Source organism: Xanthomonas sp. NCPPB 1754, assembly GCF_041475725.2.
Taxonomy (GTDB): domain Bacteria; phylum Pseudomonadota; class Gammaproteobacteria; order Xanthomonadales; family Xanthomonadaceae; genus Xanthomonas; species Xanthomonas euvesicatoria.
In genome coordinates this window covers 2929545-3160230 of the sequence record NZ_CM192982.1, presented here as the reverse complement: position 1 = coordinate 3160230, position 230686 = coordinate 2929545, and the positions used below count along the sequence as shown (strand labels likewise).

The window sequence follows — 230686 nt, the reverse complement described above, 5'->3', positions numbered from 1 at the left end:
GACGGTCGGCGTTGCCCTTGCCGATGCGCTTCATCTCTTCGCGGTGGCGCCAGGTCGAGGCGATCAGCATATTGCCGCCGAAACTGCCGCGCCCCATCGGCTGCACGGTGTAATCCAGGTCGCGTCGCGGCGCGCCGACTTCGATCTTCATCGCGGCCAGCTTGGCCTTGGCTTCGGCCACCACCTCGCCGTTGCCCCAACCGGTGCGCTCCAGTGCGGCCAGCTGTGCATCGCGCACCTGGTCTGCGATGGCTTCGGCCTGGCGACGGGTGTCGCTGCTCAGATAACGCGCCACGTACTCGCGGCCGAGCATCGGGCCGGCGGCCACGTTGATCGCGTCCAGCACCTGCTGCCAACGCTGCGGCGGCACCGCATCGCCACGCAGCAGACGGCCACGGAACTGGTATTCGGCATCGTGGAAGCTCTTGGACAGGTACGGCGCCATCGCATCGCCCACGCGCCAGCGCAGGTAGGCCTTCCATTGGTCCGGCTTGATGCTGACGATCATGCTGTCGAGTTGCTTGAACATGGCCGGGTCGGCCATCGACACCAGGTCGTCCTTGACGCCCTGCGCCTCCAGAAAGTCGGCCAGGCGCAGGTTCTTGTACTGCTTGCCCAGTTCCTTGGTGGCGATCGGTGCGTAGTTGTTGAACGGGTTGTTGATGCCCTGCACCGACTGCGCGCTACGCGCCAGCGCGGTTTCGATCTGCAGCACGGAGGCGGCGTCGGCGTCGAGCTTGTCGGCAGCGGTGCCGGTCAGCGCCAGGATCTGCTTGACGTACGCGCGGTAGCGGCCCATCAGCGCCTGGGTGTCGGCGTCGGTGCGGGTGTAGAAGGCCGGGTCGGGCAGGCCCATGCCGCCCTGCATGAAGTAGCCGATATGGCGATCGAGCGCCTTCAGGTCCACGTCCGGGCCGAAATTGAAGCCGACCGGAATACCGACCTGATGCAACGCGGCGATGGAAGCGGGCACATCCTTGGCCTTCTTGATCGCGTCGATGCGCGAGAGCAGGGGGGCGATCGGATTGGAGCCGTCCTTCTCCACAGCCGCTTCGTCCAGGCCGCTGGCCCAGAAATCGCCGAGCAGCTTCTGCACGTTGCCCTGCGGGGACTTCATCGATGCATCGAGCAACTCGCGCTGCTGCTGCAGGGCGCGCTCGGACAATTGACCCAGCGCGGTGACGGCGCCGGCCTGCGGCACGGGGTTGGCCTTGAGCCAGCTGGCGTTGGCGTAGTCGTAGAAATTGGTGCAGGCCGCCGAGACGGCCGGAGCCTTGGGCGCTGCGGCCTTCTTCTTGCGAGCGGCGTCGGCGTCGGGGGCGGACAGCAGCGAGATCAGACTGAAGCCAAGAGCGAGGGCAAGCGGACGAATGGTGGGCATCGAGAAGAAGGGTGGCCAGATTGAAGTCGGCGGAGTTTAGCAAGGCTGCGTGCCGCGCAGGCAGGCGCGCGCGCCGGTTCGTGTTCGGTGCCGGCCGCTTGCATGAATGCGACAGGCCCCCGCGTGCGGGCCTGTACCGGGTGCCACCGTGTTGGAAGCGCTTGCAGCCGTCGCCTGTGCAGGCTTACCAGATCACCACACGGTCTTTTTCTGGCCGCACCATCGCATCGCCGGCCTTGCAGGAAAATGCCTTGGCGAAGGAGGGCATGTTCGAGGGCGGGGCAATGGCGCGCAGGTTGTCGGGCGCATGGGGGTCGCTTGCCAGGTAGACCAGCTGCTGCTGTTCGCGCGTCTGCCCACGCCAGCTGCGTGCATAGTTCAGGAAGAAGCGTTGATCCGGGCTGTAGCCGTCGATCGCGACGGCGCGTTCCGGATGCGCGCGCAGATCTGCCTGCAACGCATCGTAGGCGACGTTGGTACCGCCCAGGTCGGCGATGTTTTCGCCCAGGCTGAGCCTGCCATTGACGTGCACCGTGGGGTGGTCGGGCAGCGGCACGTAGGCATCGAACTGTTTGACCAGTCGCTCGGCACGTTGCTCGAAGGCCTTGCGATCCTGCGGTGTCCACCAGTCGACATTGTTGCCGGCGCCGTCGAACTGGCGGCCCTCATCGTCGAAGCCGTGCGTGGCTTCGTGCCCGATCACTGCGCCGATGCCGCCGTAGTTCAAGGCGTCGTCCGCACTGGCGTCGAAGAACGGCGGCTGCAGAATTCCGGCAGGGAAATTGATGGAATTGGTGCTGGGGTCGTAATACGCATTGACCGTCTGCGGGGTCATCTGCCAGCGCATCCGGTCGGTGGGCTTACCGATCTGGGCGATGTCGTAGTGATAATTGAATTTCGCTGCTGCCTGCAGGTTGCGGTAATACGCGCCAGGCACGATCTCCAGCCCCGACCAGTCGCGCCAGGTGTCGGGATAGCCGATTTTGGGCAGGAATGTTTGCCACTTGGCGATGGCCTTGGCCTTGGTTTCCGGGCTCATCCAGTCGACGTTCTCGATGCGCGCCTTGAGCGCAACACGCACGTTGTCCACCAAGTCGCTGGCACGCTGTTTGGCTTCCGGCGTGAACACCTTGGCGACGTAGAGCTGCCCCAGCCCTTCGCCCATTGCGCCGTTGACCGTGCGTAATACGCGCTTCCAACGCGGCTGCTGTTCGGGTTGCCCGGACAGCGTTTTGCCATAGAACGCGAAGTTGTTGTCGACGAAGGCCTTGCTGAGCTGCTTGGAGGCGTCGTCGATGGTGTGGAAGCGCAGATAGGCCTGCCATTGGGCGATCGGCGCGTTCGCCAGCTGACGATCGAATTCGGCGAAGAACCGCGGCTGCGACAGGGAAAAGCCGGCACCGCTGTCGATGCCTTGCACAGCGAAGAAATTGCTCCATGCAAAGTGCGGCGTGAGTTTGTCGGCCTCGGCCGTGCTGACGAAGTGATACTGGTTCCTGGGGTCACGCGCCTCGGTGCGTGTGAGCGAGGCCGCGGCCAGCCGTGTTTCGAGCGCGAGGACCTCGCTCGCCTGTGCCTTGGCGGCGTCTGCGGTGCTGCCGGTGAGCTCGAAGGATTTGGCGATGTAAGCCAGATATGCCTCGCGAATGGGCGCGTATTCGGGAGAGGTGTAGTACTCCTTGGTCGGCAGGCCCAGTCCACCTTCCTGCGCGAACGCGATCTGCCTGTCGGCATGTTTGAAGTCCGCACGTGCGCCGAAATCGAACACCTGCGCATCGCCTTCGGCAAAACGATGCGTGATGTAGTCGGCAACGTCCTTGCCTGAGGTCAGCGCGGCGATGGCGTCGAGCTGTGGCTTGATCGGCCGGTCGCCGGCCGCTTCGATGGCCGCTTCATCCATGCCCGAGGCATACAGCATGCCGATCTTGTGGGCGACAGGATTGGTTTGGGTGTCCGCCTGCCTTGCGGCGTCTTCGGCAATCTGGCGTTGGGTGGTCAGGCTGTTCTCCACGAGCACGTCGGAGACCCCCCAACTGGTGCGGTCGGCCGGGATGGGATTGGCTTTTTTCCAACGGCCATTGACGAAATCGTCCAGGTTCTGGCACGCGTTGGTAACTGCATCCAGTTCGCCGATGTCGAACGCAGGTTTCGCGGCCGCTGTCGCTGCAGGTGCCGAGGTCGCGGTTTTTTCCGGCCTGCTGCTGGTTTGCGCTTCGCGTTGGCAGCCTGCCAGGGCGACCAGCAGGGCAAGGGCAAGCGTGGAGGTCTTGGTGTGTGACATGGGCGCCAGCGGCTGGGATAAACGCCGAGCATAAGCGGACCCATCACCAGGGGGCGCGTGCGTTGAGTTTTGTTGAGGCTTGCATGCAGGCGCGATTGCAGATCGCACCGCATTGCAACTGGTGTTTGCGGGTCTTGCGTAGCCTGCGCTTGTGGCGAGCGCAGCGACGGCGTCGCAGCAGGATGCGCGTTCTACCCGTTGGTCGGCATCGGTCTGGCAGCGCGTGCGTGCAGGAAAGATCATCCAGTGCAGGAGCATGGCCTGCCTCGGTTATTGGTGCCGGCTGGCGGATTTGGAGAAAGACGCTGCGGCAAATACGGGGTGCACAACGAAAACAGGCGGCCATCTTTCGATGGCCGCCCGTGGTTTTACCGCGCTTGCGCAATTACCAGATCACGACCTGCTTGTCGCCCTGACGCACCATCGCATCGCCCGCCTTGCACGAGAACGCGGCGGCGAAGGCCGGCATGTTCGACGGTGCGCCGATGGCGCGGAAGTTCGCCGGTGCATGCGGGTCGGTCTTCAGGCGTACGGCCAGTTCTTCCGGGGTGAAGTTGCGACGCCACACCGTGGCCCAGTTGAGGAAGAAGCGCTGGTCGCGGGTGATGCCGTCGGTCTTGGGGTCGTCCTTGCCGGCAGTGGCGGCCTTCATGGCGTCGTAGGCGGTGTTCAGGCCACCCAGGTCGGCGATGTTTTCGCCCAGGGTCAGGTCGCCCTTGACCTTGTCGCCGGCCGGCGTGCGGTAGCCGTCGAACTGCGCCACCAGCTTGCCGGTGCGTGCCTTGAACGCGTCCAGGTCCTTCTGCGTCCACCAACCCGGATCGGGGATGAAGTTGCCATCGGCGCCGAAGCGGCTGCCCTGGTCGTCGTAACCGTGGGTCATCTCATGGCCGATCACTGCACCGATGCCGCCGTAGTTCATTTCCTCCGGCGCATTCGGGTCGAAGAACGGCGGCTGCAGGATGGCGGCCGGGAACACAATCTCGTTTTGCAGCGGGTTGTAGTAGGCGTTGACCGTCTGCGGGCTCATGCTCCATTCGGTCTTGTCCACCGGCTTGCCGATCTTGGACAGGTTCCACTTGTAGTTGAATTCCTGCGCGGCCATCACGTTGCCCAGGTAGCTGTCGCGGCCGGTGCTCAGGCCGTTCCACTCACGCCACTTTTCCGGGTAGCCGATCTTGGGCGTGAAGCTTTCCCACTTGGCGATGGCCTTGGTCTTGGTCTCCGGGCTCATCCAGTCCAGCTTTTCGATGCGGGCCTTGAGCGCGGTACGCAGATTGGTCACCAGGGTTTCCATCTTGGCCTTGGAATCGGCCGGGAAGGCAACCTTGACGTACAGCTGGCCCAGCGCTTCGCCGGCCTGGCCGTTGATGGTGGCCAGCACGCGCTTCCAACGCGGCTTGATTTCCTTCTGGCCGCGCATTGTCTTGTTGTAGAACGCGAAGTTCTCATCGACGAACGGCTGGCTCAGGAACGGCGAAGCGCCATCGACGGTGTGGAAGCGCAGGTACGCGCGCCAGATCGTCGGGTCGGTATCGGCGATCATCTTGCTCACTTCCTGATGGAAGGCGGGGATCGCCAGCGAGAACATCTCCGGCGTGGCCACGCCCTGCGACTTGAAGAACTCGGTCCACGACCAGTTCGGGGTCAGCTTGTCGGCCTCGGCGGGGGAGATCGGGTTGTAGGCCAGCGAGGCGTCGCGCGACAGCTCGGTGCTGGTCTTGGACACCTTGGCCAGGCGGGTTTCGAACGCGACCACTTGCTTGGCCTGCGCCGCGGCATCGGCCGCGGCCACGCCCGACAGCTCCAGCACCTTGGCGATGTGCGCCTGGTAGGCCTCCAGCTTGGCCTTGTTGGCGGGGCTGGTGTAGTACTCCGGGTCCGGCAGGCCCAGGCCTCCCTGCATGGCATAGGCGATGTTCTGGCTGGACTTCTTGAAGTCCGCTTCGGCGCCGAAGCCGAAAAGGACGTTGTTGCCCTTGGCCGCGCTGCTGCGCAGGTAGTCCACCAGCTTGGCCTGGTCGCTGATCGCGTCGATGGCGGCCAGTTCCGGCTTCAGCGGCTCGATGCCCTGCGCGTTGATCTTGGCTTCGTCCATGCCGGTCGACCACAGGTCGCCGACGATCTTTTCCACACCGGTGGCCTTGCCGTCGGCTGCGGCCTGTTCCACCAACTGCCGCTGGATCGCATTGGAGCGCTCGTCGAGCATCTCGAACGCGCCCCAGCTGGTGCGGTCGCTCGGCACCGGGTTGGCGGCCAGGAACTTGGCATTGGCGTAGGCGTTCAGATCGGTACAGGCGTTGCTGTTGGGGTCTAGGTCGGCCGCGGTGAACTGGTTCACTGCCGGCAGCTTGCTCTGGTCCAGGGTCAGCGTCTTGGGCGCTGCCGGGGTAGTGGCCGCGGTGTCGCCCGCAGGGGCGGCAGGTGCGGTGTCTTCGGACTTCTTGCAACCGCTCAGGGCGGTGGCCACGGCCAGGGTCAGCGTCAATAAATGAGGTGTACGAATCACAAAGGACTCCGGAAGCATCGATGGGAAGCCCCGTCGCCGGGGCCGTGGCCGGCACTCTACGCCTCGCCAGCCGGATGGCATGGTGTCGAAGGTCATGGGTGCGGGGCGTAGAGGGCCGGGGGAGGCACCAGCTTTTGGGGCGCGGGGGTACCGAACATCCAGTGAGCCGGCCCGCCATGGCCAGTAGGCAACGGCGGTACTGTCGATGTCACACAACCTGCAGCTGTCGGCTGGAGGTGTCGGCGTGGTCACCCCCGAATCACCCAGCGGGGCACTTGCTGGCAACCACTAGCGGCACTGTGCAGCGACCGTTCTTCGCCTACCACCTGCGCGCGCCGCCGCAGTGCTGCATTGTTAGCGGCGGGCAGGCTCATACGCTGCCGTTGACAGATGGTGGGCGCAGATGAGCGGTGCTATATACCAGTGCATGCCCGTCGCCTCTGAACCCCTGGATGCACTGATCATCGGCGCCGGCCACAACGGGCTGGTGTGCGCTGCCTATCTGGCCAAGGCTGGTAAAAGGGTGCTGGTGTTGGAAGCGCGCGACGTGGTTGGCGGTGCGGCGGTGACCGAGGAGTTTCATCCAGGTTTCCGCAATTCGGTGGCGGCGTACACGGTGTCGTTGCTGCAACCCAAGGTCATCGCCGATCTCGCACTGGAGCGCCATGGCCTGCACGTGGTGCCGCGACGTCTCAACAATTTTCTGCCGTTGCCGAACGGTGACTATTTGCTTGCCGGGGCAGGGCGCACGGCACAGGAAGTTGCCAGGTTTTCAGCGCGGGATGCGGCCGCATTGCCCGCCTACGAAGCGCGGTTGGAGCAGTTGGCCGACGTATTGCGTGCGCTGGCCTTGCAGCCACCGCCTGATGTCACCGATGGCGGCTGGCTACAGGCATTGCCGCAGTTATGGCGGGCAGGCAAGCTCGGGCTGCAGTTGCAGGGCCTGCCGCTGACACTGCGCCAGGAGCTGTTGGACCTGTTTACGATTTCAGCGGCCGAATATCTGGATCGCTGGTTCGAAAGCGCGCCGATCAAGGCCTTGTTCGGCTTCGATGGCATTGTCGGCAATTACGCCAGTCCCCACACGCCGGGTACCGCATACGTGTTGTTGCACCACGTGTTCGGGCAGAGCAACGGGGTCAAGGGGGCATGGGGCCACGCCATCGGTGGCATGGGTGCGATCACTCAGGCCATGGCCGCCAGCGCGCGCGAGTACGGCGTGCAGATCCGTACCGGCTGCGTGGTGGAGCGCGTGTTGGTGGAGCAGGGGCGTGCGGTCGGTGTCGTCACGACCGGCGGTGAGACGATCCACGCCCGCGCGATCGTGGCCAACGTCAACCCGAAACTGCTGTATCAGCGCCTGATGCGGCCAGGCGACGTGCCTGCGACAACGCGCGAATGTATTGCCCATTACCGCTGCGGGTCGGGCACCTTCCGCATGAATGTCGCACTCTCGCGCCTGCCGGACTTCACCGCGTTGCCCGGCGACGGCGATCACCTGACCGCCGGCATCATCATGGCACCGAGCCTGGACTACATGGACCGCGCCTGGCATGACGCGCGCGCGTTGGGATGGTCGCGTGAGCCCGTGGTCGAACTGCTCATTACCAGCACCCTGGACGACACCCTTGCGCCGCCTGGTCAGCATGTCGCCAGCCTGTTCTGCCAGCACGTGGCACCGCAACTGCCCGATGGCGGGCAGTGGGACGATTATCGCGACGAGGTGGCCGATCTGATGATCGCAACGGTCGAGCGCTACGCGCCCGGATTCGCGGCATCGGTCCTGGGCCGGCAGATCCTCAGCCCGCTCGATCTGGAACGCATCTTCGGCCTGGTTGGCGGCGACATCTTTCACGGCGCCCTCAGCCTCAACCAACTTTTCAGCGCGCGCCCGCTGCTGGGGCAGGGTGCCTATCGCGGCGCGGTGCCGGGGTTGTATTTGTGCGGGTCGGGCACGCATCCGGGCGGTGGTGTGACCGGTGCACCCGGACATAATGCGGCGCGGGTGATTTTGGGTGGGTGAAAGCTCACCTTAAGACACTCGACGCATAAAAAAAGGCCTCTGAAACCAGAGGCCTGGAGCAAGAACATCCACTGCAACGAAAGCGCCATTTAGACGCTTCCGTTGCCGACGATCAGAAGTCGTAGGATGCCGAGAGACGAACGAAGCGCGGCGTATTGAAAGAGAACGTATCGGTTCCGATCCCGTAGGTGTTGGACACCGTGGAGGGTGCGGTTTCGTAGACACCGTTCACGCGCAGCACGTCTCGCTGGTTGAGCACGTTGAAGACTTGCAGTCCCAACGCCAGCTTGTGGTCGGCGAAGCTAGGACGGTAGGTCACGCCCAGATCCAAGTTGGTTGTCCAAGGCGTGCGGCCTGCATCGCCCGGACGCGACGGCTGACCACCGCAGTAGTGATATGCCGAGCCATAGCTGATCGGATCGCTCTCGTCGGTGCCGAAGTAACCAAGGCAGGATTTTGGCGTTCCGGACATGACACGCAACGTGGCAGACGCCATCCATTCCGGCGTCAGCTGATAGGCGCCGAAGGCCTTGAGCTGATGACGACGGTCGTTGGCCAGGCTGCCGCCGGCGTAGTACATGAGAGCCGCGGCGTCCCAATCCTGGGTCTTGGACACATCGGATTGACCGATATCCGACTTCACCTGCCCCTCGGTGTTGCCGTAGCTATGCGACCAGGTGTAGTCGACGCGGCCATACCACTTCTCATCGAACGGGTGTTCCAGGAACAGGTCGACGGCAACATAGTTACGGCGTGCTTTGTCGGTGAAGCCCCAATCGGACTGGGACATACGCACGCTGGTGTAGCCAGAACCATCGACATTGCGCAGATTGTAGGTGTTGGTCTGGCCGGGGTTGAACATCACACAGCCGGGAATGCTGACAGCATCCGCATCGCCGCCCTGAGCGGTCAGCTTGTCGCCGATCTTTGCGGTGTCGCAGACGTCGTCGATGGCCGACTGCAGTTTGCGATAGGTGAACTTGGCACCGGAGTTCCAACTTGAGCCGAGCGTCTTTTCGAAGCCGATCAAGAATTCGTCCTGGTACTGCGACTTGAGATCCGTCGGAGCAAAGGAGTTCGGATCGGGAGCCTGGCCGTACTCGCCGTTGGAAGACACCGGGCCAGGGCCAAGCGAACGCAGGCCGGTGGGCTCGCCATTTGCGTCGATACCGGTGTAAGCGAAGTATTCGTCGGTGTAGGTAGACGCCGACGCGCCACGAATCGCTACGCTGTTAGGCAGCGCGAGGTAGTAACGCCCCAGATTGGCGAACACCTTCAACGAGGAGTCGCCGAAAATGTCCCAGCTGGCGCCAACACGCGGTGCCCATTGGTCGCCGCTGTCAACATAAGCAACATGGTCGCTATTGAAGTTGGTGAACTTATCGTTGCGGATGCCGAGCGTCACCAGCCAGTTGTCGCTGACTTGCCAACGGTCTTCCAGATAATAGGCCTTCTGCTCCACGGCCATGCTGGTCGTGGTGGTGAAGATGCGGCGCTGCGCGTAGTAGCCATTACCGCCGGAAGGACCGACTCCCAGACCGGGTCGGATGGCTTGCGTAGGATCGGTTTGGCGACCGTAGATCCACTGATAACCGGGACCGGTAGTACGCACGCCTTCGTTGTAGGCATTGAAGTACATGTTGTCCACGCCAGCGGTAAGGTCGTGGTTGCCCAAACGGTATTCCAGTTCTACACGAAGGCTGCGCGTTTTGTTCGTCGGGTCGTCGGCTTTGGCGCGGTTGGTGGTCTGGTTGTTGCCAATCGGTTGCCCGCCAGTGATCGCCGGATCCTGGTTGGTAAAGCTGCCCAGGAACGGCAGGTCGGAGACCAGCTGGTTGAATTGCTTGTTTTCCTGTTTGCTGCGCCCCCACGTGGCACTCAGCGTCAAGTCATCGGTAATGTAGCCGGTGTACTTGAAGATGTCGTAAGTGTCCTTGATCTTGAACGTATCCGGGTATGTCCCGGTCGCTTCGCCGCCGGAAAGGTTGTCGTAATCGAAGGATGTGTAATACCCGGAACGGCGATCGGTGTTCTGAACGCGCGTATATTCCAGGATGTTGTTGTCGTTGATGTTCCAATCGATCTTGCCGTAGAACTTGGGCGAGCTGTAGTCGTAGTTGTTGCGCGCCTGGGTGCTGTCGGTGACCGCATTGGTCGTTACTCCGTCGGTCTTATCGGTTTCGCCGGCGACAAAAATAAACAACTTGTCTTCGATCAGCGGACCACCGGCGTAGGCGCTATACACCGTACGGGTCTGCGTATTGTCCTTGCCGCTGCGATAGAGCGTGCCCGGTTGAGTAGGATCGGTGTACCCGAAATTCGTGGGCAAAGTAGCGTTCGGGAACCAGACATCGCCACGCGAACTTGCAAGCGCCTTCGGCTCCCACACCGCCTGTGCACCGAAGTGCCACTCGTTGGTGCCGCGCTTGCCCACCTGGCTGATCACGCCGCCGGTTGAACGGCCGTAGCGCGAGCTATAGCCACCGGTATAGGTTTCCTGCTGGTCGATAGCGCCGTAAGGCAGGCTGACGCCACCCAGATTGCTCAGTGGATTGCTGACGTTGAAACCATTGATGTAATAAGCATTTTCGGTGACGCCGGAACCGCCGAAAGACACCACCGAGCGCGAGCCATTGTTGAATGCGCCTGCACCAGCCACCGCACCCGGCGCAAGCAACGCAATCGCTTCGGCGCTACGCCCCAGCGGCAAGGTGGCCAGCTGCTCGGAGGTAATGACCGAGCGCGAGCTGGTCGAGCTGACATCGATCTTCGGTGCGTTGGCGGCGGTAACGGTGATCGCACCGAGCGTGGTTGCATCGGCGTTGCTGCCCGATGCGGCCGCGCCGGCGAAGGAGACTTCAGTGCCTGAGCCAACGCGCAACTGCACGTTCTTGCGGGTGTCGACGACCTGGTCGCCGCGCTTCAGGGTGACGGTGTAGGCGCCCACCGGCAGCGAGCCGAGGTTGTAGCGGCCATTGGCATCCACCGTAATGGTGCGGCTGAGCCCGGTGTCGCTCTGCACGACGATCGTGCTGCCGGCTTCAGACGGGGCGCTGCCGTAAATGCTGCCGGTGGTGCTTTGCGCGTAGACCGCGCCGTTGGTTAGGCAAGCACCGAGCACGACGGCGAGAGCGGTGCGTTTGAGGACTTGGCGACGAAACTGATTGCTCATTCCTGACCTTTCAACTGGAGTTCGGATAGGGCGGTCATCGGGGAGTCAGATGGCCTTAACCCGAACGTAATGAATGCCTGCTACCGAGTGCAAGCATCTGACATGATTTGTTAATGAAATAACCCAAATCCGCATCGGAAATGAGGAATTAGGCACAAAGTGGCGTTGTATTGCACACGTAGGCAAACGACCTGGAGCGGCGCTTGTGAGTTAATGGTTACGTTCGATACAGATTGCCTGATGTAATCGGCGTGTTCGAAGGTTGTTGGGTGGTCTGCGCAGCGAGTGATGATCCATCGCGTTGCCAAACCGCAAAAAAAAGCCCCGACAAGCGGGGCTTCTTCTACACGCGTGAGGCCATCAGAATCGCACTGTCGTGCCCAGGTAGAAGAACCGGCCCACGTTGTCATACAGCGCAGAGGTGAAATCCGAGCCGAAGTAGTTGCGCGGCGGATCCTTGTCGAAGGCGTTGTCGATGCCCAGGTATACGTCGATCTTCGAGCCGGGGATTTGATAGCCGAACTGGAAGTTGTGATAGACGTACGAGCCATTCTTGATCGGGCTGGCCGAGCCAGGGTTGCTGTTATAGCTCTCCGGGGTCACCCGCAGATTGCCGTCCACATAGTTCATGTCCCACGATGCGCGCCACTCGTTCCAGTTGTACTTGGTCTGGAACTGCGCACGCCAGCGCGGGTCGGTCACGTAGGTCACGTACTCGTCGTATTCGGCCGGGAAGTCCTGGAATACCCATTCGCGCGACTGGATCAGGCGGGTGCCGACGAACCGCAGCACGGTATTGCCTCCGCCGATCTGGAAGCGGTAGTCCATTTCCAGATCCACGCCTACGCGACGCGAACGGGCAAGATTTTCGTTGAGCGCCTGCCACCCGATGATGCTGTGTTCGGGATAGATGCGCCCCTGCGGATCGGTGAAGCCACCCAATGGTGCGCGTTGCACGAAGCCGCAAAAACTGTTGCCGATACCGCCGGGGTTGTCCACGCAACGGGTGGCGTTGGTTTCGGCGGTCACCGTGCCGATGGCATCGCGCAGGTCGATGCGCCAATAGTCGATCGACATGCCGAATCCTTCGAAGAATTCCGGCTGCCACACCAAACCGTACGAGAGGCTACGCGCGCGCTCCGGCTTGAGCTCCGGATTGCCGCCGCTCACGCCGGGACGCGTGGAGGTAAAGGTGTCGATCCAGCCCACCGGAATCCCCAGCGCGCTGCAGTTGGCCTGACGCAACGCCACATCGCCGGCGGTGCCGGGACGGTTGATATTGGTGGGCAGGTAATTGCAGGGGTCGTTGATGGTGGCGAAGTTTTCGCTCTGCGAGTCGTACAGCTCGCCAATGCTGGGTGCGCGCACGGCCTGTGCCAGCGTGCCACGCAATCGCAGTGACGGGATAATGGTCCAGTCAAGGCCGATATTCCAGGTCTTGGTCGAGCCGATACTGCTGTAGTCCGAATAGCGCCCTGCAACGTCCAGCGCCAAGCGATCCACGCCCGGCAGGCCGGCCAGCAACGGGATGGTGCTTTCGACGAACACTTCCTTGACGCTGTAGTCGCCGCCACTGTTGGGGATGGCGTTGAGGAAGGTCGCCCCCGATGCTGCCAACGGGTCGGTGACTTCCTCGCTCTGTTCCTTGCGGTATTCCACGCCGCCAGCGAAACCGATGTCGCCCGCCGGCAGCGACAGCAGGCTGCTGTTGGCCACCGAGGCGCTGAATACGGTCTGCTGGATCTTGGCTTGCGAGCGCGCGGTGGTGTTGAACCATGCAGCCGCTTCCGGAGTGACCGCACCATTGCCGAACACGCTGAAAGGCACGCAGCCCTCGCGTGCCAGCGCCGAGTACACGCGGCCGGTGTTGGGGTTGACCGCAGTCGGATCCAGCGTGGTGCGGCAGACGATGTTGCCGCTGGCATCGCGTGCGGCGTCGATGCCGGCCTGCCAGCGTTCATTGATGCGGTTGTTGAGGTTGAGGCGGTCCACCGTGGTCTTGCCGTAATTGGCAGACACATCGTAGGTCCAGTTGTCGGTCAGGTTGCCTTCGGCGCCGAGAACCGCGCGGTAGGTCTTGCGTTCGATGTTTTCGCCGCGGCGGCCGGCATCGACGTTGAAGCGGTTCATCAGGATCTGCGTGGCGCCGCGCGAATCCATCAGGGCGCCGAGCTCGGGGCTGACGTACGGGTTCTGGCGGCGCACGCGCAGCGAGCTGTCGAATGCCGGTTGGCCGAAAAATTCCGAATCGGTTTCGCTGTACTTGCCTTCGAAGAACACGCGATGGTTTTCGCTGATCTCGAAGTTGACCATGGTGTTGACGCTTTTACGATCGAAGCCGGGTTGCAGATCGGCCACCGCATTGAGGTCGACAAAATCGCAATCCACGCACGAAGTGTTGCTCACCACGGTGCCGTCGTAACGGTTGCGCCGGAAGCTGCCGTCGTCGTTGAACACATAGCGGTTGCCGTAGCTGGCCGGGTTACGGAAATCGAACGTGCCCAGATTGAAGGTGCCGCCGTAGGAGGTCGAATGATTGCCACCGGGGCCGCTGAGCACGTTTTGCGGATTGCTTTCGCTCGGCGGACGGGTGGGGTCGAAACCGGGGTTGGGCACACTCACCAGATACTCGCGGCCGATGGCGCGGTTGCCGCGACCGAAGCGGTCTTGCTTGCTATATTCGCCGGACACCGCGATGTTGCCGCGGCCGCCGGCGAAATCGGTGCCTGCAGAAAAGCTGGCAAATGAGCGGTTGTAATTGCCTTCGTCGGCCAGGCCGGTTTGCGCGCGCGTTTCGAAACCGGTGAAGGATTTCTTGAGGATGAAGTTGACCACGCCGGCCACCGCGTCGGCGCCATACACCGCCGATGCGCCGCCGGTGATGACTTCCACGCGCTCGACCCATTCCACCGGAATGGTGTTGACGTCCACCGCAGTCGAGCCTGGGCTTGAGCCTACGTGGCGACGCCCGTTGACCAGCACCAGCGTGCGGTCCACGCCCATGCCGCGCAGGTCGAGCAGGCCCAGGCCGGCGGTGCCGATGAAGCGGGTGGAATTGCCCAGCGTGTAGCTCGGTGCCAGTGCCGGCATACGCGCCATCAGGTCGCTGATGGTGGTCGCACCGGTGGCGCGGATTTCTTCGGCGCTGATGGCCGTCACGGGCGAGGGCGTGACAAAGCCGGTACGCGCAATGCGCGATCCGGTGACGGTGACCTTGTCCAGATCGGTCGTATCAGGCGCGACGCCATTTTCGGATTGGGCGGCAGCATTGCCCGCAGAGGCGGCTAGTACGCCGAAAAGTGCAGTGCTGAGGCGATGGCGACGGGTGCGTTGCGAGGTACGGCTCGACATGATTTCGCGGATTCCTTGCTGGGATTCGATTTGCACAGTTGGGTTCGCTGAGCACCAGCTGAACCGCATTTTGACCGTAACAATTCTTTAATCTTGTGTCCATCTCTGCGAAATTTGTCAGTAAGTGTCACGTGCGAGCTGCACGTGCGTCTGTGTCGCGTTGGCAAACCAGGCGGCTGCGTCTGATCGAGCCGGTACACTCACGCCCTCTTCGATGCGGCGCAAGGCGATGCTTGAGTCGCTCGCGGTAGCACACGACAAACCGGGTAGGCGATGAACACGATGGCGAAAAGTGGTTTCTTGGCGACGCGCGCGGTTGCGCAGGCGGTTGGCGCATGACGGGCGAACGCAGAATCGCCGCGCACGCGGTGCAGGGCACGTTGGCGCCGCATTCGCGCATCCGCAATGTGATTGCGGTGGGGTCGGGCAAGGGCGGCGTGGGCAAGTCCACCACTGCGGTGAATCTGGCACTGGCGCTGCATCAGTTGGGCGCGCGCGTCGGCGTGCTGGATGCCGATATCTACGGCCCCAGCGTGCCGGCAATGCTGGGCCTGAGCGGGCGGCCGGACAGCCCGGACAATAAGTCGATCGAGCCGCTGCGTGCATTCGGGATCGAGGCGATGTCGATCGGCCTGTTGGTCGATCAGGACACCCCCATGATCTGGCGCGGGCCGATGGCGACGTCCGCGCTGACCCAGTTGTTCAACGACACCCTGTGGGACGACCTGGACTATCTGCTGATCGACCTGCCGCCGGGCACCGGCGACATCCAGTTGACACTGTCGCAGAAGATTCCGGTAGCCGGTGCGGTCATCGTCACCACGCCGCAGGACATCGCCACGCTGGACGCGCGCAAGGCCTTGAAGATGTTCGAAAAGGTCGAGGTGCCGGTGCTCGGCATCGTCGAGAACATGGCGGTGCATACCTGCAGCAGCTGCGGCTACCGCGAGCATCTGTTCGGCGAAGGCGGCGGTGAGCGCATGGCGGCGCAGTACGGCGTGCCGTTGCTGGGGTCGTTGCCGCTGGAGATCGCAATCCGTGAGCAAGGCGATGCCGGCCAGCCGGTTGTGGTAGCCGCGCCAGAGTCGGTGGCAGCCAAGGCATACCTAGCGGCGGCGACGCGGCTTGCCGAGGAGCTGGGCAAGCGCCCACGCGCCAGCATCCCGATCTCTGCATCCCTGCTGTAGCGCATCGGGCCGGCGGTGCCGGCCGCTGATAGAATTCGCCGTCTTCGCGCGGGCCGCTCGGCCCGCCGCCTTCCGTCTTCAAGGAACACGCATGAGCATCAAGAGCGACCGCTGGATCAAGCGCATGGCCGAACAGCACGCGATGATCGAGCCGTTCGAACCCGGCCAGGTCAAGCACGATGCTGCCGGGCAGCGCATCGTCAGCTTCGGCACTTCCAGCTACGGGTACGACGTACGCTGCTCGCGCGAGTTCAAGGTCTTTACCAACATCAACTCGACGATCGTCGATCCGAAGCACTTCGATCCCGGCAGCTTTGTCGATATCGAATCGGATGTCTGCATCATTCCGCCGAACAGCTTCGCACTGGCGCGTACTGTGGAATATTTCCGCATCCCGCGCGACACGCTGGTGGTATGCCTGGGCAAGAGCACCTACGCACGTTGCGGCATCATCGTCAACGTGACCCCGCTGGAGCCGGAGTGGGAAGGCCACGTGACCCTGGAATTCAGCAATACCACGCCGCTGCCGGCGCGCATCTATGCCAACGAAGGCGTGGCGCAGATGCTGTTTTTCCAGTCCGACGAAGTGTGCGAAACCTCGTACAAGGACCGCGGCGGCAAGTACCAGGGCCAGACCGGCGTGACCCTGCCGCGGACCTGATGAGGTGGCGCGGCCGTGGCCTTCAGCAGGTCGCGGCCGCCTTCTCGCGGTAGCGCAGCAATTGGCGCACACCGGCGGCGATCAGGAACACCGGCCACCAGGTCGCGATCAGGTTGCCCACATCCATATGCGCCAATCCCAGATTGTCCAGCAGAAACAACGCGCCCAGGACGATCAGGAACAGGGCAGGAATCAGACGGTAGTTCATGGCGACATCCTCGGTTGGTGTGAGGCCATGCTGCGCTCGATGCGCCCGTCAATCAGGTGCCGGAAGTCAACAGTTGCGGATGACAGTCGTCATGTTGCATCGCCAGTGAGTGCCTCAAGTGCGGTGATGCCCGACTCCCGAATCCCCGCCCGACCTACTTCCCGCGCCCGAACAGCATGCCAATTCCGCACGCAACCAGTGCGGCCGGCCACCAGGTGGCGATCAAGCGACCGATACTGAGATTGGTCCAGCCCAGGTTATTGGCCAGGAACAGCAGGCCGACGAGGATCAGGATCAGCGCGGCGACGACATTGGATTTCATGCGGGAGACTGGTTGAAAGACAGGTGCCTATCGTAGCCGTTGCGCCCACGCCGCGACATGCTGCTGCAACGCCTCGGCCGCAAAGCGCTGCGCACTGCCGCTGCCCCAGACGGGCCCGGGCCAGGCGGCATCGCCGGGGTGGCGGCCGACCAGATGCACATGCAGCTGCCGCACGATGTTGCTCAGCGCGCCGATATTGAGCTTGCCCACCCCGGGTTCGGCGCGCAGCAACTGCGAGAGCTGGTTGATTTCGGCCAGCAACAAACGCTGCTGGCCGCCATCCAGATCGATCCATTCACTGACATCGGCCACCCGTGGCACCAGCACCAGCCACGGGAAGCGGGTGTCGTCCATCAGCCGCACCTGCGACAGCGGCCCGTCGGCCACGAACACACTATCGGCCGCCAGGCGCGGGTCGAGCTGGAAGTCGCCCGCAGGCCTGTCCGGTGCGGTGTCGCTCATCCCAGGTGCGCCGCGAAGAAGCCCAGGGTGCGCTCCAGTGCGCGCTCGGCACTGTCGGCGTCGTAGTGGGTGGGGTCGATGCTGCGGTTGAAGGCGTGCCCGGCCGGGTAAACGAAGGTTTCCATCTGCGGCAGCTTCTCGCGATGGGCCTGGATCGCCTCGGGCGGAATGCTGGCATCGCGCTCGCCGAAGTGGAACATCACCGGCGCCTTGGGGGTTTCGTCCAGCAGCTGGGTGTTGCGGCCGCCGTAGTAGCTGACCGACGGCAGCCCCAGGCGAATGGCCGACAGCAGCGCGACGGAGCCGCCCCAGCAGTAGCCCACCGTACCGACCTTGCCGGCGCGGGTGAGCAGGGTGGCGGCAGATTTCACCACCTCCACGGCGCGCTCCAGGCCGACCGCGTTGGCCAGCGCCAGGCCCCGCTGCAGGCTCTGCTGGTCGTACGGCAACTGCACGTCCTTTTCTTCCAGGTCGAAAAAGGCCGGTGCCAGCACCTCATAGCCGCGTGCGGCGTAGTCGTCGGCCACTGCGCGGATATGTTCGTTGACGCCGAAGATTTCTTGAATCACCACCAGGCCGCCGCGCGGGCTGGAAGCGGGTGTGGCGTGCCAGGCGGCAACCTGGCCGTCGGGGGTGTCGAGCGTGGTCCAGTGACCCATGGAAACTCCTGCTGCAGTCCGGGGAGGCGCGCATTATCGAACGGATCGGCGGGGGCGAAGGTGAGGGTTCCGCTAAGATGACCCCGCTTGCGCGGCATGCGGTTCAGAGCGTCGCCCCCGCGCCGCTATAATTGACCCGCTCAGGCCCCAGGCCGCTCCGCTTCCCAGGCTCCTGCTTCCATGTCCCAGCTGAACCCTAAAGTCGGCTTCGTCAGCCTTGGCTGCCCGAAGGCGCTCGTCGATTCCGAACGCATCCTCACCCAGCTGCGCGTGGAGGGGTACGACATCGTGCCCAGCTACGACGCTGCCGATGTGGTGGTGGTCAATACCTGCGGCTTCATCGATTCGGCAGTGACCGAATCGCTGGACGCGATCGGCGAAGCGATGAACGCCAACGGCAAGGTCATCGTCACCGGCTGCCTGGGCAAGCGCCCGGAGCAGATTCGTGAGGCGTATCCGCAGGTGCTGGCAGTATCCGGCCCGCAGGACTACCAGAGCGTCATGGAGGCAGTGCACGCCGCGTTGCCGCCGCGTCACGACCCGTTCGTGGATCTGGTGCCGGACTACGGCATCAAGCTGACCCCGCGCCATTACGCTTACTTGAAGATTTCCGAAGGCTGCAATCACCGGTGCAGCTTCTGCATCATTCCCTCGATGCGCGGCGATCTGGTCTCGCGTCCGGTCGATGAGGTGCTGCGCGAAGCCGAGCGGTTGGTGCGCGGTGGCGTCAAGGAATTGCTGGTGGTGTCGCAGGACACCTCGGCCTATGGCGTGGACCTGAAGTACGCCGAGCGTCCGTGGCGCGACCGCATGTACCAGACCCGCATGAAGGCGCTGTGCGAGGGGTTGTCGGAGCTGGGCGTGTGGACGCGCCTGCATTACGTGTACCCGTATCCGCACGTGGACGATGTGATTGGGCTGATGGCCGAAGGCAGGCTGCTGCCGTATCTGGACATCCCGTTCCAGCACGCCAGCCCGCGCATCCTCAAGTTGATGAAGCGCCCGGGCGCGGTGGAAAAAACCCTGGAGCGCGTGCAGCGCTGGAAGGCGATGTGCCCGGAGATCACCGTGCGCTCGACCTTCATCGTCGGTTTCCCCGGCGAAACCGATGCCGAATTCGAATCCTTGCTGGACTTCCTGGATCAGGCGCAGCTGGACCGCGTCGGTGCGTTTGCGTATTCGCCGGTCGATGGCGCCAGCGCCAACGCATTGCCGGATCAGGTGCCCGAAGAAGTGAAACACGAGCGCCTGGCGCGCTTCATGGCCAAGCAGGCGCAGATCTCTGCGTTGCGCCTGGAATCCAAGATCGGCAGCGTGCAGCAGTGCCTGGTGGATGTGATCGAAGACGACATCGCGGTGGCCCGCTCGCGTGCCGATGCGCCGGAAATCGATGGGCTGGTGCATATCCAGAACGGCGGCGAGCTCGGCTTGAAGGTGGGCGATCTGGTCGATGTGGAAATCACCGACAGCGACGAGCACGATCTGTTTGGCGATGCATTGCCGTCTGGCCCCGCGGTGCAGCAGCCAGGGCGGACATTGAACCTGCAGATCGTTTAGCCGCAGCAGGATGCCGGCTGGCCGATGGCGTCGGCGCTCCCGACTGTGCCGAACCGTCGGCGCACATGCCGCGGTGGGCACGCCAAGCCGTAGGAGCGTGCCTGAGCGCGACGAGGCTGGCGACGCGCAGCCGCCCCCGGCACGACGCGCTGCGCACCAACATCGCCTGTGGGCATGACATCGCCGCATGAGGGTGGTCGGGGCGCGAGCGTATCAGCAGGTCACGCGGCAGTCCTGGGGCACTGGGTGTTCGGTTCTCTGTGGCCTCGATTACCGCCGTTGCCGATGCACGCGCCAGAATCGCTTCGCGCGCTGTATATCCCTTACAGCGGCACGTACTGCACCGACACCACCACAAACGTGTGCTTGCCGGCCGGCAAGTGCGCGTCGAATTCGTCGTCCACGCGCTTTTTCAGCAGTGCGCGCGCCAGCGGCGAATCGATGCTGATCCAGCCGCGTCCGGCATCGGTTTCGTCCGGGCCGACGATGCGGTAGCGCAGCAACTCGCCGCTGTCGGCATCTTCCAGTTCCACCTGTGCGCCGAAGAACACCGCGTTCGCGTCGGTGGGTGCGGTGTCCACCACGCGCAGCGCTTCCAGCCGCTTGCTCAGATAGCGTACACGCCGATCGATTTCACCGAGCTGCTTCTTGCGATAGGTGTATTCCGCATTTTCAGAGCGGTCGCCTTCTGCGGCGGCCGCCGCAAGGGCACGGACTACTTCGGGCCGCCGCACGCGCCACAAGTCGTCCAGCTCGGCCTTGAGGCGGGCATGGCCTTCGGGCGTGATCAGCGCAGTGCTTTTCTCGGCAGGCGGGCGCCAGCGGCTCATGGGGCAGGCAATTTCCAACGGCGGGGCCGCGATGCTAGCGCGCATGACGTGCTTGCGCATCTGCCGCCGCACAGCGAAGCTTTCCGCCATTCTTAAGACACGGATGTTGTCATGCTGATCATGCCGCTGCACAAACCCTGGTCGCGACAGAACATCCCCTGGGTGACGCTGCTGCTGGTGCTGATCAATGTGGCGGTCTACCTGGGCTACCAGCGCAAGGACGACAGCCTGGTCGAGAGCGCCGTGCACTACTACGTGCACTCCGGCTTGGGCGCGCTGGAGGCCGATGCGCATGCGCGCTACCTGCAGCAGACCGCCAACGCCAAGCTGCGCGCGGCACGCCAGGCAAAGCTGGACAGCGTGCCTAAACCGCAACGCATCGCGTATCTGGCGCACCTGACGATGCACGATGTCGCCTTCGAACACGCCCTGCGCAGCGGCACGTTGTTCAACGACGACGCGCGTCTGCGCGAGTGGCGCGCATTGCGTGCGCCTTACGACACGCGGCTGTCCAGGATATTTACGCTGCGCCATGTGCAGCGCAGTTCCGAATGGTCGCCAGCGCGCATGCTGACTGCCACGTTCCTGCACGGCAGCTTCGATCATTTGCTGGGCAACATGCTGTTCCTGCTTGCCTTGGGTACCTTGCTGGAAGGCGCCATCGGCAGTGGCTGGTTCCTGGTGCTGTATCTGCTCGGCGGATTCGGCGCCAGCCTGGCCAGCTTGTGGTGGCGCTGGGGCGAGCCCGGTGGCGGTCTGGGTGCCTCCGGTGCCATCGCCGCGCTGATGGGTGCGTTCTGCGTGGTCTGGGGCAGGCGCAGGGTGCGTTTTTTCTATTGGTTTTTCGTCGTCTTCAATTACGTGCGCGGCCCGGCGATCCTGCTGTTGCCGCTGTGGCTGGGCTGGGAGTTGTATAGCCTGGCATCCAGCGACGACGGCGCAGTCGCCTTCGAGGCGCATGCCGGCGGACTGGTGAGCGGTGCGTTGCTGGGCGCCTTGCTAGTGGTGCTGCGGCAAACTCGGCCAGAATTTATGCAGGAGGGCGACGCGGTTGCGGTGGACGATCGCTGGGAGCGTGCGCAGCGCCATCTGGGCCGGATGGAAAACGCCGAGGCCGAACATTTGCTGGCGGAGTTGGCGAGCGAGCAGCCGCACAATCTGGAGGTTGCGCTTGCGCGCTATCGCGCTGCGCGTCATGCAGGGCGCAGCCAGGACAGCCTGCGCCATGCCGAGACGCTGCTGGCCCTGCAGACCCATAGCGCCGAACAGACACGCATCCAGCTGGCAGTTGCCGCCGAACTCAGTAAGGCCAGGATTGCCTGCAGCCCGACGGCGCGCAGGGCGCTGATCGCTGCGTGCATGCGTAACGGCCTGTTGGCCGATGCCGAGCGTCTATTGAAGGAAAGCGAATTGAGTACGCCGTGCGATGAATTGGCCCAACAATGGTTCGTGCTTGCCTTGCGTCACGGTGAGCTGCAGGACGGTGCGCAGCGCACGCGCTTGCTGCGCCAGCTGCTGGATCAGTTTCCCGAGCAGGGACAGGCCAAAAAAGCACGCTTTTTGCTCGAAAACGGTTGAGCGGTTTCTGCCCAACGCGTGCTCTTTGACTCGCGCGGCGCCGGGCGGGCAAGGGCCGGTCGCGTTGGCTGACATGCATGGTTCGGAGCTTGATGGGATCTGTCTGCCTGGAACCTGCAGAACGGATCCTCAGCCGATCACGCCGGCTGAATCGTCACCGCTTTCAGTGCCGCGTCCAGCTTCGCGCGTAGTGCTTCGTCGTCGCAGCGATCCTTTGCGTTCTGCAATACGACGCGCGCCTGATCATCGCGCCCGAAGCGCTCGGCCAGCAGCACGCCGGCGTCCAGCGACCAGGCAGGCAGCATCGGGTCGCGCGGCCACGCAGCAATGGCGGCCAGCAGGCCATCGGTGACCAGTTGGAACTGCCCGGCCATCCTTGCGCGCTCGGCCAGCAGGTTGGCCTGCTCGGGCGTCAGCGGCGTAAACGTGGGGTCGATGTCCAGCGCTTCGCGCTGCAGCGCGAGTGCACGCCGTTCCTGCTTTTCCTGCAACAGGCGATTGATGTATTGGCGAGTGTGTTCGCGCAGCTCGTCGTTGCGATGGTGTTGGCGCAACAGGCGCTGATACAGCTCGTGCACCGCCAGGCTCACCGCGCGCGAGCGCACCGCACCGCGCAGGGCCTGAAAGGCTTCGTCGGAATGCCCGTCGCGCACGTACTGTTCCGCTTCGTCGAGCAGGCGCTGGTCCGGGTCGCTGCGTTCGTGCGCATCCGCGCCACTGGGCACATAGCCCAGCTCCTCGTGGTACTGGTACACCAGATACCCCAGCAGGTGAAAGCTGGCGAACAGCGTCCAGATCGAGGTCACCATGACCGTCGCTTCGCGCACGAGCGGCGGTAGGTATTTGGTAGCGAAGAAGACCGCTGCCGCGCCGCTGCCCTGGATCACGTAGAGCAGGCCGTAGGCGGCCAGATACGGCCAGCCGATCCGTAGCGCCATGTCGATGGAGACGGCGGGGTTGAGCGCGCGGCGCAGGCTGCCGTCGATGGCCAGCGAGATCAGCATGCCAGGCAGCAGCAGCATGGTGCCCAGATAGGCGATGGTCAGGCCGAACGGGCCGGCGATCACGGCTCCTACGCCGATCACGATGCCCAGCGCGACGGCCAGCAGGATCAGACGCAGTACCGCGCTGTCGAAGCTGTTATAGCCCAGGCGTGGCGCATCGGTCTGGCCATCGGCGGTGTGGCGCAGAATGTCGAAGGCATAGGTATAGGTCGCCATGCCCAGCACACCGGCAATCACCAGTTTCAGGATGCCCGGCAGCACCAGCAAGGCGCTGCACAGCGTCAATGCGATCAGCGCATACAGCGCCGAGCCACGCAGCGGGTAGGTGGCGATGGCGGGAATGCGGGTCCAGAACGGTGCAGGCGCAGCCTGCGTGGCCACCTTGCGTGCGCGAAAACGGTCTTCCATGACGCTCCCCAAGCGTGTGATGTGAAGGGATTGTGCGGGGCCGCGTGTCGCTGCGCAATTGGGGGAGGGCAAGCCGACGAACCCGGATCGCCAGCGACCGGCGATATGTTGCGGGCATGGTCTGGATACTGCTGGCCAGGCCGTGCGTCAGTGCCGGCCTTACATCGAAGCATGCAGTGTCAGACAGCACCCTAAGCGCATCGGCAGACCTTCGACGCGGTGCGTGCGTGATTGCCTGAGGTTCAACCTGAGCGACAGGTAAAATGGTGGCCCGCCGCACTCTCGCGGCCCTACGAGCGACCGTGCGCGCCGCAACCGTGGCACTGCCGTCGCTTGCATCACAAGGAGTGTCGCTTGATTCCCTCTGCCACCGGCAACCCGCAGGTCCGCATCCGCAGCATCGATGTGCTCTCGGACAATTGGTATGTGCTGCGCAAGGTCACGTTCGATTTCCAGCGCAAGGACGGCCGCTGGCAGACCTTGTCGCGCGAGGCCTACGATCGTGGCAATGGCGCCACCATTCTGCTGTACAGCCGCGCCAAGCAGACGGTGATGCTCACCCGCCAGTTCCGCCTGCCGACGCTGCTCAATGGCAACCCGGATGGCATGTTGATCGAAGCCTGTGCCGGCCTGCTCGACCAGGACGATGCGCTGACCTGCATCCGCAAGGAAAGCGAAGAGGAAACCGGCTACCGGATCGACAACGTGCGCAAGGTATTCGAGGCCTTCATGAGCCCTGGCTCGGTCACCGAACGCCTGTACTTTTCCGTCGGCGAATACGTCGACGGCGACAAGGTCAGCGGCGGCGGTGGACTCGAAGAAGACGGCGAAGAGATCGAAGTGCTGGAGCTGTCACTGGATGCAGCGCTGGCGATGATCGGCTCAGGGGAGATCGCCGATGCCAAGACCATCATGCTGTTGCAGTACGCCAAGTTGCATGGCGTGTTGGAGTCCGTTCACGCCAACACGCGGTAGCCCTTCACGGCGACGGTGCCATCGAGACGTGGCAGCGGCGATCAAGCAGATCATCGCTTCCCGCCAAAAATGCTACCGAAGATGCCGCGCACGATCTGCTGCCCGATCTTGTTGCCCACCGTGCGCGAGGTCTGCTTGGCCATCGCTTCCAGCATGCCCTGGCGGCGGCGGGTGCCGAAGACCGCGTCCTTGACCGCCTGACCGAAGCCGCTGTCGTGCGCGTCGTCATCTTCGCGAGTGCGGGCAGGTGGGGCTGCGTTGTGTTCGGCGGCCTGTTCGACGCGGCGCGCCAGCAGTTCGGCAGCCGATTCGCGGTTGATCGTGGTGTCGTAGCGGGTGCCGACCGGGCTTGCCGCGCGCACCTGCGCGCGTTCGGTTTCGCTGATGGCGCCCATGCGGCAGCGCGGCGGTGCGATCAACGTCTGCTGTACCGGCGCCGGCACGCCCTTGCCCTGCAGCGGCGACACCAGCGCCTCGCCGGTGCCCAGGCTGGAGATGGCGGTGGCGACATCGAGCTTGGGATTGCCGACGAAGGTCTGCGCGGCGGTCCTGACCGCCTTCTGGTCGCGCGGCGTGTAGGCGCGCAACGCGTGCTGCACGCGGTTGCCGAGCTGGCCAAGGATATTGTCGGGAATGTCGTCGGGAAACTGCGAGCAGAAATACACGCCCACGCCCTTGGAACGAATCAGGCGCACCACCTGTTCGATGCGCTGCACCAGCGCCGCCGGCGCATCGTCGAACAGCAGGTGCGCCTCGTCGAAGACGAACACCAGTTTGGGTTGTTCCAGGTCGCCCACTTCGGGCAAGCGTTCGAACAGTTCCGACAGCAGCCACAGCAGAAAGGTGGAATACAGCTTCGGCTTGAGCACCAATTGGTTGGCAGCCAGGATGCCGATCACGCCACGGCCATCCGGCGCGACGCGCATCAGTTCGGCCAGCTCCAGCGCAGGCTCACCGAAGAACTGTTCGCCGCCGTCCTGGGACAAACGCAGCAAGGCGCGCTGGATGGCGGCAACCGATTGGCTGGACACCAGTCCGTAACTGGTGGAGAGCTCCTTGCGCTCTTCGACCACCAGCGCGAGCAGCGCGCGCAGGTCGTCCAGGTCCAGCAGCAGCAAGCCGCGGTCGTCGGCCAGCTTGAACACGATGTCGAGTACGCCGGACTGGGTGTCGTTGAGTTCCAGAATCCGGGCGAGCAGGGTGGGGCCCATCTCGCTGACCGTCGTACGTACCGGGTGCCCCATCTGGCCATACAGGTCCCAGAACACCACCGGGTTGGCGGCCGGGGCGTAGTCGGTCATGCCCAAATCGTTGGCGCGCTGCAGCACGCCGGGCGCGCCATCGCCAGCCACGGCCAGGCCGGCGACATCGCCTTTCACGTCCGCCAGGAACACCGGAACGCCCAGCCGCGAGAAGCCTTCGGCCAGCGTCATCAAGCTCACGGTCTTGCCGGTCCCGGTGGCGCCGGCCACCAGCCCGTGGCGGTTGCCGAAGCGTCCTTCCAGCACTACAGGGATGTCGTCGGTGACGCCTTTGCCGAGCAGGAACGAGGCCATTGCGCTGATCCGGTAGGAAAGGGCCGATTCTAGCGGGCAATCCCAGCGGGCAATGCCAACCGGCAACGCGGCAGATCCTGGCAGGCAGGCTGGGTCGAACGGGCGACGCACGCACGCCGCGCGGCAGCCGCAGACGCACTCGATCGTTCGCGTCGGTGCGCCGGTTTGCAGGTACTGCACGCATCGACCGCGCCCACCAAGCTAACGGCCCACTGACCCCGGTGGCCCCGCTGCCTTGCCCCGATGTTGCCCCGGCGGCTACCCTGCCTGCCTTTCCGCTGTACTGCCTACGATGCCGCTCGCTCATTTTGGTTTGCGCCCATGGCCTGTCCTGGCTGTGGTGGCGCTGATGTCTGTCGTCCCCGCCGCCCACGCCATCTCCAAACGCGACACGGAGAAGGCCGCCGCGCTCGATGCGCGCATGGCCGCCGCCGAAAAGCGCTATCGCGATGCGCTGGTGCTGGTGAACAACTCCGACCCCAAGGGCACTGCCGAAGGCGATGCTGCGCTGGAGGACATGGAAGACATCATCGACGCCTGCATCAAGCAGCGTGGTTGCCTGGTGTCCAATCAGTTGGCCACCTACAAGCGCCTGCTCAAGGCGCGCGCCGATGCCGAGGCGCCGGCCGCCGAAGATCCGGAAGACGACGACACGCTGCTGCAAGCCGACCCGGACCATCTGGGCCCGGCGTCGAACGGCGTGCCCGAGGCCGCGCGTGCCGCCACGCTGCTCAACGACCAGCGCCACGAGTTCGACAAGATGGTGCAGTACAACCCGGCCGTGCAGGCCGGTATCCGGCGCTGGCTCACCGATATGCGCCCGGCGCTGCTGACCAGCTACGAGAACTACAGCAACCTGCGCGGCGTGATGTGGCCGGAATGGCAGAAGCGCGGCCTTCCAGAAGCGCTGCTGTTCGGCATCATGGCCAAGGAATCCAACGGCAAGGTGCATGCCAGCTCGCGCGCTGGTGCCGCCGGGTTGATGCAGTTCATGCCCGCCACCGGACGTCGCTTCGGGCTGGGCCCGGACGGCACCGGCTTCGACACCCGCTTCGATGCACGCAGCGCCGCCGAAGCCAGCGCCGCCTACCTCAACGAACGCATGGCCGGACTCAACCGCAGCATCGAACTGGCACTGGCCGCCTACAACGGTGGCGAAGGCCGTGCCGCGCGCGTGTTCGCGCAGAGCGGCGGGCGCGGCTTCTGGGACCAGGACGTCTACAACCAGTTCCCGGCCGAAACCAAGGACTACGTGCCAATGGTGATCGCGGCGGCGTGGATCTTCCTGCACCCGCGTCAATACGGGGTGGACTTTCCCAAGCTCGATGCGCAGCCGGCCACGCTCAAGCTGGCCAAGTCGACCACCATCTACGAACTCACCATCTGCCTAGGCAGCATGGGCACACGCGACGGCTACATGCGTGCGTTGCGCAATCTCAACCCACGTTACGAATCCGATGGCTGGATTCCGGCCGGCACGGTCATCAATGCCACCAACCGCATCGTCAACCTCTACACCCGTTACTGCGTCAATGGCCCGCGTGCGGATCTGGCGCGCACCCTGATCACCGCCGATCTCAACAGCGCGATCGTGCGCAGCAGCAGCGCGCCCGAGTACGTGCCCAGCGTGGCGGTGGGCGATGTCAGCCAGATGGCCGGCGTCCCGACCACCGTCGCCACCGGTCAGCCGGCAGTGGCCAAGCCCAAGGCCAAGCAAGTGCGCAGCTACACCATCGCCAAGGGCGACACGCTCGGTCGCGTCGCGCAGAAGTACCAATGCGAGATCAAGGAGCTGGCCAAGGCCAACGGCTTGAAAGCGCCGTCGTATGCGCTCAAGCCGGGGCAGAGCATCAGGTTGGCGGGGTGCGATCGCTGAACCGGGCGCTGGTGGAGCGTTGCTGATGTCCGCACCCTTCAAACGGCGGTGCGCATCGGCCTGAACCCGCTGGCGTGGGGCAGGCCAGGCTGTGCCAAAGCCGTTCCGGTAGCCCCGGCACGCGCAGCGTGTCGTCAGTCGAAGGTTGGAAAACGGTGCGCGGGGGTGCGAGGCCTTGTGGGGAAGGCCTCGTCGCGGCCAGGTTCGCTGCTACGTTGGCAGCGAGCGCACGACAAGCCTGGTGGTTGCCGTGGGAGCGGACCCGGTCGCAACCAAACCATCCAAACAGCCCGTTTTATGCCGGATGTTCTTCATCCGAGGCTGAGCAGGATGGCGTGCGCGTAGGGGCGGCGTATCACCGGAAACGCCTGGTCGCGGCCAGGTCCGCTCCTACGAGGGCAGCGTTGCACTTCACTGACGACGCGCGAGTGCCTGGCCAAGACGAACCGATGTTTCGGCCGCAAGTCTGCCATCGAGCGTGGCCACACCCGGCGGCAGCAACACGATGACGGTCGAGCCGTAATTGAACCTGGCCATCTCCGCGAACTTCTCCAGCACGATGCCCTTGCCGCGGTAGTCCTTGCGCGTGATGCGGTCGCCATAGCGCGGAATCTCCACGCCGCTCCAGACCGTCTCCACGCCGGACACCAGCAGCGCACCTACCATCACCGAGGCCATCGGGCCGAAATCGGTGTCGAAGTGGCAGACCAGCCTCTCGTTGCGCGCGAACAGGCGCGGCACGTTGCGTACGGCGTCCGGGCCCACGCTGAACAGCCGCCCTGGCACGTGCACGGTCTCGCGCAGGGTGCCGGTCCACGGCATATGCACGCGGTGGTAGTCCTTGGGCGACAGATACACGGTGGCGAACAGGCCGTCGTTGAACGGCGCCGCCGCGGCCTCGTCGCCAAGCAATTCTGCAGCAGTGAACGACTGCCCCTTGGCCTGGAAAATGCGGCCGTTCTCGATCGGGCCGAGCTGGCTGATGCGGCCGTCGGCGGGCATCAGCAACGCAGCCGGGTCGGCATCCGGCACGCGTGCGCCGGGCTTCAAGGCGCGGGTAAAGAACGCATTGAAGGTGGGATAGGCGCGCGGATCCGGCTCCTGTGCCTCGCTCAGGTCCACGCCGAACTTGCGTGTGACCGTGTCGATCAACCACTGCTTGGTGGCGGGTCTATCCGAGTAGGCCAGCGCGCGCGCCAGCGAGGACAGCAACCGGTGCGGCAGCACGTAGGTCAGGGAAGTGACAAGACTCACGGAGCGGTTACCTTGGTCAGCTGTTGGAGGTCGGCGGCAATCGCCTTCGGATCGAGCGGGGGGCGGATCAGCCCGGCCAGGCGGCCTTGCGGATCGAGCACGGCAATGCCGGCGGAGTGGTCCATGCTGTAGTCGTTGGGATTTTGCGCATAGCCTTTGCCCGGGACCTTCTGGAACACGAAGCCCAGCGCGGTGGCGAAGCGCTCCAACGCCGGCACGTCCGCCGTGGCGGCCAGGGTGTCCTTGTGGAAGGCATGTGCGTACTCGCCCAGGCGCGCGGGCGGATCGCGCTGCGGGTCCACCGACACGAACAGCACGCGCGGGCGCAGGCCATCGGGAATGCTTTCCCATTGCTGTTGCGCCACTGCCAGATCGGTCAAGGTGGTGGGGCAGACATCGGGGCAGAACGTGAAGCCCAGAAACACCAGCGTCCAATGCCCCTTGAGTTCGCCGGGCACCAGCTGGGTGCCGTCGGACTGGCGCAGGCTGAATTGCGGCAGCGGGCGCGGCTGCGGATAAAAGGTGATGGTCTTGGTGGGCGGCCATGGCGAACTGGGCGCGCCGCCAAGGAACTTCTGGCCCAGCAACATCCCCAGGCCAGCGGCCAGGGCCACCAGCAGCACGATGCCGGTATTGCGATTGAACATGGCGGTTTCCAGTGCAACGGACGCTCATGATACCGATCCGACCTCTATAATCGGGGGCCGATTCCTCTTTAGTTGTTGCCATGACTGCCGCCGCGGCCGACGAACTGCACACCATCATCGACCTGATCCGCTACGGCACCAGCCGTTTCAACGCAGCCGGTCTGACCTTCGGCCACAGCTACGACAATGCGTTGGACGAAGCCACCCAGCTGGTCCTGCACAGCCTGCATCTGCCGCACGATCTGGGCCCGGCCTACGGCCAGGCGCGCTTGCTGCGCTCGGAAAAAGACCAGGTGCTTGGTCTGTTCGAGCGCCGCATCACCGAGCGCGTGCCGGCCGCTTACCTCACCGGCGAGGCCTGGTTTGCAGGCCTGAGTTTCAAGAGCGATGCGCGCGCCCTGGTGCCGCGTTCGCCGATCGCCGAATTGATCGAAGCCGGCTTCGAGCCCTGGCTGGGCGGGCGCGAAGTGACCCGCGCGCTGGACCTGTGCACCGGTTCGGGCTGCATCGCCATCGCGATGGGCCACTACAACCCGCAGTGGGATGTGGACGGCGTGGACATCAGCGACGATGCGCTGGCGCTGGCCGCAGAAAACAAGGCGCGCCTGCATGCCGACAATGTCACCTTGCTCAAGTCGGACCTGTTCAACGGTCTGGGCGGTCGCCAGTACGACCTGATCGTCACCAACCCGCCGTACGTCACCAACGAGGAAACCGACGCGCTGCCGCAGGAGTATTCCTACGAGCCCGAACTCGGCCTGCGCGCCGGCGACGATGGCCTGGACCTGGTGTTGAAGATCCTGCGCGATGCGCCGCAGCACCTGAGCGAAGACGGCTTGCTGATCTGCGAAGTGGGCGAGTCCGAGCAGCACCTGGTCAAGCTGCTGCCGGAAGTGGATCTGGCCTGGGTCGAGTTCAAGGTCGGGCAGATGGGCATCTTCGCCGTGGAATGCCGCGAATTGATCGCCCACGGTGCCCGCATCGCCGAGCTGGCCGCGCAGCGATGAGCCTGCGCGCATGAGTGCCAATTCGTTCGGCAAGCTGTTCACTGTCACCACCTTCGGCGAGTCGCACGGGCCGGCGATCGGTTGCGTCGTCGACGGCTGCCCTCCCGGCCTGGAGCTCGCGCCGGAAGAGTTCACCCACGATCTGCAGCGCCGCGCCAGCGGCAAGAGCCGGCACACCTCGGCGCGCCGCGAGGCCGACGAGATCGAGATCCTGTCCGGCGTGTACGAAGGCCGTACCACCGGCACGCCGATCGGCTTGCTGATCCGCAATACCGATCAGCGCAGCAAGGACTACAGCAACATCGCCCAGCAGTTCCGTCCCGGCCATGCCGATTACACCTACTGGCAGAAGTACGGCATTCGCGATCCTCGCGGCGGCGGGCGTTCGTCGGCGCGCGAAACCACCATGCGCGTGGCCGCCGGCGTGATCGCCAAGAAGTGGCTCAAGCAGCGCTATGGCGTGCTGGTGCGCGGTTTCCTGTCGCAGCTGGGCCAGATCCGTCCCGCTGGTTTCGATTGGGATGCGGTGGAAGACAACCCGTTCTTCTGGCCGCATGCGGCGCAGGTGCCGGAGCTGGAAACCTACATGGACGCGCTGCGCAAATCCGGCGACTCGGTCGGTGCGCGCGTGGACGTGGTGGCCGGCGGCGTTCCGGCAGGCTGGGGCGAGCCGATCTACGGCAAGCTCGATGCCGAACTTGCGGCGGCGTTGATGAGCATCAATGCGGTCAAGGGCGTGGAGATCGGCGACGGCTTCGCCAGCGCGGCGCAGAAGGGTACCGAACACCGCGACCTGATCACCCCGGAAGGCTTTCTCAGCAACCATGCCGGCGGCATCCTGGGCGGAATCTCCACCGGCCAGGCGGTCACCGCCTCGATGGTGCTCAAGCCCACCTCCAGCCTGCGCCTGCCCGGCGCGACGGTGGATGCCGATGGCAGCGTGGTCGATGTCATCACCACCGGCCGGCACGACCCGTGCGTGGGCATCCGCGCCACCCCGATCGCCGAGGCGATGATGGCACTGGTGCTGATGGACCAGGCGTTGCGACATCGTGCGCAGTGCGGCGATGTGGGCGAGGTGTCGCCACGCATTCCCGGTCAGGTCGATGTCTGACGGACGTCGTCCCAGGGTGTGGGTGAGCCAGCCGCTGTTCGACGATGTCGTCGCGCAGCTGGGCGAGCATTTCGAGCTGACCACCACGCAGCGCGTCAGCGCATATTCGCCGGCCGAGCTGGCCGCGCAACTGGCACCGTTGGACGGCGCCCTGATCACCCTCAACGAGCGCATCGGCGCGGCCGAAATCGCCGCCGCGCCGCAGCTGCGCGCCATCGCCAATGTCGGCGTGGGCTACAACAATCTCGACATCGAGGCCTTGAGCGCGGCCGGCATCCTGGCCAGCAACACGCCGGACGTGCTTACCGAAACCACGGCCGATCTCGGCTTTGCGTTGCTGATGGCCACCGCGCGCCGCATCACCGAATCCGAGCGCTGGCTGCGCGACGGGCAGTGGGGGCAATGGTCGTTCAAGACCATGCTCGGCGCCGATATCCACGGCAGCACGCTCGGCATCCTGGGCATGGGACGCATTGGCCAAGGCATCGCCCGGCGCGGTGCGCACGGTTTCGGCATGCGCGTGCTGTACCACAACCGCAGCCCGTTGCCGGCTGCTACCGAACAGGCGCTGGGCGCACGGTACGTGGATTTCGAGACGTTGCTGGCGCAGTCCGATCACCTGGTGCTGGTATTGCCGTACACCAGGGACTCTCACCACATCATCGATGCCGCGGCGTTGGGCAAGATGCGCGCCACCGCCACGCTGGTGAACATCGCCCGCGGTGGCATCGTCGATGAGCTGGCATTGGCCGATGCGCTGGCCAACGGCCGCCTGGCCGGTGCCGGCCTGGATGTCTACGAAGGCGAGCCGCATGTGCGTCCGGAGCTGCTGGCGCTGAACAACGTGGTGCTCACCCCGCACATCGGCAGCGCCAGCCTGGCCACGCGCCGCGCGATGGTGCAACTGGCGGTGGACAACCTGATCGCTGCGCTGGGCAAGGGCCCGCATGCCGGCAACCCGCCGAGCGCGCTCAACGCCGATGCAGTTGCCGCTACCAAACGTGGCGGCACCGGCGTGGATGCGAAAGAAACCGGCGTCACCGGCAGCATTTCGACCAAACGATAGGGAACCTCCGCGGCCAGCGTTGGAGGTTCCCCGAACCCAGCGCGCAGTGCTTCCTCATTTCCCCTTTCGATAAAGACAAACTCATGAGCAACGAAAACCGTCGTTTCAACGTCGCCGTCGTGGGCGCCACCGGCGCTGTCGGCGAGACCATGCTGAGCATACTGGCCGAGCGCAACTTCCCGGTCGCCACCCTGTACGCGCTGGCGTCGTCGCGCTCGGCGGGCGGGCAGGTGGAGTTCAATGGCGGCAAGGTCGATGTGCTGGACCTGGCCGAGTTCGACCCCGCCGGCGTGGACATCGCGCTGTTCTCTGCGGGCGGCAGCGTGTCCAAGGAATACGGCCCCAAGTTCGCCGCGGCCGGTGCGGTGGTGATCGATAACTCCTCGGCCTTCCGCTACGACGACGACGTGCCGCTGGTGGTGTCCGAGGTCAACCCGGAAGCGCTCAAGCAGCGCCCGCGCGGCATCATCGCCAATCCCAATTGCTCGACCATGCAGATGCTGGTGGCACTGGGCCCGATCCACCGCAAGTACGGCATCGAGCGTATCAACGTGGCGACCTACCAGTCGGTCTCCGGCGGCGGGCGTTCGGCGATGGAGGAACTGGGCAAGCAGACCAGCGAGTTGTTGAGCTTTCAGGACATCGACCCGCAGCGGTTCCCGGTGCAGATCGCCTTCAACCTGATCCCGCACATCGACGACTTCCAGGACAACGGCTACACCAAGGAAGAGATGAAGCTGGTCTGGGAGACCCGCAAGATCCTCGGCGACGACAGCATCCAGGTGAACCCCACCGCGGTGCGCGTGCCGGTGTTCTACGGCCATTCCGAAGCGGTGGCGATCGAGACCCGCGACAAGATCACCGTGGAGCAGGCGCGCGCGCTGCTGGCAGCGTCGCCTGGCGTGGAAGTGGTGGACGAACGCAAGCCCGGCGGCTACCCGACGCCGGTTACGCATGCTTCCGGCAAGGATGCGGTGTTCGTGGGCCGCATCCGTGAGGACTTTTCGCATCCGCGCGGCCTGAACTTGTGGATCGTCTCCGACAATATCCGCAAGGGCGCTGCGCTCAACGCCGTGCAGCTGGCCGAACTGGTCGCACAGGAAGGCTAAGCAGCACGACAAAGACGACCGCGCAGCCGCCATGCGGGCGCGCGGCCGGCGCCTGGTGCAGCAGGCCTCACCCGGCCACTGCGATGCTGAGCGCGCCGTTCGCGCCTGCATGGGGACGGCTCGCGACGTGCGGTTGGCGCTCTCAACCGCCGTGCACGTGCTGGAGCATGCCGGCGCGCGGTGATGCTTCCCAGAGAGGCGCACCGCGCGCAAGCGCTCCGGCAGGGTGCGCACCGACACATGGAACGTCGGCTCGATTCTCAACCGAATTCCACCTCAACCGAATTCCACCTGCAGGCGCGCTGCCCATCGCGCGTCTGCGGGCATGCGCACGTGCGCGTATCGCCTCATGTGGCATTGGAGGACCTTGCAGCTTGCAGTGCGCAGACCTGTCGCCAGCCGCTCGCACACACTCCGTGCCTGCTCAGGCGACACGCCATTGGCGCCATGTCATGGCATCCCGCAGCGCGTGACTTTGCACCACGCAATCTGCCGACAGGCCGTTGCGCGCTTGAGACCTCGCGCAGTGAGAGCGCCCATCAGCACTTGCCGGTTTGCATTGGCCACGCATGCATGCCGCACTGCGGCAGTGTCGCTGGCACAGCGCTCTGCATCACGGCGCCGACTTTTTCGCTCATCCAGCGGCTATATTGATGCCCATGAAACATAGGGGCGGGGGCGCGATGCGTCCGATACAAGGGATAGGTGCGTTGCTGCTGATGGCCTGCAGCGGCGCTGCAATGGCGTTGGGGCTGGGCGATATCCGGGTGCTGTCCAAGCCCGGGCAACCGCTGGTGGCCGAGATTCCGGTCATCTCCAACGAGCCGGGCGAACTCGACAACGCACGCGTGGCACTGGCATCGGCCACCACGTTTGCGCGCGTCGGCCTGGAGCGCCCGCAAGGGCTGGTCAGCAATCTGCAGTTCCAGTTCGCGCAGGACGCACGCGGGCGTGCGGTGATCCGCGTGACCAGCAGCCAGGCGGTGGACCAGCCGGCGATCAACTTCCTGATCGAGGTGGAGTGGGGCCAGGGCCGGCTGGTGCGCGAATATTCCGCCTTGGTCGATGCGCCCAACACCGCGGCCGCCATCGCCGAGCCGGCCATCGAAGCGCCGCGTGCCGGTTCCAGCAATGCGATCGCACGCGAGCCGGCGCCGGTCGCCGCGCCCGCCGCGCAGGACAACGCCAGGGCCGAACCGGCTGCGCGTGCAACTGGCAGTGCGTCTGCTGCGTCTGCGACGCAGGCCGGCGACGCGTTGCCGGCCGTGCGCGCGGGCCAGACCTTGTCGGAGATCGCCGCGGCGGTAGCGCGTTCCAGCGGGCACTCGCTGGACCAGACCATGCTGGCGTTGCTGCGCACCAATCCGGACGCCTTCATCAACGGCAACATCAATCGCCTGAAGCAGGGCGCGGTGCTGCGCACGCCGCAGGAAGACGCGCTTGCCCAGGTCGGTGCGGCCGAAGCGGCGGTCATGGTGCGCGAGCAGGCCGCCCAGTGGCGGCAGGCGCGATCGGCGGTGCCGCAACCGGCCGAGGCCGGCGCCGCCGCTGCCGCAACGCCGCCGCCCGCCCCACCTGCCGCAGCGGCTGGCAACGGCGCGCGGCTCGAAATCGCTCCTGCAGTGGCGAGTCAGACCAACAAGGCCGGCGTCACGTCCGGCACCAGTGCCGAAGGCGAGGGCGAGATGGCGGCCAATCAACAGTTGCAACAGGCCAAGGAAGACATCGCCACCCGCGATGCGGAATTGCAGGACCTGCGGACCCGCGTGGCGGATCTGGAAAAGCTCAAGCAGCAACAGCAAGCGCTGATCGCCATGAAGGACAGCGACCTGGCGGCTGCACAGAAGCGCCTGTCGGAAACCCCGGCGGCCGCACAACAGGGTGGCGGTTTTCCGCTGTGGTTGATCGGCGGGCTGGTGTTGATCGTCGCGGCTGTGGTGGCGTGGCTGGCCGCGCGCCGTCGCAAACCCTCGCCGCTGCCGCCGTTGCCGCGTCGGCAGTTCGACTTCGTCCTGCCTGGCGCGCCGGTGCAGGCCGCCGAGCCGCAAGAGGCGACGCAAGCCACTGAGCCCAGCGAGCGCGATGTGGTGCACGAGACCGAATTCGAGCAGGCCGATCTGCGCGACGAAGAGCGCGCCCATGACGCGCAGCAACCATTGTCGGACGTGCTGCGTCGCGAGCCGCTGCCGTCCGAGCCGGCTGCTGCGCCCATGGCGGTCAACAGCGACGATTGGCGTGCGCTGCGGGCCGCACCGCCGGTGGTGGCAACGCCGCCGCAGGACAGCGCCCCCGTCGACGCGGCGCAGGCTCCGCCGCACCCAGCGTTCGAGGCCGTGGAAGCGAGTCACGCAGATGTCGCACCCACGATCGGTGATGTCCCGTCTACGGCTTCCCCGGTAGCGGCGGCCACGCAAGACAGCCTGGATTTCGAGCGTCCGCCTGCGGCGCCGAGCGCTGCGCCCAGCCCCTCGGCCAGCCGTGACGTCGCCTCGGCCGGGCGCGATCGCCTGGAACTGGCGGTGGCTTACATGGACCTGGGCGACAAGGACACCGCGCGCGGCCTGCTGCTGGAAGTTGCCGCCACCGGCGACGACGCCACGCGCGCCGAAGCCGCCGAGCTGCTGGAACGCCTGGCATGAGCCCGGCGATCGATCGCCTTACTGCGCAGGAAAGTGACGCACGCGAGCGCCGGATCGACTATGTGGAGTTCGCCTCCATCGATCCGGATGCCAGCCGTGCGTTCTTCGAAGCGGTGTTCGGTTGGCAATTCCAGGCCTACGGTCCGGATTACCTGGCCTTCAACGATGGACGCCTGGACGGCGGCTTCTACCGTGCAGCCGCGCCGGCGCCGGACGAGGGTGGGCCGCTTGTGGTGTTGTATGCCGATGCGTTGGCCCCGGTGATCGAGCGCGTGCGTGACGCAGGCGGGGTGATCGTCAAACCGGTCTTCGGCTTTCCCGGCGGCAGTCGGTTTCATTTCCGCGAGCCCGGCGGCACCACGTTGGCCGTGTGGTCCGAGCGCAGCGTCGCGTCCGACGACTGACTGCGCGCTGGTCGCACGCGCGTCCCGCGGCTCGGCACCAGCCAATGCGGCTCGTACACTTCACCTTTTTTGCAGCGACGGGGCTGTGCTGGCAATCGCCTGCGATGGCGGCGGCATGACCGGCGCGCCGATTTCATCGATTCACTCATAGGGCAGGTACCGATGCGTTACGCGCTGGGCGTGGAATACGACGGCAGCGAGTTCCAGGGCTGGCAGCAGTTGGGCGAGCATGGCGGGCCGAGCGTGCAGGCCAGCCTGCAGGCGGCCTTGTCGTCGGTCGCCGATGCGCCGGTGCAGGTGGTCTGCGCCGGGCGCACCGACGCGGGCGTGCATGGCGAATGCCAGGTGGTGCATTTCGATAGCGACGCACGCCGCGAGCCGCGTGGCTGGATGCTGGGCACCACTGCGCGCCTGCCGTCGTCGATCGCCGTGCGCTGGTGCGTGCCGGCAGCCGATGACTTCCACGCTCGCTTTTCCGCACGCGCGCGTCGTTACCGCTATCGCCTGCTCAATCGGCAGATTCGCCCAGCCCTGTATCGGCATACCCTGAGCTGGGAGCGTCGCCCGCTCGATGCCGATGCCATGCATGCGGCGGCGCAGGCCTTATTGGGCGAGAACGATTTCAGCGCGTTCCGCAGCGTGCAATGTCAGGCCTTGCACGCGCGCCGTCACCTGCAGGCCATCCACGTGCAGCGTATCGGCGAGGTGGTGGAGGTGCAGGTCCAGGCCAATGCATTCCTTCATCACATGGTGCGGAATATTGTGGGTTCGCTGATTTTGGTCGGTACCGGCGAGCAGCCGGCCGACTGGATCGCGACGTTGCTCGCCGGACGCGACCGCACTGTGGCCGGCCCGACAGCGCCGCCACAAGGTCTGGTATTTATCGGACCTTTGTATCCTGCAGAGTGGCATCTGCCTGCTGAGGTGACCCAATGAATCGATCGCTGTACCGCACCCGTATCAAGTTTTGTGGCATGACCCGCGCCGGCGATATCCGGCTGGCCGGCGAGCTGGGTGTGGACGCGGTAGGTTTCATCTTTGCGCATGGCAGCCCCCGGCGCGTGGCGCCGGCCGAGGCGCGCGCGATGCGCCAGGCCACTGCGCCGATGGTCGATGTGGTGGCGTTGTTCCGCAACAATTCCAAGGAAGAAGTGCGCGAAGTGGTGCGCACCGTGCGCCCGACCTTGTTGCAGTTCCATGGCGAGGAAGACGACGCGTTCTGCCGTAGCTTCAACCTGCCGTATCTCAAGGCGGTGCCGATGGGCAGCAGCGGCGTGAATGGCGAGGACGCCAACGCGCGCACGCTGCAGTTGTCGTATCCCAATACCGCTGGCTTTCTGTTCGACAGCCATGCGCCCGGCGCGGGCGGCGGCACCGGCAAGACCTTCGACTGGTCGCGCTTGCCCACCGGCTTGCACCGTCCGTTTCTGCTGGCCGGTGGCATCAACGCCGACAACGTGTTCGACGCCATCGTGGCCACGTTGCCTTGGGGCGTGGACGTTTCCAGTGGCGTGGAGTTGGCGCCCGGCATCAAGGACGGCCACAAGATGCGCAAGTTCGTCGAGGAAGTGCGGCGGGCGGATTGTCACGACATGTCGTGAGGGTGATTGGGGTTCGGGATTCGTGGCAGCGGCTATGCCGAGGCATCTCAAGCGCTGCTTCTTGCCTGCAACACCGCTGCGTCAGGATCCACTGGACAGTCGCCTGATCCTTGCGCCTTTTCGCTTGCACGTGTTCGCGATGCGCCAGCAGCTGGCGAAGTGCTCATGTGGTGATCGCGCGCGATGGCTGCTCAGTTCTCCGCTGCCTGCAGGGTTGAAGAGGTGTGCTGGTCTGTCGCCAGCGCTTTGCCTAGCCAGCCGGCCAGCCGTTCGATGCGTGGATCGGGGTTGCGCTTGGCCGCGCACAAGACCCAGCGCCCTCGCGTGGCGGTGAAGCCCCATGGCGCCAGCAGGCGCCCGGCTGCCAGGTCCGCGGCGACCAACGGCTGCGGCGCAATCGCGATCCCAAGACCAGCGGCAGCGGCTTCCAACAGATACACCAGGTGTTCGAATTCGGTACCGAAGCGCAGCCCCTCAGGTGCCAGCCCGTGCGCCTGGGCCCATTCCGGCCAGGCTTGCGGGCGCGAGCGGGTGTGCAGCAGCGCGTGATCGCCGAGCGCGGCCGGGTTGCTCCCCTCGATCTGCAGGGTCGATGCGAGCTGAGGGCTCAGCACCGGCCCAATCCACTCCACGCCGAGGGTGTGCACCTGCCACTCGCTGGGCCAGGGCGGGGTGTCCAGCAGCAGGGCGGCATCCAAGCCGTCCAGCTCCGGACCAGGTGGCTGTTCGCTGGCCGACAGATGCAGGCGCACGTCAGGCAGCTCTTGCTGCAGCAGTCCCAGGCGCGGAATCACCCAGCGCGCCAGCAAGCTGCCCGAACACCCCAGCACCAGCGGCGCTTCGGCGGCCGGGCGTTGTAATGCCGCCCAGGCCTGACCAATCACGCCAAAGCCTTCGCCGGTGGCATCGCGAAGCCGAACGCCCGCTGCGGTCAGCACCAGGCCGCGGCCCTGGCGCGCAAACAGCGCCGCGCCCAACGCCTGTTCCAGCGAACGCACGTGCCGGCTGATGGCGCCATGGGTCACGTGCAATTCCTGCGCAGCACGGCTGATGCTCTGCAGGCGCGCGGCAGCTTCGAACGCACGCAGCGCCGCCAATGGAGGAAGCAAGGCGCTCATATGTGATTCCAGCTCACAGGTTGCGGCAATCTTATCGATTTATCGCGCGCCGCGGCTGCGCTAGAGTGATGCCTCTCGTATGACGCATCGCTGCAGAGGATTCCCATGTCGGCCCAGCCCATCAGTGACTTTTACGCCTATCCGGATGCTGCCGGTCACTTCGGCAAGTTCGGTGGCCGTTTCGTCGCCGAAACCTTGATCGGCCCACTGCAGGAATTGTCCGCCGCTTACGATCAGGCGCGGCAGGACCCGAGTTTCATTGCCGAATACGACAAGGACCTCAAGCATTACGTCGGCCGGCCCAGCCCGATCTACCACGCCGAGCGGCTCAGCCGTGAAGTGGGTGGGGCGCAGATCCTGCTCAAGCGCGAAGACCTGAACCACACCGGCGCGCACAAGATCAACAACACCATCGGCCAGGCGCTGTTGGCCAGCCGCATGGGCAAGACCCGCATCATCGCCGAGACCGGCGCCGGCCAGCACGGCGTCGCCAGTGCCACCGTGGCGGCACGCCTGGGCCTGGAATGCGTGGTCTACATGGGCGCCACCGACATCGAGCGGCAAAAGATCAACGTCTACCGCATGAAGCTGCTCGGCGCCACGGTGATCCCGGTGACTTCCGGCTCGGCCACGCTCAAGGACGCGCTCAACGAAGCCATGCGCGACTGGGTGACCAACGTGCGCGACACCTTCTACATCATCGGCACCGTGGCTGGCCCGGACCCATACCCGCGCATGGTGCGCGACTTCAATGCGATTGTCGGTCGCGAGGCGCGCGAACAGATGCTGCAGGACTATGGCCGGCTGCCGGATGCGATCAGTGCCTGCGTGGGTGGCGGCAGCAATGCGATCGGTTTGTTCCATGCCTTCCTCAATGATCCGGGCGTCAAGATCTATGGCGCCGAAGCGGCCGGCGATGGCATCGCCACCGGCCGCCACGCCGCCTCCATCGCCGCAGGTCGCCCGGGCGTGCTGCACGGCAACCGCACCTACGTGATCTGCGACGATGACGGCCAGATCACCGAGACCCATTCGATTTCCGCCGGCCTGGATTACCCGGGTGTGGGCCCGGAGCATTCGTTCCTGTCCGACAGCGGTCGCGCGGTGTACCAGGGCATTACCGACGACGAGGCGATGGCCGCCTTCCATCTGCTGGCGCATACCGAAGGCATTCTTGCCGCGCTCGAGTCCAGCCATGCGGTGGCGCAGTCGATCAAGCTTGCGCGCGAGCTGCCCAGGGATGCGCTGGTGTTGTGCAATCTGTCCGGGCGTGGCGATAAGGATGTGCATACCATCGCAGCGCGCGAGGGGATCGCTCTTTAAAAGTGGTGGCGGCTGACGCTATCCGGATGCAGGGACGCGGCGATGCTCGAAGGAATGCTTCAGTTGGTGGCCGAGGTGCTGCTGCAGGCCTTGGCCGAGCTGCTGATCGAAGTTGGCCTGCACTCTGTCGCCGAGTCGTTCGAGCGCAGGCCCTCGCCCTGGCTGGCGGCAGTGGGCTACGCAATCCTGGGCGCGTTACTTGGCGGTGTCAGTCTCTGCCTGCTGCCGCAGCACCTCACTGCGACCTTGGGCGCGCGACTGGCAGCGCTGCTGATCGCGCCGCTGGTCGCCGGTGGGCTGATGGCCGCGCTTGGTGCGTGGCGTGCGCGTCGCGGCGACACGGTGCTGCGCATCGATCGATTTTCCCACGGCTACCTGTTTGCGCTGTGCTTTGCGCTGATGCGGTATTTCTTTGCCACCTGAGGTTAGATGGCAGCTGGCCTTCCTCCCTTGTTCGAGTGATTTCATGCGTCGTATCGATTCCTGCTTCGCCGAGCTGCGTGCCAATGGGCGCAAGGCACTGATCCCCTTCATCACCGCCGGCGACCCATCGTTGGAAGCCACCGTGCCGGTGATGCACGCACTGGTGCGCGCCGGTGCCGATGTGATCGAGCTGGGGGTGCCGTTCTCCGACCCCATGGCCGACGGTCCCACCATCCAGCGCAGCTCCGAGCGCGCGCTGGGCCGCGGTGCCGGCCTGGCGTATGTGCTCGAAGCGGTGCACGAGTTCCGCCGCGAAGATGCCACCACCCCGGTGGTGTTGATGGGCTACCTCAACCCGATCGAGATCAATGGCACGCGACGCTTCGCCGAAGCCGCGGTCGCCGCGGGCGTGGATGGTGTGCTGCTGGTCGACCTGCCGCCGGAAGAAGCCGGCGAAACGCGCGCCATCTTCACCGAGGTCGGCCTGGCGCTGATCGCACTGGCCTCGCCCACCACCAGCGAGCAGCGCCTGGACATGTTGTGCAGCACCGCGCAGGGCTATCTGTACTACGTCAGCTTTGCCGGCGTCACCGGCGCCTCCAATCTGCTCGACACCCATGCCGCCAGCGATCGCCTGCGCCAGCTGCGCCAGCGTGCCGGCGCGCCGGTGGTGGCCGGCTTCGGCATCAAGGATGCGGCCAGCGCCGCTGCCATGGCCGTGGATGCCGACGGCGTGGTGGTGGGCAGTGCCCTGGTCGCCGCATTGGCGGACGCAGGCGAGGTCCGCAGCGCCCGTGAGCGCGCCGAAGCGTTCCTGGCCCCGTTGCGCCAGGCGCTCGACCAGAAATGAGAACCGAACGTCTCTCTCAGCGCTAACGTCTCTCTCAGCGCTAGGGAGTGGGGCGAGGGGGCGGGCGCAGCCACGTGCAGCCAATCCATTGCGCCGCATCGCGCCACGGCAGTCGCCGCGATACGTCCGCGGCCATCCTGCGCAGAGACATCACGCCGCCCAAGACCGCAAGTCTCTGCGCCAGATCCCGCATTCATGACCCCGGCTACCTTGGCATTCCCACGGCGCGTTAGACTGTCGCCCCTCTGCGGCCCGCCAGGCCGCCCTGCATGGATTGTCATACACGCATGAGCTGGCTCAGCAAATTGATGCCCTCCGGCATCCGCACCGAAAACACCCCGGCCAAGAAGCGCAGTGTCCCCGAGGGCCTGTGGGAAAAGTGCAGCAATTGCGGGAGCGCGCTGTACGGCCCGGAACTCGAAGAAAACCTCGAGGTGTGCCCGAAATGCGATCACCACATGGCCATCCGCGCCCGCGCGCGCCTGAATTCGCTGTTCGACCCGGACACCGCCACCACTGAAATCGCCGCTCAGCTCGGGCCGGTCGACGCGCTCAAGTTCAAGGACCAGAAGCGCTACGGCGAGCGCATCAAGGCCAGCCAGAAGGCCAGCGGCGAATACGACGCGCTGATCGCCATGCGCGGCACGCTCAAGGGCAATCCGCTGGTCGCCGCTGCGTTCGATTTCGCCTTCATGGGCGGCTCGATGGGGTCGGTGGTCGGCGAGCGCTTTGCGCGTGCGGCCGAAGTGGCGCTGGAAGTGGGCTGCCCGTTCGTGTGCTTTTCCGCCAGCGGCGGCGCACGCATGCAGGAAGGCCTGTTCTCGCTGATGCAGATGGCCAAGACCTCGGCCGCGCTCGGCCGCCTGCGCGAAGCCGGCCTGCCGTATATCTCGGTGCTCACCCATCCCACCACCGGTGGCGTGTCGGCCTCGTTCGCGATGCTCGGCGATATCAACATCGCCGAGCCGCATGCGCTGATCGGCTTTGCCGGCCCGCGCGTGATCGAACAGACCGTGCGCGAAACGCTGCCGGAAGGTTTCCAGCGCTCGGAGTTCCTGCTCGACCACGGCGCCATCGACCAGATCTGCGACCGCCGCCAGCTGCGCGACCGCATCGCCGAGCTCACCGCGATGATGATGCGGCAGCCGCAGCCGCATCCGCAAGACGCCGACGCCGCATGAGCGCACGCAAGTATTTCGGCACCGACGGCATCCGCGGCCGGGTCGGGCAGGGTGTGATCTCGGCCGACTTCGTGCTGCGCCTGGGCAATGCGCTTGGCCGTGTACTGACCCAGGGCCGCAGCAAGCGGCCATTGGTGCTGATTGGCAAAGACACCCGCATTTCCGGCTACATGTTCGAAGCGGCGCTGGAGGCTGGCCTGGTTGCCGCCGGGGCCGACGTGCAGCTGATCGGGCCGATGCCGACCCCGGCCATCGCCTTTTTGACCAGCACGCTGCGCGCCGATGCGGGGGTGGTGATCAGTGCCTCGCACAATCCGCATTACGACAACGGCATCAAGTTCTTCTCCGCCGAAGGCGAGAAGCTCGACGACGCCACCGAAGCGGCGATCGAAGCGGCGTTGGACGAGCCGTTCCACACGGTGGAATCGGAGCGATTGGGCAAGGCCATTCGCACCCGTGACGCGATCGGCCGCTATATCGAATTCTGCAAGGCCAGCGTGGCGCGCGGTTTCACCCTGCACGGGCTGAAGATGGTGCTGGATTGCGCGCATGGCGCCACTTATCACATCGCACCCATGCTGTTCCGCGAGCTGGGCGCCGAAGTGGTGGTCATCGGCGCCGCGCCGGACGGGCTCAACATCAACGCCGGCGTGGGCTCGACCCATATCGACAATCTCGCCGCCAAGGTACGCGAGTGCGGCGCGCATCTGGGCATCGCCTTCGATGGCGACGGCGACCGCGTGCTGATGGCCGACGACCAGGGCAATCCGGTCGATGGCGACGATCTGCTGTATGTGCTGGCCCGCTCGTGGCAGGCCAGCGGCCGGCTGACGGGTACCGTGGTCGGCACCTTGATGACCAACTACGGTCTGGAACAGGCATTGGCTGCACTGAACATCCCGTTCCAGCGCGCCAAGGTCGGCGACCGCTACGTGCATCAGGCCCTGGTCGAAGGCGGCGGCACGTTGGGCGGCGAAACGTCCGGTCACCTGTTGTGCCTGGACCGTGCCAGCACTGGCGATGGCATCGTCAGTGCGCTGCAGGTGCTCGAAGCGCTGGGCCGCGATGGGCAGAGCCTGCGCGAGGCGCTGGCCAGCCTGAGCAAGGTGCCGCAGAAGACCGTCAACGTGCGCCTGGATGGCGGCACCGCCAAGGCCATTGTGGAAGCGGTCAACGTGCAGCAGGCATTGCAGCAGGCGCAGGCCGCCGTGCAAGGGCGCGGCCGCGCGTTCCTGCGCCCGTCGGGCACCGAACCGGTGGTACGGGTGACCGTGGAGGCTGACGACGCCGGCCTGATGCAGGACACGCTCGACCGGCTCTCGGGTGCAGTGCGTGACGCGGCGTGAGTCGATCGTCATTGGCGTGTGCGTGGTCATCGCCAAGGCCGCCACGTTCTACCTGTTGTATCGCCTGCTGATCTGATCAGCAGGTTTCTCTGGACCTTTCGACCTTGACTGCAGACATCCGTATGAGCGCGCGCATCCCCACGCTGGACATCACCCGTTTCGACACCGATCGCGACGCCTTCGTCGCCGAGCTCGGAGCGGCTTATCGGCAGTGGGGTTTTGCCGGCATCCGCAACCACGGCATCGCCCAGGCCGACATCGACGCCGCCTACGACGTGTTCAAGGCGTTCTTCGCGTTGCCCGAAGCGACCAAGCGCCGTTATCACGTGGAAGGCAGCGGTGGCGCGCGCGGCTACACCGCGTTCGGCGTGGAAACCGCCAAGGATTCCAAGCACTTCGACCTGAAGGAGTTCTGGCACATCGGCCGCGAGATTCCGGACGATTCGCCGTACCGCGCAGTGATGCCGCCGAACCTGTGGCCTAGCGAAGTGCCGGGCTTCCGTGAGCGCGGCTACCAGCTGTACCAGCAGCTCGATCAATTGGGTTCGCGCGTGCTGTCGGCGCTGGCGCTGCATATCGGCCTGCCGCAGGACTACTTCGTCGACAAGACCAACAACGGCAATTCGATCCTGCGGCCGATCCATTACCCGCCGATCACCAGCGACGACATTCCCAACGTGCGTGCCGGTGCGCATGGCGATATCAATTTCATCACCTTGCTGGTGGGTGCCAGTGCCGCCGGCCTGGAAGTGCGTTCCCACGATGGCGAGTGGGTGCCGTTCACTGCCGACGCCGACACCATCGTGGTCAACATCGGCGACATGCTGCAGCGCCTGACCAACCATGTATATCCGTCCACCATCCACCGCGTGGTCAATCCGCCCGGAGAGCAGGCGCGCCAGCCGCGCTATTCGGTGCCGTTCTTCCTGCATCCCAATCCGGATTTCCTCATCGACGTGCTGCCCTCGTGCATCAGTGCCGACAATCCCAGCCGTTATCCGGAGCCGATCACGGCGCATGGCTTCCTGGAAGAGCGTCTGCGCGAGATCAAGCTGAAGTGATCTGCGCCTGCGCAACAGCCGCGCTCGCAACACCACCGGTGACCGGTGCCGCACTTCTGTTCAGAAGATTCCGCTCGCGTCTGGTTAAAGTTTGCGTTCACTCGGGCCGATAACCGAGGCTAATCGCTAGCGCGACGTCGGACTCGCCTGGCGCCCGCTGCCGATTGCACAGGGCTGGGGGCGTGCGCATGCGATGGATCAAATGGCTGGGTGTCGTGTCGGTGCTGGCGGCCTGTGCCGGCGCAGGATCGGTGTCGGCGACAGCGGTCAATGTGACCGTCGCCGATGCCGGCGGCGTGCTGGTCGATGCGGTCGTGAGCCTGGAGCCGGCGCGGCCGGCTCCGCCAGCCGCGGCCAAGACTGCGGAGATGGATCAGGTCAATTCGCAGTTCGTGCCTGCCGTGCTCGCAGTGCGCACCGGCACCCTGGTGCGCTTTCCGAACAACGATCAGATTCGCCACCAGGTGTATTCGTTCTCTCCGGCCAAGCGCTTCGAGCTGCCGCTGTTTCAAGGCACCACCGCAACGCCGGTGCGTTTCGACCAGGCGGGTCTGGTCACCATCGGCTGCAACATCCACGATTGGATGCTGGGGTACATCGTGGTGCTGGACACGCCGTATTTCGGCAAGACCGGCAGCGATGGCCGCGCCCAGCTGGAGGCGCCTGCGGGCAATTACACGCTGCGGGTCTGGCACCCGCGCATCAAGGGCGCGGCCAGCAGCGAGCCGTTGGTGATCGCACGCGAACCAGTACAGCGCCGCGTGACCCTGCAGACCACCGGCGCCGCGCCGGCCGTGGCGCCACCGGATGCGCGCGTGCGCGCCCTGCAGGACAAGTTCCGTAACGCCGACCCGAAGAAGCCGCGCCCATGAGGTCGATGCGCCTGCATACCCGCATCGCGGCCTTGCTCGTGCTGGTCGTGCTTGCCACCCAGGCGCTGACCTTCCTTGCCGTTCAGGTGGCGACCGAGCGCAGCGTCAAGGCGCAACTTGGCGAAGAGCTGGAGATCGGGCAGCGGGTCTGGCAACGCATCAACGTGCGCCGCGACGAACAGCTGCTGCAGTCGGCGTCGGTGCTGGCCGACGATTTCGGGTTTCGTGCGGCCGTTGCAAGCGGCGATGTGCCGACCATGCAGTCGGCCTTGCGTAACCACGCCGCGCGCATGTCGGCGCAAACCGCGCTCTTGCTGTCGCCCGATGGCCAATTCTTGACCGGCCTGGCCGACGTGCCGCAGGCCGAACAATTGCGTGCGGTGCAGGCCTTGCTGCAGCAAGCGCAGCGCGATGGACGCGCGGTCGGTGTGGTGGCGCTGAATCAGCACATCGTGCGGTTGGCGGTGGTGCAGGTGCTGGCGCCGAACCGGGTCGGCTGGATTGGGATCGGCAACGAATCCGGCGATGGCCTGGCGCAGGATTTCCGCACCACCACCGGGCTGGATGCGACCTTCTTTACCGATGGCCCGCCGGTGCGCGTGCTGGCCTCCACCCTGGAGCCCTCGGCGCGCGCCCAATTCGCGCAGCAGCTGCCCCTGGCCGAGAAGGTGCAGGCTGCATCGATCCCGCTGACGCTGGATGAGTCGCGTTATCTGGTCAGGCTGCAATCGATCCAGGGCGACAGCCAGGTGCGGGTGGCCTTGCAGGCATCGCTGGATCGCGCCGTGGCGCCGTACCGCATCCTCAAGCTGCGGATCCTGCTGCTGGCAGGCTTGGCCACGGTCGCTGCACTGGGCGTGGCGATTTTTCTTGCGCGCAGCGTGAGCAAACCCGTGGCGCAACTGGTGCAGGCCGCACGGCGCATTCAGCGCGGCGATTACCGCACCGCCGTGCAGGTGCCGCCGGGCCGCGAACTCGCCGAACTGGCCGACAGTTTCGGGCGCATGCAGCACCAGATCGCCAGCCGCGAACAGCACATCCTGCATCAGGCCCGCCATGACGCCCTGACCGGGTTGCCTAACCGGATCTGGTTGCTGGAACGCTTGAAGGACGTGGTGGATCAGACCGTGGCATCCGGTGGCACCGCCGCGGTGCTGATCCTGGATCTGGAGCGCTTCAAGGAACTCAACGACAGCCTGGGCCACGACTTCGCCGACCAGGTATTGGTGGAAGCCGGGCGTCGGTTGTTGGAGGTCGTGCAGGAGCCCAACCTGGTGGGCCGGCTGGGAAGCGATGAATTCATGGTGGTGGTGGCGCAAGCCGATGCGGCCAGCGTGCAGCAGGATGCGCAGCGCCTGCTGCTGCAGTTGCGCCGCCCGCTGGTGTTGCCGCAGGCGCGCATCCAGCTCGAAGCCAGCATCGGCATCGCCTTGATTCCCGAGCACGGCGCCGACCCGGACACCTTGTTGCGCCGGGCCGACATTGCACGGCGGCAGGTCGGTACGACGGCCGCCTTCGGCGCCAGCGTCTACCGCATGGGCCAGGACGAACAGCATTTGCGGCGTTTGCGCCTCACCGGCGATCTGCGTCAGGCCATCGGCGCCAACGAACTCACCTTGCGCTTCCAGCCCAAGATTTGTCTGCGCACCGATCATGTCGAACAGGTCGAAGTGCTGGTGCGCTGGCATCACCCGGTGCTAGGGCCGATCGGCCCGGACGAATTCATCCCGCTTGCCGAACACTCCGGCGTGATCCATCCGCTCACCCGCTTCGTGCTGGACCAAGCTCTGCGCTGCCAGGCGCAATGGCGCAAGCAAGGGCTGGAACTGGGCATGGCCATCAACCTGTCGGCACTGGATCTGTCCGATCCCGGATTGCCTGACTTCGTCCGCGGCTGCCTGGAGCATCATGCCGTGCCAGCGCAGTCGGTCACACTGGAATTGACCGAAAGCGCCCTGATGCGCGATGTCGAATTCGCGCTGCACATGCTGCATCAGTTGCGCAGTGTCGGCGTGCGCCTGTCCATCGACGACTTCGGTACCGGCTATTCCTCGTTGGCACAACTCAAGCGCATGCCGGTGAACGAATTGAAGATCGACAAGAGTTTCGTCATGCAGTTGGCCGAAGGCACCGACGATGCCTTCATCGTCCGCAGCACGATCGATCTGGGGCACAACCTAGGGCTGAGTGTGATTGCCGAAGGCGTCGAGAACACCGCGGCCCTCGCGTTGCTGCGCGGCTACGGCTGCGACATGGTGCAGGGCTATCTGTATTCGCCACCGCTGGAAGAAGCGCCGCTGGTGGCTTGGTGCATGCGCCAACTCGGCATGACCACGCCAGCGCATGCAGGAGTGCAGCGATGAGCGGGCATCTGCGTGTTGCGCTTGTTGCTGCTGCGGTGGCCGGCGTGTTCGCGCCGCTGCATGCCCTGGCCGGTGACGGGCGCCTGCTCGCCACCGGCGGCGTGTCGATGATCGAAGGCAGTAGCGGCGGCGGCATCGTGCCGTGGGCCACGTTGTCCGGGTACGGCACGCGCGACGAGCTTGGCACCGTCGCGTTCGCAACCCATGTCGACAGCGGCGATTACCGTCTCGACGTGCAGGGCGCCGCGCTCACGGTCGGCAATCGGCTGGAACTGTCGCTTGCCCGCCAGCGCCTGGATCTGGGCACCTTGCAGGACCGGCTCGGCTTGCCATGGAATGCGCTTGGCCAGGACGTGTTCGGTGCCAAGGTGCGCGTGGCCGGCGACCTTGTGTACGGACATGCGCCACAAGTCAGCCTGGGCGTGCAGTACAAACGCCTGCGCAACGGCACCTTGCCGTTGGCGATCGGTGCGCGCAACGATCACGGCACCGACATCTATGTCAGCGCAAGCCGCTTGTTGCTGCAGGGCGCTGCTGGATATCAGCTGCTGCTCAACGGCACCTTGCGCGCTACCCGCGCCAACCAGGCCGGCTTGCTCGGCTTCGGCGGCGATCGCCGCAACAGCTATCGCCTGGTTCCGGAAGTCAGCGCCGCCGTCGTGCTGTCGCCGTCCTGGGCAGTGGGTGTGGAATATCGCGACAAACCCAATAACCTCGGCTTTGCGCGCGAGCAAGCGTGGGCAGATGCATTCGTTGCCTGGTTCCCGAGCAAGCATGTCTCGTTGACCGCTGCATTCGCCGATCTTGGCGACATCGCCACGCTTGCCGATCAGCGCGGCCCTTATCTCTCCTTGCAGGTGGCGTTCTGATGAACCGATGGCTGCGCTGGTCGCTGCTCTGCGTGCTGGGCCTGACGAGCGCCTGCGCCAGCACGCAATCGCGGCAGACGCTGTACGACGAACTCGGCGGGCAGGCCGGCATCGAAGCGCTGGTGGAAACCATGCTCTCGCGCATCGCCGACGATCCACGCATCGTCGATAAATTCGCGCGCGTCAATATCGTCATGCTCAACGAGCGCCTGGTGCAGAAGTTCTGCCATGTCGCCGACGGCCCATGCCCGGACACCGCCAAATCGATGCAGCAGGCGCACGCGCACCTGGCCATCCGCGAAGGCGACTTCAATGCCCTGGTCGAGGATCTGAACTGGGCCATGGATCAGCGCAAGATTCCGCGTCGCACGCAAAACCGCCTGCTGGCGCGTCTGGCGGCCATGCACGGCGAGATCGTCAATCACTGATTGACACCTACCAAGCGTGGTGCTCCGTGTCGCAACGGTCAGCGATCATGGCGAATTCAACCCGGTTCACCAGGGATGTATGACTCGGGTCGGGAATGAATCGGACTTTTGACGGAGTCTGCAACGAAAGAATAAATGCTTGCCGTCAGGATCGCCGCCAACCCCAATTGGATGAAGAACGCCCTCCTGCTGATTTCTTGAAAAGCTAACGCACAATATGCCAGGCAGTAGAGGGGGAGAAAGAATCGCGTCTCGATTGCGCCAGGAATGATGGCTATGCAAGGTGCGAGCAAGGTCAGGGTGTATAGAGCCCTGGCGCTCACGGTCTGCTGGGATGGCGCGAAAAATATCGCCTTGCCCAACTGAGTGATGCCAAAGGTGACGATGATAAGGAAAAGGATCGAGCGTGGATTTTTTTCGGCGGATGGTTGTTTGGTATAGACCTCTCCATCTCTGGCGTCGAGCGCTGAGGCGGTGTGGCGCAGATAGATTTGGAAAAACGTAATTGGATGTTTCGCCATAATCGCCAACATTCGAGTGAAAGACTGGTTTTTCACAAAACCGCCATTCTTCTCCAATAATGCCGCACCGCGCTGGTTGGCGTAGAAGGTCGGGGTTGCCTTTGCGGTACCGGGGTCGATGTAGGTTTCGTACCTATCGACCACCATGCCCCAAGTCAGCTGCCTGGCAAAAAGTGATGCGCCGCGGACATCGGTCACCACGAGCGGAGACATGGTGGCATGGTGTGTGTGGTTGATTGCTATCTGCGGCAAAGCGCCGATAAGCGAGCCCGCTAAAAACGTCGCGAGCGCAAAAGCTCTGTGTTGAATGTCCTTGGCAAAAAACGTTGCAGAGACGATGGCGAGGGCAATGAATGAGAATAGATAAATAGTTCTGATGTTGTATGTGAGATAGCAGATTAGTCCCGCGGCAAATAGTCCGTATAACGACTTTGATCTGATCGAATTCACCGTTATGTACACGGACAGTGCCATCAATCCAAGTGATGGTGCATCGCTTAGAGGGTAGGAGATTAATCCTGGGAATACAGATGCAATAAGGGTTGATGGAATAAGTCTTCTTGCGGTAGAAAGCTTCTCGCCAAATATCGATCTGTAAAGATTTGGGAGCAATATGGAAAATGTGTAGGCATATCCGATCGATTGCCCTATTTTTAGAGAAAGCAGCCCTGCGGGCTGCGATTGATCAAAGACAAGCCTGAAAGGGGTCAGTAGGAGCGGGTAGGCATAGCCCCTGATCGTTTGTGGGAAGGTGCCGTTGATGATGGCTGAGCTTAGTGCCCAGTAAGCGCCGGCATCACCCGTAAAGTCCCTGGCATCAATGATCAGTTGGGCTATGAAAAAGATCGCTGCAGCAACAATGAATGGAAGTGCCCGTGAATCATTGCGTGTGGCCGCTGGTGTATAAAGCGGTACTGTGCCGAGACTTGTCATTGCCTTGATTGTGTTCCTAATGGTGATGTCAGTAGTGGCCTCTAGGTCGCCCGCGTCGCTTGAGCGTTTCTACCCCATGAAGTATGAGTGTTCACGCCAGCGGCCGCACCCGATGCGAGCCGCGCGCCATCAGGCGTAGGGCAAACGCATGCGGCAACAGCCGCAGTGCTGCGTTGACCAGCCGATAGCGCCAGCCCGGTACCGCCAGCACCTGGCGGCGCTCCAGTGCGGCGATTCCATATTCGGCCACTGCATCGGCCTGCAGCCAGGCCCAGGCGGGCAGGGTGGACATCGCCTCGCGGGTGCCGGTCACGTCGTGGAATTCGGACCAGGCAAAGCCCGGACACAGCGCGCAGACCTTGACCGCGCAATCGGCGTTTTCCAGCGCCAGCGATTCGCTGAAGCGCAGCATGAAGCTCTTGCTGGCCGCATACAGGGTCTGCCCATCGGCGCTGGGCGTCAGTGCGGCGAACGAGGCCACGTTGAGAATGCGGCCCTGGCCGCTGGCACGGATCATCGGCAGCAGTCGCCAGGTCAGTTCGCACACCGCGCCCACCATCACCTGCAGGAAGCGCGCATGCGTGGCCCAGTCGTGATGCAGGTAGCGGCCCGGCACGCCGTAACCGGCGTTGTTGACCAGCGTGCCCACGGTCCAGCCGTTGCGCTGGATCTGCGTTGCCAGCGCCTCGGCCGCGGCAGGGTCGGCCAGATCGGCCGGCAGCACTTCCACCCGAACCGTGCTGCGCAATTCCTCGGCCAATGCCTGCAGCCGGTCCACCCGTCGTGCGGTCAGGATCAACGGCACGCCGCGCCTGGCGTATGCGCGCGCAATCTCGCGGCCAATGCCGCTGGAGGCGCCGGTGATCAAGGCGAAGACAGGCGAAACGGACATGGCAGGTTCCTGTAAGGGGAGGGGAAGGACATCTGGCGGACAGAAGTGTGCCGGTTGCTGCCAGGCCTTGGGCTATTCTGTCGCCTGTCTTCAACTCAGGAACCTGCGCCTGATGCGTCGAAAGATCGTTGCCGGAAATTGGAAGCTGCATGGCAGCCGCGCCTTCGCCACCGAACTGGTGGCCAAGGTGGCCGCGCACATGCCCCTGGAGGGTGTCGAAGTCGTCATCCTGCCGCCACTGCCTTACCTCGGCGACCTGATCGAGGATTTCGAGGCCCATCACCTGTCGTTCGGAGCCCAGGACGTCAGCAGTAATGAGAAGGGCGCCTACACCGGCGAGGTCTCGGCCTCCATGCTGGTCGATGTCGGTGCCGGCTACGGGCTGGTCGGCCACTCCGAGCGCCGCCAGTATCACCATGAGAGCAGCGAGCTGGTGGCACGCAAGTTTGCCGCCGCCATCCATGCTGGACTGATTCCAGTGCTGTGCGTGGGCGAATCGCTGGAACAGCGTGAAGCCGGTCAGACCGAGGCAATCCTACGTGCCCAGCTCGACCCGGTCCTGGCGCTGGTCGGCAGCGCCGGTTTCGCAGGCGCGGTGCTGGCCTACGAACCGATCTGGGCCATTGGCACCGGCCGCACTGCGACCCCGGAGCAGGCGCAGGCCGTACACGCCTTCCTGCGTGGCGAAGTCGCGAAGGCGGATGCTAGAATCGCCGATTCGCTGCCCATCCTGTACGGGGGCAGTGTCAAGCCCGACAACGCCGGCGAGCTGTTCGCGCAGCCTGACGTCGATGGCGGGCTAGTCGGAGGCGCGTCACTGGTCGCCGAAGATTTCCTGGCCATCGCACGCGCGGCGGCCGCGTGCTAACCCATTAAGTTTTGTCCGGGGACGGATTTCGAAATGCTGATGTTGATCCTCAATGTGGTCTACGTGCTGGTCGCCCTGGCGATGATTGCGCTGATCCTGATGCAGCGTGGCGCAGGTGCGGCGGCCGGCTCCGGCTTCGGCGCCGGCGCGTCCGGCACCGTGTTCGGTTCGCAGGGTGCGTCGAACTTCCTGTCCAAGTCGACCAAGTGGCTGGCGGTGGTGTTCTTCAGCATCAGCCTGTTCATGGCGTGGTACGCCACGCACGGCGCACGTCCTACGGATCAGAACCTGGGTGTGATGTCGCAGTCGGCAACCCCGGCTCCGGCCGCCGCCGGCGAGCTCACCCAGCCGTTGCCGCAGGCCCCGGCCGCAGGTGCGGTGCCGACCGCTCCGTCGCAGCCGGCTCCGGCCGCCGCCCCGGCAGTGGCGCCTGCGCAGTCCGCACCGGCGCAGCCGGCGCCTGCAGCAAGCGAAGAAAACGCTTCAGAACCAGCACAAAAACGCTGAAGCCGGTTACAATACGCTGCGCACTGGGATGCCCAGCGGCGCAACGTATGCCCAGGTGGCGGAATTGGTAGACGCACTACCTTGAGGTGGTAGCGACTTAGGTCGTAGGGGTTCGAGTCCCCTCTTGGGCACCATTGTTTGGCTGCAGTTCCTGCGCATCGCTTGTCGCGCGCGGGGTCTGCCTATACCCCATGCCGGCACGCGGCGCGTGCGGGCAGAGGCAAGAGAGAATCGCTGTGCTGGCCGAATATTTGCCGAGTCTGCTGTTTCTGATCGTCGCCACCGGTATCGGCATCGTGCTGATGTTGGTCGGTCGATTCCTCGGTCCGCGTAGCCCGGACCCGCGCAAGCTCTCGCCTTACGAGTGCGGCTTCGAAGCCTTCGAAGACGCGCGCATGAAGTTCGATGTGCGCTACTACCTGATCGCGATCCAGTTCATCGTGTTCGATCTGGAAATCATCTTCATCGTGCCGTGGACGCAGGTGTTCATGGAGATCGGCGCACGTTCGCTGGTCACCATGGGTCTGTTCGTCGGCATGTTGTTCCTCGGCTTTATCTACGTGTGGAAGAAGGGAGCGCTGGAATGGGAGTGATTCAGACCCTGGATAGTCTGATGACCAACCCGATGCCGGAAGGCCGGGTGGAAGACATCCTGCGCCCGGAAGGCGAAAACCCGTTGCTCGAAAAGGGCTACGTGACCACCAGCGTCGATGCGCTGCTGAACTGGGCGCGTACCGGCTCGATGTGGCCGATGACCTTCGGTTTGGCGTGCTGTGCGGTCGAGATGATGCACGCGGGCGCCTCGCGCCTGGATCTGGACCGCTACGGCGTGGTGTTCCGCCCGTCGCCGCGCCAGTCCGACGTGATGATCGTGGCCGGTACCCTGGTCAACAAGATGGCCCCGGCGCTGCGCAAGGTCTACGACCAGATGCCCGATCCGAAGTGGGTCATCTCGATGGGCAGCTGCGCCAACGGCGGCGGCTACTATCACTATTCGTATTCGGTGGTGCGCGGTTGCGACCGCATCGTGCCGGTGGACATCTACGTCCCGGGCTGCCCGCCGACCGCCGAGGCGCTGGTCTACGGCATCTTGCAGCTGCAGAAGAAGATCTGGCGTACCCAGACGATCGCGCGCTGACACCCGTCTTCTTCTACCGAGAGCAGCCAAGCCCCCATGGCAGAGCAAGCATCCTCCTTCACTGACCGACTTGCGGCACGTTTCGCCGGTGCGCAGATTGCCGTGGCATTGCCGCGCGGCGAAGTGACGCTGGAAGTCGCGGCCGTCGATTGGCACGCCACCTGTCTTGCACTGCGTGACGAGCTCGGTTTCGAACAGCTCAGCGACCTGTGTGGCGTCGATTACCTGGGCTACGGCAGCGACGAGTGGGACACCGCCGACGTGTCGTCGCAGGGCTTCAGTCGCGGCGTCGAAGGCAAGGCCGTCGGCCGTTTCGCCTGGGGCGAATTCCCCAGCCAGGAAAGCTCTTCCGGCGCGCAGCCGCAGCAGCTGCCCAAGCAACGTTTTGCGGTGGTCGCACAGCTGATTTCCTACCAGCACAACCAGCGTCTGCGCGTGCGTTGCTACGCACCGGACGAGCAGGTGCCGGTGGTGGCGTCGTTGACCGATATCTGGCCGGGCGTGAACTGGTTCGAGCGCGAGGCGTTCGACCTGTTCGGCATCGTGTTCGATGGGCACCCGGACCTTCGCCGCATCCTGACCGACTACGGATTCGTCGGCCACCCGTTCCGCAAGGACTTTCCGCTGATCGGCAACGTCGAAGTGCGTTACGACGAGGAGCGCAAGCGCGTGGTGTACGAGCCGGTGACCTCGGTCGAGCCGCGCGTCGGCGTGCCGCGCGTCATTCGCGACGATGCCCGTTATGAGACTGCCGCTGGTGAAGTGGGCAAGTCGGAGACTGCCAAGTGAGTGAGTTCCGCCAGGCAACCGATGCCTTCGCGAGCAATCCTGTCGAAAGCAAGCAGGAAATCCGCAATTACACGATGAACTTCGGCCCGCAGCATCCTGCGGCGCACGGCGTGTTGCGCCTGATCCTGGAAATGGATGGCGAGACCGTGGTGCGTGCCGATCCGCATATCGGCCTGCTGCACCGTGGCACCGAGAAGCTGGCCGAGTCCAAGCCGTTCAACCAGTCGGTTCCGTACATGGATCGTCTGGATTACGTCTCGATGATGTGCAACGAGCACGCCTATGTGCGCGCGATCGAATCCCTGATGGGGATCGAAGCACCCGAGCGTGCGCAGTACATCCGCACCATGTTCGACGAGATCACCCGCATCAAGAACCATTTGATGTGGGTCGGTTCCAATGCGCTCGATCTGGGTGCGATGGCGGTGATGCTGTATGCATTCCGCGAGCGCGAAGAACTGATGGACGTCTACGAGGCGGTCAGTGGCGCGCGCATGCACGCGGCCTACTACCGTCCCGGCGGCGTCTACCGCGATCTACCCGATCGCATGCCGCAGTACAAGGAGTCGCGTTGGCACAAGGGCGGGGCGCTGAAGAAGCGCAATGCCGGTCGCGAAGGCACCATGCTGGACTTCCTCGAGGAGTTCACCAATACCTTCCCGGCACGCGTGGACGAGTACGAGACCCTGCTGACCGATAACCGCATCTGGAAGCAGCGTACCGTCGACGTCGGCATCATCAGCCCGGATCTGGCACGCGCCTGGGGTATGACCGGTCCGATGTTGCGTGGCTCGGGCATCGAGTGGGATCTGCGCAAGAAGCAGCCCTACGCCAAGTACGACGCGGTGGATTTCGATATCCCGGTCGGCACCAACGGCGACTGCTATGACCGCTACCTGGTGCGCGTGGCCGAGATGCGCGAATCCAACCGCATCATCAAACAGTGCGTGAAGTGGCTGAAGGCCAACCCAGGCCCGGTCATGGTCACCAATTTCAAGGTCGCTCCGCCCAGCCGCGAAGGCATGAAGGACGACATGGAAGCACTGATCCATCACTTCAAGCTGTTCAGTGAAGGCTATTGCGTGCCGGCCGGCGAAACCTATAGCGCGGTGGAAGCACCCAAGGGCGAGTTCGGTTGCTACTTGATGTCCGACGGCGCCAACAAGCCGTTCCGCGTGCATCTGCGCGCGCCGGGTTTTGCGCATCTGTCGTCGATGGACGCGGTGGTGCGTGGCTATTTGTTGGCCGACGTCGTGGCGATGATCGGTACTTACGATTTAGTTTTCGGTGAGGTTGACCGATGAAGGCGACGGGTAATTTCGAAGCGGCGCGCGACGTCGATCCGCAGGTGGTGCTGAGCGACAAGACGCGCGCGCACATCGATCACTGGCTGACCAAGTTCCCGCCGGACCGCAAGCGTTCGGCGGTGCTGCAGGGTCTGCACGCCGCGCAAGAGCAGAACCAGGGCTGGCTGACCGACGAATTGATCGTGGGCGTAGCCAAGTACCTGGAGCTGCCGCCGGTATGGGCTTATGAGGTCGCCAGCTTTTACTCGATGTTCGAGACCGAACGCGTCGGCCGCCATAACGTGGCGTTCTGCACCAATATCAGCTGCTGGCTCAATGGCGCCGAGGATCTGCTGGCCCACGCGGAAAAGAAGCTGGGTTGCAAGCTGGGGCAGTCGACGGCCGATGGTCGCGTCTACCTCAAGCGCGAAGAAGAGTGCCTGGCTGCCTGCTCCGCGGCGCCGATGATGGTCATCAATGGCCACTATCACGAGCATCTGACGAAAGAAAAGGTCGACGCGCTGCTGGACGGGCTGGAGTAAGACATGGCACATCATCACGCACCCTCAGGCCCGGTCGGTCCGGCGCCGCAGCCGCATCAGGTCGTCTACACGACCCTGCACTACGACACTCCGTGGTCGTATGAGAGCTATCTGAAAACCGGTGGCTACGCCGCGCTGCGCAAGATCCTCGAAGAGAAGATCCCGCCGGCCGATGTTATCGAAATGGTCAAGGCGTCGAACCTGCGCGGCCGTGGTGGTGCGGGCTTTCCGACCGGGTTGAAATGGTCGTTCATGCCCAAGGGCACGATGCAGAAGTACATCCTGTGCAATTCGGACGAATCCGAGCCGGGCACCTGCAAAGACCGCGACATCCTGCGCTACAACCCGCATTCGGTGGTGGAGGGCATGGCGATCGCCTGCTACGCCACCGGCTCGACGGTGGGCTACAACTACCTGCGTGGCGAATTCCACCACGAGCCGTTCGAAAACTTCGAGCTGGCGCTGGCCGATGCCTACGCCAACGGTTGGTTGGGCAAGAACATTCTCGGCAGCGGCGTGGATATCGACATCTACGGTGCGCTGGGCGCTGGTGCGTACATCTGCGGCGAAGAAACCGCATTGATGGAATCGCTGGAAGGCAAGAAGGGCCAGCCGCGCTACAAGCCGCCGTTCCCCGCGAATTTCGGCCTGTACGGCAAGCCGACCACCATCAACAACACCGAGACCTATGCGTCGGTGCCGGCGATCATTCGCAACGGCCCGGAGTGGTTCCTCGGTTTGAGCAAGACCAAGAACGGCGGCCCGAAGATCTTCTCGGTGTCCGGTTGCGTGCAGAAGGGCGGCAATTTCGAGGTGCCGCTCGGCACCACCTTCGACGAACTGCTGGAAATGGCCGGCGGGCTGCGCCCGGGTCGCAAGCTCAAGGGCGTGGTGCCTGGCGGCGTGTCGATGCCGGTGCTGAAGGCCGACCAGGTGGCTGGCCTGCAGATGGACTACGACACCTTGCGTGCGCTCGGCACCGGTCTGGGTTCGGGTGCCATCGTGGTGCTGGACGACAGCGTCTGCTGCGTGCGTTTCGCCTGCCGCATCTCGCAGTTCTTTCACAAGGAATCCTGCGGCCAGTGCACCCCGTGCCGCGAGGGCACCGGCTGGATGCATCGCGTGCTGGAGCGCATCGTCGCCGGCAAGGCCACGATGGAAGACCTGCATCAGCTGCGCACCGTCGCTGGCCAGATCGAAGGCCATACCATCTGTGCGTTCGGCGAAGCGGCGGCATGGCCGATTCAAGGCTTCCTGCGCCAGTTCTGGGACGAGTTCGAGTACTACATCGTCAACGGTCGTTCGATCGTCGATACGCAAGTCGGAGTGGCTGCATGAGCGCCCAACCAGTGAACCCGAACGTGCCACCGGACCATGTGACCGTCGAGATCGACGGCCAGAGTCTGGTCGTGCCGAAGGGCTCGATGATCATCCAGGCGGCCGACAAGGCCGGCATCCCGATCCCGCGCTTCTGCTACCACGAGAAGCTGCCGATCGCGGCCAACTGCCGCATGTGCCTGGTCGATGTCGAAAAGTCGCCCAAGCCGTCGCCTGCCTGCGCCACGCCGGTGATGGATGGCATGAAGGTCACCACGCGTAGCGAAAAGGCTTTGAAGTACCAGCGCAGCGTGATGGAATTCCTGCTGATCAACCACCCGCTGGACTGCCCGATCTGCGATCAGGGCGGCGAGTGCGAACTGCAGGACGTTTCGCTCGGTTATGGCCGTTCGGTCAGCCGCTTCAACGAGCGCAAGCGGGTAGTGCCGGACGAGGACATCGGTCCGCTGGTCGCCACCGAGATGACCCGCTGCATCCAGTGCACCCGTTGCGTGCGTTTCACCGCAGATATTGCCGGCACCTACGAGCTGGGCGGCATGTATCGCGGCGAGAACCTGCAGATCGGCACCTACGACGGCAAGCCGCTGACCACCGAGATCTCCGGCAACGTCATCGACGTCTGCCCGGTGGGCGCGCTGACCAACAAGGTGTTTCAGTTCCGCGCGCGTCCGTGGGAACTGATGGCGCGCGAATCGCTGGGTTACCACGATGCGATGGGGTCGAACCTGTTCCTGCATGTGCGTCGTGGCGAAGTGCTGCGCACCGTGCCGCGTGAGAACGAGGCAGTCAACGAATGCTGGCTCTCCGACCGCGACCGTTATTCGCATCAGGGCCTGTATGCCGAAGACCGTGCGGTCAAGCCGCTGAAGAAGGTCAACGGGCAGTGGACTGAAGTGAGCTGGGCCGAAGGTCTGGCCGCCGCCACGCAGATCCTGCGCGAAAACGCCGGCGATCAGCTCGGGGTGTTGGTGCATCCGTCCACGTCCAACGAAGAAGGCGCATTGCTCGCGCGTCTGGCCGAAGGTCTGGGCAGCGGCAACCTGGACCACCGTTTGCTCAACCGTGATTTCTCCGACGCTGCGGTAGCCGAAGCGTTTGCCACGCCGCTGGCGGAGATCGAACAGGCTGACGTGGTGGTGTTGTTCGGCACCAATGTGCGGCATGAGCTGCCGTTGCTGCACGCACGTCTGCGCAAGGCGCATTTCCAGAACCGTACGCAGATTCACTCGGTCAACCCGGTCGACTTCGATTTCGCCTTCACCCAGGCCAGCCGCACCGTGGTGGCCCCGTCGCAGTTGGCGGGTGCACTGAGCGATGCGACGCTGCGCGATGCGGTCAAGGCTGCAAGCCGCGCCGTGATCGTGGTCGGTGCGTTGGCCGAAAATCATCCGCAGGCTGCCGCGTTGCGTGCCGCCGCACGCGACTTCGCTGCCGCAACCGGCGCATCGTTGTGCCGCATCCCGCAAGGCGCCAATGCCGTGGGTCTGGTGGCGCAGGGCGTGCTGCCGACCGCGCGCGATGTCGCCGCCATGCTGGCCCAGCCGCGTCAGGCGTACGTGCTGTACGGCATCGAGCCAGGCCTGGATTTTGCCGACGCCGCCGCTGCACGCAGCGCGCTGGCAGGCGCCAAGGTGGTTGCCTTCAGCCAGTTCGCCTGTGCGTCGACGCGCGATGTGGCCGATGTGATTCTGCCGATCGGTGCGTTGCCGGAAATCGATGCATCGCTGACCAATCTCGATGGCCGCGTGCAGACTGCACGTGCTGCTGGCCGCCTACCGGTCGAAGCGCGCGAGGGCTGGCGCGTGCTGCGTGCACTTGGCGGTGAACTGGGTCTGCCCGGTTTCGAATTCATCGACCTGGTCGGCCTGCGCGCCGGCATGCAGAACCGCAACGTGACGCCAACGGCGTCGGCGCAGCCAGCGGCCGCCAGCAACGGGCTGGAAGTCGCTGCAACTGCGGCGATCTACCGCACCGATGCGGTGGTGCGTCGGGCCGCTGCGCTGCAGTCGCATCCGCTCAACATCGCGCCGTGCGTGGCGATGCATCCGGAGCAGGCGACGCAGTTGCAGGTCCAGGCTGGTCAGATGGTCAAGGTCGGTACCGATGCCGGTAAGGCAACGTTGCCGGTGGTGCTGGACAAGCGCGTCGCACCGGGCACGGTGTGGATCGAATCCGGCCATGGCGCAACCGCGCCGCTCGGTGCCGGTCGTGTAACGGTGGTGGCTGCATGAACGAATTGTTGTTGAACCTGGTCGACCCGTTGCACCAGTGGTTCCTGGGGCTGGGCGATGGCGGCGTGGTGCTGTGGTCGGTATTGAAGATCCTGCTGATCGCCGTGCCGGTGATCGTGGCGGTGGCGTTCTACGTGGTCTGGGAGCGCAAGCTGATCGGCTGGATGCACGTGCGCCATGGGCCCATGTACGTGGGTATGGGCATCTTCCAGGCCTTCGCCGACGTCTTCAAACTCCTGTTCAAGGAAATCGTGCAGCCAACCAGCTCGCACAAGGCGATGTTCGTCATCGCACCGCTGCTGACACTGGCGCCGGCCTTCGCCGCATGGTCGGTGGTGCCGTTCGATGCGAAGCTGGTGTTGTCCAATGCCAACGTCGGCCTGCTGTATCTGCTGGCGATGACCTCGCTGGGCGTGTACGGCATCATCCTGGCCGGCTGGGCATCGAACTCGAAATACGCCTTCCTGGGCGCGATGCGTTCGGCCGCGCAGGTGGTCAGCTACGAAATCGCGATGGGCTTTGCGCTGGTCGGTGTGATGATTGCCTCCGGCAGTGTCAACCTGAGCCAGATCGTGTTCGCGCAGGCCGGCAACTCCGGTTTCTTTGACTGGTTCCTGATTCCGCTGTTCCCGTTGTTCATCGTGTACTGGGTTTCTGGCGTCGCCGAAACCAACCGCGCGCCGTTCGACGTGGTGGAAGGCGAATCGGAAATCGTCGCCGGTCACATGGTGGAATATTCCGGCGGTGCGTTCGCCCTGTTCTTCCTGGCCGAATACGCCAACATGATCCTGGTCAGCTTCCTGATCTCGATCTTCTTCCTCGGCGGTTGGTTGAGCCCGATCCAGGGCTGGGTCAATGCGGACGTTTCGCCGTGGATCGACTGGTTGTGGAAGGGCGGCTGGCCGTGGCTGCTGATGAAGGTGTTCTTCTTCGCCAGCGCCTATATCTGGTTCCGCGCCAGCTTCCCGCGTTACCGCTACGACCAGATCATGCGTCTGGGCTGGAAAGTCTTCATTCCGCTCACGATCGTGTGGATCGCAGTGACGGCGTTGATGGTGTTTTACGGCGTGATCCAGAAGGGCGTGTAATTGATGAACAAGATCACCCATTACTTCAAGAGCTTGCTGCTGCTCGAGCTGCTCGGCGGCTTGTGGCTGACGTTGAAATACACGTTCAAGCCCAAGTACACCGTGCTGTATCCGATGGAGAAGTTCCCGCAGTCGCCGCGCTTTCGCGGCCTGCATGCGCTGCGCCGTTATCCCAACGGCGAAGAGCGTTGCATCGCCTGCAAGCTGTGCGAAGCAGTCTGCCCGGCGTTGGCGATCACCATCGACTCGGCCAAGCGCGAAGACGGCACCCGCCGCACCACGCGCTACGACATCGACCTGTTCAAGTGCATCTTCTGCGGCTTCTGCGAAGAAAGCTGCCCGGTGGACTCGATCGTCGAAACGCACATCCTCGAGTACCACTTCGAGAAGCGTGGCGAAAACATTGTCAACAAGCCGCAGCTGCTGGCGATCGGAGACCGGTTAGAGACCGAGATCGCCGAGCGTCGCGCTGCCGATGCCGCCTTCCGTTGAGGTCATGATGGACTGGGTCACTCTTGCTTTCTACGCCTTCTCCGCCGTCGCGGTCGTGTCCGCCGGTGCGGTGATCAGCGTGCGCAACCCGGTATACGCCGTGTTGTGCCTGATCCTCACGTTCTTCTCGATGGCATGCATCTGGCTGTTGGTCGGGGCTGAATTCCTCGGCGTGACGCTGGTGCTGGTCTATGTCGGCGCGGTGATGGTGCTGTTCCTCTTCGTGGTGATGATGCTGGACATCGATACCAGCCGCCTGCGCGAGGGATGGGTCAAGTACATGCCGCTCGGCGTCATCGTGGCGGTGGCCATGCTCGCGCAGATGGTCACGTTGATCGGTGTCAAGGCGCGCAGCGCCACGCCGTTCCCGGCAGACAACGCAGCTGCGCAAGCGGCTGACAGTTCCAACCTGACCTGGTTGGCCAAGAGCCTGTACACCGAATTTCTGCTGCCTTTCGAATTTGCCGCGGTGATCCTGACGGTGGCGGTGGTGGCTGCAGTGATGCTGACCCTTCGTAAGCGCACTGGCATTAAGTTGCAGAATGCCGGCGAGCAGTCCCGGGTCAAGGCGGGCGACCGTCTGCGCATGGTCAAAATGGCGGTTGAAAAGCCGGTACAGGTTGCGCCGCAAATCGACGCGGCCGACGGACAGGAGGCGAAGTCTTGATTACCTTGGGCCACCTGCTTGGACTGGGCGCGGTGCTGTTCTGCATCTCGCTGGCCGGCATCTTCCTCAACCGCAAGAACGTCATCGTGCTGCTGATGTCGATCGAGTTGATGTTGCTGTCGGTCAACGTCAACTTCATCGCGTTCTCGCGCGAGCTTGGCGATACCGCCGGTCAGTTGTTCGTGTTCTTCATTCTGACGGTTGCCGCTGCGGAGGCTGCAATCGGCCTTGCGATCCTGGTGACTCTGTTCCGCACGCGCCGCACGATCAATGTGGCCGAAGTCGATACGTTGAAGGGCTGACCTGTAGATGGAAATCACTCTCTCCAAGAGTCTGTTGATCGCAGTGGTGCTTGCACCGCTGGTCGGCAGCATCATCGCCGGCCTGTTCGGGCGCCAGGTCGGGCGCAAGGGCGCGCAGTACGTCACCATCCTCGGTGTTGCGGTCAGCTGCGTGCTGTCGTGCCTGACGCTGTATCAGCTGGTGGAGCAGGGCGCCAGCCCGTTCAACCAGAACCTCTACACATTCTTTGATGTCGGCAACTACTCGGCACATGTCGGCTTCATGGTCGACCGCCTGACTGCGATGATGATGGTGGTGGTGACCTTCGTGTCGCTGTTGGTGCACATCTACACCATCGGCTACATGGAAGAGGACCCGGGTTACCAGCGCTTCTTCAGCTACATCTCGTTGTTCACCTTCTCCATGCTTACGCTGGTGATGAGCAACAACTTCCTGCAGCTGTTCTTCGGCTGGGAAGCGGTGGGCCTGGTGTCGTACCTGCTGATCGGTTTCTGGTTCAAGCGCCCGACTGCCGTGTTCGCCAACATGAAGGCGTTCCTGGTCAACCGCGTCGGCGACTTTGGCTTCATCCTCGGTATCGCCGGCGTCCTGTTGTGGTTCGGCTCGTTGGATTACTCCACCGTGTTCGCCAACGCGACCACCATGGCCGGCGCCAAGGTGCAGCTGTTCGCGGGCCACGAATGGAGCGTGATGACGCTGATCTGCATCTGCCTGTTCATTGGTGCGATGGGCAAGTCGGCCCAGGTGCCGTTGCACGTGTGGCTGCCGGACTCGATGGAAGGCCCCACACCGATCTCGGCGCTGATCCACGCCGCAACGATGGTGACCGCCGGCATCTTCATGGTGGCGCGTATGTCGCCGCTGTTCGAGCTGTCGGAAACAGCGCTGAACTTCATCCTGTTCATCGGTGCGACCACGGCCTTCTTCACCGGCCTGATCGGTATCGTGCAGAACGACATCAAGCGCGTGGTGGCGTATTCCACGCTGTCGCAGCTGGGTTACATGACCGTGGCATTGGGCGTGTCGGCCTATTCGGCAGCCGTGTTCCACCTGATGACCCACGCCTTCTTCAAGGCGCTGCTGTTCCTGGCGGCCGGCTCGGTGATCATCGGCATGCACCACGAGCAGGACATGCGCAAGATGGGTGGCCTGCGCAAGTACATGAAGGTGACCTACTGGACCAGCGTGATCGGTACATTGGCCTTGGTTGGTACGCCGTTCTTCTCCGGCTTCTACTCGAAGGACACCATTATCGAGGCGGCCGCGCATCATGCGCATGAGTCGCATGGCTGGATTGCAACCTATGGCTACTGGGCTGTGCTTGGCGGCGTATTGGTGACCAGTTTCTACAGCTTCCGTCTGCTGTTCCTGACCTTCCACGGCAAGGAGCGGTTCCGCGACGCCCATGCGCACGACGCGCATTCGCATCACGACAGCGCGCATACCGATGCCGAAGCGCAGGTTCACTCGCACGATGCGCATGCCCACGACACGCATGGCCACGACGATCACGGACATGGTCACCATGGTGCCCACGAGCCGCATGAATCCAAGTGGGTGGTAACGCTGCCGTTGGTCTTGTTAGCAATCCCCTCGATCGCGATCGGCTTCTTCACGATCGGTCCGATGTTGTTCGGGACCGACTGGCAGGGCCACCATGCAGCACACGCTATGCAAGGCCAGGCAGTTTCGTTCTTCACTGGCATCGTCGATTTCTACGATCCGGCACGCGATACCGTTGGTGCATTGGCCGAAGAGTTCCACGGCCCGGTTGCATTCGCACTGCACGGCATGATGGCCGCTCCGTTCTTCCTGACGGTTGCCGGCCTGTTGTTGGCGGCACTGTTCTATCTCTGGAAGCCTGAGTGGGCAGCTAGCTCACGTAAGAAGCTGTCGTGGCTGGTGTGGATACTTGAGAATAAGTACGGCGCCGACAAGCTCTGGATCAATGGCTTCGCCGGTGGCGGCGTTGTGCTTGGCAAGGCGTCACGTGCAGTCGATACCCATGTGGTCGACGGCGCTGTCGTCAACGGTTCTGCCCGACTGATCGACCTGGCTGCAAATCTGCTGCGTCGCACGCAATCCGGTTTCCTCTATCACTACGCCTTCGCAATGATCATCGGTTTGATCGCCTTGTTGGCGGTACTGATGCATTTCTGGCGTTGACCTGTACGGAATAAGAAAACGTGTCGAACTGGCCTTTACTGTCTATCTTGATCTGGCTGCCGATTATCGGTGGCGCCCTGATCCTTGCGTTGCGCAACGCCGAGACTGCCCGCTGGGCGTCCCTGGCGGTAGCGGTGGCGACCTTTGCGCTGAGTCTGCCGCTGCTGGGCTACGACACTGCCAATGACGCCATGCAGTTCATCGAACTGCATGCCTGGATCCCGGCATACAACATCGGCTACAACCTGGGCGTGGATGGCATCGCGGTCGCGTTGATCGTTCTGACCACGCTGGTGACGGTGCTGGCCCTGATCGGAGCCTGGCGCTCGATCGACAAGCGCGTCAATCAGTACGTCGCTGCCTTCCTGATCCTGGAAGGCGTCACGGTCGGCATCTTCGCCGCCACCGACGCGATGTTGTTCTACGTATTCTTCGAAGCCATGCTGATCCCGATGTTCCTGATCATCGGCGTCTGGGGCGGCCCGCGGCGCATCTACGCGGCGATGAAGTTCTTCCTCTATACCTTCCTCGGCTCGGTGCTGATGTTGGTGGGCCTGGTGTATCTGTATCTGAAGGGCGGCAGCTTCCAGCTCGCCGACCTGTATGCGCTGCAGCTGACCGCCAAGGAACAGACCTGGATCTTCTTCGCATTCCTGATCGCCTTTGCGGTCAAGGTGCCGATGTTCCCGGTGCACACCTGGTTGCCGGACGCGCACGTCGAGGCGCCGACCGCCGGTTCGGTGATCCTGGCGGCGATTGCGTTGAAGATCGGCGGCTACGGCTTCCTGCGCTTCAACCTGCCGATCGTGCCCGACGCGAGCCATGAGTTCGCCTGGCTGGTCATCACGCTGTCGCTGATTGCGGTGATCTATGTCGGCTTGGTGGCCTTGGTGCAGGACGACATGAAGAAGCTGGTGGCGTATTCGTCCATCGCGCACATGGGTTTCGTCACGCTCGGTACCTTTATCGCCTTCACCCTGGTACGCGAGTACGGCAGCACTGACGCTGCGCGTCTGGGCCTGCAGGGCGCGATGGTGCAGATGATCTCGCACGGTTTCGTGTCCGGCGCGATGTTCTCGTGCATCGGCGTGCTCTACGACCGCATGCATACCCGTCGCATCGCCGATTACGGCGGCGTGGTCAACGTGATGCCCTGGTTCGCCACCTTCTCCATGTTGTTCTTCATGGCGAATGCCGGCCTGCCGGGAACCAGTGGTTTCGTCGGCGAGTTCATGGTCATCCTGGCCAGCTTCCAGAAACATCCGTTGGTTGCCTTTGGCGCCGCCACCACGCTGGTGATCACCGCTGCGTACACGCTGTGGCTGTACAAGCGCGTGTTCTTCGGCGAAGTGGCCAACGCACACGTGGCCGAGCTGAAAGACATCAATGGCCGCGAAGCATTCGTGCTGGGGGTGTTCGCCGCTGGCGTGCTGGCCCTTGGCCTGTACCCGAAGCCGCTGACCGATCTGATGGAACCGTCGATCGCCAAGCTGGCGACCCAGATTGCCGCGACCAAGCTCTGACCGCTTGCCGTACGTTTTGATTTCCAGGATTTAATGATGACCACGCCAACGCTCGCGCCGTTGACCACCGCTGACCTAGCTCCGCTCGTACCGGAGCTGGTGCTGATCGGCGGCGCCTTCGCACTGCTGATGCTCGACCTGTTCGTGAGCCAGCGGAACAAGGTCTGGACCCACCTGTTCTCCGTTGCCGTGCTTGCCGTGGTGCTCGTGTTGCTTGCAACCGGCACGGGCGGGCAGGGCGATATCTTCAATGGCATGTTCGTGCGCGACACGGCAGCCGATGTCATGAAGACCGTGATCGTGCTGGTCAGCGGGTTGAGCCTGGTGTATGGCTGGACCTACCTGCGCGAGCGTAATCTCTACCAGGGCGAAATCCCGGTGCTTGTGTTGTTCGCCACTGCCGGCATGATGCTGCTGGCGTCGGCCGGTAGCCTGTTGATGGTCTATCTGGGCCTGGAGCTGCTGGCGCTGTGCTCCTACGCACTGGTCGCCTCCAACCGCGACAATGGCCTGGCCACCGAAGCGGCGATGAAGTATTTCGTGCTCGGGTCGCTGGCGTCGGGTCTGCTGCTATACGGCATGTCGCTGGTCTACGGCGCCACCGGTACGCTCAGCCTGGCCGGCATCCACGATGCGATCGAAGGCTCGAACGAACGCACGTTGCTGCTGACCGGCACCATCTTCATGATCGCTGGCGTCGCCTTCAAGCTGGGAGCTGCACCCTTCCACATGTGGCTGCCCGACGTGTATCAGGGTGCGCCTGCGCCGATTGCATTGTTCATCAGCTCGGCGCCCAAGCTTGCGGCGTTCGGTATGGCCTATCGCCTGCTGGAAGTCGGTATGGGCCCGTTGTCGCCGCAGTGGCATCTGCTGATCGGCGGCTTGTCGGCGGTTTCGCTGGTGGTCGGTAACCTGATGGCGATTGCGCAGAGCAACCTCAAGCGCATGCTCGCATACTCGACGGTCTCGCATATCGGCTTCCTGCTGATGGGCGTGGCGGGCGGCGGGGAAGAGGGCTATGCGGCTGCGATGTTCTACGCGGTCAGCTACACCATCATGTCCACCGCTTCGTTCGGCGCCATCATCGCGCTGTCGCGCAACGGGTTCGAAGCGGAAAACATCGACGACTTCAAGGGACTCAACGCGCGCAATCCGTGGATGGCTGGTCTGGTGCTGTGCATCATGGCATCGCTTGCAGGTATCCCGCCGTTCCTCGGTTTCTGGACCAAGCTGGCGGTGCTGGGCGCGGCAGTGAAGGGCGACATGCTGTGGCTGGCGTTGGTCGGTGTGATCTGCGCAGTGATCGGTGCGTACTACTACCTGCGCGTCATCAAGGTCATGTACTTCGACGAGCCGGTAGGCGAGCCGTTGCCGGCCAATAACGATCGCGTGCTCGGCACCGTGCTCGGCGTCAATGCGCTGGCCCTGCTTGCACTTGGTCTGGCCTGGAGTCCGATCATGGTGTGGTGCCAGCGCGCATTCGCCGGCCTCGCCTAAGACCGCTGCGCCAGCGTTAGGTTTTGCGGCGTCGCATCCTGCATGTGGCGTCGCACTGAAATAAAACCGCGCTTACTGTTTCGTTTTTGTTGCATTGCGGGTATTATTCGCCGCGACGTTGAACAGCCGCCACGCTGTCCAACAGATGAAAAACTAGGGCTTGCAATTGCCGCTCAAGTTCTTCATAATTCCGCTTCTGCTGCGGGGTGGAGCAGTCTGGCAGCTCGTCGGGCTCATAACCCGAAGGTCGCAGGTTCAAATCCTGCCCCCGCTACCAAGTTTCGAATTGTTGCTTCATCGCAGTAATTCAGCTTCTTGGATCGTAAGGACGCATGTTCCCGTCTTTACGCCGACCCTGAGAGGTCGGGTTTTTTTCACGCAAGGGGCCCATCGGGCCCCTTGTTTTTTCCGGAACCGGAAAGTTTGCTGCCGGTTGCCGGGGTTCTACTGGCAATCATCTGATCAGGGCAGTCTGTGAGCGAAAAAGCGACCGAAATCGCGAATCTGCTGAGTCCAACGGTTGAGTCCCTGGGCTTGGAACTGCTGGGCGTGGAATATCTTCCCGCTCCAGGCGGCGCCACATTGCGCCTATATATCGACGTGCCGCTGGCCGAACAGCCCGAGCGTGTCATCAATGTCGACGACTGCGAGCGCGTGAGCCGCGAAGTCTCCGCCCAGCTCGACGTCGAAGACCCGATCAGCGGTAACTACACGTTGGAAGTGTCATCGCCGGGTGTGGATCGTCCGCTGTTCACGCTGGAACAGTTCGCGCGCCACACCGGTGAGTCGGCAAAGATCGTCTTGAAGCTGGCGCAGGATGGTCGGCGCCGCTTCCAGGGCGAGATCCTGCGCATCGATGCCGAGGCAGAGGCGGTGGTGTTCGCTGTCGATGGCAAGGACGTGCAGATCGGCTACGACAATATCGACAAAGCGCGCATCGTGCCGGATTGGGTTGCGCTGGGTCTGGCACCGCAGAAACCGAACAAGCCCGGCCCGAAAAAACCCGGGCACGAAAAGAAGAAACCATCCAACGAGTCGGCGGCTGGCAAGCCGCGCGCGGAGTGACGAAATGAGCAAGGAACTTTTGCTGGTAGTGGATGCGGTCGCCAATGAAAAGGGCGTGCCGCGCGAAGTGATCTTCGAAGCGATCGAGGCCGCGCTGGCTTCCGCGGCGAAGAAGCGCTATCCCGACCAGGACGTGCTGGCCCGCGTCACCATCGATCACAAGGACGGTACTTACGAAACCTACCGTCGCTGGGAAGTGGTTGCCGATGACGTGGTGATGGAATCCCCTGACCGCCAGGTGCGTCTGATGGATGCCATCGACGAAGCCGACGGCGTGGAAGTGGGCGATTACATCGAAGAACAGATCGAGAATCCCGACTTCGGCCGTATCGCCGCGCAGGCTGCCAAGCAGGTGATCGTGCAGCGTGTGCGCGAGGCCGAGCGTCAGCAGGTGGTGGATGCGTGGAAGGATCGTGTGGGTGAGTTGATCACCGGCGTGGTCAAGCGCGCGGAGCGCGGCAATATTTTTGTCGATCTTGGCGGCAACGCCGAAGCCTTCATTCCGAAAGACAAGGGCATTCCGCGCGACGTGCTGCGTCCCGGCGACCGCGTGCGCGGTTACCTGGCCGAGGTGCGTTCCGAGCCACGCGGCCCGCAGCTGTTCATCAGCCGTGCCGCACCTGAATTCATGATCGAACTGTTCAAGCTCGAAGTGCCTGAAGTCGGTCAGGGCCTGGTCGAGATCAAGGCTTGCGCACGCGATCCGGGCGACCGCGCCAAGATCGCCGTGATCGCGCACGACGCCCGCACCGATCCCATCGGCGCCTGCATCGGCATGCGCGGTTCGCGCGTGCAGGCGGTGTCCAACGAACTCAATGGCGAGCGCGTGGACATCGTGTTGTGGAACGAGAACCCGGCCAACTTCGTCATCAACGCAATGGCGCCTGCCGAAGTGCAGTCGATCATCGTCGATGAAGACAAGCACTCGATGGACCTGGCCGTGGCAGAAGACCGCCTGGCGCAGGCGATCGGCAAGGGCGGCCAGAACGTGCGTCTGGCCAGCCGCCTGACCGGTTGGCAGCTCAACGTGATGACCGCCGACCAGGTGGCCGCCAAGTCCGAGGCCGAGCAGGCCGCGGCACGCCAGCTGTTCATGGACCGCCTGGAAGTGGACGAGGAAATCTCCGCGATCCTGGTCTCCGAAGGTTTCAACACGGTCGAAGAAATCGCCTACGTGCCGGTCGGCGAGTTGCTGGCGGTAGAGGGCTTCGACGAAGACATCGTTGAAGAACTGCGTGCCCGTGCCCGCGATGCGCTGCTCAACGCCGCGCTGGCCGAGGAAGAAGGCCTGGAAGGAACTCAGCCCACCGAGGACCTGTTGGCGCTGGAGGGGATGGACGAGGAGACGGCTTTTGCGCTGGCCGAGCACGGCGTGCGTACCAGCGAGGACTTGTCCGACCTGGCCGCGGACGAGATCGTCGACTTCGGCATCGAGGGCATGACCCAGGAGCGCGCTGCGGCGCTGATCCTGGCAGCCCGCGCCGAGGAGATCGCCCGTTTGGAGCGCGGCGAATGAGCCGGCAATGAACCGCGCCCTGACCCCATCAGGGCTTAGAATCAGCGTATCCCTTGCTCTGGGCGAGGGGGCGCCAACCAGATCATAGGATCCGAATGTCGCAGCAAACCACCATCCGCAAGCTTGCCGAACTGGTCAATACGCCGGTCGATAAACTGCTGGTTCAACTGGCCGAGGCCGGAATGAAGTTCAGCGGTCCCGACCAGGTCGTGACCAGCACCGAGAAGATGAAACTGCTTGGCTTCCTGCGTCGCACGCATGGCAAGGCAGAAACGTCTGCCGAAGCGGCGAGCGAAGCAGCCAAGAAGATCACGCTCAACCGGCGCAAGCTGCAGGAAGTCACTGTCAACGCCGGCCGCACCAAGACCACGGTCAACGTGGAAGTGCGGCAGAAGCGCACTTACGTGAAGTCCGAGAACGAAGGCAGCGGCCGCGCCGCACCAATGACGCCGGACGAAGAACGCGCCGATATCCTGCGTAAGCTCGAGGAGTCGCGTCAGCGCAACCTCGAAGAGCAGCAGCGCCTGGCCGAAAGCGACCGCGTGCGCGACGAGGCAATTCAGCGCAAGCGCGAGGAAGAGCAGGCCGCCAAGGACCGTGCAGAAGCCGAGCGCAAGGCTGCCGAGGAAGCCGCTGCGGCTGCCAGTGCGCCGGCCCCGGTTGCTGATGCGCCGACGCCGTCCGCCGCGGCGCCAGCTGCGCGTTCGCCTTCTTCGCCGTCGTCCGCACCGCGTCCGGCACGTCCGGCGGGCGCATCTCCGGCCTCGCGTCCGGCAGCGCCGGCACGTGCGGACGACCGCAGCAATGCCGCCAAGCACAAGACGCGCGGTTCGCACGTCATGGTGGCCGGTGTTGAAGATGACGATGCGACCAAGCGCTTTGCCGGGCAGTTGCATCTGTCCGCGGCCGATCGCGCGCGGCGTTCCAATGTGCGCGGTAAGCCGACCGGCCGCCCGGGTTCGTCGTCCTCGCGCCGTGGTAATGACAACGGCCGTGGCGGCAGCCAGGCCAACAGCGGCCCACACGGGTTCGAGCGTCCCACCGCACCGGTGGTGCGTGAAGTGGCGATCGGCGAGACCATCACCGTGGCAGACCTGGCGCAGAAGCTCGCGCTCAAGGGCGGCGACGTGGTCAAGGCGTTGTTCAAGATGGGCGTCATGGCGACCATCACCCAGAGCATCGATCACGACACCGCCGCACTGGTGACCGAAGAGCTCGGCCATAAAGCCGTGCGTGCCGACAATGCCGACTTCGAGGACGCGCTGCTGGCGCATGCCGAAGATGCGCAGGGCGAGGCCACGTCGCGTCCGCCGGTGGTCACCATCATGGGTCACGTCGATCACGGCAAGACCTCGCTGCTGGACTACATCCGCCGTACCAAGATCGCCTCCGGCGAAGCCGGCGGCATTACCCAGCACATCGGTGCGTACCACGTCGAAACCGGTCGTGGCGTCATTAGCTTCCTGGATACGCCCGGCCATGCCGCGTTTACCTCGATGCGTGCCCGTGGCGCCAAGATCACCGACATCGTGGTGCTGGTCGTTGCCGCCGACGATGGCGTGATGCCGCAGACCAAGGAAGCGGTTGCGCATGCCAAGGCGGCAGGCGTGCCGCTGATCGTGGCGGTCAACAAGATCGACAAGACCGGCGCGGATCCGCTGCGGGTCAAGAACGAGCTGCTGGCCGAAAACGTGGTGGCCGAAGAGTTCGGTGGCGATACCCAGTTCATCGAAGTGTCGGCCAAGGTCGGTACCGGCGTGGATACGCTGCTGGACGCGATTTCGCTGCAGGCCGAAGTGCTGGAGCTCAAGGCCGTGGCCGAGGGCCGCGCCAGCGGTACCGTCATCGAATCCTCGCTGGACAAGGGCCGCGGCCCGGTGGCGACGGTGCTGGTGCAGCAGGGTGCGCTGAAGCGTGGCGACTATCTGGTGTGCGGCATCCAGTACGGTCGCGTGCGTGCGTTGTTCGACGAAACCGGCCATCAGCCGGCCTCGGCGGGCCCGTCGATTCCGGTGCAGGTGCTGGGTTTGTCCGGCGTGCCGGAAGCCGGCGACGACTTCGTGGTCGTCGACGACGAGCGCCTGGCCAAGGACGTGGCGCAGCAGCGCGAAACCAAGCGCCGCGAATCGCGTCTGGTGGCCTCGGCGACCAACCGCATGGAAGACATCCTGGCCCAGATGGGCAAGGGCGAAGGCCAGCAGGTACTGAACCTGGTGATCAAGGCCGACGTGCAGGGTTCGGTGGAAGCACTCAAGCAGTCGCTGGTGGCGTTGTCCAACGAGGACATCCGCATCAACGTGATCCACTCCGGCGTGGGCGGCATCACCGAATCCGACGCGAATTCGGCCGCTGCTTCCAAGGCGACGATCATCGGCTTCAACGTGCGTGCGGATGCCTCGGCGCGCAAGATCGTCGAGTCCAACGGCATTGATCTGCGTTACTTCTCGATCATCTATGACGTGATCGATCAGGTGAAGCAGGTAGCCTCCGGTCTGCTCGGCGTGGAAATCCGCGAAGAGATCATCGGTATCGCACAGGTCCGCGATGTGTTCCGTAGCTCGAAGTTCGGCGCGGTTGCAGGCTGCATGGTCATCGAAGGCGTGGTCAAGCGCAGCAAGCCGATCCGCGTGCTCCGCGACAGCGTTGTGGTGTTCGAAGGCGAGCTGGAATCGCTGCGTCGCTTCAAGGAGAACGTCGACGAAGTGCGCAACGGTACCGAATGCGGTATCGGCGTGAAGGCTTACAACGACGTCAAGGCCGGCGACCAGATCGAGTGCTTCGAGCGTATCGAAGTAGCCCGTACGCTGTAACGGCTGCCGGGGCCTACCGGCCCCGGACTCCGTTCGGCGGAGTTGGTCCAATGCAGGTTCTGCAAGGCGAGGGCGGCATGGCCGCCCGCGTTTGTTTTTGGCTTCGGTGCCAACTGGCCCTCCGAATCAACCAGGTCCACGACCATGCCAACCAAATCATTCCATCGCACCGACCGCGTGTCCGCGCAGGTGCGTCGCGACCTCGGCACGATCGTGCACGCGGCCGTGCGCGACCATGGGCTGCCGTCGGTCAGCGTGTCCGACGTCGAAATCAGTCGCGATCTGGCGCATGCCAAGGTCTTTGTCACCGCGCTGCAGCAGGAGCGTTCGGCCGAAGCGGTCAAGGGGCTCAAGGAAATCGCCGGCCAGCTGCGTACCCAGTTGGCGCGCGCGATGAAGCTGCGCCACGTGCCCGAGCTGCACTTCCATTACGACGATTCGGTCGATCGCGGCGAACGCATCGACAATCTGCTGCGTGACCTGGACGACGTTGGCCCCGAGGCCACGTCCAGCGATGAAGATGCCGAACAGCGCTGAGCGCTGTCACGGCCTGCCGCATCTGCCGCGGCCCTGATTCCCGCAGGCGCGCACTGCGCCTGATTCGAGCACCGATCTTTTGAAACCCCGCATCGTCTATCGCCCGTTGCACGGCATCCTGCTGCTGGACAAGCCGGCCGGGCTGAGCTCCAACAATGCACTGCAGGCCGCACGCCGGTTATTGCGTGCAGAGAAGGGCGGCCATACCGGCAGCCTGGATCCGCTGGCTACCGGCCTGTTGCCGCTCTGCTTTGGCGAAGCCACCAAGATCGCCGGACTACTGCTTGGGTCTGCCAAGGCCTACGACGCCGAGATTGTGCTGGGCGTCACCACCGACACCGACGATGCCGATGGCGAGCCGCTACGCGAGCGTGCGGTGCCCGATATCGGTGATGCCGCGCTGCAAGCCGCACTGGCGCCTTTCATCGGGCGCATCCAGCAACAAGCGCCCATTTATTCCGCGCTCAAGCAGGGCGGCGAGCCGCTGTATGCCAAGGCGCGACGCGGCGAACGTATCGAAGCCCCGGTGCGCGGGGTGGATGTGCAGGCGATCGATGTGCTGGGCTACAGCGCCCCAGGTCTGCGGCTGCGCGTGACCTGCGGCTCGGGCACGTATATCCGCAGCCTGGCACGTGACCTGGGCGAGGTGCTGGGATGTGGAGCGCACATCGCCTCGTTGCGTCGGCTGTGGGTGGAGCCGTTTCGCGCTCCACAGATGATCACACTGGAGGCATTGTCGGCGGCGCTGGAGGCGGGCACCGAAGCACGGACGCTATTGCTGCCGATCGAGGCCGGCCTGGCCGGTTTTGCGCGAATCGTGCTCGATCAGACCCATGCGGCGCGTTTTCGCATGGGCCAGCGCCTGCGTGATGCCGCATTTCCGCCGGGGCAAGTCGCTGTATTCGGACCTGACGGAACCCCCTCGGGGCTAGGCCTGGTCGACGCCGACGGGCGCTTGTCGCCGCAGCGATTGTTCAATGGACTGAACGAAATTCCGGCCTGTTAAGATTTTGTCAACTTGTTCCCTGGGCCGGGCGACGTTACAATTTCGCGGCCCCGATCGGGGCACCTCAGCGCCAAGCGCGCTCATCCTAAGCAAACGGCGAGTCCGACGGTGCGTTACGCACGTTCCTGTCGACCACGCATCTATCGAGAAAACATCATGTCCGTCGACACCCAGAAAGTTATTGAAGACAACAAGCGCAGCGCCCAGGACACCGGTTCCCCGGAAGTGCAGGTCGCTCTGCTGACCGCGCGCATCGAGCTGCTGACCGGTCACTTCAAGACCCACAAGAAGGATCACCACAGCCGTCGTGGTCTGCTGCAGATGGTCAATCGTCGCCGCAGCCTGCTCGACTACCTGAAAAAGAAGGACAACGAGCGTTACAAGTCCTTGATCGAGAAGCTCGGCCTGCGCCGCTAATCGAGTCCTACCGCCGCGGCGCAGCGATGCGCCGCGGTTTTGTTTTGGTCAATCGCACTACGTCTTAAGCAATACGCACTCTTGGGCCGGAGCCTCCCGGCCGCCCGTTCTCGGCATGGGTCGACGACGGTCCAACGCAGACAGCAATACCTAAGGGAAAAAACCTCCGTGGCAAAAATCACCAAAACCTTCCAGTACGGCAAGCACACCGTCACTCTTGAGACGGGCGAAATCGCTCGCCAGGCAGGCGGCGCCGTGATCGTCAAGTTCGACGACACCGTACTGCTGGTCACCGCCGTCGCCGCCAAGAGCGCGCGCGAAGGGCAGGACTTCTTTCCTCTGACGGTCGATTATCAGGAGAAGTTCTACGCTGGCGGCCGCATCCCGGGCGGCTTCTTCAAGCGCGAAGGACGCGCGACCGAGAAGGAAACGTTGATCTCGCGCCTGATCGATCGTCCGATCCGTCCGCTGTTCCCGGAGGACTACAAGAACGAAGTGCAGATCATCGCCACCGTGATGTCGATGAACCCGGACATCGACGGCGACATCGCCGCGCTGATCGGCGCCTCGGCTGCACTGTCGCTGGCCGGCACCCCCTTCAAGGGCCCGATCGGCGCTGCCAAGGTCGGCTACAAGAACGGTGAATACATCCTCAACCCGACCGTGACCGAGCTGAAGGATTCGCAGCTGGAGCTGGTCGTGGCCGGTACCGCCAATGCGGTGCTGATGGTCGAGTCCGAAGCCGAGCTGCTGTCCGAAGAAGTGATGCTGGGCGCAGTGACGTTCGGTCATCGCGAGATGCAGAAGGTCATCAACGTCATCAACGAGCTGACCGTCGAAGCCGGCACCAAGCCGTCCGACTGGGTGGCCCCGGCAAAGAACGAGGGCATGATCGCCGCACTGAAGGAAGCGGTGGGCGACCAGCTCGCGTCGGCATTCCAGGTGCGCGACAAGCTGCAGCGCCGCGATGCGATTTCGGCGATCAAGAAGGACGTGCTGGGCGCACTGGCGCCGCGCGCCACCATCGAAGGCTGGGCTGCCGGCGATCTGGCCAAGGAATTCGGCGAGCTGGAATACCAGACCATGCGTGGTTCGGTGTTGAGCAGCAAGGTGCGTATCGACGGCCGTGCACTGGACACCGTGCGTCCGATCAGCGCCAAGGCCGGCGTGTTGCCGCGTACCCATGGCTCGGCGCTGTTTACCCGCGGCGAGACGCAGGCGATCGTGATCACCACCCTGGGCACCGCGCGCGACGGTCAGGTCATCGACGCAGTGTCGGGCGAGTACAAGGAAAACTTCCTGTTCCATTACAACTTCCCTCCGTACTCGGTGGGCGAGTGCGGTCGTTTCGGTGCGCCGAAGCGTCGTGAAATCGGCCACGGCCGCCTGGCCAAGCGTGGCGTGCTGGCTGTGATGCCGACCCTGGAAGAATTCCCGTACACCATTCGCGTGGTCTCGGAAATCACCGAGTCCAACGGTTCGTCCTCGATGGCATCGGTCTGCGGCAGCTCGCTGGCGCTGATGGATGCCGGCGTGCCGATCAAGGCGCCGGTCGCGGGTATCGCAATGGGTCTGGTCAAGGAAGGCAACGACTTCGTCGTGCTCTCCGACATCCTGGGTGACGAAGATCACCTCGGCGACATGGACTTCAAGGTGGCCGGTACTGCCGGAGGCGTGTCCGCGCTGCAGATGGACATCAAGATCGAAGGCATCACCGAAGAGATCATGAAGCAGGCCTTGCAGCAGGCCAAGGCTGGCCGCCTGCACATCCTGGGCGAGATGGCGCATGCGCTGACCACCCCGCGTCAGGAATTGAGCGACTACGCGCCGCGCCTGCTGACCATCAAGATCCACCCGGACAAGATCCGCGAAGTGATCGGCAAGGGTGGCTCGACCATCCAGGCCATCACCAAGGAAACCGGTACGCAGATCGACATCCAGGACGATGGCACGATCATCATCGCCTCGGTCAATGCCATTGCCGCGCAGGCTGCGAAGTCGCGCATCGAGCAGATCACCTCGGACGTGGAGCCGGGCCGCATCTACGAAGGCAAGGTCGCCAAGATCATGGACTTCGGTGCGTTCGTCACCATCCTGCCGGGCAAGGACGGCCTGGTGCACGTGTCGCAGATTTCCAGCGAGCGCGTGGAGAAGGTCGGCGACAAGTTGAAGGAAGGCGATCTGGTCCGCGTCAAGGTGCTGGAAGTGGACAAGCAGGGCCGCATCCGTCTGTCGATCAAGGCAGTGGAAGAAGGCGAAGGCGTGCAGGCGTCGGCCGAGTAATCGCAGCGTGCTGATGCATCACGCGTGATGCATGACAAAAGAGCGGGCTTCGGCCCGCTTTTTTGTTGTGCACTTGACCCCTTCTCGCTCTGGGAGAAGGTGCCCAAAAGGGGGCGGATGAGGTACGTGCAAGGCCTCGTGATATTCGGAACGTAAGTGGCTTGCCCGTACCCTCACCCCAACCCCTCTCCTGCAGGAGAGGGGCTTGGATTCCTTCTCATCTCGGGAGAAGGTGGCGCTCAGCGCTGGACGGGGGCGTGCAACGCTGAATGGGGTGAAGGCGAGCAAGGGCTTCGCACCGTACCCTCACCTCAAGCCCTCTCCCGCGGGAGAGGGGCTTTGAATCCTTCTTCCATCGGGAGAAGGTGCCCCGCAGGGACCGATGAGGGTACGCCCGGCGTTACTGCTTCGATCTATCCTTGCTGCTCCGTCGGCGCTTGCTGCGTTTGCGGACGCGGCGGCACGACGCGTGGGAAGCCCGGCGGCATCGTTTGTTCTGTGGGTGCGGTGTCGGGTGTCGGCAGCGGCGCAGTGGCTGGCGGCGCAACCATCGCCGCATCAGGACGCAGCTTCAACAGCGCAGCCCAGTCGCGGCGATTGAAGTCGCACAGGTCTTCGTGCGCCGGCGTGCATTCGCTGGCGATGCCCAGGCTGTCTTCGTTCTGGTCCTGGCTGCTGTCCGATTGCGGTGTTGGCCACACCACGCGGCCGGCGCGATCCAGCGGCATCTTGCGCATCATCACCGTGTTGAATACGTTGCCGCCGATCAGATACAGCGTGCGATCGCCGCCGACGTTGGCGGCCACCACCACATCGCAATGCGACTGCCATGGCATCGGTGCGCTGCCGCCCAGCGCGGCCTTCAGGCCGGCATAGCCCAACGCGGTGCTGCGGCCGCGCAGCAGGCACAGCAGATCGCCGGGCGCCGGCTTCTCGACCGCTGGATCGGTGAACCGGTACGGTCCGGTAGTGCCGTCGTTGTAGGCGCTGCGGATGTAATCCAGATGGCGCGCGGAGCGATGAAAACCGCTCAGCCCCGACTGCGTCATCACCCAGGAGATGAAAGCGGCCGACCATGGGTTGTCGATCAGAAATGCGCGGCAGTCGCTGGCGGTGTAGCGCGTACCATCCAGTGCCGCGCAGCTCGATGCGCCGGGGCGTCCGCCCATCGACGCAAGCGTGCCACTGTCGCGCCAGTAGCCTGCAACGCGTTGCCAGGCGACCACGCCGTGATCGGCGAGATAGCCCGATTCGGCTTCGGTGACGCCCAGGCTGGCCAAGCGTCCCTTGGCATCGATAAACGGGCGTTGCCACAACCGATGCTCATTGCAGGCGCTGCGCACGATGGCGATCGCGGCGGGACTCGTTCCGAACCGTGGCGGGATATCGCACACCTCCGCAGCCGCAGCGCTACTTCCGATACCTGCCAGCAAGAAGCAGATCCACGGCCAAGGTTTGACGGTCATTACAGGTCCTGCACGGAAACAATCGCAGCAGGCTGCCAGAGCCGGCTGCGCGCACGCGTGAAATCAGCGCGCTGGCGGTGGGCCGAGTTTGAGCGACAGATCCACTGCCTGCACATGCTTGGTGAGTCCGCCAATCGAGATGCAGTCCACCCCGTCTTCGGCAATTGCGCGAATGCCGGCCAGATCCACGCTGCCGGAGACTTCCAGCGGAATGCGTCGTTCCGGCGGTAGCGCAGCAACGAGACGCACCGCTTCTCGGCGCATGGCCTGGTCGAAGTCGTCGATCAGGATGCGCGTGCAGCCAACCTGCAGTGCTTCGTGCAGTTGCTCCAGCGTTTCCACTTCCACCACCAGCGGCAGCTGCGGTTGCTGCGCGCGCGCGGCATGCACGGCCGCGCTCAGCGAACCGGCGGCGCGGATGTGGTTCTCCTTGAGCAACACCGTGTCGAACAGGCCGATGCGGTGATTGTCGCCACCGCCGCAGCGCACGGCGTATTTCTGCGCGGCGCGCAGGCCCGGCAGCGTCTTGCGCGTGTCCAGGATGCGCGCGCGCGTCCCGGCCACCGCAGCCACATACGCCGCGGTGGTGGTCGCCGTGGCAGACAGTGTCTGCATGAAATTGAGCGAGGTGCGTTCGGCACTGACCAGGCTACGGCTGCGCCCCTGCAACAGCGCGAGCACCGTGCCGGCGCCGACGTGCTGGCCTTCGTGCACGTGCCAGTCGATGCGTACCTGCGGGTCGAGCGCGCGGTGGGTGGCATCGAACCAGGGGCGGCCGGCGATGACCGCGTCCTGCTTGCACAGCAGGTAGGCGCTGTCGGCTTGGTCGGGTAGCAGTGCGGCGGTGACGTCGCCGCTGCCGATGTCTTCGGCCAAAGCACGCGCTACGTCGGCGTCGATCGATTCGGCGGGCGGCGCGGCCGGCACGTTGGTGTGCTGAGACAGGCTCACTTCTCGGGGAAGTCGGCGATTTGTGCGGTGGCGATGGCTTCTTCGGCCAGCAGCACCGGAATGCCGTCGTCGACGCGGAAGATCTGCTTGCGGTCGCGGGTGATCAGCGCTTCACGCAGCGGCTGGGTTTGTGCGGCGCCGTCGGCGCGCTGCAGGGTTCCGCCTGCGATGGCGGCATTGAGTGCTTCCAGGCCTTTGCCGTCGAGCAGCGAAAGCGGCTGGCGGGTGTCGGGCGAGCACAGCAGGTCGAGCAATTTGCGATCCATCGAAGTCTTGTCTTGCGTGGAGATTGGCTAGAATACGTCTTTACCGCAGGGCAGGGCCATGACCTCCAACCACTCCGCGCCGCTGGTCGGCATCGTGATGGGTTCCCGTTCGGATTGGGAGACCATGCAACATGCAGCTCAGAAGCTCGACGCGCTGGGCGTGCCGTACGAAGTCAAGGTGGTCTCGGCGCACCGCACCCCAGACGTCTTGTTCACCTACGCCGAGCAGGCGGGCGCACGCGGACTGCGCGCGATCATTGCCGGCGCCGGCGGCGCGGCGCACCTGCCGGGCATGCTGGCCGCCAAGACCGCAGTGCCGGTGCTCGGCGTGCCGGTGCAGTCCAAGGCGCTGAACGGCATGGATTCGCTGCTGTCGATCGTACAGATGCCTGCAGGCATTCCGGTGGCCACCTTCGCCATCGGCAATGCGGGCGCGGCCAATGCGGCGTTGTTTGCGGCGGCCATGCTGGCGCCCGAGCAGGCGCAGGTCGGTCAGGCGCTGGCGCAGTTCCGCGCCAAGCAGACCGACGATGTCATGGCCAGCGACGACCCGCGCCAATGAGCACGGTCGGCATTCTCGGTGGCGGTCAGCTGGCGCGCATGCTGGTACTGGCCGGTGCGCCGCTCGGCATACGCTTTGCGGTCTTCGATCCGGCAGCCGATGCCTGCGCAGGCCAGGTGGCACCGCTGCAGGTTGGCGCGTTCGATGACGTGGCGACCCTTGCCGCATTCGCCGGGCAGGTGGACGTGATCACCTTCGATTTCGAAAACGTGCCGGCCGCCAGCGCGCAGCAACTTGCCGCCCAGGTGCCGGTGTTTCCGAGTCCGGCGGCGCTTGCGGTTGCGCAGGACAGGCTCAGCGAAAAAACCTTGTTCCGCGAACTCGGCATTCCGGTGCCCGAGTTTGCCGCGATCGACGACCGCGCCGGCCTGGACGCAGCGCTCGCGCGGATCGGTACGCCCTGCGTGCTGAAGACGCGCCGCTTCGGCTACGACGGCAAGGGCCAGTTCCGGATCAAGACGCTCGCCGATGCCGATGCAGCGTGGGACGCGCTTGGCGCCCAGGCGGCGCACGTCGGGTTGATCGTGGAAGCGTTCGTGCCGTTCCAGCGCGAGGTCAGCGTGGTTGCAGTACGCGGCCGCGATGGCGAATTCCGCGCTTGGCCGTTGACCGAAAACTGGCATGTGGACGGTGTGCTGTCGGCCAGCCTGGCACCGGCGAGCGTGGAGGCGGCCCTTCAAGCCTCGGCCGAATCGCACGCGCGTGCCGTGGCGGAAAAGCTCGACTATGTCGGCGTATTTGCGCTGGAACTGTTCGTGCGCGACGGCGAGTTGCTTGCCAACGAAATGGCGCCGCGCGTGCATAACTCGGGGCACTGGACCATCGAAGGTGCCGAGACCTCGCAATTCGAAAATCATGTGCGGGCCGTCCTTGGCTTGCCACTGGGCAGTACTGCGATGCGCGGCCACGCCTGCATGCTCAACTGGCTGGGCGAGATGCCAGAGGCCAGGGCGTTTCTGGCGGTGCCCGGTGGGCATTGGCACGACTACGGCAAGCAAGCGCGCGATGGACGCAAGGTGGGGCACGCAACGCTGCGCGCGGAGACAGCGCAGGCGCTCGCGCTGGCGGTGAGCGATGCTGGCGCGGCGCTGCAGCGCGATGCGCAAGTTCGGCCGGTGGTTGCGCGTTTGAACGAAGGGTGAGGCGCGCAGCGTTTCGGTTGCGATCACGCGCGACGACACGCCCGTTTGCGCGGGCGCGTCGGACGCGGACGCGGACCCGTTCTGCGATGTGTCAGCAGATGAGCCGGTCCGCATCTGCGGCTGGAAATTGAGCGGCCAGGTCAGCCCAGCCGGCTTGCGACGAAATCCCAATTGACCAGCTTCCAGAAAGCCTCCAGATAGCGCGCACGATCCTGCTGGTAGTCCAGGTAATACGCGTGCTCCCAGATATCGCAGGCGAGCAACGGAATGTCTGGCCCGGTGAGCGGGGTGGAGGCATTGGGTGTGGCGACTACTGCCAGCGCGCCGTCCGGGCGCTGCACCAGCCACACCCAGCCCGAGCCGAACGTGCTCAGGGCCACGCGATTGAACTCCTGCTTGAAATGCACGAAGTCGCCGAACGATTTGGCGATGCCGTCGCCCAGCCGCCCAAGCGGCTCCCCGCCAGCGCGCGGACGCAGGCACTGCCAATAGAAATTGTGGTTCCACACCTGCGCGGCCAGGTGAAACAACGTGCCCTGCGCCTGCGTGATGATGTCTTCCAGCGTCAGCTCGGCAAACTCGCTGCCTTCCAGGCGTGTGTTGAGCTGTTCGACCTCGCTGCGGTGACAGACGCCGTGATGCGCCTCCAGCGTCGCAGACGACAGATGCGGTTCCAGGGCGGCGCGGGAATAGGGCAGTGCAACGTGTTCGATCGGCATGATGGCAGTGGCAGCGAAGGGAGTGCGGCGACAGGTCGCGCTGAAGGCTTACAATGCGCGCCTTTGCGGAAGTCTATCCGACCCGGCGGTCGGGCCTGCCGCTCCCAGTCAGGAGAGTCCAATGCCGGTGATGGAACGGATCCAGGCCGAAGTCGAACAACACCCGATCGTGCTGTTCATGAAAGGCACCCCGCAATTTCCGATGTGCGAGTTTTCCAGTCGCGCCGTGCAGGCCCTGGTGGCCGCCGGTGCCGACCAACTGCGTACGGTCAACGTGTTGGAAGAGCCTGAAGTGCGCGCCAATCTGCCGCGCTACTCCAACTGGCCCACGTTTCCGCAGCTGTTCATCCATGGCGAGCTGATCGGCGGCTGCGACATCACGCTGGAACTGTTCGAAGCCGGCGAGCTCAAGCGCATCGTCAGCGAGGCGTACCAGCCGTGAGTTCGGTGCAGGCCCAGCCGCAGTCGGCTGCCTTGTCGGGGCGCGTCGTGCTGATCACCGGCGCCGCCGGTGGCCTGGGCGCCGCCGCGGCGCAGGCATGCGCGGCTGCAGGCGCCACGGTAGTGCTGCTTGGTCGCAAGGTGCGCCCGCTGGAGCGCGTCTACGACGCGGTTGCAGCGCTGGGTGCCGAGCCGCTGTTGTATCCGCTGGATCTGGCCGGCGCCACCCCGGACGACTACGCCGCGCTTGCGCAACGGGTGCAGACCGAGCTTGGTGGCCTGCATGGTCTGCTGCAGTGCGCTGCCGACTTTTCCGGCCTGACGCCAACCGAACTCGTCTCACCCGCAGATTTCGCACGCAGCCTGCATGTCAACCTGACCGCGCGCGCCTGGCTGACCCAGGCATGCCTGCCGCTGTTGCGGCAGCAGGACGATGCGGCAGCTGTCTTCGTTGTGGACGACCCCGCGCGCGTAGGTCAGGCCTATTGGGGGGCGTATGGCGCCGCCCAACATGCGCAGCGCGGCTTGATCGCCACCTTGCATCATGAAACCGCCGCCGGCCCGGTCCGCGTCGGCGGCCTGCAGCCCGGCCCGATGCGCACCGCATTGCGCGCACGCGCTTTCACCCATCACGAAGACAACGACGCGGTCGATGCCGCACGTTACGCACCTGCATGCGTCAGCATGCTGTCAGCCGCAGGGGTGACGCATCGCGGTGCGATCTGGAGTCCGCAGGTATGACCATTCTTTCTGCGGCGCTGCTGCTGTTTCTGATTCTCGACCCGCTGGGCAACATTCCAGTGTTCCTCAGCGTGCTCAAGCCGCTGCCGCCCAAGCGCCAGCGTTTCGTGCTTGCGCGTGAACTGCTGATCGCGCTGTGCGTGTTGATGGCGTTCCTGTGGGGCGGCAAGTACGCGCTGGAGCTGATGCACCTGCGCCAGGAATCGGTGGCCATTGCCGGCGGCATCGTGCTGTTTGTGATCGGCATCCGCATGATCTTCCCGCGGCCCGAAGGCCTGATGGGCGAAATTCCCGACGGCGAACCCTTCATCGTGCCGCTGGCCATCCCGCTGGTGGCCGGCCCGTCCGGCATGGCCGCGGTGATGCTCATGGGCAGCAACGAGCCGACGCGGCTGTGGGACTGGAGCCTTGCGCTGATGATCGCCTGGATCGGCGCCTCGTCGATCCTGGCCGCCGCGCCGCTGCTGTACAAACTGCTCGGCCACCGCGCCCTGACGGCCATCGAGCGCCTGATGGGCATGCTGCTGGTCGCCATCTCGGTACAGATGTTCCTGGACGGCCTGGGCACGTACTTCAAGCTGCCGGTGTCGATCTAGCGTAGCTCCGGGCGGCTTGCCGATCGCGCCGCGTGTGTGCGTCGACACGCGTCGATGGCCCGGGGTTTCAACCCGCACTGGCCGTGGGTTACGTGCGCACGGTCCATGGTGCCGGCAACCAGCGCGCCGTCGCGTCCGGACATCTAGCGGTGCGACGCAATGGGCTCTGGACGATGAAAGGCGGCGCAGCCCTTGGCCGCTGGCGACTGTCTTGAGGTTGATCCGCCACTGACGCATGAGTGCAGGTGGAATGTCATATTCGGTGGGGCGCATCGACAGATGGCAACCCCATGTGCAGCACGCACGCCATGGCCGAATGCAAGCGTTTGGGCGATTTGACCCAATTTGGCCACTTCGTATCTTCAAAGGCGCGACAGGCGTCTCGCTCAAGTTGCGACCTTGCACGATCTGGCGATTACGTCTTGACCTTCGCAGTTCATGTAGTAGCGCGCGAAGTTTGTCACGCCGTCGTCACAATCAGGGCTTAGCGTGTTAATCTGTTGTTAACCGTTGCGGCAGCAACCAGTCGCGCGGCAAGGGACCCCAGATCATCGGCAGCCCACCCCCGGGAACGGTTGGGCTGACTGCGCCTTTTTGTCACTGCCCAACCTGTATCGAGGCTACCGAAATGACCCACCCCCGTTATCTCCGCATGTCCAAGCTGACGCTTGGCCTTGTCGCCGCGCTCGCCGCCGCTCCTGTGTTTGCGCAAAGCACCTCGGCTGGCGTCGCCGGCCTGGTGACCGGCAGTGGCGGCCAGCCCGTCCCGAACGCCGAAGTCACCATTACGCACGTGGAGTCCGGAACGGTCAGCCGCGCCACCACCGATGCCAGCGGACGCTATAACGCGCGCGGCTTGCGTGTGGGCGGGCCGTACACCATTACCATTACCGCTTCGGGCGCTGGCAACACCACCCACGAAGGCGTGTATCTGAATCTGGACAAGGTCAATCAGGTCGATGCCGCTCTGGGCGGCGATCTGGCGACGCTGGGCACTGTGCAGGCAATCGCCGGCAATTACGGCTCGGCCATTTTCAGCGCCAACAAGATGGGTACCGGCACCAACGTGACCCGCGAAGAAATCGAGTCGCTGCCGTCGATTAACCGTAACCTGCAGGACTATGTGCGTCTGGATCCGCGCGTTGCGCAAACCGACAAGGCGCGCAACGAAATCTCCATCGCCGGCCAGAACCCGCGCTACAACGCGATCCGCGTCGACGGCATCAGCACCAACGACGCCTTCGGTCTGGAATCCAACAGCCTGCCGACCCCGCGCCAGCCGTTCTCGATGGACGTCATTGATGAAATCTCGGTGGACGTGGCCAACTACGACGTGACGATCAGTGGCGGCACCGGTGGCGTGATCAATGCCGTCACCAAGTCGGGCACCAACGAATTCCATGGTTCGGTCTACGGCACTTATCGCGAGAACGACTGGTCGGGCAAGAATCAGAACAACATCCGCCCGCAGCTGTTCGACAACGAAGCGACGTATGGTCTGACTCTGGGCGGCCCGATCGTCAAGGACAAATTGTTCTTCTTCGCCAACTATGAGAAGTACAAGGGTAAGGGTGTGTTTACCGGTAACAGTGGCTACGGTCCAGCCGGTTCTGGTGCCAGCAATGAAGTCGGTATTACCCAGGCGCAGGTCGATCAGGTGATCGATATCTCGCGCAATGTCTATGGCTTCGACCCTGGGACCCTGGCCTTGCCGGCATTGGATTCTGATTCAGAAGAGAAGGGCTTCAAGCTGGATTGGAACATCAGCGACAAGCATCGTGGTTCGTTCCGCTATGGCAAGTCCGAGCAGAGCACGGCCAATCTCAATGGGTTCGGCAACAATCAGCTGGCGTTGAACTCGTACCACTATGTGCGCGACTTCGAACTCGAGACCTACACCGGTCAGTTGTTCAGCGACTGGACCGATACTTTTTCGACCGAAGCCAAGGTGTCTTATCGCGATTACTCGGCAGTTCGTACTGCGGCATCGCAGTTGCCGGCCATCGCCGTGCGTTTCGGCAACAACACTTTAAATCTGGGTACTGAAGCCAATACTCAGGCTAACGAGTTGCGCACCGAAACCTGGAACGCGTTCTTCGCCGGCACGCTGTTCTTGAATGACCACACGGTCAAGTTCGGGTTCGACTACGAAGACAACGACATCTACAACTTATATGGTCCGCGTGTTTTCGGTAGCTACACCTTCAACTCGGTTGCCAATTACCAGGCAAATTTGCCGAACGCGTATCGTTACTCGTATTCGCCCACCGGTATCGACAATATCGCTGCGAAGTGGGGCATGCGGAACTTGGGCGTGTTCTTGCAGGATTCTTGGGCCGTCAATAGCAACCTGACACTGAACTTCGGCCTGCGTTATGACGAGCCGATGGTGAAGAACTCGCCGCAGTTCAACCAGGCTGCGTTTAACGCATTCGGTCTTCGCAATGATGAAACCATTGACGGCAACGGCTTGTGGCAGCCGCGCTTTGGTTTCAACTACACCTTCGATGCAGATCGTCCGACCCAGCTGCGTGGCGGCGTTGGCCTGTTCCAGGGTGCTGCCGCGTCGGTTTGGTTGTCCAATCCGTATTCCAATACTGGTTTGGCTTATACCGATTACAACTTCAACAACGCGTCCAACAGTGGTATCCGCTTCACGCCGGATATCAACAACCAGCCGCGCGGAACATCGGGCGCCACGCAGTCGGTCGACTTTGTTGATAAGGATCTGAGCCAGCCGTCCGTTTGGAAAGCAAACCTCGCCTTCGATACCGAGTTGCCGTGGTACGGCATCGTCGCCTCGATGGAAGGTGTGGTGACCAAGGTCAAGGAAGCGATTTATTACCAGCAGCTCAATCTCGGTAATCCGACGGCAGTTGGCCAGGATGGTCGTGATATCTACTGGAATGCCAATGGCCGCAATCCGGCTAACTGGAATTCCCTGGGTAATGCATGTCTCCGCGAAACGGGTGTGGCGGCTGGTTCGTCATGTGTGAACAGCGGTACCGATATCCGTGCTGGTCGCAACATGAGCTTCAACGATGCCATCATTGCGCGCCCCACCGATCAGGGTGGCTCGCAAAGTTTCACTGTCGGCTTGAACAAGCCGTTCAACGACAGCGACTGGTCGTGGAGCTTGGCTTACACCTACTCGAACGCGAAGGAAGTCAGCGGTCTGACCAGTTCCACTTCGGGGTCGCAGCTGCTCAACACCGCAACCTTCCAGGCGAATGAAGAGGTCAATGCAACCTCGGCATACGAAATCAAGGACAGTTTCCTGGGTACGCTGCAGTGGAAGCATAATTTCTTCGGCGATTTTGCAACGAAGGTCGGTCTGGTGTATCAAGGCCGCAGCGGTCGTCCCTACAGCTATACGTTCGACAACGATGCCAATGGCGACGGTCGCTCCAATGACCTGTTGTACATCCCGGCGGCGCGCGGCGATGTGCTGTTCCGTAACGCGGCCGAAGAAAACGCGTTCTGGAACTACGTCAACAATGACCAGTACTTGTCCACGCACAAGGGCCAGGTTGCTGGCCGCAATGCGGTACGTAATTCCTGGGTCAACCAGTTCGATCTACACATCGAGCAGGAGCTTCCTGGCTTCTTCGATGGCAACAAGGCGCAGATCTGGGTCGACGTCATGAACGTGGGCAACCTGCTCAACAAGAAGTGGGGCCGCGTCGATGAGTACGCATTCCCGGGCTTCAAGGGTGTTGCTGAATACGGCGGTATCGACGCGGCGACTGGCAAGTATGTTTACCGCTTCAATGAGCCGGATGCCGCGACCGTCTACGACGACAAGGGCATCTCCCGCTGGGCGCTGCAGCTGGGCTTCCGCTACCAGTTCTAAAGCCGGCTAGCGTGTCGATGTTTGCAAAAACGGCCGGGGTCTCCCGGCCGTTTTCTTTTGTGCGGGTGAGTACGCTAAAGTTCCGTGCATACGACAGGAGCATGCTATGGAACTCAGCAGTACGGCAGCACGGGCGCTGCCGGTGGTGGATGCGCGGATCTACCCGCGTGGTGGTCTGGATGTGTTGTCCAAGACAGAAGTGGCCCGGTTGCGCGATGCATCCAGCGGTGGCATGCATGAGCTGTTGCGCCGCTGTGCGCTGGCCGTGCTGACCAGCGGAAGCGCATCGGACGACCCGCGCGCTGCGCGCGATCTCTACCCGGATTTCGACATCCAGGTGAATCAGCAGGATCGCGGCATCCGCATCGATCTGATCAACGCACCGGCAATGGCTTTCGTCGATGGCGAGATCATCCGCGGCGTGGCCGAACTGTTGTTTGCCGTCGTCCGCGACCTCGCTTACATGGCCATCGAGCTCGAAGCGCAACGCGCGGATCTCGACACCAGCGAAGGCATCACCAATGCCGTGTTCGGCCAGCTGCGTAATGCGCGCATCCTGCAGCCCTTGGATCCGAACCTGGTCGTATGCTGGGGCGGACATTCCATCTCGCGCGATGAATACCTTTACACCAAGCAGGTCGGCTACGAGCTTGGCTTGCGCGGGCTGGATATCTGCACCGGCTGCGGCCCGGGCGCCATGAAGGGGCCGATGAAGGGCGCCACCATCGCGCATGCCAAGCAGCGCAAGCACAATACCCGCTACATCGGCGTCACCGAGCCAGGCATCATCGCCGCCGAATCGCCGAACCCGATCGTCAACCATCTGGTGATCATGCCGGACATCGAGAAGCGCCTTGAGGCCTTCGTCCGCATCGGACATGGCATCCTGGTGTTCCCGGGCGGTGTCGGCACCGCGGAGGAAATTCTCTACCTGCTCGGCATCCTGCTACGCGAAGAAAACGCGGACGTGCCGTTCCCGCTGATCCTCACCGGCCCGACCATCGCCGCGCCGTACTTCGAGCAGATCGACCGTTTCATTCGCCTCACCCTGGGCGACGCTGCCGCCTCGCGCTACGAGATCATCGTCGGCGACCCGGTCGCCGTCGCGCGCCGTATGGCCGAAGGGGTCCACGGAGTGCGCGCGCACCGCAAGGACCAGAAGGACTCGTATTACTTCAACTGGTCCGTGCACATCCCGCTCGAGTACCAGCAGCCCTTCGAGCCCAGCCACGAAGCGATGGCCGCGCTGGACCTGCACCACGGCCGCCCGGCGCCGGCCCTGGCCGCCGACCTGCGCCGCGCCTTCTCCGGCATCGTCGCCGGCAACGTCAAGGAAGACGGCATGCGCCGCATCGAGGAATTCGGCCCCTTCGAAATCCACGGCGATCCCGAGATCATGCAGGCCCTGGATGCGCTGCTGCGCGGCTTCGTTGAGCAGCGCCGGATGAAGATTTCGGGGGACTATCGGCCTTGTTATCGGGTGGTGACTTAAAGGTTGGTGGGGATCTGGGAAAGGCCGGCGTCGTTTGTCGGCCATTCCTACCGTTTGTCTGCAGTAGATTGCGTTAGGCCTGAAGCTTGACGATGCTGTCAAAACCAACGCTGGGGAGCGTCTAATGTTAGTTGTCCGTTCGCGTGGGTTCACCCTGATTGAGCTCATGGTAACCGTGGCCGTGCTCGCGATCGTAGCTGCCATTGGTTACCCGAGTTTCCAAGGAGTCCTGCGATCAAATCGGGCTGCGGCCGCCAATAACGAGCTAATGGCTTTGTTGAATCTCTCCAGGACCGAGGCCATCCGGAACGGTCAGGGTGGAGGCGTGTGTGGTAGCTCCAATGGGACCAGCTGCGACAGTAGCTGGAGTGGGGGAGTCATGGCCTGGAGTGACTCCAACGGCAACGGCACCTTTGACTCAGGAGAAGCAGTGCTACGCTACTCCACCGGCAATCCTCGGCTTGTTGTCCAGGGACCCACCACTGGGACGGTGATCGCGTTTGATGCGCGTGGGCGCCGCCGCGCAGCTGCAGACCAGAAAGTCACTCTTCAGCCGGATCAGTGCGGGGGGCAGCCCCTGAGAAGATCATTGACCGTGAATGCATCCGGTCAAATCCGTAGCAAAAAAGAGGCTTGTGTATGAAGAAGGTCCCTCACACTAGTGCACGGTCGTCGCGAGGCTTCACTTTGATCGAAGTGTTGATCGCGATCCTCGTGCTGGCCTTCGGTTTACTTGGGTTCGCACTGCTGCAAACCATGAATGTCCGCTTTGTACAAAGCGCCAATTATCGTACGCAGGCAACCAATCTTGCATACGATCTGATTGATCAAATGCGGTCAAATCGGTACTTGGTGACCCAATACACCGCAGCGAGTTTCGCTGCAGGTTCTGTTACTCAAGCAGGTGCTTGTATATATCCCACCGGCGAGGCGGTGGCGATCACGCAAAACATCGCGCGCTGGCAGTGTCAAGTCGCGAAAGCATTGGGAGATAAGGCTGCTGCTACAGTCACCTATGCCAATGGGGTTGCGACAGTCTCGATCAGCTGGGGTGATCAGCGCTGGGACAAGGATAATCCGGATGCCGTTACGAGTTTTGCTTTGCGGACGGAGATTTAATAGCGATGAGTGTGTATAGACGCAACGCAGGTCTGTCCCTGATTGAACTCATGATTGCTATGGTGATCGGACTGGTGCTGTTGTTAGGCGTCATCCAGGTTTTCTCCGCATCGCGTACTGCGGCTCAGCTATCCGAAGGTGCCTCGCGTGCCCAAGAAAATGGGCGATTTGCGCTGGACTATTTGGCGCGTGATATCCGTATGGCAGGACATTTTGGATGCGTCAACGATCAGGCGCAGTTCGTTAAGGGGCAAGGCGACCCGCGGGTCAATCTTTCCGCCACCACGGGGAGCGGCAGTCCACTGGACTTTTCGGTGTCGATTCAGGGTTACGAGGCGCCAGGTACTTCGCCAGGGCAAACGGTAACAGTTGGGGCAACCGCAGGTTCGATTACCGGGCTGCCTGCTGCGATCCAGAACCTGAGCCCGGCGCCGCGGGCTGGGAGCGACATCATCGTCTTACGGTTTCTTTCCGCTGAGGGGGTTCCTGCCACGGGCATTGCGGCGGCGGGCTCTAATACGACGTTGACGATGGACGCTACCCGCTGGGCGAGGTTGACGGATGATGGCGTCGCAGCACCGACGCTGTTCGGAATCGCGGACTGCGCGCACGCCGATGTGTTTGCAGGCACGACCACTGCTGGAACAGTGGTGGCCTCAGGAGTAAACCTTGCCGGTCGATATGTTGTACAGCCCACTGGCCAGACCATGGTGTATCGCGCCGAATCGCTTGTGTATTACGTCGCAAACAATCCAGATACAGGGGAACCCGCATTGCGGCGTGCCAGAGCAGGAGGTAACGGCCAGTACACCAGCGAGGAACTGGTAGAGGGCATCGAAAGCCTGCAATTCCTTTATGGACTGGACAGCACCGAAACCATTGCAACGCAAACCCCACCCGTTGGAAACATTACGGAGCAGAGGGTTGCGAGCAGTGTTGCAACAGCAACTGACGCAGCAGCTGCCAATCAATGGCGGCGGGTCGGTCAAGTGCAGGTTGGAGTGCTTGTGCGTAGTCCGACTCCAGCTGCTGCTGCTGCTCCGATTGAGGCCAATCGTCTTGGTGTGCTCGGAGTAACGGTGGTTCCACCTACGACTAGCGATGGGCGGTATCGGGCCACCTATGAGTTGTCAGTCGCTCTCCGTAACCGACTGTTCGGTAACTGATAATGTCAATGGTGCCCCTATTGAAAACGCGCATGAATTTGAAAATCGGAGCTGGCCGGCAAACGGGTGCCGTTCTCTATGTCGCTCTGATCATCCTGGTGCTCTTGGCATTGATTGGTATCGCGGGCATCCAAGTCTCCGGCATGCAGGAGAAGATGGCATCCAATTACCGAGCAGTGAATCGTGCCTTCGAGGAGGCGGAGGGGACTGTTAGAAATGCCGAAAATTCAGTGGAAAAAATTTCCAATAGAACCACCTCATCGACTGATACTACCAGCCTGGTGGCATCAGGTGACATAAAGCGGGTTTGCGACGACGGCTTTGATCCGATGCAATGGGCACAGGCGCAGACATCCAATCGAGCCGTCAACGTTCGTCAAATCGATCAATGTATTCAAGGCGAAGCAAATATCGGAATGGGCCAGCCCGTCGATCCGGCATCTCCTGTTTTCCAAATCACGGGTGTTGCAGCCGATGACCAGAACAACCCTAGTTCCGAAGCCGCAGTAGACACCGTCTTCAAGCTTTGAAGAAACGCACATGACAGCTAACAAAAAGAAAGTAATCCTTGCTTCTGCGTTGACCGGCGCAGTCGGATTGGGGTTCTTCATCTATACATTGATTGCTGCGCAGGGACAGGGCGTACTGGCTCAGGCGCCGATGAACGACCAGGTGCAGACGCCTCCCGCGTTCATCATGGCGGTGGATGACTCGGGCTCGATGACATTTCAGACTCAGTTTCCGGGACAGGACGGTCAAGGATGCTGGAGCACGGCTAGGCAGAGCTTCTTTTCTGCTCAAGGCGCATTGAACACAGAGGATTCGCCGAGCGTGACGTGTAGTTACAACCATGTCCTGCCCGGCGTTCGTATCGACGAAAACCGTCGCGGCGTCCCACCCCTGGACAGTCTTGGGTTTGCGCGCTCTTCTGCCTACAACCCCACCTATTACGATCCTGTTGTCAAATATGATCCGTGGATAAATAACGATGGGAATCCCTTCCCTCAGGCAGATTTGGTCAATACGCGGATCAACCCGCTCCAGGCAGGCGCCACTGTGGCGCTTGCTTCCAACTATATGGGGGATGATTTCAGCAGCAGTTTCAGAATTCAGAATGGAATGGTGCTACCTCGCGGTACGGGATACAGGCAGCGTTTCCAGGATAACAATGGCAATCTCTACTTCGGAATTGAACAGGTAACGACTTCCGACGTAACCTGGAATGGTGGTTCGCAGACGCTACTGATCAGGTTCTGGCCGGCGACCTTCTTTGTGCCTTATACAAGCGACACGGATGCCAGGCCGCTTCTCGCTGGCGCCGCCGCTTACGATGCGGTCCAGCGCGATCGGGTACGCAATGTATGTGGTACCGGCTGCGATATGTGGAAGTACACAATAAAGGCGGCAAATACTGATGCCCTTCAGAACTTTGCAAATTGGTTTTCATTCTATGGAAATCGAAACCGAGCCATCATTGCCGGCATGACTAGGTCGTTGGCTAACGTCAATAATATGCGGGTTGGTTTTTTCAGGATCAACCAGAACGCAAGTTACGACTCGGTCAATGAAAAATTGCCCATGCGCAACATGGGTACGCAAAGCGAGAAAACGGCCCTGTATAATTCGATTCTGGCCTTGCCCGCTAGTGGCGGCACGCCGAATCGGCAGGCAGTCAACGCGGCTGGTATCCAGTTTCAGCGGACCGATAGTGCAGCTCCTGTCCAGTTGGCATGTCAAAAAAATGCGGTCATGCTGTTTACGGATGGATACAGTAACCAGGATGGCCCATCCGTAAGTAACGCGAGCGGCGACGGGAATATGGGGATTCCTTTTGCCGACACCTATGACAACACCATGGGCGACATTGCTGCCAAGTATTATAATAATATCAATGGTGGTTCTCCCATTCGAGCGGATATGCCATCTGGTTTGGTGCCCGTTCCAAGCTCATGCAACACCGCTAATGCAAGTGTCAGACTGGATTGTCAGAAGAATCTGCATGTTAACTTCTATGGCATCACGCTAGGTGCGCGCGGTAATCTTTTCAATCCAGATGTTGTACAAGACGCGTACACGACACCGGCGATTTATCAAAACTGGCCGCCGCGCGAGAACGATGAGAGAAGTACTGTCGACGATATCTGGCATGCGGCTACGAACACGCGTGGGCAGTACATCAATGCCCGGACGCCGGCTGAAATCACTCAAGCAATGCGACGTGTACTTTCCTCGGTGACGGCGGGTTCTTCGCCTTCAGGTACGCTGGCTCAAAGTGGTGCCCGTATCGGCGTAGGATCCTTCTCGGTTGCCCCAAACTATGAAATTGCAAATGAGGGCACTGACTGGTTTGGGCGGCTCACCGGATACACTGTCTCGGTCAACCCGCAGACCCGCGTGGCGGTCAGCACTGCTGCATGGGAAGCTAGTGCGCGCATGCCGTCCGCGGCGGCTCGTAATGTGTTGGTGAGCAAGGCCGGGGTGGTTTCAGCGTTCAACGAGACGAATATCTCTTTGTCGGATCTGTGCACCAAGTCGACTGCGCTTTACCCGGGTATGTCCTTGTGCACTGCTTTGGATCTTGCAACTCTTGGGGCGAATGCAGCCACGGCGACCGCTTATCTGCGCGGGGACGCGTCTGGAGAAGTGCGAAGCGGAGGTCGCTTGCGTGACCGAACGACCGTTCTGGGCGACATCGTCAACTCGACTCCTGTGATCAGTTCTCCACTGGATGATTATGGTTACGGCAGTCTGCCGGGCAACCCGGGGGCTACCTATCAGGCCTATTTGAATACGAAAAAGGCCGGCCGTAACTATATGGTCTATGTGGGGGCCAATGATGGAATGCTGCATGGCTTTGACGGTGGTATGAATGGCGATGGCGTTATGGCCTCCAACGGCGGGGTCGAGCGTTTCGCATATATCCCGTCGACCGCACTGGGCCATATGGGTAATCTGCTCTTGCCATATGACCCGGCCAATCAAAGCGATCAGAAATTCGGTCATCGCTACTATGTCGATGGGCCCTTGGCCATATCCGACACGTACTACGGCGGCGCATGGAAGACCAGTCTAGTCGGCACTGCTGGCGCTGGCGGCCGAAGCGTTTTTGCGATGGACGTTACGACGCCTACCAGTGTGACTGCGGCCAGCCGGCTTTGGGAGATCAGCGATCTCGACAGCTCATTGTCCGCTGCGATACGTGCCAATATCGGATTTGTGCTCGGCAAGCCAGTCATCGTGCCGGTGTTGAGTTCGAATGGTACGGTGACCTGGAAGGCGGTCTTCGGCAACGGCTACAACAGCGCTAGCGGGAAAGCTGTCCTGTTTCTTGTAGATATCAAGGCGGGTACGCCCACCGTAACGATGATCGAAGCTGCCGAGAGCGGCAGTACTGTCTCCGGTAGCAACGGTTTGGGCAATATCGTGGTTGTTGATCGGTGGGGCGGCACGGGCCAGTCGGAAAGGGTGCGTGATGGCTATGCAGATACTGTCTATGCTGCCGATCAAAAGGGAGCTATTTGGAAATTCGATTTGCGCAACACCACGACTACGCTTACGGTCCCGCTGTTCACCAGTCGTACGTCTGTGGAGAATGGCGCGACATACCGGCAGCCGATCACGGGTGGCCTGGTGGCCAGTGCCGGTGAAAATGGTGGTGTGACGTTGTTCTTCGGTACTGGCAGCTTCTCTTTCCAGAACGACCCGTTCGATACAGCGATCCAGTCCCTGTACGGCATCAACGACGTCGCTGCGGGGAGCGTCACCAGCACGATTACGCGTTCGAACCTTCAGGCCAATTCGATCGCCACTTCTGGTACATCTCGCAGTCTGGTTATGGGCTCCAGTGTGGCAGGCGGGCAGGGGTGGTATGTGGATCTACCGGCTGGCGAGCGTATGGTGGGGAATCCTAGTGTCGCGTCGGGTATCGTTTTCATACCCACTTATGTCCCCAATCCCAACAGTGTGGGCTGTGCATCCCAGGGGAGCAACTGGCTGTTTGGGCTGAACACCCGCACAGGTGGTGCGGCGCTGGATGTTGCAAGAAACGGCTCTCCCTCAGGGGCAGCTTTTGCTTCCGGGACTGCGGCGACGTCATTGACCACGCAGGGGACGACACCCGTGAAAGACGTGGGTGTTTCAGCGATTCCACGCTTGACTCCCTCCGAAACGGGCGGGTCTCTGCCACCCGGTGGTAGCTCTTGCTGGATGGTGATCAGTGTGGCGGGCGCGCAGCCGATGTATGTTCCTTATCCCTGCGGAAGACAGTCGTGGAGGCAAATTCAGTGACGATGCTATTCGAACACTCTCGTGCAAGAGCGATGACTCGCACTGTGGCGCAGATGCGTGGGTTTACGCTAATTGAGCTGATGATTGTCGTTGCCGTGGTTGCGATCTTGTCTGCGATCGCGTATCCGAGCTATACCGAACACGTGCGGAAGTCGAGGCGCGCGCAGGCAAAAGTTGATTTGGTCGAATATGGCCAGCTAGCGGAGCGATTTCACACAGTGCAGAACACTTACGTTGGTTTCAGTTTGCCGTCGACGGTGTCACCACGCGAGGGGGGAACCGCGGCTTACAGTCTTGCCCTGTCACAGCAGACGCAGTCGGGATATGTCATCACAGCAACGCCGGGCGCTGCTCAGGTCGCGGACAAGTGCGGAACCTTGAGTATCGATCAGGCCTCTCGTAAGACCAATTCAAAGGGGCTCAAGTCAGATTGCTGGTAGCGGATGAAAAAAGTCTTGAGGTGTTGCATTGCCTCAGGATCTTGCTACAATGCCCACCCCGCCCGAATAGCTCAGCCGGTTAGAGCACTTGACTGTTAATCAGGGGGTCGTTGGTTCGAGTCCAACTTCGGGCGCCAAGATGTTCAAAAAGCCGCGACGTGTCGCGGCTTTTTGTTTGCCTGGTCATCGGGCTGCGCAGCTGGTAGGGCTGGTGTAGCGCACAGTGCGTGCTCTTCCGGAGTTGTTGACCACCACGTCAGCGAGTCGCCTAGCGTTGCTGCAGAGGCTGATGGTGATGTTCGTGCCGCTGCTGCGGCCGTTCGGCAGGAAGCGAACGATTGATCGTCCAGCTGTGCTGACGATATCGATGCCGCCGGTGGCGGAGTCTTGCTCCACTCGGACCACGGATGCAGCGTTTGGCGGCTGCCCATCGCGCCCTGGATCCTTAAAGAGAATCCATCCCTGGCTCCAGATGCGATCTGTTCGGCAACGTGTGCCATCCATGGAGGGGCAAAGGCTGACAGGCGCGCCTTGGGTGACGGCAAGGCTTCTGGCCATTGCAAGGTGCGCAGTTAGCAGGTGCACGCGCGTGGTCGCTCGCTGCCACTCGATGAGGCTTTTGAAGCTGGGCATGCCGATGGCTGCGCCGATTCCGATGATCGCCATCACGATGAGCAACTGGACTGCGGTGTACCCTCTCGCGCTCGAATAGCCTGCTGCATCCATTGCGCGTCTCCTTGAAGTGGAGCAAGCAGTCTCAACATTGGTTGCTTGCCAGGTAACGCTGCCTCCACTTGCATGGCTGTCAGGGTTCTACCGATGCTGGCCTCCGTAAATTCGTGCAGCCTCCCCCCGAGATCCGCTCCATGACCGACCGTTTTCAGCTCGTATCCCCATACTCGCCAGCGGGCGACCAGCCTGCCGCCATCGACAAGTTGGTGGCCAACTTCGAGGCTGGGCTGGCCAAGCAGACCTTGTTGGGTGTAACGGGCTCGGGCAAGACCTACACCATTGCCAATGTGGTCCAGCAGGTGCAGAAGCCGACGCTGGTGATGGCGCCGAACAAGACGTTGGCGGCACAGCTTTACGGCGAGTTCAAGTCGTTCTTCCCGCATAACGCGGTCGAGTACTTCGTCAGCTACTACGACTACTACCAGCCGGAAGCTTATGTGCCGTCGTCGGACACCTTCATCGAGAAGGACAGTTCGATCAATGAACACATCGAGCAGATGCGCTTGTCGGCGACCAAGACCTTGCTGTCTCGGCGCGATTCGCTGGTGGTGGCGACGGTGTCGGCAATCTACGGCCTCGGCGCGCCGGAGGACTATCTATCGCTGCGTCTGATCCTGTCGGTTGGCGAGCACATCGATCAGCGCCAGTTGATCCGCCATCTCACCGATCTGCAATACACCCGCAACGAGTTCGAACTGACGCGCGGTGCCTTTCGCGTGCGCGGCGAGGTGTTGGATGTGTTCCCGGCCGAGTCGGATACCGAAGCCTTGCGCATCGAGTTGTTCGATGGCGACATCGAGCAGCTGACGTTGTTCGATCCACTCACTGGCGAAACCTTGCGCAAGTTGCAGCGCTACACCGTGTACCCGAAGACCCATTACGCCACGACGCGTGAGCGCACGTTGAGTGCGGTGGACACCATCAAGGAAGAGCTGAAAGAACGCCTGGAACAGCTCTATGCGCAGAACAAGCTGGTCGAGGCGCAACGTCTGGCGCAGCGCACGCAATTCGATCTGGAAATGATGGCCGAGGTGGGTTTTTGCAACGGTATCGAAAACTACTCGCGTCATCTCACCGGCAAGGCGCCCGGCGAGCCGCCGCCGACCCTGTTCGACTACCTGCCGCCGGACGCGCTGCTGGTCATCGATGAGTCGCATGTGACCATTCCGCAGATCGGTGCGATGTACAAGGGCGACCGTTCGCGCAAGGAAACGCTGGTGGAGTTCGGTTTTCGATTGCCGTCTGCCTTGGACAACCGCCCCTTGCGTTTCGAAGAGTGGGAGGCGCGTTCGCCACGCAGCATCTATGTCTCGGCAACGCCGGGGCCTTATGAGGTGCGCGAGTCTGCCGGCGAAGTCACGGAACTGGTGGTGCGCCCAACCGGTCTGATCGACCCGGTGGTGGAAATCCGTCCGGTTGGTACGCAGGTCGACGACCTCATGTCCGAGGTCCACGAGCGCATCAAGCTCGGCGATCGCGTGTTGGTGACCACGTTGACCAAGCGCATGGCCGAGAACCTCACCGAGTATCTGGGCGAGCACGGGATTCGGGTGCGCTACCTGCACTCGGATATCGACACCGTCGAGCGCGTGGAGATCATCCGCGACCTGCGCCTGGGCAAGTTCGATGTGCTCGTGGGCATCAACCTGCTGCGCGAGGGTTTGGACATGCCGGAAGTCTCGCTGGTGGCCATCCTGGATGCCGACAAGGAGGGCTTCCTGCGATCGACCGGATCGCTGATTCAGACCATTGGCCGTGCCGCACGCAATCTGCGCGGCAAGGCCATTCTGTATGCCGACAAGATAACGCGCTCGATGCAGGCGGCAATCGACGAGACCGATCGTCGCCGCGAGAAGCAGGTCGAGTACAACCTGGAACATGGCATCACACCGAAATCCGTCGAGCGGCCGATCGCCGACATCATGGAAGGCGCGCGCGACGATGCGGCCGAGAAGAAGTCGGGCAAGGGCCGTTCGAAATCGCGCCAGGTTGCTGAGGAGACGCCCGATTACCGTGCCATGAAGCCTGCGGAAATCGCTGGCAAGCTCAAGAGTCTGGAACAGAAGATGTACCAGCACGCCAAGGATCTGGAGTTCGAGGCCGCAGCCCAGATTCGCGACCAGATCCAGAAGTTGAAGGCTGCCAGCTTGGGATAGGGCGGATGGCTCGCCCTGCAGACACGATAGGACTTGTGGTCGGTAAAACCCTGCGCTAGAATGCGCGCCCTGCACAGCGCAATGCTGACGCAGGATTCGGGCGGTTAGCTCAGCGGTAGAGCACTACCTTGACATGGTAGGGGTCACAGGTTCGAACCCTGTACCGCCCACCACTCTAAGTCCAGACGGTACAGAGGCTTGAGTGGTTTCAAGATCGGCAGCGACGTCTGCCATTGACCCCCAAAGCGACCCCACGCAAAAGCTCTTGCAGCTTTGGCATGTGTCAGTTCGGGTCTGTGTTACTGGAATCACGGCCTTCCTGTGCTTTCATCTCTGCCTGTCTGCCTGTCTGCCTGCCTGCGCTGCGCGTTGCGTGTCGATTGGCAATGTTGAAGCATGTCGCTCGCATATGGATGTTGGCTGTCTTCGGTCAAAACGTCCCCAGCCAGGTGCGCGGCGATGCGGAATCGTGCCGCGCCATTTGTCTGATCTGCCCGTTTCGGACGATGCGCGATGCCATGGGCGTATCGCCCCCCCAGATGGACGAACTCCCAATGCCGCTCTCTTCCTCCCAAGCGCACCGAAAGTGCCTCGAGTGTCGGAAATAAGTGTTCAGTGCGGCTGTTTTGCGGGTTAGCGCGGCCCACCGCCGCCCGGTTAGCCGATACCGCTTTCACCGTCACACGTCTTGCTTTAGCATCGCCACCGCGCTGACGGAAAGGAAGGCTGGCGATGGACGAATATCAGCACACCGTGCTGACCAGGGGCGGATATCGTGTTGTGGCGATTACGCGTGACGAGGTGTATGCACCCGACGCGGTCGTGGCATACGCCGTCGTGACCGATGCGGGTACGCGGATCACGCCGGATTTGTCTCTGGACCAGGCCAAGGTCTGGATCGATTCGCTGGTGGAGAGCGAGAGCGGCGGACGCAAGTCCGAGCTTGTCGACCGTAAGCCGGTCGTGCGTCGCTAGCCCGCCATCGTGATGCAAGCCTAAGGAGAAGGGCGCATGTCCAAACCCAAAATCATCGCAATTGCCACGCTGGTGGCGGTGCTAGTCGGATACTGCCTGTCTGGCTATCTCACCCTGCTGTTGCTGCGGCTCGACACCGGTCTGTACGGGTGGGACACCTACTACCGCTATTTCAGCGCGCTTGGGTTGCCCCAAGTGGCGCCTTACGCGACCAAGATCAAGATTGCGGGCGCGCTTGGATTTGGCCTGCCGGTGCTGGTCTGGGCGATTGCCGTTGTGCTCATCGTCAAGCCCAAGGCGCGCGCCCTGCACGGTGACGCGCGCTTCGCTGGCGCCGCCGACCTCTCCAAGCATGGGCTGTTCAAGCCCGCCGGAAACGGCATTGTCGTCGGCAAGTTCAATGGCAAGCTGGTGCGACTGAGCGGCCAGCAATTCGTGATTCTTGCTGCGCCGACGCGCTCGGGCAAGGGTGTCGGTGTCGTCATTCCTAACCTCTTGGAGTATCAAGAATCGATCGTCGTCCTGGACATCAAGCAGGAGAACTTCGACCTGACCAGCGGGTGGCGCGCCAGTCAGGGCCACGAAGTCTTCCTGTTCAACCCGTTCGCCGAAGACCGTCGCACGCATCGCTGGAATCCGTTGACCTATGTGTCGAACGACCCCGCATTCCGCGTTTCGGATCTGATGAGCATCGCGGCGATGCTGTACCCGGACGGCTCCGACGACCAGAAGTTCTGGGTCAGCCAAGCGCGCAACGCGTTCATGGCATTCGCGCTGTACCTGTTCGAGAACTGGGACGAGGAGCTGTCGCTCGGTTTCCCGGGTGGGGCAGGGGCGCCCACGCTAGGCGGGATCTATCGCCTGTCCTCGGGCGACGGTACCGATCTCAAGAAATATCTGAAGTCGCTGTCCGAGCGGCGGTTCCTCAGCAGCAACGCCAAGTCGGCCTTTGCCAACCTGCTGTCCCAGGCGGATGAGACCTTCGCCTCGATCATGGGCACCTTGAAGGAGCCGCTCAATGCATGGATCAATCCGGTGCTGGACGCCGCCACCAGTGCGGATGACTTCCTGCTCACGGACCTTCGCAAGAAGAAGATGACCATCTACATCGGCATCCAGCCCAACAAGCTGGCCGAAAGCCGCCTGATCATCAATCTGCTCTTCAGCCAGATCATCAACCTCAATACCCGCGAACTGCCCAAGTCCAACCCTGAGCTCAAATATCAGTGCCTGTTGCTGATGGACGAATTCACCTCGATCGGCAAGGTGGACATCATCGCGACCGCGGTAGCCTACATGGCCGGCTACAACATCCGCCTGCTGCCCATCATCCAGAGCATGGCGCAGTTGGACGCAACCTACGGCAAAGATCTGTCACGCACCATCATCACCAACCACGCCCTGCAGATCCTCTACGCGCCGCGCGAACAGCAGGACGCCAACGACTACTCCGAGATGCTGGGTTACACCACCATCAAGAAGAAGAACGTCACCCGAGGGCGGGAGACCACCCATAGCGTGTCAGAAGAGCGGCGGGCTCTGATGTTGCCCCAGGAGCTCAAGGCCATGGGCAACGAGAAGGAAGTGTTCCTGTACGAGGGGATCCCGCATCCGGTGAAGTGCGACAAGATTCGCTACTACGAGGATCGCTACTTCACTGCGCGCTTGCTGCCAAAAACTGAAGTGAAAACGCTTACCATTAAAGTGTGATTGATGTCACATTTGTAGTGCGGTGCCTGGTGTGCAATTCTTGACGGATCTGCTTGTTAAGGGCAAAGTTAGCAAGAATCTGCGGTGTAGATAGATGGTCGTAGGGGAGCGGCGCCGGATGGGCCGTACTGGAGTAAGGCTATGGATGGTTTATCAGCGTATTCATTTTTCTCGGCAGCACGCACTCGCAACTGGGGCGACCCAGCGGGTGGTAGAGCCGCGAGAAACGCATCAATAACACGTTTCCTCCGGTACCCACTGGTGCGCGGAGGCTTAGTGCTGTCCGTCTTAAGCCCGAAATTTCATGAGTTGGAGAAGTCAGAGTGAATCCGATGTATGTGTCCAAGCTGTCGTTGGTGCTAGTGGCTGCAGCATTGGTAGGCGCGTGCGCGACCAAGCCTGCTCCTGACTTTGGTGGTCGTTGGAAGCACGTCAACCACTTTGACGAGGCGCCCACCGAAATTCCGCTCTACACCTCGTACACGTATCAGGCCACGCCCATGGACGGTACGCTGAAGACCATGCTGGAACGCTGGGCTGCGGATTCCAATATGCAGCTGTCCTACAACTTGCCATCGGACTACACCTTGATCGGGCCGGTTTCCGCAATCAGCACGACCAGCGTCCAACAGGCCGCAACCGAGCTGAGTGCCGTGTACGCAGCCCAAGGAGTTTCGGTGTCGGTTTCTGCCAACAAGTTGCTGGTCCAACCAGTGCCGGTGTCGTCAGGCGCCAAGCTCTAAGGGCTGCCTCCTGCTCGATGCCTTTCAGGCATGGAGCCGGCGGTGTTCCTACCTTCTCAAGTACCCGCGACGCGTTGCGGCAATGGTTTCAGGCCTGACAAGGCCCCACGGTGACGGATCTAGACATGTTGCGTAAGAAGGTCAGTGAAAAGGACGGTTCCGCCCAAGTGGGTGCGGCCGTCCAAAAAGCGGTGAATTATGAGGTCAGCATTGCCGACCTCGCGCGCCGCAGCGAAAAGCGTGCCTGGATCGTGGCGACGCTGTCGATGCTGGTCACCGTCATGACAGCGGGCGGCTACTACTACATGCTGCCGTTGAAGGAGAAAGTGCCATATCTGGTCATGGCGGACGCGTATTCCGGTACCAGCACCATTGCGAAGCTTGAAGCGAATTTTGGTGGACGCATGGTCAGCACTAGCGAGGCATTAGCGCGCAGCAATGTTGCACGTTTCATTACATCGCGTGAATCGTTTGATGCCTCGACGATAGGTGACCGTGATTGGAACACTGTCGTTGCCATGGCTACAGGTAACGTTCTTGGTGAATATCGTGCGCTACATGCTGGAAATAATCCCGCCAGACCTTTTAATACTTACGGCACCTCTCGTGCTATTCGGGTCAATATTCTCAGTATTACGCTTATAGGAGGAAGTGGTAAGCCTTACACTGGCGCCACTGTACGTTTCCAACGAAATGTGTATGACAAAGCCTCGGCCGCGGCCACGTTCTTAGATAACAAGATCGCTACAATGGGTTTTGTCTATCAAGATAATCTTGAGATGAGTGATACCCTTCGGGTGGAAAATCCACTGGGATTTCGTGTCACAGATTATCGTGTGGATAACGATTATTCGTCTTTACCGGCAGCGCCCTCTTCGGTTAGCCCGCAAGCCCAAGTTGCGCCACAGATTGCAGCTCCTCAGCAGGCCGCATTAGGCGTAGTAGATCCAAACGCGGCCGCCGCAGCCGGGCAGGGTAGTGTTTCAGCCCAGCAGGGTGTTCTTAATCAACAGGGGATGCCTGTCCAGCAGGTGCCGCCAGGATATTCCAGCCAAGTGCAGCCGGCGAGCCAACCTCAGGCGCAGCCCGCGGTCCAATATCAAGGGATGCCGAACAATGTCAAAGGAGCTAGCGGTCGATGAAACCCTCTAAAATCTATGGGGCTGTATTGACTGCAGCGCTAATATTTCCCTTATGTGTGAGTTCGGTGAACGCTCAGGTCGTGCAGGAGTATGAGTACGCTCCCAATCAAATTTATCAGGTCCGTACTGGATTAGGTATCACCACTCAGATTGAACTCAGCCCGAATGAGAAAATTCTGGACTACAGCACTGGGTTTTCCGGAGGCTGGGAACTTACTCGGCGTGAAAACGTTTTTTATCTAAAGCCCAAGAATGTTGATGTAGATACGAATATGATGATTCGTACGGCCACTCATTCTTACATTTTAGAACTGAAAGTTGTAGCGACAGATTGGCAGCGGCTTGAGCAAGCTAAGCAGGCAGGCGTTCAATATAAGGTTGTTTTCTCCTACCCAAAAGACACAAGTTTTAATAACGTCGAAGACGCTGATGCGGCAAAAAATGGGCCATTGCTGAGTGCCAAAATCCTCAAGGATCGAAGGTACTACTATAATTATGATTACTCGACTCGAAGTAAAAAGTCATGGCTGATTCCAAGTCGTGTATATGATGATGGAAAATTCACTTATATTAATATGGATTTGACGCGCTTCCCGTCAGGAAATTTTCCCGCCGTCTTTGCCCGGGAAAAAGAGCATAGCGAGGACTTTCTTGTGAATACGACCGTCGAAGGTAATACCTTGATCGTTCACGGGACGTATCCTTTCCTGGTGGTTCGTCACGGCGATAATGTTGTCGGTCTGCGAAGGAACAAGCAAAAGTGAACTCAAATATTCCAAACAGCCCTGATGAGCGTTCTCACGACAACCGTGATGGCGATCAAGCCCGTAGTCAATATGATGAGCGCAGCAATCCCTACTTCGTTCGCCAGCAGGAGGGTGCCGAGCCGAATCTGGACGCGAATGAACCCGTACTGCGTTCCAATGACATCAAACGACTAAACCGCAAAGCGTTGGTTTTTCTTGCGCTAGTTGCTGGCTTGCTTCTTTTGGCGATATTTTGGTTGGCAAAACAGGGCTCTGGTGACACAGCACCAGTGAAGCCGCGAACTGAAACAGTAGTTGCGCCCGCCCTTCCTCAAAACATGACTACGCCAGTAGACACGGCGCCGGTACCTCTAGTGCAATCGCCTAGTATGCCGCCATTGCCGCCGATGCCCCCCGATGAGATCGAAACCACGGCGCCAGTCCCCGAACGCCCGAGGGCTCCAACGCTCCTTGAGCGGCGTATTCTTGCTGAGCAACAGTCTGCTGTTCCGGATAGTTCGGGTATTGCCGGAATTCCCGGGCAGCCCGAAGCGCAATCTGCAACCCCGCGCGATGAACAGGTGACACTGGCTAAGCCGATTAGTAATCCTGATGGGTTACTGGTTCGCGGCACCTATATCCGCTGTGTGCTGGAGACCAGGATACTTTCCGACTTTGGCGGATATACCTCCTGCATCGTTACCGAACCCGTCTATTCGATCAATGGACACAATCTGTTGTTGCCCAAAGGCTCCAAGATGTTGGGTGAATACAGCGCGGGGGAGCCAAGTACTCGGCGTTTACAAGTTGTGTGGGATCGAGTTACTACGCCGACTGGGCTTGATGTAACGCTTGTCGGCCCCGGTATCGATACTTTAGGCAGTTCCGGTCATCCCGGTCAGTATAACGCTCACTGGGGTAATAAAATTGCTTCAGCTTTATTTATAAGTCTTCTGAGTGATGCGTTTAAATATGCTGCAGCAGAGTACGGTCCTGAAACCACTACAATCGGCGTAGGCTCTGGCATAGTGACTCAGCAACCGTTTGAGAGTAATACGGCGCGTACCATGCAACAGCTTGCTGAGCAGGCGGTGGAGAAATCCGGCCGTCGCCCAGCAACGCTGACAATCAATCAAGGTACTGTTTTGAACGTGTACGTCGCAAAAGACGTTGATTTCTCAGCGGTGCTGCCAAAGTGAGTGCCATGACGATTGACGACTCTCCAACCGCGCGAATTTCAAATGATTTTCTGGATTACCAGTACTCTGTACTTGGCATTCTGGATTACTTGAACTCGCCCGAAGTTACGGAGATCTGCATCAATCGTCCGGGTGAGTTATATCTTGAGACGGTCAATGGTTGGCAGCGGATGGAGGTACCCTCGCTAACCTTTGATCGTGCTAGACAGTTCTGCACCGCGGTCGTGAACGAGAGTAATACTGGACAGCGCATCACCGATGCTGATCCCGTGGTTTCTTTGACATTTCCCACGGGCCAACGTGCGCAGTTTGTGATTCCGCCTGCCTGCGATGCCGGTAAGGTCTCGATTACGATTCGCTTGCCCTCAAAGCACACGAAGACGCTTGAGCAATACTCAAGTGACGGGTTTTTCGATCAGGTGCTAGAGGAGGCTGCTGATGTAAGCGAGCATGATCGCGAATTGCTTGAGTTACGTCGAAATAAAAACTATTCCGAGTTTTTTAAGAAAGCAGTGCTTTATAAAAAGAACGTAGTCGTAGCCGGTGCGACCGGCAGCGGAAAGACTACTTTTATGAAGGCTCTTGTGAACCACATCCCCAATGAAGAGCGTTTGGTTACTATTGAAGACGCCCGGGAGCTATTCATCAGTCAGCCTAACTCAGTGCATCTGCTTTACTCGAAGGGGGGGCAGAGTGCGAGTAACGTAACGGCTAAGAGCTGCATGGAGGCCTGTTTGCGTATGAAGCCTGATCGGATCATTTTGGCAGAATTGCGTGGCGATGAGTCGTTCTACTTTATTAGAAACTGTGCATCTGGCCATCCTGGCTCCATTACAAGTTGTCACGCTGGTAGTGTTGAGCAAACTTGGGACCAACTAGCGCTGATGGTGAAAGCATCGAACGAGGGTTCCGGCCTGGAGTTTGAGGTAATCAAGCGTTTGTTACGTATGACTATCGATATCGTAGTACATATCAAGGCGCACGCAGGGCGCCGTTTTATCACCGGAATCGATTTCGATCCTGTGAGGACGTTGCGAGGTGGCTGAATTGCTGCCAATGATTGATGTCGATCTGGCCTGGAGGAGAGGGTGATGCTGCCTGGCATGGAGTTAATGGGCTGCACGGGACTTGCCGTGCCCGGAGAAGTTATGCAGCATGTCGTCCGCGTTGAGTCTTCGCTTAATCCATATGCTATCGGTGTTGTCGGTGGTCGTCTGGTGCGCGAGCCTCGCGGTCTTGAGGAAGCTGTAGCCACGGCTAAGATGCTGGAGCAGAAAGGCTTTAATTTTTCACTGGGACTTGGCCAAGTCAATCGTTACAACCTGCAAAAGTATGGTTTAACTAGCTACGAAATGGCATTTGCTAAGTGCCCCAACCTAGTGGCCGCCTCTAAAATTTTGGCCGAGTGCCACTCACGTTCGGGCGCGAACTGGGGTAAATCTTTTAGTTGTTACTATTCTGGTAACTTTGAGACCGGCTTCAAGCACGGGTATGTGCAGAAGATTTATGCGTCCATCCGAGAGTCAGTTGGATCTTCGGGAGTGAAGCCTATTGCGGTAGTTCCAAATCGAACAATCAAGATGCGTGCAGAAAAGCCCCTGCAACAGGCTTTTACCGAGTTGGCAGATGCTGTCGTGGCTCGACGGATTCGAGACATTGCAAATCCGCAGACACAGGTTTCACAGCAAGGTCCTATGATTGCATCACCCACGCCAGTAGGTCAGGGGCCATCGGCATCTCCGCTTCCGCCTGCCGATGACGCATTTTACGTGGTTAAAGCGACAGGACAGGGTAAGGGTGTGGCTGTACCTGCTGGCTTAGAGAAAGCTTTTACTGCAACAAACCAAGCGCCAGCCAGTGTGGCGCCGGCGCAGACGAGTCCTAAAAATCAGCAAGTCGATACTGCGTTTGTTTTTTAACCAGGATGGATAATTTGCCTAGGATGGGCCAATAGACCCCCCCGCTCTAAAGGAGATGAAAATGAAGTTTGAAATTGACAAAAAGGCAGCAGCCGATGCAAAGATGATCGGGATGCAGGCATTGAAGGCTCTGGTTTTTACATCGGCACTGCTTGTAGCCGGCGGTACATTTGCTCAGACCAATCAATTGGCAAATACAGACACTAAGGTTTGTGGTTTCTTAGGGAATGTGAACAGCCTACTTACAATGGGTTCTGTTGCTGTAGTGACGATTGCTGTGATTGTTGCAGGCTATCAGATTGCATTTGCTCATAAGCGTATTTCCGAAGTTTCTCCAATTTTGATTGGTGGTGTGCTTATTGGTGCAGCGGGACAAGTTGCAAACATGATCATCGGCGACCGCGGAAGCAATATATGTAAAGGGGATGCGGCTGCGGCTCTAATCCAGTTCATTCAATACTATGCATAAAGATGTTCTTTTTCGCGCCTGTACGCGCCCAGCCATGTTTTTGGGAGTGCCTTATATCCCATTCTTCATCGGCGCCGGTGGAGGACTGCTGCTGGGAATGTACATCAACTTTTGGTACCTGCTGACTATTCCTGTCATTATCTTTGTGATGCGGCAAATGGCGAGGCGGGACGAGATGATTTTTAGATTGATGGGGCTGCGCTTGCTGTTTCGTATGCGTGTTCGTAATGTGCAACGCTACTCCGGGATGTGGGTGTTCAGTCCTAACGAATATCGTAAAAATCCTCCCGGAAAACGTCAGTAAAATTATCAACTACCCACCCCGTCTGAATAGATCGCACGGGGTGGGTAGTTTATTTTATCAAACCCTTGCGACGCTCTCTTCTTAACCTGGTAATAAAATGTTTAGCCCAGATAGCCCGATCAGTGAATTTGTCTCGGTCTCTACTCATGTCGCTCCTTCTGTTCTGAAGACGACTGGGGGTGATTATTTGTTGATCTGGCATCTAGCTGGCCTACCTTTTGTCGGCTGGGATGAGTTCGAGCTTGAGCAACGCCACAACACTTTTAATCGATTAGTGCAAACGCTGCGTGCCCCAGATTTTGCAAATGTAGCGTTTTGGGTGCATGACGTTCGTCGCAGGCGCAAAATTAACGACTCCAGTCGGTTCAAGCAATCTTTCAATCAGGCATTGTCCGATGATTATTATGCGGCTTTGTCGGGGCAGAAAATCATGCAGAACGAGTTGTACTTCAGCATGATATATCGTCCCGTTCTTAGTGGGAAACGCTTGGTTGAAAAATCCAGCGATCCTAATAAGATCAGGGTTGAAGAAGAGCAGGCTATTGCCAAGGTGATTGAGCTTGCTACCAATGTTGAGGCGGTATTGAAGGATTACTCTCCCTATCGCCTGAGTATGTACGAGGCAAAAAATGGCATTGTCTTCTCGGAAAGCCTTGAGTTTCTTGGTTATCTATTGAATCGAATTGATGAGCCTGTACCGGTTTTGCAAGCGCCAGTGTCGGCTTATTTGCCAGTTAGTAAGCACATGTTTGCTAATAAAACCGGTGATTTCGTAATTCGCACGCCAGATGGCATCAATCACTTTGGTGCGATCCTTAATGTCAAAGAGTATGCTGATGGCACGTATCCTGGCATTCTTAATGGTCTAAAATATTTGGACTTCGAGTATGTGATCACGCATTCTTTCAGTCCAGTAGGCCGTCATGATGCCCTAAAGGTGCTTGAACGCACGAAAGGGATGATGATTTCGTCAGGTGACAAATCTTCTAGTCAAATTCGCGACTTGGATTTGGCGATGGATGATGTGGCATCTGGTAATTTCGTTTTGGGTGAGTACCACTTTACTCTTGCAGTCTACGCAGATAGCCAGGAAAAACTCGCAAGGCAGATTGCAACTACAAGAGCAGAGCTCTCTAACGCTGGTTTTGTTTCTTCAAAAGAAGACCTGGCAATTGCTTCTTCATTTTATGCCCAGCTGCCTGGTAACTGGCGATTCCGTACTCGTATTGCCAACCTTAGTTCGCTTAATTTTCTTGGCCTTTCACCGCTACATAATTTTGCTCAGGGCAAACAACACAACAATCCTTGGGGTGATTGTGTCACTACGCTGCAGACAACAAATGGTCAACCATATTACTTTAACTTTCACGCCACTCACCCCGCTGAAAATTCGCTAGGGGAGAAAGCGATTGCTAATACAATGGTGATTGGTAAGTCAGGCACCGGTAAAACCGCGCTTATCAATTTTCTGCTGAGTCAGGTGCAGAAGTTCGATCCAGTACCAACGATTTTTTTCTTCGATAAAGACCGTGGTGCGGAGATCTTCGTTCGTGCTTGTGGGGGTAACTATCTAGCGTTAGAAAACGGAGCGCCGACTGGTTTTAATCCTTTTCAGTGCGAACGCACCGAGGCTAATACCCAGTTTCTGGCAGAGTTGATCAAGGTTTTGGGTGGGAAGCCTGAATACAGCTCGCGGGAAGAGGAGGATATTTATCGTGCGGTAGAAGGCATGTTGGATACTCCTATGCACTTGCGCAGCATGAGTAACTTTAGGAAGAGCCTGCCTAATATGGGTGATGATGGTTTATACGCCCGCTTGCGTCGCTGGACTGCTGGTAACTCGCTAGGTTGGGTCTTCGATAATCCGGTGGATACAATCGATCTAACACGTGCTTCGATCATCGGCTTCGACTACACGGATGTAATCGATAACGCTGAAGTGCGCGTGCCTGTGATTAATTACTTGCTTCATCGATTAGAGGCGCTAATTGATGGGCGTCCACTAATCTATGTAATGGACGAGTTTTGGAAAATTCTGGATGGTAAGGGAGGTTTGAAAGAGTTCGCTAAGAATAAGCAGAAAACCATCCGTAAGCAGAATGGCTTGGGTATTTTTGCCACGCAAAGTCCAGAAGATGCTCTAGCCAGCGATATTGCTGCGGCGCTGATCGAGCAGACCGCGACCATGATTCTCTTACCTAATCCCAACGCCAGTCGCGACGATTATATCGAAGGACTCAAGCTCACTGATGCCGAATATCAGGTTGTGGTCTCATTGGATGAGCGGTCGCGCTGCTTCTTGGTCAAGCAAGGGCATGCTTCAGCTGTATGCCAGCTCAACTTGCGTGGAATGGATGATGCGCTCTCCGTGATTTCTTCTTCCACTGACAATATTGAGATTATGAATCAGGTCCTTTCGCGCAAGGCAGGTCAGGTAGGCGTGAGTGTTGATCAACTCGCGCCCGAGCAATGGCTGGAGGATTTTTATGCTAACCGTAAGGGTTCTGGTAAGCGAAAGTCGAGCAAGGATAGCGTCGAAGATAACGCATGATTTCTGATTTGATCCGGCCTACTATTTATATAGGTTGGCGCTGGTTTGCAGAAGATGGTGTGGCTTGCCCCTAGAGCGTGTTATGAGTTTGAGGCTTGCGCGGCTATCGTAAGCGGATGAGGCCGCCACGCCCGTATCCGACCGATGTATCCGATGAAGCATGGGCATTCGCTGCGCCCTGCTTGACCCTATTGGCTCCGCAGGCACGATAGAGCAGATATGACCTGCGTTTGATGTTCAACGCATTGCGCTGATGGCGCGGGCCGGGGCGCCATGGCGCTTGAGTGCCCCCGAGTTTCCGCCGTGGGAGACGGTCTACAGCAAACCCAGCGGTGGCTGCTTTGAGGCCATGATCAACGACTTGCTTTCCATCTTGCGGCTGGCTCAAGGCAAGCAGGCTCAGCCCAGCTGCATGATCCTAGATGGCGAACGCTGCAGTCCATCTGCGAAAGCGGACCGTGTGCTGGGTACGATGGTTACAAGCGCAAAAAGGGCAGCAAGGTGCACATGGCGGTGAACATGCTCGGCCATTTGCTTGTAGTGCAGATCATGGTGGCCGAAGAGCAGGAACGCGCCCAAGTGCGATCGCTGGCGCAGGAAGTTCGGCACGTGACGTGAGAGACGGTGAAACTAGCGTTCGTCGATCAAGGCCATACAGGCGAAGGACCGGCCGAAGCAGCGGACGCGGAAGGAATCGAACTGCACGTCGGAAAACTGCCGGAGGCCAAGAAAGGCTTTATGCTGCTGCTGCGCCGCTGGGTCGTGGAGTGCAGTTTCGGTTGGGTCAATCGGTTCCAACGCCTGGCAGGTAATTACGAAGGCCTGCGGGAAATACTGGCAGGACTCCACTTCGGCGTCTTCTCCATCCTGATGCTAGGAAATACCCCCATCTCTACTTCAAAGTTCATAACACGCTCTAGCGATCATCGTATTGAAGTCGCAGCTGGCGGTGGCCGACGCAGATGATCGTTATATGCTTTGCTATCGATCCACTGCCCGATGGACGTCGCTTCAAGCTCAGAGGCTAAATTTTTCAAATTTGTGTGGCCAGACGGGGGTAAAGCCGTCACCAAGCGCCGTCCTCTCATTTTGACGGCACTAATCGCGGAAGGTTAGCAGTGGTAAATAGGCTGCGTCCGCAATCGCTTTTTGGCTGCCGATGATCTCGCCGTGAGAGCAATGAATACGTATGCACGTACGCGCCCGTGGTGCGCCACGCAGCTAGGCTAACGCCCTTGGCTGGCGGCCGTGTTGGCTGCCCGCAGTGGCCCGGGAGGGGCGTGCATGTTACAGACACCATGGTGGCGCGGGGCGGTCATCTACCAGATCTATCCGCGTAGTTTTCTGGATTCCAACGGCGATGGGGTGGGCGATCTGCCGGGCATCATTGCCAAGCTCGACTACATCGCCGGGCTGGGCGTGGATGCCATCTGGATCTCGCCGTTCTTCAAGTCGCCGATGGCCGATTTCGGCTATGACATCGCAGACTATCGTGCGGTGGATCCGTTGTTCGGGACGCTGGACGATTTCGACCGTCTGCTCGACAAGGCGCATGCGCTCGGGCTGAAGGTGATGATCGATCAGGTGTTGAGCCACACCTCGATCGAACATGCGTGGTTCCAGGAAAGCCGTCAGGATCGGACCAACGCGAAGGCGGATTGGTATGTATGGGCCGATCCGCGCGAGGACGGGACGCCGCCGAACAACTGGTTGTCGCTATTCGGTGGTGTGGCGTGGCAGTGGGAGCCGCGGCGCGAGCAGTACTACCTGCATAACTTCCTGGTCGACCAGCCCGACCTCAATTTCCATAACGCCGAGGTGCAGCAGGCAACCCTGGACAATGTGCGGTTCTGGTTGGACCGTGGAGTGGATGGCTTCCGCCTGGACGCGATCAACTTCTGCTTCCATGACGCGCAGCTGCGCGATAACCCCGCCAAGCCGGCCGACAAGCGGGTAGGGCGTGGCTTCAGTGCGGACAATCCGTATGCCTATCAATACCACTACTTCAACAACACGCAGCCGGAAAACCTGGCGTTCCTGGAGCGCCTGCGTGCTCTGCTCGATCGCTATCCGAATGCGGTAAGCCTGGGCGAGATTTCCTCGGAAGATTCGTTGGCGACCACGGCCGAGTACACCGCCAAGGGCCGTCTGCACATGGGCTACAGCTTCGAGCTGTTGGTGCAGGATTACAGTGCTGCCTATATCCGTGAAACGGTCAGCCGGCTCGAGGCGACCATGCTGGAAGGCTGGCCGTGCTGGGCGATTTCCAATCACGACGTGGTGCGTGCGGTAACGCGTTGGGGCGGCGAAGATGCGTCGCCTGCGTTCGCCCGCATGGTGGTGGCGCTGCTATGTTCGTTGCGTGGTTCGGTTTGCCTGTACCAGGGCGAGGAGCTTGGGCTGGGCGAGGCGGATGTGGCATTCGAGGATCTGCAGGATCCGTATGGCATCACGTTCTGGCCAACTTTCAAGGGGCGCGATGGATGCCGTACGCCGATGCCGTGGACCGATGCGCCGTCGGCGGGTTTCACCAGCGGCAAGCCGTGGCTGCCGTTGTCCGAGCCGCATCGTCTGGCTGCAGTGAGTGTGCAGCAGGACGATGCCCAGTCTGTGCTGAGCGCCGTGCGGGCATTCCTGAGTTGGCGCAAAAGCATGCCGGCCTTGCGGGAAGGGGCGATCGCGTTCTACGACACCGCAGAGCCGGTGCTGATGTTCCGGCGTGAGCATGCCGGCCAGGTCATGCTGTTGGCGTTCAATTTGTCTGCCGACATCACCGAGCTGGCACTGCCTGCAGGTGCATGGCGCCAGATCGATGTGCCGGGGGTGGAGCACGGGGTGATCGATCATGGTCGCGTGCGCTTGCCGAGGCACGCTGTGGTTTGTGCAATGGGCGGGGAGTGACGCTACCGCTTCAGAAAGCTTGATGGGTGTGTTTGATTGATACCGGCGAGGCGTTCCGTTGGGATGCCTCGCTTTTTTGTGGTGGGTTGTTAGATCCGAGTTGGCGTGCATGCGATGCGCGGTGCCTGGTAGGCGAAGCGAGATGAGTTATGTAGTGGCGCCGCTGTAGGAGATGGTTAGGTATCTCCTCTTGGTCGATCAAATTTGAAGAATCGGCTGCCTGATGAAAATCGATTGCGAAAGCATATTCCCGAGCGATGCCGCGGCTAACATTTCAGAGGATGTCTGGCGCTCGGAAACTGCAGGACGTGAAGTGCGCGCGTGTGGGCCTTGCGCTCGATTCCTTCCAGCCTGTACCAGACGATCGACTCGAAGGGAAAATGCTGTTCAAAGAAAAGCCGCCGGTGTCTAGCCGGCGGCTTTTCCTTGGTGGAGATTTCGAAGTTCTGGAGCGAGACGCCGTGATTGCATTGCGCGTAATAGATCATCGCTCCTGTCGGGAGATCGATTAGGAGGTGAAAGCAGCGCTTTTTGGATGCCGAGGGTGTTCGCGTGGAATCCGTACCCTCATCCCAACCCCTCTCCCGGAGGGAGAGGGGCTAACAGCGCCATTTATCCCTGCAATGGCTCAGAACTTGTAATTTACACCCAGCACAAAGGTGCGGCCCCACTCGATGTATTCCAGCGGGCGGTGCTTGGTTTCTGCGTACGTGCGATACGGCGAGTTGCTGAGGTTGCTTGCCTGCAGCAACAGGGTCAGGCCGGATAGGCTGCTGGCTTCGCTGAAGTTGTAGCTGATCTGCGCGTCGGTGATGTTTTCGCCGACCACGTAGCGCAACGTGCGGTTGCCGTTGAAGTTGCCGATTTCGCCGATGAAGTCCGAGCGGCGACGCTGGCTGACGCGTGCTTCGAAGCCTTTGTGCTCGTAGTACGCGGTCAGGTTGTACACGCGCTTGGACAAGCCCGGCAGGCTGATTTCACCGTCGCCCACGCTGGAGGCGCTTTCCGGGTCGCGGATCTTGACGTCGCTGTCGTTGAAGGTGGCGCTGGCCTGGATGCCAAAGCCTTCCAACGGCGCGAAGATCAGATCCAGCGGCAGCGAGGCGGTGAGTTCGACGCCGCGCAAGGTGCCGCCCTTGCCGTTGAACGGGGCGCTGAAGGTGCCGGTGGTCAGCACCGGTGCAGAGCCCGGCGGCGGCACGTAGCCGGCGACCAGTGCGGAGAAATCGTAGTTGTCGCGGCTCTGGGTGTAGATGTAGCTCTTGAGGTCCTTGTAGAAGAACGCCGCGGCCACGTAAGCACGGTCGGCAAAATACTTCTCGTAGGAGATGTCCAGGGCATTGGCGCGCCATGGATCGAGCATGGGGTTGCCGCCGCTGGCGCCGGGGCGCCCGGTGGAGGTGTCGACACCGAATTCCAGCGATGCCCGCAGTTGATCCACGCGCGGGCGTGCGACCTGCTTGGCCATAGCGAAGCGCAGCGTTTGCTCGTACGGGAACTGAAATGCCAGGTTCAAGCTGGGCAGCCAGTCGCGATAGGTCTTGCCATCGTCGATGGGCCGCACTTCGCTACCGGCCGGCTGCGAGGCGTCCCAGTAGTTGGCCTGCGAGGACTGGTCTGCACTTTGCAGCTGCACGCCAATATTGCCGCGCACGCCTACTTCGCCCCACTCGGTATCGATATTGGCACGCAGCCAGGCGGTGGTGATTTTTTCTTCCACCGTCCAGGCCTTGGACACCAGGAACGAGGCGTCGTCGCTGGGGTTGAACAACATATAGCGCGCCACCGTGGCCGGCACATTCCACGCAGGCAGGGAGCCGAGACCGGCGAAGCCGAGATTGACCGGCGCGTATTGCAGGTCTGCCGCCACCGTGGCCTCGCCCTGTGCGCCCAGGGTGATATTGCCTTCGGGCTGGGTCTTCTGCTTTTCGCGATTGGCGTAGTTGACGCCCACATCCAGGTCCGAGAACCAGCTTAGCGCTTCGGGCATCGGGAAGCTGGCCTGCAGCCGCGCGCCCTTGAGCACGTCTTCCACGCTTGGCACCTTGCCGTATCCGGAGCCATAGATGGTGTTGGTGAGGAACAGCTCGTCCGGATTGGAATAATTCATGCCCGGCGTCAGCTGCGAGAAGCCGTTGCCGACAACCGACACGCCCACGGTATCCAGCTGCGGCATCGGTGCGCGCTGGAGATTGTTTTCCAGGTTCAGTTCGTCGCGTGTGGCCTTGGAGTAGTTCAGGTCGGCGACGATCTTGACGGAGCCGGCCGTGATTTCGTTATTCCAGCCGAAGGTGTCGATCTTGTCTTCGCGCTTGTTGTACATGCCACGCACCAACGGATAGACGCCGCTGGCATCGCCGCCGATGAAGGTATTGCGATCGTTGACGCGCACGTTGCTGATGTTCAGGCCGGGCGTGTAGCCGCCGTTGTAGTTGCTCAGATTGAGCTCGAACTGGTTGGCGGTGTCGATCTGCTCGGCTTCGGTGTGGAAGGCATCGAGCGTGCTGGTCCAGGCATTGGACGGGCGATACTGCAGCGTGGCCATGACGCCGTCGCGCTTCTGGTTGCCGGTGCGGCGCAGCGCCTTGATGCCATCGGAGAAATACACGCCATCGGCGACACCAGGACGCTGCCGCTGCGCGTTGACCTGCTGCCACGGTTCGTACAGGCCTACCTGGTTTTCCTGGATCGGCATGTCGGTATGCGCGTAACCGATGGTCAGGCCGATGGTGCGGTCTGCGAATTGGTCGATATAGCTGACATTGAAACGGTTGCCGTAGGGGTCGACGTTGGCGGCCTTGCCCAAGGAGTTGCGCTGGTAGCGGCCACCGATGGCGATCACGCGCTCGTTGTAGCTCAGCGGGCGGGCGGTCTGCATGTCCACCGTGCCCGACAAGCCTTGACCGACCAGGCCGGCATCCGGTGTCTTGTAGACGGTGACGCCGCTGACCAGTTCTGATGGATATTGGTCGAACTCCACGCTGCGGTTGTCGCCGGTGCTGACCACTTCGCGCCCGTTGAGCAGCGTGGTGGAGAAGTCCGGCGACAGGCCGCGCACGCTGATCACCTGCGCACGGCCGGCAACGCGTTGCGCAGCCAGACCGGGCAGGCGCGCCAGCGATTCGGCGATGCTGACGTCCGGCAGGCGACCGATGTCTTCGGCCGAAATGGCTTCCACGATCGAAGTGGAATCGCGCTTGACCGAGATGGCGCCTTCGATTGCGCGGCGCAGGCCGGTGACCTGGACCTTGTCCAAGTCGGTGACCGCGCCGGCAGTCTGTTCGGACGCACCTTGTTGGGCGTCGCTTGCTTGTGCAGGCGTTGCCGTTTGCGCGGCGGCCCATGTCGGTGCCATGGCAACGGCCAGGGCGATACTCAGCGCGGAGCGCTTGTGCTTCAACATTTTCCCCTCCCAGGTACATGTTGTTTTTTGATTTTTGATCCGGCAGGGCTGCCTGGATGTCATGCGTCGCGTGCCACGATGGACGTCACACGACTGCGACGTATGGTAGACACGGCACCTGGGTGCAAACGTGCACTGCATACGTATTCACTGCGGTGTTGCGCGATGAAATCGATTCCACCCAGGGCCATGCCGGCGACGGCCAGGTGATTGCGCTCAGCAACGACATGCTGCGCGATGCGCAGCGGCGGTATGACCGCTGCGCCGTGCAATCGATCGTGCTGGCTGTGCGCGTTGGCGCCCAAGCGATGTCGTGGTCAGCGTTTGCCACCCATCGGAACAAAGCGAATGGCCTGACCACCGCCCGGTGCCAGACGCAGCTCCAACGTATCGGCACTGCTGACCTGACGTTCTTCGCGCACGAAGGCGAACGGGTTGCTGGCATAGTCCGCGCCGTCGCCATCGCGATAAATCTGCGCGATGTAGCGCACGCCGGGTTCGAGAAAGCCCAGCGGCACCTGCAGCAGGCGGCCGTGTTCGTCGGTGATGCTGCCCAGGAACCAGTCGCGGCTGTGCCGGTCCTTGCGTGCGATGGTGACGTAATCGCCCACTTCGCCATTCAGCGCGCGGGTCTGGTCCCAGTCCACCGCCACATCTTCGATGAAGCGGAACGCATCGCGGTGTTGCAGATAATGCTCGGGCAGATCGGCGGCCATCTGGATCGGGCTGTAGAGCGTCACATACAGCGCCAGCTGCCGCGCCAACGTGCAGGGAATCGCCTGGCCGTTGCGGCCCTTCAGGCTGACGATGCCGGGCGTGTAATCCATCGGCCCGGCGAGCAGCCGGGTAAACACCAGGTTGACTTCGTGCTCGGGTGGATTGGGCGGCTGGCCCCAGGCGTTGTATTCCATGCCGCGCGCGCCTTCGCGCGAGATCCAGTTGGGATAGGTACGGCGCAGCCCGGTGTCCTTGATGGGCTCGTGCGCATTGACCGCAATGTGGCGCTGCGCCGCTTCCTGCACCACGTGCAGGTGGTGACGTGCCATCCATTGCCCGTCGTGCCATTCGCGCAGCGGCGTGCCGCCCGCGGGGTTGCGCCGTTCCACCTGGCCGTCGTCGCAGACATAGCCGGTCTTGACCGAGTCCACGCCGAAGCGCGCATACAAGTCCATCGCTTCGGCGATCTGATCTTCGTAATGGTCCACTGCGCACCCGGTTTCATGATGGCCGATCAGATGTACGCCCTTGGCTGCGGCGTATCTGCTGAGTGCTGGCAGGTCGAAATCCGGCGTGGGCCGGGTGAAATCGAAGCTGCCGCCATTGCCGAACCATTCCCCATCCCAGCCGGGATTCCAGCCTTCGACCAGTACGCCGCGAAAGCCGTGGTCTGCGGCGAAGTCGATATAGCGTTTTGTCGTCGCGGTGGTTGCGCCGTGTTTGGGGCCGGTGGCCCAGGTCTGTTGATTGAGATGCATCGACCACCACACGCCCACGTACTTGGACGGCTTGATCCAGCTCACCTCGCCCAGCACATTGGGTTCGTTGAGGTTGAGGATGAGGTTGGATTCCACCAGGCCGGTGGCCTGATCGGCGATCTGCAGCGTGCGCCATGGCGTATCGAAGGGCAGGCTGCGGCGCACCTTCCAGCCTTCGGCAGCCGGCGACAACTGCGCGCGCAGGCGCTGGTTGTCGGTGCGGCGCAGCCACATGCCGGCGTAGTCGACCAAGGCCGCTTCATGCAGTGCGATGTGCAGCCCGCTGTCGGTACGCAGCGTGAGCGGCGTATGCGCCAGCGCAACCTGGTTCAACGGCGTGTGCCGATACAGATACTCGTAGTGGATCGGCTCGCCTGCGGGAATCCACCAGGCATCGGCCGGTTGCGCGATGGCGAATTCGGTCACTTCCTCGGCGATGATCGCCTCGCGCATGCCTGCTTGCTTGGGGAAGTGATAGCGCAGGCCCAGCCCGTCGTCGTAGACGCGGAAGATCACGTCGAAGATGCGCTGCGCACCGTCGCGCTCGCCCAGGCTCACGCGCAACTCGTTGTAGTGATTGCGCACCAGCCGCGTCTCGCCCCAGGGCTGCTCCCAGGTGTCATCGTGACTTTGGCGCGCCTGGGCAAGCACCGCCATGCCGCGGTCCAGCCGGCCGTCGCGTAGCTCGAACCCCAGCCGCGAGCGTTGCACCACCGCCTCGCCGAGGCGCTGCACGCGGTAATAAGGCGTGCCGCCATCCACCTCCAGGCTGACCTGCAGCACCTTGTTCGGCGACTCCACGCTGACGGTGGTGACTTCGGCATGCAGCTGCGGCGCGGCACCGCCGAACAGCGTGAGGGCCAGCAGCTGGGCGATCCATGCGGCGCCCAGTGTCGAGTGCGCTCGACGTGAAGACAGCGGCATATCCCCTCCCAAGGTGACCGTTGCGCAAGCAGTGACTATGCAGTGCCTTGCAGTGGATGCGCCGTGCTGCGCACTGCTGGAAACCCATGAATACGTATGCAGTGGTGCGGAACAGCAGAGTGCGCGTCTACCATGGCGCCACGGCACCTGGGAGGGTCCGCGCCCGTGGCACGTCCGTGCCGCGCACCACAACGCGTGCAACGAGGGAGGAAGGCCGACGGCGCAAGCTGTCTTGCCGCTTCGATGTTGAAGATGATCTGCATGGCTGCAACGCTGGGCGTTGCGGCAAGCTCGCCGGCACTGGCCGACGAACTGGAATTTCAAGGACGCCGGGCCCAAGCGCAGGCATTGGACGACGGCAGCTTCGTGTTGCGCTGGCCGCAGGGCGAACGCCGCATTGCGGCACAACCGATGCGCACGCACACCGCCAGCCCGCTGTTCGACGCCTTGTTCGCGCTGGCACAGCAGGAAATGGCCGACGACCGCGTCGAGGCGATCCGCGACCCCGCCTTCAACGATGGCAAGCCGGTGCCGTGCGCCTGCTTCGAAACCGGCGAACGCTGGCCCTACGTCTGGACGCGCGATGTCAGCTTTGCGGCCGATCTTGCGTTGGCGCAGCTGGAGCCGGAGCGCACGCGCAATGCACTGCGCTTCAAGCTCTCGGCCGCACGCGATGGGCGCACGCCGGGACTGTTCGTGGCGCAGGACACCGGCTCCGGCGGCAGTTGGCCGATCAGCAGCGACCGAGTGGTGTGGTTCCTTGCCGCCCGCGGCCTGCTGGACGACAAGCCGTTTGCCGAAGAGGTGTCGCAGGCACTACAGGCAACGATCACGCAGGACCGCGATGCCGTGTTTGATGCGCAGATCGGTCTCTACCGCGGCGAAACCTCGTTCTTGGATTGGCGAGAACAGACCTACCCGGACTGGACGCGCGAGGACGTGCGATTCATTGCCGAATCCTTTGCGCTCTCCACCAACGTGCTGCATTACCAGGCGTTGCGGCTGGCCGAACAGTTGGCGCGCCAGCATGGCGATGCACGCGCTGTGCAATATGCGCAGTGGGCCGATGCACTTCGCCAGGCCATCGATAGGCGTTTCTGGGATGCGCGCAGCAGCCAATACGTCAGCTATCTCGGCAGCGCAGCGCATCCGGTACGCTACGCCAAGGTGGATCTGCTCGGCCTCTCGCTGGGCGTACTGGCCGATGTGTTTCCGCCGCAGCGGGCGCGCCTTGCGCTGCGCAATTACCCGATGGTCGCCGGCGGCAGCCCGGTGGTGTGGCCGCAAGAGGCCGCGCAGCCGATCTACCACAACCGCGCTGTCTGGCCGTTCGTCAGTGCCTATGCGCTACGCGCTGCACGCACGCTGGACGATGCGCCACGCATCGCGTTGGAGCTGCAATCGCTGATGCGCAGCAGCGCGCTGGCGGGCTCGAACATGGAAAACTACGAGATGCAGCGCCTTGCGGTGCACGTGGAAGAGGGCGCGCGCAGTGGCCCGGTGGTGAACTCGCCACGCCAGCTGTGGTCGGTGGCGGGCTACCTGTCTGCAGTGCAGGAGGGTGTGTTCGGGCTGTCGGCCGATGGCAAGCTACAACCGAAGTTGCCGCGGTCCTTGCTGCCCCTGTTGTTTGGCGACGCCAAGCAGATCGTGCTGGAACAGGGCGCACGACGGTACGTGCTGCAGCGCCCGGCAAACGATGCCGGCGAGTTGCTGGTGGCAGGACGCAGCGAACGGCAGGGGCAGACCACGCTGGTGCAGTTGGTTGGGCACAGTGCCGACCTGACGCCGCCGCCGCGACCGAAGCAGGTCTTCGCACCGCAGATGCCACCGGCGCCGGTCGCGCAACAGATCGGCAACACGTATCGCATCGATATTCCGGAAGGAACAACGCTGTATCTGGACGGCCGCGCACTCGATGCCAGCGCGCACTGGGATCTCCCCGACGATGGCGTGCTGCATGTGCTCAGCCTGACCCGGCGGCGCGATGGTCTGGAGTCGCTGCATAGCCCGTCGTTGACGCTCGGCCCACTGCAGCAGTTGCCAGGCAGCCAGCGCTGGAGCTGGCGTCCGGCACATGCAGGCGTGCATCGGGTATCGCTGCGTTACCGCAATGACAATGGCCCGATCAATACCGGGATCACGGCAGCGGTGAAACACCTGGTGCTGGAGTGCCCGGGGAAACCCGCACAATCGCAGGTCATCGTGATGCCGCATAGCGTAGGCGAGCAGCTCTCCACACAAGTGACTTTCGATGCGGTGGCGGGGCAGGCCTGCACGTTCCGGCTCGAGAACGGCTTCAATATGAGCGCATTGGCGCACTTTGCCCAATACAACGGCGGTCGCGGCGGCCGTGATGGTGTAGTCAATGCGGCGCAGGTCAGTGCGTTGTTGGTCGGGCCTGCAGCACGCGTGGAGGCCGCGCCATGAACGCCAAGCCACGCTTGAATTTCTGGCAGATCTGGAACATGTGCTTCGGCTTTCTCGGCATCCAGTTCGGCTTCGCACTGCAGAACGCCAATGCCAGCCGTATCTTCCAGACCCTGGGCGCGCAGGTCGACGACGTGCCAGGCCTGTGGATCGCTGCACCGCTCACCGGCCTGATCGTGCAGCCGGTCATCGGTTACCTGTCCGATCGCACCTGGACCCCGTGGGGCCGCCGGCGTCCGTACTTCATGGTGGGCGCTGTCTTCACCACGCTGGCCTTGCTGGTGATGCCCAACGCGCCGATGCTCTGGGTGGCTGCCGGGACGCTGTGGGTGTTGGATGCATCGATCAACATCTCGATGGAGCCTTTCCGTGCGCTGGTGGGTGACCAATTACCGCCGTCGCAACGGCCGACCGGCTACGCGATGCAGAGTTTCTTCATTGGTATCGGCGCGATCGTCGCGAGTTTTCTGCCCTGGCTGCTGACCCATTGGGGCATTGCCAACACCGCCCCGCCAGGCCAGTTGCCCGACAGCGTGCGCTACGCGTTCTACCTTGGCGCGGCGGTATTGTTCCTGTCGATCACCTGGACGGTGCTGCGTACGCGCGAGTACAGCCCAGAGCAGTTGGCCGGTTTTGACGATGCGCATCCGGCTCTCGCACAGGTGGCAAGCACCGGCATGGCGCCGACACCCATGGCAAGCGTGCTGTGGTGCGGTCTGGGCGTGCTGCTCGCCACGGCCATCGCCTGGCAGCAGGGCGACCGCATGCTGTACGTGCTGGCCGGGTTGTGTCTTGCCTACGGCGTGTTGCTTGCCTTGGCTCGCATGTTGCCCGCCACCAGCATGTTGGTGGCGATCGTGCAGGACGTGCGCAGCATGCCGATGACGATGCGTCGCCTGGCCTGGGTGCAGTTCTTCTCGTGGTTTGCCTTGTTTGCGATGTGGATCTACACCACTGCCGCAGTGACGCAAGTGCATTTCGGTGCGAACGACACCGCTTCGGCGGCCTACAACGATGGCGCAAACTGGGTCGGCGTGTTGTTCGGCGCCTATAACGGGTTTGCTGCATTGGCTGCAGTGGTGATTCCGCTGCTGGTGCGTGCGATCGGCTTGCGCTGGAGCCATCTGTGCAACCTGTGGCTGGGTGCCGCCGGATTGTTGTCGATGCTGGTCATCCGCGACCCGCAGTGGTTGCTGCTGTCGATGGTGGGGGTCGGTTTCGCCTGGGCCTCGATCCTGTCGCTGCCGTATGCCTTGCTGTCAGATAGCGTGCCTGCTCCAAAGATGGGCGTGTACATGGGCATCTTCAATTTCTTCATCGTGATTCCGCAGTTGGTCGCCGCCAGCGCGCTGGGCTTTGTGCTGCGCGTGTGGCTGGGCGGGCAGCCGATCTATGCATTGGCCATTGGCGGGCTCAGCCTGTTGATTGCAGGCGTGTGCGTGGTGCGGGTTCCAGTGGCCTCGGGAGGGCAGTGATGCGCAGTGCGATGTATGTGGCGTTGACGATGTACGCAGGCGCGGCAATGGCGGCGCCTGCAGCCAAGGACTACTACGGCACCCTGGAGCCGTTTGCCGCCGAGGCGGTGTACTTCGTGGTGACCGACCGCTTCGTCAACGGCGATACCGGCAACGACCATCGCGATCAGGGTGGTGCGCATCGCACCTTCGATGTGCCCACACCATGCGCCGATGGCAGCGAGGACAACATCGGCTATCTCGGTGGCGACTTCAAAGGCATCGTCGAGCATGCCGATTACATCCGCGACCTGGGCTTCGGGGCGGTGTGGATCACCCCGATCGTCGACAACCCCGACGAAGCGTTCACCGGCGGCAAGCCGATCACCTGCGGCAGCACGCTCAGCGACCATGGCAAGACCGGCTATCACGGCTATTGGGGCGTCAACTTCTACAAGCTCGATGAACATCTGCCCAGCCCGGGCCTGGATTTCGCCGGCTTTACCCGCGCCATGCATGCCAACAAGCTGAAGGTCGTATTGGACATCGTGGGCAACCATGGTTCGCCGGCCTACACCATGCCGCAGGCGCAACCCGGCTTTGGCAAGCTCTACGATGCACAAGGGCGCCTGGTCGCCGACCACCAGAATCTCGCGCCTGCGCAACTGGATCCGCAGCACAACCCATTGCATGCCTTCTACAACACCGGCGGCGGCCTGGCGGAATTGTCCGACCTCAACGAAAACAATCCGGCGGTGCTGGATTATCTGGCCGGCGCGTACCTGCAGTGGATGGAGCAGGGCGCCGATGCGTTTCGCATCGATACCATCGGCTGGATGCCGGATCGCTTCTGGCATGCCTTCGTGGCGCGCATTCGTGAAAAACGTCCGGGTTTTTTCATGTTCGGCGAAGCCTTCGATTACGACGCCAACAAGATCGCCGGGCATACCTGGACGCGCAATGCCGGCGTCAGCGTGCTGGATTTCCCGCTCAAGCAGCAGCTTGCCGCGGTATTCGGTCATGAACAGGCCGGCTTCGAAAAACTCGCCGCGCCCTTGTTCCTGGGTCAAGGGCCCTACGCGAACCCCTACGAGTTGATGAGCTTCTACGACAACCACGACATGGCGCGTCTGGATGCCAGCGATGCCGGATTTATCGATGCGCACAACTGGTTGTTCACCGCCCGCGGCATTCCGGTGATCTATTACGGCTCGGAAATCGGCTTCATGCGTGGGCGTGCCGAACATGCCGGCAATCGCAACTACTTCGGCGTCGAGCGCATTCGCACTGCACCGCAGAGCCCGATCTTCGGCCAGCTGCAACGCATCGCCCAGGTGCGTCGCAACACCCCGGCATTGCAGCGTGGCGTGCAGGTCGATGTGCGGTTACACGGCGATCAAGCCGCGTTCCTGCGCGTCTATCAGCATGCAGGTACAACCCAGACCGCATTGGTGCTGCTCAACAAGGCCGATACCGCAGCCACCATTCAAGTGACGCGCTTCCTGCAGCCTGGCGCGTGGCGCGATGCGGTCAGTGGCGAGCAGTTGCAGGTGCAGCGTGGTTTCGCAACAGCGGTGCCGGCGCACGGCGTGCGCGTGTTGCTGTCGGATGCGCCGATCACCGACCCGGCCCTGCGCAAGCAGCTCGACCTGCAAATGGCCGAGCAGGCTGCACGCGACGCGCGCAACAGGTAGGCGCGCACCTGGGCGCGATCAGGCATTGCCGCTGACGCCCGTCGCGCCCGGTTGCGCTCTTGCGCCGCACGCAGCGGGTCGCGAGATCTCGCGACCCAACCGGCGCGCTGTCCCGAATCCCGAATCAGCGCCTGACCACCCCATCCGCCGCCCGACCCGTCAGCGCATCGCCGGTCTCTGCGCCAGACGGCGCCCATCCCAGTGGCGGCTGCAGCCCGCTGCTGCGCGAGGAATCGCGTAGCGCCAGACGCACCGGAATCGTGCGGCTCTGCGCGGCCTCGCCACGAATCAGGGCCACCAGACTTTCCACCAGCAATGTGCCGGCCTGCTTGGTGTCCTGCTGCACGGTCGACAGCGCGGGCGCGACCGACGCCGCCAACGCGATATCGTCGAAGCCGCTGACCGCCACGTCCTGCGGCACCCGCAGGCCGCGCTCGCGCAGGGCGCGCATGGCACCGATCGCAATCAGATCGCTGGCTGCGCACACTGCATCGAACGCATTGCCGCTGTCCAGCAGTGCCAGGCATGCGGTGTAGCCGGACAACTCGGTGGTGATCGCATCGAACTGCAGTGTCGGGTCGGCTACCAGGCCATGCTGCGCCAGCGCAGCGGCATGGCCGCGGTAGCGCTCTTCGAATTCGGGGTAGTGGTTGGACGCGTGTCCGACGAACGCGATGCGCCGGCAGCCCTGCGCCAGCAGATGGTCGGTAATGTCCAGCCCGCCCTGGTAATTGTCGCTGCCGATCGAAATGCCGGGCTGGCCGGGCAGGGCCGCGCCCCAGCGCACGAAGTGGGTGCCTTGCTCGACCAGCAGCTGCAGCCGCTGGCGCGATTCCTGATAGTCGCCATAGCCCAGCAGGATGATGCCGTCGGCCTTGTTGCTGTCTTCGTAATCGGCCTGCCAATCCTTGGACAACTGCTGGAACGACACCAGCAGGTCGTAGCCCTGCAGCGCGCAGGCACGGGTGATCGAGCCCAGCATCGAGTGGAAGAACGGGTTGATCAGCGAGTCGTCGGCAGTGGGGTCTTCGAAGAACAGCAGTGCCAGCGTGCCGGCATTGCGCAGCCTTAGCGAGGAGGCGTTCTTGTCGACCTTGTAGTTCAGCTCGCGGGCGATGCGCAGGATGCGCTTGCGGGTTTCCTCGTTGACCATCGGGCTGCCGCGCAGTGCGCGCGACACGGTCGGCTGCGACACGCCGGCCAGGTAGGCGATATCCAGCGAGGTGGCTTTACCCTTGATGGTCATGGTCGGCAACGGCAGGACAGGTGGCCGGCATCATGCCATGCGCCCGCCAGCGCCGCGCCGCCGTACGCAGCGGACGGCTGATTGGTTTACCATTCACGCCCAAGACACCCTGCGAGAAGGTGGCCCGCGCCCGGCGCCGGCCCAGCGTGCGACATGAGCACTACCACCGCCCACCGCTGATCCTTGCCTGCGCCAACGCGCAGAGCGCCTGCATGGCGCTGTCTTGCCTCTCGTCCCGCATTTCCCTCCGAGCCTGACCAGCGATGGCCAGATCTCCCATGGCAGCCGACCGCTGCAGCCAGACCAGACCTCATTCTTGCCCATGATCAACATCACGCTCCCCGACGGCAGCCGCCGCGAATTCGAATCCCCCGTCTCGGTCATGCAGGTCGCCCAGTCGATCGGCGCCGGCCTGGCCAAGGCCACCATCGCCGGCCAGGTCGACGGCCAGCTGGTCGATGCCAGCGACGTCATCGACCACGATGCCAGCCTGCGCATCATCACCGCCAAGGACGCCGAAGGCGTGGAGATCATCCGACACTCCTGCGCGCATCTGGTCGGGCATGCGGTCAAGCAGCTGTACCCGGAGGTCAAGATGGTGATCGGCCCGGTCATCGCCGAAGGCTTCTATTACGACATCTACAGCGAACGCCCGTTCACGCCGGACGACATGGCCGCGATCGAGCAGCGCATGCAGGAATTGATCGCGCAGGACTACGACGTGATCAAGAAGGTCACCCCGCGCGCCGAGGTGATCGAGGTCTTCGCCCAGCGCGGCGAGGAGTACAAGCTGCGCCTGATCGAGGACATGTCCGAGGACATCACCGCGATGGGCCTGTACTACCACCAGGAATACGTGGACATGTGCCGCGGCCCGCACGTGCCCAACACGCGCTTCCTCAAGGCCTTCAAGCTGACCCGCATCTCCGGCGCCTACTGGCGCGGCGATGCCAAGAACGAGCAGCTGCAGCGCATCTACGGCACCGCCTGGGCCGACAAGAAACAGCTGGATGCCTACATCCTGCGCATGGAAGAAGCCGACAAGCGCGACCATCGCCGCATCGGCAAGGCGCAGGACCTGTTCCACCTGCAGGAAGAAGCGCCCGGCTTGGTGTTCTGGCACCCCAAGGGCTGGTCGCTGTGGCAGGTGGTCGAGCAGTACATGCGCAAGGTCTACCGCGACAGCGGCTACGGCGAAGTGCGCTGCCCGCAGATCCTGGACGTGTCGCTGTGGCAGAAATCCGGCCACTGGGACAATTACCAGGACGCGATGTTCTTCACCGAGTCGGAGAAGCGCACCTACGCGGTCAAGCCGATGAACTGCCCCGGCCACGTGCAGGTGTTCAACCAGGGCCTGCACAGCTACCGCGACCTGCCGATCCGCTACGGCGAGTTCGGCGCCTGCCACCGCAACGAGCCTTCCGGCGCGCTGCACGGCATCCTGCGCGTGCGCGGCTTCACCCAGGACGACGGGCACGTGTTCTGCCTGGAATCGCAGATCGAATCCGAAGTCACCGCCTTCCACCAGCAGGCGCTGGCGGTCTATACCGCGTTCGGCTTCGACGACATCCAGATCAAGATCGCGCTGCGTCCGGAAAAGCGCCTGGGCGACGATGCCACCTGGGACAAGGCCGAAGCTGCGCTACGCAGCGCGCTGGGCGTGTGCGGGGTGGAATGGCAGGAGCTGCCGGGCGAGGGTGCCTTCTACGGCCCCAAGATCGAGTACCACCTCAAGGACGCCATCGGCCGCACCTGGCAGCTGGGCACCATGCAGGTCGACTTCATGATGCCGGGCCGCCTCGGCGCCGAGTACGTGGACGAGAACAGCCAGAAGAAGCATCCGGTCATGCTGCACCGGGCCATCGTCGGCTCGATGGAGCGTTTCATCGGCATTTTGATCGAACACCACGCCGGTGCCTTCCCGTCCTGGCTGGCCCCGGTGCAGGTCGTTGTCGCCAACATCACCGATGCTCAGGCTGAATATGTCGACTCGGTGCGGAAAACCCTTGCAAATCAAGGCTTCCGTGTCAGCGCAGATTTGCGTAACGAGAAGATCGGTTATAAGATTCGCGAGCATACGCTGCAACGCGTGCCATATCTGCTCGTGGTCGGCGACCGCGAGAAGGAAAATGGCGCTGTCGCCGTGCGGACCCGTTCAGGCGAGGACCTTGGGACCATGACGGTCTCGGCCTTCATCGAACGTCTGCAGGCAGAGCAGGCAGCGTGAGCTAACCCCGGCCGGTCTGGATGATCCGGATGCGCCGGTTCGATTCCTCTGGGAGATTGCAATATCAGTACCCCTGACAACAAACAGAACCGCAAGAACCAAGAAATCCGTGTGCCGCGCGTTCGCGTGATCGGCAGTGACGGAGAGATGGTCGGCGTGTTGTCGCGCGACGAAGCGCTCGCCAAGGCCGAAGAAGAAGGCCTGGATCTGGTCGAAATCCAGCCGCAGGCCGATCCGCCGGTCTGCAAGATCATGGATTTCGGCAAGTTCAAGTTCGAGCAGCAGAAAAAGGCCAACGAGGCCAAGAAGAAGACCAAGCAGGTCGAGATCAAGGAACTCAAGTTCCGCCCGGTCACCGACGAGGGCGACTACCAGATCAAGCTGCGCAACATGCGCCGTTTCCTGGAAGAGGGCGACAAGGTCAAGGTCAACATCCGCTTCCGTGGCCGTGAAATGAGCCATCAGGAGCTGGGCCGCGAGATGGCGGCGCGGATCGAGGCCGATCTGGGCGACGACATCGTCATCGAGTCGCGTCCGCGCCTGGAAGGGCGCCAGATGGTCATGATGATCGCGCCCAAGAAGAAGGTCTGAGGATCCGATTCGGCACTGCAACGGGCCCGACAGGTTTGTTGCAGTGCAAGCTCCACGATTTGCAACAATTCCCGGCAACGGGTAGACTGCGCGGCCCGGTTTTATCGGGGCGCCGTGCAAGCGGCACCAGGACCTGTCCGGATCGTGTTCGATCAAGGACTTACAAGCAGGCAAGGGCAAGGATGGAAAGCGTGGTCGCAAGACTGCCGCCCGTGTCAGTGACAAAACACCATCAAGGACATTGCAATGCCCAAGATCAAGACCAACCGGGCGGCGGCCAAGCGTTTCCGCAAGACCGCCTCCGGCAAGTACAAGTGCGGCCACGCAAACCGTAGCCACATCCTCACGAAGAAAGCGACCAAGCGGAAGCGCAACCTGCGGCAGACGAACCACGTCCGTGCCGAGGACGCTGGCCGTCTCGATCGTATGCTTCCCTACCTCTGAGGACTGACCCATGGCACGAGTAAAGCGTGGCGTACAGGCGCGTCGCCGCCACAAGAAAATTCTGACCCTGGCGAAGGGTTACTACAACGCTCGCCGCAAGGTCTTCCGCGTTGCCAAGCAGGCAGTCATCAAGGCGCAGCAGTACGCCTACATTGGCCGCAAGCAGAAGAAGCGTAACTTCCGTTCGTTGTGGATCACCCGCATCAATGCGGCTGCCCGCATCAACGGCTTGAGCTACAGCCGTTTCATGAATGGCCTGCTCAAGGCTGGCATCACCCTGGACCGCAAGGTGCTGGCCGATATCGCCGTGCACGACGCCGCCGGCTTTGCCGCGCTGGCGGAGAAGGCCAAGGGCGCGCTGGCGGCATAGGTGCGAGTCCCTCGCAAGAGCCCGCACATCCATGTGCGGACTTTTGAAGGGATAGCGTCTCGAAGGGGGTTGCGCATTCGTGTACAGGCTTCCGGCGAGGGCAAGCAGATATGCAGGGGGAAGGGCGCGAGTCCTTCCCCTTTTGCGTTTTTAGATGGCCGGCATTGCTGACTGGATGCCGGGCTAGACCAGATTTGAGTGGCAATGCGTTCCGGTGCATCCGGAAACACCGTTCGGTAGACGCAGTTGAGGCGCAAGTGCAATGAGTGAGATTCAATCCCTGACCGAGCGCGCGCTGGCCGATGTTGCCGCGGCGCAGACGCCGGACCAACTGGAAGCCTTGCGTGTCGCATTGCTGGGCAAGAGCGGCAGCATCACTGCCCAGCTCAAGCAGCTCGGGACGTTGCCGGCAGAGCAACGCAAGGCGGCTGGCGAGGCGATCAACCTGTCGCGCGACGCGCTGACTGCAGCGCTGGCCGAGCGCAAGCACACGCTGGAAACCGCCGCGCTGGATGCCCGTCTTGCCGGCGAACGCATCGACGTCACCTTGCCGGGGCGTCGAAGCGAACGCGGCGGTCTGCACCCGGTGACACGCACGCTGGAGCGCATCGTCGAAATCTTCGCGCGGCTCGGCTACGAGCTGTCGGACGGCCCGGAGATCGAGGACGACTGGCACAACTTCGAAGCCCTGAACTTTCCGCCGCATCATCCGGCGCGCGCGATGCACGACACGTTCTATTTCGGCGACGGACGCCTGCTCCGCACACATACCTCAGGCGTGCAGGTGCGTTACATGGACGCGCACAAACCGCCGCTGCGCATGATCGCGGCCGGCAAGGTGTACCGCTCCGATTCGGATCAGACCCACTCGCCGATGTTCCATCAGGTCGAAGGCCTGTTGGTGGACGAGCATTCCAATTTCGCCGACCTCAAGGGCACCTTGTCCGAGTTCGTGCGTGCGTTCTTCGAGCGCGATTTCGAAATGCGCTTCCGCCCCAGCTATTTCCCGTTCGTGGAGCCTGGCGCGGAAGTGGATATCGCCTGGCAGCAGCCCGACGGCAGCACGCGCTGGCTGGAAGTGCTGGGCTGCGGCATGGTGCACCCGAATGTGCTGCGCAGCGTCGGCATCGACCCTGAGCGCTACACCGGCTTCGCCTTCGGCCTGGGCGTGGAGCGCTTCGCGATGCTGCGCTATGGCGTCAACGACCTGCGCGCGTTCTTCGAGAACGATGTGCGTTTTCTTCGGCAGTTTGCTTGACGGCGGGGAGTCGGGAATTGGGAATCGGGAATCGCAAGAGCCATTGGCTCCATCGGTCCGGTTCCGAAGGCCCGGCAACCCTGCTCTTGCGATTCCCCATTCCCAATTCTCGATTCCCGGCCTCTCATGAAATTCTCTGAAAATTGGCTGCGCAGCCACGTTCCGATCCAGGCCACGCGCGATGAACTGGCCGCGACGCTGACGGCGATCGGTCTGGAAGTCGAAGAAGTCACGCCGCTGGGCGAGTCGCTTGGTCAGGTGGTGGTGGCGCGTATCGTCGAAGCGGTGCGTCATCCCGAAGCCGATCGTCTGCAGGTTTGCAGCGTCGATGCCGGGCAGGGCGAGTTGCTGCAGATCGTGTGTGGCGCGCCGAATGCGCGTGCGGGTCTGGTGGCGCCGTTGGCGCTGGTCGGTGCGAAGATCGGCGAGCTGACGATCACTGCGGCCAAGCTGCGCGGTGTGGCGTCCAACGGCATGTTGTGTTCGGCCAAGGAGCTCGGACTGGACAGCGATGCGTCGGGTCTGTTCGAGTTGCCCGACGATGCGCCGGTGGGGCAGGCGCTGGCCGAGTATCTGGGGCTGCCCGATGCCAGCATCGAGATCAAGCTCACGCCCAACCGTGCCGATTGCTTCAGCGTACGCGGCATCGCCTTCGACGTGGCCGCCGCGTGCGCCAGCGAAGTGGTGGCGTTCGACGCCGGCATGGTGGCGCCGGTGTCCACGCGCACGCTGGCAGTGGAACTGGACGCCGGTAAGGATGCGCCGCGCTATTGCGGTCGTGTGATCGAAGGAGTCGACCCGTCCGCCAAGACGCCGGTGTGGCTGGCCGAGCGGCTGCGCCGCAGCGGCGTGCGTCCGGTGTCGTTGCTGGTGGACATCACCCAGTACGTGATGCTGGAGCTGGGACAGCCGATGCACGCGTTCGACCTAGACACGCTGCAAGGCCCGATCGGCGTGCGCCATTCCCGCGTTGGCGAACAGTTGGTGCTGCTGGACGGTCGCCAGGTCACGTTGGACGAGAGTTTTCTGACCATCACCGATGCCGGGCGTCCGGTTGCATTGGCCGGCTTGATGGGCGGGCTGGACACACGCGTCACCGATACCACCCGCAATGTGTTCCTGGAGTCGGCGTACTTCGCCCCTGAGGCCATCATGGGCCGTGGCCGCAAACTCGGCCTGCATACCGATGCCGGGCACCGTTTCGAGCGTGGCGTGGATCCGGCACTGCCGCCGCAGGCGATTGAAGTGGCGACGCGCCTGGTGCTGGAACTGGCCGGCGGTACGCCTGGCCCGGTGGTGCATGCGCAGCTGCCGGAGCATCTGCCGCAGCCGGCGCGCATCCGCTTGCGCCGTGCGCGCATTGCACGCGTGCTCGGTATTCAGATCGACGATGCCGACGTCGTGCGCATGCTGCGGGCGCTCGGCATGCACGTCGAAGCGGTTGCCGAAGGCTGGGAGGTGATGGCCCCGAGCCGTCGCTTCGACATCGCCATCGAAGAAGATCTTATTGAAGAGCTGGCGCGTATCCACGGGTACGACCGGGTGCCGACCACGCTGCCTGGTGGCGCCAGTCGCATCGCGATGCCGAGCGAAACCCAGCTGGACGAGCTCAGCGTGCGGCGCCAGCTGGTGGCGCGCGAGCTGCAGGAAACCATCAATTACGCCTTCGTCGATGCGGCCTTGCTGGAGCGTTGGCAGCTTACCGAAGGCCTGGTGCCGCTGGCCAACCCGCTCAGTGCGGAGTTGGCGATCATGCGTCCGCGCCTGTTGCCGGGCCTGGTCGCCACGTTGGGCCGCAATGCTGCACGCCAGGCTGGGCGGGTGCGCTTGTTCGAGCTGGGCAAGGTGTTCGCAGCTGCGGCCGATGCCGGTGCGGCACCCGGAGAGTCGCAGCACGTTGCCGCGGCGGTGTGCGGCGATGCGCTGGCGTTGCAGTGGGGCGAGCCAGCGCGCAAGGTGGATTTCCACGATTTGAAGGGCGACTTGATCGCGCTGGCTGCGGCCAGCGGCGCGCAGCTGGAGTTCCAGCCGTCGACGCAGCCGTTCGGACACCCGGGCCGGTCGGCCGATATCTATCGCGACGGCGTCTGTATCGGCTGGATCGGGCAGGTACATCCGCGTCTGGCCAAGGCGCTGGACATCGACGTGGACGTGATCGCGTTCGAGTTGCAGCTGATGCCCTTGGTCCAGCGGGCCCTGCCGCGCGCCGGCGAGCTGTCGCGGTTCCCCTCGGTGCGCCGCGATCTGGCCTTCCTGGTGCCCGACGAGGTGAGCTGGGCGGCAGTGTCGGCCAGCGTGCGCACTACGGTCGGGCCATTGTTGCGTGAGGTGCAATTGTTCGACCGCTATGTCGGGCAGGGGGTCGAGCCAGGTTTCAAGAGTCTGGCTATGGGCTTGATTTTGCAGGATAACTCGCGCACTCTCACCGACCGGGACGTCGATGCGGTCGTCACCGACGTGGTGGCCGTGATCGAGCGCGAGCATCGCGCCCGGATCCGGAGTTGAGGCGGTAACCAGGGGATTGGCATGGCATTGACGAAAGCGGAGATGGCCGAACGTCTGTTCGACGAGGTCGGTCTGAACAAGCGTGAGGCAAAGGAATTTGTCGACGCGTTCTTCGATGTGCTGCGCGATGCGCTGGAGCAGGGCCGTCAGGTGAAGCTGTCGGGTTTCGGCAACTTCGATCTGCGGCGAAAGAACCAACGGCCCGGTCGCAATCCCAAGACCGGCGAAGAAATTCCGATCTCGGCACGGACGGTGGTGACGTTCCGCCCCGGCCAAAAACTCAAGGAACGGGTGGAGGCTTATGCTGGATCCGGGCAGTAATCGCGAGCTACCGCCGATCCCGGCCAAGCGCTATTTCACCATTGGTGAGGTCAGCGAGCTATGCGACGTCAAGCCGCATGTGCTGCGCTATTGGGAAACCGAGTTTCCCAGCCTGGAGCCGGTCAAGCGGCGCGGGAACCGGCGCTACTACCAGCGACATGACGTGCTGATGGTGCGTCAGATCCGCGGGTTGCTGTACGAACAGGGCTATACCATCGGCGGTGCGCGCTTGCGTCTGGAGGGCGATGGCGCCAAGAGCGAGTCGGCGCTGAGCAATCAGATCATCAAGCAGGTGCGGATGGAGCTGGAAGAAGTCCTGCAACTGCTGCGCCGCTAGGAAAACGTTTCACAAAGCCGCTATAATCGCAGGCCGCCCTCGCGGCGGAGCGCAGCATCTTCGGGGTATAGCGCAGCCTGGTAGCGCACTAGTCTGGGGGACTAGTGGTCGTCGGTTCGAATCCGGCTACCCCGACCAAACAACGAGCCCATGACGTCAGGTCATGGGCTTTTTTGTTGCGTCGCAACATTGCATTTTTGTGTCCGCGACGGCCTGGGCGAATACGCATATCGGCATATCGCGATGCAGCATGAACGGCGCACTAGCGCCGGCTTTTTGCGGTCCGGTTCGCTATGGACTTGGATCACGCAATGGTGCTAAGTGTCCGAAAACACTCCGAAACATTTTCTCCAGATTCAAACGTGGATCACGGTTCGTTAACGCGATATCGACGAACTTGAATCAATAGGCCAACGCTGTCAAAAAAATGGCGTGCGGTCTCTTGCGGTGCGATTTTTCTGTGCCATAGTGCAGTGCAACACGCCTCACCTGTCGTGATCCCGATGTCCCGGGATGAACCCTCTGTCGTACGTTCGTGCTGGCGTGTTTGGCCGGTTGAATGCTGCGCGAGCTCCTGTCCCACCCAACCGAGGCAGCCAGCCACACGCATGAAGAAACTGATCGGACGATTTTGCCAAGCGCTCAGCCTGGCGTTGATCTGCTCGATAACACTGGGCGCTTGCAGCACCGGTAAGGACATGGCGACCTCGTTGCCACTGCCTGACCCGCTCGCAATGTCCGCAGTGCAGCCCGAGTATCGGCTCTCGCCAGGCGACCTGCTGCTGGTCAAGGTGTTCCAGATCGACGATCTGGAACGGCAGGTCCGTATCGATCAGAACGGCCACATTTCGTTGCCGCTTATCGGCGACGTAAATGCGGCCGGCATGGGCGTCGGCGAGCTGGAAAAGATGGTGGCCGACCGGTACCGCAACGGCTACCTGCAAAATCCGCAGGTGTCGGTGTTCGTGCAGGAATCCAACGGCCGTCGCGTCACCGTGACCGGAGCGGTCGACGAGCCGGGCATTTATCCGGTGATCGGGGCCAACCTGACCTTGCAGCAAGCCATCGCGCAGGCCAAGGGCGTGAGCACGGTCGCCAGCCGCGGCAATGTCATCGTGTTCCGCATGGTCAATGGGCAAAAGATGCTCGCGCGGTTCGACCTGACCGAAATCGAGAAGGGAACCAACCCCGATCCTGAGATTTACGGCGGCGACATCGTGGTGGTGTACCGCTCGGATGCGCGCGTGTGGTTGCGCACCATGCTGGAACTGACTCCTCTTGTGATGGTGTGGCGCGCTTACCGATGAGCATGAATTCCGACAATCGTTCCTCTTCGTCGCAGCGTCACGGGCATCTCGAACTCGCCGATGTTGGGTTGCTCGACTACTGGCGCGCCCTGGTGTCGCAGCGTTGGTTGATTATCGCAATCGCACTGGGCGCATTGCTGCTGGCGCTGGCCATCACGCTGCTGATGCCGGAGAAGTACCGCGCGACCAGCACGCTGCAGATCGAACGCGATTCGCTGAACGTGGTGAACGTCGACAACCTGATGCCGGTGGAGTCGCCGCAGGATCGCGATTTCTACCAGACCCAGTATCAGCTGCTGCAGAGCCGTTCACTGGCACGTGCAGTGATCCGCGAAGCCAAGCTCGACAAGGAGCCGGCGTTCAAGGACCAGGTGGACGAGGCACTGGAGAAGGCAGCAGCGAAGAATCCCGAAGCAGGCAAATCGGTTGATTCGCGTCAGGCGATCATCGAGCGCAGCCTCACCGATACGTTGCTGGCCGGCCTGGTGGTCGAACCCATCCTCAATTCGCGCCTGGTCTACGTCAACTACGATTCGCCGGACCCCGTGCTGTCGGCCAAGATCGCCAACACTTACGCGAAGATGTTCATCATCAGTACGCAGGAACGCCGCATGAAGGCGTCCTCGTTCGCGACCAAGTTCCTTGCCGAGCGACTGGAGCAGTTGCGCAGCAAGGTCGAAGATTCGGAGAAGTCGCTGGTCGCATACTCCACCGACGAGCAGATTGTGTCGGTGGGCGACGACAAGCCCTCGTTGCCGGCGCAGAACCTGACCGATCTCAACGCCTTGCTGGCTTCTGCGCAGGACGCCCGTATCAAGGCCGAGGCCGCCTGGCGTCAGGCATCCAGTGGCGATGGCATGTCGTTGCCTCAGGTGCTCAGCAGTCCGTTGATCCAGAGCCTGCGGAGCGAGCAGGTGCGTCTCACCACCGAGTACCAGCAGAAGCTGTCGACCTTCAAGCCGGACTACCCGGAAATGCAGCGTCTGAAGGCGCAAATCGAAGAGTCGCGCCGGCAGATCAATGGCGAGGTCATCAACGTGCGCCAGTCGCTGAAGGCGACCTACGATGCGTCGGTGCATCAGGAGCAGTTGCTCAACGAGCGCATCGCCGGCTTGCGGAACAACGAGCTGGATCTGCAGAGCCGCAGCATTCGTTACAACATGCTCAAGCGCGACGTCGACACCAACCGTCAGCTCTACGATGCGCTGCTTCAGCGCTACAAGGAAATCGGTGTGGCGGGCAATGTCGGCGCCAACAACGTGACCATCGTCGATACCGCAGATGTGCCTACGTCGAAGACTTCGCCGAAACTGAAATTGAACCTCGCGTTGGGCCTGATCTTTGGCGTATTCCTAGGTTTGGCCGTGGCTCTGGTGCGGTACTTCCTGCGCGTCAATGTGCAGGAAACGCGGCCGAACTGACATCGTGATGTTGCAAAACGATGGTTAATTAAAGTGACAACTGATTCAGCGTGGAAAAGGTGGGATCCCGTATGTTTCGGGCTCCTTCGTTTGAAAGTTTGTCTCTGTTGAAACAAAGGGCTGTCGAGTGATCTGGGGTCGGTAGGTTCTACCGCGGTGATCGCTTGGCGGAGATGATTGAAAGCTCGCGTGCGATTCGTATGTTCCCCCGCATGCGTCGTATCGAGTTTGGAGGACATCCCCATGCTTTTGGCAGACTTGAGTAGCGCGACTTACACGACTTCCTCGCCGCGATTGTTGTCCAAATATTCGGCTGCGGCCGATCTGGTTCTGCGCGTCTTCGACCTGACCATGGTTGTGGTGTCCGGTCTGGTCGCTTATCGCATCGTGTTTGGCTCCTGGGTGCCGGCCGCGCCGTATCGGCTGGCGATCGCCACCACGCTGCTGTACTCGGTGATCTGCTTTGCGTTGTTCCCGTTGTACCGCAGCTGGCGCGGCCGTGGACTGTTGAGCGAACTGATGGTGCTGGGCGGCGCATTCGGCGGTGTGTTCGCGCTGTTTGCCGTGCATGCGCTGATCGTGCAGGTGGGCGAGCAGGTGTCGCGCGGTTGGATCGGCTTGTGGTTCGTCGGTGGCCTGGCCTCGCTGGTGGCGGCACGCACGGTGCTGCGCGGCTTCCTCAACCATCTGCGTACCCACGGCGTGGACGTGCAACGCGTGGTGGTGGTGGGACTGCGTCACCCGGTGATGAAAATCAACCACTACCTGAGCCGTAACTCGTGGGTCGGCATGAACCTGGTCGGTTATTTTCGCACTCCTTACGACATTGCCGTGACCGAACAGCGTCAGTCATTGCCGTGCCTGGGCGAGCCGGACGCGTTGATCGATTATCTGAAGGAAAACCAGGTCGAGCAGGTGTGGATCTCGCTGCCGCTGGGCGAACGCGACCACATCAAGCAGCTGTTGCAGCGCCTGGATCGTTACCCGATCAACGTCAAGCTGGTGCCTGACCTGTTCGATTTCGGTCTGCTCAATCAGTCTGGCGAACAGATCGGCAACGTGCCGGTGATCAATCTGCGCCAGGGCGGGGTGGACCGCGACAATTATTTCGTGGTGGCCAAGGCGTTGCAGGACAAGATCCTGGCCGTGATCGCGCTGCTTGGCCTGTGGCCGCTGATGGCCGCCATTGCCGTGGGCGTCAAGTTGAGCTCGCCCGGCCCGGTGTTCTTCCGCCAGCGCCGTCATGGCCTGGGTGGCCGCGAGTTCTACATGTTCAAGTTCCGCTCGATGCGTGTGCACGACGACCATGGCACGACGATCCAGCAGGCGACCAAGAATGACGCACGTATTACCCGTTTCGGTGCATTCCTGCGTCGTAGCAGCTTGGACGAATTGCCGCAGATCTTCAACGTGCTGGGTGGCAGCATGTCGATCGTCGGGCCGCGCCCGCACGCTGCGCAGCACAACACGCACTACGAAAAGCTGATCAACCACTACATGCAGCGTCACTACGTCAAGCCTGGCATCACCGGTTGGGCGCAGGTGAACGGCTTCCGTGGCGAAACCCCGGAACTGCGGACGATGAAGAAGCGTATCCAGTACGACCTCGATTACATCCGCCGTTGGTCGTTGTGGCTGGACATCCGCATCATCGTGCTGACCGCTGTGCGCGTGCTCGGACAGAAGACCGCGTACTGATGATGGTGGGGAGCGTGCGAGCAGGCGCGTTCGGCGCCGCGGGCGGCTGCATTGCAGCCGCTCCTTTCAAGCGGGCATCTGCATGCTGATTCGAATGAGCGAGGAAACTCGCGTGCGCTGGCATAACCTGCTGATCGAGCTCACGTTGCTGGTCGGCGTGGGCTATAACCTGGTGCTGGCGTTCATCAACGCGAACGTGTTCACCGTGCGACCGGTAATCACCTACGCGGTCGAATTCATGGTCTACGCGGCGTGCTTCCTGCTTGGCATGGGTTCGTTGAGCCGCAAGCGCATTGCCCTGATCGTCAGCGGGCTCGGGTTGATCGTCACGCTGATGTTCGTGCGGTTTTTGGTGAACTGGCAGATCGACCCCAAGTTCTTCCGCGACGCGCTGGTGGTGTTCGCCTTCGTCGTGCTTGGCTCTGCCTACACGGGCTCGGTGCCCAAGCTGTTCATCCGCATGACCATCATCGTCTCACTGGTTGCCGCATTCGAGCTGGCGATGCCAGTCAAATACGGCGATCTGATTAATCCGAAGAGCTTCTTCGTCAACGCGCGCGGCATGAGCGCCGAAGGCTTTTGGAACGAAGACAGTAATCTGTTCGTCAGCGCAACACGGCCGGGCGAGCGTAACTTCCTGCCGGGTTCCAATCTGCCGCGCGCCTCTTCGATGTTCATCGAGCCGGTGACGATGGGTAATTACATCTGCTTCTTCACCGCGATCGTGCTGGTGTTCTGGCGTTGGATGCGACCGGCGGCGCTGATCCTGTCGGTGGGGTTGATCGGTTTCATGATCGTGGCCTCAGACGGACGATTGGCGGCGGGTACCTGTGTCTTGATGGTGCTGCTGACGCCGCTATTGAAACGGTTGGATCAGCGACTGGCCTTCCTGGTGTTCCTGCTGGTGATCATGAGCGCATGGCTGCTGGTCTGGGTCACGGGCATCACCGCATACCAGGACACCACGATGGGGCGCGTGTTCTTCACCGTTTATTCGATGAATAACCTGTCGTTCGAATCCTGGATGGGGCTGGATTTTGCGCAGGCGTATCGTTACTTCGATAGTGGCATTTCGTACTTCATCGCATCGCAATCGATCGTGGGCGTGCTGGCCTTCCTGCTGGCCTATTCGTTCCTGCTGCTGATGCCGAGCAAGGAAGGGCAGCTGTTCAAGAACCTGGCGATCTTTGCGTTCGCCTTGAGCCTGCTTGTCTCCAACGGTTACTTCTCGATCAAGACATCGGCATTGTGGTGGTTTGTCTGCGGTTGCATGTGGCACATGCTGCCGACCTGGTCTGCGTCCGACGCGCAAACCGCCTTGATCAAGGACGATCCAACGGCAGATGGCGCGCAGTTGCCATTGCCTGCGGGAGCAGCACGATGAGCGTGTCGGCAATGCCGGCATCGCCGTCGGCTTTGCCGGCCGCCGACGCGCAGGTTGCAACAGGCGGTCGCGTCCGCGACCCGCGCATCGACGCCACCAAGGCCATTGCGATCCTGTTGGTGGTGTTCTGTCATGCCAAGGGCGTCCCACATGGCATGACCTTGTTCGCCTATAGCTTCCATGTGCCGCTGTTTTTCCTGGTATCAGGCTGGTTGGCAGCGGGTTATGCGTCGGCCACGACTGGGCTGGACAGGCGCTCAGTCGGCAGGCATGTACGCAGCTTGCTGCTGCCGTACGTCACGTTCTATCTGCTTGGCTATGCCTATTGGCTGTTGACCCGCAATATCGGCGAAAAGGCTGCGCGCTGGGGAAGCCACCCGTGGTGGGAGCCGATCGTGGCGATGTTCACCGGTATCGGCCCGGACCTGTATGTGCAGCCTCCGCTGTGGTTCTTGCCCGTCATGTTGGTGACCGTGGTGAGTTACATGGTCTTGCGCCGCCTGCTGGCGCCGATCCTGATCGCGGGGCTGGTATTGATCGTGGCGTGGTTCTGGATGAACTGGTTCCCGACACAGCACGTGCGGATTTTTTTCGGTTTGGATGTGCTACCGGTGTCGCTGTGCTTTTACGCATTGGGCGCCTTGCTGATCCACGTTTCGCCACGCCTGCCGACATCCTTGGCCGGCAGCGCCCTGGCGACGGTCGTGTTGGGATTGGCGGTGGCCTGGCTGGCTGTCGCCAATGGGCGAATCGACGTCAACATGCTCGAATTCGGACGTAACCACGCGCTGTTCCTGGTTAGCGCGTTGCTTGGTTCGTTGATGGTGATCTGCGCGGCGCGGCTGGTACAGAGCTGGGCGTGGCTGCAGTGGATCGGCCGCAATACCTTGCTGATTCTTTGTACGCATATGTTGGTGTTTTTCGTGCTCTCCGGTGTTGCTGCCTTGGCTGGTGGATTCGGTGGGGCGCGTCCGGGGCTGGGTTGGGCGGTCTTTGTCACGCTGTTCGCATTGGCCGCCAGCGTGCCGCTACGTTGGATCCTGATGCGCTTCGCCCCGTGGGCGCTGGGCGCGCGCCGGGTGGCGGCATGAGCGGTGCCTTGGCATGACAAGCACATCCTCTTCACCGCACGCTGCGCGTGCGCATCACTCGGCGGACGCCAGAACGGCACCTGCGCCGACGCGTGACTGGCAGATCGACGCCGCAAAAGCGTTGGCCATCGCGCTGGTGGTGCTGGGCCATGCCAGCGGCATGCCGCCAGCGTACAAGCTGTTCGCCTACAGCTTCCATGTGCCGCTGTTTTTCGTGTTGTCGGGTTGGGTTGGCGAGCGATTCGGGCATCGGGCATTGACGGGGGCATCCGTCGCAAAGCTGGCGCGCACGCTGCTGGTGCCGTATCTCGCTTTTTTCATGGTGGCCTATGCGCTGTGGTTGTTGACTGCTGCGATTGATGGGCATGCAGGTCATCCGCAGACGCGCCCGTGGTGGCACCCGCTGACGGGATTGCTGTGGGCCAACGGGTCACGCCTGTATGTGCTTCCGGCGCTGTGGTTTCTGCCAGCGCTCTTTGTCACGACGCTGGCCTACATTGCGTTGCGTGCGCGATTGAGTGCGGCCGCAGTGGCGGCGATCAGCCTGCCGATCGCGCTGGCGTGGGCGGGCTGGTTCCCTTCGCTGCAGCAGCGCTTGCCGCTCGCGCTGGATGTGCTGCCGGTGGCGCTGTTTTTCATTGCAGTCGGCGGTTGGCTATCGCGCTTTGCCGATGCGTTGCGATCATTGCGCGCGCAGGTGTGGGCGCTTGCCTTGTTGCCGTTGGCTGCACTGTGGTGGTGGCTGGCGGGATGGAACGGGCAGGTGGACGTGAACAACCTGCAGTTCGGGCAGTCGGCGGCCGTCTTCCTGCTGGCCAGTCTGCTCGGGACGGCGATGACGTTTTGCGTCGCTTATTTCATTCGGCGTCTGCGCTGGGTGCAATGGATCGGTAGCAATACCTTGCTGATTCTGTGCACGCATACCCTGGTTTTCTTGGTGGCCACCAGCGTGGTGGCGCGTACGGGCCTGATCGCACGTAGCGCAATCGGTACACCTGCCTGGGCGTTGGGGCTGAGCGCGTTCGCGATTGCTGTCAGCGTGCCGATGCGCGCGGTGCTGGTGCCGATCGCACCGTGGATGTTGGGGTTGAAACGCAAATGACGAGTTTTCAGAATCAGCCGTCGCAGCAACTGAGTGCGCGCCGCTGGCAAAGGAGAGTGGCGTAATGAAAGTGGTGCATGTCGTCCGCCAATTCCATCCTTCGATCGGGGGCATGGAAGAGGTCGTTCTCAATGTTGCCCGCCAACATCAGGCCACGAGCGCCGATACGGTCGAGATCGTGACGCTGGATCGTGTGTTCACTAATCCCGGTGCGCCGCTTGCGGCGCAGGACACGCACCAAGGGCTGCCGATCCGGCGGATTGGCTATCGCGGCTCGTCGCGTTACCCGCTGGCGCCCTCGGTGCTCGGTGCGATTCGTTCGGCCGACGTTGTGCATCTGCATGGCATCGATTTTTTTTACGACTATCTGGCATTGACCAAGCCGCTGCACGGCAAGCCGATGGTGGTGTCCACGCACGGCGGTTTTTTCCATACCGCCTACGCATCGCGCATGAAGCAGCTGTGGTTCCAGACGCTCACGCGCACCTCGGCGCTGGCCTATGCGCGGGTGATCGCCACCAGCGAAAACGATGGCGATCTGTTCGCCAAGGTGGTGGCACCGGCGCGGCTGCGGGTGATCGAAAACGGGGTGGATGTAGAGAAATATGCAGGGCAGGGAGCGACCGCGCCCGGCCGGACCATGCTGTATTTCGGCCGGTGGTCGGTCAACAAGGGGCTGATCGAAACCCTGGAGCTGTTGCAGGCAGCGCTCAAGCGCGACCCGCACTGGCGGCTGATCATTGCCGGCCGCGAGTACGATCTGAACGAAGCGGATCTGCGCAAGGCAATTGCCCAACGCGGGCTGCAGGAGAAGGTGCAGCTGAGCATGTCGCCCTCGCAGGAGCAATTGCGTGCATTGATGCAGCAGGCGCAGTTCTTCGTGTGCCTGTCGCGGCATGAAGGCTTTGGTATCGCGGCAGTGGAGGCAATGAGTGCGGGCTTGATTCCGATCCTCAGCGATATCCCGCCATTCGTGCGGCTCGCCAGCGAATCGGGGCAGGGCGTGATCGTCAGCCGCGACAGAATCGAAGCGGCGGCAGATCAGGTGCAGGCGCTTGCGTTGCAGTCCGACAGCGATTTCGACACCCGTCGCGCGGCGTCCATGGCCTATGTGAGCCGCTATGACTGGAAGCATGTGGTCGGGCGCTACGTCGACGAATACCACGATGCGTTGGGCATTCCGCGCGTGCAGGAGGCTGTGCGATGAGCGCGCTTGCTCCTGCGTCAATGACGCATGCGGCAACGCAGCCGCAGGTGACGGTGCTGTTTTCCACTGAAAAGCCCAATGCCAACACCAACCCGTACCTGACCCAGCTCTACGACGCGCTGCCTGCCGCAGTGCATCCGCGCTTCTTTTCGATGCGCGATGCATTGCTGTCGCGTTACGACGTGTTGCATCTGCATTGGCCCGAATACCTGCTGCGCCATCCGACCGCTGCCGGCACGTTGGCCAAGCAGGCCTGCGCTGCGTTGTTGTTGCTCAAGCTGCAGCTGACCGGCACACCGGTGGTGCGCACCTTGCACAATCTTGCGCCGCATGAGGACCGCGGCTGGCGCGAACGTAGCCTGCTGCGCTGGATCGACCGGCTGACGCGGCGCTGGATTCGCATCAATGCGACCACGCCGCCACGTCCGCCGTTCACCGATACGATTCTGCACGGCCATTATCGCGACTGGTTCGCGACCATGGAGCAGGGCAGCACGGTGCCCGGACGGCTGCTGCACTTTGGCCTGATCCGCCCGTACAAAGGCGTGGAAACCTTGATCGAGGTCATGCGCGAGGTCGACGATGCGCGTCTCAACCTGCGTATCGTCGGAAACCCGGCCACGCCGCAGATGCGCAGCTTGGTGGAGGACGCCTGCGCGCAGGATCCGCGGATCAGCGCATTGCTGGCCTATGTGGAAGAGCCGGTGCTGGCGCGCGAAGTCAGCGCGGCCGAACTGGTGGTGTTGCCGTATCGGCAGATGCATAACTCCGGCACCTTGCTGCTGGCGTTGTCGCTGGCGCGCCCGGTGCTGGCGCCGTGGAACGAATCCAACGCGGCCATCGACGAGGAAGTCGGCCCCGGTTGGGTGTTCCTGTATGAAGGCGAGTTCGATGCCGCGCTGCTGACCGGCATGCTGGACAAGGTGCGTGCTGCGCCACGCGGCCCGGCACCGGATCTGTCGCAGCGCGACTGGCCGCGGATCGGGCAGTTGCATTACCGCACCTATCTGGAAGCGTTGGGCAAGGATGGAGACGCCGCGCTGTGACCGCAGAGACACCTACGATGACATCTTCCACACCGCCGCCACCGCCACAGCGCAGCCTGGGGTCGCGCGCTGCCGGCGGCGCAGCGGTGACCATGCTGGGGCAGTCGGCCAAGATGGTGGTGCAGTTCGGCGGCATCATCCTGTTGGCGCGCTTGCTGACGCCCTACGACTACGGTCTGATGGCGATGGTGACCGCCATCGTCGGCGCCGCCGAGATCCTGCGCGATTTCGGTCTGTCTGCCGCGGCTGTGCAAGCCAAGCAAGTGAGCCGCGAGCAGCGCGACAACCTGTTCTGGATCAACAGCGGCATTGGCCTGCTGCTGTCGCTGGTGGTGTTCGCCTCGGCGCATCTGATTGCGAACTTCTACAAGGAGCCGGCCCTGGTGACGATTTCCCAGGCGCTGGCGGTCACCTTCCTGATCAACGGCATGACCACGCAGTACCGCGCGCATCTGAGCCGCGGGCTGCGCTTCGGGCAGGTGGCGCTGAGCGATGTGGGCTCGCAGGTGCTCGGTCTGGGCGCAGCGGTTGCTGCTGCGCTGCTGGGCTGGGGCTACTGGGCGCTGGTGGTACAGCAGGTGGTGCAGGCCGGCGTCAATTTCATCATCGCCGCCAGCTGCGCGCGCTGGTTGCCGGGTGGCTACCAGCGTTCTGCACCGATGCGCGATTTCATGAGTTTCGGCTGGAACCTGATGGCGGCGCAGTTGCTGGGGTATGCCAGTCGCAACGTGGGCCAGGTCATCATCGGTTGGCGGACCGGACCGGACGCGCTGGGCCTGTACAACCGCGCATTCCAGTTGTTGATGATGCCGTTGAACCAGATCAATGCGCCTGCCACCAGCGTGGCGCTGCCGGTGTTGTCGCAGCTGCAGGACGACCGCGAGCGCTTCAGTGCCTTCCTGCTGCGCGGGCAGACCGTGATGGTGCACCTGATCTTTGCGCTGTTTGCGTTCGCCTGCGCGCTGGCGATGCCGCTGATTGTGCTGGTACTGGGCGAGCAGTGGCGTGAGGCGGTGCCGCTTTTCCAGGTGCTGACACTGGGCGGTATCTTCCAGACGGCCGCTTATGCAACGTATTGGGTGTTCCTTGCGCGGGGACTGATGCGCGCGCAGCTGGTGTATTCGCTGGTCAGTCGCGTCCTGCTGATTGCCTGCATCTTCGTCGGCTCGCGCTGGGGCGCAATGGGGGTGGCGATCGGCTATTCGTTCGGTCTGTTGTTGACCTGGCCGCTGTCGCTGCTGTGGATCGGCAAGATTTCAGACGCGCCGGTCGGAGCCCTGTTCACCAATGCGCTGCGCGCCATGGTCGCCTACGGCGTGGCAGGTGGCTGTGCGTATTACGCCTCCATGACGGTTGGCGGCCCGCTGTGGGAGCAACTGGCTGTCGGCGCAGTGACGATGCTTGCCGTTTGCCTGCTTGCCTTGGCGATCTGGCCTGCATTCCGTCGCGATGTGATTGCCATCATCAACATCCGCAAGCTGCTGACGCAGGCCAAGGCACGTCGATGAGTCGACATTGTCTTCGCCTGCAGTCGGTCATGCTTTCTCTCACTCATTCATAGGACACGGCCCATGAGCGACACACCCGCCGCCGCTTCCGGCATCCGCCGGCCTTGCTATCTGGTCTTGTCCGCCCACGATTACCGCACGCCGCGGCGCGCCAATATCCACTTCATCACCGATCAACTGGCGTTGCGCGGGACCACGCGGTTCTTCTCGCTGCGTTACAGCCGGTTGTCGCGCATGAAGGGCGATATGCGGCTGCCGCTCGACGAAACCGCGAACAAGGTCGTCTCGCACAAGGGCGTCGACTGCTACCTGTGGCGCACGACGGTGCATCCGTTCAATACGCGTCGTCCATGGTTGCGGTCGGTCGAGGATGCGATGTTCCGTTGGTATGCTGCGCATCCGCCGCGCCAGTTGCTCGACTGGATGCGCGAGGCGGATGTGATCGTGTTCGAAAGCGGCATTGCGGTCGCTTTCATCGAGCTGGCCAAGCGCGTCAATCCTGCAGCCAAGCTGGTCTATCGCGCGTCGGACGGATTGAGCACGATCAATGTTGCGTCGTATATCGAGCGCGAGTTCGACCGCGTGGCGCCCAAGCTCGATGTGATTGCACTGGTATCGCCGGCAATGGCAGAGGAGATCGCCAGCCGCGACAATGTCTATCACGTTGGCCATGGCGTGGATCACAACCTGGATCAACTCGGCGACCCGTCGCCGTACGGGGAGGGCATCCACGCAGTGGCGGTCGGTTCGATGTTGTTCGATCCCGAATTCTTCGTCGTTGCCAGCAAGGCGTTCCCGCAGGTGACGTTTCATGTGATCGGTTCGGGCATGGGCCGGCATCCGGGCTACGGCGATAACGTGGTGGTCTATGGCGAGATGAAACACGCCGAGACCATTGGCTATATCAAGCACGCGCGGTTCGGGATTGCGCCGTATGCTTCCGAGCAAGTGCCGGTCTACCTGGCCGACAGTTCGATGAAGTTGCTGCAATACGACTTTTTCGGCTTGCCTGCGGTGTGCCCGAACGCCGTGGTGGGGCCGTATCAGTCGCGTTTCGGCTACACTCCGGGGAACGCCGATTCTGTCGTTGCAGCAATCGGCCGCGCCCTGGAAGCACCGCGCGTGCGTTATCGCCAGTGCCTGAATTGGTCCGACACCACCGATCGCGTGCTGGATCCCAGTGCGTATCCGGAAACCCGTTTGTATCCACAGCAAAGCGCAGCGGTGCATGCCTCGTCGGAGGCTGCGCTCTCGCATTGATGCGCGCACATTTTTTCTTTAGGAGACTCACACGTTATGGCCAACGCCTTGCTGCAGAAATGGATAGAACATGCAGAACGTCGTGCGCTGTTCTGGTGGCAGCCCAAGAACGCTGGCGTGAATATGGGAGATCACCTGTCCAAGGTGATCGTCTCCTGCGTGCTGTCCCTGCAGGACAAGACGCTGATCGAGAAGCAGGATCTGAGCAAGAAGCTGATCGCGATCGGTTCGGTACTGCACTTCGCCAAAGACGGCGATACCGTCTGGGGTAGTGGCATCAACGGCAAGATTCCTGCCGAGCGCAACACCTTCAGTACGCTCGATGTCCGTGCAGTGCGTGGGCCGAAGACGCGCAAGTTTCTGCTCGATCGCGGCATCGCAGTGCCGGAAGTGTATGGCGATCCCGGGCTGCTGACGCCGATGTTCTTCCCGGCCGATGCGCTCGGTACGATCAACAAGCGCCCGTTCGCCATCGTTCCGCACTTCAACGAGCCGGTTGAAAAGTACAGCGCGTACAAGGATCACTTGGTCTTTCCCAACGTCAAGCCCGCAACCTTCATGAGCGCGTTGCTTGGCGCCGAGTTGGTGATCAGCAGCTCGCTGCACGGCTTGATCCTTGCCGAAGCCTATGGCATCCCGGCGGTGTATCTGGATTGGGGCAATGGCGAAGATCGCTTCAAGTACGACGACTACTACAACGGCACCGGGCGTATGCAATGGCATTCCGGCAACAGCGTGGAGGAGTGTCTGCAACTGGGCGGCAACGGCGATTTCGATCTGGAAAAGCTGCAGGCCGGGCTGTTGGCTGCCTTCCCTTACGACCTTTGGTGATTCGATGATGCAGGGCCAGCGCGTGGATGTGGAAACAACGGGGATTGCCAGCGGAACCACGCCGCCGGGTGTGGTGATTCCGTTGGGCGGCTTTCCGGTCCTGTCCACCACGCAGGAAGCCTTTGCGTTGGATCTATTCCACGCGCTGGCCGCCCGTCAGCCGCGACGGGTGTTCTTTGCCAATACCAATTTCATCGTGCAATGCCAGGCGCTGCGGACGCGCATGCGCGAGCCCAGCGTGCGCATCGTCAACGACGGGATCGGCATGGATCTGGCTGCGCGGCTGATCCACGGCCGCCGCTTTGCCGGCAACCTCAATGGCACCGACCTGATTCCGTATCTGTGCCGTGAGAGTGCGCAACCGCTGAAATTCTTTCTGCTGGGCGGCCGTCCGGGTGTGGGCAAGACCGCTGCGGCGACGCTGACCGGGACCTTGGGGCAGCAGGTGGTCGGCATGTGCGATGGTTATGGCGAATTTGCGGCGGCGGGCGAGGGCCTGGCCGAGCGCATCAATCGTTCCGGTGCCAATGTGCTGCTGGTGGCGTTCGGCAATCCGCTGCAGGAGCGCTGGATCCTGGACCACAGCCATGTGCTGAGCGTGCCGCTGGTGTTCGGGGTGGGCGCATTGCTCGATTTCTTGTCCGGTACCGCAAAGCGTGCGCCCGAGTGGGTGCGAGGCCTGCACATGGAGTGGATGTATCGGCTGCTCAACGAGCCACGCCGTTTGCTCAAGCGCTATAGCTGGGATTTGTTGGTGTTCTTCCGCACCTGCTTGCGCGCGGGAAAGCAGCTGCCCTGATGCAGCGCAGGCGTGTCTGGCCTAGCATGCCTGCATGCACCCGACCGCCGCCGCCCTGATCCGCTCGCTGGACCTCGCCCCGCATCCGGAAGGCGGGCACTACCGCCGCATCCATGCCTCTGCGCGCCAGGTGACCGACAACGGCCAGACCCGCCCGGCAATGACCGCCATCCGTTTTTTGCTGAGTGCCGGCGAATGCAGTGCGTGGCACCGCGTGGATGCGGAAGAAACCTGGCATTGGCAGCTGGGCGATGCCTTGGAACTGCTGATCTATGACACCTGTACCGAACAAGTGCAGCGTGTGATCGTGGATGCCGCCGAACGCGGCGAGCCGATGCATGTGGTGCCGGCAGGCTGCTGGCAAGCGGCGCGCTCGCTCGGCGATTTCACCCTGGTGGGCTGCACGGTATCGCCGGGATTCGTCTGGGAAGGCTTTGCGTTGCTCGACAAGGCCTCGCCGCTGGCCGCACGCCTGGCGACGCTGCTGCCACGCTGATCATCGACCGCGCTTGCGCGTCCGAACGCTTCCCTAACGCGGCTGCTGCCGGCTTGGCGTACTGTCCGCCTCAAACAGGGGGCAAGACACCATGCAACGCAAGGTCGCGGGATGGGGAATGGGTTTGATGCTGGTGTCGCTGCTGGCGACCGCCGGGGAAGCCGTGCCGCCCAAGGTGGCGACGCCGGCACCAGCAGTGGTGGATCTGGAGGCCATGGTCGTGCGCGGCGTGCAGCCCGGGCCGGGCTTGTGGAAGGTCAGTAAGGGCGATCATGTGTTGTGGATCCTGGGTACCTTGTCGCCCTTGCCGAAGCGGCTGCAGTGGCAGTCGACCGAAGTGGAAACCATCATCGGCCAGTCCCAGCAGGTGCTGGCAGCGCCAACCGTGCAGGTGGATGCGGACATGGGATTCTTCGGCAAGCTGACCTTGCTGCCGTCGGCCATGAAAGCGATGAAGAACGAAGACGGGCGCGAGCTGCGCGACATCTTGCCGGCCGACCTGTATGCGCGCTGGAGCGTGTCCAAGGCGCGCTATCTCGGCAGCGACCGCGGCGTTGAGCGCAAACGCCCGATGCTGGCTGCCGGCGAGTTGTATCAGGCGGCGATCAAGCGCTCCGGCCTGGCCCGTTCGCCGGTGGTTTGGCCAGTGGTGGAACGCGCTGCCAAGCGTGCCGGCATCAAACCCACACCGACCGCGCTGGACTACAAGATCAAGGACCCGCGCCAGGCGCTCAAGGAATTCCGTGCCGGCGGAATGGACGATACCGCATGTTTCCGCAGCATTCTGGTGGCCGTGGAGCGCGACCTGCCGACGATGGTGGAGCGCGCCAATGCCTGGTCGGTGGGCGATGTCGAGGCCTTGCGTCGGCTGCCGCGCGAAGACCCGCAGGCCGCCTGCATGGACGCAATGGCCAGCTCCGGTGCTGCAAGGAAACGCGGCATCGACGATCTGGAACGGCGCATGCGCGAGCATTGGCTGGGTATCGCCACCGCTGCGCTGCAACGCAATCGCAGCACGTTCGCGGTGTTGCCGATCAGCCGGTTGACCGCGCCGGATGGCTATCTGGCACGCCTGCAAGCGCTGGGCTATGAGGTGGAAGCGCCTTGAGGCGATGTCGCCGCGTGCGCCTGGCGCGTCATGCCGAGCACGAGCACAGCAGTTGGCAGAGACGCAATGGATGCGGCAGGCGGCTGTTGCGCGGCGTGCCTCGCGGTGCATGCGCTTAAAGGTGTATCGGCATGCACGGCGGTGGGCCTACCGATGCGGCCACGGTATGCTGCGCGCCTTCATGTTTTGAGAGCTCCGCGTTGAACGCATTGCCGCTGCGCATCCTGGGCACCGGGCGCCATGTTCCGGCGACGGAAGTGACATCGCGCCAGTTGGACGAGCGCTGGCAGTTGCCGGCCGGAACCACGTTCGCGCGTCTGGGCGTGGAGACGCGCCATTACGTGGGCAAGGGCGAGACCGCATCGTCGATGGGGGCAGCCGCTGCACAGCAGGCCTTGGCCAGCGCCGGGCTCGATGCCAGTCGGATCGATTGCCTGATCTCCGCCTGCAGCGTCATGGAGCAGCCGATTCCCTGCCAGGCGGTGCTGATCCAGCGCGCGCTCGGCCTCGGCGATTCGGGCATCCCCGCATTCGACGTCAATGCAACCTGCCTCAGTTTTCTGGTGGCCCTGGACATGGCGGCCAACGCACTGGCGCTGGGTCGCTACGAGCGCGTGCTGATCGTCTCCAGCGAAGTCGCATCGGCCGGGCTGGATGCGGCGACGCCGGCCACGGCCGGCTTGTTCGGCGATGGCGCAGCCGCAGTGGTCGTTGGACGCAGCGAAGCGGAGCAGGGCTCGGCGTTGCTTTCCAGCCGCCTAGCGAGTTATGGCAGTGGCGCCGAGCTGTGCCGCATTCGCGGCGGTGGCACGCGTTACCCGCATGGCGAAGACAGCGCGCCCGATGCCTCGCGCGTGTTCTGCATGGACGGACGCGGCGCCTACCGTTTCGCCGCGCGGCATCTGCCGGCGTTCTGGGAACAGCTGCTGCACGAGGCCGGCACCGCCACCGCAGCCTTGCGTTGCCTGGTACCGCACCAGGCTTCCGGCGGCGGCCTGGATCATGTGGTGCAGACCTTGGGACTGCGCCCCGAACAGGTGGTGCGCATCCTGCAACACACGGGTAACCAGGTCGCCGCGTCGTTGCCGCATGCGCTGCATCATGCACGCGTCGACCTGGGCCTGCAGCGTGGCGATCTGGTCGCGCTGCTCGGCACCGGGGCAGGGCTTGCCATCGGCGGCATGGTGTTGCGTTACTGATGCCGGTCCGCGTGTCGCTCGAGCTGCTGCGCGTGGGCCACTGCCGCCATTGCGAACGCATGGTGCGTGCAGATGGTCACTGGCATGCGGTGGAATTCCCCGCACTGAGCGTGCTGATCCGGCATCCGCAGCGTGGCGCGCTATTGTACGACACCGGCTATGCCGCGCATTTTTTTCGTGCCACCGATCCCTGGCCGGAGCGCCTGTACCGCTGGACCACGCCAGTCAGCTTGCCCGCCGACCAAACCCTGGGCGCGCAGTTGAACAAACGTGGCGTATCGCTGGATGACATCGCCTGGTGCCTGATTTCGCACTTCCACGCCGACCATGTCGGCGGCCTGCGCGATCTGCCCAATGCGCGCTTTCTCTGCCTGCGCGCGGATTACCAGCAGCTGCGCAGCTGTTCGCGCATGGGTGGGTTGCGCCGCGCCTTGCTGCCGCAGCTGCTGCCGGACGACTTCGACCAGCGGCTGCAGTTTGCCGACCGGGCACCGCAGCGCGCGTTGACTGGAGCCTGGCAGGAGCTCGGCCCGGCCTACGATCTGTTCGAGGACGGCAGCGTGCTCGCGGTATCGCTACCCGGGCACGTGCCCGGCCAGATGGGACTGTGGGTACGCGACCAGCACGACCGCGAGGTGTTGCTGTGTGCGGACGCGGTATGGTCCTCGGCCACCTGGGCCACGCTGCAATGGCCGGCCTGGCCCACGCGTCTGCTGATGCACGACTGGCACGCATTCCAGCACACCGTGCATCGCTTGCACGCCTTGTCGCACGCCCATCCGGAACTGGTCATCCTGCCTTCGCATTGCCAGCCGAGTCTTGACCGATATCAACCGGAGTGGCGATGAGCCTGCGCATTCTCGTGACCGGCGCGTCCGGTTTTGTCGGTGGTGCATTCTTGCGGCGCTTTCAGGGGCAGCCGGGCGTCGAGATTCACGGTATCGGCCGCCGCGCCAGCGACCTGCCCAACTACCATCGCATCGATCTGAGCCAGGCCTTCTCGCTGGACTGGCAACCGGATGTGGTGATTCATGCAGCTGCGTTGGCCTCGCCGTGGGGCACGCGTGCGCAGTTTCAGCGGCACAATGTCCAGGCCACCGCCAACCTCATCGACTTCTGCAAGCGCAACGGCTGCCCGCGCCTGCTATATGTCTCCTCCAGTTCGGTGTTCTATCGCGAAGCGCATCAATACGGCCTGGATGAAGACAGCCCGATCGGCCCGGCGTTCGTCAATACATACGCACAAACCAAATATCTTGGCGAGACGTTGCTGGATGACTATCCCGGGGAAAAGAGCGTGTTGCGCCCGCGTGCGGTGTTCGGGCCCGGCGACACGGTGCTGTTTCCGCGCGTGATCGCCGCCGCGCGCAAGGGTGCATTGCCGCGTTTCGTCGGCCAGACCCAGCCGGTGATCGGCGACCTGATCTATATCGATACGCTGTGCGATTACCTGTACCGCGCGGCCACCGCGCCGCAGTTGCAGGCTGCTTACAATCTCACCAACGCACACCCGGTGGACCTGCAGCAGTTGTTGTTGGAGGTGCTGGCGCGCCTGCAGCTGCCGTTGCCACGGCGCGAGGTGCGCATCGGCACCGCATTGCGCATGGCCAGCGTGGTGGAAGCGGTGTATCGCGGGCTGCGGCTGCGGGGCGAGCCGCCGATCACGCGCTTCGGCGTTGGCGTGTTCGCATATTCCAAGACCTTCGATCCGCGCCGCACGCTTGCCGATCTGGGCCCGCCCAGCGTCGGCCTGGACGAGGGCGTGGACGCCTTCGTGCGCTGGCAGGCAGCGCAGTGGACCTGATCGTTCCCATCCTGGCGGCGTTGTATCTGGCCGTGCTGCTGGTCAAGACGGCGGCCGTGCTGTGGGTGATGCGTGGCGAACGTGCGAGGCCGGCGCGCCGTGCCGTTGCCACGCCGGCCGAGGTGGCGATCCTGCAGCCTATTCTTGGTGGCGATGCGCATTTGCAGGAGGTGCTTGTTGCCAACGCGCAGGCATTGCCGCAGGCGCAGTTCGTCTGGTTGCTGGATGCCGACGATGGCCCGGGAAACGCCGCTGCCGCTGCTGTCGTTGCGCAATATCCGCAGCTGCGGATCGCGCGCATTCTCGTGCCCGCGGCGCCACCAGGCATCAACCCCAAGGCCTGGAAACTCGATTACGCGCTGCCGCACATCGATGCGGCTGTCAGCCTGGTTCTCGACGACGATGCGCACCTCGGCGGCCATGCGCTGTCGCAACTGTTGTCGGACCTCACGCATGCCGATGTGGTCACCGCACTGCCGTATTACCGCGACAGCGCCACGCTGGCCGGGCGCCTGTTGGCGCAGTTCGTCAACAACAATGCCGCGCTCACGTACTTGGGCTGGCTGCCATTCGCAGCGCCGCTGACCATCAATGGCATGTGCTATGCCGCGCGTACCAAACAGCTGCGCAGCTGGGGTGGCTTTACTGCATTGCTGGAGCAGCTGACCGACGATCTGGCCTTCGCCACCCTGGTGCGCGACCGCGGCGGGCGGCTCTGGCAATCCACTGCGCCGGTGGCGATGCGTACCGCCATGCCCGACCTGCGTGGCTATATGCGCCAGATGCATCGCTGGATGCTGTTCGCATCGATCCTGCTAGGCCGTCAACGCCTGCACGTACGCAGTGCCATCGGCGTGTTGCAGGGGCTGCCGCCGTTGCTGCTGGTGGCCATGCTGGTCTGCGCTTGCATGCAGCACACCTGGCCGGCTGCACTCTGCGTGCTGATCGTCTTGCTGGTGCGCGCGCTGCTGCTGTGCGCTGTGCAATGGCGCGTCACCGGCGCCGTTCGCCACCGCCTGCTGGTGTCGCTATGCGCCGAATGCCTGCAGCCGCTGCATCTGCTGCACGCAGCGCTGGTGCGCACGATCCGCTGGCGCACGCGGCGTTACCGCGTGCTACCGAATGGGTGCTTTCGTGCGGAGTGAGTCGGGGCCGCTGCAGATCGCCTTCCTCACCGGGCAAAGCGATCCGGCAAGCTGCGCCTTGAGTGCGGAGCAGGGCGCATTTCTGCAACAGCTTCAGGGCGCAGGCCGGCAGCTGCTGGATTGCAATTACCCGTATCGCCGCAACGGCGCGCCGCACCGGCGCACGCCGTTGTGGCGTGCCAGCCTGTCCAATGCACGGCAGTATCTTGCGGCCCGACATGCCCGCCTTGCCGAAGCCGATCGCAAGCGTGTCCATGCGCTGCTGGATCAGGCGCCGATGACGCTGCTTCTTGCCGGCAGCTGCGGACTGCAGCTGTTGACCGCATTGCAGTTGCCGGATGCGCTGCGTGCACGCCTGGCGGTTTTTGCGTACGGCCCGGTGTGTGATGCGCCCGCAGTGTTCGGCCAGCTGCGCGTGGTACAGGGCCGCAGCGACTGGATCTCTCGAACACTGTTCGATGGGCAGGTCGATGCCAGGCCTGCGTGCGGACACATGGCGTACCTGCGCAACGCCGAGGTGCTTGCCGAGTGCCAGCGCTTTGTCGCGCAGATCGAACGAATGCGACAGGGCGCAGCGCATGCGCATTGATCTGATCGCACCGCCCTACAGCGGCCATCTGCATCCCATCCTGGCGATCGCGCAACAGCTCACCGCGCAGCACGAGGTCTGCGTCATCAGCACGCCTGCTGCGCGGGCGCGCATCGAGGCATGTGGGCTCGCCGCTGCCAGCGTGCTGGATGCGCATGCCGATCGCTTGCTGCTTTCCATCGCCAACCCGCCGCATGCAGTGGGCCACAACCCCGTGCGCCTGCGTCGGCAGTTGCACAACGCACTCGGGCTCATGGCGCAGCTCGGCGAAGCGCTGCAGCAGCGCTGGCGCGCGCGGCGGCCGGATCTGGTGATCGTCGACTTCACCCTGCCCAGCGCAGGACTGGCCGCACAGACGATGGGTATTGCCTGGTGGACCAGCATGCCGTCGCCATGCGTGATCGAAACCACGGATGGGCCGCCCGCATACTTTGGCGGGTTGCTGCCTGCGACCACGCCCTTGCAGCGTGTCTGGCATGCAGCGGCACGCCGGCTCACACGTGGCTTCAAACGGACCCTGCACCTTTGCTATCGGCGCCAGATGCGCGCGTGCGGGTTGCCGGCAATCTATCGACGCGATCGCAGCGAGGCGGTGTATTCGCCGCAGTGCATCCTGGCCCTGGGAGTCCCGTCGTTCGAGCTGGCGCAACGCTGGCCGACGGCAGTGCGCTTTGTCGGGCCGCAGTTGTGCACGCCGCCTTCGTCGGTGCCGGCGCCCACCTTCGTCGACGGTCGCCGGCATGTGCTGGTGACGCTGGGCACGCATCTGCAATGGGTCAAGCAGCGCATGGATGGCGTGCTGCGTGCGCTGGCGCCGCAGTTCCCGGAGGTGGTCTTCCATTTCAGCGACGGCGACACCGGCGCTTCGCCGCAGCCGGGGCAGGGCAACTATCAGCGGCTGCCCTATGTGGATTACGCCCAGCACCTGCACCGCTACGCCTTGGTGATCCATCACGGCGGTGCCGGCATTCTCTACGCCTGCCTCGCCGCGGGATTGCCGGCCATCGTCTATCCGCTGGATTACGACCAGTTCGATCACGCCGCGCGCCTGCAGGTGGCAGGTGCTGCCTGGTGGCTGCGCGATCTGGATGGCTTGCCGGCGTTGCTGCGTCAGGCGCTCGGCGCCGGCGAGGTGCCACACGGCGTGCGTCGCCTGCAGGCGGCGCTACAACTGATCCAATCGCAGGCGCGCATCGCGCACCTGGTGGAGGGTTTTGAGCGTACTGGCGCGGTGCCGCCGGTGTAATGCGGCACGCGCTACAACGAATCTGTCGGCGCGCTCAGCCTGCCGCAGCGTTCAACGCAGGCGTCTTGCTGGTCATCAGCTGCGGCCAGCGCTTGAGCACGGCGGCGCGAATGCCGGCCTGGTCGATGCCGGCCTCGGCCAGCAGGTCTTCGCGGCTGGCGTGATGCTGGAAACTGTCCGGCAGGCCCAGGTGCAGCATCGGCATGGTAACGGCTTCGGCGTTGAGCAGTTCCGACACTCCAGCACCTGCGCCACCGGCAACCACGTTGTCTTCGATGGTGACGAAGCCGTCGTGAGTTTTTGCGAGCTCCAGCAGCATCGCCTTGTCCAGCGGCTTGACGAAGCGCATGTTCACGACCGTCAGCCCCAGTTCGCGGCCGACCGCCTCTGCCGCATCCACCGTCGCGCCGAAGCCGAGCAGGGCGATGCGGGTGCCGCTGTGGCGCAGCTGCGCCTTGCCGATCGGCAGGGTGGCCAGCGAGGCATCGAGCGCCACACCCGGGCCGGTGCCGCGCGGGTAGCGCACCGCTGCCGGGCCCTGGTACTGCACGCCGGTGCTCAGCATCTGACGGCATTCGGCCTCATCGGCCGGCGCCATCACCACCATGTGCGGCACGCAGCGCAGAAAGCTCAGATCCAGATTGCCGGCATGGGTGGCGCCATCCGGGCCGACCACGCCGCCGCGATCGATCGCAAACAGCACATCCAGTTGCTGCACCGCCACGTCGTGCACCAGTTGGTCGTAGCCGCGCTGCAGGAAGGTGGAATAGATCGCGACCACCGGCTTGGCGCCCTGGGTCGCCATGCCAGCGGCCAGCGTTACCGCGTGCTGCTCGGCAATGGCCACATCGAAATAGCGCTGCGGATATTCCTTGCTGAAGCGCACCAGGCCCGAGCCCTCGCGCATCGCCGGTGTGATCACCAACAGCTTGGGTTCGGCGGCGGCCATGTCGCAGACCCAATCGCTGAAGACGTCGGTATAGGTCGGCTTCTTGGCGCCGGCCTTTGCCACCAGGCCCTTGCTCGGATCGAACGGGCCAACGGCGTGATAACCGATCTGATCGCCTTCGGCCAGCTCGTAGCCCTTGCCCTTGGTGGTGATGACGTGCAGCAGTTGCGGGCCCTTGAGCGTCTGCAGGGTCTTCAGTGCGCCAACCAGGCTGGGCAGGTCGTGGCCATCGATCGGGCCGGTGTAATGGAAGCCCATCTCCTCGAACAGCGTGGACGGCACGAACATGCCTTTCCAGTGTTCTTCCCAACGCCGCACGAAACGCGCGGTAGGGTTGTTCTTCTTGTCGCCGAGGATCTTCTTGCCGCCTTCGCGGATCGCATTGAGCGTGCGGCTGCCGCTGGCGCGCCCCAGCATCTTGGTCAACCCGCCCACTGCTTCGGAGATCGACATGCGGTTGTCGTTGAGGATCACCAGCAGATTCGGTTCCGGGTCCATGCCGCCAGCGTGGTTCAGCGCTTCGTAGACCATGCCGGCGGTCATCGCGCCGTCGCCGATCACCGCCACCACCTTGCGGTCGTCGCCGTTGCGCTGCGCAGCGATGGCCATGCCGAGCGCGGCCGAGATCGAGGTCGACGAATGGCCCACACCGAAGGTGTCGTAGATGCTCTCTTCGCGCTTGGGAAACGGCGCCACGCCGTCCTTTTGCTTGACCGTGTGGATCTGGTCGCGCCGGCCGGTGAGGATCTTGTGCGGGTAGGTCTGATGCCCGACGTCCCACACCAGTTGATCCACCGGCGTCTGATACAGGTAGTGCAGGGCGACGGTGAGCTCGATCACGCCCAGGCCGGCCGCGAAGTGCCCGCCGCTCTTGCCCACCGATTCGATCAGATAGGAGCGCAGTTCTTCGGCGATCGCGGTCAGCTCGGCTTCGTCGAAGCGGCGCAGATCGTCGGGAGTCTGGATGCGGGACAGGCGCGGATAGCGGGTGGTGTCGATCATCATCGTGTCAATCTTCTGAAGCCGTATTGTCCTCCCCATGCGAAGGCCCGGCAAGCAAACCGGTTCAGCTGTCAGCGGGAAGTGATGGGCACACACACCGTCACGCCTGGCGCGCGCGATGCTTACCCACACCTGCGGCAATCTGCCGCACCGTTCGATGGACCGATTGCGCCGAGTCCTCTAGACCACTTGGCCCTTGCCTGCGTGGGATGGGACGCTTGGCCGTGTCCGGGTGCCTCATGCGTTGGATCGCCGTGGCCGGGTTCGATGTCACGTCGGACACCCCGTGCGCCAGCGAAGCCGCCAGCGCTGCGGCGCGAGTGGGGCAACCGCACGGCATCCAGGCCCAAGCGCCCGTGGTTGTCTTGGCACTCGGCCGAAGGGTGGCGCGGCCACTCACCAGCCAGCAGGCGCAACGCGTGGCGAGCCGGCTTACAGCGACAGCTTGGAGCGTTTGGGCAGTTGCGCGCGCAAAAAGGCCATCTGATCGGACAGGATGTTGCGGTTGGACAGGATCAGGTGCTCGATCCAGCTCGGCCGATAGGGCACCGCCAGCAGCGGCATATGCGCCTGTTGCGGCGTGCGGTTGGCCTTGCGCGAATTGCACTGGAAGCAGGCGGTCACCACGTTTTCCCAACTGTCGCGACCGCCTTTGGACACCGGCATGACGTGGTCGCGGGTCAGGTGCGGGCGGCTGAAATGCTGGCCGCAATACATGCACAGCTGCGAATCGCGCGCGAACAACGCGGTGTTGCTGAGGGTCGGGGTCGGGTCCAGCGCGCGCGACCGGGCATGCCCGCGCGCGGCGATGATGGGGTGCAGTTCCAGCGTGCTGCGCTCGCCGGTCAGCCGCGAGATGCCGCCGTGGATCTGCATGCATGGCTCGCCCAGCGTCCACGACACCGCATCGCGGGCGTACAGGCAGGCAGCGTCTTGCCAGTTGATCCAGTCCAGCACGCGGCCGTGCGCATCGAGCGACAGCAGGCGAAGCGTGGGGAGTTGGTGGATTGCAGCGACAGCGCTGCCCGCGTCCGGGGCAGCGCTGCCTCCGGGGACGATCACATCACGAACGTGCGTGTCTGTCTCCATCGGGAAAACAGCTTATACCCGATCGTTGACAGTTTGTGTATCGCAGCGAACGGCATTGGCGCGTGTCTTCAAAGCACTGGCTCGGCAAGTCCCGTTGCCCGCCATTGCGTGCCGCCGCGCTGCGGAATCGCTCGTCGAACGCAGTGATGGCGTTGATGAGCCGTAGGAGCGCACCCGGGCGCGAGGCTTTGTCGAGCGATACCGCTCTGTCGCGGCCAGGTCCGCTCCTGCGACAGCGGCAGGATTCCGCGGCGTGAGCCGTAGGAGCGCACCCGGCGCGAGGCGGCGCTCAGCCTTCGCCGAACAGCTCCGCTTCCAGGGTCATCAGCGGTGCGGCGCCGCTGCGGATGGCGGCGGCATGGGTCAGGGTGCGCGGCAGGATGCGGGCAAAGTAGAACCGCGCCGTCTCCCGCTTGGCGCGCTTGAAGTCCTCGCTGTGCGCCGATGCATCGGCAGCGGCCACGCTGCGCGCCCACCAGTACGCCAGCACCACGTAGCCCGAATAAAACAGGTAGTCGTGGCTGGCCGCGCCCAGTTCGTCCGGGTTGCGTGCGGCGCGGTCGAGCACATCGCGGGTCAGCATCGCCCATTCGCTGCACTTGTCGCGCAGCGGCTTGATGAACTCGGCCAGCGCAGCGTTGCCGTCCTGGGCGTTGGCGAAGGTTTCCACGTCGGCCAGGAACAGCTTCAGCCCGGCGGCCTGGCTGGCGGCGGTCTTGCGGCCGATCAGGTCCAGCGCCTGGATGCCGGTGGTGCCTTCGTAGATGGTGGTGATGCGCGCGTCGCGGGCCAGCTGCTCCATGCCGTATTCGCGGATGTAGCCGTGGCCGCCGAAGCACTGCAGCGCGTGGTAGGTGTTCTCGATCGACCATTCGGTCTGGCAGGCCTTGGAGATCGGGGTGAGGAAGCTCACCAGGGTCTCGGCGTCGGCGCGTTCGCGTTCGCTCTCGCCGCGATGGGCGACGTCGACCAGGCTGGCCGCATGCAACGCGAGCAGGCGGCTGCCTTCGGTCAGCGACTTGATGGTCAGCAACATGCGGCGCACGTCCGGGTGCATGATGATCGGGTCGGCCGGCTTGTCCGGGAATTTGGCGCCGCTAAGCGCCCGCGATTGCAACCGCTCGCGGCTGTAGCGCAGGGCGTTCTGGTAGGCGCGCTCGGACAACCCGATGCCTTGCAGGCCCACGCTCAGGCGTGCGGTATTCATCATCGTAAACATCGCCTGCAGTCCCTTGTGGGGCTGGCCGACCAGGTAGCCTTGCGCGCCCTCGAAGTTCATCACGCAGGTGACCGAGCCCTTGATGCCCATCTTGTGCTCGATGGAGCCGCAATGCAGCGCATTCCGCTCGCCCACGCTGCCGTCGCGGCCCACCTTGAACTTGGGGGTGACGAACAGCGAGATGCCCTTGGCGCCGGCCGGTGCGTCCGGCAGCTTGGCCAGTACCAGGTGCACGATGTTGTCGGTGAGGTCGTGCTCGCCGGCTGTGATGAAGATCTTGGTGCCGGTGATGGCGTAGCTGCCATCGGGATTGGGTTCGGCGCGGGTCTTGAGCAGGCCCAGGTCGGTGCCGCAATGCGGTTCGGTCAGGCACATGGTGCCGGTCCAGCGGCCGTCGATCAGGGGTTTGAGGAAGACGTCCTGCTGCCAGGTCTCGCCGTGCTGGCGCAGGGCTTCCATCGCGCCATGCGAGAGCAGCGGAAAGTTGCCCCAGGCCAGGTTGGCGGCGTTGATCATTTCGCTCAGCGGCACGCCCAGCGTGTGCGGCATGCCCTGGCCGCCGAATTGCGGTTCGGCGGTGAGCCCGTTCCAGCCGCCTTCCACGAATTGATCGTAGGCGGCGCGGAAGCCGGGCGGGGTGGTCACCGCGTGCGTGCTCTTGTCGAACGCGCAACCGATCTCGTCGCCCACGCTGTTGAGCGGCGCCAGCACCTGCGAGGTGAAGCGGCCGGCCTCTTCGAGGACGGCGTCGATGATGTCGGTGCTGGCCTCGGTGTAGCCGAGCCGGGCGAACAGGGCGTGCGCGCCGAGCACGTCGTGCAGGGCAAAGCGGAAATCGGTCAGCGGGGCGGTATAGCTGCTCATGCGGGATCCTTGGAAGCGGGTACGGGAGGCGTGCGCGTGCGCCTTAGCGACTCTTAGCGCAGCACGCCGTTGAGGCCGGGAGCCGGGCTGAGCGTATTGCGCGATTCCACACTGAACTCGCGTTGTTTCTTGTCCTGTGGGGTCGCCCAGACCGTGCCCTTCAGCGTGTACGGGAACGAGCGGCCGCCGGCCAGCACGTCGGCCGCGGTGATGCGGCCCAGCGAGGTGGGTTGCACGGAGACGGTAACCACGTCTGCGGTTTCCGGGCCGATCGACATGCCCACGGCCTGGTCGAGCTTGCCGGCCAGTTGATCGCCGGCAGAGATTTCCAGTGCCACGCGTTCGAACTGCATCGGGATGCTGCTGTAGTTCTGCAGGCGCAGGTCCACCGACCAGGAGCCGTCGGCACGCACGGTCAGTTGCTGGATGCTGGCGGCCGGCTCGGACACGCGGCGGACTGCGCCGCCGCAGGCGCTCAGCAGCAGCCCGCAGGCCAGCGACACAAGAAGAAGGCGATAGGCACGACGCATGGACTCGGGTCCTTGGCGGAATGAGGCGGCGCCAAGAATACTACGCAGTACGGTCGCCGCTCCCGAGTGCGCGAAGCGCGGGTGCCGGATCATTACGCCAGGTGATACGCAGCCTCACAATAACGGCGCGGCCACAATCAACGTCGACAGGTCGTAGCCCATCTCGGTCGCCTGCGCCTTGAGCCGTTCCAGTTGCGCGCGCTGCATCTGTGGCGAGCGCGACAGGATCCACAGGTACTTGCGATCCGGCTCGCCGACCACCGCCCATTGGTAATCCGGGTCGAGCGCGATCACCCAATAGTCGGCCCACACCAGCGGCAACCAACCCAGCCACTCGGGAGCAAAGCGCACCTGCAACTGCCCGGGCTGGCCGGCGACCGGGCGCGCCACGCCGTCGGCCTGGGTCAGGCTGCCATCGGCGGTGCGGCAGCCATTGCGCACGCCGATCAAGCCGTCGTCGCGCAAGGTGTAGCTGGCGGTAATGTCGCTGCGGCACTTTTTCTGGAACGACACCGGCAGGTGCGCAATCTCATGCCACTGGCCGGCATAGCGCGAGATATCCAGCTGCGGCACCGCGCGCACCGGCTGTTGCGCAAACGCTGTCAGCGGCAGCAGGGCGACGAACGACAACAGCAGGCGGGGCAGGCGCATGACAATCTCCGGTGGACGCGCGCAGGCTAGGCCATGTCGCCGGCCGCGCGGCGTGAAGCGGTGCAAGAAACGCGGCCCCCACGGCGGCCGGCAACAAAGTTGCTCGCAACGCTTGCCCAAACTGCGCCTGCTCGCTATAGTGCGCGTCCTCGCAACGCAGGCATCGTGTTGCAGGTTAAGTGGCCGAGTAGCTCAGTTGGTAGAGCAGGGGATTGAAAATCCCCGTGTCGGCGGTTCGATTCCGTCCTCGGCCACCATATCCAAGCCTTCGTTCGCAAGGCTTCCCGGTTCTCACCGGATCTGTTGTTCCCCTGTCACTGCCTCGATTTTGCGCGCGCTGCACAGTCTTTGTGCTGCATGCGCGAGTGCTTGCGCTGACGTGATCCAGCGCGGACGCAGACTCGCGCATTGGTTCGGCCACCCGTTCATCCGCGTAGGTCCTATGCGCACGCAATGCAATCGATTTCGACGTGGTCTTCAAATGCGCATGGCGATACTGCGCGCATGACGCACAAGACACTTCGACGCACCCTGATCCACGGTTACTGCGGTGAATTCCGCGTGGAGACCCTGGAAAGCCAGGCGCCTGGCGCGACGCTGTGGCTTTCTACCGCGTTCGTCTACCACCGCGACCGCGCCGCGCCCGTGGCCACGGTCGAGGGCGCAGGGCAGGGCGAATATCGGGGCGACGCACGCGAGCAGGCGCTGCGCGTCGGTTCTTGTCTGGCGGAGTTTCTGGACCCCAAGGAATACCGCAGCTGCGAGAGGCAGAGTGGCTGAATCGCGGGCTCTCGCATGCGCTTGGAGAGCGTAGGCGGCGGGACCGTTGTTGGTGGGGGAACAGGACAGGCCGGCGTCGCGTCGCGCGATGCCTCGCACGAACTCAATACCTGCTGCGCGTGCCCAAGTGAGCACGCCACCCATGTCGTGCCTACAGCAACACCACGTTGTGCAAATGCGTTTGAAGGCCCTTGCGCAAAATCCGGTAGCAATCGTGATCGAAGTCGCCGGGTGCGGTCTTCAGTTTGCGGGCCGCAGCCAGCGAGGTGGCGCTGCCCAGATAGTGCCAGTTGCGCAGCACGTGAAACTGACGCAACTGCTTGCTCTCTTCCTTCAACGCCACCGCGCCCGGAAACGGCCAGACGGCCTGTTCCAGATGCTCAAGGGCGGCGCGTAGACGCATCTCGTGGTCGCCCAGCGATTCGGCGCCATGGCAGGCACCGGCACAGCGCTTCAACATGGCGCGGAAACACGGGCGACCATCGGTGGCGCGTTCCAGGCCGAGCAGCCCGTAGCAAAGGCGGTCGCGATCGGCCAGCCGCCGCAGCGCTTCCTGGGCGGCGCGTGGGCTGGAATAGAGCCCATACAGCCACGGTATGACCGCCGGGTCGCGCTCGGCCGAATGCACGATGGACACGTCGCCGCAATACAGCCGGATCGAAAACTGACGCGGGACGCGCCGCAGCTTCTGGTTGTACAGCGGGCGCATCGATTTGATGAGCTGCGATTCCAGCAGCTGCGCACCGAGATCGCCGGCCATTTCGAACACGCTGATGCGACGGGTCTGGCGCAATAGCGAGGCTTCGCGTGGCGTGCGGAAGTGATCCATCACCCGCACCCGCAAGTTGACGCTCTTGCCGATATACAACGGCAGTTCGCTGTCCTGGCCGTGGAAGAGATACACCCCGGCAGTCGTCGGCAAGGTTTCGAGCGTGCTGCGCAAATGCTCGGGGTAGGCGTATTCGACCGCACCGAGCCCGCGGCGAACGCGTTCACTGCGTGCCACGGCGGACCTTGGTCTGCTGCTGCGTCAGTGGATCGAAGCCTGCGCAACCATCCAGGGGGCCTGGCGCTGCTGCATGCACGGTGGGGTGCGAGTGTGTGCGGAACATCGTGGTCATCGGGCGGCAGCGTGCCGATGTGCTGTCGCATCAGCTGAGACGCCGCCCGATTCTTGAAAAGAACGCGCTTCCGGAAGAGCTGCAGCCCTTGCGGAAGCGCCGTGGTACCTGCCGTGTTGCGCAGCTCAGCGGTTGTTGCCGCCACCGCTCGCCTGGCCGCCCTTCTTGCCGGCCTCGCGTGCTTCTTCCGAGGTGAACTCGTGGGCGTTGCCGCTTTCGTGGGCCGCCTTGCCGCCCTTGGAAGCGATTTCGCGCTGCTTGTCCTCGTCCATCGAAGCAAAGCCGCGGTTGCTGGTGCCACCCTTGTTGTCGTTCTGATTTGCCATTGCAGATTCTCATTCGTCGGTTGGGGAATGCACCACTGGACGCCGTGGTGCAGGGCCAGCATCGCGGTGGAGGCATCAATCGGACGTGGGGATTTCGACAGCCGGGCGTGAGCCGGCAAGCGGACTTGACGCGCGATCTTCACAGGCGAAAAACGCGGTGTGGCGACGCAATGCGGCAGACGCTCGACAGGATTGCGGCCCCATCGTGCGCGTGCGCCGAATGGCATGCGGCGACCATGCGACGACACGCCCCTACGTGTTGCACGCCGATGCCGGTGCGCGGGGCAGGAGCGGCCGGCTATGCTGGCGGCCCGACGCAGACCAGGACACAGCGATGACGACACGATGCCGATGGTGGGCAACCGTGCTGGCAATGACCGCGACGCTGGCCATGTCAGCCGGCGCCGCCACGCTGCCCGCCGGTGCTGCCAGACTGTTACCGGCCGGGCAGTCGGTGATGAGTGTCGCTAGCGCCGATCTCACCGGCGATGGCCGGCAGGATTACGTGGTTGCGTTGCGTGCATCCGCAGAACAAACGCTGCGCGGCCATGGCCATGCAGCACCGCCGCGTACCTTGCTGGTGCTGGTTGCAAACGCCGACGGTGGGTTTGTGGAAGCCGCGCGCAACACGCGTGTGATCTTCAGCGCCGACGAAGGCGGGCAGTGCGATCCATTTCTGGACAGCGACCAGGGCCTGGTCGCGAAGGGCGCGTATTTCACCGTGCAAAACGCGGTGGCGTGCGGACAACACTGGACCGACTACATCACCTTTCGTTACGACCGCCGCCGCGGCGTCTTCGTGTTCCACAAGCGCGTGATCGAAGCATGGGAAATGAACACCCAGGACACGCCCGATGCCCAAGCGCTGCGCCTGAGCGAGCACAAGGAAATTGCCGCCGACCCGCGTAAGCCGGTCCTGCTCTCTGCCTATACGCCTGCACCGTGACGGCGCTATCGCAGCGCATCCGGTTCGATGGCGGGCGCGGCCGTACGGGAAAGGCTCATGGATGTGACGAATCGCCTCACCGGACCCAACTAGACTGTAGCCACGGGAATGGCCCCGCGGAGAACATCACTTGAACGATCCCGGTCACGGAGAGCTGCGGGCGCCTCAGATCAGCGACACACGCGGCCTGCCTGTCGAGAAGCACCGCTCGGACATTTTCTTTGCCGCAGTGGAAACCACGCGCATGCCGATGACGGTGACCGACCCCCATCTTCCGGATAACCCCATCGTGTTCGCCAACCGCGCGTTCCTGGAGATGACCGGCTATGCCGCCGATGAGGTCATCGGCAACAACTGCCGTTTCCTGCAGGGGCCCGAGACCGATCCGGCCAGCATCAGCGATGTGCGCGCATCGATCGAAAGCCGCAGCGAATTTGCCACCGAGGTGCTGAACTACCGCAAGGACGGCTCCTCGTTCTGGAATGCGCTTTTCATCTCGCCGGTGTTCGACGACAAGGGCAACCTGGTCTATTTCTTCGGCTCGCAATTGGATGTGAGCCGGCGACGCGATGCCGAAGATGCGCTGCGCCAGGCGCAGAAGATGGAAGCGCTGGGCCAGCTGACCGGCGGCATCGCGCACGATTTCAACAATCTGCTGCAGGTGATGTCTGGACATCTGGAAGTGATCCAGATGATGGCCAGCGCCGGCGCGGGGAATGCCGAGCGGATTGCCTTCAGTGCCGAACACGCGGCGGCCGCCGCTGCCAAGGCGGCCACCTTGACCCAGCAATTGCTGGCGTTTTCGCGCAAGCAGAAACTGCGCGGGCGGGTCGTGAACCTCAACGGGCTGGTGGCCGGCATGACCAACATGGCCGAGCGCGCGCTGGGGGGCGGCGTCACCCTGCGCCAGACGCTGGAAGAAGGGCTGTGGAACTGCCAGATCGACACCACCCAGGCAGAGGTGGCGCTGTTGAATGTGTTGATCAATGCGCGCGACGCGATGGCGCAGGCAGAACGCAAGGAAGTCACGGTGCAGACCCAGAACGTGGAGATCTCAGGCCACGACCTGGCGATGTATCACCAGCTGTCCCCGGGCCGCTACGTCAGCATCGCCGTGACCGACACCGGCTCGGGCATGCCGCCGGAGGTGGTCAGCCGGGTGATGGAACCGTTCTTCACCACCAAGGAGGAAGGGCAGGGCACCGGCCTTGGCCTGTCGATGGTGTACGGCTTCGTCAAGCAGTCTGGCGGCACCGTGCGCATCTATAGCGAGGTGGGCGAAGGCACCACGGTGCGGCTGTATTTCCCCGCCTCCAGCGAATTCGAAAACGATTTGCAGGCCGCCAAGAGCCGCGCCATCGACAAGGGGGGCAACGAAACCATCCTGGTGGTGGAAGACAAGCAGGACGTGGCGGTGGTGGCGCGGATGTTTCTGGAAAACGCCGGTTACCGCGTCCTGTCTGCATCCAGCGGACGCGAGGCGGTGGAGATCCTGGAGAAGACCCTGCAGGTGGATGCGCTGTTCACCGACCTGATCATGCCCGGCGGTATGAACGGGGTGATGCTCGCCCGTGAGGCGCGCCGCATGTTGCCGAAGATCAAGATATTGCTCACCACCGGCTACGCCGATGCGAGCATCCAGCGCACCGATGTGGGCGGCGCCGAATTCGATGTGGTCGACAAACCCTACACGCAGAAGGAACTGCTCAAGCGCATCCGCATGTTGCTGGATGGGCCGACCGGGGTTGGTTGAGGCCGGCAGACCGCCAGTGCGATGCCGCTGCGGCATCGCACTGCAGCCGCGATTGCAGTTTCAAGATTGCGTCAGTTCGCCAGCGCGGCGCCCGCAGCCGCAGGCGTGGGGAGCAGCCTGGCAGCCGTGAGGCCCGCGGAGCTGGGCGCCCGTCGCCTCCGCCAGATCACCCGCGTCCTGCACGGGGCGTTGGCCAAATCACCAGGCTTGTCTTGCGGCGAGGACATCCAGGCCACATCGGTGAATAGCACGTCGGTGAGTGGCTGGCCGTTCCGGCACGCGCTGCACCACAGGCAGGTTCCCGCGATCACTCCCGAAAACGCACTGGTCCCGTAAAGGCAGTCACTACTGCTGCCGATCCCACCTCCGCGCGCTCAGTCACCCACCGGCGCCACATAACCTTCGGGTTTGTCGGCATTGCGCTCGAACAGGAACTTCTGCAGTTCGGCTTCGAGAAAGGCGCGGTGTTTTGGGTCGCGCGGCGACAGCCGGTTTTCGTTGATCAGCATGGTCTGATGCGCCAGCCACGCTTGCCAGGCGGTCTTGCCGATCTGCGCGAAAATGCGCTGGCCGAGCTCGCCCGGATACGGCACGAAATCCAGGCCTTCGGCGTCGCTTTGCTGGTAGTGGCAGAACACGGTGCGGGACATTCGGATTCCTTTGGGACACGCGTTTACAGCGCGTCGAGCAACTTGCGGATCGGCGCCGGCAGGCCCAGCGATGCAAGATCGGCAGGCGCTACCCAGCGTAGATCGTCATTGTCGCCCACCGCCGGACGTAGCGCGACCTTGCGCAGGCGCAAGGGCTGCAAATGCAGCCGGTAATGGCTGAAGGTGTGCACGATCAGCGGCATCTCGTCGGCGCGCTCGTAGTTGCCGTCGATATGCGCTGCGAACCAGGCGCGCATGCCGCTGTGGGTATCGGCCTGCGGCAGCGTCCACAGCGCGGCCCAGATGCCGGTTGGCGGGCGTCGCTGCAGCAGGATGTGGCCCTCGGCATTCTGCAGCAGCAGCGCAGTGGCCTCGCGTTCGGGCAACTGCTTGCCGGGCTTGGGAGTGGGCAATGCCTCGACCAGGCCATCGCGGCGTGCGATGCAATCGGCCTGCAGCGGGCACAGCACACAGGCGGGCTTGGCGCGCGTGCACAGCGTGGCGCCGAAATCCATCTGCGCCTGGGTGTAGTCGGCCAGGCGGCCAGCCGGGACATGCGCAACATGGCTGGTGGCCAGTTGCCATAACTGTTTTTCGACCGCCGGCAGGCCGGGATACCCGGCAATGCCGTGGAAGCGCGCGAGCACGCGTTTGACGTTGCCGTCCATGATCGCGAAGCGATCGTTCCAGGCCTGGCTCAGGATCGCGCCTGCCGTGCTGCGGCCGATGCCCGGCAGCGCAAGCAGTGCATCGAAGTCGCGCGGCAATTGCCCACCGTGCAGCGCGACGCATTGCTTGGCGGCGGCATGCAGATTGCGCGCGCGGGCGTAGTAGCCCAGTCCGGCCCACTGCGCCATCACGGTGTCGTTGTCGGCCGCCGCCAGATCGGCCAGCGCGGGGAAGCGCGCCATGAACTTGTGGAAATACGGAATGACCACCGCCACCTGGGTCTGCTGCAGCATGATTTCCGACAGCCACACCCGGTAGGGCGTGCGTGGGTGCTGCCAGGGCAGATCATGGCGGCCATGGCCGTCGAACCAGTGCAACAGGCGGTCGACAAAGGCATCGGCGGAGGGAGTGGCGTGGTCGGCTGGCATGAGCTTTGCTGGCGATGGAGGCGAGGCGAGAGTGGCGGGACGGGGGAGTGGATCTGCTGCGCGTGTCGTCCCTTCGCTACAGCGCAAACGTCATTCCGCCCAGGCACCGTTCGCAGAAAGATCCTTCATCGCCAGCCCGATGCGGTGGTGTCGGCGCATGGGAGCAGGCCGCTGACGCATCCGCGCGACCTTGCCTTCAGCGTCCTGCGCGCAAGCGCTGGGCAACCTCCAGAACGCATCGTGCCTGCAACCAATCGCATGACACCTGTCGCACCGTGCAACCTGCCTGTAGCGCCTGCGCGCGCAGCGGTTGCAGACGCGGGCAGGCATCTTCCGATCAGCCGCCCAAAGCGTCGGGCAACAGCGCGTCGACGAAGGCGACCGGGTCGAAGACGCGCAGATCTTCCGGACGCTCGCCGATACCGGCAAAGCGGATCGGAATATTGAACTCGCGCGCCAGCGCGAACACCACGCCGCCCTTGGCGGTGCCGTCGAGCTTGGTCACGACCAGGCCGGTGACGCCCACGGCAGCGTGGAACTGGCGCAGCTGCGAGATGGCGTTCTGGCCGGTGGTGCCGTCGATGACCATCAGGACTTCGTGCGGCGCGGCGGCATCGATCTTGCCGAGCACGCGGCGGATCTTGCCGAGCTCGTTCATCAGCCCGGTCTGGGTGTGCAGGCGGCCGGCGGTGTCGGCGATCAACACATCGGTGCCGCGCGCCTTGGCGGCCTGCAGCGCGTCGAACGCCACCGACGCGGCATCGGCGTTTTGCCCCTGCGCGATCACGGCCACCCCATTGCGATCGCCCCAGGCCTGCAATTGCGCCACCGCCGCAGCACGGAAGGTGTCGCCGGCGGCCAGCATCAGGCTGTTGCCTTCGTCCTTGAAGCGCTTGGCCAGCTTGCCGATGGTGGTGGTCTTGCCGACGCCGTTGACACCGACGGTGAGCACCACGAACGGTTTGAGCGAGCGGTCGATCACCAGCGGCTTGGAGACCGGCTGCAGCAGCGCGATGAGATCGGCACGCAAGGCCTTGAACAGAGCCTGGGCGTCGACGAATTCGCGCGATTTCATCCGCTTGCGCAGGCCGTCGATCAACGCAGTGGTGGCGCCGATGCCGACGTCGGCGGTGATCAGTGCGGTTTCGATTTCATCCAGCAGGTCGTCATCGAGCTTGGGATTGCGCGAGAACAGGCCGCCGAAGCTGCGTGCGAAGGTGCTGTTGCGCAGCCGCTCGCGCCAGCCGGGTTTTCCCGCCGGCGCGGCGGGGAGGGCGTCGCGCTGGCCGACGATGCTGTCGTCCTGCGTGCTCGCCAGCGGTGCACTGACGATGGCCGGTGCGGTGACCGTCGGCGCGGTACTGGTTGGGGGCGCGCTGGCGGGCGCTGCAGCAGCCGGTGCGGGCGTCGAAACCGGCGCAGCGGCGACCGGCGGTGCGACCACGGCAGGGGCTGCGGGTTGCGAAGGTGTGGCCGGCTGGGCAGGCACGACGGGAGGCGGCGTTGGAACGGTCTGCGGCTGCGCCACGACCGGCGGCACTACCACGACCGGCGCGCCGGGCGCGCTGGCGGGCATTGGGTCTGGCAGCGCCTGCAATGCGGTCGGCGCGGGCGCCGCAGGAGTTGCAGTCGCGCTGGGGACGGCGGCAATACTCTGCGCCTGGCCAGTGCGTGCAGCGAGTTCCTGCGCCAGCTGGTCGGCTGGCGCGGCGGTGGTCTGCGGCGGTGCTGGCGCCGCAGGCTCGCTGCCTGCCGAAGCAGGAGTGACAGGCGCAATAGCCGGCGTTGCGGCCGTCTGTCTGCCTGGCTCGGCCGTGGGCAGCGCGTCGACCGGCGATGCCGGGGTGGCGGCAGACGGCGCGGTGGGGAATGCGGCTGCCAGTTCTTCCAGGCTGTAGCGAGAGGTACGCGAGCTGTCGGGCGTGGTTGGCTTGTTACGGCGAAAAAAGCTGGCCATTGGCAACGCAGTAGGGGAAACCGGAAATTCTATCATCCGGCCCTGCTGACACCTTGACGCTGCCTTTAGCGCGGCGCCGCGTCCGGACGCATTGCATGCAGCGCAGTCCCGCAGGTCTGGCGACTGCCCCGGCTGCGCCAGTGCATGGCAAATCCTGCCGAATTCGGCATTTGTGCCAGCGATGTGTCAACGCGAAGTTGTGTCCTTATAACTGACCCTTGAGCGCGCGGTAATCGCGCGGCGTCATGCCGACGGTGGCCTTGAACTGACGCGCGAACGCGCTCTGGTCGGCGAACCCGCAGCGTTGCCCGATGCTGGCGATGCTGTCGTCGCCGTACAGCAGCCGCATCGCCGATTCGATGCGCAACTTGGTCAGCAATTGCTGCGGGGTGACCTGGAACACGCGGCGGAAGTGGCGTTCCAGTTGCGCCACCGATAACCCGGCCAGGTCGGCCAGGCTCTGCACGCGCAGGTTGTCGCCGAAGTTGGCCTGCATGTGTTCCATCACCTGGCTCAAGCGTTCGTACGCGGAATGTCGGCTGTCGGGCTGGCCCAGGTCGCGTGAGATGCCGACCACGCCGATCACCTCATTGGCCTCGCACAGCGGGCGTTTGAAGGTCAGGCACCAGCCCGGCAGGCGGTTGGGGTACAGATGCACTTCGAGCTGGTTGTCGATGAGCTCGCCGCACAGCACGCGGCGGTCCTGCATCATGTAGCTGCCGCCCAGCGGCAACGGGAACACTTCCAGCGGCGAGCGGCCGATGATCTCGCTGCGCAGCTTGCGTCCCAACCTGCGCACCAGGGTCAGGTTGCAATGGGTGTAGCGGCCCTCGCTGTCCTTGATGAAGAACACCACATCCGGCAGTGCATCGAACAGCGTCTGCATTTCCAGGGCGGGCAGGTTGAGGTCCATCAGGGTCATGGTAGCGGTCACGATTAGACGGTTGCACGACGGTGCAGCCCAGCAATGATCCTAGCGCAAACGCGCGGTTGTGATTCGGGTTGATGATTGTGCAGATTTCCGCATTTTCACTTGGCATTGAACGCTAGTCGCCCGCAGGTCGGCAGTGGGAGCATGGGGTATGCACACCATCGACGTCATCGACTCCCACACGGCTGGCGAGCCTACCCGCGTGGTCCTTTCCGGTTTTCCAGATCTGGGCGATGGCGACCTGGCGCAGTGCCGCGAACGCTTTCGCAGCGAGTTCGACCACTGGCGCAGCGCCATCGCCTGCGAGCCGCGTGGGTCGGACACCATGGTGGGCGCCTTGTTGCTGCCCCCGCGCGACCCAGGCGCCTGCACCGGGGTGATCTTCTTCAACAACGTGGGCTACCTGGGCATGTGCGGGCACGGCACCATCGGGGTGGTCCGCACGCTGGCCGAGCTGGGGCGCATCGGCCCGGGCCAGCACCGGATCGAGACGCCGGTCGGCACGGTGGGCGTGGAGCTGGCCGACGACGGCACGGTGTGGGTGGACAATGTCGAGAGCTATCGCGTTGCCAGCGGGGTGGAGGTGGAGGTGCCGGGGCATGGCCGGGTGCGCGGCGACGTGGCCTGGGGCGGCAACTGGTTCTTCATCACCGAGCAGGCGCCGTGCGCGCTGGACCTGGCGCATCAGCGCGAGCTGACCGCCTACACCGAGGCGGTTCGGCTGGCCCTGGAAGCGGCCGGGATCACTGGCGAGGCAGGTGGCGAGATCGACCATATCGAAGTCAACGGCGCTGCGCCCGACGGTAGCGGCGTGGCGCGCAATTTCGTGCTGTGCCCGGGCTTGGCCTACGACCGCTCGCCATGCGGCACCGGCACCAGCGCCAAGCTGGCCTGCCTGGCGGCGGACGGCAAGTTGGCCGAAGGCGAGCGCTGGGTGCAGCAAGGCATTCTGGGCAGCGCCTTCGAAGGCAATTATCGGTTGAGCGGGCGTGGCATCGCACCGCGCATCAGTGGGCGGGCGTACATCACCGCGCGCGCGCAACTGGTGATCGACCCGGCGGACCCGTTCGCCTGGGGCATCGTGGCCTGATGGAACCCCAGCGGCCCGCACCGGTGCTTGCGTCGGTCACGCCGTCTGGCGCAGTACTGTCTGCTGCGATGGCAGGAACTGCTGCTGCAACGCCTGCGTCGGCAGCGGCGCCTGGATTGGGTGCGGTTGCCGAATCCGGGTCCGCCGCGTCTGCCGCGTACACGCGACGCAGTTACGACCTGATCGTGATCGGCGCCGGCATTGTGGGCGCCGCTTGCGCGGAAGCGGCGGCGGGCGAGGGCCTTCGCGTGGCCATCGTCGAGCCGGGACCGATCGGCGGCGGCGCCACCGCCGCGGCGATGGGGCATTTGGTGGCGATGGACGACGACCCGGCCGAGCTGGCGTTGTCGGCGTATTCGCTGCGGCTATGGGAACGCTTCGCCACGCTCAGCGACGCCGAATTCAGCCGCTGCGGCACGCTGTGGGTGGCCCGCGATGCGCGCGAACTGGCGGCGGTGCCAGCCAAGATCGCGCGCCTGGCAACGGCCGGCCTGCATGCCGAAGCGATCGATGCCGCGCAGCTGTATGCGCTGGAGCCACAGCTGGTGCCCGGGCTGGCTGGCGGCATGCGCGTGCCCGATGAAGCCGTGGTGTATCCGCCGCGGGTCGCGCGGCATTTGGTGGGCGTGGCCTGCACGTCCGGTGCACGCTTGTTTGCCGGCCGCCGCGTGGTGCAGCTGCAGGCGCATGCGGTGCGTCTGGACGATGGGCAGACGCTCGCCGGGCCGGTGCTGGTGGCCAGCGGTGTGGCCTTGCCGCAGTTGCTGCCCGAGCTGGCACTGCGCCCGCGCAAGGGCCATTTGGTGATCACCGACCGGCACCCGGGGCTGATCCGGCATCAGCTGCTGGAACTGGGCTATGCGGATTCGGCGCACGGGGCCGACGACACCAGCGTGGCCTTCAATGTGCAGCCGCGGCCCACCGGGCAGATTCTGATCGGCTCCTCGCGCCAGTTCGGCGAACACGACCGCGCCTTGTCGATGCCGGTGCTGCAGCAGATGCTGCAGCGCGCCTTTGCGTACCTGCCGGTCCTGCGCGAGCTGCAGGCGATCCGCGTGTGGACCGGCCTGCGTCCGGCCACGCCGGACGGGCGCCCGTATTTGGGGGTGGTGCCCGGCCGACGCGATGTGTGGGTGGCCGCCGGTCACGAGGGGTTGGGGGTCACCACGGCGCTGGGGAGCGCACGGGTGATCGTGGACAGCCTGCTCGGGCGCACCCCGGCCATCGACCCGGCGCCCTACGCACCGGCGCGTGCCGTGCAAGGAGCGCCCGCATGAGCGCGACGGTGCGTCTGCAGGTGGACGGGCGCATGGTCGAGGTGCCGGCCGGTGCCAGCGTGGCGGCGGCCGTGGCGCAGGCGACGTTGCAGTTTCGCCAATCGAGCAGTGGGCAAGCGCGCGCGCCCCTGTGCGGCATGGGCGTGTGTTTCGAATGCCGCGTGCGCATCGATGGCGTGGGACAGCAACGCGCCTGCCTGGTGGACGCATGCGATGGCATGCAGGTGCGCACCGATGGCTGAGCGCGTGCTGCATTTCGATGTGTTGGTGATCGGCGCCGGCCCGGCCGGGCTGGCGGCGGCGCAGGCGGCGGCCAGCCAAGGCGTGCGCGTGGGCGTGGTCGACATGCAGCCACGTACCGGCGGTCAGGTGTGGCGCAGCGATGTGCAACACGGCGTGCCGGCCGATGCGCGCGCATTGCGGCAGCAGGTGGCGGGCAATGCATCGATCACCGTGCTGACGCGCACGCAGATTCTGCTGGCGCAACCGGGCTGGCTGCTGGCCGATGGCCCCGACGGCACGCTGCAACTGCATTACGCCGCCCTGGTGCTGGCCACCGGTGCGCGCGAATTGCTGTTGCCATTTCCAGGCTGGACCTTGCCCGGCGTCACCGGTGCCGGCGCCGCGCAGGCGCTGGCCAAGCAGGGCTGGCCGCTGGCCGGCAAGCGCGTGCTGGTGGCCGGCAGTGGCCCGCTGTTGCTGGCCAGTGCGGCCACGTTGCAACGGCATGGCGCGCAGGTGCTCGGCATTCACGAACAGACCTCGCCGGCCGCCTTGCGCCAGTTCGCACTGCAGTTGTGGCGCTGGCCGGGCAAGGCCGCGCAGGCGGTGGCCTTGCGCCTGCAGCTGCGTGCAGTGGCATATCGCGCCGGCAGCATCGTGGTTGCCGCGCATGGCGACACGCAGCTGCGCGAAGTGGAGCTCGCCGGGCCCGGCGGCCGCACGCGTCTGGCCTGCGATCAACTGGCGGTGGGCTATGGCCTGGTGCCCAACACCGAGCTTGCGCAATTGCTGGGTTGTCAGCTGCATGCCTGCGGCGCGCACCAGCAGGTGCAGGTGGATGCGCTGTTGCGTACCAGCGTTAACCAGATCTTTGCCGCCGGCGAAGTCTGCGGCATCGGCGGGCGCGATTGCGCATTGATCGAAGGAGCGATGGCCGGACACATGGCGGCCGATGCACCGGAGGCGGCGCTGCGTCTGCAGCCACGGCGTGACGCCGCGCGTGCGTTTGCCGATCTGCTGCAACGGCACTTCGCGCTTGACCCGCGCATCCGCACGCTGGCACAGGCGGACACCTTGATCTGCCGCTGCGAAGACGTGCCGCTGGCCGCCCTGGACAGCTTCGACGATGCACGCGACGCCAAGCTCGCCTCGCGCTGCGGCATGGGCGCCTGCCAGGGCCGTATCTGCGGCGCTGCGCTGGCCGAACTGGGGCGCTGCCCGCCCGATCTTTCTACCGACGCCGGCCGCCGGCCGCCGTTGTTCCCGGTCCGCCTCGCGGCGCTGGCCGACTCGTTCACTTCCGACTCGCAAGGGAAACATCCATGAGCAATGCTGCGTTCTGGCACGGCGTGCTGCCGGCCATCACCACCCCGTTCACCGCCAACGGCGACATCGACCACGAGTTCCTCGGCAAGCACGCCAATCAACTGGTGGATGCCGGTTGCACCGCGATCGTGCCGCTGGGCTCGTTGGGGGAGGCCGCGACCTTGAGCGTGGAAGACAAGCTGGCGATCCTGCGCACACTGGTCACCGCCCTGAACGGTCGCGTGCCGGTGGTGCCGGGCATCGCCAGCCTGGCCACCGGCGAAGCGGTCGCGCTGGCCAAGGCGGCCAAGGACATCGGCTGCGGCGGCTTGATGGTGCTGCCGCCGTACGTGTATTCCACCGACTGGCGCGAGATGGGCGCGCATGTGCGCGCGGTGATCGGCGCAACCGATCTGCCGGTGATCCTGTACAACAACCCAGTGGCCTACAAGACCGATTTCGGCCCGGCGCAGATCGCCGAGCTGGCCGCCGAATTCCCGAACCTGCAGGCCGTGAAGGAATCCTCCGGCGACGTGCGCCGCTTCGCTGCGCTCCAGGAATTGCTGGGCGATCGCCTGGCGCTGCTGGTGGGCATGGACGATGCCATCGTCGAAGGCCTGAGCATGGGCGCCAAGGGCTGGATCGCCGGCCTGGTCAATGCGTATCCGAAGGAATCGGTGCGCCTGTTCGAACTCGCCCGCGATGGCGGTTACCCGGCGGCCAGGGAGCTTTACCACTGGTTCCTGCCGCTGCTGCGCCTGGATACGGTGCCCACCTTCGTGCAGCTGATCAAACTGGTGCAGGCCAAGGTCGGCATGGGCAGCGAGCAGGTGCGTGCGCCGCGCCTGGTGGTGGCCGGCGCCGAGCGCGATGCCGCCTTGAAGGTGATCGACCATGCCATCGCCACCGCGCCTACATTGTCTTGATGGCGCACTGATGCTGCCCTGGTCCGTCGTGCCTGCGGGTGAGCGCCAGGCGCCAGTTGTGCCGATTCGTAGCACGCGCCCTGCCTGCGCGCGCCGCGATGCGTTGGCCGATGCGGATGTGGCATCCAGTGCTGCATCCTCATCGTCTTTTTGGTCTGCCGCCAGCGCACCGAGCGCAGGTCCTGCCTCCCTGTCACCGAAGGTGCCGCAATGAACGATACGAACCACTCCATTCCCGCGGCCGCAGCCAAGATCCTGCTGGCAGGGCAATGGCAAGCCAGCCGCGCCGCCACCGGCAGCTTCCGCGCTGCCGACCCGGCCACCGGCGAGCCGATCGGGCCGTACTTTCCGGTCAGTGGTGCGGACGATGTGGAAGCGGCCGTGGTTGCGGCGCAGTCAGTGGCGGCGGCGTTGGCGGCCGCACCGGTCGAGCGGATCGCGGCCTTTCTGGAAGGCTATGCCGACGCGCTGGATGCCGACGCCGAGACCCTGGTCGCGCTGGCGCATGCCGAGACGGCGTTACCGGCGCCCACACGCTTGCGCGGCAACGAACTGCCGCGCACCAGCGGCCAACTGCGGCACGCCGCACAGGCCGTGCGCAGCTACAGCTGGACCCAGCCCATCATCGACAGCGCGGCAGACCTGCGTTCGCACCTGGCGCCATTGGGCAAACCGGTGCTGGTGTTCGGCCCGAACAACTTTCCGTTCGCATTCAATGCGATCGCCGGCAGCGATTTCGCCTCGGCGATTGCCGCGCGCAACCCGGTCATTGCCAAGGCGCATCCGTTGCATCCGGCCACCAGCCAGCGCATGGCGCAGCTCGCGCATCAGGCCTTGGTTGGGGCCGGTCTGCCTGCGGCGGCGGTGCAACTGCTGTATCACTTCGACACTGCCATCGGCCTGCGCTTGGCGGGCGATGCGCGGCTGGGCGCGATCGGTTTCACTGGCAGCCGTGCCGGTGGGCTGGCACTGAAGGCGGCCGCAGACGCGGCGGGCGTGCCGTTTTATGCCGAGCTTTCCAGCGTCAACCCGGTCTTCCTGTTGCCGGGCGCGCTGGCCGAACGCGGCGATGCGCTTGCGCAGGAATTCTTCGCCTCCTGCACGCTGGGGAGCGGGCAGTTCTGCACCAACCCCGGTGTGGTGGTGGTGCCGCATGGCGCGGCTGGCGATGCGTTCGTTGCGGCCACCAAGGCGCATTTCGAAGCGGCCATGCCGATGGTGCTGTTCTCCGCCGCTGGTGTAGAAGGCGTGCAACGCGGTGTGGCGAGCCTGCGTGCCGCCGGCGCCAGCATGCTGGCCGGCGGACACACCGGCGAGGATGGCTACCGCTATGCGCCGACCTTGTTGAGCGTGGATGCGCAAGCCTTTCTGGCCAACCCGCACGCCCTGCAGGCCGAAGCCTTCGGCCCGGTGAGCCTGCTGGTGCGCGCAGCCGATGTGGCGCAGATGGCACAGGTGGCTGCCGCGTTCGAAGGCAACCTGACCGGCACGTTGTACCGCGCGGCCGACGGCAGCGACGATGCGGCGTGGCAGACCATCGCCCCGGTGTTGCGCGCGCGGGTAGGGCGGTTGATCAACAGCAAGATGCCGACCGGCGTGGTCGTGAGCGCGGCGCAGAACCACGGCGGCCCGTTCCCGAGCACCGGGCATCCGGGCTTCACGGCGGTGGGCATGCCCGGCGCCATCCGCCGTTTTGCCGCCTTGCACAGCTACGACGCGGTGCCCGATGCACTGCTGCCTGCCGAACTGCGCCAGCGCAATCCGGGCGGCGTGGCACGTCTGGTCGATGGGCAATGGAGCACGGCCGATCTTGGAGCCGGCGCATGAGCAGCCAGATCGGCGGGCTGTCGCTTGCGCAAGCGCGTGCGCAACTGACGCCGTGGACACAATGCGCCGCGTCGATCGCCACGGACGAATACGAGCGCCGCATCGAGCGTGCGCGCACCCTCATGCGCGCGCATGGCGTGGATGCGCTGTTGATCGGTGCCGGCACGTCGCTGCGCTATTTCACCGGCGTGCCGTGGGGGGCGAGCGAGCGTCTGGTGGCCCTGCTGCTGACGCTGGATGGCGAGCCGGTGCTGATCTGCCCGATGTTCGAGGAAGGCTCGCTGGATGCGGTGCTGAAGATCCCGGTGACCAAATACCTGTGGGAAGAGCACGACGACCCGTACGCACTGGTGGTACAGGCCATGGACGAGCGCCATGCGCATGCCCTGGCGCTGGACCCGGGCATTGCGTTCGCCGTGCATACCGGTCTGCGTGCGCATCTGGGCAAGGCCATTCGTGATGCCGGCGCGATCATCGATGGCTGCCGCATGTGCAAGTCGCCGGCCGAGCTGGCATTGATGCAGCAGGCTTGCGATATGACCTTGCTGGTGCAGCGGCTGGCGGCCGGTATCGCACACGAGGGCATGGGGACCGATGAACTGGTGCGCTTCATCGACCAGGCGCACCGCGCGCTGGGCGCCGACAACGGATCGACCTTCTGTATCGTGCAGTACGGCCACGCCACTGCGTTTCCGCACGGCATCCCGGGTGTGCAGCACCTGCGCGAAGGCGAACTGGTGTTGATCGACACCGGCTGCACCGTGCAGGGCTACCACTCCGACATCACCCGCACCTGGATCTATGGCGCGGCCAACGACGCGCAGCAGCGCATCTGGGACCTGGAGCAGGCCGCGCAGGCGGCGGCATTCGCAGCGATCCGCCCGGGCGTGGCATGCGAGGCGGTGGATCAGGCTGCGCGCAAGGTGCTGGAGGCAGCCGGGCTCGGCCCCGACTATCGATTGCCCGGGTTGCCGCATCGCACCGGTCACGGCTGCGGCCTGGCGATTCATGAGGCGCCTTACCTGGTGCGCGGCAATGCGCTGCCGTTGCAGCCGGGCATGTGTGCCAGCAACGAGCCGATGGTCGTGGTGCCGGAACAGTTCGGCGTGCGCCTGGAAGACCATTTCCACGTGACCGACGATGGCGCGCAGTGGTTCACGCCGCCGTCGGTGGCGATCGATCAACCGTTTGCGTGAGCCGTTACAGGTTCACGCACGCGTAGGAGCGCACCCGGGCGCGACGGGCAGTCCCGATGAAGCCGTCGCGCTCAGGCGCGCTCCTACAGCCGCCATTGCATCTTGGAGTGAATGCATGAAACACCTGCGTCCCGTTGCCATCGGTCTACTCGCCGCGGCCTTGGTCACCGCCTGCAAGCCGGCGCCGCCCGCAGCGGAGCGGGCGGCTACACCTGCCTCCGCCTCGACCGGCGAGCAGGCTGCCAAGGCCTTCGATGCGCTGCTGGACAAGCAGTGGCAGTACCAACTGCAGCACAACCCCGAGTTCGCCAGCATCATCGGCGACAAGCGTTACAACGACCGCTGGAGCGATTACTCGCTGGAGGCCGTGCAGGCAGAGCGCAGCGCAACGGCCGACCTGCTCAAGCAGTTCGAAGCGGTGGATACCAAGACGCTGGACGAGCAACGCCAGCTCAGCCTGCAGATGATGCTGGGCCAGTTGCGCGACAAGCTGGAAGGGATCGACCTGAAGACCTATGCAATGCCGCTGGAACCGATCGGCGGCATACAGTTGGCGTTGGCCGGCTACGGCGATGCCTTCCCGTTCGAAAATGCCAAGGATTACCAGGACTACATCAAGCGGCTGCAGGCGATTCCGACGGTGATCGACCAGGTGATCGCAGTGTCGCGGCAGGGGGCGAAGGACGGCCTCACCCAGCCGCGTTATCTGCTGGAGCGCTTGCCCGAGCAGATCGACAAGATTGCGGCCTTGACCGGGGAGCAGAGCCCGTTCGCCTCGCCATTGAAAAAGCTCGACGCCGCCGTACCGGCCGATCAACGCGATGTGCTGCGCCAACAGCTGCTCGCCGCGATCGACCAACAGGTGCGCCCGGCTTACGCAAAGCTGGCCGCGTTCGTCCGCGACGAATATGCCGCGCAGGGGCGCGCGCAGGAAGGTGTCTGGTCGCTGCCCGATGGCGAGCTCCGCTATCGTTACGCCATCCACACCCAGACCACCACCGACATGGCGCCGGAGGACATCCACCAGATTGGTCTGAAGGAGGTGGCGCGCATCGAAGGCGAGATGACGCAGATCGCCAAGGCGCAGGGTTTTGCGGATCTGGCCAGCTTCCGCAAGGCCGTGGAGACCGACAAGCGACACTTCGCCACCTCGGGCGACCAGATCCTGCAGCAATACCGCCAGTACATCGCAGCGATGGAACCGCAGCTGCCGAAGTTGTTCGGCCATCTGCCCAAGACCCCGCTGGAAGTGCAGGCGATGCCGGCGTTCCGGCGTACCGCACCGGGCGCCGAATACTGGCAGAGCAATCCGGAAGGCACCAAGCCGGCGATCGTGAAGGTCAACACCAGTGACTTCGCCAGCCGCACGTTGATCAATATCGAAACCACCGCCTACCACGAAGGCGTGCCCGGGCATCACCTGCAGATCTCGCTTGCGCAGACATTGCCGTTGCCGCCGTTCCGCCAGCAGGCCGGCTACAACGCCTATATCGAAGGTTGGGCGCTGTATGCCGAGCGCCTGGGCAAGGAGATCGGTTTCTTCAAAGATCCGTACAACGACTATGGGCGCCTGTCCGGCGAATTGCTGCGCGCCAACCGGTTGGTGCTCGACACCGGCGTGCACTACAAGCACTGGAACCGCCAGCAAATGGTGGATTTCTTCCACGCACATCCGTCCGATGACGAGCCCAGCATCCAGTCTGAAACCGATCGCTACATCGTGTGGCCGGGCCAAGCGCTGGGGTACAAGCTCGGCCAGCTGCAGATCCTGGCGCTGCGTGCGGAAGCCGAGAAGGAACTCGGTGAGCGCTTCGATGTGCGTGCCTTCCACGATGCGGTGCTGGGCGGAGGCGCGATGCCGCTGGCACTGTTGCAGCAACGGGTGCGGCAGTGGATTGCGCAGGCCAAGGCGGCGCCGGAGGCATACCCATGAGCACCACCAGCGCGTTACGCGCAAGCACATTGACCCTGTTGATTGCGGCCTGCCTGGGCGGGCTGGCCTTGCCTGTGCACGCGGCCGAGGCTGCGGCTGCGGCCACGCAGAACACTGCAGCGGCACGCTTCAAGGCCTTGTACACACGCGAGTGGCGCTGGCGCCAGGCGCAGGCGTCGGGCGCGGTGGATGAAGACAACCAGGCCACGCAGGAGCAACAGGCCGACCATCTGCCCAAGGTCGATGTCGCCACGCAGAACCAGCGCACGGCGTATTGGCAACAGGTGTTGAAGGAACTGGATGCCATCCCGCAGGCACAGTTGTCGGCCGAAGACCAGGTGAGCTACCAGGTGTATCGGCAGCAATTGCAGGTACTGCTGGACCAGCAGCATTTTCGCGCCTGGGAAATGCCGTTCAATAGCGACTCGGCGTTCTGGAGCGATCTGGGCTTCAGCGCCGAGGCCACGCTGCGCACGCGCGAGGATTACCAGCGTTATCTGAAGATGTTGGCCGACATCCCGCGCTATTTCGCCGAGCACACCGACAATATGCGCGCCGGGCTGGCGCGCGGTTTCACCCAGCCGCGGGTCACGATGACCGGGCGCGACCAGTCCATCGCCGATGTGGCGCAGGCCAAAGGCGAGGCCAACCCGTTCTACGCGCCGTTCAAGCAGATGCCGGCGACGCTGCCGGCCGATGTGCAGGCGCAACTGCGCCAGCAGGCAGTCAAGGCCATCGATACACAGGTGGTGCCGGCATACGCCAAGCTGCTGGATTTCATCCGCAATGACTACCAGCCGCGCGCACGCACCACGCTGGCCGGCGAAGCGTTGCCGGACGGCCAGGCGTATTACCGTGCGCAGATTCGCGAGTTCACTACGCTGGATTTGAGCCCCGACCAGATCCATCAGATCGGCTTGCAGGAGGTGGCCAAGCTGCGCACGCAGATGGACCAGACCATCGCGGCCAGCGGCTTCAAGCCGCCGGCCGGGCAGGCGGTGTTCCCGGCGTTTCTGCACTTCCTGCGGACCGACCCGCAGTTCTACGCCAAGACCCCGGAAGAGTTGCTCAAGCAGGCGGCCTGGATCGCCAAGCGCGTGGACGCCAAGGTGGGCGATTACATCGGCCGGCTGCCGCGCCGTCGCTTCGCCATCGAGCCGGTGCCGCCGGAGCTGGCGCCGTTCTACACCGGCGGTCGCGGCGGGCCGGGCATCTATCTGGTCAATACCTACAACCTGCCGTCGCGGCCGCTGTACAACCTGACCGCGCTGACACTGCATGAGTCCTCGCCGGGCCACGCATTGCAGATGCCGCTCGCGGCAGAGGCGCAAGGCTTGCCGGAGTTCCGTCGCTACGGCTTCATCTCCGCCTACGGAGAAGGTTGGGCGCTGTATTCGGAGTATCTGGGCCAGGAAATGGGCATGTACGACACACCCTATGACCGCTTCGGTTACCTGACCTACCAGATGTGGCGCGCCTGCCGCCTGGTGATCGATACCGGCATCCACCACAAGGGCTGGACGCGCGAGCAGGCGCAGGCCTACCTGCGCGACAACACTGCGCTCAGCGAGCACGAAGTCACCACCGAGGTGGACCGCTACATCGCCTGGCCGGGGCAGGCGCTGTCGTATTACCTGGGCGAGCTGAAAATACTGGAGCTACGCCGCAAGGCAGAAGCCGCGCTGGGCGAAAAGTTCGACCTGCGCAACTTCCACGATGCGGTGCTGCAGACCGGTTCGGTGCCATTACCGGTGCTGGAAGCGCGCATCGACCGCTTCATCGCCGATGGCGGCGTGTCGCCATACCCGCCGGATGACCCGGCAGAGGCATCGGCAGAGGCGAAGGCCTCTGCCAGCGACTGACACGTGCGCGCACGTGATGCTCTAAGTGCAGTAACCGCGCTTTCCACACTTCGGGGCGACGTATGACCACACACGCTGCGACTACGCAAGGCAAGTTCCACAAGCGCCTCAGCCTCACCGACCTGACCTTTATCGGGCTGGGTTCGATCTTCGGTTCCGGGTGGTTGTTTTCGGCCAGCCATGTCTCATCGATCGCGGGGCCGGCCGGCATCGTGTCGTGGATACTCGGCGGTATCGCGGTGCTGCTGCTCGGGCTGGTGTATTGCGAACTCGGCGCGGCATTGCCGCGCGCCGGCGGAGTGGTGCGCTACCCGGAGTATTCGCATGGCGCCTTGCTCGGTTCGCTGACCGGCTTCATCACCTTGATCGCGTTCTCCAGCCTGATCGCGATCGAAGTGGAGGCGGCGCGGCAATACGCAGCGGCTTGGTTCCCGTGGTTGAGCCAGCCGAACAGCACCCATCCCAGCGTGGCGGGTTGGCTGGTGCAGCTGGCCTTGCTGGTGCTGTTTTTCGTACTCAACTATTTCAGCGTCAAGACCTTCGCGCTGGCCAACAACATCGTCAGCATCTTCAAGTTTCTGGTGCCGATCCTGGTGATCGTGCTGCTGATGCAGCACTTCGATGCCGGCAATCTGAGCGTGCATGGGTTCTCGCCCTCTGGCATGGCCGGTGTGGAAGCGGCGATCTCGGCCGGCGGCATCATCTTCGCGTATCTGGGGTTGACGCCGATCGTGTCGGTGGCCAGTGAGGTGCGCGACCCGCAGCGCAATATTCCGATTGCGCTGATCCTGTCGGTGGCGCTGTCCACGGTGATTTACGTGCTGCTGCAGCTGGCGTTCCTGGGCAGCATCCCGGCCGCGCAGCTCGCGCAAGGCTGGGCGGGCATCGACAAGGCCTTCTCGCTGCCGTACCACGACATCGCCCTGGCCTTGGGCATGGCGTGGCTGGCTGCGCTGGTGATCTGCGATGCGATGGTCTCGCCCAGCGGCACCGGCAACATCTACATGAATGCCACGCCGCGCGTGGTGTACGGCTGGGCGCGCAGTGGCGGGTTCTTGCCGGTGCTGACGCGGGTGGACCCGGCGTCGGGTATCCCGCGTCCGGCACTGTGGTTGAGCCTGGGGTTGTCGATCTTCTGGACGCTGCCGTTTCCCTCGTGGGAAACGCTGATCGGGGTGGTGTCGGCCGCCTTGGTGCTGAGCTATGCGGTGGCGCCGATCACGGTGGCGGCCCTGCGCCGCAGCGCGCCGGACTTGCCACGCCCATTTTTCGTGCGTGGCCTGCCGGTAATGGGGCCGCTGTCGTTCATGGTTGCGGCGTTGATCGTGTACTGGTCCACCTGGCTGACCTTGTCGTGGTTGCTCGGCTTGCAGGTGCTGGCGTTCGTGCTGTACGTGCTATTTCGCCTGCCTTCGCGCCAGGGCCGCGCGCGCCTGGTGCGGCAGGTACGCGCGTCGCTGTGGCTGATCGTGTTCTTCGTGCTGGTGATGCTGGTGTCGTGGGCGGGCACGTTCGGTGGACATGGCTGGATTGCGCATCCCTTCGATACGTTGAGCGTGGCGGTCATCGCGTTCTGCATCTATCACTGGGGCGCACGCAGCGGTTTGCGCAGCGACGAGCTTGCGCTGGAGGAGGACGATGGTGAGTGATGCGCGCCGCCGCGCATTTGGTTTGCGTCGATGGTCTGCGCTGGCCGGGTACATGATGGTGTTGTCGGGTGCTGTGCAGGCTGCGCCCAGCGTTGCCGATTACCAACGTTCGCTGGGTCTGCGCGAACAGTGGATGACGCTGACGGAGAATGTCGCCTGGCCGGCGCAATGGCAGGACAATGGCAGGTTCTATTACCGCAAGACGGTGCCGGGCGGCTTTGCGTTTGTCAGTGCCGATGTGGCCACCTTGCAGAAGCAGCCGGCCTTCGATCAGGCACGCGTGGCGCAGGGCCTGAGTGCGGCAACCGGCAAGCCCTATGCGGCGCTGCGTCTGCCGTTCGAGCAGTTTTCGTTTTCAACCGAGGGCGAACGCAGCGATGGCGCCATTGTCTTCGCACTGGACGATGCGCCCTGGCGTTGCACGCTGACCACCTACCACTGTGCGCCCGATGCTCGGCCGCAGGCCACTTCACGCCCACGCGGTTTCGGCGTGGTGCGCGACCCGCTGGTGCCGGCCGACACCACGCCGCGTCGCTCGCCGGATGCCAGGTGGGAGGTGCTGGCCGATGGTTGGAACCTGGTGTTGCGCCGTGTCGCCGACGGGCAGGTCACCCGGCTCAGCAGCGACGGCCGTGCCGATGACTATTTCGATCTGGAGAGTGTTGCCTGGTCGCCGGATTCGCGGCAGCTGGCGGTGTATCGCGTGCGTCCGGGGCTGGCTCGCCGTGTCACCCGCGTCGAAGCCGCGCCTGCCGGCGGTGGGCAACCGGTGGTGCACACCCAGTTGTATCCCAAGCCGGGCGATGCGGTGGATGTGGAACGGCCGGTGCTGTTCTCCCTGGACGGAACACGTCGCGACGTGGACACGGCGTTGTTCGACAACCCGTATTCGTTGTCGCCGCTGCAGTGGCGCAGCGACGGGCGCAGTGTCGCGTTCGACTATGTGCAACGCGGCTTCCAGCGCATGCGCGTGATTGCGGTGGATGCACGCAGCGGGCGCGCGCGCGTGGCAGTCGGCGAAGACGCCCGCACCTTCGTGTATGCCGACCGCAGCTTTCGCCACGACGTAGACGCGCGTGGCGATGAGGTGCTGTGGATCTCCGAGCGCGATGGCTGGCGGCACCTGTATCTGTTCGATGGACGCAGCGGCAAGGTGAAGCGCCAGCTCACCCGCGGGCCGTGGGTGGTGCGCGATGTGCTGCGCGTGGACGATGCGCAACGCCGCATCTGGTTCACTGCCAGCGGGATGGAGGCGGGCAAGGACCCGTACGACCGGCAGCTCTACAGCGTTGATTTCGACGGCCGCCGGTTGACCCGCCTGACCCACGCCGATGCCGACCACGACGTGGCCATTGCCGATGATGGCCTGCATTACGTCGATGTCTATTCGCGTCCGGACCTGCCGCCGGTGATGGAGCTGCACGCCATCGATGGCCAGCTGCTGCACACCGTGGAGCGTGGCACGATCGACAAGCTGCAGGCCGCCGGCTGGCGCGCGCCGGAGACCTTCGTGGCCAAGGGGCGCGACGGTACCACCGATATCTGGGGCATGGTGGTGCGTCCGCGCGACTACGATCCGCGCAAGACCTATCCGGTGATCGAAAACATCTATGCGGGGCCGCATGATTCCTTCGTGCCCAAGACGTTCTGGCCGTTCGGTTATCACTCCGGCGGCGACAAGCAGATCGGCATGCAGGCGCAGGCCGATCTGGGTTTCATCGTGGTGATGATCGACGGCATGGGGACCGCCAACCGCTCCAAGGCGTTTCATGATGTCGCGTGGAAAAACCTGGGCGATTCAGGGTTTGCCGACCGCATTGCCTGGCATCGTGCGCTGGCGGCCAACGACCCGTCTTACGACATCAGCCGCGTCGGCATCTACGGTGCATCGGCCGGCGGGCAGAGCACGCTGGGAGCGCTCGAGCGTCACCCGGAGTTCTACAAGGTGGGCGTTGCGTTCGCCGGGTGCTACGACAACCGCATAGACAAGATCAGCTGGAACGAGCAGTGGATGGGCTGGCCGGTGGATGCCAGCTACGCCGCAGCCTCGGGCGTGGTCAATGCGAGCAAGCTGCAGGGCGACCTGCTGCTGATCGTGGGCGAGCAGGACAGCAATGTGGATCCGGCGTCCACCGCACAAGTCGTCGATGCCCTGATCAAGGCCGGCAAGGAATTCGACCTGCTCACCGTGCCGGGTGGCGAGCATTCGGTTGGCCGCTCCAGCGGGCCGATCGATTACGTGCAACGTCGCCAGTACGACTTCTTCGTGCGCCACCTGCGCAACGAGCCTACGCCGCACTGGAATTCCCTGCCATCGGAGACGCAATGATGCGTTTGTTTGCTCGATTCAAGCCGCAGCGGCGCAGCCGGGTGGCGGGTCTGCTGTGGTCGCTGGCATTGCTGGCTGGCAACGCACCGTTGCTTGCGGCCGCCGAAGAACTGCCGCGCTTCGTCACCAAGGACGGCCGCCACGCGGTGTTTGTCGATGGTGCGCCGTATACCATCCTGGCCGCGCAGTTGCATAACTCCAGCGCATGGCCGGCGGTATTGCCCAAGGCATTGGACGATGTGGTTGCCCTGCACGCCAATACGGTGGAAGCGCCTGTGTACTGGGAGCAGTTCGAGCCGGCACAGGGCCGCTTCGACACGACCAATGTGGACGCGCTGATTGCCGGCGCCCGCAAGCGGGGCCTGCGTGTCGCGCTCCTGTGGTTCGGTAGCTGGAAGAACGGCCAGATGCATTACGTGCCCGAATGGATCAAGCGCGACGAGGCGACGTACCCGCGCATGCGCGATGCCAATGGCGAGCCGGTGGATGTGTTGTCGCCCCATGTGGCCGCCAACATGCAGGCCGATGCGCGTGCGTTCACCGCGTTGATGCAGCATCTGCGCAAGGTGGATGGCGACCGCCACACGGTGATTCTGGTGCAGGTGGAAAACGAGCCCGGCGCGATCGGCACCGTGCGCGATCACGGCCCGGCAGGCGAGGCAGCGTTTGCGCAACCGGTACCAGCCGCGATTGCGCGCGCACTCGGCAAACCGCAGGGCAGCTGGCAGCAACTGTTCGGCGCCGAAGCTGCCGAAGCGTTCAACGCATATGCAACCGCTGCTTACATCGAACAGGTGGCCGCCGCGGGCAAGCGTGTCTATCCGCTGCCGTTCTACGTCAACACCTGGCTGCGCTACAAGGGCAAGCGCTATCCGGGCATGGACTATCCGTCCGGCGGCGCGACGGTGAACGTATTCGCGTTGTGGCGCGCGGCCACGCCGTCGATCGATTTCATTGGTACCGACATCTACACCAGCGACTACACCGAATACACCAAGGTCGTCGGCCAATACGCGCGGCCCGATAATCCGGCCTGGGTCTCGGAAACCGGCTTCGAAGCTGCCACTGCGCCGTATCTGTTCCATGTGCTGGGGCAGGGCGGGGTCGGCTTTTCGGTGTTCGGCATGGATGGCAACCCCGACAGCGAGGCCAACCGCGCAGCGGTTGCAGCCCATGCGGCCAACTTCACGCTGCTGGCGCCGATGCAGCGGATCCTGGCGCAGGCCGCCTTCGACGGCCGCCTGCAGGCGGTGGCCGAGCAGCCCGGCGCGCCACAGCGCACGCTGCGCTTCGGCGAGTGGGAGGCCAAGGTGTCGTTCGGTGCGCCCATGTGGGGCGATGCGCCGCCCATTCTGCCCGGCAACGACGACCACGCCGGCCGGCTGCTGGTGGCCCAACTGGGGCCGGAGGAATTCCTGGTGACCGGTATGGCTGCGCGCATTGAATTTTTTCGCGACGCGGCCGATACCCGTCATGGACAACTGTTGCGGGTGGAGCAGGGACGGTATGTCGACGGGCGCTGGCAGATGGAAAGGCAGCTCAACGGCGACCAGACCGACTACGGCCTCAACTTCGGGCGTGTGGATGCAAACGGCAATGTGCCTGTGGTATTGCGGGTGCGGGTAGGGACTTACTGAGCCTTGCTGACCGTGTCGCTGCTGCCTTCGGCCTGTTGTCTGCAATGGGTTGAGCCTTGTTCGAATCCTCACCGCCACGCCGGAGCCACCATGAGCATCAGCAGCATCGCAAGTTCCGGAATGCAGGTCGCCGCGCTGCGCCAGCAGGTGGCGGCCAGCAATGTGGCCCGTCAGCCAGTGGACGGCAGCCCACGTCAGTCTGTCGCGGCCACGACCCAGGCCAATGGCGGCGTGGCGGCCAGTGTGGTGAATGCCAACGCCGATCCATCTGCGCCAGCCGGCGATCTGGTCGAAGGTCTATCGGCACGCAACGATTTCCAGGCGAATGCCAATGTGCTGCGGCGCGCCGACGAGATGCTGGGGAGCTTGCTGGATGTGGTGACCTAAGCAGTTCGAAGTGGATGAAAGCTGCCACCGACCCGTTGCCCCAGGGGCACGGGTCCCCGTTTGATGGCCCGCCCGGTACCACCTGGTGCGGCCCGGCCGCCATGCCGCCGTCGTTTCGCGTCGGGATGCGCTGCGCATACCTTGCTTGTAACGCCACCGCCGTTCGCGTTTCCAATGCAGCGCCTTCATGCGACTGCGCAGTGGAGCGGTGCCCTTGCGGCCGGTACATCGGCATTCAACGCCAACCCGCATATGGCCCCGGCCGGTCACACGAAGTGCGCGCCGGTCAATCGGGTCGCAACACCTCCGTCAGGCGTGCACCGTCGGGCACGCCCAAGCCGGTATTGGCGTCCCAGCCGGTGGATGCACGGAAGCCGGCGTTATCGCCGGCAACGATGTCGCGGAATGCGTCCGGTCGACCGTACAGGCGCGGCAATACGAAATGGGGTTGCATGCGGTTTGCGCCGTAGATGCGTGCCAGCAAGGCCGCCCATAACGGCGCGGCGGCGCTGGTGCCGCCCATCACGGCCGGCTGCCCATTGATCGACAGGTAGTAACCGGTCTGCGCGTCGGCATTGGCCGCCACATCGGGAACGCCGCGCATGCCCAGCTGGCGCGACTGGTGCCGTGCATCGGTGATGCGCAGATCCTTCTGCCAGGCAGGGCGTGCAAAGAACCTGCTTTCTCCGCCGCCGCCGTTCGCCCAGGCTTGTTCGGTGGCGCTGTCGGCCGTGACCTGGAGCCGAGTGCCGCCGCAGGCGAGCACGAACGGGCTGGATGCGGGAAAGCAGACATTCAATCCTGGCTGCCCGTCGCTGGCGCCATCGTCGCCAGCGGCAATGCACACGGTGATGCCCATCAGTGCAGCGGCCTGAAACGCACCGTTGTAGGCCTGGCGCGATTGCGGCGTCCATTGCGATTCGGTGAAACCCCAGCTAATGGCAATGACGCCGGGAGAATGCTCTGCATCGTGGATGGCGGCGTTGATCGCTTCCAGAAAACCGTTGTCGGTGTTGTGCGCGAAATACACCACCAGTTTGGCGCCCGGCGCGATTGCCCCGGCAATCTGGATATCCATCTGCGCTTCGACATCGGCATCTGCATTGCCGCGACTGACGGTGTTGGTGGCCCCGGGCAACAGCACATCGACCAGTGTCGGCATGGGGACGCGCAGCTGCGCGAAATAGGCGGCCATCTGCGCGCGTGCATAGCCGCCGCCCAGCACGATGATGCCGATGCATTGACCCTGCCCGTCGTGCTCGGGAAAGCCGTAGAGCTGCGCCAGCTGCGGCGGGGTGTATTGCATGATCGGACCATCCTGACTGTCGGCCGGTGCAGTGGCCTGTAGCGCAGGCGGCGAGGATGCAGTCGCCTCAGGCGCGCTGGGCAGCGTCTGAGCCTGCGGGCGTGCGTCCAGCCCGAGCACGGCGGTGACGATGCCGCCCAGGGTCTGTGGAATCGATACCGGGCCGGTGCGTCCGCGATAGCGCATCGCACCATCGACATAGTCGCGCAAGCTGACCTGGAATGCGGCCTCGCATTGCTGCACGGTGCCCTCCAGGATCACGTTGCCGCTGTCTGCGTGCGCGTGCTCCATCGTCAAACCATAGCGGGCGGCAAAGTCGGCAACGGCCTGCAGATCTGTCGCACTGGCGGCGAAGCGTTCGCTGAACTCCGCGCGCGTGAGCGCAATCGGTAGCGTATTGGGCTGCAGGTGCAGCAGCGCATCGGCAGCGGCATTCAGTGCCGGCATCCGCACCGCGAGCAGGACGCGCAGGCGTTCGTCCTGCGGCGGTTGTCCGGCCTCGATGGTGGAGGGGGCGATACGGCGCTCACTGCCAGCCAGGATCGTGTGCATGCAGGGGAGAACTCCATCGAAGTGGTGAGCCAAAGTGGGTTGGTGCAGATCCAAATGTAGCCGTCGCGTGCTGCGCGACCACCGCGGCACGCGCGGCTGCCAGTAGCACGGCAGTGTGCATTCAATGCCATGCGCGAGCTGTCTGTGCAGCGGGGTACCGCGTGCGATGGACTGCAATACGAAGCACGCACGCATCGATTGGTGGGCCACCGGCCAATGGCGCGCAGCGGCAAGCGGTTGCAGCAAGATCAGCATCGCCTGCCTGCGCCTCAGATCCTGCGACAGCGTGCCGCGTGGCCGCGTGGCTTGCGGCGCTGGCGGCCTGGCGCATCCAGGCGCCGGCGCGGACGGCGGCAGGCAGTCACCGCCTGGGCGTGATGTGCGGATTTCCGCACGGGTGTCCGACCGCTGTCACAAGACGTCGTGCATGAACGCGCGCACGATGGGCCACGATCATTCGAGGGAGCAACGATGGACCGTAGAACCTTTCTGCGTCAGGGCATGGCGGCCACCGCGGCGGTCGGTGCAGGTGCCGCGCTGGCAACGCCGGCCACGGCGCCGGCTGCGAGCACGCCGCCGGCGCCGGCACTGCCCCGCCTGGAGCCGCTGCCTTCGGCCGCGCATGTCGGTAGCGCGTTGTGCAGCTTCACCCACCTGCAGCAGCATTGGACCGTCTACGAGCATCTGGACGATGCGCAAGGCCAGCTCACGTTGTGGAGCGACAGCGGCATGCTGCGGCTGGACAAGCGCACCGAGCCGGCGTATCCGGCCGCGGGCACGCCGTATTTCGGGCTGCCGCTGGCGCAGGTGGCCATGGCCGAAGCCGACCTGCTGGCCGACCGCCTGCTGCACGATGGCGACCCGGACGAGGCACAGGTGCGCGAGGTGGCACCGCCGCCCGCCTCCTTGCTCGATCCCAAGGACAATGGCGGGCGCTGGCCGTGGACCACGTTCGTCGGTACACGCGAAAGCCTGGACACCATGCCCATCCTGCCCAACGGCCGCAGCCGCACCTGGCGGCCGGAACACGCGTTTGCCGAACTGGGCGAAGAGGCGCTGATCAAACGCCGCGAAGAGGGCATGCTTGGTGGCTGGATGCCGGCGGTGCGCAAGGTGATGCGCCGCGAGGGCGAGCCCGACAGCTGGTACGACGTGCTGGTGTTTGCCGACGTGCGGGCACGCGATCGCTTCGTGGTGCAAACCTGGCACCGCACGATGAAGGTGAAAGCCGGCGCCATCGTCGCGGTGCACTACACGCATAGCTACCCGGAATTTGCGCCCTCGCGCAGCGCCGCCACCGCCGAACAGTTCTACGCGGCACTGATCGATTTTGCTGCGTATTGGCAGCAGGCACTGGACGGCACCGTGCAGGCGCAATTTCCCGATGCCAGCTGGAACGACATGGCGCAGTTCGCGTTTGCGCGCGAGCTGGTGGTGCGTCCCGGCGGCGATTACCCCAAGTATGGCGCGGTGGAACGCGACTACTACGGCAACGAATACGACGGCTTCCAGGACACGTTGACCAGCTCGCTGTATGCCAATCTTGAGTGGGGACGTTTTGCACAAGCCGCGGCGGTACTCGATAACTACTTCGATGAGTTCGTGCAGGACGATGGCCTGCCGAACATGCGCGGGCCGGAAGTCGGGCAGTTCGGGCTCACCTTGTCGTTGCTGGCGCGGTATCTGCGTTACACCGGCGATGCGCCACGGCTGCGCCGTCTGCTGCCCAAGATCGCCGCCACCGCGCAGGTGTTGTGCGCCTTGCACGACCAGGCGCTGGCATTGCCGCGCACGGCGCATGGGCATGGGCTGCTGCACGGCTGGAACGAATCCGATGCCTGCCTGTTTCCCGATCCATCGCGATGGTGGAAACCGTATTTTGCCAACAGCGCGCTGACCATTCGCGGCTGGGAAGACATCGCACAGGTGTGGAGCACACTTGATGGCGATGCCGGCCAGGCCGCGCAATGGCAACGCCGCGCCAAGCAGCTGCGTACGCGGCTGGAAGCCAGCCTGCGTGCCAACGTGCGTCGCGACCTCTCCCCGCCGTACGTGGGCCCGTTGCCCGGTACTACATTGACCTTCCGCCAATCGTTGCTGCAGGAAAAGCCCAGCGAACAGCAATGGCCGCACCGTGCATATGCCGAACTGCTGCAAGCCGATGTGTTGCCGGACGATCTGGCCCACCTGGTGATCGATTGCCTGCGTGGCCACGGCGGCACCAGCATTGGCGTGGTGGCCAACATCGCACCGCCGGAGCCGGGCAGCCGCGATCTGCTCGGTTTCATTTCCTACGGCTACGCGCAACAGCTGCTGCGGCTGGATCGCATCGAAGAATATCTGTTGTTCGTCTACGCGCATCGTTATCAGGTGCACACGCGCGGCAGTTGGACGGCCGGGGAAGTCAGCGGCATCACCGGCGGCATGCCGTTGTTCTGCATACCGGCGCAGATGACCATCCCCTTGCTGCTGCGCTGGATGCTGGTCAGCGACGATGGCGCCGGCGATCAGTTGTTTCTCGCGCGTGCGCTGCCGCGCGCGTGGCTGGGCAGCGGTGCGCCGGTGGGCATCACTGCAGCGCCAACGCGCTGGGGCACGGTCACCTTGACGCTGCGCACCGAGACTGCGGCGCGTTGCATCCGTGCCGACGTGCAGTTGCCGGAACGCGCACCTGCACGTACCTGGCTCACCTTGCGCACACCCGCAGGCACACGCCTGCAGCGCGTGCTGGTCGATGGTAGACCGGCGCGAGTGCAGGGCCCGCATGCAGATCGGGTGGCCTTGCCTGGCGCTGCTGCACTGGTGAAGGTGCAGGCGTGGTACGCCTGACAACGGCGATGCGATGATCAGGCGTTGCCGTTGTTGCCGTTGTTGCAGTGTTGCTGGACAGAGCGCACCGCAGTGCCGCTTCGCTGTTCGCATGCAGGTGCTGTGGTCGATCACAGAGACCAGGGCACATCGCATGATCGTGCCGAGATGTCGCTGTTTGGGCAATGCAGGCATGCCCGAAAGCAGGCGCAAGCACGCGATTTTCCGCATGCGTCCCGCCTAAATTCGTCAAGACGGCGCAGTGGCGTTGTCGCAAGATTTTTTTAACGTAACGCGTGTGCCAAGCATGCGCTCTCAGGGGAGAGCGGTGTCGTTGCAGTTGCCGTCCTTGCATGCGGAGAGACCTGCCGTTGAGACGGCAGGCCGGTGCAGTCTCTGTCGTGATCGTTCCCTCCATCTGTGCGCCGCGGCGGTGCGGCTTGGCCGTGCGCGGTCATGCAGGAAGGTGGGCCGTACCCTGTGTCAGTACAAGGATTTCCGATGTCGTCCAGCCGCCCTGCTGTTGTTCCCAAACGACGCGTCTTGCAGACCACCCGGCTCGTCAACGCGCTGCTGTTTGCACTGGCGGTCGCCGCCGTGCCGGCCGCCGCGCAACAGCGTGGCGATGGTGCAGACGAAGCCACCCAGACGCTGGATCAGATCAACGTCACCGGCACCCATCTGCGCCGCGTCGACGCCGAAACCGCCAGCCCGGTCGTGGTGATCGACCGGCAGCGTATCGAAGACAGCGGGCAGAACACGCTGGGGCAGCTGCTGCAGCGCTTGCCGATGATGGCCGGCTTCCAGACCGGGCCTGCGCTCAACTCCAACTTCAGTCACGGCCGCGCGCTGGTGTCGCTCCGCAATCTCGGGCCCGAGCGCACGTTGGTGCTGGTCAACGGCCATCGCATGGCAGGGCCTGCCAGCAGCGTGGCGTCGGCGCCCGGCGTGGACGTCAACGCAATCCCCGCCGCGATGGTGGAGCGCGTGGAAGTGCTCACCGATGGAGCGTCGTCGGTATACGGCTCCGATGCGATCGGCGGCGTGGTCAATGTCATCCTCAAGGACAAGTACGACGGATTCGCCGCCACCGCGGACTACGCGCAGAGTACGCATGGCGATGCCAATCGACGCACGCTCGGGCTGGAATGGGGCAAGACCTGGGACCGCGGTGGGCTGATCGTGGGGCTCAGCCAAAACTCGATGAACCCGGTGTTCAATCGCGACCGCAGTTATGCGGCCAAGGCGGTGGAATATCTCGATGGGCAGGTCAGCGAGGTTCGCGGCGCCAACACCCGTGCCTTCCTGACCGACGGGCGCGTGCTGACGCCGGTGGACGGCGTCGCGCCGGGTCCGGTCGGCGAAGAGGCTTTTCGCCCCTACAATCGCGCCACCGACAGCTACAACGTCTACGACGCGCAGTACCTGATCACCCCGATCAAGCGCACCAATGCCTCGCTGCACGGCAGTTTCGACTTCACCCCCAGCGTGCAGGGCTACATGGACGTGTTCTGGACGCGCAGCAAGACGGTCTCGCGCTTGGATGCCTACGGGCTGGAAATGCCGGACGCGGTAGACAACTACTACAACCCGTTCGGCGATCAACTGGACGCCTACTATCTGCGCTCGCCGCAGGCCAACACGCGCGTCTACACCTCCACCATGTTCCAGACCAATGTCGTGGCCGGCGTGCGCGGGCGCGTGGATGGCACTAGCTGGCAGTGGGATGCGGCGGCTGGCTATGCGCGCTACAAGGACACCTTGGTGCGCACCGGTTTTTCGATCACCTCGGCGTTGAATAACGCGGTAGGCGCTTCGTTCCTGGACAGCGACGGGGTCGTGAAATGCGGCGCGCCGGGCGCCGTGATCGTCGGCTGCACGCCGATCAATGTTTTCAACCCCAGCGACCCGGCCACCATCGCCGCATTGCGTGGCACGCAGCGGCCGGTGGATCTGATCGACGAAAGCCAGATGCGCTTTGTCGATATCAGCGCCAATGGCGATCTGTTCAAGCTGCCGGCCGGAAGGGTGCAGGCGGCCGTCGGCCTGGTGTATCGCACCAACAAGTTCGCGCAGGGGACGACCAGCGACGTGGCCGCTGCCGATGCCGATTGCAATTGCGACTACAACGATGGCTGCATCCTCAAGCAGGGGCGCGAGGAGTCGGTCAGGGAAGCCTATGCGGAATTGCTGGTGCCGCTGTTGAAGGACGTGCCGTTCGCAAACGTGTTGAACCTGAACCTGGGCTCGCGCTATTCCAACTACGACGCCTGGGGCAACACCACCAACAGCAAGGTTGCGATCGAATGGCGGCCGATTGCGAATCTCTTGGTGCGTGCCACCGGCTCGCAGGTGTTCAGGGCGCCGGCGCTGGGCGATTTGTATGGCTCGCCCTACAACAGCGTGATCGACAACACCGGCGATTTCCAGGACCCGTGCACAGGCTTTACCGGCGCACCCAATCCGGCCTGCGCGAACGTGCCCAACGATGGCAGCTTCACCAACACCGCGCAGTTCAACGTGGTGACCTCCGGCGCCAATAACGTGGGCTTCAAGCTCAAGCCCGAGCGTGGCCGCTCCTACAATGTCGGGTTGGTCTATGACCCGGATCAGGTGCGCGGGCTGTCGCTCAACGTCGACAGCTGGCGGGTCGTGCTGGACGACATGCTGACCGGTGTCGGCTACCAGCAGGTCGTCAGCGATTGCTTCGACGGCAGCGAAGCGGCCTTCTGTCCGCTGATTCAGCGCGATGCCACCGGACAGCTGACGCGGGTGTCGGTGCCGTTCGCGTACAACAGCGGCAAGGTCGATATTCGCGGCTACGACGCCGGCATTCATTACACGCTGGCCGACACCGCCTGGGGCACGTTTGCGACGGGGCTGGATGCAACGTTCTTCTCCAGCTATCGCTTTGCGGGCGATCCGCATAATTACGTCGGCGAAAATTCCAGCTGGGGCAACATGCCGCGCTGGCGTGCCGTGGCCAATTTGACCTGGGACAGCGGCCCGTGGCATGCAAGCTGGAACACCCGCTATCTGGGCCGCACGGTCAACGGTAGCCAGTACGAAAATTTCTGCGTCGACACCAATGCCGATGGCAGTTGCGCGTATTTCCCGATTGGCTCGGTGGTGTATCACGACGCCTCGTTGAGCCGGAAGATCGCATCGCTGCATAGCACGCTGGCGGTGGGCGTCGACAATCTGGGCGACCGCAAGCCGCCACGGTTCTACAGCTACTCCAATGCGGCCAATACCGAAGCGAGCACCTACGACACGCTCGGGCGCTATGTCTGGAGCCGGCTGCGAGTGGAGTTCTAGCACGTCTAGAAAGGCAGCCGGCAGGGATTAGGCAGAGTAGACGGTGCATCTGCAACGCAGTGGACGCGCGGGACATGCCGCATCGAGCGACGCTGCGTGGACCTGGCGGAGAGCTTCAGTTGACCTGCACGGCCTGCGTCAGCCGGCAGGCGCGGCCGGCGGTTCGCGTCATTTGCAACAGTCGGTGCGTGTGGTTGCGAAGCACGCACAGCGAGGTTCGCTTTGCATCGCTGCACTTCGTGTTGACGCGGGTGTCGCCAGCGCAAACAACTATGGTGAGACGGCTGCATCACATCGGTTTGCGATGCAGCGGGGAGTACCGCAGCTGTCTATCGTCCGATGCGCGCCAGCCGCCGCATCGATCGCGCTGTCTTGCACGTTAATGGGATGGATGTCATGAGGGAGTTACGCTGGAAGTCGTTTCTGGCGCGGCACCGGCGCTGGTTGCGCGTGACGCGGCGCACCGGCGTGGCTGGGCTGTTGTGGGCATGCATCATGCTGGGCTGGTCACTTGCAGTCGCACAGGAAGCGCCGATCGCCCAGCCCAACGCAATGATCGGCGAGCCGCTCTTCCGCGGCCTGGACCACCCGATGCCTCCCACCGCGGTGCCGTTTGCGCCCGGCGGACAACTGGCACGCATCTACGCGGCCGATGTCGCGCACGGGGCAGGGCAGGCGCCCGGCAACGATTTCTGGATCGACCGCCTGCTGGCCCGCGAGGGAACTGGCGGTGGTTTCGACGATCACAACGACTGGTTGTTTACCCGTGGCCGCGCCGCATACCTGAGCTATCACGCGCCAGATGCGCCGGGATTCGTCGGGCAGGTGGCGTATTGGCACTCCACCGATTACGACGCGCTGTTCCACATCCATGCCACGCTGGGCAAGCGTCATGTGCAATGGAAGGAGCGTGCGCAGCAGCGGCGGCAGACGCCGAGTTATTTCACGACGGTGTTCGAAGACGCCGGCGCCGGCGTGCGCATGCAGCTGGTCAAGTACATCACCGAGCAGAACGTGGCGGTGGCCAGCGTGGTGCTGTCCAGCCTGGACGGTGCGGCGCATACGGTATCGCTGCAAGCAGTCTCGCCGATCGCCCCGCACGCCGACGGCAATGAGCTGACCGGTGCATTTGACGCGTACAACCACATCACGACGGTCTTCCCCCGTCTGTCCGGCGATGGCTTCCATGTCGAGGGGCAGCGTCTGGTGCGCGATATCGACATCCCCGCGAGCGGCGAAACCGCGCCAGTCAAGGTGCAGCTCGGCATGCTCACCCGCGAGTTGCCCGAAACCCGCGCCGAGTACACGCGCATTGCCGCGCAAACGCCGCAGCAGGCCTACCAGCAGCACGTGGCCAGCTATAACCGCTGGTGGGTGGACAACCTGCCATACCTGGACACGCCCAACGAGAACATCAGCAAGAGCCTGTTCTATCGCTGGTGGGTACTGCGCTTCAACTTCCTCGATGCCAATGTGCCCGGCAACGATTACCAGTTCCCGGTCGCCATCGAGGGTGTGCTTGGCTACGACAATTCCATCGTGCTGACCGCCGGCATGTTCCTGGACGATCTGAAATACCTGCGCAATCCGCTGTATGCCTATGGCACCTGGCTCAGTGCGGGCGAAACCGCGGGCGGTGGCAAGTACACCGACAACCCTGGCTCGCCGGAGAACTGGTCCAATTCCTACGCGCAATACATCACGGCCGCAGCATGGCGGTCGATGCAGATTCACGGCGGGCCGGCGACGCTGGCGGGCAAGCTGGCACGCTATGGCAGCGGTGACGTGGACGGCGTGCTGGCGGCCTACGATCTCAACCACAATGGGCTGATCGAATACGACTGGGCGGCAATGACCGGCAACGATGCCGATGCGGTGTCGTTCGATTGGGCCGACCAGCACGGCCAGATCCGCATGGACCGCACCGAGAGCGCCTACGTGTATGCCAATGCGCAGGCAGCGGCGCAGGCGGCGACGCTCGCGGGCGATACGGCGACCGCACAGCGCATGCAGGCCACCGCGCGCCGCATTCGCAAGGCGGTGCTGGAGGTGTTGTGGCAGGATCGCAGCGATGCCCCCGACTCGGTCGGCCTGTACGGCGATCTGCTCAAGCATCGCCAGGCCGACGGGCCGCGGCTGGCGGTCGATTGGAAGGAAACCAACAACTACTATCCCTTCAGCGTGGGCCTGATGCCCAAGCAGGGCGATGCCGACTACGACCCCAAGTACGTGCGCGCGTTGCGGCTGTTTGCCGACGCGGCGCAATACCCGCTGTTTCCGTTCTACACCGCCAACCAGGTGGACATGCAGGCGCGCGGCAGCGGCGCCGATGTGGGCAGCAATAATTTTTCCACCATCAATGCCACCGTGGCGTTTCGCCTGTTCGGCTCGGCCTTGCGCGATTACCCCAGCCCGTATCTGAACGCGCAGAGCTATCGCAAATTGCTCTACTGGAACGCCTGGGCGCCCTTTATCAACGGCGACAACCGCTATCCGGACCAGAACGAATTCTGGGCCAAGGGCACTGCCGGCCGCGGCGGCAAGATCGGTTATCGCTCCTGGATCCACCATACCCAGCTGGGCGCGACCAACTTCAGCATGATCGAGGATGCAATGGGTTTTCGCCCGCGCAGCGACGACAAGATCGAGCTGTATCCGATCGATATCGGCTGGGACCATTTCGCCGCCGACAATCTGCGCTATCGCGACCGCAACCTGAGCATCGTCTGGGATCGCGATGGCAGCCACTACGGTGGCCGTGTGCCGAAGGGCTACAGCGTCTATCTCGATGGCCGCCTGGCGTTCTGCGTGGATCGGCTGGCACACGTGATCTACGACCCGGCCAGCGGGCAGGTCAGTGCCGCGCCGGATGCGGTCAATCGCAATGGCGCAGCGCAAGTGCTCCAAGCCCATCCCGCGGCACTGGCGTCGATGACGCAGGTACCGTTCGCTGCGGGCACGCGGGTGGCGCAGATCCTGGCCAAGGCCGGTGTGGATGTGACGCTGCCGCCAGCGCATAGCCGCAACCTGGCGCAGGGGGCGCGTGTCAGCGCCAGTTTTGCCGCCGCCGGGTTGCCGGCAACGGCGGCGGTGGATGGCAGTACCGCCAGTACGCCGTTCTGGGGCACCGCGGGCTCGCCATCGGCCAGCGACTGGATCGCGCTGGACCTGGGCGGCACGCGCACGCTGGATCAGGTAGTGCTGTACTTCTATCGCAGTTCCTCGCCGGGCGGGGATCAGAATGGCTTTCCGTCCGGGACGCGGCCTGGCTACGCGGCACCGTGGATCTACGCCGTGCAATACCGCGATGGCAGCGGTGTGTGGAAGAACGTTCCCGGGCAGGTACGCGATGCCACGATGGCGGAGGGCAATCGCAACCGGGTGCGCTTCCCGGCAATCCATGCGGCAGCGCTGCGCGTGGTGGTGACGCATGCCGGTACGGCGCGCACCGGCATCAAGGAAATCCAGCTGTTCGACAGCGGTTTGCCGGCACCGGCGTCCGTGGGCAACACGCCGCCGCAGGTACAGGCATGGCAGCTGGATACGCCGGGCGCCGATGGCGCGGTGGTGGTGCAAGGGCGCGTTGGCGATGACGGCTTGCCCAATGGCACGCTGCAGGTGCGCTGGCGCGTGCAGCAGGCGCCGGAAAGCGGCGATGCCGTGTTTGCCGATGCCGCTGCGCTGCAGACATCCGTGCGTTTCACACGTGCCGGGCACTACATCTTGCGTCTGGCTGCGAACGACGGGGCGCTGATGGGGCATGCCGATGTGCAGGTCAGCGCACCGGCCTCGCGCCCGCTGCAGAGCATTTCATTGCAGGCCATGGCCAGTGTCAGTGCGCAACTCACCGGCATGCAGTACCGCGTGCAGGCCTTGAACGATGGGTTCATCCCGCAGGCAGGTAGCTTCCCCAGTGGCAGCCTGCGCTGGGGCAGCTATGGGCTCGACCAGCCGGCAACGGTGTGGTTGCAGTATCAGTGGCCGCGCCCGGTGCGGCTGTCCTCCAGTGCGCTCTACCTGTGGAACGACCAGCCCAACGGCGGAGTCGCCGCGCCTGCCGGCTGGAAGTTGCAGATGCTGCAGGACGGACGTTGGCAGGACATCGTCAGCAAGAGCGGCTACCCGATTGCGGCAGCGGCGACCGGCGCGGCGAGCACCGCCAGCTTTGCGCCGGTGGTCACCACCGCGCTGCGCGTGGTGTTGACGACCCAGACCACCGCCAACGGACACGCCGCCATTGGGGTGGACGAATGGCAGGCGCTGTCCGAGCTGCCCAAACAGGTGGAGGCGATCCATCTGCGCACGGCCCCCGGGCAACTGCCGACGCTGCCGCAGGAGATCACCGCCTTCTTTGCCGATGGCAGTGTGCTGCCGGTGGCCGTGCAATGGTCCGAGCTTGCCGCCAGCCGCCTGGGCCGCGAAGGTGCAGTGGAACTGCAAGGCCTGGTCGAAGGTGCGATTCCCGTCAAGGCCACCATCTGGGTGCGCGCAACGCCACCGGGGCAGATCAATACCGTGCAGCCGTTGCCGACGGTGACCGCGGTGGTCGGGCATGCACCGACGTTACCGGGCTTCGTCACGGTGCAATACAACGACGGCTCGCGTGAACGCTTGCCGGTGCAATGGCCCACGTTGCAGCCCGCGCGTTACGCACAGCCCGGCGAACTCCAGCTCACCGGCACGGCGCAAGGGCGTGCACCCACCGGTAACGTGTCGGTGCCGCTGGTGGTGCAGATCAAGGCGGCCGCGCCATGACGCGTACGTTCTCACGGTTGCTGGTGCTGACGTGCGGGTTGTTGCTGGCCAGCGCTCCGGCCTGTGCCATGCAGCCGCCGCAGGGAACGTGGTTGCATGCGCCGGGCAATCCCATCCTCGCCGATGGCAGCGAATATTCCGCCGACCCTGCGCCGCTGGTGGCCGATGGCAAGCTGTACATCATTGCCGGCCGCGACACCGCGGCTCCCAATCTCAATGCGTTCGTCATGCCTGGCTGGCAACTGTTCGTCAGCAGCGATCCGGCCAGCGGCGACTGGATCCACTACCGCGATCTGCTGCGACCCCAGCAGGTCTTTGCCTGGGCAGACAAGCGCTATGCCTACGCGTCGCAGATCGTGCAGGGCCCGGATGGGCGCTATTACCTGTATGCACCAGTGCAGCAGCGCGATTCGCCCAATGCCGACCCATTCGCGATCGGCGTAGCGGTGGCCGACAGTCCGCTTGGCCCGTGGACCGATGCGCATCCGCAAGGTCCGGTGGTCTCGCAGTCGGTGCCGGGCCGCAACGATATCCAGAACATCGACCCGACCGTGATGGTCGACGATGACGGACGGGTGTATCTGTATTGGGGCACCTTCGGCGCGTTGTACGGCGTGGAGCTGCAGCGCGACATGGTCACTTTCAAGGGCACGCCGGTCCTGGTGGACACGCTGGACGGGTATTTCGAAGCGCCCTGGCTATTCAAGCGCAAGGGCACCTACTACCTGGCATATGCGGCCAACAACGCCGGACGTCTTTCGCCATGCACGCCCACGCTGTATCACGCCTGCATCGCCTACGCGAGCGCACCCACTCCGCTAGGGCCATGGACGTACCGCGGCATCGTATTGCCGCCGGTGTCCTCGACCACCTCGCATCCGGGCATCGTCGAATTTCAGCGGCAGTGGTATCTGGTGTATCACACCGCCGACGCACAGGGCGGCGGGCATTTCCGCCGCAGCGTGGCGATCGACCGGCTGGAATGGGACGACAGCACGCAGCCGGCCAGCATCCGCACCGTGGTGCCGACGCGGCGTCCAACGCCTCCCGCGCCGCCCACGCGCAATCAGGCGCCATCGGCCTACGCCACCGCGTCCAATGGCCCGGACATTCCGGTGCAGTACTGGATTGCCGCGCTCAACGACGGCGTGGTCAAGGCCAATCCATTGCCACCGGAGATGTGGGCCAGCTGGACGGACAACAATCCACCGCAGCAATGGCTGCAGTACAGCTGGGCGCAACCGATCACCGTGGATCGCACGCGCATCGTGTTCTGGGCCGACCACCCGGCCGGTGCCGACGTCGGCGTGGCACCGCCAGCGCGTTGGCATCTGGAATATCGGAACGCTGGGCGATGGCAGCCCGTGCAGCCGCGCGATGGGTATGGCACGCGTCCCGATCACGAAGAAGCGGTGTCGTTCGCGCCGGTGACAACGCGCTGCGTGCGTGTGGTCATGGACGCCTCTGGCAACGCGGCCAGCTATGCCGCGCTGGCAGTGCAGGAATGGGAAGTGCTGGCACCACAGCCACACCGCCTGCCCTCTGCCACGGCCGCTGACAGCCAGCGTTGCGATGCGCCGTGAAGCAGCCGACAAAGCGCCGCATGCGGCAGTCGAACGTTGGCTGACGGTGCGCAGGCAGTGGAGTGCACCGGTGGGGGTGACACATCGGCTTTTGCGTGCTGGCCGCGCGTGCCTTGCGAACGTGTCCAAGTGTTTCAGTCGCGCTGACGTGAATGACCACGCATGGCCAGGAGATGTGGCGCACGTGTGCAGCCGTCGCGTCTGCTCTACCCGACGGCCTGCCGCACCGTCCCTGGTGTGTGTCTGCGCAGCGATTGCAGTCAGCGGCCCAGCCATCGTCCATCAACGCCACGCTGTCTTCTCGAACCTTCGGTGAGGTCACAGGTGCCACACATCCCTTCCATGCGCTTACGCACCATCGCAATCTGGTGCGTGTCTCTCGCACTGGCGCACATCGTGCCGGTGACTGCGGCGCCACTCTCCGCTCCCACGCCGGCGCAGTACACGCAGGCCATGGGCTTGTCCGATCACTACGCCTCGCTGGTGGACCGGCAGCCTACGGCGCCGGTGTGGGTGGATGCCGGGCATTTTCTCTATCGGCGTGGAGTGGCGCGCAGCGCGCAGCTGCCGGCGATCGAATACCGCCTGGTGGAGGCGGCCAGTGGCCGCAACACACTGGCCTTCGATCACGCGCGGCTGGCCGCAGCATTGACGCAGGCCGGTGCCAAGGCGGTCGACGCAGCGCGACTGCAGCTTGACGAGCCCATCCTGGAACAGCAGCGCCTGAGCTTCCAGTTGGCGAAACTGGGCTGGCAATGCGATTTGCTGCGCTATCGCTGCGCGCACCTGCCCGAACGCGACCTGCCGGCCGAATCGATGGACATGCGCCTGCCGCTCAAGCAGGGCGAACGCCAGGCCAGGACATCGCCGGATGGCCGCTGGCGTGCCTGGGTGGAGCAGGGCAATCTGGTCATCGCGCCGGTTGGCAGTCACGAGCGCAGCGTGCTCAGCCACGACGGCAGCACGGATGACTACTACGCACTCGACAGCGTGGTGTGGTCGCCGGATTCGCAGCATCTGGCGGCATATCGGGTCAAGGCACCGCCGCCGCGCATGGTCTATTACATCGAGTCGGCGCCCACCGATCAGGTGCAGCCGAAGTTGCATCAGCAGGTCTACCCCAAGCCAGGCGATGCGTTGCCGGTGATGCAGCCGGTCTTGTTCGATCTCGCCACGCACGCAGCGCATCCGGTGGCGATGACCTTGCTGCCCAATGCCTTCACCTTGAGCGAAATGGTCTGGTGGAAGGACAGCCGCGGTTTCACCTTCGAATACAACGCACGCGGTCACCAGCTGTACCGGGTGATCGAGGTGGATGCACGCACAGCCGCCGCGCGCACGCTGATCGAAGAGACATCGCCCACCTTCATCGAATACTCCGAGCTCAGTGGCGAGCATGAGAACGGCGGCAAGCACGCACGCCAGGATCTGGACGATGGCGCGCAGATCGTGTGGGCATCCGAGCGCGATGGCTGGGAGCATCTGTATCTGTACGACGGCCACAACGGCGAGGTGATTCGCCAGGTCACCCGTGGCGACTGGGTGGTGCGCAAGCTCGATCGCATCGACCAAGCAGCAGGGCAGGTGTATTTCACCGCCTCGGGTATGCAGCCCGGCGAGGACCCGTACTATCGCCATGCCTATCGCATCGGGCTGGATGGCCGCGGACTTACCGCATTGACGCCGCTGGCTGCCGATCATGAGGTGCGCTATTCGCCGGATGGAACCTGGCTACTGGATCTTTACTCGCGCGTGGATCTGGGCCCGGTGCTGGAGTTGCGGCGCAGCGCAGATGGCAGCCTGGCACGCACGGTGGAGCGCACCGACCTGACCCGCCTGCTGGCGGCAGGGTGGCAGGCGCCGCTGCCGTTTCACACCACCGGGCGCGACGGCAGGACCGAGATCTGGGGCGTCATCCATCGCCCGCAGCAGCTCGATCCGCAGCAGCGCTACCGGGTCGTCGAAGACATCTATGCCGGACCGCAAGGCTCGTTCGTTCCCAAGAGCTTTAGCACCGCCACACCATCGCTCACCGGGATGGGGTTTGCGGTAGCGTCCATCGATGGCATGGGCACCAACAACCGCTCGCGCGCCTTCCACGATGTGGCCTGGCGCAATCTCAAGGACGCCGGGTTGCCGGATCGTATCGCCTGGCACAAGGCAGCCGCGGCGCACTACCCGTGGTACGACATCGGCGGCGGTGTCGGTGTGTACGGCACCTCGGCAGGCGGGCAGAACGCGTTGGGGGCGCTGCTGTTTCATCCGGAGTTCTATGTGGCGGGTGTGGCCAATTCCGGCTGCCATGACAACCGCATGGACAAGATCTGGTGGAACGAACAGTGGATGGGCTGGCCGGTCGGCCCGTGGTACGCCGCATCGTCGAATGTGGAGAACGCCGCGCGCCTGCAGGGGCATCTGTTGCTGGTCACCGGCGACATGGACATGAATGTCGACCCGGCCAGTACCTTCCAGGTGGCCGACCGCCTGATCAAGGCCGGCAAGGATTTCGATCTGCTGGTCGTGCCGGGCGGCGATCACGGTGCCGGTGGCGACTACGGCAGGCGCCGCCTGCTGGATTTCTTCCTGCGCTGGATGCAGCAGGCACCAACGCCGGAGTGGAATCGCAACGTCGCAGCGCCGGCCGCATCGGTGCGGTGATGCGCGCGCTGCCGGTCGCGTGCAGCGAGTTGACGTGCGCGGCACATCGGGCCCAATGCCCCCGTCCGCGCATCGATCGTTGTCAGCTTCATCTGCACTCCCATCGCCGCAAGCGGTGCCAATGCGTGCGGGCTCGAGCGCGCTCATGCCGCCACACGTGATCGTTCAGTTGCGAACCATGCTGTTTTCCGCATGCGCGTTCGCCAAATGCGACAAGACGTGGCGTCTGCGCACAGGCACATTGTGACCAGCTGATGAAAACTGGAGCGCATAAGCGCATCCAGTGAGGAATGCACCACCTTTCCGGTAACACGCGTTGCTGCGCGACTGTTCGGTCGCCTGCGTCGCACGTTGTCTGCGCCTCTGCAACACGACCGTGCCAGCGGTTTGTTGCAGCGTACGTCTGCCATCTACGTCGCCCTGCGCCGCTGTACGCCGGCACGGGCAGGTATTGCCCACGGTTTGTCTTTCGTCACACTCAGGAGCCTTGCATGCCGATGTTGCCGTTGCCTCTGACTCGCACGACCAGCGCCACCACGCGGCCGTTGCCGAGCATGCTCACCACCGCGCTGCTGCTGGTGCTGTCGGCAGGTGCGGTTGCGCCGGTGGCTGCGCAGCAAGCTGCCGGTGGCGATGCGACGCAGACGCTGGACAGCGTGGTGGTCACCGGCTCGCGTTTGCGCCGGGTGGATACCGAGACCGCCAATCCTGTGGTTACCGTCAGCCAGGAGCAGATCGCTGCCACTGGCAAGGCGACCGTGGGCGATCTGTTGCAGGAACTGCCGTCCATCGCCGGCAATGCGACCAACCCGTATACCAACAACGGCGGCGGCACCGGCGCCTCGGCGATCTCGCTGCGCGGCCTGGGCGACAAGCGCACGCTGGTGCTGGTCAATGGTATCCGCCTGGCTTACAACGACGTCAACGCCATTCCTTCCAGCATGATCGAACGCATCGAGGTGCTCAGCGACGGTGCGTCTGCGGTGTACGGCTCCGATGCGATCGGTGGTGTGGTCAACTTCATCCTGCGTTCGCGCTTCGACGGCGTGCAGTTCAGCAGCGACTTCGGCACCAGTAGCGAAGGCGATGGCAACCGCCGCAACTTCACCTTGACCGCCGGCAAGACCTGGGAGCGCGGCAGCCTGATCGGTGGCCTCTCGTATCACAACATCGATGCCGTCTCGGCAGCGGCGCGCGATTACTCCAAGGATGCGCTCGCGCTGACCAATGGCCAACCGGTGAAGCAGGGCTCCTCGGCCACGCCCACCGGCACGGTCAACTTCAATGATGGGTCGGACCAATCGCAACTACTTACACAATCCAATGGCTGCGGTCGCGTCACCCTCAACAGCGGTGTCAGCGGGCGGGCGAGTCCTGGCGATTTCCACTGTTATAACGCTGCTGCAGATTCCTACAACTACCAGCCGTTCAACCTGTTGCAGACCCCGCAAAAACGCACGAATGCCTTCCTGCTGGGCACGTATCGCTTCAGCGACAGCGTCGAGGGCTACGTCAATACCTGGTTCAGTAAAACCGAATCGGCCTCGATCATTGCGCCGATTCCGATCTTTTCCAACGGCGACAACATCCTGGTGTCGGCGCAGAGCTATTACAACCCGTTCGGCGTCAATTTCGGCACCGATCGCACCACCGGCACCTCCTACAACGACCTCAATACGCGCGCCACCGTGTTGGGCAACCGCCGCTACCAATACAACACCTATAACTTCCAGATCAGCCCGGGTCTGCGCGGCCGTTTCGGCGACAGCTCCTGGCAGTGGGATGCCACGTTCAATTACGGCAAGGTCAAGCAGAAGTCGATCAACAACGGCTTTCTCGACTATGCCGCGTTCAATCAGGCCATCGGTCCCTCGTTTCTGGATAGCGATGGCGTGGTCAAGTGCGGCAGCGCGGGTGCAGCGATTGCCGGCTGTACGCCGTTGAATTTCTTCAACCTCAACGACAGCGCCAACCTGGCCACGTTGCAGGGCATGGTGGTCAACCCCATTGTCACCAGCGTGTACACGGTCAAGCAATTCGAAGCCAATGCCAACGGCACATTGTTCGAGTTGCCGGCGGGCGAGGCCAGTCTGGCGGCTGGCATTTCGTACCGCAAGGAACGCTCCACCACCGCCTCGGACCCGCTCTGGACCGGCGATGAAAACGGCCTGTGCGGGGTCATCGAATTCTGCTCGTCCAGCTTGAGCGGCAGTTTCGATGTCAAGGAGGCCTATGCCGAAGCGCTGTTCCCGCTGCTCAAGGATCTGCCCGGCATCAATGCGCTGAACATCACCGTGGGCACGCGCTTTTCCGACTACAGCTCGGTGGGCAGCAAGACCAATAGCAAGCTGTCGCTGGAATACCGCCCCGTCGAAAACCTGTTGTTGCGCGGCACCGTCTCGCAAGTGTTTCGCGCACCCAACATCAACGAGCTGTATGCCGGCGTGGCCGGCGACGCGGCCACCGTCAACGACCCGTGTAACGGCTACACCGGCGGCAACACGGTGGCCTGCGCCAATGTGCCCACCGATGGCAGCTACCAGCAATCGGACGGGCAGGTGTCGGGCAAGGTCTCCGGCGCGGCAGTCGCCGGCTACCAGCTCAAGCCGGAAACCGGTAAGTCCTACGACGTCGGATTTGTGTACGACCCGCAGTGGATCGACGGCCTGTCGTTGAGTGCGGACTGGTGGCGCATCGATCTGGAAGACACCATCACCACGGTGTCGGCGCAGACTGTGCTGAATCAATGCTTCGCCAACTCGGCCAGCGCGTTCTGCGCGTTGATCCATCGCAACGGCAACGGCACCATCAATTACATCGCCGAGCCCACCGTCAATCTGGGCAAGCTGTGGGCCAAGGGCATGGACTTCAACCTGACCTACCGCTTGCCTGCCATGGCATGGGGCAATGTCACCGCCGGCCTCAACGGCACCTATCTCACCCGTTACGACGTGTTGCCCGACACCACCGACCCCAGCTCGGTCACTATCCACAACGTGGGCCGCTACACCCAGGCCTACGGCAACTTCCCACGCTGGCGCGCACTGGGCACGGTCAGCTGGGCACTGGACGACTGGAGCGCCACCTGGCGCATCCGTTATGTGGGGCATACCGCCATCGGCAACTCGGATCCGGACCAGAGCCTGTCGGCCGATTCCAGCGAACCGACCGTGGTGCGCAACAGCGGCGCCTACGTCTACAACAACCTGCAGCTTGGCTATAACGTCGAGCCGTGGCATACGCGCTTTGAGGTCGGCGTGGACAACATCGCCAACAAGCAGCCGCCGCTGTACTACGCCAATAATGTGGGCAATGCGAACACCGATGTGGCCACCTACGATCTGCTCGGCCGCTTTTACTGGGCACGCGCGACGGTGAAGTTCTGAGTGCGCTGGTGTCTCGCTGCGCTGCGTGGCCGGGTGCGATCGGTTGTGCAAATGCCACGTCACCGCAAGCGTTGCCAGGGCAGTTGCGATCGCATTGTTGCGACCACGCGCGCGAGCATGCGCGCCATCAGGAGCTAAGCTGATCCCATGACAGAAGCGCACCCGAGCGAATCGACCTGCAACCACACGCCGTCGTTGTCGCGGCGGCGCTTTCTGGCCTGGAGCAGCCTGGCGGTAGCTGCCGGCTTCCTAAGGTTCCCGGCCCAGGCCAGCGCTGCACAACCGGGCAGCGTGCGCGCGGTGCCGCTCGCCCAGGTCAGGCTCACGCCATCGCTGTTCCTGGATGCGCTGCACACCAACCGGCGCTATCTGATGCGGCTGCAGCCGGACCGCTTGCTGCACAACTTCGTGCTGTATGCCGGCCTCGACCCGAAGGCGCCAGCCTATGGCGGCTGGGAGGCGGACACCATCGCCGGGCATACGCTCGGCCACTACCTCAGTGCGCTGGCGCTCATGCACGCGCAAACCGGCGATGCGCAATGCCGCGCACGCGCCGGGTATCTGGTCGGCGAACTGGCGCGCTGCCAGGCGCATGCCGGCGATGGCTACGTGGCCGGCTTTACGCGCAAGGACGCAGCCGGGCAGATCGAAAGCGGGCGCGCGGTCTTCGACGAGCTTAAACGCGGCAAGATCGACCCGGCGCCGTTCTATCTCAACGGCAGCTGGGCACCGCTCTACACGTGGCACAAATTGTTCGCCGGCCTGCTCGACGTGCATGCGCATTGCGATAACGCGCAAGCGCTGCAGGTGGCGGTGGGTCTGGCTGGATACCTGCAAGGCATCTTCTCCGCGCTAGACGAGGCGCAATTGCAAAAGGTGTTGTCGTGCGAATTCGGCGGCCTCAACGAATCGTTCGTCGAACTGCATGTACGTACGGATGATGCGCAATGGCTGGCGCTGGCGCAGCGCCTGCATCACCACGCCGTGCTCGACCCGTTGGTCGCCCAGCGCGACGAGCTGGCCCACCAGCATTCCAATACCAATATCCCCAAACTGATCGGCCTTGCGCGCGAGTACGAAGTCACCGGCGATGCCGCATCCGGCGCCGCGGCGCGCTTCTTCTGGCACACCGTTACCGACCACCACACCTATGTAATCGGCGGCAATGGCGATCGCGAATATTTCCAGCAGCCGGACAGCATCTCGAAGTTCCTCACCGAGCAGACCTGCGAGCATTGCGCCAGCTACAACATGCTCAAGCTCACCCGCCACCTGTATCAGTGGGGCCCGCAGGCGGAGTTGTTCGACTACTACGAGCGCACCTTGCTCAACCACGTGATGGCGCAGCAGCACCCACGCACCGGCATGTTCACCTACATGACACCGCTGATGGCCGGCGAAGCGCGTGGCTGGTCGTCGCCGTTCGACGATTTCTGGTGCTGCGTCGGCAGCGGCATGGAAGCGCACGCGCAATTCGGCGATTCCATCTACTGGCAGGACGGGCAGGGCGTCTTCGTCAATTTGTATGTGCCCTCCACGGTGCGCGATGCCGCCGGCCTGGACATGACCTTGCACAGCGCCTTGCCGGAGCAGGGCAGCGCCTCGCTGCGCATCGATGCCGCGCCGGCCGAGCAACGCACGCTCGCACTGCGCGTGCCAGGTTGGGCGAAACAGCCGCGCCTGCAACTCAATGGCCAGCCTGTCGATACCGCCGCCAGCGATGGCTATCTGCGCATCACGCGCATCTGGCAGCGCGGCGACACCCTGAGCCTGGCGTTCGACATGCCGCTGCGCCTGGAAGCGACCCCGGACGATCCCGCCTGGGTCTCAGTGCTGCGCGGGCCGCTGGTGCTTGCCGTGGATCTGGGCGATGCCGCCAAGCCCTGGTCGGGCAAGACCCCGGCATTGATCGGGGGGCAGGATATCCTGCAACGCCTGCAGCCGGTGCCGGGCAAGGCAGCCTTCGTCTACAACGATGGCGTGCAGCAGTGGCAGTTGTCCCCGTTCTACGCCCAGTTCGACCGCCGCAGCGCGGTCTACCTGGAACACCGCGACGCCGCCGCATGGCAGCAACGCCAGACCGAACTGGCGGCAGTAGCGGCGGCGCAACACGCACTCGACACCCGCGCGCTCGATCGCATCGCGCTAGGCGATGAAGCCTCCGAAAAGGCGCATGCACTGCAGGGGGAAAATTCCAACCCGCTCAGCTACCGCCGCCGGCCCGGCCGCGACGTGCGTACTGGCGGCTTCATGGCCTTCACCCTGCGCAATACCGCCCAGGCCCGCATCCTGCGCCTGCGCTACTGGGGCGACGAAACCCGCCGCCGCTTCCGCCTCCTCGCCGACGGCGAACTCATCGCCAACGAACGCCTCGACGGCAACCGCGGCCTGGATTTCGTCGATGTGGACTACGCATTGCCAGCAACGGTCGCCGGTCGCGACACCCTGCAGATTCGCATCGAACCGGAGAAAGGCTACTCGGCCGGGCCTGCGTTTGGGTGTTGGGTGCTGGAGTCGGCGTGAGCGCTGCAGCTAGCGCATCTTGAAAGTATGACGAAGTGCTCGCGCGACCTCTGCAGAGCGCATGGCACCAAAGAGCGAAGAAACCGCGCCCGCACCTACGCGTAAGAACTCAAGCATGCACCATCAAGCCCCTCTCCCGGCGGGAGAGGGGTGGGGGTGAGGATACGGCGGCGAAGCCCCCTGTGCGGTTTCAGCAGTGCAGAAAGGCCGCATTACTCACTCGCGAGCTAATCCTCCGCCACCGTCACCACCAGTTCGCCATTACGCGCAGTGATCCGCAGCTTGCAGCCAACCGCAAACCCCAACCGTTCCAGTCACAGCCCGCGCAAACGCACACTGGGGATGCGCTGGCTGTGCGGCCTGCCCGGCTCCGCATCGTAGAATGCATAGCCCACCGTGCAGCGCGTGGGTGTGCGGGGTTTGCGAGGCCGCCTCGGCGGAATATCATCCGGATGCACTGCGGTCCGGTGGTCGAAGGCGAGGTGGTCCACATCGAGCGTGGGCGAGGGCGCCAGCCGCATGGGCGGCGCGTCTGTTGCCGGTTTGGCCACTCGCTTGGCTATAGTGGTGCGATTGGCGTTCGGCTTGGAACGATTCGCGGTTGGTGATTGCGCTCGGCTCGACGTCCCCCCGCCCTGAGTAGCGGTCGGGTTTAGAGTCCGGGGTTGATGATATCGGTGTTTGCCAGATGTTGGGCATAAGCGGACGGCGTCATGCCGCCAATTGCTTTCTTCGGTCGGTCCTCGTTGTATTCGCGTCGCCAGCGTTCGATCTCGGTGCGCGCGTGCAGCAACGTCGGGAACCAGTGCTCGTTGAGGCATTCGTCGCGTAGTCGGCCGTTGAACGATTCAACATAGGCGTTTTGATTTGGCTTGCCGGGTTGGATTAGCCGTAGTTGCACACCACGGGCATGTGCCCAGACGACCATCGCTTTGCCGCAAAACTCCTTGCCGTTGTCGGTGCGGATCACCTTCGGTAAACCGCGACTGTGTGCCAACCGATCCAGCACGCGCGCAACCCCGTGCCCGGAGATCGCGCGTTCCACCTCGATGGCGACCGCTTCGTGCGTTGCGTCGTCCACGATCACCAGACACTTGATCACTCGGCCGTCGGCGGAGCGGTCGAACACGAAGTCCATCGACCACACCTGGTTGGCCTGCGCTGGCCGCAGCAGCGGCTGACGCTCGCCAACCGGTACCTTCTTGCGCTTGCGGCGCCGGACTTGTAGCTGCTGCTCGCGATACAACCGCTCCACGCGCTTGTAGTTCACCAGGCGTCCTTCCTGTCGCAGCTTGAGATAGATCATCCCCACGCCGTAGCGGCGATGGCGATGCGCCAACGCAAGAATGCGCTCGCGCAGTTCGCCATTGCGGTCTTGACGTGGGCAATAGCGCAGCGCGCTGGCGCTCATGCCGATCGCCGCCAACGCACGACGCTCGCTGGCACCACGCCCGATCCACTCGCGCACCAGCGCACGACGCGCCGGTGCGCTCACCACTTTTTTCGCAAAGCATCCTTGATCAGGTCATTCTCGAACAACTGCTCGGCCAGCAACTTCTTCAGCCGCGCGTTCTCGGCCTCAAGGTCCTTGAGCCGCTTGGCGTCGGGCACGCTCATGCCGCCGAACTTGCTGCGCCACAGATAGTACGAGGCCTCACTGAAGCCATGCCGCCGGCACAGGTCCTTGATCGCTATGCCCGCTTCGGCTTCGCGCAGGAAGCCGATGATCTGCTCTTCGGAAAAACGCTTCTTCACGTCCAATCTCCTTGGGGTAGGGAATTGGACTCCAAACTGAGGTGCTACTCAAAATTGGGGGGACGTCGCGCCCATCGCGTGACACCGTCAAGTTCTGAGTGGCCAGCTGGATACCAATACATGCTGGCATCCCAGCCGCCTTGTCCGCCCGTCGCGCAGCTTGAACTGCCGCCACCTAGTGCCAAGCAAGAATACGCGGCACCTCCTCCAACAGCTATGCCTGCTCCCCTCAAAACAGCAGGACCAGTCAAGTTCGAAGGATCAATAGTGTTTGCGCCATCTTCTAAAGAGATATTCGAGATTGTGTAAGTGAGAGGGGCGCCAAGCCCTCCGCCAAAGAAACTCGCATTGAGGTCAACAATCGCTCTTCGCCCATTCACACACTCTGATTGTAGGTGAAAGTTGTACCTTGCCGCAGCAATGATTGCATGGCCTAAACCTGCCCCATGTGCATAGCCTGTCCATTGTATAAGACCGAATGGATCGGCAGAGGTGACCGGTCTACTCAAAACATATGCGTAAGTGCTAATTCCGCCTTCTAATCCAATCGGATCACTCTGCTCATACCGCCCAGTAGCTGCTTCATAGTCCCTGAAGTAGTTCTGATTCAACCCACTCGCCGCATCAAACCGCTGCCCCGGGAAGCGCATATCCAACACCAACGTCGCGCCATCCCCATCGGGATCCTGATCAGGCGCAGTGTTGCCGAAGGCTTCGCCCTTCAGGCTCCACGTCCACACCGCCACATCGCGGGTGGGGTCGATCACCACGCGCGGGCTGCCCAGGTGGTCGGGTTCGATGTAGTGCAGTTTGTTGGCGTTTGCGAGCAGGCCGACCGGTAGGTCGTCCAGCCAGATCGCCTGTTGCTTGGGCGCGCCATTGCTGTCGTAGTCGCCCAGCCAGTGGCCGGCTTCATCGTAGAGCGTGTAGGTGTTGGTGGTGCCGAGGAAGCGGCGTATCTGCTCGCCTTTACCGTTGTAGCGGTAGTTCATGGTCACCGCGCCAGCGCGGCGGGCCTGGGTCATGCGGCCGGTGGTGTCGTAGGTGTATTGGCGGGCGGTGCCGCCCATGGCGGTGGTGTTGCCGGTGGCATCGTATGTGCGTGCGACGCCGGCCACGGCGCTGAGGCGGTGGCTGTCGGTGGGATAGCTATAGATCTGCGTGGCCGTGCCGACCTTGGCGCTGAGGCGGTTGCCGGTGGCATCGTAGCTGTAGCCGTCGATCAGCGTGCCGGTGCTGCCGTCCTTTAGGCCGGTCAGGCGGCCCAGCGCGTCGTAGCCCAGGCTGATTTCCGGTGTGGTGTTGCCTGCGGGCGTCAGCGCGGTGAGGTTGCCAACCGGGTCGAAGCCGAAGCCCACGTCCAGCCCACCCGGGCGGGTGTCCTGGATCGCCTGCGGGCGGTAGTCCAGATCATAGCGGCGGGCGAGGGTGCGGCCATTGCCGTAGGTCCAGCCGGCAGCCGGGCCGAATGGATAGTAAGTGGCATTGCCCAGAAGCACCTGGCGGCTACCGCCGGCGGCCGTCACGCCGACCTGCGTGGTCTGGCCTTGTGCATTGCGCACGTAATCGACCACCGCCCCGTCGGGATAGGTCATGCGGCGCAGTTGGCCGCCGATGGTGTAGTCGTAACGCAGCACCAACGCGGTGCCGTTACTGGTCTGCACCTTGCGCACCAGATCGCCGAAGCGGTTGTAGCAGTACTGGGTGATGGCGCCGCCGTCCTGCATCTTGGTCAGGCGGCCGATCGAAAACGTCTCCCCGCTGGCGCAGGCCGTCTGCGTCGCGTCGTAGGTGTAGGTAACGCTGAGGCTGGTGGTGGGGTAGGTGACCTTGGTCGGGCGATTGAGCGCGTCGTAGCTGTAGGCGGTGGTGTTGCCGCGCGCATCGGTCTGGGTGGCGCGGTTGCCGGCGCTGTCGTAGGTGTAGCTGGTGACGCCGGTGTCCGGGCTGGTGAGTTTCACCAGATCGCCGAACCCGTTGTACTCGTAGGTGGTGTCCAGGCCCTTGGGGTCGGTGACCTTGGTCAGGTTGTCGAGTGCGTCGTAGGCGAACTTCGTGTCGGCCTTGATGCCGGCGACATCCTGCAGCGTGCGCGACAGGCGATTGAGCGGGTCGTACTCGCTGTGCGTCGCGGTCGCCAGCGCATCGGTCACGGTGGTGGCGTTGCCGTTGGCATCGTAGCCGAAGTCGGTCGGGTCGCTGGCGGCGGTGGCCTGGGTCTTGAGCTGGCCGAGCTGGTTGTACACACGCGAGAGCGTGCGCTTCAACGTACCCGACGCATCGCTGGTGTCTTCCTTGATGCGATTGCCGGCGTTGTCGAGCGTGTAGTGGACGGTATTGCCCGCGTTGTCGGTAATGTCGGTCAGCCGATGCGCCGCATCGTAGGTGAAGGCAGTGAAAGCGCCATCGGGCTGGGTGACCTGCCTGACCAGGCCGGTGGGCCAATAATCGATGCGGGTGATGCGGTCATCGGCCTCGCTGGAGGCATCGGCGCCACGCACCTTGGTGGCGGTCAGCCAACCGCGCGGGTGATAGGTGTAGTCGGTGACTATGCCGTTGGTGTCCTTGATGGACAGCGGGCGGCCGGCGCCGTCGTAGGCGAGGTATTCGGTGACTTGGCCGAGGGCGTTGGTGACTTTCCACAAGTCGCCTTTGCGGTGCGGGCAGGTCGTTGGTGTTGCGGCGCAGCTCGCATCATCGCTGAGGTAGTAGCTGTAGCGCGTGCTGTCGGCGATATCGCTGCGCGGACCATCGCTGGAGAGCAGCACGCCCGCCAGCGGACAGGCGCCGGTGGCGATATCGGCCTCTTCGCAATAACGTTGCGTAACGAGCCGGGAGGGACTTCCAGCTGGGTCGAGTTGCGAGATGGTCAGTGCCTGGCCTCTGGCGTTGTAGGTCCAGGTTGTCCTGGCCACCAGCGCATTGGCGGCGTCATAGCTGCGGCGGTCTACAGGTTGACGCAAGCTGGCGTGCCAATCGGTTTGTACCGTGCGCTTGCGGCCGGCCGTATCGTTGGCGGCATCAATCTTGCTGGTCAGGAGACCGCGATAGTTGTAAGTCCAGTCGGTGGAGACGCCGGCAAAATCGACTTCCAGATCGGGATAGCCATTCCCGTCATAGCTGCGGGACTGGAACGATGCGCTCGTGCATTCCGGGCACAGCCCCTGGACTGCGACCACCTTGGCCTGGCCGAGCTTGGACAGGCCAGTGCGCGTGATGGTGTTTCCTGATGGCGTGGTGACGGTAGAGGCGGCGCCTGCATAGGCGATCGTGAATTGGTCGATCGCTCCTGCCGGATTGCCATGCACGCTGCGGGTCACACGTTTTTGCGCATCGTAGCTCCATGACGCATAGACCTGGCCTTGTGCATCGCGATGTGTCGTCAGCGCATCCGGAAAGCGTGAATCGGCATATCCATAACTGGCCACCGTCGAGGAGGCCGATGCTCCTGCCGCCTGCAAGGCCACCGAGCTCAAGCGCCCTTGGGTGTCATAGCTATAACCGAGGGTTGCACCATCGGGTAGCGTGACCTGGGCCACCCTGCCGGCTTGGTAGGCAAACACGATTTGCCGGCCGCGCAGGTCCCGCACCGACTGCAATTGCGTGCCGGCATAGGTCAACGTCAGTCGCTCGCCATCCGGGTAGGCCATGCCGGTCAGTTTGCCGTCGGGGCCGAAGGTTTCTTGCGTATCGTCTGCAGTGGTGACTTGCCAGCCGGTCCGCACACCGTTGTCGAGGAGTTCGGTCAGCACTTCGCGCACGTCCCAGTCGGGCGTCCAGGTCCCGTTGGCAGACTTCTTGAAGGTGTAAAAATTGCCGCTGGGACGGGTCAGGACCACGGTTGCTGCATCGGCCACAGTCAACGCACGTGCGTAGCTATGCCGCCATGTGGAACCGAGTGTGGTAACGGGCTGCAAGCCAGCTGCGCTGCTGTAATAGCGTACGAACTCCAGATGTCCAACCGGGGCGCGGTAATCGACTGCGGTTTCGAGTTTGGCCCCGGTGAACACGTTCGCGGGGTTGCCGGCCGTGGTCGGCCCGGTGGTGGCGTCGCAACAGCCGTTGTTCTTGCCAGGATCGATGGAGGGAGGAGATGCGCAGACTGCGCCGTTGGGCGTGGCGACTGGCTGGCCGCCGTTGGTGCCGACGGTGTACTCGCAGCCTTGTTGACAGACTTTGTCGGTGCTGCCGGCTGCTGGGGCAATGGAAGGGCGGGCGGTGCAGGTGGAAGCGTAGAAACTGCTGTCTAGATAAGAAATCCAAGTGTAGTTATCAAACGCACGATAGCATTCGACGACTGCTTCGTAACGCTGATCAAATGTTCGATCATTTACTTTACCGCTGTGGGTGTTTATTGCTCCGTATCCGCAAATCGCTTCGTTGCCTTCTCTCAAAGCATTGAGATAGGCCTGCCCTTGGTCACATAGGCTTGTGCCCGCATTGCACAAAACTGAGTCAACAGCTTGAGCTTTTGGCATCGGGATGAAACAAAAGCACATCACGACGAGTGCAATCAAAAATCTTAACCTAGCGCCATGGAGAATTTTTTCGGGTGGTGGCCTTTGCGCAAGATCTTTCATTGCTTCACTTTCCTTGTAGTGTAATTTTCTGCACGCAGCTGTAGTGAGGCTTGCGTGAAAGAAGCATATGGGGGCTATATCCGTTTGCCAAGCACTCCGGCTGTAAAAGCATCCGCACTAACTGGCGCGGTGCCTGAGCCCAAATGCAAAGACCGGCGGAATCGCCGGTCTTTGCTCATTGCTCCATCACCGCAGCGCTTACACCGACAACTCCAACAACAACTTATTCAACCGCCGCACATACCCAGCCGGATCCTTGAGGCTATCGCCCGCAGCCAACGCAGCCTGGTCGAACAACACACGGCTCAGGTCGCCGAAGCGATCCATATCCTGTTCCGCGTCGAGTTTCTCGATCAGCGGGTGGGTCGGATTGAACTCGAACACCGGCTTGCTTTCCGGCACCGCCTGGCCGCTGGCTTCTAGCAGCTGGCGCATCTGCAGGCCCAGGTCGCCCTGGCCGATGGCCAAGATCGCCGGGGAATCGGTCAGGCGATGCGAGACGCGTACTTCGGCCACATCGTCGCCGAGGGCGGCCTTGATGCGCGATGCCAGGCCTTCCTTGGATTTTGCGAGGTCTTCCTGCGCCTTCTTGTCTTCTTCCGAATCCAACTTGCCCAGGTCCAGGTCGCCGCGCGCCACGTCCACGAACGACTTGCCGTCGAATTCGGTGAGATAGCTCATCAGCCATTCGTCGATGCGGTCGGTGAGCAGCAGCACTTCGATGCCCTTCTTGCGGAACACCTCCAAATGCGGGCTGTCCTTGATTTGCGCGTAGCTTTCGCCGGTGAGGTAGTACAGCTTGTCCTGGCCTTCAGCCAAACGACTCACGTAATCGGCCAGGCCAACGCTTTGTGCGCCGGTGGTGTCGTGCGTGGACGAGAAGCGCAGCAGGCCGGCGATCTTTTCGCGGTTTGCGTAATCCTCGGCCGGACCTTCCTTCAATGCCTGGCCGAAGTTGCGCCAGAACGTGGCGTAGTCGTCCGGCTTGTCCTTGGCCAGCTTTTCCAGCATGTCCAGCGAGCGCTTGGTCAGCGCCGACTTCATCGAATCGACCACCGGGCCGGATTGCAGGATTTCGCGCGAGACATTGAGCGAGAGGTCCGACGAATCCACCACGCCCTTGATGAAACGCAGGTACAGCGGCAGGAACTGCTCGGCCTGGTCCATGATGAAAACGCGCTGCACATACAGCTTCAGGCCCTTGGCCGAGTCGCGGTGGTAGAGGTCGAACGGGGCACGGCCGGGCACGAACAGCAGCGAGGTGTATTCCAGCTTGCCTTCGACCTTGTTATGGCTCCAGGCCAGCGGGTTGCCCGCGTCGTGGGCGATGTGCTTGTAGAACTCCTGATACTCCTCGTCCTTGATCTCGGACTTGGGGCGCGTCCACAGCGCGCTGGCGCGGTTGACCGCTTCCCATTCGGGCTCTGCCGGCTTGTCGGCGGCTTCGCCGTAATGCTCCTTGCGCATCTCGATCGGCAGGCCGATGTGGTCGGAGTATTTCTTGAGGATGCCGCGCAGCGTCCAGCCATCGGCGAACGATTCTTCGCCTTCCTTCAGGTGCAGCACGATGCGGGTGCCGCGCTCGGGCTTGTCGACGCTGGCGATTTCGAATTCGCCTTCGCCACGCGAGGACCAGTGAACGCCTTCGCCGGCCGGCAGGCCGGCGCGGCGCGAATACACGTCCACCTGGTCGGCGACGATGAAAGCGCTATAGAAGCCCACGCCGAACTGGCCGATCAGGTTGGCGTCCTTCTTCTGGTCGCCGCTGAGGTGCTTGAGGAAATCGGCGGTGCCGGACTTGGCGATGGTGCCCAGGTGCGAGACCGCATCCTCGCGGCTCATGCCGATGCCGTTGTCGTCGATGGTGACGGTGCGCGCGTCCTTGTCGTAGTCGACGCGGATGCGCAGCTCGCCGCTGCCTTCCAGCAGCTCGGGCTTGACCAGGGCTTCGAAGCGCAGCTTGTCGGCGGCGTCGGCGGCATTGGAGACCAGCTCGCGCAGGAAGATTTCCTTGTTCGAGTACAACGAATGGATCATCAGCTGCAGCAGCTGCTTGACCTCGGTCTGGAAGCCGAGCGTCTGCTTATCGGTTTCAACGGTCATTGGGGTCGTGCTCCGTGGTGGTCCAGGCCGCAACGCGGCCGATGGCCTGGGGATGCGGCCGTCTACCGATTTTTCAAGGCGGGCCTGCGCGAATGTGCCGCGCGCGGCGGCTGGCGCGGGGTAGGGCGGCCGCGGCGATGGCGGCGGTATCATGGCCGGCCGTTCGTCCTGCCTTGAGCCATGTCGCCAACTGCGCTGCTGCCGTGCTGTACCCGCCCGCCCTCGACAGGTGCGTGGCGATGAGCCGCCCGCAGCGTCCGGCGCCGCGTGGCGCGGAAGGGCAGGTGCGCATCGTGGGCGGGCGCTGGCGCAATACGCGGCTGGCAGTGCCCAGCTTGCCTGGCCTGCGCCCCAGCAGCGACCGGGTGCGCGAAACGGTGTTCAACTGGCTGATGCCGCGCCTGCCCGGCGCGCGCGTGCTGGATCTGTTCGCCGGCTCGGGCGCGCTGGGCCTGGAGGCGGTGTCGCGCGGCGCTGCGCATGCCACCCTGATCGAACGCGACCCCGGCCTGGTGCAGCGGCTGCGCGAGCACGTGACCCGGCTGGATGCCGCCACGCAGGTGCAGGTGCTGCAGGAAGACGCGGTGCGCTGGCTGGAGCGTGCGCCCGCAGCGCTGGCTGATATCGTCTTCGTCGACCCGCCGTTCGCGGCCGGGCTGTGGCCGGCAGTGCTGGAGCACCTGCCGGCGCATGTGGCGGCCGACGCCTTGCTGTACCTTGAAGCGCCCGCCGATGCGCCGCCGCTGCTGCCGGCCGGCTGGCATCTGCACCGCGAGGGCGCCACCCGTGAGGTGCGCTATGCGCTGTACCGCCGGGCCGCTGCTACACTGAAGAGCGATCCGACCCCGGTAGTCTCCGTATGAGCGTTGCCAACAGCCGCACCGCCGTCTATCCCGGTACCTTCGACCCGATCACCAACGGGCATATCGACCTGGTGAATCGCGCCGCGCCGTTGTTCGAGCGCGTGGTGGTGGGTGTGGCGTATAGCCCCTCCAAGGGCCCGGCATTGTCGCTGGAGCGCCGCGTTGCGCTGGCCCAGGAAGCGCTGGCGGCGCATACCAATGTGGAAGTGCGCGGCTTCGATACCCTGCTGGCGCATTTCGTGCGCGAGATGGGTGCCGGCGTGCTGCTGCGCGGCCTGCGGGCAGTGTCCGACTTCGAATACGAATTCCAGATGGCCAGCATGAACCGCCATCTGATCCCGGAGGTGGAAACGCTGTTTCTTACCCCGGCCGAGCAATACAGCTTCATCTCGTCCTCGCTGGTGCGCGAAATCGCGCGGCTGGGCGGGGATGTGTCCGGCTTCGTGCCGGCATCGGTTGTCGAGGCCTTGCGGCAGGTGCGCCAGTCCCGCGCGCAGGCCTGATCATCTGCAGTTACATCACCACATGCATTTCAAAGGGAGGAGTTTCATGAAACACACCATGCGCGCTCTGGCGCTCGCTTCGATCGCCGCTCTGGCGGTCACCGCCTGCAAGAAGGAAGAGCCGGCACCGACCGCTGCCGCCGCACCGGCCCCGTTGACCGCACCGGCCAAGGACGACAACGCCGGCTGGAAGAAGTACCTGCAGGAAGTGGTCGGCCAGAACCTGGGCACCACCACCAACAGCCCGTTCCTGTACTACTTGCCGCCGGAGTCGGACGCCGAATTTGCCGGCAGCTACGAGCGTCAGCTGGAAAGCGTCAAGACCGCGCTCGCGCGTGGCGTGCAGCCGGGCAACATGCTGGCCTTCGGTTCGTCGGCGTCCAGCAAGATGGCCGACCTGATCGATGCGGCGTTCAAGGACGTGGCACCGGACTCGATGAAGGGTGTGCGCGTGCTGTTCATCGGCAATGCTGCCGACAACGCGCGCGTGCAGACCATCGTCCAGCCCAAGGGCGCGGAATACATCTTCGTTGAAGCCAAGTAATGCCGTAGCAGGCCGGATGCGCGGAAGGGCGCATCCGGCCGCAGCCTGGGAATGCACCATGCTGCCGAGTTCGCACTCCACCGGAGCCGGCCGCACCAGGCCAGTGTCCGACAGCGCCCAGGGCGCTATCTACCTGCCGCTGCGCGCCATGGGCGCCCGGCTGCAGCAGCACATTGCGTTCCAGCGCCTGCGGTTGCAGCGCGCCGCGTCGCGTCGCATCGTAGTGCCGATATGTCTCTGAAAATCAACGAGCTCTGCGTCAACTGCGACGTCTGCGAGCCTGCGTGCCCGAATCACGCCATCTCGATGGGCGAAACCATCTACGTCATCGATCCGGCACGTTGCACCGAGTGCGTGGGCCATTTCGACGAAGCGCAGTGCGTGGTGGTGTGCCCGGTCGAATGCATCGATCCGGATCCGGCCATTCCGGAAACCCATGACCAGTTGCTGGCCAAGCTGATGCAGTTGCAGCGCGATCACCCCGAACTGTACGAACAGGAGCCCCCCGCCCCGTGAGCACTTTTTCCCGTCGTTTTTCTTCGCGCGGCGTGTTGCTGCTGGCCTTTGTGCTGGCGCCAGCGGCCTGGTGCGCCGATGCCGCCAAGCCGGCGACGGCCACCACCGCAGCGGTCGCCGCGCATCCACCCGGCGCGGCGATCGCCAGCGGCCATGCGCTGGCCACCGATGCCGGCCTGCAGATCCTGCGCGAGGGCGGGAATGCGTTCGATGCCGCGGTGGCGGTGTCGTCCACGCTGGCGGTGGTCGAGCCGATCAGCTCAGGGCTGGGCGGCGGCGGTTTCTTCCTGTTGCACGACGCCAAGACCGGCAAGGACGTGATGCTGGACGCGCGCGAAACCGCGCCCGCGTCGGCCACCGAAGCGCAGTTTCTCGACAAGAAAGGCGAGCTGGACCGCGACCGCTCGGTCAACGGCCCGTGGTCGGCGGGCATCCCGGGCTTGCCCGCAGCGCTGGTGGAGCTGGCTGCCAAACACGGCCGGCTGCCGCTGAAGCAGTCGCTGGCACCCTCGATCCGCATCGCGACGGAGGGTTTTCCCGTCTACGCGCGCATGGCCAAGGGCTATGCCTCGCGGCGCGAGGTGATGGAGCGTTACCCCGGTACGCGCGAGGTGTATCTGCGCGGCGGCAAACGCATTGCCGAAGGCGACACCTTCAAGCAGCCGGAGCTGGCGCAGACGCTGCAGCTGCTCGGCGACAAGGGCTTCGACGGGTTCTACAAGGGCGAGACCGCCAAGAAGTTGCTGGCCGGCGTGAAGCAGGCCGGCGGCCAGTGGAGCGCGGCCGAGCTGGCCGGGTACCGGGTCAAGGAGCGCGCGCCGATCCAGTTCGACTACCGCGGCTGGAAGATCACCACTGCGCCGCCGCCGTCGTCCGGTGGTATTGCGCTGGCGGCGATGCTGCAGATCCTGGAGGGCTGGGACTTGAACACGCTCGATGAGGTGCATCGCACCCATCTGGTGGTGGAGTCGATGCGCCGCGCCTACCGCGATCGCACCTTCTTCCTGGGCGACCCGGACTTTGTGGACGTGCCGCAGCGCGTGCTCACCAGCAAGGACTACGCGCAAGGCCTGCGTGCCACCATCAATCCGGACAAGGCCACGCCCAGCGATCTGCTGTCGGGCAACCCCACGCCGCTGGAAGACGACGAGACCACGCACTTTTCCATCATCGATGGCGAAGGCAACCGCGTCGGTGCCACCCAGACGGTGAACCTGCTGTACGGCTCGGGCCTGATTCCCAAGGGCACCGGCGTGCTGCTCAACAACGAGATGGACGACTTCGCGCTCAAGCCGGGCACTCCGAATGCGTTCGGCGTGATGGGCTACGCCGCCAACGCGCCCAAGCCGGGCAAGCGCATGCTCAGTTCGATGACGCCCACCTTCATGGAATCGGCCGACAAGGCGATCGTGCTCGGCACCCCGGGCGGCAGCCGCATCATCACCATGGTGCTGCTGGGGATCCTGGGCTACGACGCCGGCCTGGATGCGCAGGCGGTCACTGCGCTGCCGCGCTATCACCACCAGTGGTTGCCGGACGCGATCGACGCCGAGACCAACGCATTTTCGGCGCAGACCGCCAAGGGCCTGCAAGCGATGGGGCATGCACTGAAATTGCCAGGCGACACCGCCGAAGGCGGCCGTGGCTCCAGCCATGTGTGGGGCAACCTGCAAACGGTGGAGTGGGACAAGCGCCGCAACGTGCTCAGCGGCGGTAGCGACCCGCGTAACCCGGTGGGCAAGGCGCAAGTGCAATTGGACGCGACGGCACGCTGAGGCGTGAACCCGATTGCGTCGACGCCCGGTAGCCGGCAAGGCGGCCGGGCGTTGTTCGTTGTTTCGATCAAGCGCCATCGATGCAATGCGACCGTGGTTGCCTGGGCTGGCGCGTTTGCTGCCGCCCAGCATGCGCTTGATTGCTGACATGCAGTGATGATGAGCGCGGCATGGCTGCGTGCGAGGCGATCCGCGCAAGGGGCGCATTGCTGCAGCGATGCGGATTGACGCATCGGCTATGCCGGCATTGGACTTGTCGCTGCAAGATAATGCGGCGACCATCGTGGCATGACTATCTTCAAAACTCTGCTCACCAGCCTGATGATCGTTTCGCCCGTGCTCGCCTGCGCTGCAGAGACAACCGGCAGGCAGGAGGCCGTGGCGGCCAGCGACGCCATCCACGTCAACCAGCTGGGCTATCTGCCGGGCTCGGCAAAAATGGCGATCGTCGGGCTGCCGCCGCAGGGCACCGCGCAGCGTTCGGACCGCTTCACCGTCGAAGATGCACAGGGACGCAGCGTGTTGCAGGGAACCCTGCAGCCGGCCGCGATGTGGTCGCCGGCCGGACAGCAGGCGCGGGTGGCGGATTTTTCCGGGCTGCGTGCGGTCGGAACCTATCGGTTGAAGGTCGACGGGCTGCCGGCATCGGAGACCTTCGCCATCAACGCGCATGCCTATCAGCCCCTGGTCGATGCAGCGTTGAAGGCGTTCTACTTCAACCGTGCCAGCACCGCGCTGCCGGCACGCTACGCCGGGCGCTATGCGCGCGCGGCCGGGCACCCGGATACGCAGGTGCGCATCCATCCGTCCGCAGCGTCTGCAACGCGTCCGACCGATAGCGTGATCAGCGCGCCCAAGGGCTGGTACGACGCGGGCGACTACAACAAGTACATCGTCAATTCCGGCATCAGCACCTACACCTTGCTGGCGGCCTACGAGCAGTATCCGGCGTTCTTCAGGTCCAAGCCGCTGACCATCCCCGACGATGCGCCCGGCGTGCCCGGCATCCTGCAGGAGGCCTGGTGGAATCTGGACTGGATGCTCGCCATGCAGGACCCGGCCGATGGCGGCGTGTACCACAAGCTCACCGACAAGCAGTTCGATGGCTTGGTGATGCCGGATCAGGCCACCCAGCAACGCTACGTGGTGATGAAGACCACTGCCGCGACCTTGGACTTCGCTGCGGTGATGGCCGTCGCCAGTCGCGTATATGCGCCATTTGAAAAGCAGTATCCGGGGCTGTCGGCGCACATGATGAAAGCCTCGCGGGCTGCGTGGGCGTGGGCGAAGCAGCATCCGGACGTGATCTACCGGCAGCCCAGCGACGTGCGTACCGGCGGTTACGACGATGCACACCTGGATGACGAATTCGCCTGGGCGGCGGCCGAGTTGTACATCGCCACCGGCGAGGATGGGTTCTACGACGCGATGATCGCGCGCAACGTGCCGGCCACCGTGCCCTCATGGGGCAATGTCGGTGGGCTGGCCTGGATGTCGTTGGCCGCGCATCGCGACCGACTCACGCCGCATGCCGATCGCGCGCGGATCGCACGGGAGATCACCGGACTGGCACAACAGTTGGCCGACACCTGGCAATCATCGGCATGGCGGCTGGCGATGAACGACAGCGATTTCGTCTGGGGCAGCAATGCAGGGGTGCTCAACCGCGCGATGATGCTGCTGCAGGGCTACCGGCTGACGCAGCAGCGGCAATTTCTGGATGCGGCGCAATCGCAGCTGGACTACATCCTGGGCCGCAATCCGCTGGGGCTGTCGTTCGTGACCGGGATAGGCAAACGCACCCCGATGCATATCCATCACCGACCCTCAGAGGCCGATGGGATCGAAGCGCCGGTGCCGGGTTGGCTGGTCGGCGGCCCGCAGCCGGGGCAGCAGGATGCCAAGGAGTGCAAGGTGCCGTACCCCTCCAAACGGCCGGCGTTGTCGTACCTGGACAACTTCTGCAGCTACTCCACCAACGAGGTGGCGATCAACTGGAATGCGCCGCTGGTGTATGTGAGCGCGGCGATCGAGGCGTCGACGCGCTAAAGCGTCGCTATCAAGCCGATGCCGCGGCTGTTCCTTCTCACGTCGGGAGAAGGTGGCGCGCAGCGCCGGATGAGGGTACGGCGTCGGCAGGAATACTGATACACCGTACCCTCATCCAACCCCTCTCCCGCAGGAGAGGGGCTTAAATTGCTGCAATTCATGCTGCCTGCGTACCAAAGGTTCGGTCACCAGCAGCTCTGAATGACGCTTTTAGCCATGCCAGCAACATGATCGAGATCGGACGCGCTGCGGCATTTCCTTCTGCCTTCGGGAGAAGCTGGCGCGTAGCGCTGGATGAGGGTAGGGCGGCAGCAAGAACACTGGCATGCCGTACCCTCACCCCAACCCCTCTCCCGGGGGGAGAGGGGCTTAAACTCACTCCAGCCGCGTCCCAAAAATCCGGTCGCCTGCATCGCCCAGGCCGGGCAGGATGTAGCCCTTGTCGTTGAGGTGGTCGTCGATGGCCGCGGTATAGACCTCGACATCCGGGTGCACCGCTTCCAGCGCCGTCAGGCCTTCCGGCGCGGCGACCAGAAAGATGCCTTTGATGCGCCGTGCGCCGGCGCGCTTGAGCATGTCGATGGTGGCGATCAGGGTGCCGCCGGTGGCCAGCATCGGGTCCAGGATCAGGGCGTCGCGTTCTTCCAGGCGGCCAGTGAGGCGTTCGAAATAGGGCACCGGTTGCAGGGTTTCTTCATCGCGCTGCAGACCGACCACACTCACGCGTGCGGCAGGAATCAGTGCCAGTACGCCGGGCAGCATGCCCAGACCGGCGCGCAGGATCGGTACCAAGGTGATCTTTGCGC

175 protein-coding genes, 6 tRNA genes and 3 pseudogenes (2 of these 184 only partly in view) are annotated in these 230686 nt (G+C 63.4%); 142 read left to right on the top strand and 42 right to left on the bottom strand.

What is annotated here, in order from left to right; translation table 11 throughout:
- From ACCQ15_RS13845 to ACCQ15_RS13835, 3 genes are all read right to left on the bottom strand, one after another.
- Positions 1-1381 carry the 5' portion of a M13 family metallopeptidase gene (locus ACCQ15_RS13845; RefSeq protein WP_372380684.1) on the bottom strand. Its footprint begins 635 nt before the window's first position, so only the first 1381 of its 2016 coding nucleotides appear in the window; the start codon lies at positions 1379-1381; the stop codon falls past the left edge of the window.
- A gap of 184 nt (positions 1382-1565) precedes the next feature.
- Positions 1566-3662 (bottom strand): M13 family metallopeptidase, encoded by a 2097-nt coding sequence (locus ACCQ15_RS13840; RefSeq protein ID WP_372167940.1) that lies wholly within the window; start codon positions 3660-3662, stop codon positions 1566-1568.
- Positions 3663-4047: 385 nt separating this feature from the next.
- Complete coding sequence (locus tag ACCQ15_RS13835) at positions 4048-6150, bottom strand: M13 family metallopeptidase (RefSeq protein ID WP_029819769.1); 2103 nt, start codon at positions 6148-6150, stop codon at positions 4048-4050.
- Between the two features lie 448 nt (positions 6151-6598).
- On the opposite strand from ACCQ15_RS13835, the gene ACCQ15_RS13830 reads away from it, so the two are divergent.
- The gene (locus ACCQ15_RS13830; protein ID WP_372380683.1) at positions 6599-8194 is read left to right on the top strand and encodes a phytoene desaturase family protein; all 1596 of its coding nucleotides are present in this window, start codon (positions 6599-6601) and stop codon (positions 8192-8194) included.
- A gap of 112 nt (positions 8195-8306) precedes the next feature.
- Here ACCQ15_RS13830 and ACCQ15_RS13825 read toward each other — a convergent pair whose 3' ends face one another.
- Positions 8307-11366: a TonB-dependent receptor gene (locus ACCQ15_RS13825; RefSeq protein WP_372380682.1), complete on the bottom strand. Its 3060-nt coding sequence runs from the start codon at positions 11364-11366 to the stop codon at positions 8307-8309.
- Positions 11367-11726: 360 nt separating this feature from the next.
- A complete protein-coding gene (locus ACCQ15_RS13820) occupies positions 11727-14717 on the bottom strand; it encodes a TonB-dependent receptor plug domain-containing protein (RefSeq protein ID WP_372380681.1) in 2991 nt (996 codons plus the stop codon).
- Between the two features lie 335 nt (positions 14718-15052).
- Here ACCQ15_RS13820 and apbC point away from each other — a divergent pair, with 335 nt between their 5' ends.
- Both apbC and dcd read left to right on the top strand, forming a co-directional pair.
- Entirely contained in the window at positions 15053-15904 is an 852-nt protein-coding gene (gene apbC / locus ACCQ15_RS13815) for an iron-sulfur cluster carrier protein ApbC (protein ID WP_065628061.1), read from the top strand.
- Between the two features lie 91 nt (positions 15905-15995).
- Positions 15996-16565 carry a dCTP deaminase gene (dcd, locus tag ACCQ15_RS13810; protein ID WP_008577495.1) on the top strand — a complete coding sequence of 190 codons (570 nt, stop codon included), beginning with the start codon at positions 15996-15998 and terminating at the stop codon, positions 16563-16565.
- 22 nt (positions 16566-16587) lie between these two features.
- Here the strand turns inward: dcd and ACCQ15_RS13805 are convergent, their stop codons facing one another.
- From ACCQ15_RS13805 to ACCQ15_RS13790, 4 genes are all read right to left on the bottom strand, one after another.
- Positions 16588-16773 carry a LiaI-LiaF-like domain-containing protein gene (locus ACCQ15_RS13805; RefSeq protein ID WP_029819764.1) on the bottom strand — a complete coding sequence of 62 codons (186 nt, stop codon included), beginning with the start codon at positions 16771-16773 and terminating at the stop codon, positions 16588-16590.
- 154 nt (positions 16774-16927) lie between these two features.
- Positions 16928-17095, bottom strand: a complete 168-nt coding sequence (locus tag ACCQ15_RS13800) for a LiaI-LiaF-like domain-containing protein (protein WP_008577498.1) — start codon at positions 17093-17095, stop codon at positions 16928-16930.
- A gap of 27 nt (positions 17096-17122) precedes the next feature.
- The gene (locus tag ACCQ15_RS13795; protein ID WP_372380680.1) at positions 17123-17557 is read right to left on the bottom strand and encodes an HIT domain-containing protein; all 435 of its coding nucleotides are present in this window, start codon (positions 17555-17557) and stop codon (positions 17123-17125) included.
- Positions 17554-18216, bottom strand: a complete 663-nt coding sequence (locus ACCQ15_RS13790) for a dienelactone hydrolase family protein (protein ID WP_011347964.1) — start codon at positions 18214-18216, stop codon at positions 17554-17556. The genes ACCQ15_RS13795 and ACCQ15_RS13790 overlap by 4 nt, the downstream gene beginning before the upstream one ends.
- A gap of 180 nt (positions 18217-18396) precedes the next feature.
- On the opposite strand from ACCQ15_RS13790, the gene rimO reads away from it, so the two are divergent.
- Entirely contained in the window at positions 18397-19773 is a 1377-nt protein-coding gene (gene rimO, locus ACCQ15_RS13785) for a 30S ribosomal protein S12 methylthiotransferase RimO (protein WP_011347963.1), read from the top strand.
- A gap of 323 nt (positions 19774-20096) precedes the next feature.
- Here the strand turns inward: rimO and greB are convergent, their stop codons facing one another.
- A complete protein-coding gene (gene greB / locus ACCQ15_RS13780; RefSeq protein ID WP_011347962.1) occupies positions 20097-20603 on the bottom strand; it encodes a transcription elongation factor GreB in 507 nt (168 codons plus the stop codon).
- Positions 20604-20714: 111 nt separating this feature from the next.
- On the opposite strand from greB, the gene ACCQ15_RS13775 reads away from it, so the two are divergent.
- Positions 20715-22181, top strand: coding sequence for a rhomboid family intramembrane serine protease (locus tag ACCQ15_RS13775; RefSeq protein ID WP_372380679.1), 1467 nt, complete (start codon positions 20715-20717; stop codon positions 22179-22181).
- A 137-nt stretch (positions 22182-22318) separates the two neighbouring features.
- Here the strand turns inward: ACCQ15_RS13775 and ACCQ15_RS13770 are convergent, their stop codons facing one another.
- Positions 22319-23593, bottom strand: a complete 1275-nt coding sequence (locus tag ACCQ15_RS13770) for a DUF4013 domain-containing protein (protein ID WP_011347960.1) — start codon at positions 23591-23593, stop codon at positions 22319-22321.
- Positions 23594-23947: 354 nt separating this feature from the next.
- Here ACCQ15_RS13770 and ACCQ15_RS13765 point away from each other — a divergent pair, with 354 nt between their 5' ends.
- Entirely contained in the window at positions 23948-24568 is a 621-nt protein-coding gene (locus ACCQ15_RS13765; protein WP_372380678.1) for an NUDIX domain-containing protein, read from the top strand.
- A 50-nt stretch (positions 24569-24618) separates the two neighbouring features.
- Here ACCQ15_RS13765 and ACCQ15_RS13760 read toward each other — a convergent pair whose 3' ends face one another.
- Positions 24619-26124 (bottom strand): helicase HerA-like domain-containing protein, encoded by a 1506-nt coding sequence (locus ACCQ15_RS13760; RefSeq protein ID WP_372380677.1) that lies wholly within the window; start codon positions 26122-26124, stop codon positions 24619-24621.
- A 292-nt stretch (positions 26125-26416) separates the two neighbouring features.
- Here ACCQ15_RS13760 and ACCQ15_RS13755 point away from each other — a divergent pair, with 292 nt between their 5' ends.
- A complete protein-coding gene (locus ACCQ15_RS13755) occupies positions 26417-28000 on the top strand; it encodes a transglycosylase SLT domain-containing protein (protein ID WP_011347957.1) in 1584 nt (527 codons plus the stop codon).
- Between the two features lie 411 nt (positions 28001-28411).
- Here ACCQ15_RS13755 and asd read toward each other — a convergent pair whose 3' ends face one another.
- Both asd and ACCQ15_RS13745 read right to left on the bottom strand, forming a co-directional pair.
- A complete protein-coding gene (gene asd / locus ACCQ15_RS13750; protein WP_029819759.1) occupies positions 28412-29254 on the bottom strand; it encodes an archaetidylserine decarboxylase in 843 nt (280 codons plus the stop codon).
- Positions 29251-29901, bottom strand: a complete 651-nt coding sequence (locus tag ACCQ15_RS13745) for an SCO family protein (protein ID WP_008577518.1) — start codon at positions 29899-29901, stop codon at positions 29251-29253. Before ACCQ15_RS13745 ends, asd begins: the two co-directional genes overlap by 4 nt.
- An 80-nt stretch (positions 29902-29981) precedes the next feature.
- Here ACCQ15_RS13745 and prmB point away from each other — a divergent pair, with 80 nt between their 5' ends.
- From prmB to ACCQ15_RS13705, 8 genes are all read left to right on the top strand, one after another.
- Positions 29982-30908, top strand: coding sequence for a 50S ribosomal protein L3 N(5)-glutamine methyltransferase (prmB, locus tag ACCQ15_RS13740; RefSeq protein ID WP_014090540.1), 927 nt, complete (start codon positions 29982-29984; stop codon positions 30906-30908).
- A 10-nt stretch (positions 30909-30918) separates the two neighbouring features.
- Positions 30919-32022 carry a chorismate synthase gene (aroC, locus tag ACCQ15_RS13735; protein ID WP_008577522.1) on the top strand — a complete coding sequence of 368 codons (1104 nt, stop codon included), beginning with the start codon at positions 30919-30921 and terminating at the stop codon, positions 32020-32022.
- Positions 32015-33088, top strand: a complete 1074-nt coding sequence (locus ACCQ15_RS13730; protein ID WP_136732728.1) for a 2-hydroxyacid dehydrogenase — start codon at positions 32015-32017, stop codon at positions 33086-33088. The genes aroC and ACCQ15_RS13730 overlap by 8 nt, the downstream gene beginning before the upstream one ends.
- 83 nt (positions 33089-33171) lie before the next feature.
- The gene (locus tag ACCQ15_RS13725) at positions 33172-34197 is read left to right on the top strand and encodes an aspartate-semialdehyde dehydrogenase (protein WP_136732727.1); all 1026 of its coding nucleotides are present in this window, start codon (positions 33172-33174) and stop codon (positions 34195-34197) included.
- A 683-nt stretch (positions 34198-34880) separates the two neighbouring features.
- Positions 34881-36836, top strand: coding sequence for a FimV/HubP family polar landmark protein (locus ACCQ15_RS13720; RefSeq protein WP_496561796.1), 1956 nt, complete (start codon positions 34881-34883; stop codon positions 36834-36836).
- A complete protein-coding gene (locus tag ACCQ15_RS13715; RefSeq protein WP_008570950.1) occupies positions 36833-37240 on the top strand; it encodes a VOC family protein in 408 nt (135 codons plus the stop codon). The genes ACCQ15_RS13720 and ACCQ15_RS13715 overlap by 4 nt, the downstream gene beginning before the upstream one ends.
- 162 nt (positions 37241-37402) lie before the next feature.
- Positions 37403-38176, top strand: a complete 774-nt coding sequence (truA, locus tag ACCQ15_RS13710) for a tRNA pseudouridine(38-40) synthase TruA (protein ID WP_372380676.1) — start codon at positions 37403-37405, stop codon at positions 38174-38176.
- Entirely contained in the window at positions 38173-38841 is a 669-nt protein-coding gene (locus tag ACCQ15_RS13705; protein WP_008570953.1) for a phosphoribosylanthranilate isomerase, read from the top strand. The genes truA and ACCQ15_RS13705 overlap by 4 nt, the downstream gene beginning before the upstream one ends.
- A gap of 191 nt (positions 38842-39032) precedes the next feature.
- On the opposite strand, the gene ACCQ15_RS13700 is transcribed toward ACCQ15_RS13705, so the two are convergent.
- Positions 39033-39959, bottom strand: coding sequence for a LysR family transcriptional regulator (locus ACCQ15_RS13700; protein ID WP_031423341.1), 927 nt, complete (start codon positions 39957-39959; stop codon positions 39033-39035).
- Positions 39960-40064: 105 nt separating this feature from the next.
- On the opposite strand from ACCQ15_RS13700, the gene trpB reads away from it, so the two are divergent.
- The 10 genes from trpB to ACCQ15_RS13650 all read left to right on the top strand — a co-directional run bounded on the left by trpB (position 40065) and on the right by ACCQ15_RS13650 (position 50675).
- Positions 40065-41282: a tryptophan synthase subunit beta gene (gene trpB, locus ACCQ15_RS13695; protein ID WP_005914297.1), complete on the top strand. Its 1218-nt coding sequence runs from the start codon at positions 40065-40067 to the stop codon at positions 41280-41282.
- A gap of 42 nt (positions 41283-41324) precedes the next feature.
- The gene (locus tag ACCQ15_RS13690; RefSeq protein WP_372380675.1) at positions 41325-41705 is read left to right on the top strand and encodes a hypothetical protein; all 381 of its coding nucleotides are present in this window, start codon (positions 41325-41327) and stop codon (positions 41703-41705) included.
- 43 nt (positions 41706-41748) lie between these two features.
- The gene (gene trpA, locus ACCQ15_RS13685) at positions 41749-42555 is read left to right on the top strand and encodes a tryptophan synthase subunit alpha (RefSeq protein WP_372380674.1); all 807 of its coding nucleotides are present in this window, start codon (positions 41749-41751) and stop codon (positions 42553-42555) included.
- 287 nt (positions 42556-42842) lie between these two features.
- On the top strand, positions 42843-43736 hold the full coding sequence (gene accD / locus ACCQ15_RS13680; protein ID WP_372380673.1) for an acetyl-CoA carboxylase, carboxyltransferase subunit beta: 894 nt from the start codon (positions 42843-42845) through the stop codon (positions 43734-43736).
- Positions 43733-45082 (top strand): phosphoglucosamine mutase, encoded by a 1350-nt coding sequence (gene glmM, locus ACCQ15_RS13675; RefSeq protein ID WP_122272597.1) that lies wholly within the window; start codon positions 43733-43735, stop codon positions 45080-45082. Before accD ends, glmM begins: the two co-directional genes overlap by 4 nt.
- A 122-nt stretch (positions 45083-45204) precedes the next feature.
- The gene (locus ACCQ15_RS13670) at positions 45205-46143 is read left to right on the top strand and encodes an isopenicillin N synthase family dioxygenase (RefSeq protein WP_011347947.1); all 939 of its coding nucleotides are present in this window, start codon (positions 45205-45207) and stop codon (positions 46141-46143) included.
- Between the two features lie 188 nt (positions 46144-46331).
- Positions 46332-47015, top strand: a complete 684-nt coding sequence (locus tag ACCQ15_RS13665; protein WP_011347946.1) for a methylamine utilization protein — start codon at positions 46332-46334, stop codon at positions 47013-47015.
- The gene (locus ACCQ15_RS13660) at positions 47012-49378 is read left to right on the top strand and encodes a putative bifunctional diguanylate cyclase/phosphodiesterase (protein ID WP_372380672.1); all 2367 of its coding nucleotides are present in this window, start codon (positions 47012-47014) and stop codon (positions 49376-49378) included. Before ACCQ15_RS13665 ends, ACCQ15_RS13660 begins: the two co-directional genes overlap by 4 nt.
- Positions 49375-50247: a DUF3034 family protein gene (locus tag ACCQ15_RS13655; RefSeq protein WP_218502817.1), complete on the top strand. Its 873-nt coding sequence runs from the start codon at positions 49375-49377 to the stop codon at positions 50245-50247. The genes ACCQ15_RS13660 and ACCQ15_RS13655 overlap by 4 nt, the downstream gene beginning before the upstream one ends.
- Positions 50247-50675, top strand: a complete 429-nt coding sequence (locus ACCQ15_RS13650; RefSeq protein WP_008570964.1) for a group I truncated hemoglobin — start codon at positions 50247-50249, stop codon at positions 50673-50675. Before ACCQ15_RS13655 ends, ACCQ15_RS13650 begins: the two co-directional genes overlap by 1 nt.
- A gap of 56 nt (positions 50676-50731) precedes the next feature.
- On the opposite strand, the gene ACCQ15_RS13645 is transcribed toward ACCQ15_RS13650, so the two are convergent.
- Both ACCQ15_RS13645 and ACCQ15_RS13640 read right to left on the bottom strand, forming a co-directional pair.
- Entirely contained in the window at positions 50732-52129 is a 1398-nt protein-coding gene (locus ACCQ15_RS13645) for a hypothetical protein (RefSeq protein ID WP_218534751.1), read from the bottom strand.
- Between the two features lie 91 nt (positions 52130-52220).
- On the bottom strand, positions 52221-53021 hold the full coding sequence (locus tag ACCQ15_RS13640) for an SDR family NAD(P)-dependent oxidoreductase (RefSeq protein WP_372380671.1): 801 nt from the start codon (positions 53019-53021) through the stop codon (positions 52221-52223).
- Positions 53022-53133: 112 nt separating this feature from the next.
- On the opposite strand from ACCQ15_RS13640, the gene tpiA reads away from it, so the two are divergent.
- From tpiA to pnp, 25 genes are all read left to right on the top strand, one after another.
- Positions 53134-53889 carry a triose-phosphate isomerase gene (gene tpiA / locus ACCQ15_RS13635; protein WP_008570966.1) on the top strand — a complete coding sequence of 252 codons (756 nt, stop codon included), beginning with the start codon at positions 53134-53136 and terminating at the stop codon, positions 53887-53889.
- Between the two features lie 33 nt (positions 53890-53922).
- The gene (gene secG, locus ACCQ15_RS13630; RefSeq protein WP_014090525.1) at positions 53923-54396 is read left to right on the top strand and encodes a preprotein translocase subunit SecG; all 474 of its coding nucleotides are present in this window, start codon (positions 53923-53925) and stop codon (positions 54394-54396) included.
- Between the two features lie 49 nt (positions 54397-54445).
- Positions 54446-54530: transfer RNA gene (locus ACCQ15_RS13625), tRNA-Leu, on the top strand.
- 102 nt (positions 54531-54632) lie between these two features.
- The gene (locus ACCQ15_RS13620; protein WP_003485539.1) at positions 54633-54989 is read left to right on the top strand and encodes an NADH-quinone oxidoreductase subunit A; all 357 of its coding nucleotides are present in this window, start codon (positions 54633-54635) and stop codon (positions 54987-54989) included.
- Positions 54980-55534 (top strand): NuoB/complex I 20 kDa subunit family protein, encoded by a 555-nt coding sequence (locus ACCQ15_RS13615; protein WP_005914280.1) that lies wholly within the window; start codon positions 54980-54982, stop codon positions 55532-55534. The genes ACCQ15_RS13620 and ACCQ15_RS13615 overlap by 10 nt, the downstream gene beginning before the upstream one ends.
- 36 nt (positions 55535-55570) lie before the next feature.
- Positions 55571-56323, top strand: coding sequence for an NADH-quinone oxidoreductase subunit C (locus ACCQ15_RS13610; protein ID WP_218490033.1), 753 nt, complete (start codon positions 55571-55573; stop codon positions 56321-56323).
- Positions 56320-57627: an NADH-quinone oxidoreductase subunit D gene (locus ACCQ15_RS13605; RefSeq protein ID WP_008570969.1), complete on the top strand. Its 1308-nt coding sequence runs from the start codon at positions 56320-56322 to the stop codon at positions 57625-57627. The genes ACCQ15_RS13610 and ACCQ15_RS13605 overlap by 4 nt, the downstream gene beginning before the upstream one ends.
- A complete protein-coding gene (gene nuoE / locus ACCQ15_RS13600; RefSeq protein WP_003485548.1) occupies positions 57624-58151 on the top strand; it encodes an NADH-quinone oxidoreductase subunit NuoE in 528 nt (175 codons plus the stop codon). The genes ACCQ15_RS13605 and nuoE overlap by 4 nt, the downstream gene beginning before the upstream one ends.
- Before the next feature lie 3 nt (positions 58152-58154).
- The gene (gene nuoF, locus ACCQ15_RS13595) at positions 58155-59489 is read left to right on the top strand and encodes an NADH-quinone oxidoreductase subunit NuoF (protein WP_003485551.1); all 1335 of its coding nucleotides are present in this window, start codon (positions 58155-58157) and stop codon (positions 59487-59489) included.
- A complete protein-coding gene (gene nuoG / locus ACCQ15_RS13590) occupies positions 59486-61720 on the top strand; it encodes an NADH-quinone oxidoreductase subunit NuoG (protein WP_372380670.1) in 2235 nt (744 codons plus the stop codon). The genes nuoF and nuoG overlap by 4 nt, the downstream gene beginning before the upstream one ends.
- Positions 61717-62808, top strand: a complete 1092-nt coding sequence (nuoH, locus tag ACCQ15_RS13585) for an NADH-quinone oxidoreductase subunit NuoH (protein WP_008570972.1) — start codon at positions 61717-61719, stop codon at positions 62806-62808. The genes nuoG and nuoH overlap by 4 nt, the downstream gene beginning before the upstream one ends.
- A 3-nt stretch (positions 62809-62811) precedes the next feature.
- Entirely contained in the window at positions 62812-63300 is a 489-nt protein-coding gene (nuoI, locus tag ACCQ15_RS13580) for an NADH-quinone oxidoreductase subunit NuoI (RefSeq protein ID WP_003485557.1), read from the top strand.
- A 4-nt stretch (positions 63301-63304) separates the two neighbouring features.
- Positions 63305-63967 carry an NADH-quinone oxidoreductase subunit J gene (locus tag ACCQ15_RS13575; RefSeq protein ID WP_008570973.1) on the top strand — a complete coding sequence of 221 codons (663 nt, stop codon included), beginning with the start codon at positions 63305-63307 and terminating at the stop codon, positions 63965-63967.
- A complete protein-coding gene (nuoK, locus tag ACCQ15_RS13570) occupies positions 63964-64269 on the top strand; it encodes an NADH-quinone oxidoreductase subunit NuoK (RefSeq protein ID WP_005914274.1) in 306 nt (101 codons plus the stop codon). Before ACCQ15_RS13575 ends, nuoK begins: the two co-directional genes overlap by 4 nt.
- Before the next feature lie 7 nt (positions 64270-64276).
- On the top strand, positions 64277-66436 hold the full coding sequence (gene nuoL / locus ACCQ15_RS13565; RefSeq protein ID WP_071118441.1) for an NADH-quinone oxidoreductase subunit L: 2160 nt from the start codon (positions 64277-64279) through the stop codon (positions 66434-66436).
- Between the two features lie 20 nt (positions 66437-66456).
- Positions 66457-67959 (top strand): NADH-quinone oxidoreductase subunit M, encoded by a 1503-nt coding sequence (locus ACCQ15_RS13560; RefSeq protein WP_014090522.1) that lies wholly within the window; start codon positions 66457-66459, stop codon positions 67957-67959.
- A 36-nt stretch (positions 67960-67995) separates the two neighbouring features.
- Positions 67996-69456, top strand: a complete 1461-nt coding sequence (nuoN, locus tag ACCQ15_RS13555; RefSeq protein ID WP_003485567.1) for an NADH-quinone oxidoreductase subunit NuoN — start codon at positions 67996-67998, stop codon at positions 69454-69456.
- A 200-nt stretch (positions 69457-69656) separates the two neighbouring features.
- Positions 69657-69733: transfer RNA gene (locus ACCQ15_RS13550), tRNA-Met, on the top strand.
- 197 nt (positions 69734-69930) lie between these two features.
- Positions 69931-70521, top strand: a complete 591-nt coding sequence (gene rimP / locus ACCQ15_RS13545) for a ribosome maturation factor RimP (protein ID WP_008570977.1) — start codon at positions 69931-69933, stop codon at positions 70519-70521.
- Between the two features lie 4 nt (positions 70522-70525).
- Positions 70526-72037 carry a transcription termination factor NusA gene (gene nusA, locus ACCQ15_RS13540; RefSeq protein WP_005914268.1) on the top strand — a complete coding sequence of 504 codons (1512 nt, stop codon included), beginning with the start codon at positions 70526-70528 and terminating at the stop codon, positions 72035-72037.
- A gap of 95 nt (positions 72038-72132) precedes the next feature.
- Entirely contained in the window at positions 72133-74847 is a 2715-nt protein-coding gene (infB, locus tag ACCQ15_RS13535; protein WP_169306416.1) for a translation initiation factor IF-2, read from the top strand.
- Positions 74848-74991: 144 nt separating this feature from the next.
- On the top strand, positions 74992-75384 hold the full coding sequence (rbfA, locus tag ACCQ15_RS13530; protein ID WP_005914265.1) for a 30S ribosome-binding factor RbfA: 393 nt from the start codon (positions 74992-74994) through the stop codon (positions 75382-75384).
- A 79-nt stretch (positions 75385-75463) separates the two neighbouring features.
- A complete protein-coding gene (gene truB / locus ACCQ15_RS13525; RefSeq protein WP_372380669.1) occupies positions 75464-76390 on the top strand; it encodes a tRNA pseudouridine(55) synthase TruB in 927 nt (308 codons plus the stop codon).
- A 156-nt stretch (positions 76391-76546) separates the two neighbouring features.
- The gene (gene rpsO, locus ACCQ15_RS13520; RefSeq protein WP_003485583.1) at positions 76547-76807 is read left to right on the top strand and encodes a 30S ribosomal protein S15; all 261 of its coding nucleotides are present in this window, start codon (positions 76547-76549) and stop codon (positions 76805-76807) included.
- A gap of 168 nt (positions 76808-76975) precedes the next feature.
- Positions 76976-79090: a polyribonucleotide nucleotidyltransferase gene (pnp, locus tag ACCQ15_RS13515; RefSeq protein ID WP_372380668.1), complete on the top strand. Its 2115-nt coding sequence runs from the start codon at positions 76976-76978 to the stop codon at positions 79088-79090.
- Positions 79091-79503: 413 nt separating this feature from the next.
- Here the strand turns inward: pnp and ACCQ15_RS13510 are convergent, their stop codons facing one another.
- The 3 genes from ACCQ15_RS13510 to ACCQ15_RS13500 form a co-directional block, all read right to left on the bottom strand.
- Positions 79504-80556, bottom strand: a complete 1053-nt coding sequence (locus ACCQ15_RS13510; protein WP_218196516.1) for a DUF2272 domain-containing protein — start codon at positions 80554-80556, stop codon at positions 79504-79506.
- Between the two features lie 63 nt (positions 80557-80619).
- Positions 80620-81507, bottom strand: coding sequence for a carboxylating nicotinate-nucleotide diphosphorylase (gene nadC, locus ACCQ15_RS13505; RefSeq protein ID WP_065627509.1), 888 nt, complete (start codon positions 81505-81507; stop codon positions 80620-80622).
- Positions 81504-81773: a Trm112 family protein gene (locus tag ACCQ15_RS13500; RefSeq protein WP_008570984.1), complete on the bottom strand. Its 270-nt coding sequence runs from the start codon at positions 81771-81773 to the stop codon at positions 81504-81506. Before ACCQ15_RS13500 ends, nadC begins: the two co-directional genes overlap by 4 nt.
- 58 nt (positions 81774-81831) lie before the next feature.
- Between ACCQ15_RS13500 and purE the strand changes: the two genes are divergently transcribed.
- Positions 81832-82335 (top strand): 5-(carboxyamino)imidazole ribonucleotide mutase, encoded by a 504-nt coding sequence (gene purE / locus ACCQ15_RS13495; RefSeq protein ID WP_008570985.1) that lies wholly within the window; start codon positions 81832-81834, stop codon positions 82333-82335.
- Positions 82332-83477 carry a 5-(carboxyamino)imidazole ribonucleotide synthase gene (locus ACCQ15_RS13490; protein WP_014090517.1) on the top strand — a complete coding sequence of 382 codons (1146 nt, stop codon included), beginning with the start codon at positions 82332-82334 and terminating at the stop codon, positions 83475-83477. The genes purE and ACCQ15_RS13490 overlap by 4 nt, the downstream gene beginning before the upstream one ends.
- Before the next feature lie 140 nt (positions 83478-83617).
- Here ACCQ15_RS13490 and ACCQ15_RS13485 read toward each other — a convergent pair whose 3' ends face one another.
- Entirely contained in the window at positions 83618-84196 is a 579-nt protein-coding gene (locus tag ACCQ15_RS13485; RefSeq protein WP_014090516.1) for a superoxide dismutase, read from the bottom strand.
- Between the two features lie 121 nt (positions 84197-84317).
- On the opposite strand from ACCQ15_RS13485, the gene grxD reads away from it, so the two are divergent.
- From grxD to ACCQ15_RS13425, 12 genes are all read left to right on the top strand, one after another.
- Positions 84318-84638, top strand: coding sequence for a Grx4 family monothiol glutaredoxin (grxD, locus tag ACCQ15_RS13480; protein WP_003485599.1), 321 nt, complete (start codon positions 84318-84320; stop codon positions 84636-84638).
- The gene (locus tag ACCQ15_RS13475) at positions 84635-85378 is read left to right on the top strand and encodes an SDR family NAD(P)-dependent oxidoreductase (RefSeq protein WP_014090515.1); all 744 of its coding nucleotides are present in this window, start codon (positions 84635-84637) and stop codon (positions 85376-85378) included. Before grxD ends, ACCQ15_RS13475 begins: the two co-directional genes overlap by 4 nt.
- Complete coding sequence (locus tag ACCQ15_RS13470; RefSeq protein ID WP_003485603.1) at positions 85375-85974, top strand: YhgN family NAAT transporter; 600 nt, start codon at positions 85375-85377, stop codon at positions 85972-85974. The genes ACCQ15_RS13475 and ACCQ15_RS13470 overlap by 4 nt, the downstream gene beginning before the upstream one ends.
- A 628-nt stretch (positions 85975-86602) precedes the next feature.
- Entirely contained in the window at positions 86603-89827 is a 3225-nt protein-coding gene (locus tag ACCQ15_RS13465; protein WP_372380667.1) for a TonB-dependent receptor, read from the top strand.
- 106 nt (positions 89828-89933) lie between these two features.
- Complete coding sequence (ppnN, locus tag ACCQ15_RS13460; protein WP_372380666.1) at positions 89934-91319, top strand: nucleotide 5'-monophosphate nucleosidase PpnN; 1386 nt, start codon at positions 89934-89936, stop codon at positions 91317-91319.
- Between the two features lie 124 nt (positions 91320-91443).
- The gene (locus tag ACCQ15_RS13455; RefSeq protein WP_042773913.1) at positions 91444-91962 is read left to right on the top strand and encodes a GspH/FimT family pseudopilin; all 519 of its coding nucleotides are present in this window, start codon (positions 91444-91446) and stop codon (positions 91960-91962) included.
- Positions 91959-92438 carry a type IV pilus modification protein PilV gene (pilV, locus tag ACCQ15_RS13450; protein ID WP_011347923.1) on the top strand — a complete coding sequence of 160 codons (480 nt, stop codon included), beginning with the start codon at positions 91959-91961 and terminating at the stop codon, positions 92436-92438. Before ACCQ15_RS13455 ends, pilV begins: the two co-directional genes overlap by 4 nt.
- 5 nt (positions 92439-92443) lie before the next feature.
- Positions 92444-93604, top strand: coding sequence for a PilW family protein (locus ACCQ15_RS13445; protein ID WP_109291402.1), 1161 nt, complete (start codon positions 92444-92446; stop codon positions 93602-93604).
- Between the two features lie 32 nt (positions 93605-93636).
- The gene (locus tag ACCQ15_RS13440) at positions 93637-94134 is read left to right on the top strand and encodes a pilus assembly PilX family protein (RefSeq protein WP_370486285.1); all 498 of its coding nucleotides are present in this window, start codon (positions 93637-93639) and stop codon (positions 94132-94134) included.
- A 10-nt stretch (positions 94135-94144) separates the two neighbouring features.
- On the top strand, positions 94145-97891 hold the full coding sequence (locus ACCQ15_RS13435) for a pilus assembly protein (RefSeq protein ID WP_122272613.1): 3747 nt from the start codon (positions 94145-94147) through the stop codon (positions 97889-97891).
- Positions 97892-97923: 32 nt separating this feature from the next.
- Positions 97924-98331: a type IV pilin protein gene (locus tag ACCQ15_RS13430; protein WP_031423294.1), complete on the top strand. Its 408-nt coding sequence runs from the start codon at positions 97924-97926 to the stop codon at positions 98329-98331.
- A gap of 60 nt (positions 98332-98391) precedes the next feature.
- Positions 98392-98468: transfer RNA gene (locus tag ACCQ15_RS13425), tRNA-Asn, on the top strand.
- A gap of 46 nt (positions 98469-98514) precedes the next feature.
- On the opposite strand, the gene ACCQ15_RS13420 is transcribed toward ACCQ15_RS13425, so the two are convergent.
- Positions 98515-99057, bottom strand: coding sequence for a GspH/FimT family pseudopilin (locus ACCQ15_RS13420; protein ID WP_218555700.1), 543 nt, complete (start codon positions 99055-99057; stop codon positions 98515-98517).
- A 140-nt stretch (positions 99058-99197) separates the two neighbouring features.
- Between ACCQ15_RS13420 and uvrB the strand changes: the two genes are divergently transcribed.
- From uvrB to ACCQ15_RS13345, 15 genes and pseudogenes are all read left to right on the top strand, one after another.
- The gene (gene uvrB, locus ACCQ15_RS13415; RefSeq protein WP_014090504.1) at positions 99198-101219 is read left to right on the top strand and encodes an excinuclease ABC subunit UvrB; all 2022 of its coding nucleotides are present in this window, start codon (positions 99198-99200) and stop codon (positions 101217-101219) included.
- Positions 101220-101317: 98 nt separating this feature from the next.
- Positions 101318-101392 (top strand) — tRNA-Val (locus tag ACCQ15_RS13410).
- 559 nt (positions 101393-101951) lie between these two features.
- Positions 101952-102194, top strand: coding sequence for a hypothetical protein (locus ACCQ15_RS13405; RefSeq protein ID WP_372380665.1), 243 nt, complete (start codon positions 101952-101954; stop codon positions 102192-102194).
- Positions 102195-102230: 36 nt separating this feature from the next.
- Positions 102231-103904, top strand: a complete 1674-nt coding sequence (locus tag ACCQ15_RS13400) for a type IV secretory system conjugative DNA transfer family protein (protein ID WP_011347915.1) — start codon at positions 102231-102233, stop codon at positions 103902-103904.
- A 332-nt stretch (positions 103905-104236) separates the two neighbouring features.
- A complete protein-coding gene (locus ACCQ15_RS13395) occupies positions 104237-104647 on the top strand; it encodes a TcpQ domain-containing protein (protein WP_005914237.1) in 411 nt (136 codons plus the stop codon).
- Positions 104648-104772: 125 nt separating this feature from the next.
- Positions 104773-105789, top strand: a complete 1017-nt coding sequence (locus ACCQ15_RS13390) for a VirB8 family type IV secretion system protein (protein ID WP_011347914.1) — start codon at positions 104773-104775, stop codon at positions 105787-105789.
- Complete coding sequence (locus tag ACCQ15_RS13385; RefSeq protein ID WP_372380664.1) at positions 105786-106553, top strand: TrbG/VirB9 family P-type conjugative transfer protein; 768 nt, start codon at positions 105786-105788, stop codon at positions 106551-106553. The genes ACCQ15_RS13390 and ACCQ15_RS13385 overlap by 4 nt, the downstream gene beginning before the upstream one ends.
- Positions 106550-107734, top strand: coding sequence for a TraB/TrbI/VirB10 family type IV secretion system protein (locus ACCQ15_RS13380; RefSeq protein ID WP_039416218.1), 1185 nt, complete (start codon positions 106550-106552; stop codon positions 107732-107734). The genes ACCQ15_RS13385 and ACCQ15_RS13380 overlap by 4 nt, the downstream gene beginning before the upstream one ends.
- Positions 107731-108780, top strand: a complete 1050-nt coding sequence (virB11, locus tag ACCQ15_RS13375) for a P-type DNA transfer ATPase VirB11 (protein ID WP_170808609.1) — start codon at positions 107731-107733, stop codon at positions 108778-108780. The genes ACCQ15_RS13380 and virB11 overlap by 4 nt, the downstream gene beginning before the upstream one ends.
- Positions 108781-108837: 57 nt before the next feature.
- Complete coding sequence (locus tag ACCQ15_RS13370; protein WP_071117583.1) at positions 108838-109653, top strand: lytic transglycosylase domain-containing protein; 816 nt, start codon at positions 108838-108840, stop codon at positions 109651-109653.
- 61 nt (positions 109654-109714) lie between these two features.
- Complete coding sequence (locus ACCQ15_RS13365; protein WP_372380663.1) at positions 109715-110122, top strand: TrbC/VirB2 family protein; 408 nt, start codon at positions 109715-109717, stop codon at positions 110120-110122.
- Positions 110115-110426, top strand: a complete 312-nt coding sequence (locus tag ACCQ15_RS13360; RefSeq protein ID WP_372380662.1) for a VirB3 family type IV secretion system protein — start codon at positions 110115-110117, stop codon at positions 110424-110426. Before ACCQ15_RS13365 ends, ACCQ15_RS13360 begins: the two co-directional genes overlap by 8 nt.
- A 97-nt stretch (positions 110427-110523) precedes the next feature.
- Entirely contained in the window at positions 110524-112977 is a 2454-nt protein-coding gene (locus tag ACCQ15_RS13355) for a VirB4 family type IV secretion/conjugal transfer ATPase (protein WP_372380661.1), read from the top strand.
- A gap of 116 nt (positions 112978-113093) precedes the next feature.
- Positions 113094-113943: pseudogene (locus ACCQ15_RS13350) on the top strand (IS5 family transposase).
- A gap of 318 nt (positions 113944-114261) precedes the next feature.
- Positions 114262-115878 carry an alpha-amylase family glycosyl hydrolase gene (locus ACCQ15_RS13345; RefSeq protein ID WP_008576074.1) on the top strand — a complete coding sequence of 539 codons (1617 nt, stop codon included), beginning with the start codon at positions 114262-114264 and terminating at the stop codon, positions 115876-115878.
- A gap of 628 nt (positions 115879-116506) precedes the next feature.
- Here ACCQ15_RS13345 and ACCQ15_RS13340 read toward each other — a convergent pair.
- Positions 116507-119281: a TonB-dependent receptor gene (locus tag ACCQ15_RS13340; protein ID WP_372380660.1), complete on the bottom strand. Its 2775-nt coding sequence runs from the start codon at positions 119279-119281 to the stop codon at positions 116507-116509.
- On the opposite strand from ACCQ15_RS13340, the pseudogene ACCQ15_RS13335 reads away from it, so the two are divergent.
- Positions 119270-119595: pseudogene (locus ACCQ15_RS13335) on the top strand (hypothetical protein); the annotation flags it as partial. The gene ACCQ15_RS13340 and the pseudogene ACCQ15_RS13335 overlap by 12 nt on opposite strands.
- A 3-nt stretch (positions 119596-119598) precedes the next feature.
- Here ACCQ15_RS13335 and ACCQ15_RS13330 read toward each other — a convergent pair.
- The gene (locus tag ACCQ15_RS13330) at positions 119599-121680 is read right to left on the bottom strand and encodes a glycoside hydrolase family 97 protein (protein WP_372380659.1); all 2082 of its coding nucleotides are present in this window, start codon (positions 121678-121680) and stop codon (positions 119599-119601) included.
- Between the two features lie 243 nt (positions 121681-121923).
- On the opposite strand from ACCQ15_RS13330, the gene ACCQ15_RS13325 reads away from it, so the two are divergent.
- The 3 genes from ACCQ15_RS13325 to ACCQ15_RS13315 are packed head-to-tail and all read left to right on the top strand — an operon-like array spanning position 121924 to position 127258.
- Positions 121924-124110, top strand: a complete 2187-nt coding sequence (locus tag ACCQ15_RS13325) for a glucosidase family protein (RefSeq protein WP_122272618.1) — start codon at positions 121924-121926, stop codon at positions 124108-124110.
- Positions 124107-125585 carry an MFS transporter gene (locus ACCQ15_RS13320; protein ID WP_218496280.1) on the top strand — a complete coding sequence of 493 codons (1479 nt, stop codon included), beginning with the start codon at positions 124107-124109 and terminating at the stop codon, positions 125583-125585. The genes ACCQ15_RS13325 and ACCQ15_RS13320 overlap by 4 nt, the downstream gene beginning before the upstream one ends.
- Before the next feature lie 47 nt (positions 125586-125632).
- Entirely contained in the window at positions 125633-127258 is a 1626-nt protein-coding gene (locus ACCQ15_RS13315; protein ID WP_372169137.1) for an alpha-amylase family glycosyl hydrolase, read from the top strand.
- A 124-nt stretch (positions 127259-127382) separates the two neighbouring features.
- Here the strand turns inward: ACCQ15_RS13315 and ACCQ15_RS13310 are convergent, their stop codons facing one another.
- Positions 127383-128504 carry a LacI family DNA-binding transcriptional regulator gene (locus tag ACCQ15_RS13310; RefSeq protein WP_162998414.1) on the bottom strand — a complete coding sequence of 374 codons (1122 nt, stop codon included), beginning with the start codon at positions 128502-128504 and terminating at the stop codon, positions 127383-127385.
- A 322-nt stretch (positions 128505-128826) separates the two neighbouring features.
- Between ACCQ15_RS13310 and thrS the strand changes: the two genes are divergently transcribed.
- The 29 genes from thrS to ACCQ15_RS13165 all read left to right on the top strand — a co-directional run bounded on the left by thrS (position 128827) and on the right by ACCQ15_RS13165 (position 158798).
- Positions 128827-130731, top strand: coding sequence for a threonine--tRNA ligase (gene thrS / locus ACCQ15_RS13305; RefSeq protein ID WP_008574582.1), 1905 nt, complete (start codon positions 128827-128829; stop codon positions 130729-130731).
- A 48-nt stretch (positions 130732-130779) separates the two neighbouring features.
- Positions 130780-131322 carry a translation initiation factor IF-3 gene (infC, locus tag ACCQ15_RS13300; protein ID WP_077708941.1) on the top strand — a complete coding sequence of 181 codons (543 nt, stop codon included), beginning with the start codon at positions 130780-130782 and terminating at the stop codon, positions 131320-131322.
- Positions 131323-131568: 246 nt separating this feature from the next.
- Positions 131569-131766, top strand: a complete 198-nt coding sequence (rpmI, locus tag ACCQ15_RS13295; protein ID WP_002811096.1) for a 50S ribosomal protein L35 — start codon at positions 131569-131571, stop codon at positions 131764-131766.
- Positions 131767-131776: 10 nt separating this feature from the next.
- Positions 131777-132136: a 50S ribosomal protein L20 gene (gene rplT, locus ACCQ15_RS13290; protein ID WP_003484828.1), complete on the top strand. Its 360-nt coding sequence runs from the start codon at positions 131777-131779 to the stop codon at positions 132134-132136.
- Between the two features lie 262 nt (positions 132137-132398).
- Positions 132399-133394, top strand: coding sequence for a phenylalanine--tRNA ligase subunit alpha (pheS, locus tag ACCQ15_RS13285; RefSeq protein WP_008574581.1), 996 nt, complete (start codon positions 132399-132401; stop codon positions 133392-133394).
- Between the two features lie 126 nt (positions 133395-133520).
- Complete coding sequence (gene pheT / locus ACCQ15_RS13280; protein WP_372380658.1) at positions 133521-135899, top strand: phenylalanine--tRNA ligase subunit beta; 2379 nt, start codon at positions 133521-133523, stop codon at positions 135897-135899.
- Between the two features lie 21 nt (positions 135900-135920).
- Positions 135921-136220: an integration host factor subunit alpha gene (locus ACCQ15_RS13275; RefSeq protein ID WP_002811076.1), complete on the top strand. Its 300-nt coding sequence runs from the start codon at positions 135921-135923 to the stop codon at positions 136218-136220.
- Positions 136201-136557 (top strand): MerR family transcriptional regulator, encoded by a 357-nt coding sequence (locus ACCQ15_RS13270; RefSeq protein ID WP_005995911.1) that lies wholly within the window; start codon positions 136201-136203, stop codon positions 136555-136557. Before ACCQ15_RS13275 ends, ACCQ15_RS13270 begins: the two co-directional genes overlap by 20 nt.
- Before the next feature lie 61 nt (positions 136558-136618).
- A tRNA-Pro gene (locus ACCQ15_RS13265) sits at positions 136619-136695 on the top strand.
- A 470-nt stretch (positions 136696-137165) separates the two neighbouring features.
- Complete coding sequence (locus tag ACCQ15_RS13260; RefSeq protein ID WP_005914015.1) at positions 137166-137864, top strand: polysaccharide biosynthesis/export family protein; 699 nt, start codon at positions 137166-137168, stop codon at positions 137862-137864.
- The gene (locus ACCQ15_RS13255) at positions 137846-139285 is read left to right on the top strand and encodes a GumC family protein (protein WP_029819711.1); all 1440 of its coding nucleotides are present in this window, start codon (positions 137846-137848) and stop codon (positions 139283-139285) included. Before ACCQ15_RS13260 ends, ACCQ15_RS13255 begins: the two co-directional genes overlap by 19 nt.
- 243 nt (positions 139286-139528) lie before the next feature.
- Positions 139529-140983, top strand: a complete 1455-nt coding sequence (locus ACCQ15_RS13250) for an undecaprenyl-phosphate glucose phosphotransferase (protein WP_122272625.1) — start codon at positions 139529-139531, stop codon at positions 140981-140983.
- A 94-nt stretch (positions 140984-141077) separates the two neighbouring features.
- The gene (locus ACCQ15_RS13245) at positions 141078-142367 is read left to right on the top strand and encodes a hypothetical protein (protein WP_050541577.1); all 1290 of its coding nucleotides are present in this window, start codon (positions 141078-141080) and stop codon (positions 142365-142367) included.
- Entirely contained in the window at positions 142364-143458 is a 1095-nt protein-coding gene (locus tag ACCQ15_RS13240) for an acyltransferase family protein (protein ID WP_372380657.1), read from the top strand. The genes ACCQ15_RS13245 and ACCQ15_RS13240 overlap by 4 nt, the downstream gene beginning before the upstream one ends.
- 13 nt (positions 143459-143471) lie before the next feature.
- The gene (locus tag ACCQ15_RS13235; protein WP_372380656.1) at positions 143472-144560 is read left to right on the top strand and encodes an acyltransferase family protein; all 1089 of its coding nucleotides are present in this window, start codon (positions 143472-143474) and stop codon (positions 144558-144560) included.
- Between the two features lie 64 nt (positions 144561-144624).
- Entirely contained in the window at positions 144625-145767 is a 1143-nt protein-coding gene (locus ACCQ15_RS13230; protein ID WP_372380655.1) for a glycosyltransferase family 4 protein, read from the top strand.
- Positions 145764-146813 (top strand): glycosyltransferase, encoded by a 1050-nt coding sequence (locus ACCQ15_RS13225; protein WP_372380654.1) that lies wholly within the window; start codon positions 145764-145766, stop codon positions 146811-146813. Before ACCQ15_RS13230 ends, ACCQ15_RS13225 begins: the two co-directional genes overlap by 4 nt.
- A 17-nt stretch (positions 146814-146830) precedes the next feature.
- Complete coding sequence (locus ACCQ15_RS13220) at positions 146831-148321, top strand: lipopolysaccharide biosynthesis protein (protein WP_014090474.1); 1491 nt, start codon at positions 146831-146833, stop codon at positions 148319-148321.
- Between the two features lie 63 nt (positions 148322-148384).
- Positions 148385-149581 (top strand): GumK N-terminal domain-containing glycosyltransferase, encoded by a 1197-nt coding sequence (locus tag ACCQ15_RS13215; RefSeq protein ID WP_011347895.1) that lies wholly within the window; start codon positions 148385-148387, stop codon positions 149579-149581.
- 36 nt (positions 149582-149617) lie between these two features.
- Positions 149618-150412, top strand: a complete 795-nt coding sequence (locus ACCQ15_RS13210; protein ID WP_014090472.1) for a polysaccharide pyruvyl transferase family protein — start codon at positions 149618-149620, stop codon at positions 150410-150412.
- A 4-nt stretch (positions 150413-150416) separates the two neighbouring features.
- Complete coding sequence (locus tag ACCQ15_RS13205; RefSeq protein WP_057682174.1) at positions 150417-151211, top strand: WecB/TagA/CpsF family glycosyltransferase; 795 nt, start codon at positions 150417-150419, stop codon at positions 151209-151211.
- A gap of 34 nt (positions 151212-151245) precedes the next feature.
- Complete coding sequence (locus tag ACCQ15_RS13200; RefSeq protein ID WP_008574552.1) at positions 151246-151707, top strand: cupin domain-containing protein; 462 nt, start codon at positions 151246-151248, stop codon at positions 151705-151707.
- A gap of 91 nt (positions 151708-151798) precedes the next feature.
- A complete protein-coding gene (locus ACCQ15_RS13195; protein WP_057682173.1) occupies positions 151799-152815 on the top strand; it encodes a TraB/GumN family protein in 1017 nt (338 codons plus the stop codon).
- A 200-nt stretch (positions 152816-153015) separates the two neighbouring features.
- Positions 153016-154014, top strand: a complete 999-nt coding sequence (locus tag ACCQ15_RS13190; RefSeq protein WP_029819702.1) for a 3-oxoacyl-[acyl-carrier-protein] synthase III C-terminal domain-containing protein — start codon at positions 153016-153018, stop codon at positions 154012-154014.
- Positions 154014-154862, top strand: coding sequence for an MBL fold metallo-hydrolase (locus tag ACCQ15_RS13185; protein WP_122272632.1), 849 nt, complete (start codon positions 154014-154016; stop codon positions 154860-154862). Before ACCQ15_RS13190 ends, ACCQ15_RS13185 begins: the two co-directional genes overlap by 1 nt.
- A complete protein-coding gene (locus ACCQ15_RS13180) occupies positions 154859-155818 on the top strand; it encodes an NAD-dependent epimerase/dehydratase family protein (protein ID WP_008574543.1) in 960 nt (319 codons plus the stop codon). The genes ACCQ15_RS13185 and ACCQ15_RS13180 overlap by 4 nt, the downstream gene beginning before the upstream one ends.
- Complete coding sequence (locus ACCQ15_RS13175; RefSeq protein ID WP_071117750.1) at positions 155809-156963, top strand: glycosyltransferase family 2 protein; 1155 nt, start codon at positions 155809-155811, stop codon at positions 156961-156963. Before ACCQ15_RS13180 ends, ACCQ15_RS13175 begins: the two co-directional genes overlap by 10 nt.
- Positions 156941-157552: a hypothetical protein gene (locus tag ACCQ15_RS13170; protein ID WP_071117749.1), complete on the top strand. Its 612-nt coding sequence runs from the start codon at positions 156941-156943 to the stop codon at positions 157550-157552. The genes ACCQ15_RS13175 and ACCQ15_RS13170 overlap by 23 nt, the downstream gene beginning before the upstream one ends.
- Entirely contained in the window at positions 157542-158798 is a 1257-nt protein-coding gene (locus tag ACCQ15_RS13165) for a glycosyltransferase (RefSeq protein WP_136732706.1), read from the top strand. Before ACCQ15_RS13170 ends, ACCQ15_RS13165 begins: the two co-directional genes overlap by 11 nt.
- Before the next feature lie 34 nt (positions 158799-158832).
- On the opposite strand, the gene dxs is transcribed toward ACCQ15_RS13165, so the two are convergent.
- The 5 genes from dxs to ACCQ15_RS13140 form a co-directional block, all read right to left on the bottom strand.
- The gene (gene dxs / locus ACCQ15_RS13160) at positions 158833-160749 is read right to left on the bottom strand and encodes a 1-deoxy-D-xylulose-5-phosphate synthase (protein ID WP_041470106.1); all 1917 of its coding nucleotides are present in this window, start codon (positions 160747-160749) and stop codon (positions 158833-158835) included.
- 432 nt (positions 160750-161181) lie between these two features.
- Positions 161182-161838 (bottom strand): HNH endonuclease, encoded by a 657-nt coding sequence (locus tag ACCQ15_RS13155; RefSeq protein ID WP_008571389.1) that lies wholly within the window; start codon positions 161836-161838, stop codon positions 161182-161184.
- 289 nt (positions 161839-162127) lie between these two features.
- A complete protein-coding gene (locus ACCQ15_RS13150) occupies positions 162128-163921 on the bottom strand; it encodes an acyl-CoA dehydrogenase C-terminal domain-containing protein (RefSeq protein ID WP_372380653.1) in 1794 nt (597 codons plus the stop codon).
- A gap of 53 nt (positions 163922-163974) precedes the next feature.
- Positions 163975-164451, bottom strand: coding sequence for an LEA/WHy family protein (locus tag ACCQ15_RS13145; RefSeq protein WP_057682167.1), 477 nt, complete (start codon positions 164449-164451; stop codon positions 163975-163977).
- A gap of 114 nt (positions 164452-164565) precedes the next feature.
- Positions 164566-165102, bottom strand: a complete 537-nt coding sequence (locus tag ACCQ15_RS13140) for a lipocalin family protein (protein ID WP_011347882.1) — start codon at positions 165100-165102, stop codon at positions 164566-164568.
- 181 nt (positions 165103-165283) lie between these two features.
- On the opposite strand from ACCQ15_RS13140, the gene ACCQ15_RS13135 reads away from it, so the two are divergent.
- Together ACCQ15_RS13135 and ACCQ15_RS13130 are read left to right on the top strand one after the other, a co-directional pair.
- Positions 165284-165359 (top strand) — tRNA-Phe (locus ACCQ15_RS13135).
- Between the two features lie 247 nt (positions 165360-165606).
- Positions 165607-165882, top strand: a complete 276-nt coding sequence (locus tag ACCQ15_RS13130) for a hypothetical protein (protein WP_014090462.1) — start codon at positions 165607-165609, stop codon at positions 165880-165882.
- 151 nt (positions 165883-166033) lie between these two features.
- Here the strand turns inward: ACCQ15_RS13130 and cho are convergent, their stop codons facing one another.
- Both cho and ACCQ15_RS13120 read right to left on the bottom strand, forming a co-directional pair.
- On the bottom strand, positions 166034-166825 hold the full coding sequence (gene cho, locus ACCQ15_RS13125) for an excinuclease Cho (protein WP_372381562.1): 792 nt from the start codon (positions 166823-166825) through the stop codon (positions 166034-166036).
- A gap of 303 nt (positions 166826-167128) precedes the next feature.
- The gene (locus ACCQ15_RS13120; protein ID WP_005914053.1) at positions 167129-167329 is read right to left on the bottom strand and encodes a KGG domain-containing protein; all 201 of its coding nucleotides are present in this window, start codon (positions 167327-167329) and stop codon (positions 167129-167131) included.
- 373 nt (positions 167330-167702) lie between these two features.
- On the opposite strand from ACCQ15_RS13120, the gene ACCQ15_RS13115 reads away from it, so the two are divergent.
- Together ACCQ15_RS13115 and ACCQ15_RS13110 are read left to right on the top strand one after the other, a co-directional pair.
- On the top strand, positions 167703-168275 hold the full coding sequence (locus tag ACCQ15_RS13115) for a hypothetical protein (protein ID WP_372380652.1): 573 nt from the start codon (positions 167703-167705) through the stop codon (positions 168273-168275).
- Between the two features lie 130 nt (positions 168276-168405).
- Complete coding sequence (locus tag ACCQ15_RS13110; protein ID WP_008571382.1) at positions 168406-170028, top strand: hybrid sensor histidine kinase/response regulator; 1623 nt, start codon at positions 168406-168408, stop codon at positions 170026-170028.
- A 374-nt stretch (positions 170029-170402) separates the two neighbouring features.
- Here the strand turns inward: ACCQ15_RS13110 and ACCQ15_RS13105 are convergent, their stop codons facing one another.
- From ACCQ15_RS13105 to ACCQ15_RS13090, 4 genes are all read right to left on the bottom strand, one after another.
- Positions 170403-170678 carry an oxidative damage protection protein gene (locus ACCQ15_RS13105; RefSeq protein WP_008571381.1) on the bottom strand — a complete coding sequence of 92 codons (276 nt, stop codon included), beginning with the start codon at positions 170676-170678 and terminating at the stop codon, positions 170403-170405.
- A 23-nt stretch (positions 170679-170701) separates the two neighbouring features.
- On the bottom strand, positions 170702-171775 hold the full coding sequence (gene mutY / locus ACCQ15_RS13100) for an A/G-specific adenine glycosylase (RefSeq protein WP_280298520.1): 1074 nt from the start codon (positions 171773-171775) through the stop codon (positions 170702-170704).
- A gap of 337 nt (positions 171776-172112) precedes the next feature.
- On the bottom strand, positions 172113-173732 hold the full coding sequence (ftsY, locus tag ACCQ15_RS13095; protein WP_014090457.1) for a signal recognition particle-docking protein FtsY: 1620 nt from the start codon (positions 173730-173732) through the stop codon (positions 172113-172115).
- A 205-nt stretch (positions 173733-173937) separates the two neighbouring features.
- Entirely contained in the window at positions 173938-174654 is a 717-nt protein-coding gene (locus tag ACCQ15_RS13090) for an AraC family transcriptional regulator (RefSeq protein WP_007965956.1), read from the bottom strand.
- A gap of 160 nt (positions 174655-174814) precedes the next feature.
- Between ACCQ15_RS13090 and ACCQ15_RS13085 the strand changes: the two genes are divergently transcribed.
- The 13 genes from ACCQ15_RS13085 (at position 174815) to ACCQ15_RS13025 (ending at position 192303) form a co-directional block, all read left to right on the top strand.
- Complete coding sequence (locus ACCQ15_RS13085; RefSeq protein ID WP_008571377.1) at positions 174815-175753, top strand: proline racemase family protein; 939 nt, start codon at positions 174815-174817, stop codon at positions 175751-175753.
- A 116-nt stretch (positions 175754-175869) separates the two neighbouring features.
- Positions 175870-177030: an NAD(P)/FAD-dependent oxidoreductase gene (locus ACCQ15_RS13080; protein ID WP_014090456.1), complete on the top strand. Its 1161-nt coding sequence runs from the start codon at positions 175870-175872 to the stop codon at positions 177028-177030.
- The gene (locus ACCQ15_RS13075) at positions 177027-177272 is read left to right on the top strand and encodes a 2Fe-2S iron-sulfur cluster-binding protein (protein ID WP_008571374.1); all 246 of its coding nucleotides are present in this window, start codon (positions 177027-177029) and stop codon (positions 177270-177272) included. Before ACCQ15_RS13080 ends, ACCQ15_RS13075 begins: the two co-directional genes overlap by 4 nt.
- Entirely contained in the window at positions 177265-178578 is a 1314-nt protein-coding gene (locus ACCQ15_RS13070) for an FAD-dependent oxidoreductase (protein WP_372380651.1), read from the top strand. Before ACCQ15_RS13075 ends, ACCQ15_RS13070 begins: the two co-directional genes overlap by 8 nt.
- The gene (locus ACCQ15_RS13065) at positions 178575-179483 is read left to right on the top strand and encodes a dihydrodipicolinate synthase family protein (protein ID WP_057682163.1); all 909 of its coding nucleotides are present in this window, start codon (positions 178575-178577) and stop codon (positions 179481-179483) included. Before ACCQ15_RS13070 ends, ACCQ15_RS13065 begins: the two co-directional genes overlap by 4 nt.
- A 210-nt stretch (positions 179484-179693) precedes the next feature.
- Positions 179694-181310, top strand: coding sequence for an aldehyde dehydrogenase family protein (locus tag ACCQ15_RS13060; RefSeq protein WP_372380650.1), 1617 nt, complete (start codon positions 179694-179696; stop codon positions 181308-181310).
- Positions 181307-182506, top strand: coding sequence for a M24 family metallopeptidase (locus ACCQ15_RS13055; RefSeq protein ID WP_372380649.1), 1200 nt, complete (start codon positions 181307-181309; stop codon positions 182504-182506). The genes ACCQ15_RS13060 and ACCQ15_RS13055 overlap by 4 nt, the downstream gene beginning before the upstream one ends.
- A 115-nt stretch (positions 182507-182621) precedes the next feature.
- Positions 182622-184439 (top strand): DUF885 domain-containing protein, encoded by a 1818-nt coding sequence (locus tag ACCQ15_RS13050; protein ID WP_372380648.1) that lies wholly within the window; start codon positions 182622-182624, stop codon positions 184437-184439.
- Positions 184436-186301, top strand: coding sequence for a DUF885 domain-containing protein (locus ACCQ15_RS13045; RefSeq protein WP_057682160.1), 1866 nt, complete (start codon positions 184436-184438; stop codon positions 186299-186301). Before ACCQ15_RS13050 ends, ACCQ15_RS13045 begins: the two co-directional genes overlap by 4 nt.
- Positions 186302-186363: 62 nt before the next feature.
- On the top strand, positions 186364-187950 hold the full coding sequence (locus ACCQ15_RS13040) for an APC family permease (protein ID WP_372380647.1): 1587 nt from the start codon (positions 186364-186366) through the stop codon (positions 187948-187950).
- On the top strand, positions 187940-190279 hold the full coding sequence (locus tag ACCQ15_RS13035) for a S9 family peptidase (RefSeq protein ID WP_372380646.1): 2340 nt from the start codon (positions 187940-187942) through the stop codon (positions 190277-190279). Before ACCQ15_RS13040 ends, ACCQ15_RS13035 begins: the two co-directional genes overlap by 11 nt.
- The gene (locus ACCQ15_RS13030) at positions 190279-191916 is read left to right on the top strand and encodes a DUF5597 domain-containing protein (RefSeq protein ID WP_083348027.1); all 1638 of its coding nucleotides are present in this window, start codon (positions 190279-190281) and stop codon (positions 191914-191916) included. Before ACCQ15_RS13035 ends, ACCQ15_RS13030 begins: the two co-directional genes overlap by 1 nt.
- Before the next feature lie 90 nt (positions 191917-192006).
- Positions 192007-192303, top strand: a complete 297-nt coding sequence (locus ACCQ15_RS13025) for a flagellar basal body rod protein FlgC (protein WP_031423173.1) — start codon at positions 192007-192009, stop codon at positions 192301-192303.
- Between the two features lie 286 nt (positions 192304-192589).
- Here ACCQ15_RS13025 and ACCQ15_RS13020 read toward each other — a convergent pair whose 3' ends face one another.
- Positions 192590-194161: a S53 family peptidase gene (locus tag ACCQ15_RS13020; protein WP_136732690.1), complete on the bottom strand. Its 1572-nt coding sequence runs from the start codon at positions 194159-194161 to the stop codon at positions 192590-192592.
- Between the two features lie 471 nt (positions 194162-194632).
- On the opposite strand from ACCQ15_RS13020, the gene ACCQ15_RS13015 reads away from it, so the two are divergent.
- The 7 genes from ACCQ15_RS13015 to ACCQ15_RS12985 all read left to right on the top strand — a co-directional run bounded on the left by ACCQ15_RS13015 (position 194633) and on the right by ACCQ15_RS12985 (position 215192).
- Positions 194633-196990, top strand: a complete 2358-nt coding sequence (locus ACCQ15_RS13015) for a glucosidase family protein (RefSeq protein ID WP_372380645.1) — start codon at positions 194633-194635, stop codon at positions 196988-196990.
- A gap of 480 nt (positions 196991-197470) precedes the next feature.
- Positions 197471-200287: a TonB-dependent receptor domain-containing protein gene (locus ACCQ15_RS13010; protein WP_372380644.1), complete on the top strand. Its 2817-nt coding sequence runs from the start codon at positions 197471-197473 to the stop codon at positions 200285-200287.
- A gap of 396 nt (positions 200288-200683) precedes the next feature.
- The gene (locus ACCQ15_RS13005) at positions 200684-205042 is read left to right on the top strand and encodes an Ig-like domain-containing protein (protein WP_372380643.1); all 4359 of its coding nucleotides are present in this window, start codon (positions 200684-200686) and stop codon (positions 205040-205042) included.
- Entirely contained in the window at positions 205039-206625 is a 1587-nt protein-coding gene (locus tag ACCQ15_RS13000; RefSeq protein ID WP_071117925.1) for a family 43 glycosylhydrolase, read from the top strand. The genes ACCQ15_RS13005 and ACCQ15_RS13000 overlap by 4 nt, the downstream gene beginning before the upstream one ends.
- A gap of 342 nt (positions 206626-206967) precedes the next feature.
- Positions 206968-209283 (top strand): S9 family peptidase, encoded by a 2316-nt coding sequence (locus tag ACCQ15_RS12995; RefSeq protein WP_372380642.1) that lies wholly within the window; start codon positions 206968-206970, stop codon positions 209281-209283.
- A 491-nt stretch (positions 209284-209774) separates the two neighbouring features.
- A complete protein-coding gene (locus ACCQ15_RS12990) occupies positions 209775-212669 on the top strand; it encodes a TonB-dependent receptor domain-containing protein (protein WP_372380641.1) in 2895 nt (964 codons plus the stop codon).
- 147 nt (positions 212670-212816) lie between these two features.
- Positions 212817-215192 (top strand): beta-L-arabinofuranosidase domain-containing protein, encoded by a 2376-nt coding sequence (locus tag ACCQ15_RS12985; protein WP_372380640.1) that lies wholly within the window; start codon positions 212817-212819, stop codon positions 215190-215192.
- Between the two features lie 227 nt (positions 215193-215419).
- Here ACCQ15_RS12985 and ACCQ15_RS12980 read toward each other — a convergent pair.
- The 4 genes and pseudogenes from ACCQ15_RS12980 to htpG form a co-directional block, all read right to left on the bottom strand.
- Positions 215420-215713 (bottom strand): annotated as a pseudogene (locus ACCQ15_RS12980) (SymE family type I addiction module toxin).
- A 131-nt stretch (positions 215714-215844) separates the two neighbouring features.
- Positions 215845-216947 (bottom strand): IS3-like element IS1389-B family transposase gene (locus tag ACCQ15_RS12975; protein WP_372380639.1). Its coding sequence is split into 2 segments (ribosomal slippage): positions 215845-216689 and positions 216689-216947, totalling 1104 coding nucleotides; the frame shifts between segments, so codons are not numbered across the junction.
- A 44-nt stretch (positions 216948-216991) separates the two neighbouring features.
- A complete protein-coding gene (locus tag ACCQ15_RS12970; RefSeq protein WP_372380638.1) occupies positions 216992-221527 on the bottom strand; it encodes an RHS repeat-associated core domain-containing protein in 4536 nt (1511 codons plus the stop codon).
- Between the two features lie 198 nt (positions 221528-221725).
- Positions 221726-223630 (bottom strand): molecular chaperone HtpG, encoded by a 1905-nt coding sequence (gene htpG / locus ACCQ15_RS12965; protein ID WP_372380637.1) that lies wholly within the window; start codon positions 223628-223630, stop codon positions 221726-221728.
- A 173-nt stretch (positions 223631-223803) separates the two neighbouring features.
- Here htpG and rsmD point away from each other — a divergent pair, with 173 nt between their 5' ends.
- The 6 genes from rsmD (at position 223804) to ACCQ15_RS12935 (ending at position 229880) form a co-directional block, all read left to right on the top strand.
- Positions 223804-224493: a 16S rRNA (guanine(966)-N(2))-methyltransferase RsmD gene (gene rsmD, locus ACCQ15_RS12960; RefSeq protein WP_218561399.1), complete on the top strand. Its 690-nt coding sequence runs from the start codon at positions 223804-223806 to the stop codon at positions 224491-224493.
- Entirely contained in the window at positions 224490-224996 is a 507-nt protein-coding gene (gene coaD, locus ACCQ15_RS12955) for a pantetheine-phosphate adenylyltransferase (protein ID WP_008574388.1), read from the top strand. Before rsmD ends, coaD begins: the two co-directional genes overlap by 4 nt.
- Positions 224997-225042: 46 nt before the next feature.
- A complete protein-coding gene (locus ACCQ15_RS12950; protein ID WP_005931897.1) occupies positions 225043-225540 on the top strand; it encodes a hypothetical protein in 498 nt (165 codons plus the stop codon).
- A 231-nt stretch (positions 225541-225771) separates the two neighbouring features.
- The gene (locus ACCQ15_RS12945) at positions 225772-226056 is read left to right on the top strand and encodes a YfhL family 4Fe-4S dicluster ferredoxin (protein ID WP_014090436.1); all 285 of its coding nucleotides are present in this window, start codon (positions 225772-225774) and stop codon (positions 226054-226056) included.
- Positions 226053-227831 (top strand): gamma-glutamyltransferase, encoded by a 1779-nt coding sequence (ggt, locus tag ACCQ15_RS12940; RefSeq protein ID WP_372380636.1) that lies wholly within the window; start codon positions 226053-226055, stop codon positions 227829-227831. The genes ACCQ15_RS12945 and ggt overlap by 4 nt, the downstream gene beginning before the upstream one ends.
- A 288-nt stretch (positions 227832-228119) precedes the next feature.
- Entirely contained in the window at positions 228120-229880 is a 1761-nt protein-coding gene (locus ACCQ15_RS12935; RefSeq protein ID WP_218556295.1) for a glycoside hydrolase family 9 protein, read from the top strand.
- A 375-nt stretch (positions 229881-230255) separates the two neighbouring features.
- Here the strand turns inward: ACCQ15_RS12935 and upp are convergent, their stop codons facing one another.
- Positions 230256-230686, bottom strand: the 3' portion of a protein-coding gene (gene upp, locus ACCQ15_RS12930; protein ID WP_057681976.1) for a uracil phosphoribosyltransferase. It continues 202 nt past the right edge of the window; 431 of the gene's 633 nt are visible here — the last part of the coding sequence; its start codon lies beyond the right edge, outside the window; the stop codon is at positions 230256-230258.

Bases quoted from the DNA above. Each gene is read 5' to 3' on its own strand.
- ACCQ15_RS13050 (WP_372380648.1), top strand. From the start codon at position 182,622: ATGAAACACCTGCGTCCCGTTGCCATCGGTCTACTCGCCGCGGCCTTG.
- nuoI (WP_003485557.1), top strand. From the start codon at position 62,812: ATGAACAAGATCACCCATTACTTCAAGAGCTTGCTGCTGCTCGAGCTG.
- ACCQ15_RS13770 (WP_011347960.1), bottom strand. From the start codon at position 23,593: ATGGAAGACCGTTTTCGCGCACGCAAGGTGGCCACGCAGGCTGCGCCT.
- ACCQ15_RS13185 (WP_122272632.1), top strand. From the start codon at position 154,014: ATGCCGGTCCGCGTGTCGCTCGAGCTGCTGCGCGTGGGCCACTGCCGC.
- htpG (WP_372380637.1), bottom strand. From the start codon at position 223,630: ATGACCGTTGAAACCGATAAGCAGACGCTCGGCTTCCAGACCGAGGTC.
- ACCQ15_RS13745 (WP_008577518.1), bottom strand. From the start codon at position 29,901: ATGTTCAATCGCAATACCGGCATCGTGCTGCTGGTGGCCCTGGCCGCT.
- uvrB (WP_014090504.1), top strand. From the start codon at position 99,198: ATGACCGACCGTTTTCAGCTCGTATCCCCATACTCGCCAGCGGGCGAC.
- ACCQ15_RS13205 (WP_057682174.1), top strand. From the start codon at position 150,417: ATGATGCAGGGCCAGCGCGTGGATGTGGAAACAACGGGGATTGCCAGC.
- ACCQ15_RS13650 (WP_008570964.1), top strand. From the start codon at position 50,247: ATGAACCGATGGCTGCGCTGGTCGCTGCTCTGCGTGCTGGGCCTGACG.
- ACCQ15_RS13315 (WP_372169137.1), top strand. From the start codon at position 125,633: ATGGCGGCGCCTGCAGCCAAGGACTACTACGGCACCCTGGAGCCGTTT.
- ACCQ15_RS13700 (WP_031423341.1), bottom strand. From the start codon at position 39,959: ATGAGCGCCTTGCTTCCTCCATTGGCGGCGCTGCGTGCGTTCGAAGCT.
- ACCQ15_RS13115 (WP_372380652.1), top strand. From the start codon at position 167,703: ATGACCGCGACGCTGGCCATGTCAGCCGGCGCCGCCACGCTGCCCGCC.
- ACCQ15_RS12945 (WP_014090436.1), top strand. From the start codon at position 225,772: ATGTCTCTGAAAATCAACGAGCTCTGCGTCAACTGCGACGTCTGCGAG.
- ACCQ15_RS13490 (WP_014090517.1), top strand. From the start codon at position 82,332: ATGAGCACGGTCGGCATTCTCGGTGGCGGTCAGCTGGCGCGCATGCTG.
- ACCQ15_RS13055 (WP_372380649.1), top strand. From the start codon at position 181,307: ATGAGCAGCCAGATCGGCGGGCTGTCGCTTGCGCAAGCGCGTGCGCAA.
- ACCQ15_RS13210 (WP_014090472.1), top strand. From the start codon at position 149,618: ATGGCCAACGCCTTGCTGCAGAAATGGATAGAACATGCAGAACGTCGT.
- purE (WP_008570985.1), top strand. From the start codon at position 81,832: ATGACCTCCAACCACTCCGCGCCGCTGGTCGGCATCGTGATGGGTTCC.
- ACCQ15_RS13030 (WP_083348027.1), top strand. From the start codon at position 190,279: ATGCGTTTGTTTGCTCGATTCAAGCCGCAGCGGCGCAGCCGGGTGGCG.
- ACCQ15_RS13220 (WP_014090474.1), top strand. From the start codon at position 146,831: ATGACATCTTCCACACCGCCGCCACCGCCACAGCGCAGCCTGGGGTCG.
- ACCQ15_RS13120 (WP_005914053.1), bottom strand. From the start codon at position 167,329: ATGGCAAATCAGAACGACAACAAGGGTGGCACCAGCAACCGCGGCTTT.
- ACCQ15_RS12950 (WP_005931897.1), top strand. From the start codon at position 225,043: ATGAAACACACCATGCGCGCTCTGGCGCTCGCTTCGATCGCCGCTCTG.
- ACCQ15_RS13320 (WP_218496280.1), top strand. From the start codon at position 124,107: ATGAACGCCAAGCCACGCTTGAATTTCTGGCAGATCTGGAACATGTGC.
- ACCQ15_RS13400 (WP_011347915.1), top strand. From the start codon at position 102,231: ATGTCCAAACCCAAAATCATCGCAATTGCCACGCTGGTGGCGGTGCTA.
- ACCQ15_RS13230 (WP_372380655.1), top strand. From the start codon at position 144,625: ATGAAAGTGGTGCATGTCGTCCGCCAATTCCATCCTTCGATCGGGGGC.
- nuoE (WP_003485548.1), top strand. From the start codon at position 57,624: ATGAAGGCGACGGGTAATTTCGAAGCGGCGCGCGACGTCGATCCGCAG.
- rimO (WP_011347963.1), top strand. From the start codon at position 18,397: ATGTCCCAGCTGAACCCTAAAGTCGGCTTCGTCAGCCTTGGCTGCCCG.
- ACCQ15_RS13275 (WP_002811076.1), top strand. From the start codon at position 135,921: ATGGCATTGACGAAAGCGGAGATGGCCGAACGTCTGTTCGACGAGGTC.
- ACCQ15_RS13420 (WP_218555700.1), bottom strand. From the start codon at position 99,057: ATGGATGCAGCAGGCTATTCGAGCGCGAGAGGGTACACCGCAGTCCAG.
- ACCQ15_RS13665 (WP_011347946.1), top strand. From the start codon at position 46,332: ATGCGATGGATCAAATGGCTGGGTGTCGTGTCGGTGCTGGCGGCCTGT.
- rpmI (WP_002811096.1), top strand. From the start codon at position 131,569: ATGCCCAAGATCAAGACCAACCGGGCGGCGGCCAAGCGTTTCCGCAAG.
- ACCQ15_RS13435 (WP_122272613.1), top strand. From the start codon at position 94,145: ATGACAGCTAACAAAAAGAAAGTAATCCTTGCTTCTGCGTTGACCGGC.
- accD (WP_372380673.1), top strand. From the start codon at position 42,843: ATGAGCTGGCTCAGCAAATTGATGCCCTCCGGCATCCGCACCGAAAAC.
- ACCQ15_RS13145 (WP_057682167.1), bottom strand. From the start codon at position 164,451: ATGCGTCGTGCCTATCGCCTTCTTCTTGTGTCGCTGGCCTGCGGGCTG.
- ACCQ15_RS13690 (WP_372380675.1), top strand. From the start codon at position 41,325: ATGCTCGAAGGAATGCTTCAGTTGGTGGCCGAGGTGCTGCTGCAGGCC.
- secG (WP_014090525.1), top strand. From the start codon at position 53,923: ATGCTGATGTTGATCCTCAATGTGGTCTACGTGCTGGTCGCCCTGGCG.
- ACCQ15_RS13340 (WP_372380660.1), bottom strand. From the start codon at position 119,281: ATGTTGAAGCACAAGCGCTCCGCGCTGAGTATCGCCCTGGCCGTTGCC.
- ACCQ15_RS13645 (WP_218534751.1), bottom strand. From the start codon at position 52,129: ATGACAAGTCTCGGCACAGTACCGCTTTATACACCAGCGGCCACACGC.
- pilV (WP_011347923.1), top strand. From the start codon at position 91,959: ATGAAGAAGGTCCCTCACACTAGTGCACGGTCGTCGCGAGGCTTCACT.
- truA (WP_372380676.1), top strand. From the start codon at position 37,403: ATGCGTTACGCGCTGGGCGTGGAATACGACGGCAGCGAGTTCCAGGGC.
- coaD (WP_008574388.1), top strand. From the start codon at position 224,490: ATGAGCGTTGCCAACAGCCGCACCGCCGTCTATCCCGGTACCTTCGAC.
- ACCQ15_RS13025 (WP_031423173.1), top strand. From the start codon at position 192,007: ATGAGCATCAGCAGCATCGCAAGTTCCGGAATGCAGGTCGCCGCGCTG.
- nuoF (WP_003485551.1), top strand. From the start codon at position 58,155: ATGGCACATCATCACGCACCCTCAGGCCCGGTCGGTCCGGCGCCGCAG.
- ACCQ15_RS13395 (WP_005914237.1), top strand. From the start codon at position 104,237: ATGTATGTGTCCAAGCTGTCGTTGGTGCTAGTGGCTGCAGCATTGGTA.
- ACCQ15_RS13235 (WP_372380656.1), top strand. From the start codon at position 143,472: ATGACAAGCACATCCTCTTCACCGCACGCTGCGCGTGCGCATCACTCG.
- ACCQ15_RS13355 (WP_372380661.1), top strand. From the start codon at position 110,524: ATGTTTAGCCCAGATAGCCCGATCAGTGAATTTGTCTCGGTCTCTACT.
- ACCQ15_RS13250 (WP_122272625.1), top strand. From the start codon at position 139,529: ATGCTTTTGGCAGACTTGAGTAGCGCGACTTACACGACTTCCTCGCCG.
- ACCQ15_RS13155 (WP_008571389.1), bottom strand. From the start codon at position 161,838: ATGGAGACAGACACGCACGTTCGTGATGTGATCGTCCCCGGAGGCAGC.
- ACCQ15_RS13430 (WP_031423294.1), top strand. From the start codon at position 97,924: ATGACTCGCACTGTGGCGCAGATGCGTGGGTTTACGCTAATTGAGCTG.
- ACCQ15_RS13615 (WP_005914280.1), top strand. From the start codon at position 54,980: ATGGGAGTGATTCAGACCCTGGATAGTCTGATGACCAACCCGATGCCG.
- ACCQ15_RS13130 (WP_014090462.1), top strand. From the start codon at position 165,607: ATGACGCACAAGACACTTCGACGCACCCTGATCCACGGTTACTGCGGT.
- ACCQ15_RS13775 (WP_372380679.1), top strand. From the start codon at position 20,715: ATGCTGATCATGCCGCTGCACAAACCCTGGTCGCGACAGAACATCCCC.
- ACCQ15_RS13010 (WP_372380644.1), top strand. From the start codon at position 197,471: ATGTCGTCCAGCCGCCCTGCTGTTGTTCCCAAACGACGCGTCTTGCAG.
- ACCQ15_RS13245 (WP_050541577.1), top strand. From the start codon at position 141,078: ATGAGCGAGGAAACTCGCGTGCGCTGGCATAACCTGCTGATCGAGCTC.
- ACCQ15_RS13040 (WP_372380647.1), top strand. From the start codon at position 186,364: ATGACCACACACGCTGCGACTACGCAAGGCAAGTTCCACAAGCGCCTC.
- ACCQ15_RS13825 (WP_372380682.1), bottom strand. From the start codon at position 11,366: ATGAGCAATCAGTTTCGTCGCCAAGTCCTCAAACGCACCGCTCTCGCC.
- ACCQ15_RS13760 (WP_372380677.1), bottom strand. From the start codon at position 26,124: ATGGCCTCGTTCCTGCTCGGCAAAGGCGTCACCGACGACATCCCTGTA.
- ACCQ15_RS13820 (WP_372380681.1), bottom strand. From the start codon at position 14,717: ATGTCGAGCCGTACCTCGCAACGCACCCGTCGCCATCGCCTCAGCACT.
- ACCQ15_RS13390 (WP_011347914.1), top strand. From the start codon at position 104,773: ATGTTGCGTAAGAAGGTCAGTGAAAAGGACGGTTCCGCCCAAGTGGGT.
- ACCQ15_RS13795 (WP_372380680.1), bottom strand. From the start codon at position 17,557: ATGAGCGACACCGCACCGGACAGGCCTGCGGGCGACTTCCAGCTCGAC.
- nuoG (WP_372380670.1), top strand. From the start codon at position 59,486: ATGAGCGCCCAACCAGTGAACCCGAACGTGCCACCGGACCATGTGACC.
- ACCQ15_RS13270 (WP_005995911.1), top strand. From the start codon at position 136,201: ATGCTGGATCCGGGCAGTAATCGCGAGCTACCGCCGATCCCGGCCAAG.
- ACCQ15_RS12970 (WP_372380638.1), bottom strand. From the start codon at position 221,527: ATGAAAGATCTTGCGCAAAGGCCACCACCCGAAAAAATTCTCCATGGC.
- ACCQ15_RS13170 (WP_071117749.1), top strand. From the start codon at position 156,941: ATGGGTGCTTTCGTGCGGAGTGAGTCGGGGCCGCTGCAGATCGCCTTC.
- aroC (WP_008577522.1), top strand. From the start codon at position 30,919: ATGAGTGCCAATTCGTTCGGCAAGCTGTTCACTGTCACCACCTTCGGC.
- nusA (WP_005914268.1), top strand. From the start codon at position 70,526: ATGAGCAAGGAACTTTTGCTGGTAGTGGATGCGGTCGCCAATGAAAAG.
- ACCQ15_RS13015 (WP_372380645.1), top strand. From the start codon at position 194,633: ATGGACCGTAGAACCTTTCTGCGTCAGGGCATGGCGGCCACCGCGGCG.
- ACCQ15_RS13755 (WP_011347957.1), top strand. From the start codon at position 26,417: ATGCCGCTCGCTCATTTTGGTTTGCGCCCATGGCCTGTCCTGGCTGTG.
- ACCQ15_RS13105 (WP_008571381.1), bottom strand. From the start codon at position 170,678: ATGTCCCGCACCGTGTTCTGCCACTACCAGCAAAGCGACGCCGAAGGC.
- trpB (WP_005914297.1), top strand. From the start codon at position 40,065: ATGTCGGCCCAGCCCATCAGTGACTTTTACGCCTATCCGGATGCTGCC.
- ACCQ15_RS13830 (WP_372380683.1), top strand. From the start codon at position 6,599: ATGCCCGTCGCCTCTGAACCCCTGGATGCACTGATCATCGGCGCCGGC.
- ACCQ15_RS13840 (WP_372167940.1), bottom strand. From the start codon at position 3,662: ATGTCACACACCAAGACCTCCACGCTTGCCCTTGCCCTGCTGGTCGCC.
- ACCQ15_RS12990 (WP_372380641.1), top strand. From the start codon at position 209,775: ATGCCGATGTTGCCGTTGCCTCTGACTCGCACGACCAGCGCCACCACG.
- ACCQ15_RS13440 (WP_370486285.1), top strand. From the start codon at position 93,637: ATGAATTTGAAAATCGGAGCTGGCCGGCAAACGGGTGCCGTTCTCTAT.
- pheT (WP_372380658.1), top strand. From the start codon at position 133,521: ATGAAATTCTCTGAAAATTGGCTGCGCAGCCACGTTCCGATCCAGGCC.
- ACCQ15_RS13485 (WP_014090516.1), bottom strand. From the start codon at position 84,196: ATGCCGATCGAACACGTTGCACTGCCCTATTCCCGCGCCGCCCTGGAA.
- ACCQ15_RS13610 (WP_218490033.1), top strand. From the start codon at position 55,571: ATGGCAGAGCAAGCATCCTCCTTCACTGACCGACTTGCGGCACGTTTC.
- ACCQ15_RS13800 (WP_008577498.1), bottom strand. From the start codon at position 17,095: ATGAAATCCAATGTCGTCGCCGCGCTGATCCTGATCCTCGTCGGCCTG.
- ppnN (WP_372380666.1), top strand. From the start codon at position 89,934: ATGGAACTCAGCAGTACGGCAGCACGGGCGCTGCCGGTGGTGGATGCG.
- ACCQ15_RS13455 (WP_042773913.1), top strand. From the start codon at position 91,444: ATGTTAGTTGTCCGTTCGCGTGGGTTCACCCTGATTGAGCTCATGGTA.
- ACCQ15_RS13310 (WP_162998414.1), bottom strand. From the start codon at position 128,504: ATGACCATCAAGGGTAAAGCCACCTCGCTGGATATCGCCTACCTGGCC.
- ACCQ15_RS13140 (WP_011347882.1), bottom strand. From the start codon at position 165,102: ATGCGCCTGCCCCGCCTGCTGTTGTCGTTCGTCGCCCTGCTGCCGCTG.
- ACCQ15_RS13370 (WP_071117583.1), top strand. From the start codon at position 108,838: ATGGAGTTAATGGGCTGCACGGGACTTGCCGTGCCCGGAGAAGTTATG.
- ACCQ15_RS13150 (WP_372380653.1), bottom strand. From the start codon at position 163,921: ATGAGCAGCTATACCGCCCCGCTGACCGATTTCCGCTTTGCCCTGCAC.
- ACCQ15_RS13325 (WP_122272618.1), top strand. From the start codon at position 121,924: ATGTTGAAGATGATCTGCATGGCTGCAACGCTGGGCGTTGCGGCAAGC.
- ACCQ15_RS13035 (WP_372380646.1), top strand. From the start codon at position 187,940: ATGGTGAGTGATGCGCGCCGCCGCGCATTTGGTTTGCGTCGATGGTCT.
- ACCQ15_RS13445 (WP_109291402.1), top strand. From the start codon at position 92,444: ATGAGTGTGTATAGACGCAACGCAGGTCTGTCCCTGATTGAACTCATG.
- rpsO (WP_003485583.1), top strand. From the start codon at position 76,547: ATGTCCGTCGACACCCAGAAAGTTATTGAAGACAACAAGCGCAGCGCC.
- nuoL (WP_071118441.1), top strand. From the start codon at position 64,277: ATGGAAATCACTCTCTCCAAGAGTCTGTTGATCGCAGTGGTGCTTGCA.
- ACCQ15_RS13640 (WP_372380671.1), bottom strand. From the start codon at position 53,021: ATGTCCGTTTCGCCTGTCTTCGCCTTGATCACCGGCGCCTCCAGCGGC.
- ACCQ15_RS13365 (WP_372380663.1), top strand. From the start codon at position 109,715: ATGAAGTTTGAAATTGACAAAAAGGCAGCAGCCGATGCAAAGATGATC.
- ACCQ15_RS13260 (WP_005914015.1), top strand. From the start codon at position 137,166: ATGAAGAAACTGATCGGACGATTTTGCCAAGCGCTCAGCCTGGCGTTG.
- greB (WP_011347962.1), bottom strand. From the start codon at position 20,603: ATGAGCCGCTGGCGCCCGCCTGCCGAGAAAAGCACTGCGCTGATCACG.
- trpA (WP_372380674.1), top strand. From the start codon at position 41,749: ATGCGTCGTATCGATTCCTGCTTCGCCGAGCTGCGTGCCAATGGGCGC.
- infB (WP_169306416.1), top strand. From the start codon at position 72,133: ATGTCGCAGCAAACCACCATCCGCAAGCTTGCCGAACTGGTCAATACG.
- ACCQ15_RS13790 (WP_011347964.1), bottom strand. From the start codon at position 18,216: ATGGGTCACTGGACCACGCTCGACACCCCCGACGGCCAGGTTGCCGCC.
- ACCQ15_RS13060 (WP_372380650.1), top strand. From the start codon at position 179,694: ATGAACGATACGAACCACTCCATTCCCGCGGCCGCAGCCAAGATCCTG.
- ACCQ15_RS13165 (WP_136732706.1), top strand. From the start codon at position 157,542: ATGCGCATTGATCTGATCGCACCGCCCTACAGCGGCCATCTGCATCCC.
- ACCQ15_RS12995 (WP_372380642.1), top strand. From the start codon at position 206,968: ATGCGCTTACGCACCATCGCAATCTGGTGCGTGTCTCTCGCACTGGCG.
- grxD (WP_003485599.1), top strand. From the start codon at position 84,318: ATGCCGGTGATGGAACGGATCCAGGCCGAAGTCGAACAACACCCGATC.
- ACCQ15_RS13715 (WP_008570950.1), top strand. From the start codon at position 36,833: ATGAGCCCGGCGATCGATCGCCTTACTGCGCAGGAAAGTGACGCACGC.
- prmB (WP_014090540.1), top strand. From the start codon at position 29,982: ATGACTGCCGCCGCGGCCGACGAACTGCACACCATCATCGACCTGATC.
- ACCQ15_RS12985 (WP_372380640.1), top strand. From the start codon at position 212,817: ATGACAGAAGCGCACCCGAGCGAATCGACCTGCAACCACACGCCGTCG.
- rbfA (WP_005914265.1), top strand. From the start codon at position 74,992: ATGCCAACCAAATCATTCCATCGCACCGACCGCGTGTCCGCGCAGGTG.
- ACCQ15_RS13045 (WP_057682160.1), top strand. From the start codon at position 184,436: ATGAGCACCACCAGCGCGTTACGCGCAAGCACATTGACCCTGTTGATT.
- ACCQ15_RS13090 (WP_007965956.1), bottom strand. From the start codon at position 174,654: ATGACCCTGATGGACCTCAACCTGCCCGCCCTGGAAATGCAGACGCTG.
- rplT (WP_003484828.1), top strand. From the start codon at position 131,777: ATGGCACGAGTAAAGCGTGGCGTACAGGCGCGTCGCCGCCACAAGAAA.
- ACCQ15_RS13330 (WP_372380659.1), bottom strand. From the start codon at position 121,680: ATGCCGCTGTCTTCACGTCGAGCGCACTCGACACTGGGCGCCGCATGG.
- ftsY (WP_014090457.1), bottom strand. From the start codon at position 173,732: ATGGCCAGCTTTTTTCGCCGTAACAAGCCAACCACGCCCGACAGCTCG.
- ACCQ15_RS13670 (WP_011347947.1), top strand. From the start codon at position 45,205: ATGAGCGCGCGCATCCCCACGCTGGACATCACCCGTTTCGACACCGAT.
- ACCQ15_RS13360 (WP_372380662.1), top strand. From the start codon at position 110,115: ATGCATAAAGATGTTCTTTTTCGCGCCTGTACGCGCCCAGCCATGTTT.
- ACCQ15_RS12935 (WP_218556295.1), top strand. From the start codon at position 228,120: ATGACTATCTTCAAAACTCTGCTCACCAGCCTGATGATCGTTTCGCCC.
- nuoN (WP_003485567.1), top strand. From the start codon at position 67,996: ATGACCACGCCAACGCTCGCGCCGTTGACCACCGCTGACCTAGCTCCG.
- nuoH (WP_008570972.1), top strand. From the start codon at position 61,717: ATGAACGAATTGTTGTTGAACCTGGTCGACCCGTTGCACCAGTGGTTC.
- ACCQ15_RS13405 (WP_372380665.1), top strand. From the start codon at position 101,952: ATGGACGAATATCAGCACACCGTGCTGACCAGGGGCGGATATCGTGTT.
- ACCQ15_RS13005 (WP_372380643.1), top strand. From the start codon at position 200,684: ATGAGGGAGTTACGCTGGAAGTCGTTTCTGGCGCGGCACCGGCGCTGG.
- ACCQ15_RS13510 (WP_218196516.1), bottom strand. From the start codon at position 80,556: ATGACCGTCAAACCTTGGCCGTGGATCTGCTTCTTGCTGGCAGGTATC.
- ACCQ15_RS13730 (WP_136732728.1), top strand. From the start codon at position 32,015: ATGTCTGACGGACGTCGTCCCAGGGTGTGGGTGAGCCAGCCGCTGTTC.
- dxs (WP_041470106.1), bottom strand. From the start codon at position 160,749: ATGATCGACACCACCCGCTATCCGCGCCTGTCCCGCATCCAGACTCCC.
- mutY (WP_280298520.1), bottom strand. From the start codon at position 171,775: ATGCCAGCCGACCACGCCACTCCCTCCGCCGATGCCTTTGTCGACCGC.
- ACCQ15_RS13200 (WP_008574552.1), top strand. From the start codon at position 151,246: ATGCACCCGACCGCCGCCGCCCTGATCCGCTCGCTGGACCTCGCCCCG.
- apbC (WP_065628061.1), top strand. From the start codon at position 15,053: ATGACGGGCGAACGCAGAATCGCCGCGCACGCGGTGCAGGGCACGTTG.
- glmM (WP_122272597.1), top strand. From the start codon at position 43,733: ATGAGCGCACGCAAGTATTTCGGCACCGACGGCATCCGCGGCCGGGTC.
- ACCQ15_RS13075 (WP_008571374.1), top strand. From the start codon at position 177,027: ATGAGCGCGACGGTGCGTCTGCAGGTGGACGGGCGCATGGTCGAGGTG.
- ACCQ15_RS13720 (WP_496561796.1), top strand. From the start codon at position 34,881: ATGCGTCCGATACAAGGGATAGGTGCGTTGCTGCTGATGGCCTGCAGC.
- ACCQ15_RS13705 (WP_008570953.1), top strand. From the start codon at position 38,173: ATGAATCGATCGCTGTACCGCACCCGTATCAAGTTTTGTGGCATGACC.
- ACCQ15_RS13225 (WP_372380654.1), top strand. From the start codon at position 145,764: ATGAGCGCGCTTGCTCCTGCGTCAATGACGCATGCGGCAACGCAGCCG.
- ACCQ15_RS13465 (WP_372380667.1), top strand. From the start codon at position 86,603: ATGACCCACCCCCGTTATCTCCGCATGTCCAAGCTGACGCTTGGCCTT.
- ACCQ15_RS13655 (WP_218502817.1), top strand. From the start codon at position 49,375: ATGAGCGGGCATCTGCGTGTTGCGCTTGTTGCTGCTGCGGTGGCCGGC.
- ACCQ15_RS13575 (WP_008570973.1), top strand. From the start codon at position 63,305: ATGATGGACTGGGTCACTCTTGCTTTCTACGCCTTCTCCGCCGTCGCG.
- ACCQ15_RS13470 (WP_003485603.1), top strand. From the start codon at position 85,375: ATGACCATTCTTTCTGCGGCGCTGCTGCTGTTTCTGATTCTCGACCCG.
- thrS (WP_008574582.1), top strand. From the start codon at position 128,827: ATGATCAACATCACGCTCCCCGACGGCAGCCGCCGCGAATTCGAATCC.
- ACCQ15_RS13000 (WP_071117925.1), top strand. From the start codon at position 205,039: ATGACGCGTACGTTCTCACGGTTGCTGGTGCTGACGTGCGGGTTGTTG.
- ACCQ15_RS13345 (WP_008576074.1), top strand. From the start codon at position 114,262: ATGTTACAGACACCATGGTGGCGCGGGGCGGTCATCTACCAGATCTAT.
- ACCQ15_RS13085 (WP_008571377.1), top strand. From the start codon at position 174,815: ATGCACACCATCGACGTCATCGACTCCCACACGGCTGGCGAGCCTACC.
- dcd (WP_008577495.1), top strand. From the start codon at position 15,996: ATGAGCATCAAGAGCGACCGCTGGATCAAGCGCATGGCCGAACAGCAC.
- ACCQ15_RS13805 (WP_029819764.1), bottom strand. From the start codon at position 16,773: ATGAACTACCGTCTGATTCCTGCCCTGTTCCTGATCGTCCTGGGCGCG.
- ACCQ15_RS13215 (WP_011347895.1), top strand. From the start codon at position 148,385: ATGAGCGACACACCCGCCGCCGCTTCCGGCATCCGCCGGCCTTGCTAT.
- ACCQ15_RS13240 (WP_372380657.1), top strand. From the start codon at position 142,364: ATGAGCGTGTCGGCAATGCCGGCATCGCCGTCGGCTTTGCCGGCCGCC.
- ACCQ15_RS13660 (WP_372380672.1), top strand. From the start codon at position 47,012: ATGAGGTCGATGCGCCTGCATACCCGCATCGCGGCCTTGCTCGTGCTG.
- ACCQ15_RS13070 (WP_372380651.1), top strand. From the start codon at position 177,265: ATGGCTGAGCGCGTGCTGCATTTCGATGTGTTGGTGATCGGCGCCGGC.
- ACCQ15_RS13065 (WP_057682163.1), top strand. From the start codon at position 178,575: ATGAGCAATGCTGCGTTCTGGCACGGCGTGCTGCCGGCCATCACCACC.
- ACCQ15_RS13385 (WP_372380664.1), top strand. From the start codon at position 105,786: ATGAAACCCTCTAAAATCTATGGGGCTGTATTGACTGCAGCGCTAATA.
- ACCQ15_RS13500 (WP_008570984.1), bottom strand. From the start codon at position 81,773: ATGGATCGCAAATTGCTCGACCTGCTGTGCTCGCCCGACACCCGCCAG.
- ACCQ15_RS13020 (WP_136732690.1), bottom strand. From the start codon at position 194,161: ATGCACACGATCCTGGCTGGCAGTGAGCGCCGTATCGCCCCCTCCACC.
- ACCQ15_RS13195 (WP_057682173.1), top strand. From the start codon at position 151,799: ATGCAACGCAAGGTCGCGGGATGGGGAATGGGTTTGATGCTGGTGTCG.
- ACCQ15_RS13180 (WP_008574543.1), top strand. From the start codon at position 154,859: ATGAGCCTGCGCATTCTCGTGACCGGCGCGTCCGGTTTTGTCGGTGGT.
- tpiA (WP_008570966.1), top strand. From the start codon at position 53,134: ATGCGTCGAAAGATCGTTGCCGGAAATTGGAAGCTGCATGGCAGCCGC.
- ACCQ15_RS13725 (WP_136732727.1), top strand. From the start codon at position 33,172: ATGAGCAACGAAAACCGTCGTTTCAACGTCGCCGTCGTGGGCGCCACC.
- pheS (WP_008574581.1), top strand. From the start codon at position 132,399: ATGAGTGAGATTCAATCCCTGACCGAGCGCGCGCTGGCCGATGTTGCC.